We start from the raw sequence: 191,894 nt of genomic DNA on the forward strand, positions 1-191,894 counted from the left end.
TCTTCCAGCATACGTAGTGCACTCAGTTTTTGTTCAATCGAATGCCGACTTCTCGCCATAAAAAAACACTCCCCAATAGATAAACAGATTTGTTATTTCATCTGTCTACCTATTGGGGAGCATATCATCCTGTAAACGAGGAGTTCTTTTTTTGCGATTCATTGTCTGATAACCTGTGATGAAGTTGGTAAATACTTCAAACTCAAGATATTGACTTACTGTTAAAAACGGCGCTAGTCAGGACTTTTATCACAAGTTACACTTGAACTCGATTGTACTAACAAAGGAAAAATGTCCTGAAATAACTCAAATTATAAAGGTGGGAATTATCGGAATGATTGAAACGAGAGATGTCAGCCTATCGTCACCAGACGTGCTTCGCGCCATCGAAGCGAACATGGCGATGATTCGATTTGACCGCCAGCGCCGTGTCGTCGATGTGAACGACGCCTTCGCCAAGGCGATGAAATACAAACGCGACGAGATGATCGGGATGCAGCACCATCTGTTCTGTACGCCGAACTTCGTCAACAGTACGGACTATCAAGCGTTTTGGAACAAGTTGTTCGACGGGTTCAGCTCGGCCGACAAGATCGAGCGCGTCGACGCCCGGGGCGACTCGATTTGGCTCGAGGCGACGTATATGCCAATCTATGAGGGGGATGACGTCATCGGTGTCGTCAAGATCGCCTCGGACATCACCGAGCGGCAACAGACGATCGAACGATACGCCCGCACGTTCCGTGATATGGCCGAGAATCTTGATGACCGGGCCCGCCGTGGCATGGAGGAGAGCCTACATTTGAAGCGGACGATCGAGCGGCTCGAGTCGGACGCATCGGTAAACTTGAAGACGCTCGGCAACCTTCAAGACCAAGCGGCAGAGATCACGAAAATCGCCAGCACGATCAAAGAGATCGCGGCCCAGACGAACCTGTTGTCACTGAACGCCGCCATCGAGGCGGCGCGGGCAGGTGAACACGGCCTCGGCTTCAACGTCGTCGCGACCGAGGTCCGTAACTTGTCTCGTCTCGTCGAGCGCGCCGTCATCGAGGTCCGGGCCAACACCGAGGGGATGAACAAAGAGCTCGCCTCGATCGTCGACGGCGTCTCACGATCGAACGAAGACATTAATGCGAGTGTCAACATCATGGAAGCGACGCTCGAACGCTTCGGGAAGATCGAGCAGTCGGCCCAGTCATTGAACGGGACGGCCGAACAGTTCACTTCGGCGATCTGACGAAAAAACCAATTGAAGGAACCGCCACCGTCGTCGGTGGCGAGTCCGCTCAATTGGTTTTTTTGACGACGAGCGTATGACCGTGTTGTTTCAACCAGGCCATCGCACCATCGACGTCCGGATAAACAGAGGATAAAGTCGACCAAAACGATTTGGAGTGGTCGAAATGGACGAGATGCGTCCACTCATGGGCGATGACGTAATCCATCACCTCAACCGGGGCGAGCATGAGCCGGACGTTGATCGAGATCGTTCCGCGCGAGCTGCACGAGCCCCAGCGCGTCTTTTGATGGCCGATGCGGATGCGCGCGGCGCTCACCCCGAGCAGACGTTCATAGTGGGGCGCCCGCCCGGTGACATAAGTGAGCGCCTCGTCGCGGAGCCACGCCTCGTATGCGGCCCCTATCCTGGACTCGTCCCACCGGTCCGGGCAACGGAAAGCTGTCCCGTCGTAGTCGAAGGCGTCAACGGTGTTCGTGCGCACGAGCGGCACGGTCTCACCTCGATAACGGAGCCGGTCGTTCGGCAATGACGGGGCTTTAGGTAATGCCGCGAGCCGGTCGTTTATCCAGTCCGCATGCTCGCGTAAGATCGTCTCGACGACCCGGTTCGACAGTCGGGCCGGGATGCGGAGCTCGATCCCTTCGGCCGTTATGTAGAAAGCCGCTTTCTTTCGCCGTTTATGGCGGATGATACTTACGCTCATCGTTGTCACCTCCAAACACTGTTCTCGGTCGATTATAGCCGACGTCTCGAAAATCCGCCACGCTTTTGACGACCAGTTGCTTCAATTTTTGTTACAGTAGGGACAGGAGGGATCACTATGAAATCAATCTTACATCAACCGCTTGACCGAGTCGGCACCGACTCGGTGAAATGGGACGGCCTCGAGCGCTGGTTCCATGTGAAGTCTGACGTACTGCCGCTCTGGGTGGCCGATATCGATATCCGGACGGCACCTTCGATCTCGGAAGCGCTCGCGGCGCGTGCGGCGACCGGAGAGTTCGGCTATACGATGTTCGCGAAAGAAGCCCAGGAAGCCGTCAGCTCTTGGTACGGGCGGAGACACGGACTCGACGTCACCCCCGAACATGTGTTGTTCTCGAGCGGGGTCGTGCCCGGACTGACCCACATCGTCGAGGCGTTGACGAAGGAAGGGGACGGGATCGTCATCCAATCACCGGTCTATCCACCATTCCATGAACTCGTGACCGGGTTGAAACGCGTTGTGCGTGACGCCCCGCTCAAACAAGTCGATGGCAAGTATGAGATGGATTTTGACGCCCTCGAACACGCAATGCGACAGGCGAAACTGTTTTTGCTCTGTTCACCGCATAATCCGGTCGGTCGCGTCTGGACAGAGTCCGAGCTCGCGCGCGTCGTCGAGTTGGCGAGAACGTACGACGTCATCATCGTCGCAGACGAGATCCATGCCGATTTGACGTATCCGTCGCAGCACCATACGGCGATCAATCGACTCGACGACCGGGTCATCACGGTGAGCGCCCCGTCGAAGGCGTTCAACATCGCCGGCCTGTTCGCGTCGTACATCATCTGTCCGGATGACGCCTGGCGCAAACGGATCATCCAAGTCCAAAACAAACACCACGTCCTACCGACACCGTTCGCCAATACGGCCATCATCGCCGCCTACACAGACGTCCGGGCGGAACGATGGCTCGACCAGCTGACGGCCGAGCTCGAGGAACAAGCCACCTATGTCGTCGAGCGCCTGAATGCCGAGTTACCCCGGCTGACGTGCTTCATGCCGGAGGCGAGTTACTTGTTATGGATCGATTTCGCCGCGCTCGGCCTTGAGCCCGAAGCTCGGAAGAAATGGCTCCACGAGGAGGTGCGGGTCTTCTTGTCACCGGGTGTTCCGTTCGGGGCGTCGGCGTCGATGTTCGAGCGTCTCAACTTCGGTACATCCCGGACGATCGTTGACGAGGCGCTCGGACGGATCAAGACCCATTCCGATGGAAAAGCGTTTGTATGAAACGAGAAACGGGAAAAATTTCAGAACGAGTCAGTCAAGATGACGTGGCGACAGAAAGCGAGTGAGGCAGATGGAGACGATCAATTGGAAGAAGAAGATGGAGGAGCAGCTGAGGCGTAGCGGGTTTACGCTAGAGGTTGAGAATATGGCCAACATCGGAATGACGGAGATCCACGCGTCCTCGTCGCCGTTGATCTCTTATCCGCTCCGCATCCGGCTGTATGTGCGCATGGGCTGGCTCATGTGTACCGTCGATGCGACGACGGTCGACCGGAGCGAGGACCACCCGCTGTTCGAGCGGATGATCGCAGCGGTGTTCGAACGGATCGTCCGGCATCTCTACCACGCCTACGACTTCCACGTCTTGACCTATATCGGGAACACCGGCAACTATATCGCCCCGAAAGACTCGGATACGGGGGAGATCGTCCGGTTGCTCGCCCAAATCTGGAACGACCGCTCGTACTTGCATCTCGAGACGTATGAGGAGTTCCCGGCGCTATATGTGACGCCGCCTTGGGCGCATCAGGCGTACGCCATCGAGAGCACGGACGACGAGTGGATCATCTACGCGGGGCGCAGCGGCCGTCAAGCGACCGACTACCGGGCCGATGGGGTCGAACTGCGCCCCCACCGTCTCGCCGAAGGGGACCTGTTCTTTCCGGTCGACCGGATCTCGAAACAGCACGGACCGTTGGCGCTCGCCGAATGGCTCCGGCTCGAGCGCAGGGAAGTCGAAGACTTCATGCTCGCGTTCATGCGAACGATCCGGAAGTTCGACCCGTCGTTCGGGTTCGCCTGGGGCGGGACGGACACGTTCTTCCACGGCGTACCGGTCGAACCGTACGCCCAAGTGCTTCGGCTCGAGAGCGGGAAGCGCCGTTATCGGGTCATGAACAACTCGGCGAAGCGGCTGTTCGCGGTCGCCGACGACCCGGTCGTCTGTCTGAAAGAAGTCGAGCAGACGTTGCGCACGGTCCGTTTACCCGAGAACCGGGTCTCGGCCCTCGGACAGCTCGTCATGGGAGTGTGGCAGCAGTTCGAGTCCGATGAGTCGACCTATATTCAAGAAGTCGCTTATCGCGGCATCTCCAAGTTTCAAATCGAAGAGAAGATCGGCCACGCGCTCGCGAACCAGCAACGGATCCGCTGGGTCGAGAAGGCAGACTCTCACCAGTCGATCATCGAGTACGCCCACCTTCGGATCTCGTTCCCGAAACGTCCTCCCGGTATCGTCACAGTCGAACCGATCGAATCCACTTATGAAAGAGGTGCTCTATGAGAATCGTCGATGCACGTGCCATGTCAATCAGCCACGAAGACTTGATCGCCGTCACCGAGTCGTCCGTGTACTACCGTGAGAAGACGGGGGAGACGAGCTTTTCCATCTTTCGGTACGATGAAGCGGATGGCACCATCACGCAAATCAATCGCCGCGTCTTCGAAGACTATGGCATATCAAAACTGTTCATCAGCGCCGACCGTGTCTATTTTTTGAACGAGACCCCGGACCGGACCGGGGTCGTGAGCACGGAACTGATCGCGTTCGACTACCGTACAGGTGATGAAGAAGTGCTGACGACGTTCGAGAAACGGGGCAACAGCACGTTATACTGGGTGCTCGCCGACCGTTACTTCCTCTTTTTGACGAGTTTCGAGGCTACGGACGAGGCGTGGCTGTTCGACGCCGAGACGTCCCGCGAAGAACGTATTCGTGACGAGCGGCTCGTCGGCCATGCCGGGCGCTTCCGTGAACTGTATTTGTTCACGACGGAGCTCGAAGGCGTGTCTTACATTGTATGTAACGCACGGTTGGACGAGTTTGATTACTATGACGCGCTCGAATCGGGACGCATCTCACCCGATGACCCGATCGACCATTCCGAAGCGATTCTCATCTGTCCGCTCGACGAGGCGGTCGAGGCCGTTTGGTCGAAAGCGGACGAGATCCCGTTCGATGATTTGATCCGATTGCAAGGGGAGGGGGACACGGTCCAGTATCTCGGGGAGCGTGACAAAAAACTCCGGTTTGCGGCGTTCATCGACGCAGCCAATGAGGAGACGGTGTACGAACTGGCGGCACCGGACGTCCTGCACGAGCTCGCCGTCGTCGACTGGGGTGCCTATGAGCCGATCGATTTCACGTATGACGACGTCAGTTCGACCATCTTCATCAAGGTCGAAGAATCGATGGAGCATACGGAGTTGATCGATGCGACGACCGGGGCGAGATTTTTGGACACGTCACCGTTCGAACGGGTGCTCGACGCGAACTACTTCATCCACGAATCGGCCGATGGGCGCAACGGCGGGGTCAGCATCTTCAACTTGGAGGCGAACGAGCGACAGGCGTTCGAAGACGCTTATTATACGGTACTCGACGAGACGATCGTCATCTTGTCGACGAAACAACTGTAAAAGCACGGCCCTCTACGAATCGAGGGCCGTGCTTTTACAGTATGGTTTACATAATATATTATCGTAAACCGGATAACGCTTGTTTTTTCTTCTCGTCACCGATATGGGCATAGACTTGCGTCGTCGCCACCGACTCGTGACCGAGCAGTTGTTGGATCGTCAAGACGTCGACCCCGCTCATCGCCAACCGGGAAGCGAACGTGTGGCGAAGTTTGTGGGGCGTGACTTGCTTGTGGGTCAAGAACGGGAGATACGGTTTCAACCGGTCGATATGTCCTTTGAGCAGGTGTTGCACCGTCCTGACCGAGATGCGTCTTCCTTTCTCGGAACGGAACAGCGGCCCGGTCCCGTCTTGACGATGGTCAAGCAGCAACGGCTCGAGCGGGGAGGCGAGCGGGATGACCCGCTCTTTGTTCCCCTTCCCGATGACACGGATCGTCCCGGTCGCGAGGTCGATGTCGCTCCAGTCGAGCCCGACGAGTTCGGAGACGCGCATCCCGGTCAGTCCGAGCAGCTGGATGATCAGAAAATCACGCTCGCGGTTCCGTTCGTACCAGCTCGCCTCGCGGTCGGACATGCCGACGTTGCTGCGGACGAGCGTCGAGAAGTCGAGCCACTCGTGTTCCGTCAAATAGACCGGGTTCCGTTTGGCGCGCTTTGGACGCTCGACCGCTTGGAACGGGTTGTGTGACGCGATCCCGGACTCGATCAAGAAGTTGAACAACGACTGCATCGTCGACAACTTTCGGTTGATGACGCTCGAGGCGTTATCGAGCTCGAGCGCGAGATAGGACGCATAGGCATCCGCGCCCGCATAATCGAGTTCGACGAACGAGGCGAGGTCGACCGTGGTTGGGTCGACCTCGGATGCGCTCGCGGCCTCGACCCACCGGAAGAAGTCGAAGAAATCGTATAAGTACCGCTGCGCGGTCTGTTCTGAATAGTGTTTCGCGGCCAAATGGTTCAAGAAACGTTGGATGAAGCCGGGCATGCGCTCGTATCCGTTCAGCTTGAAACGCTGCGTCGTGACACGTGCCGGCGCTTGCCCGAGCTGGCGGAATATACTCAAAAAATCTCTCCTTTTGTTAACTGATCGATGTGACGATCCGGTCCTTGCCGGCCTGTTTCCCGGCCCGGAGGCGGTCGTCTGCTTCTTTGACGAGTGTGTCGACGGCCTCCAATCCGTCACGGCACGAGACGCCGAACGTCATCGTGACGCTGAGGCGACGCCCGTCATAGATCGTCTCGGTCGTCTTGATCCGTTCCCGGAGGCAGTCGAGCGTCTGTGCGACCTCATCTGCTGTCTGATTGCTCATGAACAGCAAGAACTCTTCTCCACCCCAACGGACACAGATCCCGTCGGTCCGCTCGAGGGCAGCTGCGACTTGTTTGAGGACGAGATCGCCACAATCATGGCCGTGGCGCTCGTTGAACGCTTTGAAGTGGTCGATATCAGCGAGTGCGACGGCATATGGGCGGCCGTCTGCGACCGCTTCTGCGATGGCTTGCTCGATTCGTTGATAGCCGGTCATCCGGTTATACAGTCCGGTCAATCCGTCCCGTGAAGCGAGGACGTTCAATCGTTCGTTCGACCGTTCTAACTCGGTCGTCACCTCGACGACCGAGTTCTCGAACACGAACGATAGCCCGGCGATGAGTGCGATCGTCGACAGTAGACAAGTCAACCCGATCACTTGCTCGATCATGGGGGCGAGCGGCTGTGTCCCGACCGTGACGTTCAAGTAGAGGAACCCGTAGATCGCCATCGCGAGCCCGGTCGACATGACGCGGACCAAGCGGCTGACGTTCGGCATGAAGAACACACCGTACGCCACCATGATGATGAAGTAATGGACGTTCGCGCCCCACCCGAGGACGATCGTCGAGATGATGGCGTTATAGACGACTTCGACGAACAGTCCGATAAAGAACGTCCGGTAGTACCGTTTATGTACGAAATAAAATGAGAGCGTGTAATAAAGAACGCTGAACACGTTCGACCAGGCGAGCACCGTGACGTCGAGACGCCAAAACGTGACCAAGAACACGACATGGATGAGCCATGCGAGCGCGTTCCCGTAAAAAGTGATGCGGTAATTATACAGTGTACCGCGACGTTCCTCATAGGCAGTCCCCACGTGAACACCTCCTCGTTCCAGTATACCGAAACTGTAAGGATTTGCCTACGCCTGTTCGAGAATCGAGTCAATCCACTCTCTGTAAACGTTGATTTCAGGACGTTATAATTGCGTGAAATAGATATTTCACGCAAGGTTTATAGAAGCGTCGTTTGATTCGTTAAAACAGACGTGGTGGCATCTTCCGATTTAAGAGCGAATCAACAGGGTGACAATACATTATTATGTAAACCACTATGAGGGATATAAACTTTTGTTTCGACAGCCGTTCATCCGTTAAGCGAAAATAAAGCTTGAAACGGGGAACGAGGTAACGTTACACTGAGAACGTAAACAAAAGGGGGATTTCAGGATGGACGACCAACGTTTGAAACAACATCTCGCTGAAGCGAAGACGATCGCTGTCGTCGGTGTGTCATCGAACCCGAACAAGACCGCCAACCAGATTGCGGAGTATTTGCTCCTGCAAGGGTATACGGTCATCCCTGTCAATCCGACGCTCGAGACGTGGAACGGCCGCAAGGTGTATCCGACGGTCGAGAGCATCCCGGGACGAATCGATATCGTCGACGTGTTTCGCCGGAACGAATATTTGGCCGGCGTTGCCGAGGACGCGGTCCGTCATGGGGATGTCGGACTCGTCTTTAACCAGCTCGGTCTGTCGAGCAAGGACGCCGAACGAATCGTTCATGCTGCCGGACTTGACTACATCGAGAACCGGTGTATTTACGTCGAGCACGCTCGACTCCTCGGCTGAGACCTGCCCCTGCGGCAGGTCTACTTTTTTTCACGCGTCGACGGCGCGGAGGGGAAGGCTTGCCAGAATCCCGAAACAGCTATACAATTAGGTATGAAAAACGAACATGTGTTCGAAGATGAGGTGACTGACATGTCAACAAAACTATTTAATTATAATGAAGACGCCATCCAAGTGCTCGAAGGGCTCGCTGCCGTTCGGAAACGACCAGGGATGTATATCGGCTCGACCGACCATCGCGGGCTACACCATCTCGTCTACGAGATCGTCGACAACGCGATCGACGAGGCGCTCGGCGGTTTCGGTGACCAGATCGATGTGACGATCCATAAAGACGATGCCATCACGGTCCGTGACCACGGACGTGGTATGCCGACCGGGATGCACGCCTCGGGAAAACCGACGCCGGAGGTCATCTTCACGGTCCTCCATGCCGGCGGAAAGTTCGGCCAAGGCGGCTACAAGACGTCAGGCGGACTGCACGGGGTCGGCGCCTCGGTCGTCAATGCGCTCTCGAGCAAACTGCTCGTCACGATCTATCGCGACGGCAAGGTGTTCGAGCAGACGTTCGCTGACGGCGGTGTGCCACAGACGACGCTCCTCGAGACGGGAAAAGCCCGCCAGACCGGAACGAGCGTCTACTTCAAGCCGGACACGACCATCTTCTCGACGACGACGTATAACTACGACACGCTCGCCGAACGGCTCCGGGAGTCGGCTTTCCTATTGAAAGGGTTGACGATCACGTTGACCGACGAACGCTCGGACAAGCAAGAGACGTTCCATTACGAGAACGGGATCGCCGAGTTCGTCCACTATTTGAATGACGACAAGGCGACGCTCCACCCGACCGTCTACTTCGAAGGGACCGAGAACGATATCGAGCTCGAACTCGCCTTCCAGTTCACGGACGCCTACTCGGAGAACGTGTTGTCGTTCGTCAACAACGTCCGCACCCGGGACGGCGGGACGCATGAAGTCGGCGCCAAGACGGCGATGACCCGGATCATGAACGAGTACGCCCGCAAAAACGGCTTGTTGAAAGAAAAAGATAAGAACCTCGACGGCGGCGACGTCCGTGAAGGCTTGACGCTCATCGTCTCGGTCCGGATCCCGGAAGAGTTCCTCCAGTTCGAGGGACAGACGAAGTCGAAACTCGGCTCGCCTGAAGCCCGTGCCAGCGCAGACGCCGTCATGGCCAAGCAGCTGACGATCTTCCTCGAGGAAAACCCGCAGATGGCGACGATGCTCATCAAGAAAGCGATCCGCGCGGCCCAGGCCCGCGAAGCGGCCCGAAAAGCACGTGAAGAGGCGCGTAACGGCAAGAAAAAGAAACGTTCGAGCATTCTGAACGGGAAACTGACGCCGGCGACATCAAAAAACGCCGCCAAGAACGAGCTGTTCCTCGTCGAGGGGGACTCGGCCGGCGGTTCGGCCAAACAAGGCCGTGACCGGACGATCCAGGCGATCTTGCCGCTCCGCGGGAAGGTCATCAACTCGGAGAAGTCGAAACTGAATGACATCATGAAAAACGAGGAGATCAACACGATCATCCACGCGATCGGCGCCGGGGTCGGACACGATTTCGATCTCAGTGACTGCAACTTCGACAAAGTCATCATCATGACCGATGCCGATACGGACGGGGCCCATATCCAAGTGCTCTTGCTGACGTTCTTCTTCCGTTACATGCGACCGCTCGTCGAGGCGGGCAAAGTGTTCGTCGCCTTGCCGCCGCTCTATCGCATCTCGAAAGGGAAAGGCAAGTCGGAGCAGTTCGAATACGCCTGGGACGAGGAAGCGCTCGAGAAACTCGTCAAAGTGTACAAAAAAGGCTATATCATCCAGCGCTACAAAGGTCTCGGTGAGATGAACGCCGATCAACTGTGGGAGACGACGATGAACCCGGACACACGGACACTCATCCGCGTGACGATCGATGACGCTGCCGTCGCCGACAAGCGCGTCTCGGTGCTCATGGGGGACAACGTTGCCCACCGCCGCGAATGGATCGAGGAGAACGTCGCCTTCGGGCTCCAAGAAGATGATTCGATCATCGCCAATGAACATGTGACTAAAGCGATTGAGGAAGTGATGTAACGATGTCGACGATTCAACACATTTTAAACTTGTCGCTCGAACAGGTCGTCGGAGACCGTTTCGGGCGTTACTCGAAATATATCATTCAAGACCGGGCGCTCCCGGACGCGCGCGACGGGCTCAAGCCCGTACAGCGCCGGATCTTGTATGCGATGCACCATGAAGGCAACACGAACGACAAGGCGTACCGGAAATCGGCCAAGACGGTCGGGAATGTCATCGGGAACTACCACCCGCACGGTGACTCTTCTGTCTATGAGGCGATGGTGCGTCTGTCGCAAGACTGGAAGCTCCGCTACCCGCTCATCGATATGCACGGGAACAACGGCTCGATGGACGGCGACTCGGCTGCTGCGATGCGGTATACCGAGGCACGGCTGTCGAAGATCGCCGGTGTCATGCTGACGTCGATCGCGAAGAACACGGTCGACTATACGCCGAACTTTGACGATTCGACCGAGGAACCGCTCGTCTTGCCGTCACTCCTACCGAACCTGCTTATGAACGGGACGACCGGGATCTCGGCGGGGTATGCGACCGAGATTCCACCGCACAACTTGACCGAGGTGCTCAATCTCGCCATCGCCCGACTCGCCGGCGAAGTCGAGACACCGAATGACGCCTTCCGTTACACGCAAGGTCCCGACTTCCCGTCCGGTGGCACGGTCATGGGCAAAGACGGCATCTTGAAAGCGTTCGAGACCGGTAAAGGCAAGATCATCATCCGCGCCAAATCGGTCATCGAGCCACTCAAGGGCGGCCGTGAACAGATCACGATCACCGAGCTCCCGTATGAGGTGAACAAGGCCAACCTCGTCAAGAAGATGGAAGAGCTCCGTCTCGACAAGAAAGTCGAAGGCGTCGCCGAAGTCCGTGACGAGACCGACCGGACCGGGGTCCGCGTCGTCATCGAATTGAAGAAAGAAGCGGACGCGGAAGGTGTGCTCCACTTCTTCTTGAAGCATACCGACCTGCAGCTCGCCTATAACTACAACATGGTCGCGATCGTGCAGCGGACACCGAAACAGCTCGGTCTTTTACCGATCATCGATGCCTATTTGAAACACGTCGAGGAAGTCGTCACCCGCCGGACGACGTTCGAGCTCGAACAGGCGAAGAAACGCGCCGAGATCGTCGACGCGCTCGAGCAAGCCATCTCAGTGCTTGACGAGACGCTTGAACTGATCCGTTCGGCCAAGGACAAGTCCGAGGCGAAGCAGAAGCTCATGGATCGCTTCTCGTTCACGGACCGTCAAGCCGAAGCGGTCGTCATGCTTCAATTGTATCGTTTGACGAACACGGACATCGTCGAGCTCCAAAGAGAAGCGAAAGTGTTGCAAAAAGAGATCGCGCGCCTCGCCAACATCTTGAACGTCGACGCGACGAAGCGGAAACTCATCTCAAAAGAGTTGACGGCGCTCCGCGACGAGTTCGGTGATGAGCGGCGTTCGGTCATCGAGGCCGAAGTCGAAGAATTGAAACTGAAGACCGAGGTCATGATCGCCGTCGAAGAGACGATGGTGTTCGTCAGCCGTGACGGCTACGTCAAGCGGTCGTCGATGCGCTCATACGGCGCCTCGAGCGAGGACATGCCGGAGATGAAACAAAAAGACCGGTCCGTCCTCCTCACCCAGGCGATGACGACCGACCACTTGCTCGTCTGGACGAACAAAGGCAGCTATCTGCTCATCCCGGTCCACCAGATCCCGGAGACGAAATGGAAAGACGCGGGCCAACACGTGGCCAACCTCGTGCCGATCGAAGGCGAGCAAGTCGTCTCGGCCGACGTCGTCTCGACGTTCGAGACGGACGCACACTGCCTGTTCGTCACGAAAGACGGCATGGTCAAACGGACGCCACTCCGTGACTATGACGCCCAGCGCAAGTCGAAGGCGCTCATGGCGCTGAAACTGAAAGGGGACGACGAGGTCGTCTTCGCCGGCATCAGTGACGGTCCAGGCCAACTCTTCCTCGTCTCTGAGCGTGGATACGGGCTTTGGTTCAAAGAAGACGACGTCCCGGTCGTCGGACAGCGTGCCGCCGGTGTCAAAGCGATGAACTTGAAAGACGGTGACGTCGTCGCCGACGCGTTCGCCTTCTTCACACCGCCGCTGTTCGTCCTCGTGACGCAACGCGGAGCGGTCAAGAAGATGAAGCTCGAAGACCAATTCGACTGCACGAACCGCAACTTGCGTGGCACGATGCTCATCCGTGAGGTCAAATCAAAACCGCACCAGATCCGCCGCGTGCTTCCGGTGCATGGGGATGAAACGATCCACATCGTCGGCAAAGAGACCGCGAAGACGGTCAACGCGAAACAACTGACACTGCTCGACCGCTACGCCAACGGCTCATTCGTCTTCGACGAGGAGACGTTCGGTGACATCGAGGACGTCTATCTCGATTGATTCAGCAAAAGCCTGCACACATGACATCTACTGTCGCGTGTGCAGGCTTTTTTTGTCTCTATTCGTCTTTGTCAGTCATGGAACGCTCTAAGATACTGTTCCAAGTCCGTCTGTTGCCGTAGATGATGGCGCGTGTGCATCTCGATGAGCGTGTACCACTCTTGCGCGTTCAACCAGCCGAAGCCGCCATGTAGCGCTTTACAGTTCGGGTCGGCCGCGTGAATCATCGGCGCACACTTCTCCAACCGTGTGATGAGGTCGTCAAGACGGCGTTTCAAAGCTTCACGGCTATCGGTATTGTCGGGCGGGCCGTTCATTTCGTCCGGTAGTTTGATTTTAATAGGGGGGAATCCACCGTCGCTAAACAACAGCTCCCCAAACTCGGTCTTCCCGAGCGGTTGGTGCTCAGCATTCGTCAGACATGCTTCCATCTCGTCTAGATACTCATGGGCGACGACGATGATATGGTCATACATCTGCCCGATCGACCAAACATCCGTCTTCTCCTTATAGCGGAGTTGATTTGATGAGTATTGGTCGAGGTCTTGCTTGAACCGGGACAACAATTCGATGGCGGACATATGCCTCCTCCTTCTACTGCTACGGATGTTTCCGTCGAGTATACCATGAGCCGGGTGTCGTAAACTCGAGACTGGAGCGACAAATACTTTCTTGCGGGAGCGGGTATTATGAAAAGGAACAATCAAGCCCGATGGCGAATGGGATAAGCAGGACAAACGATGGAGGGATTTCTATGTCAGACTGGCTCACTTGGGCCAAACGGCTACAAGCACTGTCGCAAGCGGGCTTGACGTTCACGAAGGACGAGTTCGACCGCGAGCGTTATCTCGAGCTCCAGCAGATTGCGACCGACATGTTCGAACGACAGTCGAACCTCGCCTTGCATGAGATCACTGAACTGACGCACGTCAACGGCTACCCGACACCGAAGCTCGACGTACGCGGTGTCGTCTTCCGAGACGACGAGTTGCTGCTCGTGCGTGAGCAGTCGGACGGGCTGTGGACGCTGCCAGGCGGCTTCTGTGAGGTCGGCCTGTCACCGTCAGACAATATCATCAAGGAAATCGGGGAAGAGGCAGGCTTTGATGTCGCCCCGATGCGCCTCGTCGCCTTGTTCGATATGCACCGTCACCCGCACCCGCCGTTGTCACAACATTATTATAAACTGTTCATCGAGTGTGAGCTGATCGGCGGGGAAGCTCAAGTCAGCCATGAGACGAGCGAGATCGGTTTCTTCTCGCGTGATGCCTTGCCGCCGTTGTCGCTCGCACGCAACACGCTCGAACAGCTCCATATGTGCTTTGACGCCCGGTGGCAGGACGATTGGGTCACACTGTTCGACTAGGAAAGGGGAGGTCTTATGAAAGTCACACGGATTGAAGATGTCCACCAGCTGACGTTCTATTCACCCGTCTTGCCGATCAACGTCCAATTGATCGAGAAAGAGCTCGGCCTCGTCTTGATTGATACCGGGTTGAAGCAGAACGCCGCTGACATTTTAACGTATATCGAGGCACAAGACCGCCCCCTCCTCGCGATTCTGCTCACCCACGCCCACGGGGACCACGTCGGTGGGGTCGATACGATCCTGAAGGCGCATCCACACGCCGAGCTTTACGTCTCACGCCGTGACGCCCGCTTGTTAGCAGGGGACCGAACGACGGACTCAGGTGAGCGGCCACTCAACATAAGAGGCTCGTTGCCGCCGATCCGGTCGCTACCGGACAAGTTGCTCGACCCGGGTGAGCGGCTGTTCGGTCTTCGCGTCTATGCTGCCGCCGGCCACACGCCAGGGTCGATCGCTTACTTTGATGAACACCATCGCTTGTTGTTCGCCGGTGACGCGTTCCAATCACATGGGGGAGTCGCAGTGGCAGGGGACACGCGTCCGTTGTTCCCGCTCCCGGGTCTGGCGACATGGGACAAGCGGGCCGCGGTCGAGCATGCCGAGCGGTTGCTTGACTTGGCACCGCGTCATACGTTCGTCGGCCACGGCAAAGCGCTTGAAGGCACACATCGGCTCTATTTGGCACTGAAACGGGCTAAGCGTAAGCAAGCCCGTCGCTTTTCACGATAATCTTTGGGGGTATGACAGATGGAGTTACGGGAGATTCGAACGACGGATTACCGGCAAGCCGAGCAAATGCTCGAGATTCAACGGAACGCCTATGCGGTCGAGGCCGAACTGATCGGATTTGACGAGATCCCGGCCCGATATGAGACGGTCGAGGTCATTCAAAACTTGCCGGGTCTGAGCTACGGCTTATACAACGAGGAGCGGATGATCGGGTTTGTGACGATCGAGGCGGCCGAGAACACGGTCGAGATCACGAAGCTGTGCATCGATCCGACATACTTCAGGGCGCGGCTCGCGACGACGTTGTTAGAACACGTGCTCAGTCTACACGAGGACAAACTTGTCTACGTGCATACCGGCAAACATAACGGTCCGGCCAAACGATTGTATTCGAAGCTTGGCTTCGAGCCGAGCGCCGAGTTCGAACCGGAACCAGGTGTCACATTGATCCGGTTTACGCGAATTTGATCCCGATCTCATAATTCTAGATTCTGTCTCACTACTTTAAGTATACTAAAGGATTGAGACGGAGTTTTATTTTTACTGATAATATATGTTATGTAAACTAATAAAATTTGAACCGCTCCTCGGTAGTTTTCAGGACTCACCTGCTTCCCACGTTTATGTGATCAGTTATGTCGGCAGGTCGTGCTTCTCTTAGCCACCGATTCGTTTTGTTGTTCCTCGCTCAGACGTTGGCACAGCTTGATTCCGTTCAGATTTTATAAAATGCCTCCTCTTTTCAGCCAGTCATAGATCGGTTTCTGGACATCCTCAAGCGCAATAGGAATGTTCGTCTTGGGATCCCATTTTGTCGTTATCGAAATACTGCCCATCACTTTTCCGCCTTTCTTCTCAATCCTTTTTGTAATTGAATCGATAACCTGTTGGGGAACTTTTTCATCACCTTTAGTTATGAACAGCCAAACTTTCTTGTTTTTGAAAGAAGTCTTTTTTAAGTAACTATTAATTGCCGGAGGCGTCTTTCCTGCCCAGACTGGGGTTCCTAGGAATAGATGCTCATATTCTTTTAATGCAAAGTCCATTGGTATGATAACGCCTCTCAGACCAACAAACGCTCCCATTGCTGCACCGGCGATGTTACCGAGTTTTCGCTGCTTTTTATCTTCAATTCTTTGAATGTCAAACTCTGTAAGCCTTTGAATTTCTTTCGCGACTACTTCTGTACTGCCGATCCATGAGTAATATACAATCAAGCTACTATTCTTCATTATGTCACTCCTTACCTCGTTTTTAGCTTTTCCTCCCTCTATCTACAGAGGAAATACCCTTAAACGATGGCAAAGAACCTAACTGTCCTCGCCTGTTCTTGGACAGGGTAGCATAGGCCCTCCTCTCGGGACCTAGCACAGTCCTCTCACCTAATTTAAAAAGCTGAGGACTCATCTTGCCTCTATCTCCCACTTGCGCACCTGTCGATTCTCTAGAGGTTGAAGGTTGGTGAATCGCATGCTGTTTCATAAATTATTCTTATCTGTATTACCTGTATGAAACCCTGATTCAATGACATGATAGCGCTTTTAGAATAAACGTTTCAAAAATATCTTACCTGCTGTTTCTATGTTCTTCGTAGTTGCCTCTAGGCGTTCATCATGCTATTTTTAGACAGATGATACTTTAAGGAGGAACATGAATGAAACGTATGACAAAAGGTTTAGCAGCAGTTATCTTGCTCGCTGTCCCGCTCGCGGCGTGTGGTGATTCTAGCACCGATCAGGCCGATACGACACGCTGGGATGAGATCAAAGAAGAAGGTACGCTCACGGTCGGTACGGCCGGGACACTCTATCCCGCCTCGTTCCGTGAAGAAGAAAGTGACGATTTGACGGGGTTTGACGTCGAGGTCATGAAAGAGATCGGAAAACGTCTCGACCTCGAGGTCCAGTTCAAAGAAATGGCGTTCGACAACATGTTGACGAGCGTCCAGAACGGACAAGTCGATGTCGTGGCGAACGACATCTCGGTGACGGAAGACCGGAAAGAGAAGTTCGCCTTCTCCGTACCGTATAAGCACACGTACGGGACGGCAATCGTCCGGAAGAGCGACCTTTCAGGCATCAAGTCGCTCGAAGACTTGAAAGGTAAAAAAGCAGCTGGTGAAGCGACGACCGTCTTCATGGACGTGGCGCGCCAGTATGGGGCTGAAGAAGTCATCTACGACAACGCGACGAACGATCAGTATCTTCGTGACGTGTCGACAGGTCGGACCGACGTCATCTTGAACGACTACTACCTCCAGACGCTCGCCCTCGCCTTCTTCCCGGAATTCGATATCACGATCCATCCGGATATCGCCTATAACCCGCAAGATGTCGCACTCTTGATGAATCAAGACAACGTCGACTTGCAAGAGAACATCGACCGCGTCCTTGAAGAGATGCTTGAGGATGGCACGGTGAAGGAGCTGTCCGAACAGTTCTATAACGGTGCTGACGTATCCGTCGAACCGGACGTCGACGCGACAATCGTCGAATTGGACTAAGGCGATATGTTCGAAGGTGTGAAGTGGGAAGCGATCTTTGACGCCGACCTCGCCATCCGCTCGTTCCCATACTTGCTAGGTGGGCTGCCGAACACGCTCTGGATCTCCTTCCTCAGCATGTTCTTCGGTTTAGTGTTAGGACTCGTGCTCGCGCTCGGGAAGCTGTCTCCGTCAAGGCTAGTGCGTTATCCGTCGACGTTTTACGTCTCGTTCATGCGCGGCGTCCCGATCTTGATTATCTTGTTCATTCTCTACTCGGGGTTCCCGTTCATCGGGATCGAGTTCGCGGCGTTGACGGCAGCGATCATCGGCTTCAGCTTGAACTCGGCCGCCTATATCGCGGAGATCATCCGCGCCTCGATCCGTGCCGTCGATCAGGGACAGATTGAAGCGGCCCGGTCGCTCGGCATGAACAAGTGGCTGACGTTGAAAGGGGTCACGTTGCCTCAAGCGACGCGGATCGCCCTGCCCCCGCTCTCGAACGTGTTCCTTGATCTGATCAAGGCGAGCTCGCTCGCCGCGATGATCACCGTCCCTGAGATCTTCAACAAGGCGAAGATCGTCGGCGGTCGTGAGTTCGACTATATGACCGTCTATTTGGTCGTCGCCCTGATCTACTGGGGCATCTGCACGTTCATGTCGTTCTTCCAGGACTGGCTCGAGCGGCATTTCGAACGCTATTTGGATACACCGAAACGATGACTGACTTGCCTAATACGGGCAGGTCAGTTTTTTTGTCGGGCGGTTATCGAGATAACGACATGGTATAGTCAACGTATTCGCTAATTCTACACAAAGGAGACACCCATATATGTTCTCAAACCTGTTATTCTTCTCGGCCCTCTTCATCACACTCACGTATATCTTGTTCGATGGTCCGGCATGGGTCAGTGCTTTAAATCCATACACGAGCATGATCGTCCTCTATTACTTGATAATCGAGTTCCCGAGCCGGAAGAAAGCGAGAATGTCTTCTTCAGATTGAACGTACTTGAATTACATATTCGCACTGGTTTTCTTTAGCGTTCCATCTCAGTCGGTGAGTGTGCTATGATTTTCTTAATTATCAGAAAACAGACGGGGGAATTTGATTATGGTGCAACAATGGACAACACATTTAAACGGTTTAGTGATCGGGCAATCGAAAGCGATCAAGCTGTCGACGATCGCCTTGCTTTCAGGGGGACATGTCTTACTCGAGGACCGGCCGGGGACGGGCAAGACGACGCTCGCACGGAGTCTCGCCTCCTCCGTATCGGCCGCGTTCCAGCGCGTGCAATGTACGCCGGACACGCTGCCGAGTGACATTTTAGGGATGGAACTGTTCAATCCGACGACAGGTGCGTTCGAACGTCGGACCGGACCGATCTTCACATCGATCTTACTCGTCGATGAGATCAACCGGACGACACCACGGACACAGTCGGCACTCTTAGAGGCGATGCAAGAGCGTCAAGTGACGCTCGGTGAGGTGTCGCTCCGTTTGCCGGACCCGTTCTTCGTCATCGCGACGCAGAACCCGTTCGACGGACAAGGGACGTTCCCGCTTCCGCAGGCACAGCTTGACCGGTTCTTATTCAAGCTCTCGCTCGCCCCGCTGTCACGGGAGTCAGAGCGCCGACTGCTCCGGAACGAGCATTTGAGCGCCGCTCCGTTCACGTTGAAACATGAAGAGCTCGCCGTGATGCAGCAAGCTGTCCGTGACGTGACGCTGCACGAGGCGATGGAAGACTATCTGCTCGACTTCGTCGAGGCGCTCCGGCACCACCGGGACATCGAGGTCGGGCCGAGCCCGCGGGCGACGCTCGCCTACACGATGGCGGCCCGGGCCCACGCCTACATGGACGGACGGGACTACGTCGCACCGGAAGACATCAGGGCGCTCGCCTTGCCGATTCTCGGGCACCGCATCGTCTTGACGGTCGAGGCATCGCTCAAGACGAAACCGTCGAAACTGATCAAATCTGTGTTAGAGACCATCGCGGTCCCATCCGAGGTGTGACATGCAACTCGTCAGCCCGCGCTATCTAGAATCCGGCTACATGTGGCTCTTGTTCGTCGTCGGGGTCTTCACGGCGCTTTACGGGAACGTGTTCCTCGCGAGCGCCTTGCTCGGCGTCAGCATCTACGCGCTCGTCATGCCCGAGCTGTTGTTCCGCCTGGCCGAACACGTCCGTGTCGAAGTGACGGACGAACTGAAACTGTTTCCGGGTGACGAAGAGTCGTACGTCATCCGCCTCATCTCGACTGCGAAAGTCCCGCTCGGTGTCGTCCGCTTGTCGGGTTATCTCCACCCGACCGTCGAAGTGGAAAACCACGCCTTCTGGCGCCAAGAGAATTATGTCGGCGGCGAGGCGGTCGTCTCTTACGACCTACCGCTCAAAGCCATCAAGCGAGGTCCGATCCGTGTCGAGGCGATCGGCATGGAGATCCGAGACCCGCTCCGCATGTTCTCGCTCTATAAAGAGGAACCGCTCGCAAGGATCGGGTACGTCTTCCCAGAGTTCCTGCCTTATCCGATCCCGAAACGCCCGCCGACGCTACCGGGCGAGGAGATGGTCCGTCATAGCGCCTATCGTGACCCGGAGACGTTCCAGTCGGTCGCCCCGTATCACGGTCAACCGATGCGTCAACTGTACTGGTCGGCTTACGCGAAGACGGGCGAACTGCTGGCCCGGACCGAACAGCCCGTCCAGGCGAACGAGTACGTCGTCGTCTTGGACCTGTTGACGAAAGACGGGCGCTCCCTCACCCATCAGATGGAACGCGTGATCTCGCAAGCCGCGGCGCTGTGCCGTGACTTCGAGAAAGAGAACGCGAGCTATGGGCTGATCGTCCCGACGCTGACGAAAGACGGGATCACGTACGACCTCGCACCTGGGAGCGGCGAGACCCATTTCCGCAAGGTCATGACGACGCTCGCTTGTCTGTCGGAACGAGACTTCCCGATGGCCCGGTCATTGTTCGAACGGAAAGTCGCCAAATACGGCGGCAGCCAATCGATTCTTCGGCTCGGAGGTGACGGCAAATGAACTGGCTCTGGTGGTTGTTCGCCGCATTTTATGTCGGTCACGTCTATCCGCTCGTCTTCCTGTTGACGCTCCGTCTGCCGCGGAACTGGCAGCTCGGCGTCCAGACTTTGCTCAGTATCGGTGCGCTCTGGTTCTCGTATGAGATGAGCATCACGTTGCTGTTGTTCACGTATGTGCACGCCTTCATCCGCACGCTCGATTGGACCGACCGTTACGCGATCGCGAGCGTGTTGTTCTTGATCACGGATTGGCTGTTCCCACCGGCCGAGCAACCGCTCCTCATGATCGTGTTCCCGTTCCTGTTTTTGTTTTGGCAACGGAGCCTGTATTACCGTCGCGACTATAAACGGATGTTGTCGACGCTCGTCGTCGGCCTAGCGGTCGGTCTCGGACTGGCTTTTGTCATCCGGACGGTCAAAGAGCTGTTGTTCGGCGACCTCGTCACTTGGATCCGGCCGTTCTTGCTTTGGATCGGCGGCTGGTTCGATGGGATCACGCTCGACCCGTCCGACCGGGTCAATCGATTCATGATACCGGACAACCCGAACCTCGATGCCGAGACGATCGCGAACGAGACGTTGCTCGAATCGGCGAAGAATCAGTCTTCCGCGCTAGTCATCTTCTTCATCGTCCTGCTCGTCGGCGGTGTCCTGTTGTTCTTCTATTTACAAAAGCGAAAAGACATCCAAGAAGTGCTGTCGGTCCCGAAAAAGGCCCATCAGACGGCACGGACGGAACGTCGCTTGACGCGGACGCCACGTGATGTCCGCTTGCTCGAGGCCGGACGTCGGCTCGAACAGGTGCACCCTCGCCATCGCGAGGAGACCGCGCACGAGTGGTTGGAACGGATCGACTTTACCGATGGAAGCTTGTTCGCAAGTTGGCTCGAGGCGGCCGAGTACGGTGAGAAAGAAGCGCCGACCACGGTCGTCGAGGCGTTTGAACGACACGTCAAACACGTGTTGAAAAAATAAAACCAGCCAAGATGTTCGGGATTGAACCCGGGCGTCTTGACTGGTTTTTTTATAGGATTGGACTCAACAGACGCGACACGCTCTCTTTGAAGCGAATCCATTTCGTCCGTGTCTCATAACGTTCGAGCGTCAACAGCTCAGCGCACGATTTGTCGCGGTCGAATGCGTCGATGACGGACCGGGCGACAGCCTCATCATAGACGAGGGCTGAAATCTCGAAGTTGAGGTGGAAGCTGCGGGCGTCGATGTTCGTCGTCCCGATCGAAGCGACCTCGCCGTCGATGACGAGCGTCTTCGCATGCAAGAAACCGCCTTCGTACGTATACACCTCGGCCCCGTACCGGACGAGTTCGGCCGCATTGGCGTATGTCGCCCAGTAGACAAACATGTGGTCCGGTTTGTTCGGGATCATCAGTTGAATCTTCGTCCCTGACATGAGGGCGATCCGGCAGGCGTCAAGGAAACTCGCGTCCGGGATGAAGTAAGGCGTCTGAATGTAGATCGTCTCTTTCGCTTCCCCGATCATCTTGACGAGCATGTTCTTTAAATGCTCCGTCGTCGAGTTCGGGCCGGAGGTGACGATCTGGACGGGTGACTTGAACGCCTCGAGTGTCTTGCTTGGCCAAATGAACTCTTCTTTCAACGCTTTTCGTTTCGTCGGTACGGAACGGTTCCAATCGAGCAAGAACCGTTCAAGCAGTTCTTGGACCGCTTCCCCGTTCATCCGCAGATGGACGTCACGCCAATAGCCGAAATGCTGGTTCGTCCCCATATACTCGTCGCCGACGTTGAAGCCGCCGATATAGCCGATGTCCCCGTCGATGACACACAGTTTGCGGTGATTGCGATTGTTGACGCGGAAGTTGATGCCGAGGCTCGACGGGAAGAACGACTTGACCTCGCCGCCGCTTTCAAGCAGCTCTTTGAAATGTTTACGTCTCAGCCCTCTCGAGCCGACGGCGTCATAGAGCAACCGGACCCGGACACCGGCTTGGGCCCGTTTGGTCAGCGCCGCAATCAACGCCTGGCCGAGCGAATCGTTCTGGATGATGTAGTATTGGATGTTGATTTCTTGTTTGGCCGCCTCGATATCGTCGAACAAGGCAGCGAACTTTTGTTTCCCGTCATGGATGACTTGGATGTCGTTATGATACGTGACGAGCGCGTTCGTCGACGACAGGTTCAGCCGGGCGAGACGCCGGTATTTTGCTAACAGCGGGTCTTGCTTGAAGATCAGCTGGTTCCCATCCAACTCATCGAGCTGTTGTTGAACGTGCAACGCATACTCACTACGCCGCTCTTCATCGACTTGATAGAAGTTGTTCGACTTGATCAAACGACCGAAGAAGATATAGATGAAGAAGCCGATGAGCGGCAAAAAGAAGAGGACGAGCAGCCAGGCCCATGTCGAGCCGATGTCGCGCCGTTCAAAGAAGATGATCGTGATGGCGAACGTCATGTTCAAGATGACGAGCAGGATGCCGAACACGCTGATGATGATTTCTGTCGTGAGCATCAGGTTCTCCCCCCTTTTACGATTTGGTACATACCCGGTTTTTCTGACCAGACAAGACCTGATATATCTAGTTTGCCTGATTTCGAAGGAGAAAGGTATACGAGCTTGCAGGTTTGAGTGAATAGAACGCAAAAAAACACCGCGCCTGCGGTGTTTTTGGGGTCGATCGATTAGTTTAAGACTTTGATTGTGATTGATTTACGACCGAAGTTGAGCGCTTGCTGTTGTGTCGGCATCAAGAGGTCAATTTTGTTCCCTTTGATTGCGCCGCCAGTGTCTCCAGCGATTGCTTCGCCGTAGCCTTCAACCCATACTTTAGAGCCGAGCGGGATGACTGAAGGGTCAACCGCGATGACTTTTTGGTTCGGGTTCGAACGAACGTCGATACCTGTTGCCGTGATACCAGAGCAACCTGCACAATATGGCGTGTACGCCGTTGCTTCAACTGTCATCGTCTTACCCGAAGCCGGAGCTTGAGTTTGCGTTGTAGACGTAGACTGTTTTGTCACCGGTGCAGACGTTGATGCTTTTGGTTTAGCTGTTGGTGCACTGTTCGCAACCGATGCTGCTTTGGCACCTTTCACAGCGAATTGTTGACCAGGGAAAATGAGATCTGATTTAAGACCGTTCCATGTCATCAATTGATTGACAGAGACACCGTTGTTTGTCGCAATCCGATACAACGTGTCGCCTGATTTAACTGTGTAAGTGTTTGAAGAAGCTGTCGCTTTTGCTTCCGACTTCGCGAGCTTCAACACTTGGTTAGGATAAATCATATTCGAGTTTAAGCTATTTGCTTGTTTGATGTCGTTCACAGATACACCGTTGTTCACGGCGATACGGTACAAAGTATCTCCAGACTGAACCGTGTGTGTTGATGCTGCCGAAGCTGGAGCAGCGACTCCTAAACTAAGGCCAGCGAGTGCCGTTAGTGTCAATAGTGGTTTTTTCATAAGAATATTCCTCCCTTTTCTAACGCTCCCTTACTGTAACACCTCTATATTTCACTGCCGTTACAGGCTGATATGAGAGTGATATCAGTTCAGTTACAGAAGCTTTCAGGGAGATGAGAGGAGTCTGAATTCTTACAATTTAGATAAAAATGGCTTTGTTGAGCCGTTTTCAGCTATACTGATAAGGTGAGAAAGGAGGTTTTAGTCTTTGGAACTATTACTGCTGTATTACATTGTGACTAATTTACTAGCGTTTATGTCATTTTTCCTCGATAAACGACGTGCAAAATCCGGGGCTTGGCGTATTTCGGAACAAACGTTGCTCATTCTCGTCTGGATCGGGGGAGCGTTTGGGGCTTATGTCGCGATGCGCCTCTTCCGTCACAAGACGTTGAAGCCGAAGTTTCGGATCGGGGTCCCGGTCGCGATTCTCGTTCACGCCGGGATCACGTCACTTTTCATCTTCTGAGTGGAGCTGGCTATCTTTTCTGCTCCATTATATAGAAGAAACGTGATAAGACGTCTCGTGACAATAGAGATATAAATGTCAGATTAATCATGAATTCATCTGGTTCAAGACTGTCAGCCCGGTGTAATCCCGAAACAAATGTTCAAATATTGAGGTGGGATGAAGATGTTGGAACAAAGTTCACTTCAGATCGTGGAATCGACAACAGGCGCGGTCATGACAGCTATGATCCACGTGACCGATCACTTCCACGCCTTTATAGTGAGGGCAGGTCGCGTCGACTTGATGGTCAACGGGGACCGTCATAGTCTTCGCACCGGGTCGGGCCTTTTGTTGGCGCCGGGGCAACTGTATCAAGTCGTTTCGTCCGAAGAAGCGACTCGGTTCGTCGACGTCCGTGTCGATCCATACGACTTATTCGCACCGTTGCTTGCCGAAAGGTTCGTCACGCCGTTCATGACGGGGGCGACGTTGCCCCTAAAACTCCTCACGCCGACCGAGCGCGCGGAGAAGGCCGTGTTAGATACGATCGACAAGGTATCCCGAAGTTTACATGGCGACTCATCGTTCGCCCTCTTAGATGCCACGCTCCAGATGGCGGTCGTCTGGCGTTACTGGATTCAACAGACAAACGAGCAAACGAGACTCGTCGGTCAAGACCGGATGAAGGCGATGCTCGCTTATATCCATGAACATGTGACGGAGCGCGTGACGCTCGAACAGATTGCCGAGGCCGGTGGCTTGAGCCGGGCGGAATGTTGCCGCTATTTCACGAAGTGGACGGCCACGAGCCCGCTCGCCTATGCGTGTGACGTCTGCATGGAAGCGGCGGCGCATCAGTTACAAGAGACGACGGAGTCGGTCGCCGCAATAGCGAGTCACTACGGCTACACGAGCGTCAGTCACTTCGTCCAGACGTTCAAGAAAGTACATAAGGTCACCCCGCTCGTCTACCGCAAGGGCAAGAAGACCAAGTGAAGAGGAAATGAAAACAGGAGTCTGGCCGCCGAGTTTCGATGGCTAGACTCCTTCTTTTTGCGTTCTCGATGGACGAGAGACGATGTCATTCCTCATGCACGACCGACACGATGACATTTCCAACTTTCTGGCCGGCGTCCACATAGCGGTGCGCTGCGACGATTTCCTCCATCGGATAGATCGAATCGATGACGGCCTTCAGGTCTCCGGCTTCAAACATCTGATTCAACAGGCTCAGATCTTCTTTCCGTTCGCTTGCTACTCCCTGTCCGGCAACCGAACTGAACCGGCCTTTTTCCCCGACATGTTTACGAGCCATCCGCTTATCGATTTTTCCTGCCGCGTCAAACACAGCGTCGTACGTTGTCAGTTCGCTGTCATAGCCCTCTTTTGTATAATCGATGACTACGTCTGCGCCAAGGCTTTTGACCAATTCGAAGTTTCGTTCCCGACAGACACCTGTCACGTGAGCACCGAAATGTTTGGCAATCTGTACCGCGATGGAGCCGACTGCCCCGGAAGCTCCGTAAATCAATACGGACTTCGCCTGTTCGATGTTCACTTTACGCAAAAAATGAAGGGCTGTCGTTCCACCGAACGGAAGACTGGCTGCTTCTGCAAAGCTTGCGTGTTTAGGCATGATCTCGACACATTTCGTCTCTTTGATACACGCATATTCGGCATAGCCGCCAAATCGCATCCCGGTCAGCGCATAGACACGATCTCCCACATTAAAGTGTTGCACACGTCGGCCCGTCTCGACCACTTCACCTGCTAGGACGACACCTAAGACAGGCTGTCTCGGCGCTTTGAAGCCGACGACGACCCGCATCGGCAACTTGCCTGCTGCCGGTACATCTAACGCACGAAGCCGGCGGTCCCCGGATTGAACGGCTGATGCGTGTACTTTAATCAGCAGTTCGGTTGCTTTCGGCACAGGCTTTTTAATTTCCTGAAGCTGTAACACTTCCGGCGGGCCATATGCGGTACAAATCACTGCTCTCATCGTGTACCTCCTCACAAGTCGCTTCTCTTTTAGCGGGCGGTCCAACCACCGTCTGCTTTCAAGACGTCCCCGTTGACGAAGCTTGAGTCACTTGAAGCGAGGAACAGCGCGGCGCTTGCGATTTGGTCCGGTTCGCCAATCGGTGCTTCTCCTGCCGCTTGAATGGCGCGCATCCCGAGATCGCTCGGCGCCGTGATCGTCGCCCCGATGTTCGTATTGACCCCGCCTGGTGCGATGGCGTTGGCCCGAATCTTACCGAACGTGCCATACGTCGCGGCAATGTTTTTCGTGAGACCGATGAGCGCGTGTTTTGATGCGACATACGCGGCCCCGCCTCGTGTCCAGAACAAGCCGCCGACCGAGGCGATATTGATGATGACCCCGCCCGACTCCTGTTTCTCCATCACGTTGATGGCGGCCCGGGCGATCTTCATAGGACCGGTCAAGTTGACCGCGATGACACGGTCCCACACGTCGTCGGTCACTTCACCGACCGTCATGAAGTTGTCCATGATGCCGGCGTTGTTCACCAAAATATCGAGTGAGCCGAACTGGCTCGTCGCCGTCGCGACCATGTTGTCGATGTCCGCTTGCTTCGTCACGTTCGCGGCGATACCGACCGCTTCCCCGCCGGACGACTTGATCTCACTTGCGACCGCCTCGACCGTATCCCCGTTCATATCGACGGCGACGATGCGAGCACCTTCCGCGGCGTATAGCTTGGCGATGGCCCGCCCCATTCCAGAACCGGCACCGGTCACGAGCGCTGTCTTGCCTGATAGTTTCACACGGCATTCCTCCTTGGCTAAGTAGAAGACGACACAGCAAAACGACAAGTGCGGACTGAACACGTGTCAGTAGTCTATACCCGAATTTTTAAGTGACCTGCATGCTGTTATGGAAGAATGTTCTTCTTTTCGTACGATATCTCCTTTACAATGAAAGGAATACATATATTGGGATTTGAGGAAGGATTGATGACTTGGGACGATATGATACTGAAGTGATCGGTAGCGGGTCTCCGCTGTTGTTCCTACCGGCTGGGGGATTCTCAGGAAACGAGGGACTGACGCTCGCCGACGACTTCGAGGTCCATCTGCTCGATCTGCCAGGGTTCGGTCGCAGCGAAGGACTCAAAGGGAGAGTCACTTCTTTGGAATTAGCGGATTGGGTGAACGGCTATATCGTGGAAGCAGGACTCGGCCTTGTCCATGTGAGCGGTCACTCGCTCGGGGGCGCGGTCGCACTCGCGTTTGCCGCCCATTACCCTGAAAAGCTGGAACGGCTCGTCTTGCTCGATGCCGGACATAAGCCGTTCCCGCGTGTCCCACTGCAAGAATATGGCGCGTTTGGACTCGTCGTACCGCTCTTGAACGTGATCTACCGCATACTTGGGCCGGCAGCCGTCCGGAAAATCGAGGCGAAATTCATAACGGACAAAGCGGCAGAACCGATTTCAGAGGAACAGTTCAAAGCGTTCTGCACGCAGACGGGTTTACCTGAGCGGGACGAAGTATGCCGGGCCTTGGACGCTCCTGCCAAACTAGGTCCCGGTGGAATGAACTTACTGTTCGGCTACTATAACTTGGACATGAGCCGACTCATGAGTATGCTCCGCGTACCGACGCTTCTCATCTACGCTGACTTTATCGGCGTGGACACGAAAGAAGCTGAATTGACGAAGTCTGCCGTTGCGAGTCTTCAGCAAGATCGACCTCCAGTCACCTATCAGTCCGTTCCCGGAGGTCACTTCGTTCATTGGAGTCCGGAGTTCCCGCTCGAGCGGGTGCGTCAGTTTTTATTATCAACACAAGGAGCGAGTTCTTATGAAGCGTAATCAACAGATTGTGCTCATCATCGTCGTTGTGTTGCTACTCTCTGCCGGGATTGTCTGGCAAGTGGAATCGACCGAGCAACCCGAATTATCAGCGACGGCCGAGCCCATCCTGGTCCATCAGGTCGCTGACCCTGAGATGACAATCCGTTTCTTCACAGAACGCTACTCAACGGACGAGCTGAGCGATGAACTGTTCATCGAAGGCATCGGCTTAGAGATTACCATCGACGACCGTGTCGAATCGGTCACGTCCCGCTCGCTGTCAGATGATGGTCTCACCTGGTCGGTCGACGGACGGACGTGCGGGGATGAGCCAGACTGTGTTCCGTTTGATATCTTATATGGGATGAATCATGGGACGACGACACGTGTCGTCGTCGAGTTGGACGGGGACCGCTTCGAGCCGGAATTAATGAAGACGAAAGCCGGGAATGACGTCTGGTTCGTCGTCGTCGACCAAATCGAATCGATTGACGCCATCACGGGTTATGACGCCTCGGGTGACGTCGTGTATCGCTATCCTCAATGAAAAAAGAGATTCGGGGAGTAGTCCCCAAATCTCTTAACGTTCACAGGCGATTCCGTCTCTATCACGGTCTTTCCCAATGTTTGCTTGGTAGAGTGCCGCGTTGACGAGCGGCTTATACTGCGTCTTGCCGCCTTTGTTTTTGATGGTCTTGTTTTTCGCGACACCACCCTTGTAGGTTTTGTTGAGCTCGGTACAGTTTTTAAACTTTTTGGCAGCGGCATCAGCCGGATTCGCAGGAGCGAGGCTCAGCGTAAACAAAGCGAGACAGGCCACAGTTGCACGAAGCAGTTTCTTCATTCTTATTTCCTCCAAATTAGCAGACGATACGTCTAGTAGTTTTCATCATTATACGGTTGATTACGAGAAATATACCTCTTTTGCAAATATGGTAAAGACAGAAAGGAACGTGTTTTATTATGGATTTGTTTATTTTAATGCAAGAGCGCGCGGTACCTCTGCTCGTGCTCACATTTTTCTTGGTACTGAATCTTGCATTCCTAATAGGGGTTTGGAAGAAACGGATCAACTTCTCAAAACTTTTTTTGCTGTTCGCCAGCTCACTCGCTGTGGTTCTCATGATTTCATCCGTCATGCTCATCACATTTACGTTATTCGTCGGCTATAATCAGTGACTTTTGCAAATTCCTATTGCCGCAACATCTGTAGAAGGAATAAACCCACCTCTTTTTTTTGAAAGAGGTGGGTTTATTCATGGAAAATTATTTTGTCGCTTCGTATTCCAACGCTTCCCCGTTCGTCTCGATGACGTGCTTATACCAATCGAACGAGTCTTTCTTCATCCGCTCCATCGAGCCATTGCCTTCATTGTCACGGTCGACGTAAATCATGCCATACCGCTTCTTCATCTCGCCCGTCGTGAACGAGACGATGTCGATGATGCCCCACGGCGTGTAGCCGATCAAGTCGACGCCGTCATAAACGACCGCTTGTTTCAGCTGCTCGATGTGGGCCTTCAAGTAATCGATGCGGGCCGCGTCGTGAATCTTTCCGTCGATGATCTCATCGACGGCGCCAAAACCGTTCTCGACGATAAAGAGCGGGATCTGATAGCGGTCGTACAACCGGTTCAGCACGTAGCGAAGACCGACCGGATCGATCGCCCAACCCCAGTCGCTCGACTTGATATATGGGTTCTCGACACCGTTCGGCAGACCGCCGTTGACGATGTCGCCGCTGTTGTCGGCGACGACGTCGCTCTTCACGGTCGTCGACATGTAGTAGCTGAAACCGAGGTAGTCGACAGTCCCGTTCTTCAAGATGTCGTCGTCCCCGTCCAGGAACGGGATGTTGTAGCTCTCACGCTCGAACTCGTTCAAAGCGTAGCTCGGATAGAACCCGCGTACTTGCACGTCCGGGAAGAAGTAGCGCTGGCGCATCATCTCCTCGGCGAGCATGACGTCGTCCGGGTTCGACGAATACGGATAGATCGGTACGTGCGATACCATCGCCCCGATCTCGAAGTCCGGATTGATCACTTTCCCTTTCGCGACAGCGAGCGCGCTCGCGATCAACTCATGGTGACCCGTCTGATACATGACCTCACGGGCGTTCTCGCCCTCCTCGACGATGACGCCTGAGTTCGTCCAGAGGAAGAGCGGGTTGTTGACGTCCATCTTGTTATTGATCTCGTTGAACGTCATCCAATATTTGACCTTGTCTTTGTAACGGTCGAAACACACCTCGGCGAAGCGGACGAAATGGTCGACGACGGCCCGGTTACGGAACCCGCCGTACTCACGGGCGAGGTGGAGCGGCATCTCGAAGTGTGACAACGTGATGATCGGCTCGATGCCGTGCTTCAACAGCTCATCGAACAAGTCATCGTAAAACTTGAGCCCGGCCTCGTTCGGTTCGGCGTCGTCACCGTTCGGGAAGATGCGGCTCCAGCCGATCGACGTCCGGAGACACTTCAAACCCATCTCGGCAAACAAGGCGACGTCCTCTTTATAGCGGTGGTAGAAATCGATCGCCTCATGGTTCGGATAAAACTCGTCCGGCTCGACCTTGTCCGTGATTCGACGCGCGACGCCGTGGGCGCCGGCCGTCAAGACGTCAACGACGCTCGGTCCTTTGCCGTCGGCGTCCCAGCCGCCTTCAAATTGATGGGCGGCGAGGGCGCCACCCCATAGAAAATCTTTCGGTAATGTCTTCATGTTTATTCCTCCTTATTGATGAACAATCGTGAGCATCGGTGTCGTCGTGTCAGTCTCATCGCTCGGTTGAACGAGCACATCAGCGTAAGTCGAGCTGTTCGTCACGATGACTGGTGTGATACTTGATAAGTTATGGGCGGCAATCATGTCGCGATCGAACGTCATCAATACATCGCCCGCTTTGAAGCTGTCCCCATCTTTGACGTGGACAGTGAACGGTTTCCCGTCAAGTGTCACGGTGTCGAGCCCGACGTGAATCAAGAGCTCGATCCCTGAGTTCGAGCGCAGTCCAATCGCATGTTTTGTCGGTGCGACCATGACGACCGTCCCATCTAATGGCGCCACAATGTTATTCCCGTTTGGTTCGACGGCGTAACCTTTCCCCATTGCCCCAGAGCCGAACACGTCGTCCGGGACATCACTCAAGGCGATGACTCGGCCTGAGAGCGGTGCAGAGATCGTTTCTTCTTGGACGACCGTCGCGCTCGCTTCCGCTGTCGCTGGCGTCGCCAATTCTTCATTTGCCTGTTTGGCAGTGTCTTCCCCGAAACCGAAGATTTGAATCAAGACGACCGGGAGGATGATGGCAATCGCCGTCCCGATCAACAGTCCCCAAATCGATGTCGGCACGTCTTCACTGATTCCGTTCACAAGAGTGAGTGGACCCGGGAGTCCGGCGTAGGCGAAGTAATATGGGTTGAAGAAGCTGGCGACGATGGCACCAATCGCTCCCGAGATACATCCGAAGATGAACGGTTTCTTAAAGCGGAGTGTCACCCCGTAGATAGCAGGCTCGGTAATCCCGAACAGCCCAGTGATCCCAGCCGAGACACCGACTTTTTTGATTTCCTGACTCTTCGCTTTCAAAATGACACCGAGAACGGCACCGACTTGGGCGATGACGGCGATCGTCTGATACGCTTGGAACGAGTCACGGCCGTATAAGTCGAAGTTTGCGAGCACCATCGGCGTCACGCCCCAATGGACCCCGAAGATGACGACGACTTGCCAGAGCCCCCCGATGATGGCGCCGGCGAGCAACGGCGCGTTTTCAGCTAAGAAGTTATAGCCGTTGGCGATCCCGACCGCACCCATCGTCGTGATTGGTCCGATGACGAGGATCGTGAGCGGCACCATGAGCACCAAACTGAAGAACGGCACAAATAGAGGACGAATGACCTCATTCATATGCCGGTTCAAGAACCGCTCGACGTAAGACAAGATCCAGACGAGGAAGAGCGGTGGCAAGACCGATGACGTGTACGTCGTACCGGACAAGGCAATCCCAAGGAAGCTGATCGTCTCCCCTGACGTGATGCGTGCCGCCATCTCGGCCCATGTCGGACTGACCAAGGCCGCACTTGCCGCGACGGAAATGAACGTGTTCGTCTTGAAGTGTTTTGATGCCGTGATGGCGATAAAGATCGGTAAGAACGTGAACGGTGCCCATGAGATGAAGCTGAACACTTCGTACGTCCCCGTCTCGGCGAAACCTTCAAATACCAATGTCGTTAAAATGAGTACCCCTTGCAAAATCCCAGCTGCCGCTAAAATATAGATGAACGGCGCGAACACCGCGGACATCGTCGCGATGATCCGGTTGAGTATCGTTCCTTTTTGGTCCGCCTCCGTTTCAGTGCCTTCGATTTTTACGAGCTGCGTGAACTCCTCGAACACTTCTCCGACGTGCTGTCCGATGACGACTTGGAACTGTCCACCCGTCTCGACGACCGTGATGACACCTGGCATCGCCATAACTTTCTCTTTCGCCTGCGGGTTTGACCGCTTCAAGACGAGACGAAGCCGTGTCGCACACCGGGCTGCGTTGATGATGTTGTCTTCCCCGCCGACAGCCTCCAAGATGTCCTTGGCGAGTTTTGAATAATCCCGAACTTTACTCAAGTGAATACCCTCCTTTTTTTCATAACGCTTACATTTTGTCCACCCTTACTATAATTGTACAGGTACAATTAATCAATAGCGATACAATAAAAAAGTTCGTGAACGTTTAGCAAACATGTGTGTGGTATAATGAAGGCAACATTTTCAAGTAGATGAGGGATGAACGTGCTAAAATACCAACAGATTGCAGCAGAGATCGAACAGTACATCAATCAACATGATTTGAAACAAGGCGATAAACTTCCCGTGCTCGAACAGTTGATGAGCCAATATGCCGTCAGTAAGAGCACGGTGACGAAAGCGCTCGAACTGCTCGAACGGCGTGGGGTGGTCTTCCAACTTCGCGGGAGCGGCATCTTCGTCCGGCGTCATAACCGCCCGGGCTACATGAGCCTGTTCTCGACGCAAGGGTTCAAGAGCAATCTCGGCGACCGCGTCTTGACGTCGGACGTGCTCGACGTCTCGGTCACAAAACCTGACGAGACAGTTGCGCAGAACCTCGGGATCGACGTGACGGACGACGTCTATCACGTCGAACGGGTCCGCTTCGTCGATGGCGAGGTGCTCTGTCACGAGGAGTCGTATTACGTGAAGCAAATCGTCCCGTATTTGAACCGGGAGATCGTTGCCGACTCGATCTTCGATTATGTCCAGAGCGCGCTCGGCGTCACGATCGGCTTCTCCGACATGTACATGCAGGTCGGTCGGTTGAACGCGACGGAAGCCGGATACCTCGGCTTGCAGGCGGACGACCCGACGCTTCGGATCGAGACGATTTTTCATCTCACGAACGGGAAGCCGTTCGACTACTCCCGTATCACCTATCATTACGAGCACTCGCAGTTCGTCGTTCAGGCGAACGGACCTTATATGTGAAAACACCGCTCCTACGCGAATTTGCGTGGAGCGGTGTTTGTGTGGGGTTCAGATGAGCGGTTTACGTTTCAAATCCAGTAACGTATCATCCGTTTTGTAAAGCAATTAGTTGAATCGTTCTGAACCATGCGCTTCGATGAACGCTTCTTCGGATGGGAAGATTGGAATAAACCATACCGGTAACACGGTCTGTTCGTCTCCTTCATAGACGAGAAACGATTCATCAAAATAAAACGGTGTCGTCACATAAATCGAGGAGAATTTCAATCGTTTGAAGACGTTCGGGGGGAGTTCAAAATACTCACCGAGTTTGAAAGCGTGATGTGTCTCGAGTGCATGCGTCGTTAATTGCCACAACAACTCAAGCACATCTTCATACGAACGTTTTTGCTTAAAACTCAACTGTAACTCTTGATGTGTATGAGTCCCGTCCTCGTTTTGTAGCGTATGCCAATGAAGGCCTAGCGTCGAAATCGTGAACGTATCGGTTATAGGGCTATCATCGAACTGCAAGAACTGCACGGCCTGCTCTAACAAATCCTCTGTTTCGAATTGATTCGTGAATTCTCCACAATGGGATTCGAGGTGCTCTAAATAATTCAATGGTTGCTCCTACTTTCTTTTAAGTGGTAGTGATGCGCATTCGACTCTATTGAGTCAAATAGTTATACGCATCAGAATCGACTGCGCATATTTTTCGAATATAGTTTAAACGATCAGATTCGCTAGGGAAAGTTTGAGGCGTGAGTATGATGTCACACGAGGCCTGGGCCACGTGATGCAGTAGCTGTTCGACGACTTTAAACACCTCTGCCAAGTGCTCTGGACTTAATCGAACGTTCGGAGTGACGAGATAACTGGCATGAATCACATTTTCCTTTGACTCAAATTCAGAAGCTTCATGTTCAGAAAACCACGGATAATCGGTGAGCTCACTCCGCCTTCTCTCATCTTTAATCAAGAGGAATGCATCACTCTCGTCAAGTCGTATTCGCCAAACCTCACTATCGACTGATTTGAATTCTCTAAGTGTATTCAAAGTTCATCCCCTTTGTATGGATTGGTTTTGAGAGAATTAACAATAACAACTTTTGTTTTATTCTAGATGCATGCCAATGTCTAAAAGCTTCTCTTCTAAATGTCTGAGATTTATATTTGTATGAATCCCCATCAGATAGTCAAACCCAACAAAAACTTTGAGCGATTGTTCTTTCTTATTTGAAGGATACGGTTCTAAGTGTAAATAAAGCTCTTCTCTCAACAATAACCGAATCACACAATCGACTCTCCACCCCGTCAAAATCGTTCCTTTTTTCACAGCTTTGTACAAAGCTGTCGTTTTTAAATCATATAGGTTCTTTGGAAAATTAGGTGGATTATATTCGTGAACTGAGAGAACTCCTCTCTTCTCAATATAAGTAACCTTGAGCGCGGTCACCTTGCAATAATTCATAATCATTTTCACCGATTTCACATATGCGTCTTCAATTCTCATGTATTCCTCGAAATTAAGTATATCGCCATCAAACGACTTTCCAACATCGGATATTGATGTCCACTCATTTTTTTCGTAGCCACCGAACTCATCTCGGTATTCTGGATTGTATTTGCTTAATCTATATCGATACATCACTTCACCTGATTTCTGTATGCTTTCTTACTTTAAGTGCCAAATAAGATCAGCGAGGCATACCCTTATGGTTTGATACGTTGTGTAGTTTTCAAAACAGTCTCTTATTCTTCAGATTGAACAAACTCTCCGCCAAACGTCCATCCATTTTGTTTCAACATTTTTTCAAATTGTTCATTGAACCGGTTGATATCAATATTCTTGTTTTTTTTCTTACAGAAGACATTACCATCAATTAAAATTAACGGCGATTGAGAGTTTTCTGTTTCCCATATGGGTTTCCACATCACATTTTTTTGATATTCCTTCGTACTATACTCGTTGACGTAACATTCATCGGATACGCCAAATCGAATCACATTTCGCTGCGCCGTTCGCAATGAAATGCCATTAGCTCCTCCCCATGAATCAGGACTCGCACTATCATCTTCCCAAAAACATTTTGGACAAATCGAAAACGTCCCTGGTGGTTCTTCATCCATCGTCTTATAACCACAACAGGTGCATGTATACAGCTCCATTTATGTAACTCCAATCCGTTATTTTCACTGACTTTTCAAGGGTCTATATGCATGAAATATGATTTCAAAACCGCTTAATCGAACCGTTCACATGATCGAGAAAATAATACACATCGTCCGCATCATGAGCCAGTACGAAGTTTCCAAAGAGGTTAGGATGAAATTCTCCGATGAATATCTCGAATGTCTGTACAGGTGTAGTTGAGGAAAACGACTTCCAAAACCCTTTTGCTTTCGGAATCTCTAGTTGAGGTAACAACCTGTCTTCAATCAACTTCTCCCACTCTGCGTCATGTAGCGTCAATCGATAGACCGTCTCGCTTAGAGCAATTGTACCACCGAAACAGAACGTCAATTCAATCGGGTACGCACCACGTGTCACGTGACGAAAAAACGTCTCGTAATCCGCTGTATCGATCGATTTAACGGATTCAATATTCGTCCCTTGGAGTGTCAGACCCTCACGGTAATAGCTTACCAACCAATCCGTTTCATTTGAGAACGTGACGACGTCTTCACGCTGGTCGTCACAGGAAAGTATCAGCCATGGGGCGATTTCCTCGCGATTGCGAATGGTCGCGGATGTGACAGACTCCTCTTCTAAGCGTTCAAACGAGAAACGATGTCTCTTCGGCAACAGTACCTTTGTTTTCCGCTCCACGCGTAACGTGAACTCTGCGTCGGCGAGATGTCGGTAAATTAGGCGATTTGCTTCTCCCTCTTTGAATGCATGGCTCGGTAAAATCAGCATCTCTTTCTGATGATAGAGGATTCGACAAAGTTTCAAGTCCGGCTCGTTCGCATAATCCGTAAAATAAGTCGCGAGCATGTATGCCTCCTCAGGCAAACGTCGCTCTAACTCCGTCCATCCGTATAGCTCCACGATGTCCGGTAACCCGTTTTCATCGGTGATAGCGTCCCAAAATGCGTTCCAGTTCATCCCATAATGCGAAGGGAAATGGAACCGTTCTTTTAACAAATTATGCAACTCGGTTTCCGTCGCGATGTCCGAGACGTCTAGCGTCACACGAGTGATTCGGTCTCTCTGTTTACACACCTCAATCGGATGCATCCAGACATACACCGTCTCAACGACCCCAGATGATGCGGCATCGACATAGACGTCTCGCGTGAACGGATGCAAGATGAGGTAACGTAGTATCGTTACATCGGTAAAACCCTTATCGATCTGTATGTCATCCGAATGAAATGAAAAGATGTCAGCATCTTGTCGACGAATCGAGCGATACACCTCATCAAGCCTTTGATCATAGACTTGGTCGAATTCATAACGGTCGATTTTCCATAACGTCCCATCGTTCGAACGTGATAATCTTTCCGTCTTTTGTTCAAATTTATCCGTGTCCACTGCGTGTCGACGCACAAATAAAGCCGTGGTCGCGTCAACTTCACGTAACCACGGACGTTTCACATTCATCTTTTCCATCGCCTCCGGTAAAAAAGATAACCGAGCGGGAGTCCCGTCAACAACGCGAGTCCAATCATCCGAAAAGATTTCGGCTCTATCGTCTGAACGTCACCTGAACCAACAGTAAGGGCATCCTCCACAGAACCTTGATCGTTTGAATGTGTTTCGACCAAGAGTTTCTGATACATTTCGAGCGTGATCGTGTCTCCGCTGATGAACCGTTTCGCATCGGTCGTCATGGCGGTCAACGTCTCCCCGTTTAAGTCAAACCAGGCATTCTCTTGAGCAGAATGGACGAGTGAGCCGGACACATCAGCTAAGGCAATGGCCAACTCGTCGCCATACCCGAACGTGGAGAAGGCGAAAATGCCCGGTTCTTGCTCCCACGTACCGATGACGTTTCTCGGCTCCCCATCTTGTAGGACAGCTGATACGTACTCCTTGCTCGAGACGAACGTACACATTTCGTCCAACGAATAACAGGATTGCGCGGCAATCAATACTTCATGGAGCGGACCGAACGAGACGGTGCGACTTTCCGTCAAGTGATAGTTACTCGGGTCGTCTCCTTCGATATGGTCGAGGACGATTGACTCGAAATGTTCTTCAGCGAAACGCTCCGCGGATCGTTCTGTCGGCGCCGCAGCTGCCGACGTAGCACCGAGCGTGAAGACCCCGGCTAAAGCGAATGTTGTGATCAGGCGGAACATGTTTCTTTCTCCTTTCAACCGACAGACATTTGTTTTAGGAATGACGCATCAATCCGAATCAGTTCCGCATGTGGATGTTTTTGGCGCTCGATGATTCGGCCAAACCGTTTTGAGGCGACGAATCGATTCGACTCGTGAATCCACGCCAGGCGCACGAGTGCGAGGCGCAACTGCTTACGACCGTCACTCATCCGAAGGTGATCGACTTTATTATCAGCATCTAGGCGATTGATGAACAGCTCGACTTTACACTCTTCCTTCACCAAATAGGATACCAGATAAGCGGCCTGTTGAGTCAACTCTTCGTAACGGGCGTGGAGACCATTCCCGAGCGGACCGCTCAAGTCAAACATCAATGTGAACGTATCGAGGTTTTGGCGCTCATATACTTTCGCCTGTAGCTTCCCTGTCTTGGCTGTAGCGACCCAGTCAATTTGTTTCACCGGCTCTTGCTCATATTGTTTTGAGCTTTGGATCATCAACGGGTCGTGGAGCGGTGAATGTTTGACGAGTCGATCCCCCATCCTTACCAGGCGTGAATCGGAAGTAGATAGGTCGCTTCGTCACGAAGTTGTAGGGAATGCACGCGCTGATTTTCGTCAAACATCACCCTTCATAATCACAGCTCAGTAATCCTTCCTTTAAACAAAAGCCCCCAATCAATAGAGCGAACTGATTGGGGACCGGGTATCACGACTGCGATACTGGAAAATCATGTGACTTGTTTCGTCATTGCTGAAGAATCTCTTGATATTTGTAGCCCTCTAAGATTTCATGATCTTCTTTGAATGTCCAATCTTGAATCGAAAGCTTTGGATTTGATTCTAAGTAATGGTTGAGAATATCTTTTCCTAAAATATAGTTACTCCAGCGAGGAAGATTCTTTTGCTCATTACCGATAACAAAATCGTTAAATGTTGTTTCATAATCATTAACAAGGTTGGCTACATGCTCCTTCGTCTTCTCATCCATTGGTTCATGCCAAGGAGGTGAGACGCCTTTGACAATTCGATCTGCAAAAGCATCTGCTTTCCCTTCTAATATGACAGAATTTAAAACCGAACTAACCATAAAGTTTGGTGTGTCGCGAAGAATCAAGTGATGATATTCATGTGCAGTCGCATAAGCAAGGATATCTTTATCGAAGTCTTCATTCAGATAAAAGACAAAAGTATCTTTATATGCATTTCCACTAATCCCACCCAGTGACTCACCGATAAATGCAAATTCTGAATTGATTGGTACGAGAAAAATCGTACTTTTCTTTTTAGGAAGTGCCTGATGGGAAGCGATGTAAGTTTTTATAATCGTTTCTTCAATCTCACCATGTTTGCTCATCAGCACATCGATTCGATTTAGGAGTTGTTGCTCATAGGATGTCGATTTCATCAAAAAGTTGCCTTTCAAATCCGCTGTTCCGAACTTCTCCTCTTCTCCAATCTTCCCTATGTAATCGAGAACAAATTCTCTAAAAAATTTCTTTTTCTGTTCTGAATCATTCGTCTCTAGAGATGCCTCCAAATACTTTTGATACTGTGTGTAAAGTGGCACGATTTTTAATTCACTATCGTCGCTTATTTTTATAGTCTTAGGCTGCACGTTAACGTTCTCTTTTATAGCTTCGACATTTTCTTTGTCACCAATGCATGCCGATAACAGAATCAAAGGAATACAAAGTAGAAGAAGTGTGAATCTTTTCAACTGAACGACCTCCGTCTCTTTTTAAACCATCAAGCATTTATCGTGAGCTTTTATCATGATGATGTTTTTTCTCTTCGAAAGACTGTGTAGTAAAGATTATGAGTCACCTTCCTTTTACATGTTAAATTGTACCATATTTTCTATCAAATTACCTTTCGACATTTTAATCAACTTGTAAATATCACTGTTGTTTTTTGGGTTTACGTTGAGACGTTGTGCTTAACTTCCTATTATTCGTCATACAAAAAAATTGCCCGTTCATTGAACGAGCAACCAGACTTCTCCTGTATAAATATCATCCTCATCTTGAATCCGCTCGTGGAACCGATGCACCTCGACATCCGCTGAGGCTACGAGCTTTTGTTGAAACACATCATCTAAGGGCAAGGGCGTCCATGTCTGATCCGGTGAGTCACGTTTCATAAACACCTTCAATCGTGCATCATTTTCAAACACGAGGAGTTCGGACTGCCAAAGCGTCGGAAGGTCCAACAAGACGACGACCCGGTTCCGCTCCTCTTCTCGGAGACGCACGAGACGGGAGGCCCCCTCCATCATCGCCTCGATGACCGCATATTGAATCCGGCTGTTCTCCTGTACCGATAGTAAGAACGGTTGATCGATTGGGATTTTGTTGTGCCAATACCCGTCGTGAAACGTCGTCGGGAACGAATGGGTCTGTTCGTCGACATACATGCGCAACCGTTTCAGTCTTCGTCTGACACCGCGTACTTTCGCCCGTCTCTTCAAGATGTTCTTCCCAATATGGCGTCGACTTGCTGCTGGTGATGCCGGTCATGTCCGATGAACTCGGTGACGATATAAGTAAGCGTATACGGAACACCCTGATGCGGGCAATGGGTCACCCCGTTCGCCGTCGTGTGCGAAGTCAGCGTCTCTTGACGCAATGACCGCAGTACTTCTATGAGTGAACTCCGACTCGTTTTGGCTAATTGGAGAACGTTTTCTCCCGAGAGACGTTTCGCTTTTTGGGTCGCCCGCGCGTTAAACGAGTCGAACTCAGGGAAGATCATCCCTTCTCCGTTCTTCACGGCTGGGATGATGACGTTCAACAGATGGTTGTCCCAATGGGCGATGTGAAGGACGACTGCTTTGATTGACCATTTGTCGGTCGCAATTGGCTTTTCCCACATCGATTCATCCAATCTCTCTAGCGTGTTTAGCCAATCTGTATAGGATGCAAATTCGTCGATGACGTTTGAACGATTAGTCATGAATCTGTCCCTCCTCAATTCATAAGGTAAGGAAATTGTATCATGTTCGATTACTTCTGTTCCGGTCATATTTTTCTATCCTTGGTCAATCAAGCAACGCTTGACGGAAGCGATTGATTCTCACAATGATGACTTATACATCTAGCGAGATGGACACTTTCTTTTTGAATTGTGGAGTTATCCCGTCGATTGAAATCGAACCGTAAGTGACCGTTAAGCCTTCTGGCGTCGGGACAATAGAAAGGGAAAACGCATTTAGCCAGTCCGCTGACGTCGGAAATACCCCAGGGGCCCAATCCAGTTCAAGTTCGTGCCCAGCAATCGCGTAGGAGAATGGCACATGACGATACACGTCGACGAGCAGTCGTTCGATTTGCTGTGTGAACGCGGATCTCGATGCAGGATGTGAAACGACATCCCCCCAGTTCAAATCGATGAGAATCCCGACATAAGTGTCCATCACTTGAAGGGACACGGTCATCACCATATCCACGCCTCTAAAATAGTTGCTTCGTAAATGGATAGATCCGTAATGCCCGATCCGAGCAAAGTCGGTATCTGTCGTTGTCGTCCAATCGTTCCCCGCTTCATCCTGACTGAATGTCACGTTTATGATTTCTCCACCGCTACTTAACAGTTCCTCACATACATTTTGAGCAAGTTTAGGTAACGGATAATGGCTCGGATAAGCCATCCCGATGGAAATGAATCCGCCTGCTTGATCCATTCGAACACCTCCTTTTTCAATCATACAAAAAACGGCACCGTTAGGAACGGTACCGTTAGGAACGGTACCGCGCTATGTTTGAGCCTCAGATGTTTATGCTAATGACGTCCTATTCATTTGTTTTCTTCACTGCTTCGATCCATCCTGCATCGTTCGTATCATGCGAGTGATTCGCTTACGCGACAGCAGTCGGGGCAGGAAGGCAACGAGCCGATTCCGTCTCCCTGGGATGATCAAGGTCTTTCCGTTCATAAAGCCACGATACCCGATATCCGCGACCCGTCCTGCTTCCATGATCGTGCCCGTTTGAATCAGTTTTGACGCCTGCATCCCGGAGCGGTCGACGAAACCAGTCGATGTTAACCCTGGACATAAAGCGGTCACCGTCACGTTCGTCCCGCTCACTTCATTTTCGAGCGCTTCTGAGAACGACAACACGTATGACTTCGTCGCGTGGTACACCGACATCAACGGTCCCGGGAAAAAACCGACCATGGAAGACACATTCATGATGCCCCCTTGATTCCGTTCAACCATACCGGGTAAAAACAATTTGGTCATCACCGTCAACGCCTTGATATTGACGTCAATCATATTCACCTCTTGGTTCATATCTGTCTCTAAGAACGTCCCGTACAGACCGAACCCGGCATTGTTGACCAAGTAGTCCACGTGGACCCCCTTCTCCTGGAGCTCCTTGTAAATCGCTTCTGGCACTCCCGGTGACGCGATGTCTTTGGCGATGACGGTGACGCCAACACCATGATTGATCCGATAATCTTTAGCGATTTCTAACAGTTTCGCTTCATTCCGTGACACGAGTACCATCTCATGTCCATCCCGGGCAAAGCGATCGGCCAATTCTTTGCCGATCCCACCTGACACGCCTGTGATGAGAACCGTTTTTTTCATGGCAGTCTCTCCCTCTTTTTCTGCTACAAGCACTAGTCTCACATACTTCAGAACGTAATGATGACCTTTCCTTTCGGCCGACCCGTCGCAACTAACTGTAGTGCTTCGTTCACTTCATCAATCGTAAATCGTTTCGGATGAAGGGCAGGAACGACTTGGTTCGTCTCCACGACGCTCGTGATTTCTTTGAGTTGTGCCCCATTCGCACGTACGAAGATGAAGCGGTATTCGACGTCATGTTTTTTTGCCACCCGGTCATATTTCGCACCCGCCATCGAAAATAACGTTTGTTTCCAGAACGGGAGCTGTCGATCTTTGGCGAACCGTTTATTCGGACCTGTCCGTAAAGACAGGAGTCGTCCGCCTCGTTTGAGGATGCTCAGCTCTTTCTTGAATTCGGTCGGCCCTAACGTATCGATGACATAATCCACGTTTTTCAGGACATCCTCATAGTTTTGCGTCGTGTAATCCAAATATTGATCGGCACCAAGCTTCAGCGTCCGTTCGCGTGACTCCGCATTCCCACTGACGATCACTGTCAGACCTAACGACTTCGCGAGCGGAACGGCCATTTGACCGAAACTACCCGATCCCCCCGGAATGAACACAGATTGTCCGGACTGGACGTTTAATTCTTCATGTAAACCTTGGTAGGCTGTGAGTCCCGTTAAAGCGACAGCTGCTGCCTCTTCGTAAGATAAGTTTTTTGGCATCCTTGCGATGGCAGATGCATCGACTGCTACATATTCAGCGATGGCCCCGATTTTTTCGATCGGCAGACGCGTGTAGACGTCATCTCCAAAGGAATAACCGGTCACATGTTTCCCGACCTGTTCGACGACACCCGCCAGTTCGTTCCCGATTGTCAGCGGGAAAGCATAATCTTGAATCAGTTTTACGCTACCGGTCATGATCAACATCTCGAGTGGATTGATGGCGGCGGCCTTTACCTTGATCAACACATCATTGTCCCCGATGTCCGGAACACGTACCTCGTTCACTTGCGCTTCGATTACTTTCGAATATCGACTGATTTGAGCTGCTTTCATCATTTTGTTCATGATTGACTCTCCTTTGTTTGTCTCGACAGATGATCAAATCGCATCTGAATCGAGGAATAGGTTGACGTGTGCGGCAAATCGTTCGGGGAACTGGAACAGATGACCGTGTCCAGAATCCGGATAGACGATCAATTGTGCGTTCGGTATTTTTTCGGCCAAAATGTAACTGTTCTCAGTCGGCACCATGACATCTTTAATCCCATTCGTCACAAGGACCGGTTGTTCGATCGCATGTAGCCATTCATAGTCTTCGTCCGGCTTTTGTTGCGCCCATTTCGCAACGGCTTGTAATTGTGCACCCTAAGTATGATAGAAACCTGTTGCTGTTTTTTAGAATGAACGTTCTAAAACAGGTAAAAAAAGAAAGTCAGTCCAATACGCTGAGTGTCAGCGCGATGATGCTTTCTAATTCTTTTTGCGTGTAGTTCGTTTTGATCAAGACACGAAGACCGATCAAGTTGTTGTGCAGGAAACGCGCCATCTGTTCCGAATCGATGTCGGTTGACAGCTCGCCACTGATTTTCCCTTGTTGAATCAACTGTTGGAACATGTCCTCGGTCCGATGGAACATCGTCGTCGCCATCCGGTCGACCTCTTGGTCCAAGAGCGACAATTCGACGGCTGCATTGACGGATAGGCACCCTTTTGGATAGGTTTCAGAAGACCTCAGAATGAATCGAAATATATCCCCGATGGCCGACTTGACGGATTCATGTTGACGAATAATCGTCTCCATCTCATGCGTGATGAATTTTTCATACTCGCCGAGCGATGCTAAGAACAACGAGCGTTTGTCACCGAACGTGTCGTAAATGCTTCGTCGATGAATGCCCATGTGGTCGACCAAGTCTTGCATCGATGTTTTCTCATACCCTTGTTCCCAAAACAATTCCATCGCTTTCTTTAATACAATCGTTTCGTCAAACTCTTTACTTCTAGCCATCTCGATCCTCCTTCGGTCACCACATAGTTTTAGAATGAACGTTCTAACTACACCCTCACTATATCCTTTCTAGAACGATTAGTAAAGAATAAAGTTGATTACACGAAAGAAGAGGAGCATCATCCTCCCGGGACGACGCTCCTCTTCTCGCGATTATCTCCTCAATCGTTAGGAATAAGTTTCCTCTGTCGATTGGAGAGCACATGCTGAACGGTCCCGTTCAGCATGTTTACAGCCAGACTGGTAAAGAAAAGAAAACCAAGAACAATACGGTCAAGACACCGACGACCGGACTGAGCGAGCGATAGCCCTTCTTGAACAAGACGATCATCGTGTAGGCGATGAAGCCGAGCCCGATGCCATCGACGATGGAATACGTGAACGGGATCATGATAATGACGAGGATCGCCGGGAAGGCCTGCTCCCAATTGTCGAGCGGAAGATGTTTCACGTTCTGGAACATCATCATGCCGATGATGATCAAGACCGGCGCGATCGCCGTCACCGGAATGATCGCGAACAGCGGCAACAACAAGAGCGAGACGACGTAAAGACCTGACGTCACGAACGACGAGATGCCGCCGCGTGCGCCGACCGAGATGCCGGCCGCGACCTCGACCGTCGAGACGGTCGGGCTCGAGCCAAACATGGCCCCGGCCATCGTCGACAACCCTTGGGCGATCAAACCTTTCGGGGCTTGATCGTCCTTGCCGATCGCCCGCGTCTGATTCTGGATCAGGCTGATGTTCTCGATCAACAAGACGAGCGTCAACACGCCGACCGCGATCAGGAAGATCGGTGATGTCGATTGCGCGAACGACACATTGCCGAACACGGTCCCGAACGACTCGAAGAACGGTGTGAGCGCGAACTCACCTGTCCAGTCGAGCGTTCCCGTGACAGCGCTCAAACCGACACCGAACGCGATCGTCCAGAGGAAGCTGCTCGGTCCCATCTTCAAGAACAAAAGAATCGCAACGAATAGCGTCAGGAACGCGACCTGCACCGGTCGCTCCCCGAGGTCTCCGATGTGGAGCAGTGCCCCACCACCGCCCGAGACGATCCCTGCCGCTTCGAGCCCGATCAAGATGAGGAACAGGCCGAGTCCGACCGTCAGTCCGTCATGAATGATCGGCGGGAACGCGTTCGCGAGTTTCCTCGCCACTTTCGTCACCGTCATGAGGACGACAAGCGCCCCCGAGACGAGCGAGACGGCGAGCGCACTCTGCCAGCTCAGTCCCATCTGCAAGACGAGCGTGTACGTGAACAACGCGTTGATGCCCATACCAGGTAGGAGCAACAACGGTAAGTTGAACAGTCCCGCGATGAACGTCCCGATGATGCTTGTCAAAATCGCTCCGACGAGCGCTCCCTCGAACGGGAGTCCGGCTTGTGTCAAGATTGCCGCATGTACGGCCGGGATGTATGCTGTCGCCAGAAAGTTCAGCACGCCCCCGTATGTTTCTGTTTTCCATTCTGTTTGTTTTGCCATAGGAATCAATCCTTTGTTGGCACCCTCACCCACCCATGTGGTTACACACGAGACTTATTATATCCTGTCTGACTTCAGACATGCAACACTATCATAGTTCAATTCCATCTTTGGACCCAATGTTGAGACGACTCCATCTAAAGGTTCATTTTATTAAATAAGAACAAACGTTCCTATTTTTAGCATCTATTTTAGCGGGAATCTGCTATAATGAAGAGGCAGGTTAACGCAGCAATAGTGGGGTCAGCCGCCAATTCCGCAATGGAGGAAGGCGGTGGTGCGGATGGAACAACTATGGACCTGGGTCGGTGACTACGTCATCATTCCGATCCTCGCTCCGATTATCGTTCACTTGGTAATCCACCAAACATCCGATCGTGCAACGTCTGAACGCACAAAAAAATGACCCCCTCGGCGCAATGAGATGGGTCACTTTCTGATTCACTAACCATTGTGGCGGCTGGGCCACTCTTGAAGTGGTAGCCTGTGAGCCAGAGGCCGGTGTATCGAGCACCGGTCTCTTTCTACTTGCATCATACCATATCTGTTCCCGGTTTTCAGTATTAGAAACACGAAAACGATGAATTTGACGTGACGAACACCGAGTGATTTAACCCGGTGTTTTCATATCTTCTTCTACCGTGTAGCGGGAGAACCATTTCAACATGGCATCCGCCTCTTGTTTCGGGATATCCTCGATCATTTCATTCGATAAGACACCACGAGTCGAGAACAGGACGTTGCATACATCGAAACGACGCTGAAGCGGCGTCTGTGTCACTTGGACCTGTTCAATCCGCGGCTTGTCTGTCAAAAATGAGTGGACGTTGAACGCACCGGTCCGGAGCTCGACGAAGCGACCGTTCCGAGCGTAGCGCGTCGTCATATAGCTCAACAGGCGGCCGCCAATGATGATGGCCCACAACAGGACGAGCCACCAGGCGTAATCGCGGAAGAAATAGAGGACGACACCACTGATGATGAGACCGAACCAACTGATCCGCATCAGCTTGATCCAAAGCGACCGTGTCGGTAAACGATGGAGCGTGTCGGCCCATGTGAACTGGTTGAAGTGCTCGTTCAGCACGGCCATCGCCTTGTCCCGTTTGACGAACGGGAGGATGGTCGATGACTCGTCTTTCAACTCGTCCATCGTGCCCGCAGCGACGAGCTCGACGCCGACGATGTTGAACCAGCGCCGGATGAACGTCTCTTTGATGCGGATCGCTTGAATCTTCTCGTACGGGATCTCTTTCGCCGAGCGGTTCAAGAGCCCTTTCTCGACACGGATCCGGTCCCCTCTTCGTTCGAGCTGGAAGTTCCCATATTTCAAGAAGTTGATGACTGTCCCGATGATTAACGACATGATAAGGATGGTCAAGATGGACAATCCGAGCGCGATGAATGAGGCCCGTACGACCCAGTCCTCTATTTGATTGAACGTTCCATCAAGGTTGATGAAGTCATCGATCGAGGACACGACCGTCGAGGCGACCGGGAAGATGGCGAATACCGACAGTGACGTCAGCGAGGCGATGATGATCTCGCGGGTCGAGATGGCATACAGCAAACGGCTCGCCGGTTTTTCAATCGCCACCGGTGCAGATGTCGTGTCTGTCTCCTCTTCCACGGGTAAGTCCGTTTCAGTCTTCCGATGACGGACCTGGTCGAGGATGTCCTCGAGCCGCTTCGCCTCGTTCGGGAAGACGCCGGCCAGTTTGAACGAGGCGTCATCACTGTTCGCGTTCGTGTCGAACGTCAACTCGACGACACTGAGCAGACGGTAAAGAAACGGGCTGTTCGAATGAACGCTCTGGATCTTATAGAGCGGGAGCGACTTCTCTTTTTTGATCCAGTTCCCGTCGATGATATACATCGTCTTGTCGTCCAAGGCGTAACGGAAATTGCGCCAGCCGAAGAACTTTTGGATCACGTCGAGCAAGAGGAAGAGCAAGATCCCGACGCGCAAGATGATGCCGAACGTCGAGCTCCAATCGTTATTGATCACAAATAGCAGTACGAGCGGGATGATAAATGACTTGATGACCTCTAGTACACGTAACAGTAAAACGCGAGTCGGTAGACGATGCCAAGTGAGCGTCGCTTCCGTCATACGACATCCTCCTCCTCGATGCGGGCATAGACTGCGATCTGTTCACGGAGCGTCTTCGCGAACGACTCCTCGATCGCATAGATCTCATGTGACCCAGCCGCAGTGCCGATCGTGATCGTCTGTAGGCCGTACTTCCGGAGCAGCGGTCCTTGTTGGGCGTGGACGTATTGCACTTTCGTCATCGGAATCAACACGTCGTGTGTCGTGATGATGCCATGATGTAATCGTATCTCGAGCGGTTTTACGTCATACGTGAAGCGTTCTTGCTTCCACTTTTGGAAGACGACGATGTCGATCACGCTATAGATAAGATCGATGGCGAGCAAGCCATACATCGTATATTGAAGCCATGTCGGCCAGTCAAAATAGAGCGAGGCGACGACGAGACCGCCGGTGATGACGAGCCCGATCAAGTAAAAGATAGCGCTAGACAACCGGAACACGGTCCGTGCTTCGATCGGTAGTTTACCGCTGAGTGATGTTGGTACTGTTTCTATGTCTGACATTGGTGTTTCCCCCTATCCGTTCGGACGCGTTGTCCGTCTCTCTTTTAGTATACGTCGTTTATTTGAAAAAAGTTTCATTCCGCTACGGGGAAGGTGTTCGAGTGCGCCCGAACGGTCCTTACTCATTCGTGCAGTCTAACTAAAAGTCTTCTTGGAAATGTTCGATGTATCTTGAGTGTCCCAAAATTTTGTAGGATGCATATAAGGCTCCTCAGCTTAGCTTAATTTAATTGAGAACAAATAACATTCATCCGTTTATATGCTGATAAAGACTTTTGAGTTGTTCGCTTATATAGGTGCGCGCAGCGGTATCGTAATAGCGCCAGTGCATACGCATATATAATGAATTTAAAAAAGAAGCGTCCTGAATTTTTGTTAGTAAGAATTATCGTCATTCTTATCTGCCAGGCGAAGCTCATCTAGGTCACTGAACACTACATGTGTCCACTGCTAGAGATTTAATGAGTTGTCTTTCTCGTACATAGATTCAATAATAAAAATCAATCGCTCCTTGGCTAATTAATAAATCGATTTCATGTTCTTTGGAATGTGAAAAATCTAGATGAAGTGCAGTATGTAACGAAATATAGGAATTCATCAACGTAGTCCTCTTAATCATGACGCGAGCTTTTCTTTATTCTAAATGAACCTTTAGATGAACGACACTCGATAAAAATATCCTATCCAAGGTTTCATCATATCTATAAAACATCGCACAATGCACCATCAATCAAGCGTCGGCAAAACGAAGAATCGCTTCTTTTCTTTAAATGTCAGAACCTCCTCATGACTCTCACCGCTTGCTTTCCACAAAATACGGAGCGTATAGTCACTATCTGAATTCGGTTCAGATCCTAAAAATACAAATTCGTAGTAACTATTTTGCCGCATGTCAATTGGCTCACTTAAAAAGTCTCCAGTCAGTTGAGTGTCATTTTCATAAAAAGACAAGTCGACAATCTCTCCGTCCAATTCGTCCCACGTCAATTCGCCCGCCCATGTCTCCTTTAAAGAATGTGACACGGTATAAATTGCGTTAAACTTTTCATCTTCAGAACTCGCAACGAGCTTTGGCGGGAGTGTCAGTGAAAAGCCCACCCATATCACTAAAAAGAGGCCAATCATTCCTAGTTCAACTTTCAGTTTCTTCACTCCGTCTCCTCCTTTTAACTGATTACCTTTATTCCGTTCGGTAGTCACTTTCCACATTCCTTTTTATCCGGCAAAAAAGCCAAGTCGCATGAGCGGCTTGGCATGTACGTGAAACGTTTAGTCTTCAAAGAACCACTTCTTGCGCGGTTCCACTTTCAAGTTGTCGCTATGCTTCTTCATCTCGGTGATGAGGTAGCGTTCGAGTTCGTTCATCGCCTTGACCCAGTTCGTCATCGCCGCGACGAGCGGGACGACGGTCAAGATGAGTTCTTCCTCTTCGTCGCGCATCTTCTCGATCATCAGCTTGGCGAAGTCGAAATTCTCGTGGATCAAGTCTTCCTCGCGGTCGATGATGTGTTCGTTCTCGAGTTCATACGCCGAGAACAAACGCTCATGCCGACGCAGCAAGTGCCGCATATGGCGCAACAGTTCTTCTTCGAGTTGTGGCGGCAGATGTTCGACCGTCAAATAATCGTCGTACAACTTGTCGAGCACGTGGATGGCGGCACTGTTCGTGTCGATCATCTTCGACTTGAGGACGGCCCGACGGTAGATCGGCGTCTTCTTCTCGAGCCAGCGGTTGGCTTTGATCTCTTCTTCGAAGTAATCATACGTCGTCTTCGAACCGCGATGTTTCTTTTTCGTCTCGTCGAGCGATTCGAACGACGAGCGGCCGCCTTCCGTCTCGGAGAACAAGCGAGCGATCCGGACCGCCATTTGAAAGACGGTCGTGATCTCATCTTCGAGCTTCCGTTCATAGCGCGGCGGGAACAATAACGCGTTGACGAGCAGCGCGACGGTGATCCCCATCATGATGAGCAAGTAACGTTCGCCGGCGAACATCCAAATCGACAAGTCGGACTGGCTCGCCCCTTCCATGATCAAGATCGTCGTCAAGATGACGGTCCGCGTCGTCGACTCGAGGTTCAAGAAGAGCAGGATCGAGATGGCGATGATGATGACGACGCCGATCGCGATCGGTGTCGGGTTCGGTGTCAGCATCAACGAGAACACGGCCAGTAAGGCACCGATCAAGTTCCCTTTCATCTCCTCTAAAAGCCGGACACCCGTCTGATACACCGACGGCAGTAAGGCGAGTGAGGCCGCGAGTGCCGGGACGACGATTTGTTCAAATTGAAACGCTTCGGCAATAAGTAACACCAGGGCGACAGAAATCCCGGTTTTGATCGTTCTAGCTCCAAATCTCATGCGTTCTCGACACCGGAGTGTCTTCCCCCTTTGTACACGTCATGCAATTTTTTTAGCCGACTTCGGCGTGCGTGAAACATTTGCCCTTCGAACCGGTCGAAGTCAGGTCATTTTGCCCGATTCGAGAGCGCTTCCGTGGTATGATGGCGTTGGATATTTTCTTTAATCTTGATGGGGAGGGGTTTACTTGTCAACCATTGCTTTATTTGGAGGAAGCGGCCGCACGGGGATGCGGATGCTTGAACGATTACTGGAGGACGGACATCACGTCCGCCTATTAACGAGACGACCGCTTCAACCGAGGGACGGTCTTGACGTCATCATCGGCGACGCCACCGACCAGGAAGCCGTCATTGAAACGATACAACGTGCTGACGTCGTCATGTCAGCACTCGGCACCGACAAACAAAACGTCTTGTCGCACTTCACCCCGCTCGTCATCGCGGCGATGCAACAGGCAGGACTCAAACGCATCTTGATCGTCGGCACAGCCGGCATTTTACGGGCACACGAATCGGACAACTATCGCTTCGAGACGCGTGAGTCGAAACGGTCGATGACGACCGCAGCCGAGGACCACGCCCGAGCCTATGAGCTGTTCGAAGCCTCCGACCTCGACTACACGATCGTCTGTCCGACGCAATTGATCGAAGGCGAATCTGTCGGTGAGATCGTCATCACGGCCGACGTGTTAGGCACGTTGAACTCAGGACCAATCGCACGGGATGACGTCGCCGAGCTCGTGCTTCGCGCCTGGAAAGACAGAACGTACATCAGACACCGCGTCGGGATCACGACGGAATCATGATTAGGGGATGGGGATTATGAACGAACAACGCATGCGCCTGGCGCAATTGACCGACGTATTTGAAACAGAAGACGAGACCGAGTCGGCCCGGCTCGCCCGGACCGCACTCCGGAAAGTGACGCGTGACGAGATCTGGATCGCCGTCTGCGGTCACTTCTCGGCCGGTAAATCGACGCTGCTCAACAACTGGCTCGGCGACGGGGTATTACCGACGAGCCCGATCCCGACGAGCGCGAACATCGTCACGCTCCGTAACGGTGACGCAAGTGCCTCGGTCGCCGTCAATGACACGGACTGGATCCGACTCGGGACCGATGAGCTCGAACATTTAGTTGACTACTGCAAAATCGAAGAGATCAAAGAAGTCGAATACGCGCTACCGCGCTTCCCGTTCGGAAGTGATGTCGTCTTGATGGACACACCAGGTATCGACTCGACCGATGAGCGTCACCGCCAAGCGACGGAACGGTCGCTCTTCCTCGCCGACCATTTGTTCTTCATGATGGACTACAATCACGTCCAATCGGAGCAAAACATCCAGTTGATGAAACAGTTCAGCGCCGAAGCCCGCCCCTACTCGATCATCATCAATCAGATCGACAAGCACGATGAGACGGAACTTCCGTTTGACGCGTTCAAACGCTCGCTCGAGACGGCGTTTATGCGTCATACCATCAATCCGGACGATATGTTCTATATCTCGCTCCGTGAACTCAATCACCCAGAGAACGAGGTCGAACGGCTCCGGACCCACGTCCAAGCCGTCATCGAGACCGCCCGAGAGCAGAGTGAGGCGCGAGCAAGTCTCCTCGTCGACACGTTGCTCGACCGGTCTGTGCGGTCAATCGAGACAGCGCTCGAACAGCTTCCGGTCGTCGAGAAGCAGACGGCGGAGATCCAATCCCGGCTCCAGCGACTCGAGAAGAAATCGACGTGGCTGCAGTCGTTCCGTCGTGAGTTCTTTAAACACCAGTCCCCGATCGTCGCAAGTGCGCCGATCATGAACTATGAGTTCCGTGAACTGTTGCGGGATTATCTGGAGAGTTGTGCACCTGAGTTCAAAGTCGGCCTGTTCTTCTCAAAAGAAAAGACGCGCCAGGAACGTGTGCGGCGTGAAGATGTCGCCGCCAAAGAGTTCAACCGATTGATTGATACGAACTTGCGGCCTCACTTGATCAAATACGCCGAGGACATCGTCCGTGACTTGAAACTGCCAGAAGCGATCTTGTCTCGTCCCGACACATTGCCGTCCGCACCGAAGACGCTCATCAGCGAGCAAGTGAAGTCCGGGGCGTCACTGAGTGGCGACACGGTCCTCCAGTTCAGTCGTGACATCGAGTCTGCCCTCGCCGCTTGGGTGACGAAAGTGTCCGACCCGTGGGTCACCTCGGTCGAGACGTATCTCGAGGCTGAAGGCAAAAACCGGATCGACCAAATCAAAGCCGAGCAAGACGACTTATATGACATGCTCGATACGCTGGCGCTTCAACGCCGGCTTGCTGAAAAGCAAGCGCTGCTCTCTACTTACGCCACACGTGACATCTCGGAAGACCGGTTGGGCGACCTCGAGACCCGCCATTACGTAGAGGCCGGCCAGTTACCGAAAAAACAAGTCGAACACCAGCAACAAGAAGTTGCGTCGACCTCGCTTTTGGGCGATGATGTGGTTGCTTTTTCATTTGATTTTTCGTATGAATATGCGGTATGTGAAATATTAGAGAAACATCCGTTATTCAAGTCACGCGTGAAGTCGTTGCGTCATAAGTTGGCCCGGGCCGAGTCCGAGCGTTACACGCTCGCCATCTTTGGTGCGTTCTCGTCCGGAAAGTCGTCGACGCTGAACGCGTTGCTCGGCGAAACGGTGCTCCCGACGTCGCCGAACCCGTTGACGGCCTCGATCACAAAGATCGTGCCCCCGAACGGTCTAGCCCATAAGAGCGCCTCGATCACGTTCAAGACACGCGACGAGCTCGAGGCGGAACTGAACGGCTACGGCGCTTCGCTTGAAGCGCTCAGCATCGACCACCCGTTCGTCAACGCCGTCAAGAACGCTCCCCTGTCCTATCTCGGCAGTGAGCAGTCGGTCGACTACGACACGTTCTGCTCGTTCGTCACCGAGGAAGAGAAGAGTTGCATCGTCAAGGAGATCGAGCTATATGTCGACTCCCCTTGGGCCGAGCGCGGTATCATCTTCGTCGACACGCCGGGCGCCGACTCCCAGTTCAACCGCCACAGCGAGGTACAGTTCGGCTATATGCGCGACGCCGACGCCGTCCTGTTCGTGACGTACTACAACCATGCCTTCACCGAGGCCGACCGCGAGCTCGTCATCCAGCTCGGGCGGGTCCAAGGGACGGGCGGCCATGACATGTTCTTCCTCGTCAACGCGTCCGATTTGGCGACCGATGACGCGGAACGCGATGCCGTGACCGATTACGTGTCGAACCAGTTGACGAAGCTCGGCGTCCGCAATCCGACCGTCCTGCCGATCTCAAGCCGGAACGCCATCCAAGGCAGAGACAATGGTTTCGACCGCTTCTCGGCCAAGCTCGAGCAGTTCGTCGACCATGACCTGCGCCAAGCGAACGCCGTCCGCATCAAAGACGAGACGAGCGCTCTCGTCGCCGCGTTCGAAGACGTCTTACGCGAAGCCGAAGCCGATGCGACTGTTAAAGAAACACATCGCACACAACTCGAACAGTTGCGTGAGTCCGACAACCGATTAAGCGTCACGACGCTCGTCGACCCGTTCACGCGCGAAGTGAACGAACTGCTCGCCCACCTCGAGACGCGCTCCCTCTTCCGGCTCTCGGACTTCGTCAAGGAGACGTTCCATCCGGTCGAAGTCGACGGCTCGAAGGCGAGTCTCGAGCGCGCCCTGACACGCACGCTCGACAAGTATGCGTATGACATTCACCAAGAGCTGCAAGTGTTCCAATATCGGCTCGAGCGCTTCTTGAAGCAAGAGACAGACCGGTTGATCGAGCGTGAGACGCTCAAACTGCGCCCCGTCTTGCCGACGTTATCATACGAAGAAGACATCGACATCGACTGGCTCCGCGACGCCGTCGATCCGGTCACGTTCGAAGCGGACCCGTTCCGTCCCGTGTTGAAGCACTATAAGAACGCGAATCAATTCTTCGAAGCCGACGGTCGGACGAAGCTGCGCGACGACTTGAGCGCGCGCTTAAAAGCCGCCGTCCGGGAACAGCTCGAAGCAGTCGGTGCCGCTCAAGCCGAACGGACCGCTTCGCACTTACAATTGCTCGAGACGACGCTCAGCACTGCTTGGAACCGTGAAGTGAACGACCTCGTCGCCGGTGAGCTGAGCGTACTGACGGACGGGCAGTCGTTCGATGACATGAAACAGCGCCTCGATGCGCTCAGAAAGGATTGAACGCATGGGTTCATTACTGCTCGTCGGCCTGATCCCGGCCGTCATCATGACGGTCGCACTAGGTTTGTTTATCCGCCATTTGTATCTCAATAAAGAATCATAAAACAAGCCTCGAGCGCGCGCTCGAGGCTTGTTTTTATACATCTGCCGGATAACGGACGTCGATGCGGCGCCGGATATCGGTCATGACGTCAGCAAGCAACTGCATGTCGTCAAATGAGTGGATCTCGTTCTCCCTCTCGCCTGCTAGAATCATAAGCACGAACGCTTCAATCTCGTACTTCATGTGTGTCGTCTGTTCCGTGGCGAGTTCCTCGGTCGTCCCGTCGCGCCCGACGAACGTCAAGCGGTCGAGTGAGGCGATATCGTCGATGACGATACGCCCCGCTTCCCCGATGATTTCGGACGGTGCGTCCGTGCCGTGAATCTTCGAATGAAGCACGATGATGTCCATGCCGTCATACGACAAGATGGCCGAACCACTCCCGTCGACGCCCGACTCGAGTTTGACGGCGTTCGCTTGCACGGCGTCCGGTCGACCGAACAGTTTCAAGGCCGGACCGAGGCAATAGACGCCGAGGTCCATGAGCGATCCGTTCGAGAACATTGGATTGAACGTGTTCGGGTTGTCCCCGCGCTTATACAAATCGTAGCGTGACGAGTATTGCGATTTGTTCAAGATGGCACGTCGGACGGGACCGACGCGATGCAGCGTTTGACGCAATATTTGGAAGTTCGGCATGAACATGTTGCGGAGCGCCTCAAGGAGGACGACGTCGTGCTCGCGCGCCGTCTCGAGCATCAGCTTGACCTCGTCGACGTTCGAGGCGAACGGTTTCTCGCAGAGGACGTGTTTGCCATGTCGCATGAACAGGATACTCTGCTCGGCATGGAGCGAGTTCGGGCTTGCGATATAGACTGCGTCGATGACGTCGCTCGTCGCCATATCGTCAAGCGATGTGAACGTATGGACGATCCCATACTCGTTTGCGAACTCGGTCGCCCGCTCCGCTGTCCGTGAATAGACGGCCGCAACGGTCGCACCTTCGACTTCGTGGACGGCTTCTAAAAATGAATGGGTGATAAAGTTCGTGCCGATGATACCGAATCGAATCATAAGGATGTACCTCGTTTCTTTAGTTGGTGATAATTTTATGTAGGATGATCTCGTCATGGAGCGGGATGCCGTGCTCGCCGATCATTGGAATCGACGATTTTTGTAGGCGGGCCGCATCAACCGCACCAGGGATGATGCCCGCGAGGCGCCAACCCCGCTTTTGATAAAAAGCGAGCGCTCGTAAGTTATCGTTCGTCGTGATGAGCGACATACGCTTGATTCGATGAAGCCGGGCCAAGCGCTCCACTTCATCGAGTAGTGACGACCCGATGCCGCGGTTTTCTCGTAAGCTATCGAGCGAGATGATTTCAAGTTCCTCTTCTCTAATGACATACGTGATCAGCCCGATGATTGTCGCTTCTTCCATCGCGACGAAACCGTCGAGCGTAGCGCAGTCATACGTCCCGGTCGAGATGACCATTTGAGGTGATCCCCACTCAGCGATAAAGACGTCACGCACCGGCTCACGTAGCGTCGGAATAATAGGTCGAATCATTGTCACTCCGCCCCCTGAACGGAAGGCTGCTTCGGTGCGCTCGCTTCCGTATAGATCCGAAATTGTTTGAACTGATCGTCGTAAATGAGCCGAATCGCCCAGGCAAAGCCTTTCACGTACAAGGAGTACAGCCATGATGATGGGATGAGTATGAGGCGAATTATTACGTCCGTCCCATTCGGGGTCTCGGTCAGCACATAAGTAGACGTCGATATTCCCTGATTCGTCATCGCTAGCACTTCACACTCATAAGGGCGATTCACATACGTCAATTCGGATTCGACCCGAATCTCTTTCTTCTCGAACTGTTGGACCGAGATGAACCGTTTCCCCGTCACGAGCGATGCGTCCCCATCCTCATAAATGTTTTCAATCAAATGGTCGTTCCATTTGACGATATGTTCATCTTCTGCGAGGCAGGAGAAAACATGGTCGATTGGTGCGTCAATTGTCATGTGGTATGTAGCTACTTCAAGTTGTTTCACATCAAATCCTCCTTCATCGGTATAGACGCCCATTCTTCTTCTCATTGAAGCATTGGTTTTAGCGCATTGTCCATACAGTTTTCAAAAAAAGTCTGGTTCGGATAAGCATCGTCCATGTCGCTTGATGAATGGATTGTTCTCCGTTTACCGAACGAAATACACATAGATCGTCTCGATTCAATCGGCTCTCCTGTTCGTGAATTTTGCAGTGAAACCTTTTATTCAATAATCCGTAAAAGGAAACTATACATTATGTTTGATAGGGAGTGAGATGTTAACATGATTGAACTATTAATCGTCGGAACAACGCATCTGAACATGCCGAACAACGGTGATGTGATCATGCCGGGGACGACCGATATTCTTGGCGCAAAACGTCAACAAGAGATCGACGACTTTATCCGTGTACTAGCTCGGTTCGAGCCGACCACCGTCTGTCTCGAAGTCGCGAAAACTGATCAGCATTCGTTTAATCAACGTTATCAAGCGTATGTGGCAGATCCGCTCGCTGCAACTGAAGATGAACGTGAACAAATTGGATTCCGGCTCGCCAAGACGTGCGGCTTACCTTTCGTTCGAGCCGTTGATTGGAACGAGACGGTCGACGGTGTCAGCCTCGGTGACGTGATAGACACGCATCCGGTCGAGATGCAGGCGATTATCGCAACACAACGCGCACTCATGCAAAACGTGGAGACTGTTTTCCATCAACATTCAATCAACGATTTCTATACCTATATCAATCAAGAAGAGGTTACACGTTTCATGCATCAAGCTTATATGGACATCGCTGCCACTGGTCCGACTGGTGCACACTGGGTCGAATCCTATTGGAATTACCGAAATCATCGAATCTATGACCACGTGACACGTGATGCTAAAACAGGAGACCGCATCGTGATGTTGTACGGATTGGCGCACGTCCACCTGTTGCGGCATCTTTTTGAAGCGAACGAACGCTATACTGTTCATACGCTCAGTCAAGTCCTCGGCTAAGATTTCTACCGTTCTCCTCGGTGAATGGCCTGGGCAAGCTCTCCGCTTCTCTCCTTTGGGATGTCTTGAAGCCTTTCGACGGCAAGCGGATGGTTGTGTTTATGCGTGAAGCGACTTATCATCGTATCCACTTTTTTTGAAATACATGAACGTTTGCGGTATGTGAAATATCATAAACCTATATCGTTTTCTATATAATCGATGATTGCCTCAGGATGGACTCCACCCCTTCCAAATCGATCGACCAGTCCGCATAACAATTCAAACGGCAACTCAATCAGAGGATAGCTCGCCCATTCTTCCACTTGGCATGCGAGTGGAAGCTCACGCGTTGAAATAACAACAACCCGTCACGTCAATTCGTGTTCGCCCGGATGATGTCGTCCCATGTCTTGTTGAAAAACCGCTCGTCTTTAATCGGGTAAAAGTACCATTCATACACAAACGAACGTGACATCCGTCCCTTCGATTTGAAGAAAACCGGCACCTTCGTTATCGTGGGCGCCTCGTAGTTTTCCTGAAAGCTGTCCACATTCGACCACCTTCTCCCGCAGACCGAACGCCCAGCGATACAGTACGCCCTCTTTCACGAAATACGCGGTCTCGCCCTCAATCGTCATCGCCTCGCTGTCATGGAGCATCTTCGGCGCCCGGTATGTGACGAGTCGACCGTCACGATGGAGATGAATCAAGGCATACCAAATGGACGGACAAAGCCACACGCCAGAGGCAGTCGTGATCATCAACTCACAGTCGACGATAATCGGGGCTTTACGCGTGTCGTGGTTATAACGAAACAAGACGTACCCGCTTCTTGAGAAACAGACGAGCGCCTCGGTCGATATCCCCTCGCCAAAGATTCCCTCATCTCCATAGCCGACCCAAATACAAGACTCATCGACGACGATGGACGCGATAAACGTACCGGCGTGAAAACTTGTCTCGATGGAACCGTCCGCTCGAACGACCCAGGCGTTTGGTCGCAAGTTATCGCGTGTGAAGTCGACAAGCACAAATGTGGTTTCATCCATCACGCGAATGAACGGATCTGTCAATGCGAGTGCGAGTTTTATTTCTTCGCCTCGCCACGTCACGATGGCAGCGTCGTCTGCTTGATGCAGCGTGATGAGTGTCCCGCTCCACAAGTCGGCATCAAGTAACCGGTTATGTGATCCGCTCATCGTCATCGCGTTTCACTCCTTTTTGTTTGGCTGACTTAAACCATTTTTTCAGCAACTGAATCCCAATCCATAAAATGACAATGATCCAGGCAGCCTCACAGGAACTCGTGAATAGGATGAAAGCCAATCGCCAGACGTCTTCAAGCTCACGAAAACCAAACTGTGGAATCTCCCAACTGATAAAAATTTGATAATAACCGACCAGCCCAAAAACAAACGGAAACATCGACCAGAAAAACGGATTTATTCGCTTAGGCAAATGCAGCTCCACGTGATTCCCTCCGATTTGAAGTGACTCCCATCAAGATTCGTTCGAAATGTTGCACATCTTCGCCCGATGGTTCTTTCAATAAAGCAAACCTCGATTCGTATCTTAACCGATAAGTTCTTGGAATAAGATAGTTACCGCATATTTCACCCCTGCTCTAAATATTTGATGGATGAATGAACGCATCAACGAACCAATAATAAATTTGTTTATACTTTTAACCTATCATATAATTTATGTAATCATTATCTAAAATTTGGTTTAACGGGAGTCGTGTTATGCGAACAAGATTGATAGGAATTATCTCATTTTTAGCCTGGAACTGCATTTTAAATACATCTTATTTCAAAGTTGAAGTGAAACTTATTGAAAGGGACAGTGCACTCCTTGATTTGGTAGCTTTTGATCATCTTCTCTTCTTGCCATTCATGATGACCTTGGCGATTGCGCCTGTATGTAGCGTAATCATCTCTGAATACACGATTCGCTACTTCAAAAAGAACGACAACCCTCGCCTTTATTTAACTCTTATGTTGATTTATATCGTTATCATCATACATACGTTTTTCACCGTGCGCTCATTCTTGCAATAGATAAACGATATGACTTTATACTTGGTACGATTAACGCTCTAAGCACTATTTCTCAAATGAATTAAAAAACTGAGGCAAACTACCTCAGCTGAAATTAATCATAAAATCGCTTCCGCTATTAAACGATCAAATTTTCGAATATCCACTTTTTTGTTTAAATTGATTTTGATTGTACCCGCTTTTGTAAAAAGCTGAACCTCTGAGTTTAAATCAAACATTCCACCAGCATTTTCTGTCGAGTACATATTAATCGAATGATATGGAAGTGAATAAATTTCCACTTTCTTTCCGCTAAGCCCTTGTGCGTCACGTAAAATAAGTCGTTTGTTTGTGAAAATTGCAACATCACGAATAGTTTTATAAGCTGCGACCGGGTTTTCTCCTGAAATAAGTAAATCCGAAACATCTTGTGGGACTTCACACTCAGAATTAAAAGTCCAAGTTAATTGCGTTAAAGAGTTAGACATATACAGTTCTCCTTTTTCTTGATTTTTATAGAATTAACTATATTTTACAATTTAATTTATCCATACTCAAGAAGTTATCGAACAAACAATCGAACGATCTCTAACTATAAAGTCAGTACTTAAGTTCTCATCATATTTCGAAATTATCGAAGGTATCGTAGCCACCAACCGAGTTCTTCTTCCTCATACAGATACACACCGGGCTCCGTTTGAAAATCGACTCCGTGCAAAAACGCCAATCCGGCCATCACGCGCGCATCAAGGTGCATGTCTTCCGTCCACCATAATGCATGTGCGGCCAAGTCGGAGACGTTTTCTAACGTCAGCGCGCCTGTACGGACAGCGGATAACCAATCGACAAGATCCTCTCGTAAAGGTGGGATTCGGCGCCTCGGGAGCTCGTCTGGCGTCAACTCGCCACGGTTCACCTGCTTGAAGAGCTCGATCAGCCGGTGATTCGTCGGCACAATGTCGAGCACCATCTCAATCGGCGTCCGAATCGACTTGATTTGATCAGTCGTCTCATTCCATAAAGAGAGCGTCTCATCCCGTCCATAGACGAGCCAGTCACCAGAAGCGTCATATCCGAGTCGTTGCCCGAGCCGAGAGAACGTAAGACGCGAAGCATCCTCGAAAGTGAGCAGCGTCGCATGAAACCGCTCACCCGAAAATGTCGTAATGCTGACGGGACGCTCTTCGGTCAGGAGTGATTTCAGCACGTCTTCACATGTCATGGTGAGTCGCCATCGGCTGAACGTAGCCAATCTTCAAACGAAGGCACGATTTGTTCGACACGTTCACCTGTCTCATGGTCGACAATGACGACTTCGTTCGTCTTCAAGTCGACACAGACGAGGTCACCGAGGAAGTCTTCATACCCGATGATGGGGAGATGATTTGGCCACGGCTCTTCCCCGTCGAAGCGGTCGCGTTCGTTCAAAAATGCGAAACGCGCTAGCCCTTCCACGTCCTCGATTTTTATTTCTGTCTCGGAAGTCGGTAATAGCGCCAGCAACTGTTCTTTCGTCATACTCATTCTCCTCTCCAACTTTCTCTAGTTTATCGCAATAATGATACCTAGTTATATACATGAAATGAGAAATTGCATTGACACCACTCTCATTAAGTGTAAAATTACACTTGTAACTAATTGTAAATAAAACACCTAGAAAAGGGTTAATGCTTTCAAGCAAAGAGGTGCTCGATGAACAAATCGGATTTCATCCAACTCGTATCGAAACAAGTAAAACCGATTCGTCTTGAACGACAATATTCTCAAGAAGAGATGGCTGACATCTTAGGCTTATCCAAAAAGACGCTCATTCAAATCGAAAAAGAGCGGACCATCGCCAACTGGAGCACGATCGTCACATTGTGCGCCCTATTTAATGACAGCGAGATTCTTTTGAGCGAAATCGGGGACGACCCAGTCGAGTTCGTCAGACTGATCGCCAAAGACGTCTCGTACGAACCGAAGTCAAAGACACTCGGTGGTCGTGTATGGTGGAAGCAAACCGCAACAGATGGAAATTATGTGTTGCAACAAAACTTGATCAGCGGCCATTATCGGATTTTAGATCGTCAAAACGTCCGGTGGCACAGCTCGTTCGACGTAGAAGAAGCCACACTCCTGTTGGCCAAACTCGCTCGTAACGCATGAAAGGAGTCGGACTGTGAAAACTAATAAAAGATGCATCGTGACGTTGTCAGTCGTTTATGTCATCGCGTTAATAGTGAACATTATCCCGTCGGCCACCTTCCCCGACGCAACAATCCGCCTCCCCCATGCTATAGCTTCTGTCGCGCTTGTGCTCTGTATGATCGGGACGTGTATAATGAAAAACCGAGTTGCCAAACTCTATATCACGGCACTCCTGTTCGCGAGTGTCACCGTTTTCACATTGAACAGCTTCGAGACGTATATGCGTGACATCCTTCTTTTGGACGCTTTATTTTCAATCCAATACCCGCTCTACATTCTATTCGTGTCCCCGTTGTTCGGCCTCAACTTCTTTTTGAACGTCGGAGCGGAATACGTCTCATTGATCACTTTCTTCACCGCGATTCTGTTACTCATCATCCACGAGGTCGCAATGACGGCTTCACGTGAACGGCTATGACAAGAGCGCAACTCATCGGATCTTCAAGCCTGCTGATTGCCATTCCCTACTTTCTACTCGCTCCGAACTGGACGCATGCTGGATTCGTCTGGATAGGCGGTACAGCCACCTTGCTCATCATTTCGGCCACCGGTTTCAGCTTTCACATATGCCACAGTCGAAAGTGGACGCGACGACAAGGCATTACTTTCGGGATCGGCTTGCTCACAACCTATGCTCTCGCGTTTCTATTTCTATTATGGCGAGTCGTCGCATACAACATGAACACGATTTAGGAGGCTACTTATGAAGTTTTACATCGGGTCCGGTTTTTATAACATCAATCACGTCCGGCAATTGCGGGACCATTTCATCGAACAAGGCCACACCCATACATACGATTGGACCATGAATGAACGAGCAGCGACAATCGAGGACTTGCGAGACATCGGCGCTAAAGAATTCGAAGCGATTCGTACATCTGATTTTGTCGTCATCTTGCTGCCGGCCGGGAAGAGCAGCCACGTCGAACTCGGGATCGCCCTCGGCGCGGACGTACCACTGTTCGTCTATGACACAGCGAATCGTTTCGACGACTTCGAGACGACGAGTACGTTTTATCATCTATCCTCTGTCACTCAATTGACGGGGCCGCTCGAGGCCATCCCTTCACATATCGCCGACCATTACGCGAACGTATATATAAAGCAGGATACTCTATGATGTTCCCGATTTATTTGGTCGTAGGATTTATCATTCTGCTTCATATCATAACTATGGCAACGATTTATTTCACAGTGTACAAACGACGTCGAACTAACACGGTACAATCAAATCCAGGCCAAGGTGCCGCCATCGCACCGCCTGATAAACTTGCGATTGTCTTATTCATCGTCACTATAGTCGTGAGTGTCTTGATTAGTTATGTTGCAGGATACACCGACGCCTACAAAGCGTATGAACAAGATGTCTGGGTCCTTTCACCGTCTGACATTGAAACATTTTATGCTGAGGTACGAGAAGTTGAAGACGATGCCATTGAAGTGCAAAAGATGTCGTTCGATGACGCAACTGATCAAGGCACGATTCGATATGAAATTGTGAAAGAGCACGTAAGCATCTATCGACAGGATAAAATCATCCAACTCTCTGACTTGTCTGAAGAGGATTTAATCTCAGTCATCCTGATGAAAGATCGATCGGGGATGACGAGCGTATTTAAAATCGAATTACTCAACAACCAAAATTAATGCAACGCATTCAAAAGTATACAAACCATTAAAAAGAAAATATTTGATTTTTCTAGCATGACAATCATTTTTGTGACATACTGTTCAAAATCTTATTTGAACGGGGACGATTTGTATGCACACTTGGAAACATCCGCTACTCTTACTGACCGGCGTCGGTATCTCGAATTTGGGCGCTTGGGTGTATTTCATCGCCCTCAATTTGATCGTCCTCGACATGACGCAGTCACCGTTCGCCGTGTCTGTTTTATACATCCTCGTCCCGCTCGCGGCCCTTTGCGCGAACTTTTGGTCAGGTACGGTCATTGACCGTGCAGACACGCGACGCTTGATGATAATGCTTGACACACTCCGCGCAGCAGTCGTGTTCAGCCTCGCCTTCATCGACTCGCTCGCAATCATCTACGTGCTCGTCTTCGCGTTGAACGTTGCGAACTCAATCTTTGAATCGGCTTCACTCGTCTATATGACGAAGCTCGTGTCGAGCGGCGACCGCCAACGGTTCAACGCTTTGAAAAACTTCGTCCAGTCGGCAGGTTTCATTTTAGGGCCGGCCATCGCCGGAATCCTGTTCATGATCGGCACACCGACGCTCGCCATTCAGTTGAATGCAGCAGCGCTCCTCATTTCTGTCGGTATCTTGTCCCTCCTGCCGACGTTGTTCACCCCGAAAGATGAAGTCGGAGTGTTCAGTCTTCGCATGATTATCGAGGATTGGAAAACAGTCGTCCGTTTTGCGTCGACGCGGCGTTACGTCACGCTCGTCTACAGTCTGTTCTGCGTCATGACGATCTTCATGTCTGGGCTCGACTCGCTCGAGGCGTCGTTCGCGACGCAAGTGCTCGACTTCTCGGAGAGTCGTTATGGCTTTCTCGTCAGTGTCGCCGGAGCCGGGATTATCGCCGGCTCTATCATCAATGCGACGTTCAGCGCCCGAATGACTCTACCGTTCTTAATAGGTTTTGGAGCGACGATGACTCCCGTCGGGTATCTCATTTTCGCCTTCTCGGAATCGTTCGTACTCGCGGCCATTGGGTTCTTCCTCCTCACGTTCGCCCTGTCGTTCGCGAACACTGGCTTCTTATCGTTTTATCAGAACAACGTCCCAACCGACCTGATGGGCCGTTTCTCCGGGGTGATCAATGTAGCGGAATCGATCTTGATTATCGGGTTGACGTTCGGCATCGGTCTACTCGCTGAATATGTCGGGATTCGTTCGACGATCGTCGCCTTCTCGCTCGCTTTCTTGCTCGTCGGCTTGGTCACGGTTCGGGTTGTGCTAGCGCGCTCGAGACGAGCAATGTACGAGCCGGTGGTGATTGAAGAGAACGTCGCATAAAAATTAGTGAAATACTAATTGCTAAATTCTCTAGGTATTAAAGGATTAGAAAGTATATATTAGATGCTAATTGGAGGAACTTGAATGACTATACGTATTATAAAAAGCGTAGAAATTTTTTATCGAGAATCCGATACTGGGAGGCAAGCAAATCTGTTCACTTTCGCATTACAAAAAAACACTTGCTTGTCAGATTTCATGGAAGATGAGTCAATACAGGGTAATTTAATTTATGTAGTCGAGTTTTGCGATGGTGTTAAGAAAATCATATGCCATCCAAAAGAAACACGAAACGAAGAATGGCAAGTCTTTAAGCTGTTTAAATGGTCTCAACATTGGTATACAATTTATGAATGGTTATACAAGAAAGAATTTAAAACGAAACGTCCGTTCCAACAATATGCTACGCGTTATGAGGCAGAAGAAGCAAGATCAACGCCAGAAGACTGGGAGATCGTTAAGCGTTTTTCTGTTGAAGAGTTTGAAGAACGAATTGGTAAAAACGAGGACGGATTAAATGAATTTGAAGAATTAGAAGAAAATCTGGACCTTATTTTAGAGTATGAAAATAAAAATTCACGCGCAGCCATAGCCTCAGGTCGCTACTATGACTATTTTATAGAGGAATGGCTTGATCCTAAAGAATCATTACATGCGCTCGAGCCACTTATTTTAGATGTGAGCTATGGAGATTTTTGGGATAATCAAAAAACGACAAAATAAATTGATGCCTTATTTGATCATATCAACGTACTATGTGCCGTTTGCACTTTAAAAAATCATATGTAATCAGTGTGGTCGAATCCATCCTTATCATCGGGTTGACGTTCGGCATCGGCCCCCTCGCTGAATATGTCGGGATTCGTTCGACGTATGTCGCCTTCTCGCAAGCTTTCTTGCTTGTCGGCTTGGTCACGGTTCGCGTTGTGCTGGAACGTTCGAAACAAGGTCTGTATGAGCCTGTTTTATATGAGGAGAAACCATCTTAATCTTTTATCGAAATAATAGAAAAGCCGATTGAGACTTCACTCTCAATCGGCTCTCTTTAAGCTGTCGCGGCAACAATGGCTTATTTTAACGCTTGAGTCATTTGATACATGTGTTCTTCTACCACATCAATAATGACGTCAGGACGATCTAAATGAACGGCATGCGATGACCGTTCCGCAATCACTAACTTGCTAGTTGTCGAGAGCATGGTTTGTTCGCAGATGAGTTGATGCCACGTTGCTTCCAAGAGCGTTAACTCTGATTCAGGCAGACCGTCCGCCTTCCCTCTGTCTACCTCGAAGTCAGCGTCGCGCCCAATCACGTAAAGAGGTGTGGTTGACAGGTTACCTAATCGTTTGATCAGACGGGCATCGTCATACCAACTCTCGACTTCGGCCAGCATCGCTTTGTACAAGTTTGGTCGACAGACAAATCCCTTTAATTCGGCTTGGACGTTCACTGGCAACTTTGATTGGTTCGGTGCTAGCGTTGGCTGTATCAATTCGGTCAATTCAGTTTCGGTTCGTTCCGCATAATCCTGGCATTGTTTCAGCCAATCTTCGTCTGAAGATAAATCGTTCATGACAGGTAAATCTAACGTGTCGAGTCTGTCCAGGTCATGTGATGTGGAATCGATGAGAATAAGTGCAGCCACATCATTTGGATAACGTTTTGCGAAATGCTGCGCACACAATCCGCCATATGAATGTCCCAATAAAACGAAGGGCTCAGTAATTTGTAAGACGTCCAAAAGTTCCCTTAGTTCTCGTACGGTTGCTTCCGTGTTACGTTTGCCTTCGTTCAGCTCACTTCTTCCGATTCCTGGTCGATGATATAGAATCACTCGGTTCGCCTTACTCAATTTTTCCGAGACCTCGTGCCATTCGTCAAATGCGCACCCCATCCCAGTTAAGATGACAATCGGAAACCCGTGCTCACCTTTTGTCATCACTTCAAGTTCCTTCCCGAACACGTTTACGAATCGCTTCATCAGTCACCTCGCTTTTATTTTATAGATTTCAAGTTTATTTTGAAATCGCTCATACGTATCCAAAATAATTTGAACATCTTCTTGGTAGAGGTGACTGATTGTATGCATTGAATCAATCGACACCCACTGCACAGCTGAAATATCTTGATCAATCTGGCTCGACGCCAACGTATCTGTAAGTCCGACAAGATAATAGTGAGTTTGAATTTGATAGCCGTCACTTTCTTTTTCTTTCACCAATAATTTCTTTACCGTGTCTACCGAATAGCCCGTTTCTTCTTTTACCTCTCGGATACAGCATTCGTCGAGTGTTTCCCCTGTCTCCAAGCCGCCGGAAGGAACCCTCCATCCCAACACATCCTTATTTCTCACGAGCAACACTTTTTGATGATCAAAACAAATCGCCGCAGCCCCGATCCATGTTCTCATCTGTCCCCTCCCCCAAAACCGTATTCACCACTCAGTACCCTTCCATCAACTTTACAGCATTCATTAGCGAAAAGTATTGCTAAATAATTGAAAACACTATACAATTTTGAAGATTTGGATTCAGAAAGGGAGTGTCTAGATGAACAACTATCAAAATGTTTTGATCAAGTTAAGCGGAGCCGCAATAGCGGGCGAGGATAACTCGAATTTCGATCAACATAAGCTAGACCAGATTGCGGTCGAAGTCCTGTCGTTGGTCGATCTCGGCATCAACGTCTCGCTCATGATTGGTGGCGGCAACATCTTTCGTGGTAACCAGGCGGACGTATGGGGCATCGACCGTGTCGAGGCAGACAACATCGGTACACTCGGGACCGTCATCAACAGTTTGATGTTGCGAGGCGTCTTAAAAAGTAAGACAAATCGTGAAGTTCGCGTGATGACGGCCATGCCGATTCCGAGTATGGCCGAACCGTATATTCGTCTGAAGGCACTCAACCATCTGCAGAAAGGTTACGTTCTCATTTTTGCAGGTGGGAACGGACAGCCGTTCGTGTCGACCGATTATCCGGCCGTGCAACGCGCAATCGAGATGAATTGTGACGCCATCTTCGTCGCCAAGAATGGGATCTCCGGAGTCTACAACCAAGACCCGAATCAAACGAGCGAGGCAAAACAATATGCGTCGCTGCACTACAACGATGTGTGGCGCCATGACTTGAAAGTGATGGATCAATCGGCGCTCTTACTTGCTCGAGACAATCAACTCCCGGTGCACGTCTTCGATTTTAAAGAGACGGACGCGATGAAGCGAATCTGCTTGGGTGAGAAGATTGGTACGCTAATCCACGACGGACTCACCGTCTTCGTGGAATAAACGACAAAACATCCGAGGACAAGCTTTGCGTCACCGGGTGTTTAAGCAGGTTTGCCCTAGACGTCTCAATCAAGTCTAAAAACTGCCGAATAACACACTCGCTCCATTTCGAAATATCGTCTGTCTGCTTCTGTTGTTCACTCAAAAACGAACTGTATAGTCTATACTTGATACTTCATGTAAAATTGGGGACAACACGAACACAGAAAGAGGAATGATCATGAATCAATGGACTCAAGAATCAATTAAACTATTCGGGCTCATCTCTTGCCTCATCATCGGCACCATCCTATACGTGTCTCTACTCTTGATGAGTGACGTCGGAGTCATCGGATTAGTCATCTTACCAATCATCGTCATTGCCTCTCTCGCCTTTGGGATGCGGGCAGGATTGACGTTTTCTGTCGCCTTGCTGGCATTCTTGTTTGTCTACTTCTTGTGGTTCGCTCCTATCTATCAAGAAGGAGAAGTTCAGTTTTTCAACTGGAAAGGGCTTAGCTATACAGCTCTCCTCCTCACCATGTCTATCTTGTCCGGCCTCATTCATCAACTCGTGAAGAAGGTCCAGTTGTCACGACATGAGCTAGAAGAACGGGCCCGGCAACTGATCGCCGTCGATCCCGAGACGTGGCTCGACAACGCCGAACGGTTTCGGATGGACGTCAACTCAGAACGAGACCGTCTCATCCGCCACGGTGGATCTTTCGCGGTCTCGTTTATCCAGCTGCACGAGTTCACGCATTTCGAGGAACGTTATGGACGGACCGAATATGAATGGTTCATGAATTACTTCAGTGATGAGCTCCACATGGCGACAAGACGAACCGATCAAAAATACCGGGTCGCACACGATACGTTCGCCATCATTTTCCCGTATACGTCACCTGCGGCGGCACAAGTCGTCCATGACCGTATCCGTCCGCTGCTTGAACAATATGAACTGCAGAGCGGCGAACACGTTGGATTGACGTATGAGGATACATTTTATGAAGTGAGCCGAGAGAATTGCAATGCGGTCGTTGAGCAAATCCTCTCTAAAGCATCAGCAACTAGCCTAGACGTATAAGACTATAAGACCTTGAATGATCATCACTGGGTACAAGTGGTCATTCAAGGTTTTTTATATGTAATCGCACGTTCTATTCATTTGAGGTGAATGAATTGCTGTAGATGTTGTTCAAGCTTCGGTTGACCAATAAGAATTTCCATATTGCCACATCCCTAGCTGTATCAAATGACGAATAACTCGTTTTGTTAGTCTACAACTCCTACAATGTGACACAACTTGTTCTCCTGAATCGCCATGATCACGCCACCGGCAATCTCCTCGTGCGTCAACCAACGTCTTGCGCCATGCTCGGTAATGTGACCGAGCTGCACTTGGTGGTAGCGGAGTTTGTCCGGTAGCACCAAACGGCTCTTCACGTCCTCAAGATGGGCTCGACTTCCGAGGACGTGGAACAGCTGTGCATCATGTCTAACTTCTCTCAAGACACATGGCAAGGCGTCAGGCGCGTCCGAATGAATCCAGGCGACGACGAGGTCGATCGCCCCTCGTTCGGCAATCGCTTGTCGCACCGAATCTGCCATTTGGACGCTGTCATGGTAATCCACATATATGGCCGACAAGCGGTCAGGGCGGCGAGGAATCAATTGCCCCATCTTCGCCTCATCCCTGCCGATCACCGACATGTGGTACCCAACGTCAGCTAACCAAAGGACCGTCTCTCTTAGCATCCCACTGCCGCCAATAACCAACGCATGCTTCATTGTTTCCCTTCCTCTCGATTCATTTCGTTTTCCACGTTCGAACAGGAATAGTGGATTATAAAAGCGAACTGAACGATAGCACTCACCTCAAGTCAAGGAGGACTGATTCCAATTCAATCTACCATCTATTCGATCAAACCGATCGAGACGCCGTTCGCACTCGACCAATCGTTCGCTGTCATGAACCAGCTCCGGCCCGACCTGACCCTCGCGTCGTATCGAGACCTCGTCGCCAAAATGCGGCCACAAGGGTATGAGCTGCATGCATTATATGCTGACGACGACATCGTGTCATTAGCCGGCATCGAGGTACGCGTCAACCTGTATCTCGGGAAGCACGTCTACATATATGACCTCGTCACGAGTACCGCGCATCGTTCAAACGGATACGGCGAGATGTTGCTTCATTTCGTTCACGAGTACGCTCATGATTGTGGCGCGACATGTGTCGCGCTCGAGTCTGGGCTCGCCCGGACCGATGCGCACCGCTTTTATACGGACAAGATGGGCTACGCCATCACCAGCTATTCGTTCCGGAAACAATTGTAGATATGGAAAAGGGAAGAGCGATCCGCTCTTCCTAGCCTCATTGTATCGTGATTCCGTAACCAAAAACAGACTATCTTCTCCTAATTTCAACCACTATACTGGGAAGACACGAAACAAAGGAGAGATGCCACATGACGAACGAAACGAAACCGCTCGACCTGGGCCCGTTCTTTCACGGGACGAAAGCCGAACTGAAGCTTGGGGAACTCCTTGAGCCGCGACGCGATTCGAACTACCAAGACAAACAGTCGAACTATATCTACTTCACGGCGACGCTCGACGCCGCCAAATGGGGAGCCGAGCTGGCGAGCGGAGATGCTCGTGAGCGCATTTATCTCATCGAACCGACCGGTGACTTCGAGAACGACCCGAACCTGACCGACAAGCGCTTTTCAGGAAACCCGACACGGTCGTACCGCTCGAGCGCCCCGCTCAAAGTCGTCGCCGAACTCAGTGCTTGGGAACGTCATCCTGACGAAGTGATTGCGCACATGCTCGTCTCGCTTGAGAAACTGCGGCAAGCTGGAGAAGATGTGATTGACGATTGAACATGTGGGAAAATCCTTTAAAGAAACCACACACGAAACGCCAACGTCTTGCAATCGCTTGTCTCGTACTCGGGCTGCTGTACGCGACGACGTATATCCCGCAGCGGGTCATCACGACGTCCCCGTTGGATGTGTCCCGTATCCATGTGTTTGACGGTCAGAGCGGCTATGAGGTCTCACTAAGCGAGCGGCGTGACATCGACTCCATCATGCGTAATCTGAATGACATCACGTTTCAAAAAGGAAAACCTAGCTTCGGCTATATGGGGTACTCGTACCGTGTCACATTATACGATGAGGACGGGGACGAGCTCGATGAATTCATCATCAATAGCGAGACGACGCTCAGGTACCACGGTTTCTTTCACACGGCAAAGTCAGGAAACATAGACTATGACACACTCGATAAATGGATGGCACAATTTAAAACGCATTATGATGAGTAAACAATCATTGTGACAATCACCTGTGAGGGTGATGACGCATCGACAATGTCTGTTTTAATTGTGTCTTAAAAAGGAGGGTGTGAAAATGAAAGAAGAAGTGTCTAAAGGCGAAGTCATGGAACTGTTTCTCCAAGCATGTCCTTCTTATAAAAAACGATGGGATTCGTATATTCAGGACAATTACGAGACTGGAGATGAACAATTACTATATATCGATTTTGCCGATTTCGCTACGCACGTCGTTGACTCGTACAAACAAAATGAGTTGAATGAGTTTTCAGCTGTGTTTGATGTAATTGAATTGCTACTTACAACTGGCGATGCTTACGTTAAGGAAGCTGCGACAATTGGGTTATTAGAAGATTTACAAAATAAATTATTATACAGTGGAAGAGATACGAGTGTTTTTAATCCATATTTACACCGAGAATCATTGAAATGGTGGAATCATCTAAATGATTTTTGGGACGGCAAAACCAAATCCGTTGGAGGTCCCGAGAGATAAATTATTTCTAGCGGAAGATCGTTTTTGAATTCGATCGTTTCTACTCTTTAATCAAATACAATACTTCATTGTGAATCGTATATCATCACCGTTCACAACCTATATAGAAGTGGGAGTGGCTGTATACACTGACAACTCCTGAAACAACCATTTTGAAAAGATAGTTATTCACAAGACCTTCAATCACGTGTCCCTTTATTTTTTCTAATAGCGTTGTTTCTGGAATCCAATCAATCACATAGCCAATCCCTAACATGGCAGGAAGGCTCATTAGTATGTACACTGAGATAAAAATGAGCGTAAGCGATTTCGTGCTCATCATCTTCAACCTCCCTATGTTTTCTTACGATAATCAGACATTAATTAAGAAAGCGGATGGCATCAGTACTTGATGTCATCCGCTTTCTTTTGATTCATCTGTTGAAACGAGGCATTCGCATGAACGAGCGTGAACGGATCCGCAAGCGTTGCTGCTGCCGCCTCGGCTTGAGACGTCGTGTCATCGGTGACGACTGATTTTTGACGTCGTAATCGGAATGCCCGCTCGAGTCGACTCGTCAACAAGTTACTGAGAAAGACGAGCATGGACAGCCCGAGGGCTGGAACGAGGAACATATGGTTCGTCATCCAAGTCATTGCCGTGAACTGCGTGAAATAGAAACCGAACATCGACGACCATTCAAACAGTGTCGGTCTGACCCCTTCAAACAGGAAGACGGTTCCCCCGAAAAAGACACCGAATAAGGATAGATGAATGAGCAACATCAGTGTTTGCACGAATTGCTGCATGAAGACAATGACCAACGTCGGGACGAGGTGCGGCCACAGGTGCCGCCTCGTCCGATGCCAGACGCTGCCTCCTAACGTCTCAGCGACGATCATAAACTCTTGTTTGAGCAACTGCCGGACTTCTGTTATCAGATAAAGCGTGACGGCAGGCAAACCGAGCAACACGAACACCGTCAACTGTAGGGTTACGCGGTCTAATAACGGCGGCACCATCGTCGAGTCCGCGAAGAAAAAGGACGGGAATAACATCATCATGGCCAACAACGAGATAGGCAGAATCAAGAATCCATCTAACACCATTTTGAAGATTCGGTTCAAGCGTGCCCCGCGAAATGCGAGTGGGATCCCGACCAATAGGCCGAGCGCCATCCGTACGAGTGCGACGGTCGCACAAATGCCGACCGTCCATTTAAAGCCTTCAATCATCATCTGGAACAAGTCGTTCCCGGCCCGGTCGGTTCCGAGCCATTGATCTTTCGACGGTTCGAGTGGCGGGATGCCAATCAATCGACCTTCGTCGGAGTAACGGTTCAGGAATTGATCGACTTGGCCATCGCGGAATACGGTATTGCCGATACTGAGTAACAGCAAGCTGGCAAAAATCACGAACCCTATGATGAAAATCGGGTCACGCAGTAGCGTACGACGCATCAAATACCTCCTTTCCAGGCGTTCGGGATGAGCCATTCCGCCAGTAAATCCAATATAAAGATCGGGATATAGACGACCAACAAAATGACAAGTAGGATCGGCATGACAGGATTATAGACGACGAAACGGAAAATCCCTTGAACGTTAAATAAATATTCGATGATTAAAAGACTTGATAATACCGTAATTAGGTTCGAGCGGAAAAAGAGATAGAAGCGATACACCAAATTCGGGAGCAAGTGTCTCCAGAACAGGGCGGCCGGTCGGACGCCTTTGGCCCGCGCTAGCTCGAGAAACAGCGTCGCTTCCTCCTCAAGGATGTGTTTCGTCAACCATTTGAGAAAGAAGAACAGGATGGTGAGCGTCAACGTCACAATCGGCAAAAAGCGTATGTATTCGGCAAACCCGCCTGCGACTTCAATCCGATCAAACCCCGTCTTCTTGTAAATCGTGATGGCGAGGTATTGCGAGAAGATGAGCCAAAATAAATCCGGGATCATCTCGAGCGTCTGGCTCGATTGTTGGAGCACCGTGCGCACGCGCTTCCCGCTTCGATAAAAGAAATAAGCGTACAGAAGAGCGAACCCGACCGAAACGACAAGCGACGTCATAAAGATGATGACCGTCTCTTTCATGAGCGGACCGAGTGCAGGCAATAACGGTAATTCTCGTTGCGCGGTTACGTTGAAGTATGTAATCTCATCAAGTTTCGCCAACTGACTAAATTGTTGTTGCAGCCCGTTCCAGTAATTCGATGGCACGAACTCGAGCTGCACGACGAGTGACGGCAAAGCACTGATCGCAATCAACACAAACAGTGTGATGAAAAACTGAGCCGATTTTCGAGCAAGCAAATTCATCCGATTCTCTCCTTTCAAAAAAAGTACAATCTCATAACCGTTTCGATTTTACATATAGATTTAAGAACCAATTCCAAAATAGAGCATATCACTCACCTTAAAGTAAAAATTCTCCATTTACACTGTTATGATTTTATCATAATTATTTATGAATAAAAACAATATTCGGAAAATTTCAGGAATTTAACTAGTCATTTGATTCGACAGTTTTCGCATTAAATAAATGCTCTTTATAACTCAGCGACATCCATTCCATTCCCACTATATCTTTATTGGAAAAATAGATTCCAGATGATAATTGAATTTAGTAAGATGAATGGCAGAAAATCGTTTAAAAAAAGTATCCTTCTCATCAGAAGAATACTTTAGTATGTTGAAAAGAGAGTTTTGCCATCTTCAGATTTTAACATATAGTCAACTCCAGTCGAGTTCACTTTCGTCAACGTGACGTTGCAAGCAAACAACGTGCCTGGGCCATATGCGACGTCTTCCGGTATCTCTGGAAAATCGTAGGACTCCTCTTCGAACCAGAGCGTCACGCCACCTTGTTTTGACTGATTGTCGACGACGTAGCAATTTCCGCTCGCCGTTTCATAACGGTCGAAGGCCCGATCGTATGTATCTGGTACGGCAATCACAAAACAAACGACGGCTATAAAAACACTGAATACGGCACCTAACAATTTCATTAGTTTACGCTCGCTCCTCCATTTTGATACATACACAAACGTCGAGAGCACACACATAAACCCGACAAACCAAGCCGCAATTAATTGCGCCAATTTGATCACCTCTTTCATAATTATACGAGCACTGCTGAACAATGTTTCATCATCCTATCAGATTAAGGAGTATTTTATGACCCACTTCCTCAAGTTACAATCAATATCAATCTTACTGGCACTCACCTCACTTATAAATATCCAACTGCTCGCCAATAGCGGACGAGTATCCCTACTTATGGGTGACGCTTCTTTGATTATCATAGCGATTACTGGTCTCGCTTCACTCATTTTGTTCGCACGTCTGATCATCAAACGCTTAAAGCACCTTGCACCTTCACCATTTAACCTGTTCCTCTATATCCTGTGGCTCCCTTATTTGGCGCTGTTCACATACGGCTGGACGCGTGTCATCCCTGCTCCTAGCGAAGCAGCCTGGCCAAGTCCCGCCATCGGACTCGTCATCATCGCGCTCGTATTGACGTTCCCGCTTTATATATTCATCGTCCATATGATTGCCCGCTCCAAACAACCAACGACCTAAAAAACGTGTGCGACCGATTCCGGTTGCACACGTTTTTCACGAGAGACCTTGACGCCGCTTCTGCCACGCCACGAGCAAGATACTGATGATGACGAGCAAGAACCACGATGACAACTTGCCGAGGTCGACGAGTGCCCAACCGCTCAACTGATTCGGATACGCCCAGCCGTTATAGAACGTGACGATATTCTCGGCGAACCAGATGAAGCAGGCGATCAAAAAGAAGGCTAGGACGACCGGCATCGTGAAACGGCGGTCGTCAAGCCGGTACGTGACGATGGCCCGACCGAACGTGAGAAAGACGAGTCCGATCAACACCCAACGTAGATCGAGCCAAATATGGTGCCAAAAGAAGTTGAAGTAGATGGCAATACCGAGCCCGAAAGCGATCAGCGGCGGCGGCATTTTGAGAAACTCCAAATCAAGCCGGCGCCACGACTGGACGACGTAACTGCCGACGCTCGCGTACATGAAGCCGGCGTAAAGTGGGACGCCAAAAAGTTTCGTCAGCGCCTCGTCGGGATAGCTCCACGACCCCATCTGTACTTTGAACAGTTCGAGGCCGAGACCGATGACGTGGAACCAACTGATGACTTTCAGTTCTTCCATCGTCTCGAGCCCTGTCTTGACGAGCACGACTTGGACGAGCAGACACCAAATGAGCAGCACGTCATAGCGTGGCAGCGGAAAGTCGAGCCATTTCGTCAGCGCGAGCGCGCCGAAGATCGCAACCGGGAAGATGCAACTGAGCGCCTGTTCGTAACCGAAGATGAACAAATAACGTAGCCGTCGCATGATGTCACCTACAATTCGATGTATTCATAGAGGAATGACGACTCGCCGTCAAAGAAACGCGGATCGTATAGACCGAGACGTTCATCCTCTTCGACGACGACAACGAACGGGGACCACTGTTTGAGCGTGATCGCTTCTTTATTCTCATCAAACAGCGGCGTCAAGTCGGCATCGTCCGCGCTCGTCAGCTCGTATTCGAGCTCAGGTGTCTGGTAGATCGAGTCACTGAAGATCGAGACGCTCTCGTCCGTTTTCGTAACGACCGTGAACTGGGTCGGGATGAACGAGGCCGATAGTGCCACTTCTTCATGCTCGGCGGCGTACGTCTGATACAAGTACGCACCCTGCGCACTTTGAATCAAGACGTGGACGACAATCGCTGCCCAGGCGTAGCGATACACCGTGTGCCGGACGTCCGCCCGACGCGCGATCAGCCAAGCGACGAGGAAAATCCCCCAATAGACGAAGTCAACGATCGGGATGACGCCGAACGTGACCCGGACGTCGGACAACGGTTCGAAATAACCGGTCCCCCAGGCGTTGAACAAATCGGCCGTATTATGGATGAAAACGGACAAGAACGCCCACCAGAAATAGCGGACATCGGTCACGTTGAACAGTACGCGGACGAGTATGTAAATCAGTAACGCGAACAGCGGCACGAGGAAAATCGAGTGGGTGATGCCGCGATGCCACATCTGATACATCCCTTCCGTGTCCCATAGCCGCGAGATGACGTCACTGTCCGGGATTTGACTCCCGACGAGCGTCGTCACGAACAGCGCCCGCTTTTCGTTTTTTTGAAGTTCACGCTTATCGGCCGCCCCGTACAGCGTCAAACCGAACAACGTATGTGTGATCGTATCCATGTAACACCTTCTTTCTGTTTTGAAAAGACATCCCCCTCATCGCGAGGCGGATGTCCGTCCGTGCTTTATTTCTCTTGGTCCATTTTCATGGCGCGTCTTGCGACGACGGCGACAAAAATGACAGCGACAATCGGAATGATCAAAGGCATCCAATTCAACATCCGCCTGTCCCCCTTCTACAAGTGTCGCAAGCAGTATATCACAGTTTCAAATCAATCGTTTTAGTGGATGCTCGCCTTGGCGTAACGGCCTGCCATCGACTCAATCGTTTCACGCATATGGTCGCGCAGCGTGACCGGTTCGAGCACCTCGACTTGCGTGCCGAGCGACAGGAGCCAGAAGACGAAACCGTCTGATACGGCCGCGTCGAAGCGGATGAGGAATCGTTCCTCTTCACGTGTGATCGATACATCTTCCCCGAGCTTGTCGAAGATGACCGGGAGCACCCGCTCATCGACGGCAAGAATGATCTCCTCATCGAGCCCGTTATACATGTTGAACGACTTTTGAAAGTAATCGTCCGCCAGATGATGCTTCAGGCGCGGCGTGTCGTCTTCGACGATCTGTGAATTGACGATGCGGTCGACACGGTAGTTGCGAATCTCCCCGATCGATTCATCGATGCCGATCAAATAGTACTGCTCATGGTTCCAGTGTAGGTCGATCGGATTGACGACGTAGCGCTCGCCGTCACGGCGGAGCGGGAACGTGCGTTTCGTGACGTCAAAGCCGACGACGTCCGTGTATTGGAACGAGATCGCCTTCTGTTCTTGGATCGCCCGTTGGATGCGGTCGATATGGTACGGGATCTGTCCATGCTTTTTCTTCGGTGTCTTGATGATCGATTGGAGCGTCTCTGCTTCCGGGATGCTCGTCAGCTTCTGGAGCTTCTCGACGATACTTTCCGTCACATCTTCCGAGATGAACTTGGCCGCGACGATCGCATCGACCATCATGCGAAGCTCGTGAATTTCAAATAGACGGGCCGAATGCCAGTATTTTTTGGCGAGACCGTTCTTTTCAAGCTCATCCTGCACCTCGAACCCCGAATCGGTCAATGCTTGAATGTCGTCTTTCACCGATTTTTTTGCTAACTTAGAAGTATCTCCAATTGTCGATAAATATTCGAGCAAGTCTTCTAACGTCTTTGGATGATTGTCATCTGTGTGGCGTTCGAAAAACCGTCTCACCTCGAGTAACCGTTCTCGGTTGTTCACGGTTTAATCCCCTTTCAGTTCTCTATATGTATGATGTATAAACAGACATTATCATGTAATTTCCATGAAATAAAGTTATTTTCCATTACAATTCATTTAAGGAGGCGCACGCCGCTGTGAAACACTATGCCCATGTCAACGGCACGAAAATCGAATATATGGACCGCGGTCATGGTCCGGTCGTCATCTTGATTCATGGGACCCAATCGTCGAGTCTAGAACCGTACCATGTGGACCGTCTCGTCTTGTCCGGATTCCGGGTCATTGTCCCATCGCGACCTGGATACGGTGAGACTCCGTACTCATTTTCGGCCACGCCCCAACAGTTCGCAGGACACTTACAGCGCTTGATGGAAGTCATGGCCATCGATCGCTATCACATCTACGGCATCTCGGCAGGTGGACCGACGGCAATCGAGCTCGCTTCTGACAATGAGCGGGCGTCGAGTTTGACGCTCGCCGCCGCCGTGACGAGCGCGGTCGACTTCCCGTACCGAGACTACGTCAGCCGAAACGTCGCTCAGCCCGCGTTCATCCTGGCACAATATGCGATGAAGTACTTCGTCTTTAAAGCGATTCAAAAACAACCGTTCGAGGCGACGGCACGGATGATCGAATCGACGAGTCTGCTCGCACTAGACGCCGTTCGCGACGAAGTGACGCCGTACGATATCTTCTTATTGAAGCGGGTCGCGAGTCAGATGACGTTCGGGCTTGGCGCCCAGTTCGATCTTAGGCAACGTGTCGCCGCCGAGGCGTTGCTCGGGGTGACTTGTCCGACGTACATCGTACACTCTAAAAACGACAAGGCCGTCCCGATCCGTCACGCCTATTATGCGAAGCGGCTCATCTCGCACGCTCAACTTATCATCTTGAACAGCCCCGGCCACTTGATTTGGATCGGCCGCCACGCCCGGAAGAGCGAACAACAGATCGAACGCTTCATCCGCTTCAACTCGTGAGACACCTTTAGTCAGGTGTCTTTTTTCAATCCGTCTCAAGCAGTTCAATCAACTCGTCCGTCACGTCAGCCGGGACGAGGTACACCGTGTTCGTATCATTCACGTTCATCAGGCTAGTCGGTTTACCGGATTCCCCAATCCAGACGTAATAGCGGTCTGTCTCGTCACTCTTAAATCGAACTTCCACATCATATTCGGGTGTCGCCATATTCACGATTCCTGGTTGTTCGTCAGCATTTCGAATCATGTCCGCGAATACCTTGACGTCTTCAAGTCTGTCGTATGTGACGACTTCTCGCTCCTGGAACCGACCAAAGTCGACCGATTCAGCGATACGGACTTGCGCGATGTCTTCCGCGACGAGCTCGCTCGTTTCGCACCCTCCCATTAACCCTACGGTCAGTGCAGCTATACCTGTCATCCATTTATCCCGGCGTTTCATCTAGTCTCACCTCCACATGTTGTCTTGTATCTATACGAGAGACGCGTATGCTAGGTTTCATGGATGAACACAATTAACTTCTTTAGTCGTCAATCCCGAGCGTAAGAATCAAGCGGTCCGTGACGTCAGCCGGCACTTTGTATACGAGATGCGTTTGCGAGACGTTCATCAGTACACTCGGTGACCCGACTCGACCGAGCCAAAGTTGATAGCGTTCCACGTCATCGCCCTTGTAACGGATTTCGAGATCAAAATCCGGTTCATTGTGAATCGTTTCGCCCGTAAACTCATCAGCATTTCGAAGCATGTCCGCGAACACTTTAATGTCATTTAATCGATTCAACTCGACTAAAAATTGTTCACTGAATCGCGTCCGCCCTGAGGACTCAGCGATTTTCACCTGATCCATCTCTTCAGCGTCAATCGCCTTGAGTCCTTCTCTGCCATATCCATATGGCAACGTGATCCGCCTTACTTCTTTCATAAAATCAAACAGTCGGTCCACAATTACATCACTCCCAAGTTTATGATTATCCTTTCATACGCAAAAAGTGAGCGCTTGGTTTCACTTGCATTTCGGAATTATAATCTTCGTTTCTTCATGCTTCTTTCTAAAAAGATTGGCAACATGTTCAATCCAATCGAGATGCTCGTCAGCACCCACCACGCTCGCCCCATGCCCGGTACGACATCCGCCAACGCACTCCAATCCTCCGCTTCGACCCAGACTGTTAAATAACTATAATCCGCGCACAGCGTCAATGCGGTTAGCGATAAAGCAATCGCCATCGGCAGCTTGTAGTCTCTCCCGACACTGAACGTATACAAGTTGAACAGCGTCGCCGCAATCGCAAGTAATCCAAATATGATCCACATTGTCCTATCGTCTCCTGTTGTTTGATATGTAAGTTATTTCCTATTCCCAGAATAACACACGCAAGGAATGAAGCAGTCGGATTTTTAGGACAACAAAAAAGCCGGGCCGAAGCCCAGCTCTTCCTTATTGATACGTCCAACCGGTCAGGCTCGCAGTCGCTCCTTCATAACGCAACTGTTTTTCAAGCTCGCTCGGGAACACGCGGAGCGTGGCGACGGCCTCGCCGTCATTGACGAAACATTCGACACTCGACGAGTCGACGAACACGTGAAGTGATTCGACGGCGATCGTTTTCGTCCGGGTCGTTCCGAACTCGGTCGCGAACGGCTCACCGGCGTTCGTCCGGTCGATCGTCAGTTCATGCGTCGCTGCATCATAACGGATGACGAGTGACTCATTCCCGATTTGGAGCAGGTCGAGCGTGAAGTCAGATCCGTCCGTTTTCAGCTCGAGCTCGTAACGGTCCGGTGTCGAAGTTTCAATCACCGTACCGGATGCGTTGACGAATTCGTTTTGGCGCAGCTTCGTCATCGCTTGCACCGGACGCTGTTTAAGCAATCCGTCCTCGAGCGAGAGTTCACGCGGCAACGTCAAGGCGTGGGCCCAACCGTAGCGGTCTGTCGGGTAGTCAATCTCCGGCAAACCCATCCAACCGACGAGCACGCGACGTCCCTCATGTTCGGTCGTCTGCGGTGCGTAGAAGTCGAACCCGAAATCGAGTTCTTCGAACGCACCGTGTGTGAACGTCAACGTTTCGACGTCGAGTTTGCCGATCAAGAATCCAGACTGATAGATGTTGTGATAACGGTGGCCTTCCGGCTCGATGCCTTGTGGCGAGAAGACGAGGACGTGTTGACCGTTCAGTTCGAACACGTCTGGGCATTCCCACATGTAGCCGAACGGGTCGAGACCCGTTTTGACTTCACCGATGAACGTCCAGTCGTTCAAATCAGTCGACCGATACAAGACGACACAGCCCGTATCATTATCACGCTGCGCTCCGACGATGGCGTAATAGACATCGTTCTCGAGCCACACTTTCGGGTCACGGAAATGTTCCGTGTACCCGGCCGGTACGTCCGGGATGGCGACGTTCCGGCGTTCGATTTTTCCGTCTCGTAGCACGCCGATGATTTGCGAGGCGTGACGCGTCCAGTCGTCCGTCCGGTGGTTGCCGGTGTACATGACGTGGAGTTCACCGTCCTTCACGAAGCCGCTGCCCGAATAGGCACCGTGTGAGTCTTCGGTCGTCTCCGGGACTAACGCCACCCCGCGGTCCGTCCACGTGACGAGATCGGGTGATGTGACATGGTACCAATGCTTCAGACCGTGTACCGGTCCGAGCGGGAACCATTGATAAAACATGTGATACTCCCCGTTGTAATACGTGAATCCGTTCGGGTCGTTCAGGAGGCCCGTCGGCGGTTGGATATGGTATCCGAACCGCCACGGGGAAGCCGCCGTCTTCGCACGGAGCGTCTCCATCTCGAGGGCACTCACGTCACTTAACGAGCGGTAACGCTCTGCCTTCGTCCAACTCATACAATCACTTCCTTTTTCTTTCTTATGCTGCTTGTTTAACTGCTTCTTTTTTCGTTTGGCGTTTCGCAAGGACGAACGTCAATCCGAAGGCGACCGCGAAGGCGATGGCCATACCGATGATATACGAGACAATTGATGCCGGTGCAATCGAGATGATCCCTGGAAGACCTGCCGCGCCGAGGGCGACAGCGAGGACTTCACGACCGACGATGAACGCCGAGGCGATCCCTGAACCGATGATGGCCGCGATGAACGGATAGCGTAGTTTCAAGTTGACCCCGAACATGGCGGGCTCAGTGATACCGAGTAGTGCCGAGATACCAGATGCCGAAGCGACACCTTTCATCTTCTTATCGCGTGTCAAGAAGAAGACGGCAAGCGTAGCCGCACCTTGGGCGACGTTTGACATGGCCGCGATCGGGAAGATGAACGAACCACCTGTGCGCGCGATGTCTGCGAGAAGTTGCGTCTCGATGGCGATGAAGCTGTGGTGCATCCCTGTGATGACGATCGGGGCGTACAAGAGACCCATGACGAGACCACCGAAGAATCCGAGCGAATCATACGTCCAAACGAGCGAATCGATGATCAAGTTACCTGCTTCACGCGTGATCGGTCCGACGAAGGCGAACGTGACGAACGCCGTGATGAGGAGCGAGAGCAACGGTGTGAGCAAGATGTCGAGTGATGCTGGCATGAACTTACGGATGTTGATTTCAAGTTTCGATAAGATATAGGCGGATACGAGGACCGGTAACACTTGTCCTTGGTAACCGAGCTTCTCAATCTCAAAGCCGAGAATGTTCCAAACCGGGATGTCGCCGACCGTCGCTTGTGCGTAGGCGTTGACGAGATCCGGGTGGACCATGATCATCCCGAGCGCGGCGCCGAGGTATGGATTACCCCCAAACCGCTTGGCGGCGGAGAACCCGATCAGGACGGGTAGGAAGACGAAGGCGGCGTTGGCGAACGTGTTGATCATCGCGGCAAGATCGGCGATACCAGGGTACTGGTCGATCAGCGAGCTGCCGTCGAAGAACAAATCAGGTGCTGTGAGCAAGTTGTTGATCCCCATCAAGAGACCACCGGCGACGATGGCCGGGATGATCGGTACGAAAATATCAGATAGCATCTTCACGAACTGTTGGAGCGGGTTACCTTTCTTCGCACCGGCCGACTTGACGTCGGTCGTCGACATATCACCGAGACCTGTCAATTCGGCGAATTCGGCGTACACTTTGTTGACTGTACCTTGACCGATGATGACCTGGTACTGCCCGCCCGTTGAGAACGTCCCTTTGACGACGTCAAGTGCGTCGAGTTTCTTCTCGTCGACTTTCGATTCGTCGTTCAAGACGAGGCGGAGCCGGGTCGCACAGTGGGCCGCTGCTGCAACGTTGTCTTTCCCGCCGACCGCCTCTAAAATCGCTTCTGCTTCTTGTCTGTAGTTCATACTGGTTTCCCTCCTAGTGCTTCAAGCACACGTTGTTGTGATGGTATGGCTGGAATCGCGCCGTAAGCGGTGCACGTAAGCGCGCCGGTCACGTTCGCATATTCGATATCCTTTAGTAAACGAGCGTCATCGACCCCGAGTGTCGCTAATCGATACAAGTAAGCACCGACGAAGGCGTCACCAGCTCCCGTCGAATCGACGCTGTCAATTTTCACCGACGAAATCACATTGTTGCCGTCTTTCGTGGCGATCAACGTCCCGCGCGAGCCGAGCGTGATGGCAATCCGTGACGCACCCGTTTCGAGAAGTGACGCGACCGCTTGATTTAAATCGTCATGCCCGGTCAAAAGTTGCGCTTCCTCTTCGCTCAACTTCACAAAATCGGCTTCTGCGATAAAGTGAAGCGAGTCTTGTTTGAACGCGTCGATGTCTGTGACGAGCGCGTCCCGGTAGTTCGGGTCGAACGAGACGAACAGGCCGTCACGCTTGGCGAACTGTAACAGTTTGAAGTAAGCATTTTTCAACTCACCGTCGAGCAATGCCGTCGCTGAACCGAAATGAACGATGTCACCTGGCTTGAACGCCGACAAGTCGATCGCTTCGAACGCATAGTCGCCGTCACTTCCGCGCCGGAACGTGAAGTCGCGCTCCCCGTCCGCTTGGATCGAGACGAAGGCGAACGTCGTGTCGCCCTGTTCGACTAGATTCTCGACGCCGACGCCGTTGTCGACGAGCGTCTGTTTTAAAAATTGTCCGAACGGGTCGGCTCCGACCTGCCCGAGAAAACTTGAGCGTCCCCCATGCTTGCTGACGACGGCGGCCACGTTCGCCGGTGCGCCGCCTGCTTTCTTCACGAACGTCGTCCCATTGACGAGATCGCTCGACGCGTCTTCACAAACCCAATCAATCAATAGTTCACCAATGCAATGTACGGTGTTCATCCGTCCACCTCCATGTTTGAATGTATTGCTTCGTATCATTTATCGAACCGGTTCCAAAAGCGAATAAAAAATGTTGCGGAACCGGTTCCGCAACACAAATGTAAACGATTTAATTCAACATGTCAACGCTTTCTCGCAATTTTAATTCGAAATTTGTGAACGTTTTCATCGGGGTGGCTTCACCTGTCAGCAACTGGAGGATCATGTCAGCCGCACGAGAACCAGTCCGCCGATATGGAAGGTGGACCGTCGTCAGCGATGGATGCAATACTTCTGTGAAATCGTACCCACCGAAACCGCTGACCGAGATGTCGTCCGGCACTCGTTTGCCGCCGTTCGCTAACCCTTTCAAGACACCGAGCGCGATGTTGTCAGTCGCACAAACGACGAGCGTCGCGTCCGTCACGTCGGTCGCGAGCTGCTCACCGATCGGGATGGCGTCGTCGATTCTGAACGTCGTCGTCATCGAACGGACGATGGCGCCAGCTTCATTGAACGCTCTCAAAAATCCGTCACGACGGGCTTGTCCGACGGCGATATCATCCTCTGCCACCCCGACATAGATGATGTCCCGGTGCCCCCACTCCATGAACTGTCGCCCGAGCGCATAAGCCGACTCATTGTCCGGGTAGACGAGGCTATGCACGTCATCGTGCTGCTGACCAATCAACAGGACCGGGATTTGAATCGCTTCGATCGCCTGTAGATGCGCTGGCGTCACGGTCGTCCCGAGCCAAATGATGCCGGCCACTTTTTGCTTGGCCAAGTTATACAGTTGCTCGATCTCACGCTCGGTCTGTTGGGCCGTGTTGACGACGAGCATCTGATAACCATGCTCGGTCAAGCGTTCATCAATCCCCATCATCGTCCTTGAAGCCGCATACGAATCGAGACGTGGGACGATGACGCCGATCATCTTCGTCTGCTTCGACTTCAAACTTTGGGCGAACTGGTTCGGTTCATATTTCGTCTCACGGATGACTCGCTCGATTTTCTCACGAGTCGCCTTCCCGACCGATCCCCCATTCAAATAACGGGAGACAGTACTTTTGGCAACACCGGCGAGTTTAGCGATGTCGTTGATCGTCACTTGTTTCATCCAAAAACCCTCCATACGAAAAAACTGACGCGCTAGACGCCGTCAGTTCAGTGGTTCATCACATATCGTTTTTTAAAGTTTAAATAGTAAAGTCCGTTGCGTTTCTCGAAGCCGTTCTGTTCGAGGACGCGACGCATCGCTTCTTGATGCGGACTCGTCGGCGGGATGCCGGCGCGGACGGTGTGACCGTCTTTTAAATCGGACTGTTCGAGTGCAAGGCGTAATCCTTCTGTCGCATAGCCTTTATCTTTATACGGGTCAAACACCATCAAATCGAGCTGATAGACGCGAGCTAGCTTGAAAAGCAGTACTTTACCGACGATTTGTCCGTCTTGAACGAGGTCGTAGTAAAAATCCTCGCCATAACTATGTTCGTCAGCCATGTACACATGCTCGGCCCCCATCTCGACAAAAATACCTTTTAGTTCTTCGGCAGACATGCCGTATGAGCTTTGACCATATTTCTGAAAATGTTCATATTCGATCTCATCGATCTGGCGAATAGGTTGACGCACGATTTTCATCCCGTGCCCTCCTTAACAGTTATTCCAACGTCTTTCCAAACTCATTATATACGAAGCGCATCATGAAGCGCAAAAGATAACCTAAATCAGACCGGTTCGATATGAATGTGGACCGAATCGACGGCGTGGTGTTTATCGAGTTCCCGTTCGATATCGTCACAAAGCACATGAGCCTCGTCGACGGTCAAACCACCGTCAACGGCGATCGTCACGTCGAGCATGACGTGGTTACCGAGATGCCGGCCTTTAATCTCTCGAACTTCTTTGACGGTATCAAAATGTTGGATCGTCTCTTCATAAGACTCGACGAGATCAGGCGGGAACCCGTCAGACAGTTGATGCGTCGCATCGAGAAAGATTTGGATGGCCGTCCGGATGATGAGCCCCGCGATGACGACCGCGAGCACTGTATCCATCCACGGCAGCTTAAAGTAAGCGAACAAGACGCCGAGCGTCGCACCGATCGAGATCAAGGCGTCGGCCAAATTGTCTTTCGCGGCCGCTTTCAGCGCGAGTGATTTGGTCTGTTTCGCCAAGTTCAAATTGTAGCGATGGACACCGTACATGACGATCGCACTAAAGAACGCGACGACGGCGGCGAGCGGGTTCGGCTCGACGTAGACGCCGGCGAGCAGATTGGCGATGCTGTTCAATAACACGAACAACCCGACCGCGACCATGATGAGTGAAGCGACGAGCGCGGCAATCGTCTCCATCTTCGCATGGCCATACTTATGTTCAGCATCCCGCGGCGTTGCCGCCACACGAATCCCGATATAGACGGCAATTGATGCGATGACGTCGGTCGTATTGTTGAAACCGTCGGCGAGCACGGCTTCCGAATTGTAAATATAGCCGAAGACGACTTTGAGAACAGATAAAATCAAATAAGTCGTGATTGATAAAATGGCTCCTTTGAGCGCTTTTGGTGGATGATTTGTCGAATGCATCCGCCCACCTCCTTTTTAGCTAAGTTAGTATACCAGTTGTTCTTCGTGTGGGCATAGAGAAACAGTGTTTCCCGAAGTCAAAATAAATGGAATATATTCCCGGTAGTTTCGTCTTCCGAAAATTATGGTAAAGTAAACAAGAAGAGACCCTTGTGGTTAAACCGTAAAAGAGGTGAAAGATATGTTCACAGAACGTGATGGTATTAAACTTCGTTTGGAACAAATTGACAGATTGTTATCCGATTTGAATCGTGAAGCGAAACAATTGATGGTACGCTTACGCGAACTTGATGCGAGTGGTGAGAGCCCACAAGAAGCGTCACTTAAGCCAGAAGATCGTGATACGCTCAAAACGTCGATCGATGAGACGCTCGAAGCGCTCCAAACCCGCTCGAAACGCCCGATCAACCCGAACGATGAGAAAAAGAAAGAACTCGCCTCGAACAAGGCGCTCATCGACGAGTTGTCAGATCTACTCAGTAAGAAAAAATGAGACGCCACCGCGTCTCATTTTTTAAGTAAGGAGATTAAATGATGTATATCGTCACAACTTGTCTACGGCCGACTGAAACAATCATTCATAAAGCAAACGAGCACTCATTGCTACACGATGTACCGTTCGTCTCGCGGCGAAAGCATTCAATCGAGACGTTGATGACCCGGTATGGTGCCGCCGTCCTCGTTTTCGATAAGCGCCGCGTTGAGTATACGCCGCTCGGCGCCAAAGAGCCGTTCTTCTTCCATCCATCAAGCTCGGTCTTCCGTGTCAAGCAACTGCTTCGTGATGGCAACGACCCACTGATCGATGCGGCCGACCTTCAACTCGGAGACCTCGTGCTCGATTGTACACTCGGACTCGGTTCCGACAGTATCGTCATGAGCCACGCCGTCGGCCCGAGCGGTCGCGTCGTCGGCCTCGAGAGCGAATTCATCACAGCGACACTCGTCAAAGAAGGCATGTCGGTCTGGGAAGAGAAAGAGAACGCTTTGAATGAAGCGATGCGACGCATCGAGGTCGTTTGGACCGACGCCCTCACTTATTTGAAAAATTGTGCGGATGACGAATTTGAGGTCGTCTATTTCGATCCGATGTTCGAAAAAACGATTTCAGAATCAGTTCATCTGAACCCGTTACGAGCGTTGGCAAACGAAGCGCAGTTGTCAGATGAACTGATTTCAGAAGCCAAACGCGTTGCGAAAAACAGAATTGTCCTAAAAGCACATTTTGAGAGCCCGGCATTCGAAAAGTATGGATTTAAGCGACTTTCACGCAAAACTTCGAAGTTCCATTATGGATATATCGACTGAGAGACTCGTTCGGATTAGGTATTTTGACTTAATCGGGACGAAAGTCTCTTTTTTCTTATTTTTCATAATTATTATTTTCTGAATATTGACATTAATCAGACACAAGTTTAACGTTTACATCAAGCTCACACAATTTCCCATTATTTTTACAGGAGGTCAGTCCAAATGAAAAAACGTTCCATCCGTCGTACGACGCTCGCCGTCGCGCTGACATCGGTCATGAGCGTCAGTGCGATCCCGGCCGTCGGTGCCGCTCCACTTGCCGCTTCACCGTTACCAACCGCAACAAATACTGCCCCATTCGATCACAACATCATCGATGAGGATCGACTCGCCAAAGCGCTCGAAAAGCGTGGCGTCATCAAAAAAGGGCTTTCAACGAAAGAGCGACAGAAAGCCGTCGACGCGTATATTAAAAAGAAGCAAGGTACAGCGCAAGATGCCCACGATCACAAACATGATGACAAATTGAATGACAAAGCGGCGAAAGCGAAAGAGAAGATACATAACCAATTCGAAAAAGAATCGAAACGTCTCCTCGACAAAGCGAAAAAAGGTCAAGGCAATTATCGAAAAGGCAAACCGAATGGCCAAATCAAAGTTGATCCGGCCAAAGCAACGGGCTATAACGGTGCGGTTCGTGAAGACAAAGTGCTCGTCCTCCTCGTCGAGTACAGCGACTTCAAACATAACAACATTGTCCAAGATCCCGGTTATATGTATAGCGACAATTTCAGCAAAGAACACTACGAGCAGTATATGTTCGGTGATAAGTCGTTCGAACTGTTCAACGGTGAGAAAGTTCAGACGTTCAAACAGTATTATGAAGAACAGTCTGGCGGCAGCTACACGGTCGACGGTACCGTCTCTGAATGGTTGACCGTACCAGGTACGGCGAAAGACTACGGCGGTGACAACCCGGCCGGCGGGAATGACAACATCGGTCCAGGTCCCCGTCAACTCGTCAAAGACACGTTGAACGCGGCGGTCGCTTCAGGAATGGACCTCGCCGAATACGATGAGTATGACTTGTATGACCTCGACGGCGACGGCGACTTCAACGAACCGGACGGCTTGGTCGACCACTTGATGATCATTCATGCTGGTACCGGCCAAGAAGCGGGCGGCGGTGTCCTCGGTGACGACGCGGTCTGGTCACACCGTTGGGTACTGGATGGCGTATATGGTGTTGAGAACACGACGGCTGACGTCCCGTATTGGGGCGGTAAAATGGCCGCATACGATTATACAATCCAACCTGAAGATGGAGCGGTCGGCGTATTCGCCCACGAATTCGGTCATGACCTCGGTCTTCCTGACGAATATGACACGCAGTACACAGGCCAAGGCGAGCCGGTCCAATCATGGTCGATCATGAGCGGCGGCAGTTGGGCTGGTAAAGTGGCAGGAACAGAGCCGACGAGCTTCTCGCCACAAAACAAGGAATACTTCCAAAAATTGATGGGCGGCAACTGGGCCAACATCACGGAAGTCGATCTTGAAGACATCACCCAGCAAGGTTTCGTCTCGAAGCTCGATCAATCGGTGACGAAATCGAACAACCCAGGGTTGTTGAAAGTGAACCTTCCGGACAAGAAAGTGAAAGGTATTGAACCTGAGTTCGGACAGTACTACTACTACTCGACAAAAGGTGATAACTTGCACACTGAACTCGTGACACCAAGCGTCAAGCTCGGTGCTGACGGCACACTCGCCTTCGATACACGGTTCGATATCGAATATGATTACGATTACTTGTACGTCAAAGCACTGAGCGGCGGCAAAGAAGTCGTCCTTGACGTCTATGGTGACGACAACACCGGAAATGACGCCGAGTCGACGAACGGCGCATGGGTGAACAAATCGTACGACTTGTCACAGTTCGCCGGTCAAGACGTCCAGATCGTGTTCGAATACGTGACGGACGGTGGTCTCGCCCTTGAAGGTTTCGCCCTCGACAACTTGGCGATCACGTCAGGCGGGCAGACGCTTCTCGCAGATGACGCGGAAGGTGCTGAGGCAGTCACGCTCGACGGCTTCGTCAAGTCGGACGGTTATGACACGAAACCGCACTACTACTACCTCGAATGGCGTAACCACGCAGGCGCTGACACGGGTCTCTTGAACGGCCGTGGCGTCAAGTACAACACCGGTCTCGTCGTCTGGTATGCCGACGACTCGTTCTCGGACAACTGGGTCGGTATCCACCCGGGTGAAGGTTTCCTCGGAGTCGTCGACTCACATCCAGAGGCGATTGTCGGTAACTTGAACGGCAAAGAAACGGTTTCAGGCAGCACGCGTTACCAAATCGCGGACGCGGCGTTCAGTTTAGACAAAACGCTCGCTTGGTACCTCGATTCTCCGAGCCGCGGAATTTACGACTACAAGGCGCAATCTGGCGTGAAACAGTTCAATGACGCCAATACGTACATCAACTCGCTCATCCCGGATGCGGGCCGTAAGCTTCCACAATACGGACTCGTCGTCGACGTCGTCGGCGAAGCGAAAGACAATTCGGCTGGAGCTGTTTGGGTCCGGACGAAGTAAGCATGATTTGTTTGACCCTCGCCCTTCTCATCAAGAGAAGAACGGGGGTCTTATTATTCTAAAAAAGCTTGAATTTTCAATCGAGACTGTGTAACATACTAGTTGTAACGCCTCTGTAGGTTAGTGGCAGACCTCAGCAATGGTAATGCTGCAGCACGAGTTCGATTCTCGTCGGAGGCATCAAATATCCCGCTCAACCAAGCGGTTCACGGCACTTCCTGTATCTTGCAGGAGGTGCCTTTTATTTATCCGTGGACAGTTTGTGCACACTTGGCGTTTGTCGAACGATTCCGATTGATGTCGAATGAATCAGATATCCCTGACAGAATGTTCGTCCATCAACATCCAAAACGTATCGGCCGTCTGTTTCTGGAACGACATTATTATTTGCTTATACGTGACCTCTTTGTAATGCGATGTCACGTATTGAATTGTAGCCATGAATGTAACTTTGACAGACGACAAAAAACGCCCCTAAGGACGCTTATTTGCTCATTTGATGCATTCTCTAATCTTTTCTAAACTCTTAACTAGTCATTCAATTTGTTTTCTTTAGCTTGATAGCTTTCTTTAGAAGTGAAAAAGAATATGATAGACAATATAAAAAGTGCTACTGGGAATGTTACTAAAGAAGGATTAAATTTAACAGAACTAATAGCATATTCTCCATACAAATAAATTGTCATCCATAAAGAGCAACACAATAAAATCACTGCTGATATATTTTTCATATTCCCCCCACCTTTCAAGTGATATTATAACCGATTTCTCGATCCACTTTCGGCTGCTTCCGAAAATAGACAACATTATTATTTCGAAACCGCCATTAAAATTACATATTGGTGTCTAATTACAATTAGATACTTCATTTAACAAATATGGGTATATGTAGTATAGGTGCTACAATATACGTGATGATTCGAAAGGAGTTTAGATGATGGAAAATCTATTCAATGGACTGATGGGTGTCGTCCTCATCGCGGGAGTGATCGCCGGCATCGCCCGGCATGACTTCAGGAAACGCAAGAACGAGTATATGGACACCGTTGAAAGAAAGAACAAATATAAGCGGACCACGCGGAGAATCGACCTGACGCTCGCCGCCTCGGTCATCTTGATGTTCGCGCTGTTCTACTTCGAACCGAACGTTCCGAAAAGTCCCGCCTCACAACAAGGCCCAGTCGTCGCCGATACGAGTGGCGAGACGTTGCCAGAGGGCGTGTATGGACCGGGAACATATAAGGTGGGTGCCGACATCCCAGCGGGCGAGTACAAGCTTGCGGCCGTCGAGTCGGACTATCGCGGCTATTACGAGGTGAAGGACGATATGTCGTCGGACGGCGGCATCCTCTCGAACTCGTTATTTGACGGTACGGAGTACGTGGAAGTACAATCTGGCGAGTATTTGAGCGTGACTCGCGCGACGTTTACTCTCGTTGCACAGTCATCCTCAATCAAATCAGATCCAGAGACAAAAGTTGATGAAGAGGCGCCTGTAGAAAAATCTACAGAATCCGACATACCTTATCCATTTGCCAGCACACAAGCCGAAGCCGACTTCTTCACAGCGATCGGTCTCACGCTCGAAAATGGCATTGCCACCATGCGAGACGCTTCCTCAATGAGTCGGGTATGCGGCAAAGTATGTCCTGACGTGCCAGGTAGCGATTGGGGACTTCAGCTTGAACCAATGAATCAAGAAGTTTTCGAGTTAGACCACACCCTTTACGACTTCGCCCGCTCACTGAAAGATATCCCGGAAGGCAGTTCGCCGAATATCGACTTCGAAGAGCGCGACATACTCGTCAAGGACATGGAACGGATGAGTGAGTATATCTCCCTCCTTATGACCCATAACGATTGGGCAACATGGCAAGAAGCTTGGGACAAGATGGAAGAAGCAAATCTTTTGATAGAAAAGATGTATGCAACCGAAGTATACACAGTCCCACGCTAAGTAAAACTACTGATTTCGTGCACAATTTTGTGCACACTTACCTCGAATGCACAGGTGGATTCACAATTTTGTTCACCAAATTCTTACAGCGATTTCACTAGAATCAGCGTGGTTGACGTATCGTTCGATTTCGTTCCGTCCCTATGTTTTCCCAAAATAGAAATGGTAATGCTGCAGCACGAGTTCGATTCTCGTCGGAGGCATCAAACGAATTCCGTGTCATGGACCATAAAAAGCACTTTCTCAAACCCTTGAGAAAGTGCTTTTTATGGTCTCTAGCTCATTTGAATATCCCAATAAATGGTATAATGGGTAAATACATATATAAAGGAGACTAGATATGAAACATATCCCCATCTTACTTGCTGCCGTCACCTTATTGGCCGCCTGTTCTGAACAGACGACAGATCGTGCGTCTGACTCAGCCCAAAGGAATGAAAATGTCGTAATCGATGTATCCGAGACGCAACCCTTCTCTGAACCTGTCCCGACCGAAAAAGAAGTCTCGATATTTTTAGGCTATCTCCAGTCATTGAGCAGTGATACGCTCGGTGCGCTGCGTCAATCCGAGCAATCCACCTTCGCCTGTGGGACGTCTTGTGAAGACCGTCCGCTCGAAGAAATCTCTACTCAAATCGACAGTAACCGGGAAGAGCTTGAATCAATCCGTGCCGATATTGATGAAATTCTTCCGGCGCTTGACCACCTTGTGTCATCTGACGTATCAGGAATCGACCGTGAAGGACTGACCAACGTATTGAACGAATTCACATCCGTGAGTGAGGCGTTGACGCATTTTTTAGAAGCTGACGATTGGTCATTTTGGGAAGAAGCCCGGACCCAATTGAATAGCATGTCATCGACCATAAAAGGCATCGCTATTTATCTAAGTGGTGTGTGACATTATATCAACTACATAGGCTGCTCTCATCCAAACTCGGGTGAGGGCTTTTTTCTTACAGTCATGGAAACTGTCTTGACACGTCTCCGGTTCCTCTATAAACTTGAAAAGTTGAATTGAATGATTTTTCGGAAGGAGCATGACAGATGCTGAATGAATGGTTATGGATCCCTTCTGCCCTGCTCACGCTCGGTCTGCTCGTCCTCAGCTATAAACTGTTCGGACGGGTCGGACTGTACGCCTGGATCGCGATGGCCTCGGTCGTCGCCAACATCCAAGTGACGCAGCAGATTGTGATTGGTGGTTTCATCTTCACACTCGGGAACATCGTCTACGGTTCCCTTTATTTAGCGACAGACATCTTGAACGAGAAACATGGCCGTCACGCCGCCCGCAAAGGCGTCTGGCTCGGCTTCTTCATCTTGATCGTCTCGACGGTACTCATGCAGTTCGCCTTGCTTTACGCACCGTTCGAAGAAGCGCTCTACATGCATGAGAGCTTCAAGGCGTTGTTCTCGATGCTCCCGCTCATTACGCTCGGCAGTCTCGCGGCGTACCTCGTCTCGCAACTGTTCGACGTCTTCATCTATTCGAAGATTCGGGCGAAAACTGGCGAGAAGAAACTGTGGCTCCGGACGACTGGATCGACGGTCGTCTCACAGTTGATCGATACGCTCACGTTCTGTACGATCGCCTTTTGGGGAATGGAATGGGATATCTGGTGGAACATCTTCGTCACGACGTATGTCGCGAAGTTCATCATCGCTTGGATGGCCACGCCGTTCATGTATTATGCGAAACGGACCGAACCACAAGACGACGAGACGGAAAAAGCAGCCTAAATAAAAAACCGCAACCTCAACGGGTTGCGGTTTTTTCTCGAATTTGCAGACGCACCGCGTAAGGCCGCGCATCTTCGAGTGACGACGTCTCCCGACAAACAGTGAGCGCCATGTAAGCGTCGATAGCGAGCGCTTCGATGGTCTCGTCCGTCGTCTCGACCTCAAGTATGGTGTAGGGCGGCAGATGTTCGAGCTTGACCCACTGCCCGTGCAGGTTCTTCACATAGATGATTGGTTCGTCAATCGAGTAACGTCGGAGTAAATCAGACACGTTCACGCGATCCCCTCCTTAAACCAAACCTTTATCCTCATTATAGAAAGCGCTTACGATTCTGTAAACCGTGCTTCCCGAAAATTTGGCAGTCCAACGCTTCAAAAATGGTGGAATCGAACCGATAATCTAGAAGAGAAATGAGGTGAACCGATGCGTTATCGCCGACAAGAAACGTTCCGCTACATTTTACCGAACCCCCGTTTCATCCCCTACCGCCTCGTATGGGAAGATAAGGAGTTGCATGACGGTGAAGGCATGCTGCTCAACATTAGTGCCCACGGCTTGAAGTTGCGCTGCGACTACTTGTTCCCGCTGTCGGAAGGGCTGAAAGTTCAGGTCGTGCTCGACCTCGTCCCGCTCATCCAGTCAATCGAGTTGACTGGTCACGTCCGTCACCGCAGTCAAATAGGAAGCATGTACGATTACGGGATCCGTCTTGAAGCGAATTCAGAAGAAGCCCAACAGCTCGTGACGATGATCAAAGCTTATGCAAGAGAGAACCAATGAGAACGTGTCGTCAGACACTTCTCATTTTTTGTTCGTCCGATAACAGGGTATACTAATGACAACAGAGACAGATTAGAGGTGTAGCCATGACTAGAAAATTTTTATTGATTCCTTGGGCCGCCGCGATCGCGATCGCGCTACTTGGTCCCAACACCCCGTTCTCGAGCCGGTTCTTGCTCGACTTCCTGACGTACAATACCGATGCCTATGAAGGATATTCTTTATCCCTCTTTAGCGTGCTAGGCGTCTACCCGCTCGCGCTGTTCCCGCTGCTTTGGTCGGAAGTGAACCAACTGCGGCCGAATCCACTCCTACCGGCAGCAACCGGTTTCGTCGTCGGAGGATTCATCATCGCTCCGTATCTCGCGTTCGCACGGCAGTCGCCCTACCCGACGCCAATCAAGCCGTTGCCGACGAGACTGCTCGGGGTCGTGTTGCTCCTCGTCACGATCGGTTTATTCATCGCTGCCGCGATGACTGGGAATGTCGCACAGTATTGGTCATACGTCGAACAGAATCAATTCGTCCGCACGATGACGGTCGATTTCTTTTTGCTCGCCTTCGTCCAAATGACATTGATGACCCGAGATGCGAAGCGCTATAAGATGAGCTTGTGGCCGCTCCCGTACATCCCGTTATTCGGTCTATTGTTTTGGCTCATCATTCGTCATAAGCAACCGTTCAACGAGGCGCCGCCGCGACGGCCGAAAGTGGTTTGATGTTGTACTTGAGAGTGGGTTTCCCAAAACCTACTCTTTCCTTTATACTAGAGCGAGAGTTTATCTAGAGAAAGAAGGGTCAAATCCAATGAGATTTTTTAAAGTAATGACACACACGAACGACAAGGGAGAAGACGTCATCCTAAGCGAGTATTTCAAAATCGCCGACAAACAGGCTGAACAATTCCTCAAAGATACGTTAGAGCTCGACATGTTCGACGAGAAAGTGACGCTCAAAGAGTGCCAAGTCGCGAAAGACCGGTGGGAATGCCCGGTTGGTGACTTCGTCGTCGTCGAATACTTCAATGAAAAAGAGTTTGATAAAATGAACGAGTATCGTGTGGTCGCACCGAAAAAGTGACCCACAGCAAAGGCGACTTTCCCATTTAATCGGGAAAGTCGCCTTTTTATCGTTCGAGTCATCGACGTGCGTTATGACTCCTCGTTATCTTCTTCCGGGTCTGGATCTGGATGTTGCGTCGGAGCCGGTTTTTTCGCCGGATCAGACTCATCGTCTGGCATCGGGTCTGGGTGAACCCCAGGTTGCGATTCGTCACGTTTCATTGAGCATCCCTCCTCTGTCATAGTGGATTAATTCCACATCGATCAAGAGTCGAAACATCAGTGTATGTCTTTATTGCCGATGACACGACGTGAGATCGCTTTTTCAATCTCGACGATGACGAAGACGATGGCACCGAAGACGACCGGATAGATCCAATCATTCAAATCAAGTGCCGCTGTCCCGAACAACGTGTGCATAAACGGCACGTACGTGATGAACAGTTGAAGTGCAATCAATAGTGCCGATACGATAAACGCAATCTTGTTATCGAAAAAGTGGCGGTTAAACGCCGGAGCGAGTTCGGTCCGACAGTTATACAAGTGGAACAACTGGGCCATGACGATCGTATTGAGTGTGATCGTCTGCAGCTTCGCAGTCGAGAAATCAAAGTCGGCTAACATGTAGTTGATGATCAAGCTGCCTCCCCCGATCAAGATCGAGACGAAGATGATCCGAAACACGTAATAGCGACTCAACAGCGGGACGTTCGCCGGACGCGGCGGACGTTTCATCGTGCTCTCTTCGAGCGGTTCGAAGGCGATCGCGAGCGACAGCGTGATGGCAACGACCATGTTGACCCAAAGGATTTGGACCGGGCTGAGCGGTGCCGCGGCACCGAGCAAGATGCTCATCGCGACGAGGAGCGCTTGTCCACCGTTCGTCGGGAGCAAGAACAAGATCGTCTTCTTCAAGTTGTCGTATACACGGCGGCCTTCACGCACCGCGTTGTAAATCGTTTTGAAGTTGTCGTCGACGAGGACCATCTGCGACGCCTCTTTTGCGACTTCGGTCCCTTTGATACCCATCGCGACACCGATGTCGGCCCGTTTCAAGGCCGGGGCATCGTTGACACCGTCACCGGTCATCGATGTGATGAGCCCGTTTTGCTGCAATCCTTTGACGAGACGCAGCTTATCATTTGGGCTCGTCCGGGCGAACACATCGTTATGAACCGACGCTTCTTTGATCTCCTCGTCCGACATGTTCGTCAATTCTTTCCCTTCAAGTGCGCCTTCGACTTCCATGCCGAGTTCACGGGCGATGGCGACGGCTGTGTCTTTATGGTCACCCGTGATCATCTTGATGCGGATACCGGCGTCACGGCACGCCGCGACGGCTTCAATCGCCTCTGGACGTGGTGGATCGACGATTCCGTACAAACCAAGGAACGTGATACCGGATTGGACGTCCTCATGGTCGACCGTCTCTTTCGAGCGATCGACCCGTTTGAATCCGCCACCGAGGACACGTTGTCCGCGGTCGGCGATCTCTTTACGTTTCTCATCCCAATAGGTGCGGTCAAATTCCGTATCTTCAGCCATATCGAACAGGCGGTCTGGCGCCCCTTTGATGAAGATCATCCGCTCATCTTTATAGTCGACGAGCGTCGCCATGTACTTATACTCCGAATCGAACGGGATTTTCGAGATGACTTTCAGCCGTTCAATCGGTCGCTCCGCTTTTTCGGCGAGCGTGAGCAAGCAAGCTTCTGTCGGGTCGCCATTGATGACCCATTCGCCGTTTTCTTCATACAATTGGGCATCATTACACGTCTTCCCGACCGTGAGCAGATCGATCATCGACTCGTCGTCATCGAGGTCGAACGGTTGACCGTTTTGTTCGAGGTCACCATCTGGAGCGTATCCGCCGCCTGACACTTCGATATCGTGCTTCGCCGTGACGACTTGCTTGACGGTCATCTCGTTTTTCGTCAGCGTACCTGTCTTATCGGTACAGATGACAGAGACCGCCCCTAACGTCTCGACGGACGGTAGACTACGAACGATCGCTTTCTTCTCGGCCATGTTACGAACACCAAGTGCGAGAATAATCGAGATGACGGCAGGGAGACCTTCCGGAATCGCTGCGACCGCTAACCCGATCGTTGTCAGCATCAGTTCGATTGGATCGAAATCACGTACAAAGTAGCCGAACGCGTAAATGATGACCGAGATCACAAGGATCGCAATCGAGACCGTTTGACCGAATTTCGTCGTCTGACGGATGAGCGGTGTCTTCACCGTCTCGACTTCAGCGATCGATGCGTTGATTTGACCGAGCTCCGTCCCTTCACCGATCGACGTGACGATCGCTTTCGCGCTGCCCGTCGCTATACTCGTTCCTGAATAAATCATGTTTTTCCGGTCACCGAGGACAGCATCTTCCGCCACGACTTGAATTTTCTTCTCGACCGTCGTCGCTTCACCTGTCAAAGCCGATTCTTCGACTTTGAACTTCTCGGCTAGAATGACTCGCGCATCGGCCGGCACTTTGTCACCGGCGGCGAGCACCAAAAGGTCTCCAACGACGAGTTCGCTCGATTCGATTTGAATCTGCTTGCCGTCTCGGATGACGCTTGCTTTCGTCTCGAGCAGTTTTTTAATCCCTTCAAGCGCCTGTTCAGCCTTGTTTTCTTGCAAGTATCCGACGACAGCAATGATCGTGACGACGAGCGCGATGACAATCGTATCGATATACTCACCTAAAAAGCCAGTGACGACGGCCGCACCGATCAGGACGTACACAAGAATGTCATTGAACTGTCTCAAAAATTTTATGATTTCAGGTGTCTTTTCCTTTTCCGGCAGAACGTTCTTCCCGAACTGTTCTTGCCGACTCGACACTTCTTGCTTCGACAGCCCGTTGTCTACGTCTGTCTCAAGACTACTCCTCACCTCTTCCGGTTCGAGTGCGTGCCAATTTTTGTTCTCCATTTGCATCTCTACTCCTCCTTGGTCGATCCTATATGAAAATCTATCTCTTTTATGTTCCCACTCCACGGCTTCCTGACACATCAGACGACACATTTTCACAACTTTTTCAAAAAAACCGTTCACATTTGTCTCGTTTTCCATTTGAAAACGCTCCCATCCAAAAAAGTCGTGTCAGATGGATGAAATGGCTTTACATAACGGTCTGAATGGTTAACTATAGAGAAAATAAAACAGAGAGAAAGAGGTACACGTATGGTCATTATTCAAGGGATCGCCCTGTTGCTGTTGATTCTCGCCTTGTTCACGTTATTCAGTTACAAAGCACCGTTCGGGATGAAAGCGATGGGAGCACTCGCCGGCGCCGCAATCGCGAGCTTCCTCGTCGAAGCGTTCAACGCCTACGCGATCGGTGGGTTACTGCCGCTCCCTTTATATGAAGAAGTCGGCCAAGCTGCCGGTGCGCTGTCGGGACCTGCGGCAGCGGCACTTGTCGCGATTGCGCTCGGCATCAACCCGGTCTACGCGTTGATGCTCGGTTTGTCCGTGTCAGGCTTCGGGATTCTCCCCGGCTTTTTCGCAGGGTACGTCCTCGCCTTACTCGGCGGCAAGCTCGACCGTCACCTTCCGGCCGGTGTCGACATGATCTTTTACGTCATCGTCATGGCACCGCTCGCCCGTCTCGTCGCCATCGGTGTCGATCCGCTCGTCTCGAACACGCTCGCTCAAATCGGAGCGGTCATCGAGCTCGCAGCGACGCAAAATCCGATTGTGATGGGACTCGTCCTTGGCGGAATCGTCACGGTCGTCTCGACATCACCGCTCAGTTCGATGGCGCTCACGGCGATGCTCGGTCTGACCGGTGTCCCGATGGCAATCGCGGCCCTCGCCTTGACGGCGTCGATTTCGATGAACTATTTACTCTTTAAGCGATTGAACATCGGCTCGAAGAAAGACCAACTTTCGGTCGCGATCGAACCGCTCACACAAGCCGACCTCATCTCGGCGAATCCGATCCCAATCTATAGCGTCAACTTTGTCGGTGGTGCCATCGCCGGACTCATCGTCGCGATGACCGGAATGGTGAACAACGCACCTGGGTCTGCCGCCGGTATCCCGGGACTGCTCGTCATGTATGGCTTTAATGACTGGCAGACGGTGACGGTGACGGCAACCATCGTGTTCGCCGTCGGCATCATCGCCGGTCTCATCGGCAGCAAACTGTTCAGCAATTTCCCGATCGTTCGACATACGGAAAAGATGGCAAATCCGGAAGAGGAAGCCGCATGAAAAAGCAGGAAGTCCAATTCGCGGACTTCCTGCTTTTTCGTTATTCAAACGATAATGTTGTTTGCGTTCGAGACGATTGCCGTGCAAGTTCGATCACACGCGTCGTCAACAAAGCGTCCTCGAGGGGAACGACCGGCCGTCTCGTCGAATAACTGTCAGCGAGCTGGCGATAAAATGCCAAATAACGCCCCGGCTCGATTTCAATCGTTTGCGGCTCATTTACAACGAGCGTCCCCGTCTCACTGACACCCGCTTCGATCGTGCCGTCTCGGAGCGCGGCCTCTTGCGGGTCGAGACCGTATTTCATAAAGCTGCCTGCCGTACCGTGGACTTCAAAGCGAGGCGCTTCAACGGCGACGAACGGGTTCGATCGTAAATAGACGCGCTTCTCACCGTAGTGTAGCGTCACGTTGAAGCCGTCGTCGGACTGTCCGCCGTCTCGTTGGACCATGACGTCTGCTGAGACGTGGTCCGGTTCGCCGAACAACACGAGCGCCTGATCGATCAAATGACTGCCGAGGTCGAACAAAATACCAGACCCAGGACCTGCGTTCTCACGCCATCTGTCCCGGACATGCGGACGGAACCGGTCAAAGCGTGATTCATACACTTTCCAGTCTCCGATTCGGTTTGATTCGAGCAGTGACGCCACCGTCAAGAAATCTCCGTCCATGCGTCGGTTGTGGAACACGTTGACGATCCCGTCACGCGTCTTCTCGAGGGCGATGAGGGATTCCCCTTCCTCAGACGTTAGGAACGCAGGCTTCTCGACGAGAACGTCTTTGTTTGCGTCGAGACACGTCGTTACCATGTCTTTATGTAAGTTCGACGGTGTCGTGATCACGAACAGCGTCGCATCGGTCGCGATCGCTTCTTCGAGCGTCGCGTATACGTCCACATCAGGGAGCACGGCACGGACGTCATCCGGTCTAGAGGAGACGACCCCAGTGATGTTGAATTCCTCGAGCGTCGTCAAAAATGGCAGGTGGAACGTCGTTGCCGAGAAGCCGAAACCGACCAATATAGTGTTGATCATATCTATTCCTCCTTTGTTTCTTCATGATTCATTGTAACAAAAAAAGGGGTACATTGACCCCTCACGCACTGACACTTTCATCCAAACCATATTCAAACGTGTTGTATCCGTTACGTGAATCGACGTAAACGAAACCAAAACGTGGATAATACTCGTTCAAAAACTCGTTGTCGGCGACACAGTCGAGACGGATCGGCTCGTTACCATCGGCTTCGCGGAGTACATGTTGCATCAGCTGTTGACCGACGCCACGGCCTTTCAATTGCTCACTGACGACGATGCGATGGATGTATTGACCGCGCTCGCCATCTTCCCATAAATTGTGATCCCATTCATCCGGAGGAAGCAAGGCGATCGAGGCCAAGACAAAGCCATGTTGTTCATACACGTACACACTTCCCGTCGCAATGTCGGTTCGCACGCGTTCTAACAAATCTAGCTCCAAATATTCCGTCCACTGGTCACTTCCTGTTTCATTAAGCGCTACGGCTCGTTGTTCGATTAGGTGCGCGATGTGTTTAGCATCGCGTTTCGTCGCGAGTCGAATCATAACGTCCTCCTTTATTTATGCAGTATTTGAAATACCAATATAACGGAGACGTTTGACCGATTTCAACCATCTTGCCTGAGCGATGTCATCGGAACGGGATGACGTCGCCCCCGTTCAATTGATAACTATACGTCAAAGTCGCGTTCAAGCTATGCGATACCGAGCAATAGCGGTCGACGGACAGTTCGATGGCACGGCGGACCCGTTCCTCCGGCATCTCCCCTTCGAGTACATATAAAATATGGATCGTCGTGAACCGCATCGGGTGCTCGGTCGCCCGCACCGCGTCGACTTCCATCCCGAACCGTTCGAGCGGCAGGCGCATCTTGTGCAAAATCGAAACGATATCGATGCCCGTACAGGCCGCCGTGGCGTGCAGCAACATCTCGGTCGGCCGTGGCCCCGTATCCAATCCCCCGACATCCGGCGCCGCATCGAGCGTCACGCTATGACCGGAAGGAGTCGTTGTTTGAAACGCCATCCCTTGTTGCCAATCCACTTTCAAGTTCATCTCAGTCTCCCCCTTATTTTTTCACTAGCATACTATTCCCTCGATTGAGGTATTATAAAGCTAGTTGCACAATTTGTCGTTTAGGAGTGGGTCGCATGGAGTGGTCGGTCATGATCAGTTGGGGGCTGTATATCGTCCTCGGGTTAAATTTATTGTTCGCTTTAGCCGTTATCTTCGCGGAACGCCGCGATGTCGGTGCCACCTGGGCCTGGCTGCTCGTCTTGTTTTTCCTACCGATCCTCGGATTTATCATCTACTTGTTCCTCGGTAGACAGCTGAAAAAAGATAACTTCTTTAATTTGAGTGTTGAGGAACGCTCATTTCATTCGTTGCAAGTCGAGAGTCAAATCGAGCAGATTCACCGTAAAGAGACGATGCTCGCCCAACCGCTATTTGAGAAGTACGAGCAGTTGCTCGAGATGAACTTGCGCTCATCGAAGTCACTCATCAGCGTCCACAACAAGTCGACCATCATGCATGACGGGGAACAGAAGTTCAAGGCGCTGATGGACGATATCCGTAGCGCCGAGACCGAGATCAACATCCAGTATTACATCATCCAACGTGATGCCCTCGGGAAGGCCTTGATCCACGAACTGATCGAGCGCGCCAAAGCGGGCGTCAAAGTCCGGCTGTTGTATGACGCGGTCGGATCGCGCAGCCTCCGCGATTCAGACTTCAAGGAGTTGATCGCGCATAACGGCGAAGTCCGTGTCTTTTTCCCGCCGACGCTCGGCTTGATCAACTTCAAGTTGAACAACCGGAACCACCGGAAAGTCGTCATCATCGATGGCAAGATCGGCTACGTCGGCGGCTTCAACGTCGGTACCGAGTATCTCGGCCTCGTCGAGAAGTTCGGTTACTGGCGCGACACCCATCTCCGGGTCGAGGGGGACGTCGTCTATCACCTGCAGCACCGGTTCATCTTGGACTGGAACTTTTCGGGGAGCAAGCATCACGACCCTGAAAACTCGTTCTGCTTCGCGCGCCACGATATTAAAGAGCAGTCACCGATGCAGATCGTGACGAGCGGACCGAACTCGGACACCGAGCACTTGAAAAATATGATGATCAAAATGATCGCGTCGGCCAAGCAGCGAGTCATCATCCAAACGCCTTACTTCATCCCAGATACGAGCTTCATGGACGCCTGCAAGATGGCGCTCCTCTCCGGTGTCGAGATGGACATCATGATCCCTGGAAAACCGGACCATCCGTTCGTCATGTGGGCGTCACTGTCGTTCCTCGGTGAGCTGCTCGATTACGGGGCGAACGTCTATATGTACGATGAAGGCTTCCTGCACGCGAAGACGCTCGTCGTCGATGACGAAATTTCGACCGTCGGCACGACGAATTTGGACGCCCGCAGCTTCCGCTTGAACTTCGAAGTGAACGCCATCATCTACGATGAGCGGGTCGCTCTTGAGCTCGCCTCGTTGTTCGAGTCGGACGTCGCCGTCAGTCGGCGCTATACGGTCGACGACTATGCGGTCCGGAAGTGGAGCGTCCGGATGCGCGAAGGTGTGTCACGGTTGCTCAGCCCAATCTTATGACTGTTGTGAGATCGCGCCAGCGGTCTCTTTTTTATGTCCATCAGCCGACAGATTCTAGATTTCAGCTTATTTTTATCATGTTTTAGCTAATATTCTTCCAAATAAGGGTATAAAGTATCAGTACGAACGTCCTAAACTCTCGTTTCGTTAAAGAAAGGAGGAAGTATGCGTTCGCGCATATGTCATTCTATGGCTGATCAAGAACGAATTCACCAAGACACCCACACCATGAAACCCGATCCTTCCTCGTGGGACCAGTTACCGATCGGTCTCTTTGCATTCGATACGTTCGGACGCATCATCAGTTACAACGATTCATTCGTCGACTTACTCGGGGTCGTCCCGATGACAAGCTCGACGTTTGAACAGTGCACGACCTCAACGTTTGACTTATACGGTGCCGTCGCCCGTGTATTGGCAGGCGAGACCGTCCGTTTAGCCGGTTGGTATACCCCTCCGAATCGACATCCCCGTTTCGTCCGGACGACGATGTCGCCCAGCTTTCAGGCTGACGGCCGAATCGACGGCGGGGTCGGCGTCATCGAAGACATGACCGAACAGCGACGTTATGAAGAACGGATGGAGCATCTGTCGTCACTCGACCCGTTGACCGAGTTATTCAACCGTAAAAAAGTCGGCGACGTCCTGACCTCGGCTGTCCAAGATACGGTCGATACGAAAGCACCTGCCGCCGTCATCATGCTCGATATCGACTACTTCAAGCTCGTCAACGACACGTTCGGTCACCCGACCGGCGATCTCGTGTTACGTTCGATCGCTCAATTGCTCCGCCGCAATATAAGGAAGACCGATTCGATCGGTCGCTGGGGCGGCGAGGAGTTTTTAATCGTCGCCCCGCAGTCGACACTTACTGATGGCATCCAGTTGGCCGACAAGTTACGTCAAAAGATCAACGACGAACCGTTCGGTCCGGTCCCGCACGTCACATGTTCGTTCGGCGTCAGTTCGCTTGATGGCGGAAAGACCGTCGAACAAGCGCTTCAAGACGCGGACGAGGCGCTGTACGTGGCAAAAAACTCAGGCCGCAACCAAGTGTCGAGCAAACGATGATATGAACTCTATGAAGAATCGAAGTGTACCAAAAAGGCAGAGCGGATCCGCTCTGCCTTTCGTTTATACATTGAATCGTGATACGAGTTCTTGCAACTCCTCCGCCATATCGGCGAGTGCTTTCGCGGATTGCGAGACTTCCTCCATCGAACCGAGCTGGTCTTCTGTCGTTGCCGCGACTTGTCTCGAGGCGTTCGAATTCTCGTCGGCGATGTGAGCGATTTGCGTCGCTGATGCTGAAACTTCTTCGACGTTCGCCGCGATCTCTTCGACAGTGGCCGTCACGTCCTCGATCCGTGGCGTCATCTCCTGCGTCCGTAACATAATCTTCTTGAAGCGCTCCGCCGTGTTCTCGGTCGTCTCAAGACCCGCTTTCGTATGGGCCGACACTTCTTTCATCAACGTGACAGACCGCTCCGTCTCTTGCTTGATGTTCTCAATCAACTGCGAAATTTGCTTCGTCGAGTCCTGTGACTGTTCGGCTAGCTTCCGGACTTCACTCGCGACGACGGCAAACCCTTTCCCATTCTCACCGGCGCGGGCAGCTTCAATCGCCGCGTTCAAAGCGAGTAAGTTCGTCTGCGTCGCGATCCCGTTGATCACATCGACAATGTTTCCAATCTCGTTCGAACGCTTTGCGAGTGACTCGATGACTGCGCCGAACGTCTCGACCGATGTGTCGATCGCTTTCATTTGCGTCACGTTATGGGTGACGGCAGCTGTCCCGTCTTCCGCTTCGATCGCCGTCTCGCGAGACAGTTCCGATACGTCCGTCGAGCTTTCAGCGATGCGCATGATGCCTGCCGTGATTGCTTGGAGCGAGACGGCGTTGTCGTCGAGCTGACGTTTCGAATCGTCGGCGCCGGCCGCCATCTGCTGGACCGCACCGGCAATCTGCTCAGAAGATGCTGTATTTTGCGCCGAGTTGGCCATCAGTTCTTGCGACGATGCGGCGACTTGTCCAATCGATTGATCGAGGTTGATGATGATCGAACGGAGTGACGCCGTCATGCCGTTGAAACTTTCAGCGACCCGGCCGATCTCATCGTTCGAATCGATGATGATTTCTTCCGTCAAATCTCCCGCCTGAATCCGTTCCGCGCCCGTCGTCAAACGGTTCAACGGTCGAATGATTGAGCGTAAGATGAAGTATAAGATGATTGAGGCCAAAAGACTCATCGCAGCAATCACGCCCACGGTCGTCCAAAGAATACCAATCGTCTCTTCTGTGATCTCGTCATCATACAGCGTTCCGGCCACTTTCCAACCCGTCAAGTCGTTCGTCATGAAGTCCATCTGTTTGTCTTCATTTTCGAACACATATGAAAAGCTGCCATCTTTGCCATCATAAAGCGATTCGACCCAATCGCCCGACCCCTTCTCGCCTGCTGCTAACGTCGGATGGGTCACGAACTGCTGGTTCGCATCAAGGATCGTGACGTAGCCTTCTTTCCCGATTTGAATGCTAGTCGCGACTTCGGCGATATCATCAACGTCGACGTCGACCGCGATGACGCCACGACCGTCATCCGTTGTCTGCGATAACGTGACCATCATCTTGTTCGAGGCCGCATCGACGTAAGGGTCGGTGATGACGACGTTTCCTTTGGCACCATCTGCCGCTTCGTACCACGGACGCGTCCGGGGATCATAGTCGTCCGGCATCGTTTGGACCGGATAGATCGTCATCGTGCCTTCAGTGGACGCATAATAGATGTTCGTCACTTTCGGATGGGTCGCCAAATATTCGACGAACTTCTCCTCTAACCCAAGGTTGTCTTCTCCTTCTTCGTAGAGCGACTCATCGATCCGCCCCGCAAAAAAGGCGACGTCGCGCTCAATCGGTTCAATCAGATTCGTGATCTCGTCATTCATCCGCTCCACACCCGCGTGTGCCGACTGCATGATTTGATCCGTAATTTTTTGTTTCGCCTGATAGTAAGCGACAAAGCCGATCAATAACGATGGAATCAATAATAAGAGCAATGACATCGTGATCAACTTTTGTTTAATGCTGATGGTTCGTTGTTTCGTCCGTTTCATAAATAACCCCTATTCCCGAGAATAACTCTCGCTACGTTAACCTATGTATCGGCTAGAATTCGGGTCTTTTTGATGACCTAGACAAAAAATCATTACCGTTTTTCTATTCTTGTCAATTGAAAACCTTTTCATTATATACAGAAAACCGTCTGTTCACATCAAGCGAACAGACGGTCCTGTCAATGGGTTAACCGCGGCTTAATCGTCATCCGTTGCATTGTCTGGTAGAAACTGATTGATGGCATCGATCACTTGTGTGAGGACGGCAAGCGAGCCCAACGTATCGTGCTCACGTTCTAGGCTGTGGTTCACATCAGGAAGCAGAACCGACGTCAGCAAAGGAACGTCTGAAATTTCTTTGTAACGGCTCTCCGTATAACAGTGGTCACGGTCCCCGATGACGACGAGGCGAGGTGTCTCAGACGAAACGATAGTCTCCCTGACATCATCTCGTTGAATGAGTGGCGTTAGCCAGATAGCAAACGCATCCTGGAAAATCGGTCTTTTCAATTCCGTGACCATCGCAATCGTGCCGAGCGACTTGCCGATCAAATAAAATTGCTCATATGTATGATTTGACAACACGTGGTCGACAACCGTGGCCACATCCTGTCTAACAATCTCGCCGATGTCTTCGATTTCATCGTATTGCTCGCGATAATATTCATAGTTAATCTCCAATACATCAACGGAGCGCTCGAGCAACAAGCTCGTCGAAAAATGAAACATCGGGGCATCGGTCGAATAGCGAAAACCGGGCAATAAAATGGCAAGCTGAGAAGAAGTCGTCTCATGTTGCATCAGCGAATACGGGATTTCGATTCCGCCAATTCCTGTCACTGTACTCGTTACTACTTGAATCATAAACTGCCTCCTTATTAATGAAATAGACGCGGCCCGATAGGCCGCGTCTCAAGCTCCAACAATTGCATCATAGTTCGCTTCCGTCCAACCATAGGCGACTTCGCGCAACGCAAGTTCGCCGAACAAACGCTCTTTCGCATCGACGACTCGTCCTTGGCGCTGTTCATAAAACGCCCGATGCGGGTTCAGCTCGAGCGCCCAAATGAGTAGTCCACGGCTAGACATCGTTTGGACCGCGCGTTCGAGTAAGAGTGAGCCGATTCCGTTCCGTTGATGGTTTTCTAAAATGTAAATCGCGTAAATCTCGTTCGGATGGTCCGGATAGTCCCCCGTCCGCTCGTCCCCATACAATACGAAACCAACGATTTCCTCATCGACTATGGCGACGAATCCGCTGACTTCGCGGTTGGAAAGGGCACTCCGGACTTTTTCCGACCACTCGATCGACCCAGAAGAAAGCTTTAATAAAAACTCGGTCGGAACGATCCCCCGATAAGTCGTTCGCCAACCGTTGACCCTGACGCGCGCGATCCCGTAAGCGTCTTTCGGCTCAGCTTTCCGTATTTGCATCCGTACCCCCTCCTACCCTAAGTTTTACAAGTAGTTTACCACAAATCACCGAATCGAAATCACACTTCTTCCAGAAACGACTGACAATCATTTGACAAAAAACGACCGTAGGAATCCCTACGGTCGAGTTTGTTAAGCGACATCACGCGTTGGCTCTGCCGTCGCTGTCGTAAGCGGTTTTTTCAAGAACGAGAGGAGGAGTGCTCCGACGAGTGCCCCTACGAGAATCGCAAGTGCGTAGAGACCCATGCTCATCGCGACGTTTCCAGCTCCTTCAAGTAATGGGAAGACGAAGATCCCACCGTGCGGCGCCGGCAATTGAATCGCGAAGAAGGCAGATAATCCACCGGCGAGTGCTGACCCGAGGATCGCTGACGGCAACACCCGGATCGGGTCGGCCGCAGCGAACGGGATGGCCGCTTCTGTGATGAACGAGGCGCCCATGATGTACGCCGTCTTACCAGCTTCACGTTCTTGTTTCGAGAACTTCTGACGAGCGAACACGGTTGACGCGAGCGCGACGAGAAGCGGTGGCACCATGCCACCTGCCATGACGGCCGCCATGACTTCTTGGTTTCCGGCTGTGAGTGCCGCCGTACCGAACACGTATGCCGTTTTGTTGATCGGACCGCCCATATCGACGGCCATCATCCCACCGACGATGACACCGAGCAAGATGGCGTTAGCACCACTCATGCTGTTGAGCGTATCCATCAACCATGTCATGAACGCTGCGATCGGTTCGTTGACGACAAGTAGCATGATCATCCCTGAGATGAACGAGCCGAGCAACGGATACAGGAGGACTGGTTTAATTCCTTCAAGCGTCGCTGGCAATTTCGCGAGTGCTTTTTTCAAGAACAGGACGACGTAACCAGCTAAGAAACCGGCTATGAGTCCACCGAGGAATCCGGCATTCCCTTCGCTCGCGAGCACACCGGCGACAAGACCAGGTGCGAGACCCGGACGATCGGCGATCGACATCGCGATGAAACCGGCAAGGATTGGGACGAGGAAACCGAACGCCGCGCCACCGATCGTCATGAGCTGAGCCGCAAATTCATTGTAAGACGGGTCATCTGGGTTTGCCGAGTTGATGCCCCAGAAGAAGCTGAGGGCAATCAACAGACCACCGGCGACGACGAGTGGCAGCATGGCTGATACCCCGCTCATCAAGTGTTTGTAAATGCCGGTGCGCTGTTCTTTAGGAGCGCCTGACGTCCCTGTCGAACGGTAAACCGGTGCATCTTGTTTCACAGCCCGGTTGATCAACTCTTCCGGTTTGCGGATGCCTTGCGCGACCGGTACTTCGATCACGTGTTTCCCTGCGAACCGCTCCATGTCGACGGCTTTATCGGCCGCGACGATGATTGCTGTCGCTTTGGCGATATCCGCTGCCGTCAATTCGTTTTTGACGCCAGTCGAACCGTTCGTCTCGACCTTGATGTCGACACCCATCGCTTCTGCTTTTTGTTTCAGGCTGTCTGCTGCCATATACGTGTGTGCGATTCCAGTCGGACAAGCTGTGACGGCAAGGATATAAGGTGCATCCTTTTTGACCGTTTTTTCAGCAACCGGTGCCGCTTCCGCCGCTTCTTTCTCTTCGATCGCGCGAATGACATCGTCTTCAGACGTTGCCGCATAGAGACGTTCCTGGAATTTTGGATCCATCAGGAAGACTGATAATTTCGAGAGTGTTTCCAAGTGTTCGTTGTTGGCGTGTTCGCCTGCAGCGATCATAAAGAACAAGCGGCTGTCTTGACCATCAAGCGCTTCATAGTCGATCCCGCTCGAGCGACCAAAGGCGATTGCGGGTGCTTTGACAGCTTTCGTCTTCGCGTGCGGGATGGCAATCCCTTCACCGAGTCCGGTCGTGCTTTGCGCTTCGCGGGCCAAGATGGCGTCGCGATAACCGTTCCGGTCCGATAGCTTACCGGCCCGGTCGAGCACGTCGACGAGCTCTTCGATGACGTCCGCTTTTGAACGACTGCGGAGATTCAGTTGGATCGTGTCCTTTTTGAGTAGGTCCGTGATGTTCATGTTGTTTCCTCCAATCGTGATAGTGGGGTGACGTCGACTTCGCCGACCAAGCGGTCCACGTCTTGTTTCGTACAGAGGCCAAACGTATAAGCAGATGCACTGCCGGTCGTGACCGCATAGCGGAACGCCTTGGTTGCGTCATGGTCTAAAATGTTGGCGACAAAACCGGCGACGAGTGAATCGCCCGATCCGACCGAATTGACAAGTTTCCCGCTCGGCGTGTTCGCCGTATAGGCGCCTGAACCGTTGACGAGCATCGCGCCGTCTCCTGCGAACGAGACGATGACGTTTTTGGCGCCACGCTCGACTAACTGTTCAGCGTAAGGGAGCGCCTGGTCAAACGTCTCGATGTTGACGTCAAACAGTTCACCAAGCTCGTGATGGTTCGGTTTGATCATGAGTGGTTCGAGCGAGAGCACTTCGAGCATCGCTTCTTTTGTCGTATCGACGACGAAGTCGGCTCCGTTCGCTCGAACTTTCTCAGCGAGCGTTCGGTAAAGTGTGCTCGGCAGATTGCTAGGGATGCTTCCGGCCAAGACGACGATATCACCTGCTTGGACGTGTTCGAACTGTGCTGTCAACTGTTCAAGTTCCGTGTCCGAGATGACAGGACCACTCGCGTTCAATTCCGTCTCTTCTTTCGCCCGGATCTTGACGTTGATTCGGGTCTCGCCATCGACTTCGATGAAATCGGTCTCGACACCCTTGTCCGTCAACGCTTTCTTAATAAATTCACCTGTCGTTCCGCCGATGAATCCTAGGGCGACCGTATCGGCGTTAAACTCACGTAAGACGAACGAGACGTTGATACCTTTTCCTCCGGCCCGTTGCGTCGTCTCTTGGATGCGGTTGACCTCACCTAAGACGACTTCTGGCAATGTGACGTAATAATCGATTGATGGGTTAAGTGTTAACGTGTAAATCATTGGGCGTTCACCACCTTTGTTAATGTTTCGACTGAACTGACGTACGGTGCACCGCTCATCGTGATGAGTGTCGCCGCCTCGAGGGGCGCCACTCGGCTGAACGAACGTTTCCCGAATTTTGAATCGTCCGCCAAGATGTAGGCGTCCCGAGCCAGTTCAATCGCTGTTTTTTTGACGAGGGCTTCTTCTGGGTCAGGCGTCGTATAGCCCGCTTCTAGGTCGACCCCGTTGATACCGAGAAAAGCGACATCGACCCGATAGTTCATCATGCTCTCGCGGGCGTTGTAGCCGACGAGCGCTTGCGTCGAACGTTTCAACTCGCCGCCGATCACGAACGTTTTAATATCGAGATCGAACAAGTCGTTGGCAATCGGGAGGCTGTTCGTGACGACGATGACTTTCTTACCTGTCAAGTAAGGGACCATCGCCTGTGTCGTCGTCCCGGCATCGAGATAGACGGACATCCCGTCTTCGATGAACGTCGCGGCCTTCCGTGCGATCGCGACTTTCTCATCGACGTGCCGATCCCGTTTTTCCTCGAACGTCGGTTCGTCTTCAGCGCGAACGACGAGCGTCGCCCCGCCATGAACCCGTTCAAGGTAGCCTTCGGCCTCAAGGTCCGTCAAATCACGGCGGATCGTCGACTCTGACGCCCCCATCCATTCGACCAACTCTTTCAGCTTGACGATCTTTTGTTCCGACAACCGTTGCAAAATCATCTGATGTCGTTGTTTCGTTAACATCGTATTCCCTCCGTATCTCTAATATAAAGCGTTTACATTCAAAAAACAATCAAAAACATTCAAATTCATTCACTTTTTATCTTATTGTCACAATTATAACACAAAAAACGGTCACTGATTGACCGTTTTCGACTGTTTTTGACTATTTGATTAACCAATCGTTCAATTTCTGTAACAGCTGTGGATGAAGCGGGGCCTCGATCGCCTCACGATATTCTTTGTGCAACGTTAAAAGTGAATGCGGGCTCGTCCGTTCGACGAGCAGGTGGTTCATATCTTTAATGATATAGCTGTCGACATCGCCTTTCGTCCGCAGTGAATGGACGTGTTCAGGCGGGACTTGGACGTCACGGTCACCGGTGATGGCAAGCAGCGGGACACGCACGAGCTCGAGCCGTTCCCGGACGTCATACGACGCATGTTCACGAATCCATTTGGCGTTGACGACTTGGCCTCGGTATTTGAACGCAGCGACGTTCGTCCGGAGCGAGCGCTCGAGCAGATCGTCTTGCCGTTGTCTGACTTTTTTCGGGACGCCGGTCAACCGGTAAAACATCCCTTTCAACCCTTTCACGCGCCCGATCTCGGACGCGAGCGCGTCGGCTTGATGTAAAAACATCTGTTTCGACGAGTTGTTGAAGCCGGCGAGTAGGATCAATCCGGACGCATTTGTCTCGAGTTGAACGGCCGGGGCGATGACCGCCCCTTCGCTATGGCCAAGCACGTAGACATCGCCTGTTTCAGGCAACCGTTGGATCGTTTTCACGACTTCGATCGCATCGTTGACCAAGTCATGGAGTCCGACTTTATTAAAGTCACCATCCGACTCCCCAATCCCTTGTTTGTCGTACCGAAATACGTTGACGCCCATGCCATATAGCGCGTCGGCTAGTTTTTTATACGTATTGAACTGGACAGGTCCGACATTGCCGTTCCGGTCACTCGGCCCGCTCCCGCTCAAGATGACGACCGTCTTTCGCTTCCCGTCATGCAATAAAAGCGTACCGGCCAGTTCACCGTAATGTCTTGTAATGTTCATGTTTCGTTCCATTGTATCGCCTCCTCTTTCATCATACCGAACAATTCGAGAGAGGACGAGTGTTTCAGTCAAAAAGAAAGAACCGCCCTCACACGGGGACGGTTCAAGACATCATTGTGTGGCGAGCCAATCTGTTAGCCAAGCGACGTGGTCTTCCATCGCCTCGTTCGACAAACGGTCGATTGTATCGGCTTCAGTTAAAGCATCAAACTCAGCCGTCAATGAATCGCTTAATGACATGACCGGTACGCCTTCCGCATGAAATTCATCTAAATACGACGTCCCGAGTGGCTTCACATCAAGTGATGACCAGCTTCCTTGCTCAAGGACCGGCAGTCTTGTCATCCCTTTTGTCCTTACAAAACGTGCATCTTCCCCGGTACCAAGAATATCTAATGACAGTACTAAAGACGGCAAAGTTTCAGCCTGTTTCGCTGTTTCTAAATAATCCATGGCGGTCTCGTAGCCACCCCCACTTCCGTTCAAGAAGAGATACCGGATCGTTGCATCCGTATCAATGCCATCCATTTGTTCGATGAGCGCGTACAATATCGATGAACCACCAAGGCTCCATAACGCATGGTCCCCGTAACCCGTGCCGTCAAGCCTAGCCAAGATCACAATCTCCTCGTCTGTTTTACCAGGTTGAATAAATTCGACATACGGCACCTCGTCGTCGACGAACGGTTCGACCGAGACATGCGTCCCGTCCGTCAAACGATCTGCTGTCTCAACGTCGACGCCGATGCCGGGCAGCCGCGTCCGTGGCGAAGTATAAATGGTTCCGTAATAAGCCTCTTCTTGTTCATCGGGCGTGACAATGTACCCTTCGGCTCCTGCCTCCAACAGGTTGAGTAAGTGGCGATTCGCCTCATCATCAATGAGGACCTCTCCATATGGATCAGCCGACGTGTCCCTCCTGTCAAACTCGAGTGATTTGACCGTCATCGGCAAAACGACGACTTTTCCTTCTACATCATCAATCGGTTCGTTCCAATCCGTTTGAATCACTTCACCGTCAAATCCAGCTTCTAAGATGAAATGAGATACACCATCGAATCGTTCGTCGTCTTCAATGGTCAACGTCGTCCAATGGCTCGGTACGGAGGCATAATGGACGAAACGGTCCATCTCAAGATCGAGCTCGGTCCCGAGCGACTCGAACAGCTCGACGTTCTCCCAACTGTTAACGTCTCGGTCGAAAGACGCAAAGTATTCGGCCGTCTCATACGGGGTGGCGTTTGTGAACGGACTGACGTACAAAAAGACGACATATAGTACCGATAGTAAGCTAAACATAATGTTCATACGAGTTGTCTCCAATAACTAAGTAATAATTTCAACCAATGATCAAGAAACAATGGATAACTTGGAAATTATTATTATAAATGGCTTTTAGTACTTTTTCATTTAATTTTTTATAGGTTTAAATATATTTAACAACACATAACCATTCAATCACCACCAGTGTTACCTGTTAATTTAAACATAAAATTCACCAGTTGATACATTGTAATGATTACGCTATGATGTAATTCGTAATCATTACAATTTGAAAGAAGGATGTCATCTCTATGAAATATGTAGTTCCGCTCATATGTACTATCGCTCTATTTTTTTTAACGGCTTGCAACGATTCCAATCAAGACGATCGGCATTTACATTTCGTCTATAACTTCTCAACTCAGTCGCTAGACCCCCACCGCGATTCAAGTTACGTTCCGCTCCGGGCCGGTGTGACAGAGACGCTTTTTAAATTGAACGATGAGACGTTATCGGTCGACCCCTGGCTCGCACAATCGTTCGAACAAGTGAACGAAACGACGTGGCGCGTTTACATACGAGAAGACGTGACGTTCCATAACGGGAAACCGCTCGACACGCAGGCCGTCAAACGTTCACTCGACCGTTCTCTCGAAGAGAATACAGGGATCCGCAGCGCATTGCGTATCGAATCGATTACAGCGGAAGCATCGAGCCTCCTAATCGAGACGACCGTCCCTTATCCAGAACTCGTCAATGAACTCGTCCATCCGAACACATCCATCATTGACGTCACTGCAGATGATGCCATCGATCAAATACCTGTCGGGACCGGCCCTTATCAAGTGACGTCGTTCCAACCCGGCTCGAACATCCAACTTGAACGGCATGATGCATACTGGGACGGTCAACCGAAACTCGATACGGTCACGTTCACGTTCAACGAAGACCCGGGGTCGCGCACGATGGCGCTCCGGTCTGGCGAAGCAGACATCGTCTATCGTCCAGAAATCGAGATGATCGACACGTTGGAGCAGGACGGGTTCGTCGTCGACAAGGCGGAGACGTTCCGTGTCCATCAGTTGACGATGAACCTTGAACGTGAACATATGCAGTCACTCGCGATGCGCCGCCTGATTGACTCGCTCATCAATCGCGAACAAATCGTGGACGGCATTTTGAATGGCTATGCCACACCTGCTGTCGGTCCATTCTTACCGTCTTTCCCGTTCGCCCCGTCCTACCCTTCTGACGAGGGACAAGATGTCCTGGACCTGGTCAAACAAGACGGTTACGAGCAAGTCAACGGCGTGTTGATGAAAGACGGTGAGCCGGTTCGGCTCAATCTGTTGACGTATAGCTCACGACCTGACTTACCACTCATCGCACAGTTGATTCAATCGGATGCGAAGCAAGTCGGGATAGAAATCGATATTCAAATGATTGACACACCGGAAGAATATATGGCCGCCGAACGAGACTGGGACCTTGCGACGTATAGCAATTTGACCGCACCACGTGGGGACGGCGGCTACTACTTGAACGCCACGTTCCATCCGAACGGCGCGTTGAATTTCAGTGGCGTAGAAGATGCGACATTGACGCAGAAAATCGACCGCTTGAATCAGACGGTCGACCGTGCTGAACGCGACCGAATGACCGAAGAAATTGCGCAATATGTCGATGAACGTGTCATCAACTCATTTTTAGTCCACCCTTCGACGAATGTTGCTTTGAAAGACAACGTGCATGGGTGGGTCACTGAAAAGAGCGAATACTATATGATCACAAAAGATTTGGATGTGTTGTGATATGACGCGATTCGTGGCACGTAAATCGCTTGAGTGGGGACTAGCTTTTCTAGTCTTCACTTTTTTCAGTTTTTTGCTTCTCCGACTCGTCCCGGGAGATCCCGTCCTATACTTATTGAAGGTCGACGAACTGCAAGTCGATGTCGCCGAGATTGACCGCCTCCGCGAGGAGCTTGGCTTCACGGATCCGGTATGGGTCCAATACGTGAATTGGCTCTCTGAAATCGTTCGATTAAACTTAGGCGATTCACTCATCACCGGTCAGCCTGTGACACAATTGTTTAAAAACAACTATGCCGCGACGTTCGAACTCGCGGCCGGAGGTCTCCTCGTGGCGATTGTGCTCGCCGTCCCGCTCGGTACCATCAGCGCTTTCCGACCAATGTCTGTCTTTTCCAAGCTAGCAACCGGATTGTCGATTGTCGGGTCATCGGTCCCTAGTTTTTTAATCGGCTTGTTTTTGATGTATGTATTCGCCGTGTCACTCCAATGGTTCCCTGTAATGGGACGAAACGGCTGGGACAGCCTCGCCTTACCGTCTTTGACGTTAGGCATTGCCGTTGGCGGCGTCTATATCCGGCTCATCCGCTCGACATTACTCGACGTGATGGCGGCTGATTACGTCGTGATAGCAAAAGTTCGGGGAATCCGTTCAAAAAAGTTACTGACGCGCTATATCGCCCGGGCCGCCTTGCCCCCTGTCATCTCGATGTTCGGCGTGAGCGTGGCGAGCCTCATGGGAGGAGTCGTCGTGCTCGAAGTGTTATTCGCTTATCCCGGGGTCGGCAAACTGATGGTGGATTCTGTTTTACGCCGTGATTTCCCCGTCTTGCAAGGGTATCTCGTCTTTACGACTTGTTTAGTCGTCAGTATCAATCTCGTGACCAACGTGATGTTACGTTTACTGCAGCCTCACCTCTATCGAAAGGATGTGTCCCGATGAAACAGCGCCGATTCATCATAAGCGGTTTGGCAATCTTCGTCGTGATGTATGCATTGACATCGATGGTCGACCCGTTCGCGACGAACGTGACGAATCGACTTGCCTCACCATCGCTGCATCATCTGCTCGGCACCGATCACCTAGGGCGAGACGTCTTGTCACGACTCCTTCTTGCAGGCGGGATCACGGTCGGTTTAAGTACCGTCATCATTCTCATCACAGCGACGGTCGGCATCATTCTTGGGACGATCAGCGGGTTCGTCTATCGCAAATTGGAGCGAATCGTCACAAAAGTGACAGATGCGACCATCATCTTTCCCGATACGGTGCTCGCCATCGTCCTCGCTGGAGTCCTAGGTCCGAGCATTCAAAGCCTTGTGCTCGCCATCAGTTTGATTAAGTGGACGTCCTATACACGACTCGTACACACGCTCGTCCTGCAAGAGAGCACGAAGGGACACGTCCTCGCTGCGCGCGTGAACGGTCTTTCGAAACCGAAAATCGCACTCCGGCACGTCCTTCCTGCCGTCTGTCCGCACATTCTTGTCGTCATGAGTCTTGACCTTGGAAAAGTCATCCTCTTGATTTCCGCCTTCTCCTTCATTGGACTAGGTGTTCAATTACCGTTACCAGAATGGGGGGGGATGATCAGTGAAGGACGACATTACCTTGCAACGAATCCGGCGCTCGTTTTTTGGCCGGCGTTCTGTATCGTGTTAACGATTATCGGGTCGACGAGACTCTCGACAAAACTGACACGTCATTCTCAAGTTTAAGCGTTAGGAGGCAACGTAATGTTAGTCATTGATCAACTTTCTATCAAGCATGACGAACGTCCACTTTTACAAGACGTCTCATTCGCCATCGAACGAAATGAGTGGGTCTGTCTCGTCGGCGCGAGCGGAAGCGGCAAATCACTTCTCGTCAAATCGATTTTGCAGATGCTTCCCAACACGCTTCAGACGACAGGTACAATTTATTGGAACGACCAAGAGATTGGGGATGCCAGTAAAACGTGTTCCATTTATGGGTGCGAGATTGGATACATCCCACAACATTACACGACGTCGTTCGCACCATTTTTGACGATGGATGAGCATATTCGGGACTTGTTCGAAAGTCATGACGAGGCATACGACAAAGACCGTATCCGCTCCGCCATGGCCGAGATTCATTTATCGGAAGAACTCCTCAATCGCTATCCGCTCGAACTGAGCGGTGGTCAACTTCAGCGGTTTTGCTTATTACTTGCGAGCATTCTTCAACCAACACTCATCATCGCGGACGAGATCACGAATGCGCTCGACGTGCTGACGGCTCGGCAAGTGACCGAATGGTTGAAGTCGATGATCGGTCAAACATCGAGCATGCTGTGGGTCACTCACGATTTAGCCGAAGCGATGACCTATGCCGATCACATCCTCGTCATGAAAAATGGGCGCATCGTTGACGCAGGAAATCGTGAGCACCTGATCGCCTCGGAGAACCCGTATACCAAGTCTTTGCTTCAAGCGGCACCGATTTTAAAACGAGAGGAACGACTCGAACATGTTATTACACGTTGAAAAAGTCTCGAAAAACTATGGTAGCCACTCTGTATTATGTGACGTCACGTTCACGGTTCAGGCTGGCGAATCGGTCGGCTTGATTGGGACGAGCGGTAGCGGAAAGAGCACCTTGTCTCGCTGTATACTCGGACTTGAGCTGGTTGACGCAGGACAGATTCAGCTATGTGATCTGTCTTGGCAGACCGCTTCATGTCGGGAAGTCACACAGATGAGGCAACGCATTCAAGCTGTGTTTCAAGACAGCGCCGAATCGTTCAACCCGAGATGGACGCTCGCAGATTCCATCTTGGAGCCGCTTCGTCATTTTCGTTTGATTGAACCGTACGATGAACGGGCCAAGTTAGAACACTTGTTTGACATCGTTCAACTTCCGCACACATGCATGGCCTCGTATCCTCGTGAATTGAGCGGAGGGCAAAAACAACGTGCCGCCATCGCCAGGTCTCTTAGCCTGAATCCTCAACTCATTCTTCTCGATGAGGCAACGACAGCACTGGACACCATCACGCAACATCACATCGTCGACATGCTAAAGTCCTATCATCGCGACCAGTCGATGGCATTTTTAATCATCTCCCACGATTTATCGGTCGTATCGAAACTGTGTGACCGTATCCTTGTCTTGTCCGAAGGGACGATCGTGGACTCTTTCAACGGCAATGAATTGTTTGATGACTCGCGCCATCCGTACACGATTGCATTGCGCGACGCCTTCGTCGAGAAGGGTCGGTTCTTGCATGGTGTCGACTAAATCATTTTGGCTCATCGCTTACCCGCTCGTGCTCGCCGGTTTCTCAACGCCGCTGCTTGGTGTCGTCGATACGATTGTAATCGCGAACACGGACGAATTGACCGCGATTGGTGCAGTCGCCGTCGGTGCGGTCGTCTTTAACACCCTTTATTGGCTGTTCGGCTTTCTAAAGATTAGTACGAGCGGATTCACAGCGCAAGCACTCGGTCAAAACGATTCAACACGCGTTCAAATGAGTTTGTTCCGGCCGCTCGTCATCGCGTTTGTTGTTGGAACAAGTTTTCTCTTGTTCCTGATCCCGATTCGCGAAACCGCCATTCATCTACTTGTAACGGATGCATCCATGGCCGACTCCGTTCGGACTTATATTACGACGCGACTTTACGCCGCTCCATTCGCGCTTGGTACGTACGTACTACTCGGCTGGCTGATTGGGCATGGGAGCGTGCGCACCGCCTTAGTCATCCAAGTCGGTGGCAACCTGATGAACATCATCTTAGACGTTTGGTTTATCCACGTGTTTTACGATCCGGTTGCCGGGATTGCTTTTGCGACGAGTTTGTCAGAAGTGATGACGTTTGGATTGGGTTGGCTGTTCGTACAAAGCCGTATCACGTTTTCCGCACAGATAAGCCGCGATTTGATGAACACGGGCGCTTATATTACTTATTTGACCGTCAACCGTGACTTGTTCATCCGTACCGTCTTCTTACTTCTCATGACGGGCTCGTTCACTGCACTTGGAGCCAAACAAGGCGTCGAGGCATTGAGTGCGAATGCCATCTTGTTTCAATTGCAGTATGTGATCGCTTATTGGTTCAGCGGCATCGGTCAAGCTTCCACCGTATTGATTGGGCGCGCAATCGGGCAAAAATCGAATGAAACCTATCGACTCACGGTTCAGATCGGCTCTCGGTTTATTTTGTGGTCAACGGTTATTATCACCGTACTACTGTCAGTGGCACAGGATGGAATCATTCACCTCTTCACGGAAGATATAGCGCTCCGCTCGACGATTGAGACGTATTATATGTGGATTATTTTGTATCCGTTCATCGGTGGTTTGGCCATGTTGTATGAAGGTGTCTTTGCCGGCATCGGAGACGCTCGGCCCGTCCGTAACTCACTCATCTATGCGTTTATCGTGTTTACGATTGTGGCCTTCTTGCTCGTCCCCTCCATCGGGAATCATGGGGTTTGGTTAGCTTTTCTTTGCTTCAGTCTCACACGGTCGCTCTCGTTGGCGATGAATGAACGCAGGAGACGAAATTGTCTGTTTTCGCCATCTCACCTTTCATAAAAATGGTATAGTGAAAAGATATTACAAAGTCGAAAGATAGAAATACGAAAACCCAAAGACGGTTGGTGCAATCTATGAATAATGTTTACAATCCGAATCAACAAATAAAGAAAAAGCGCTACCTGTGCGCTTTCCTCCTCCTCGCCTTGCTCAATACAGTACAACAAGCATACGACATTGGTTTTGACGCATCCTCTCCGTACCGACTCGTCGGCGGTCTAGTTTTATATGCAATCTTGCTTTATTTTGGGCTGAGAAATAGAACGTGGGCTGAGATCGCGATCAAGTTTGTCGTCTGGTTCAACGTCACCGCTTTATCCGTCATCCTCCTGTTCATGGGACTTTCCTTAATTGCATGACAAAAGGCGACCACTCGTTGGAGTGATCGCCTTTTTTTGATTATACGCCTTCGTACGCCGCGTACATGATTTCTTTCAATTCTTCGACGAGCGGCATTTTCGGGTTCGCCGTCGTACATTGGTCTTCGAACGCGTCGACCGCCATTTTGTCGATTTTCGCATCGAGGTCCGCTTTCTTGATGCCTTGTGCTTTGAACGAGAGTTTGATGTTCAAGCGCTGTCCGAGCTCGATGATCGCTTGGACGAGTGACTCGACACCTTCTTCAGTCGTCTTCGCCGGGAGTCCGAGGAAGCGTGCGATTTCAGCGTAGCGCTCGTCAGCGATGAATGACTCATATTTCGGGAACGCCGCGAGTTTCGATGGGCGTGTCGCGTTGTAACGGATGACGTGCGGCATGAGGATCGCGTTCGTCCGACCGTGCGGCACGTGGAACTCGCCACCGATTTTGTGCGCGATCGAGTGGTTGATCCCGAGGAACGCGTTCGCGAATGCCATACCGGCCATCGTTGAGGCGTTGTGCACTTTTTGACGAGCTTCAGCGTCGCTTCCGTTTTCGTAAGCTTTCGGGAGGTAGTCGAAGATCATCTTCATCGAACGGAGGGCAAGTCCGTCTGTATAGTCGTTCGCCATGACCGATACGTACGCTTCGATTGCGTGTGTCAAGACGTCCATTCCTGTGTCAGCCGTGATTGAAGCCGGTACCGTCATAACGAACTCAGGGTCGATGATGGCGACGTCTGGTGTGATCGCGTAGTCGGCGATCGGGTATTTGACGTTCCGTTTTTTATCAGTGATGACCGTGAACGGTGTCACTTCTGAACCTGTACCTGACGTCGTCGGGATCGCGACGAACATCGACTTGTTGCCGAGCGTCGGGAACTTGTACGTCCGTTTGCGGATATCCATGAACTTCTGGCGAAGGTTTGAGAACTTCTCTTCTGGACGTTCGTAGAAGAGCCACATCCCTTTCGCGGCATCCATCGGTGATCCACCACCGAGCGCGATGATCATGTCCGGTTGGAATTGGCGCATCGCTTCAGCACCTGCCATGACCGTCTCGACCGATGGATCTGGTTCGACTTGGTCGAAGATGCGGTAGTCAACACCAGCCGGCAAGTTTTTGATGACTTTGTCAGCAAATCCGAGTTTGACCATCATTTCGTCTGTGACGATCATTGCTCGTTTTTTTGACGTGAGCGACTGCAAGTATTGAACCGAGTTTTTCTCGAAGTAAATTTTTTCAGGGACTTTAAACCATTGCATATTCACGCGACGTCTCGCCACCTTTTTCACGTTGAGTAGATGTTTCGCCGTCACGTTCTCAGAGACGGAGTTTTTACCGTACGACCCACAACCGAGTGTGAGTGATGGTGTCATTTCGTTGTAAAGGTCACCGATACCGCCGTGTGCCGTTGGCGAGTTGACGATGATACGGCAAGCTTTCATGCGAAGTCCGAACGCGAGGATCGCGTCGTCGTCTGTCGAGTGGATTGCGGCCGTATGGCCGAGACCACCGATTTCAAGCATTTTCTCAGCGATCGCGAAGCCTTCTTCTCGTGATTGAACTTTATAAGCGCCGAGCACCGGGCTGAGCTTCTCGTGTGAGAGCAGTTCTGTTGCGCCGACTGTCTCGAGTTCAGCGATCAAGATTTTCGTGTCGGCCGGGACGCTGAGTCCAGCTTTCTCGGCGATCCATGCTGCCGGTTTCCCGACGATCTCAGGGTTGACCGCACATGTGTCTGTCTTGATGACGAGTGTTTCGAGTTTGGCTTTTTCTTCTGGTGAGCAGAAGTAGCAGCCGAGCGCTGTCATTTCACGTTTCACGTCTTCATATACTTCTTGGTCGACGATGATCGCTTGTTCTGACGCACAAATCATGCCGTTATCGAACGTTTTCGATAAGATGACGTCCGAGATGGCGCGTTTCACTTTCGCTGTCTTGTCGATATAAGCCGGGACGTTACCAGGTCCGACGCCGAGCGCTGGTTTACCTGTCGAGTAAGCCGACTTCACCATTGCCGCGCCGCCTGTTGCGAGTACCATGGCCACGCCTGGGTGGTTCATGAGTGCTTTCGTCGCGTCGAGTGACGGTTTTTCGACCCATTGGATCAAATGTTCCGGCGCACCTGCTGCGATTGCTGCGTCACGAAGGACGCGGGCCGCTGCACTTGAACATTGTTGTGCTGACGGGTGGAAGCCGAAAATGATCGGGTTACGTGTTTTGATAGCGATGATCGCTTTGAACATCGTCGTTGATGTCGGGTTCGTGACCGGTGTGACCCCGGCGACGACACCGACCGGCTCGGCGATGTACGTGATGCCGTTTTGCTCATCGTCTTCGATGACGCCGACTGTTTTCTCACCGCGAAGTGAGTTGAAAATATATTCTGTCGCAAAGATGTTTTTGATCATCTTGTCTTCAAACACACCGCGACCTGTTTCTTCATATGCATGTTTAGCGAGTACGACGTGTTGCTCGAGTCCGGCTAACGCCATCGCTTGGACGATCGTGTCGATTTTCTCTTGGTCAAACGTCATCAACGTGTCGAGTGCCGTGTGCGCTTGCTTGACGAGCGTGTCGACCATCTGTTCTGCTGATGTTTCCACTACTGCTTTCTCTTTAACTGCCATGTTGGTTTCCTCCTCATGAATGAGAGCTGATCTTCTGACTTGATGGAGAGCACGGGATAATCGGTTTGCCTGATAAGAGTTTGTGCTTTCCTTCACATTCATAGAATACACCGTTTCATTCAATTTGTGCGTGACAACAATGTGAACTCTTTCACAATATTTTTTTGCAGTTTGAGGATAGGTCTTGATTTTTACAGATCAGCTCAGTAAAATCGTATGCGTTTTCATGAAAACAAGGACAAACCCATATGTAAACGCTTACATTGTTTGTGTCGTTAGTTTGGCGGAATCGGTGTGTAAATGCTCACAGTCCGATGATTGCTCGTCCACCCCGCCTGTGGTCGTGTATAATGAAGAAAGAACCTGACTAGGAAGTGACTATGACTATGCCAAGACAAGATGCAGCCGATCAGTTTGTGAAACTGATCCCGTTAATCAGAAGAAAACTGCTCCGCCGCTCCGACCTCCCGCAAATCCCGAACTTAAACTTCTCTCACTTTCATCTACTGATGTTGATCGAGGATGAAGGCGCGGTCACGAACGGACAAATTAGTGAGACGTTATCGATTGCCCCGCCGAACGTGACGCCGCTCATCACGAAGCTCGTCGACGAAGGATATATTACACGTGTCCCTGACGAGCGCGACCGCCGTGTCATCTGGAACCAATTGACCGACCAAGGAGAGCGCGTTCTCCTCGAGCGGCGCGACTCGTTTCGGCGCCTGTTCGAGGATCGGTTAGCGTTCCTCGATGAGGATGAGACCGACCGCTTGATCGACAGTTTAAAGACGCTGACCGAGATCGTTGAGAAGATGGACAAGAGCGAGGGATGATTTTCTCTCGTCAACGCTCGCTTCTTCTTATATAATCGACAGTGAATCTATCGAACAATGGAAAGTGAGATGACACGTAATGGGTCGTAAATGGAACAACATTAAAGAGAAAAAGGCGTCTAAAGACGCCAATACGAGTCGTATCTACGCGAAGTTCGGCCGCGAGATCTACATCGTCGCCCGCCAAGGTGAACCTGATCCGGAATTGAACCAATCGCTCAAGTTCGTCGTCGAGCGCGCGAAGACGTATAACGTCCCGAAAGCGATCATCGACCGGGCCATCGACAAAGCGAAAGGCGGCGACGAAGAGAACTTCGACGAACTCCGCTATGAGGGCTTTGGGCCGAGCGGGTCGATGCTCATCGTCGACACGCTCACGAACAACGTCAACCGGACCGCCTCTGAAGTTCGGGCCGCGTTCGGCAAGAACGGTGGTAACATGGGCGTCAGCGGGTCGGTCGCGTATATGTTCGATGCGACGGCCGTCATCGGTGTCGGCGGGATGACAGCAGACGACGTGCTCGAACTCATGATGGAGCACGACCTCGATGTCCGTGACGTCATCGAAGAAGACGAGACGGTCATCGTCTATGCCGAGCCGGAAGAATTCCATGCCGTCCAGACCGCGTTCAAAGCGGCGGGTGTGGAGACGTTCGAAGTCGCCGAGCTGACGATGCTACCGCAAAACGAAGTCGAACTCGACGAAGCGTCGAAAGAGCAATTCGAGAAACTACTCGACGTACTCGAAGACTTAGAAGACGTTCGTCAGGTGTACCATAACGTCGAACTATGATGAAGAAGCGATAACTTTTCGAAGTTGTCGCTTTTTTTGTTTTCATGATTTGACAAGTCATAAAACGTATGTTAAATTTCAAAAGTCTTTATCGTATTAAAGTGATAACAAGAGAAAGAACTTATGATTCGAAAGGTGTTGGAACTCATGAATGCTGTATTATTAGCTGTCATTGTCTTATTTGCTCTCGCGATCAGTCGTGTCCATATCGTCTTATCGCTCATCCTCGCCGCCATCGTCGGTGGACTTGTCGGAGGACTCGGTTTCAACGACACGTTGACCGCTTTCAGCGACGGGCTTGGTGGCGGTGCCACGATCGCCCTCAGCTACGCCCTGCTCGGTGCGTTCGCTGTCGGCTTGTCAAAGACCGGCCTGCCTGATGTCCTGGCTGAACGGTTGATCAGCATGTCTGGCCGTGATGTGACCGGCAAGAGTGTCGGTCGCGTCAAAGCGTTACTGCTGTCGCTGCTGCTCTTACTCGCTATCAGCTCACAGAACGTCTTACCGATCCACATCGCCTTCATCCCGATCGTCGTACCGCCGTTACTCGTCTTGTTCAATGAGTTGAAACTCGATCGCCGGCTCGTCGCGACGATCCTCACGTTCGGGCTTGTTACACCGTACATGTTGCTACCGGTCGGCTTCGGCGGCATCTACTTGAACGAGATTTTGCTCCCGAACGTCGAGACGAACGGGATGGCCGTCGGTGACGTCAATATCGTCAGCATCATGGCCATCCCGGCACTCGGGATGCTCGTTGGACTCATCACCGCTTTCTTCCACTACCGGAAACCGCGGTCGTATGAAACGATCCAACTCGGTCCGAGCGACTATGAGGTCCGCACGTTGAGCAACATGAAGATTTGGTTGACGGCGATCGTCGTCTTGGTCGTCTTGGTCGTTCAATTGCAGACCGAATCGATGATCGCTTCGGCCGTGACCGGTTTGATCCTGTTGACGCTCTTCCGTCTCATCCCTTGGTCAGAAGCGGACGATATCTTTACGAGCGGCATGCGCATGATGGCCTTCATCGGTTTCGTCATGATCGCTGCGAGCGGATTCGCCGCCGTCATCCGTGAAACAGGTGCGATTGAACCGCTCGTGAGCGGAGCAAGCAATTTGATGGGTGACTCGCAGTTCCTCGCCGCCCTCGTCATGCTCCTCGTCGGTCTCGTCATCACACTCGGTATCGGCTCGAGCTTTTCGACCATACCGATCATCGCCGCCATCTTCGTGCCGTTATGTATCCAGTACGGTTTCTCGGTCGAGGCGACGATCGCCATCATCGGAACGGCCGGAGCACTCGGTGACGCCGGTAGCCCGGCGAGTGATTCGACGCTCGGACCGACGAGCGGTTTGAACGCGGACGGGCAACACGACCACTTGCGCGAGACGGTCTGGCCGACGTTCCTCCACTACAACATCCCGCTCATCGTCTTCGGCTTGATCGCCGCGATGGTATTATAATCACTTCCGGTTACGCCGCGCGTAAATCGTGCCGAGCAAGACGAGCACGAGTAAAAACCAAAAACCCGTATACATGAGGACTTCTGTTAGCATCTCTGACTCCTCCTATTGATCAATCTAAAAAGGAGCGACATCGCGTCGCTCCTTTTTATGATGAAGTTTTTAGACGAGATTGACAAGCCTCCAAGTAAGCGTCGACCGTTTCGGCGACTTCTCGCCCTTCGCGGATCGCCCAGACAATCAAGCTTTGTCCGCGTCTCGCGTCCCCGGCGACGAAGACGCCGTCTACGTTCGAAACGTAGTCTTGCTTCGCTTCGACGCCAAGTTTGCGTAATTCGGATTCAGGACGTTCAAAACCGATGGCGACGAGGACGAGGTCGGCCGGATACGTCTTAACTGAATCTTCGACGACGAAGAACGTCGCGTGACCGTCCGGCTTGACGATCTTTTCCATCCGTTCCGTCTCGATGCCGGCGACGCGACCGTCTTGGCTAATAACTCGGTTCGAGCGGATCAAATACGTTCTCGGGTCATGCTCATAACGTTCGATCGCCTCGGCGTAAGCATAATCGACCGAAAGCGTATCTGGTTGAAGTGGCCACGGACGTTCTGGCGCCCGGAACATGCCTTTTTCCGGGTGTTTGCCGAACTGTGTGACCGATTTCGCACCTTGCCGGATCGCCGTCGCGACACAATCGGCCCCGGTGTCACCGCCACCGATGACGATGACGTCTTTCCCGGCCGCGTCATACTGTGCGTCGATCATTTTTCCGCCGAGCACCCGTGTCGACTCGGTCAAATAGTCCATCGCCGGTTCGACGCCGGTCGCGTCGTCCCCTTCGATTCCGAGCGTCCGCTGTTTCTGCGCCCCCGTCGCGAGGATGACGGCATCAAACTTGTGGCGGAGTGACTCGACCGTCACATCAACACCGACGTTGACACCTGTCTTAAAGCGGATTCCTTCCGCCGCGAGCAAGTGAATCCGGCGCCGGACGACGTCTTTATCAAGCTTCATGTTTGGGATCCCGTAAAACAACAACCCGCCCGCCTCGTCAGCTTTTTCATACACAGTGACGTGATGACCGATTTGATTCAACTGGTCCGCCGCGGCGAGACCCGCTGGACCGCTGCCGATGATGGCGACCGAGCGTCCGGTCCGCATCTGGACGAGGCGCGGCTGGACCCACCCTTCTTCGAACGCGCGGTCGATGATCGTCCGTTCGATCGATTTGATGGCGACCGGGTCTTCGCTGATGCCGAGCGTACACGACCCTTCACATGGGGCCGGACAAACGCGGCCCGTGAACTCTGGGAAGTTGTTCGTTTCCATCAACCGCTCGTAAGCACGATACCAGTCTTGGTCCGAGACGAGCTTGTTCCATTCCGGAATCAAGTTGTGGATCGGGCACCCGATCGTCTCTTGCCCTATCATATCGCCAACGTGGCAAAACGGGGTCCCGCAATCCATGCAGCGCTCGGCCTGCTTGACGATCGGTTCATCGTCCATCCGGGATGCATATTCATCATAGTCACGTATCCGCTCGAGCACAGTACGCTCAGGGAGCGTCTCACGTGGGATATCGATAAATTTATGTCTCATACTACGCCTCCTTCAGTCACGACCCGGAACAGTTCGAGGGCACGGTCTGCCTCGTTCAGTTCCGGACGAGTGGCTTCAATTTGACGCATGACGTCAAGTACGTTCGCATAATCGCGAGGTACGATTTTGACGAAGCGCTTCCGCTCGTCATCGAACGACTCGAGGATACGACTCGCTTTCACACTATCCGTGTGGAATTGATGCATCTCGAGCAGCGTGTAAATCTGTTCTGTGTCCTCATCGGTCAACTCGCGTTCGACCGCTACGAGTTCTGTGTTGACGAGTTGGTCATAGTCTTGGTCACCGTATAGGAAGGCGACACCTCCGGACATCCCGGCCGCGAAGTTGCGGCCGACCGTTCCTAGGACGACGACCGTCCCACCGGTCATATATTCACACCCGTGATCCCCGACGCCTTCAGTGACGGTGACGGCACCTGAGTTTCGGACCGCGAACCGTTCCCCCGTGTGTCCGTTGAAAAATGCCATCCCCGATGTCGCCCCGTACAAGCAGACGTTGCCGGCGATGATTTGTTCGCTCTCGTCGAACGGAGCATGTTTCTCAGCGATGACCGCGAGTTTCCCGCCGCTCAACCCTTTTCCGACATAATCGTTCGCATCCCCGATCACAGAGATCGTGATGCCATGAGGAAGAAATGCGCCTAAACTTTGTCCGGCCGATCCGCTCAGTCGGAGTGAGATCGTATCTTCAGCCAAACCGATGTTACCGTGAACTTTCGTCACTTCGTAGCCGAGCATCGTCCCGACGGCCCGGTCCGTATTGCGGACCCGCCCGACGAAGAACGTCGGTTGAAGCGATTTGATCGAACGCGATACGGCTGGGATCAATTTTCGATGGTCGTACGACTGAAAAGCCGGATGAGGCAACTCTTCCTTCCCCGGTAACGCTGTCGGGACCGATAACATCGGTGTCAAATCGAGCATTTTCGCTTTCGCGTGCTCCTGTTTCCAGGCGCTCTCTTCTAGCAAGTCCGTTCGGCCGATGACCTCACCGATCGTCTTCGCGCCGAGCGAGGCGAGTATTTCGCGCACTTCTTCGGCGAGGAACGTCATGAGATTGACGACGTGTTCCGGTTTACCCATGAACTTTTGGCGAAGCGCCGGGTCTTGTGTCGCGACGCCGACCGGACACGTGTCCAGATGACAGGCCCGCATCATGATACAGCCGAGCACGACGAGCGGTGCCGTCGCGAACGCGTATTCCTCCGCCCCAAAGATGGCGGCGAGGACGATATCGCGTCCGGTCATGAGCTTGCCGTCCGTCTCGAGCGTGACGCGACCGCGAAGTCCGTTCAATGCGAGCGTCTGGTGTGTCTCAAGCAATCCGAGCTCCCAAGGAAGACCCGTATGCTTAATCGACGTCCGAGGCGAAGCCCCTGTCCCGCCATCGTAGCCGCTGATGACGATCGTGTCGGCGTTCGCTTTGGCGACGCCGGCCGCAATCGTTCCGACACCGGATTTCGAGACGAGCTTGACGCTCACTTTTGCTTGCGGATTGACGTGCTTCAAGTCAAAGATCAATTGGGCCAAGTCTTCGATCGAGTAAATGTCATGGTGCGGTGGCGGCGAGATGAGCCCGACACCCGGGACTGAGCCGCGCACTTCGGCGACCCACGGGTAGACTTTATTGCCCGGCAACTGCCCACCTTCACCTGGTTTCGCACCTTGCGCCATCTTGATTTGAATCTCATCGGCATGATACAAATATTCGGCCGTGACACCAAATCGTCCACTTGCCACTTGTTTGATCCGGCTGATGCGTTCGTTCCCGTCCGCGTCAGGAGTGAAGCGGTTACGGTTTTCGCCGCCTTCACCTGAGTTGCTCTTCCCGCCGATCCGGTTCATGGCGATGGCGAGCGTCTCATGTGCCTCTTTCGACAGGGAGCCGAACGACATCGCGCCCGTCTTGAAACGGCTGACGATCGAGGCGACCGATTCGACCTCGTCGATCGGGATAGGCTCTTGCGATTTAAAGTCGAACAACTGTCTTAAAAATTGACCGGATGCTTCGTGCTGTTTGACGTAAGCGTCATAGTAACGGCGTTCGTTCTCGCGGCATGCCCGTTGCAACAAGTGAATCGACTTAGGGTTAAAGGCGTGCTCTTCCCCATCGGCTCGCCACTGGAAATCTGCTCCTGCTTCAAGCGGACGGTCACGGCTAAATGCCGATTCGTGCTGACGCCGTGATTCTGCTTCGAGCTCCTTGAACCCGATCCCGGACAGTTGTGACGTCGTCCCGCGGAAATGACGGTCGATCAATGCGCGGTCGATGCCGACCGCCTCAAAAATTTGTGCTCCCCGATAACTTTGCACGGTCGAGATCCCCATCTTCGACATAATTTTGACGATTCCATCGACTGCAGCCGTTTGATAGCGGCGGATCGCTTCTTCGACCGAGAACGAAATCAATCCGGATTCTACCGCTTCCGCGATCGTCGCGTACACTAAATACGGATAGACCGCATCGGCCCCGTATCCGATCAAAGCGGCGGCTTGGTGCACTTCTCTCACTTCTCCGCTTTCAGCGATGAGACTGCATGACGCCCGTAAGTTCGACCGAATCAAATGTTGATGGACCGCGCTCATGACGAGCAGGGCCGGCATCGCGAGCGATGACTCGGACATGTCACGGTCAGACAAGACGATGACTTCAGCCCCGTCTCGGACGGCCGCATCGACACGTTCAAACAATGACTCGAGCGAACGTTCGAGGTCTGTTTCATACGTTGTCGTGATGCGGACGACGTTCATTTTCAACTTCACCGCCTCGACTGTCGCCGCGTCAATGATCGGATGTTCGAGCCAGACGCGGCGGGCGTGTCCCCGACCGGTATGAACCGGATTCGCTTGAGGACCGAGCCAAGTGAACGTTGCCGTGACGATTTTCTCGCGCAACGCGTCGATCGGAGGGTTTGTCACTTGGGCGAAGTGTTGCTTAAAGTAATGGAACAGCGACCGCGGTCGCTCTGACAAGACGGCGACCGGTTGGTCATGGCCCATCGAGCCGATCGGATCTTTTTTCTCGAGGATGAGCGGCACGAGATATTGCTCGATATCCTCTTTCGTGTATCCGAACGCCCGTTGTTTACGGTGCACCTGTTCGACGACCGGTTCATTCACAGGCTGGTCCGCAATCGTCGTCATCTGCTTCAACCATTTCCCGTACGGTTCGGCCCGGGCGATCGTCTGTTTGATCTCTGCGTCTGGGATGAGACGTTTCGATTCCAAGTCGATGAGGAGGAGCTGCCCGGGACGGAGACGCTGCTTCGTCTTGACGTTCTCCGCATGGACCGGGATGACCCCGCTCTCAGACGACAGGATGAGTTCCCCGTCCATCGTCTCGATATAACGCATCGGCCGCAAGCCGTTCCGGTCCAAGATTGCCCCGATTTGACGCCCGTCCGTGAAGACGACGCCCGTCGGTCCGTCCCACGGCTCCATGATCGACGAATGGTACTGATAAAAGTCTTTTTTGAACGGATCCATCGATACTTCGGCGAACGGCTCAGGGATGAGCATCATCGCCGTGTGTGCGATCGAACGACCGGTCCGAGTGAAGAACTCGAACGCGTTGTCGAGCATCGAGGAGTCACTGCCCGTTTCTTGGAGCACGGGGAACAGTTCGTTCACATCATCGAACAGGTCGGTCGAGGTCACACCTTCGCGGGCACGCATCGCATCGATGTTCCCGCGTAACGTGTTGATCTCACCGTTATGCACGATCATCCGGTTCGGATGGGCCCGCTCCCATGACGGGAACGTGTTCGTCGAGAACCGTGAATGGACGACCCCGAACGTGCTCTTATAAGCCGGCGATTGCAGATCGAGATAAAACCGCTCAATCTGGATCGGCGTCAACATCCCTTTATAAACGATCGTCTTCGTCGACAGGCTCGGAAGATAAAGGTTTAATTCGTCTGTTTTCTCGATCATCCGGCGAAGCTGATAGAGCGAGCGTTCGTTTGAATCGTAGTCCGCGAACGGGCACGACACGAACCATTGATAAATCGTCGGTTGTGTCACCCGAGCGTGTTCACCAATCGCCAAACTGTCGACCGGTACTTCCCGCCAGGCGATTGTCGCGAAATCGAGTTCATCGGCGAGTCGCTCCATTTGTTGTTGCTTGTCGCGCAACTTTGTCTCGTTCGGTTGGAAGAACACCATGCCGACCGCATAGCCCCCCGGCGCTGGCAAGTTCATCGTCTGAGTGAATAACTCGTGTGGCAACTCGGTCATGATGCCGGCCCCGTCACCAGCGTCGATGACGCCTTGCCCACCTCTATGTTCGAGCTTACAGAGCATCGATAGCGATTTGCTGACGATATCGTGCTTTGTTTCTCCCATTAAATTGACATATAACCCAATACCGCATGCATCTTTTTCGAATCGTGGATCGTACAAACTTGTTCGCTCCATCGAATCAGCCCCTCTCTATCCATCTTGTTCGTAAATTTTATTTTGTTCTAAATATTCTGAAAAATCAAGTATGTTGAATGAATTTTTGCATAACGGTAACGGAATGAATATTTTTTGAAAGCGGATACATATTTGATATCAAGGGATTTTTAAAAACAACTTATAATCCATAATGAATATTTATCCATCAAATATATTTATGTATAGGTTCATCAGAACTTGTTATTCCCAAAGAAAAAGATAGCCCGTTTAGGCTATCTTTTTGCTTGTCATACTGTTTTTCTGGAGTGATGCAAAAACGAACGCGGCCGTTTCCAAATGATCAAGCCGACGTAACCGAGCGCGAGCACGATGAGCGCGCTCACGAGGACGACGTAAAGCGTCCCGTTGTCGATTCGGGCGAAGATGCCCACATACGCCCAGGCGAAGACGAGCGGGTAGATGAAGTCGCGGTGCCACCACATAAACACCAAAGCGAGGACGACCCCGACCATGAGCATGAGTGACGTCCATGCCAACTCATCTAAGCCGAGCAACGTCGTAATCCGTTCCGTCTTCATGACGATGAAGACGTTAACGATCGTCGCGACCGACACCCAACCGAGGTAAACCGAGAATGGGAAACGGTCAAGCCAGCTCGTCGACGTGCGGAAGGCGATGTAATACAACCAAGCGAGCGTCGCTAAAAACGCCGCCATGACGACGAGCGAGGCGATGAACCACTCGTTTGTGAACGCGAGCAGCCAAAGACCGTTCAAAATACACGACACGAGGAAGCCTGCCTTCATCCGGTTAGCCTGTCGGTTCGCGACCGACCCTTTCTTCAATTGGAGTACGAGCCATACTGCGAGCGCGACGTAAATGAGTCCCCAAATCGAGAAAGCGTATCCAGCCGGTTTGAAATAAATATCGATCCGGTCTGACACGGCAGCGTTATCACCGCTCGCGAAGTAGTTGATGACGACTGTCGCTAAAAACGCCAGCCAGTTGACTAAAGGCCATTTTGACAAGTCCATAAATAGGATCTTCCGAAGAAGACCTGACACCTCCTTTATTAACATAGTATTCTATACCCGTGTGTCTCTGCTCATACACAAGCGAAATGAAAAAGAGACTCAAATAATGAGTCTCAATCGGTTTAAAATTCAATAGTGTCAGGGTCTGGACCGATGCGTTCATGTGTCGCGACCGCATCGATTTTCGCCATATCGTCAGCATCGAGTGTGAAGTCGAAGACGTTGAAGTTTTCTTCGATCCGGTGTGGTGTGACCGATTTCGGCAAGGCGACGTTCCCTGTCTCTAAGTGCCAACGGAGGACGACTTGAGCCGGTGTCTTCCCATACTTGTCAGCGATTTCGGCAAACACCGGGACATCGAGGAATTTTCCTTGCATGAGCGGGCTCCACGCCTCGATTTGAATACCTTCATCTTGGCAGTACTCGACGAGGTCCGGTTGCGGGAGTTGCGGATGAAGTTCGACTTGGTTGATGAGTGGCGTCATCAGACCCGCTTCTTTCAACGCTTCAAGATGATGCTCTTTGAAGTTCGAGACGCCGATCGCTTTGATTTTTCCGGCCTCATACAAGTCGACAAGATCTTTCCAAGCGGCGACGAAACCGTCGACCGGCCAGTGAAGCAGGCACAAGTCCAAATAGTCGGTCTCGAGGCGAGCGAGCGACTCGTCGAACGCATCCTTCGTCCGTCCTTGACGGATATCCTCGTTCCAAATCTTCGACGTCAAAAAGATGTCGGCGCGGTTGACGCCTGAAGTCATAATCCCTTTGGCGACGCCTTCTTCGTTTTTATAGACGGCCGCCGTATCGATGTGACGGTACCCGACTTTCAACGCCTCGGCGACAGCTTGCGGCGCCTCGGTCTCATTGTCTACTTGCCAGACGCCAAATCCGATCATCGGAATTTGAACGCCGTTTCGTAACGTTGCGAGTTGCATAAATCATTCCCCTTTCTAATCTGTCGAGCTGATTGTAACATACCCGACATCTTATTCCGAAAAACTAAATCGTCAAGTCTTTCCGTGTGAACCAGCCATAGCAGGAGACGATGATCAACACGTTCAGCGCTGTCAGCCAAAACAACGACAACCAAACCGAATCGCCTTGAATCAATGCGTTTGCGTCAAATAGAGAGAAGATCGACAGGTTTCGCAACCAGTCGAGTTGATCGCTGAAGCCTGAGAAGATGTTGGCAATCAAGAAGATTGCAAAGATGCCGCCTGTGACCATGTACGACCGGGTGCTGTCATCGAACAGGCTCGCGAGCACGTAAGCGAGCGACCCGAGGACGAGCAAGATGAGACCGGCGTTGAGTTGCAACGTCCACAACAGACCGCTATCGATGTTTAAGTCGAACAACACGTTCGCGAGCATGAGGCTGAGCCCGTTCAACCCGACGAACAAGACGGTCGCGATGACCAGCAAGGCGATACTCGCCGTCACGTAGCCGCTTCTTGAGATTGGGGCCGCCATGTAGAGCATGACCTCGCCCGAGTCGACCGGTTTGGCCATGAGCCTTGACGCGAACGTCAACGCGAACAAGATGGCGAGCACGTAGAAGATGAGCCCATAATAGTTCCCGGCGAGCAGGTTGATGACGTTGTCCATCGCGAGATTCGGGTCGATCTTGAACACGTCGAGCAGCTCTGGCGGTAGTGAATCGAGCTTCCCTTCGATCAGGCCGGTCTCTTGAATCGATGGGAAGATGGCCGCCAAGAAGAACAAGTACACACTCGTCCCGAGCGCGTAACCTAATATCCAACCCCGATTTTGCTTGAACAGTGACGATACGAGTACCATTTAAGTCGCCTCCCCGTAATATTGCATGAACATGTGCTCGAGTTCGTCGGTGCCGCTCGTCAAAGACGCGATGTCGTGACGGGCGAGCAGCTCGATCAAGCCGTTCAACTCTTCTGACGTCGATAACGACACCATGACGAATGTCTGTTCACGTGTCCCGATCTGTTCGCTCAATTTGATCGCCGCCGCCTCGTCTTTCATGCCGATGCGATACGTCTTTTTGCTTCGCCGTTTCAGCTCCGCCATCTCTTCTTCGATGATCATCCGGCCGTCGCGGATGAGGGCGGCCCGGTCACACGTCTTCTCCATCTCCGGGAAGTGGTGCGAGCTCATCAAAATCGCTTTCCCGGCTGCTTTTTCAGCGAGCACCCAGTCGACGAGACGCTCTTGCATGAGCGGGTCGAGCCCGCTCGTCGGCTCGTCGAGGACATACACAGGAACGTCTTTCATGAAACACGTGACGATGGCGAGTTTTTGCTTCATCCCTTTCGACATCTTCCGGACTTTCAAACCCGTATCGAAAGCGAACACGTCGAGCAATTGACGCTCCCGCTCCGCACTCGTCACGTGAAGGCGTCTCGTGAGACGAATGACTTCTTCCCCGGTCATGTCTTGCGGGTAGTTGATCTCACCTGGCAAATAGCCGACGAGCGCCTTCACCGTCTCGGTCTCCTTCCAACAGTCATGCCCCATCACGGTCGCTTTCCCTGAGTCGGCGTGGAGCAGTCCCATCAAATGACGAATCGTCGTCGACTTCCCGGCCCCGTTCGGACCGATGAAGCCAAAAACGGTGCCGGGCTCGACACGGAACGAGACATCGAAAATACCGTGCGTCTGGTCAAACCGTTTCGTCAACTTCTCAATTTGGATCATTTCGCCCTCTCCTTTTTTTGAAATATAAACATGATATGATTACAAAACTAGTATATCACGTTATTTTTTGAAATGGAAATGGTATATTGATTACAAAACAATGGAGAAGAGGGATGAAGGTGGACGGTTTTACGAAACGGACAGAGACGAAACAACGGGCCATACTTGATGCCGCCAAGTCGCTGATGGGCGAGAAGCAGTCACGCTTCACGATCAGTGAACTTGCCCGCTCTGCCTCAGTCTCACCTGTCTCAATTTACAATTACTTCGGCTCGAAGGAACAAGTTGTCCTTCAAGTGCTCACGCGTCTGACCGAAGATGAGATGGGCTGGATCGAGGAGCGCATCGGGGAACACATCCCGTTCGAGGAGTTACTGATTGAGATATTAAGACGGAAAATTGAATCGGCGGCATTTTTCGATGACGCGGTGTTATCAATCGTCACGGCCGACCCGTCATGGCAACAACTCGCGGCCCGTGGCTATGCCGCGTTTCGAAGCTTGATCGAGTACGGCAAGACGACCGGGGCGATCGACCCAGACGTATCGACCGATGCTTACCTTCGTTACGTTCGCTTGATGCAACAGGCAGTTTTATCAGATCCAGATTTCACTTCGCACGAAATGACCGAGACAATGCAGGAGTATTTTCATTTTTTCTTGCACGGGATCATGCGACGAAGCCGTTAAAACAGGCGACAATCCGCGGATTGTCGCCTGTTTCGTTCACTGCAGTTGTCGGTAGACATGGTCTTCTATCGGATAAAGCGACAGATCAAGTTCGCAGTCTCCCGTCAGCACCAAGTCTGCAAGCACTTTGCCGATAAACGGGCCGACCGTCAAGCCCGATGAACCGAGACCGTTGGCGACGAGTAATTTCTCTGCCCCCGGCACACGACCGAGAATCGGGATCGAGTTCGGTGTGACCGGACGGAAACCGACACGCGTCTCGATCAATTCGGCTTCTGCTAAGCCAGGCGCCGACTCCAGACCTTTTGCGAGCACTTCATGGACACCGACCGCCGTCGGGCGTGCGTCGAACGCCTTGCCCCGCTCATGCGTCGAACCGATGACGACCCGACCCCCTTCGAACCCGAGCAAATACCGGCGTCGCGGCGGCATGACGACCGGCCAATCTGACGCATCGACGTTTGGTAACTGGACGTGGACGATTTGCGCTTTCTCCCCCGAGACGCGTGCCGTATAACCGATCGGCTCGAGCAGTTCAGGCAACCAGGCCCCACACGCCAAAATGATTTCGTCCGCATCGTAGCGGACGCCGTCACATTCGACGTGATAGCCGTCTTCTTCGACGAGAACGGCAGAGCCGTCGATAAGTTTCACGCCACGTTTGACGGCGACACGTTCGAGCGCCGCGCGCAACTTCTCGCCATCGACGCGGGCCCCGCCCTCGACGAGGAGCGCATCGTATTCATCTGACAGCGGTGGGAAAAGAACTTTCGCCTCTTCAGCCGACAGTCGAGTTAACTCACCGATCTCTGGTGCCTCTTCCCGGCGCAGCGTCGTCCGCTCGAGCATCTCGTTCAACTTCTTGTCTTCATGCAACGCGAGCGTCCCGACGCGTTTATAGCCGGTATCACGCTCACCCTCATTCATTAACTCGGCGACGACGTCTCTATAATAGCGGGCACCGCCTTTGGCGAGCGCGTACCAGGCTTTATTGCGGCGTTGGGCGATCCACGGACAGACGATGCCTGCGGCCGCGTCGGTCGCCCGGCCCACTTCTTTTCGATCGATGACGGTGACGTCGGCTTTCCCGGCCAAATGATAGGCAGCCGAGATGCCGACGATGCCCGAACCGATGATAATAATTTTTTTCATAAGTTTCGCCCCCTTTAATCGCGAGGGCGGTCACATCCTTTCCTGTCTTCCTAAAAAAATCATCGGCCCAAGGCCGATGATCAGTCTCGCATCGCGAGGCGGTACAATAAGTCGAGCAATTCGATATAGAGCCAGACGAGCGTTACAATCAATCCGAACGCCGCCACCCATTCCAACTGCTTCGGTGCCCGGGCTTCGACTTGACGTGCGATATAGTCGAAGTCGAGGACGAGCGCAAGTGAGGCGATGATGACGATGACGAACTGGACACCGATCGCGAGCGGTGACGACCCCGTCATGAACGGAAGTCCGGAACCGAAGAAACTCATGCCGATCTGGACGAGATACAATAGCATGACCGTGAAGATCGCGGCCGTGACACCGGCCCGGAACTTTTGCGTCACTTTGACGAGCCCGGTCGAATAGACGAACCACATCGCGAACGCGACGATAAACGTCGTCAAGACGGCGCGACCGACGATGCCCGGTGCCATCGCTTCAAAGAAGTACGAAATCGAACCGACGAACACCCCTTCGACGATGCCGTAGAGTGGTGCGACGACAGGCGCCGTGTTCGGTTTGAAGGTGATGATGAGCGCCATGATCAAGCCAAGAATGAGCGAGCCGATCATGAGTGGGAACAAGAGCGCTTCCCCGATCGTCGGAACGAGCAGCCATGTCGTACCAGCCGCGGCCGTCACGAGCAAGAGCAACGTGAACACTTTCGACCACGTACCGGCTTTCGTCATCGGCTCCGTGCTATAAGCAGTCGACTCCATCGATTTACGGAGAATTGGGTTAGATTTTAAGTTCAACTGTAGAAATCTCCTTTATTCTTTTTTCAGTTTTTGGCCATGACCTTGATAAACTCACGCATATAGTCGGGCAGATCTGGCGGACGACGGCTCGAGACGATATGGCCATCGACGACGACCGGCTCATCGTGCCAGATCGCGCCCGCGTTTTCCATGTCGTCTTTAATGCCCGGTGTACTCGTCACGTTGACGCCTTGAAGGATGTTGGCTGAAATCAATACCCAGCCCGCGTGACAGATTTGACCGATCGGCCGTTTTTGCTCATCCATGTAGCGGACGAACCCTTTCACCGAGTCGAAACGGCGCAACAAGTCGGGCGACCAACCACCCGGGATGAGCAACGCATCATACGACGAGATGTCGACGTCGTCGAACGCCACGTCCGACTTGGCCGGGACGCCATACTTCCCAATATAAGCGTGATCGGCTTTCTCGCCGGCGAGGATGACGTTCGCCCCTTCTTCACGTAACCGGTGGACCGGATACCAGAGCTCTAAATCTTCAAAGTCGTCACTGACGATCTGCAAAATATTCATACCTTGTAATTTCATCGAATCCCTCCCTTTAATTGTCTTTCCCTAGTATACCCGAAATCGGACATCCCGAAAACGAATAATCACTGTCTCGTAGCTGTATATCGATTTTACAGTCAAGAAATCATCTACATCTTGTGGTAGATGTGATAACGTTAGAAATGAATGATTGAAAAGGGGGCACACCTACCATGAAACAATACCACGACTTATGTAACCATATTCTCGACCACGGCGTCGTCAAAGAAGACCGGACCGGTACCGGAACGACGAGCGTTTTCGGCTATCAGATGCGCTTCAACCTGCAGGACGGGTTCCCGCTCATCACGACAAAGAAATTACATACGCGCTCGATCATCCATGAACTGCTTTGGTTCATCTCTGGCGACACGAACGTCCGTTACCTGCAAGACAACGGTGTCCGTATCTGGAACGAATGGGCGGATGAGGACGGCAATCTTGGCCCGGTATACGGTGCCCAGTGGCGCTCGTTCCCGAAACCAGACGGCTCGAGTGTCGATCAACTCGCCCAAGTGATCGAACAGATCAAGACGAATCCCGACTCTCGTCGACTCGTCGTGTCTGCTTGGAACCCTGGTCAACTCGAGGACATGGCGCTCCCGCCGTGCCATCTGTTGTTCCAGTTTTACGTCGCCGACGGCAAACTATCATGCCAGTTGTATCAACGCAGCGCCGACACGTTCCTCGGTGTGCCGTTCAATATCGCGTCATACGCCTTGCTGACGCACATGGTCGCCCACGTGACCGGTCTTGAGGTCGGCGATTTCGTCCACACGCTCGGTGACGCGCACATCTATCATAATCACCTCGAGCAAGTGAAGCTGCAGCTGACGCGTGACACGCGCCCGCTTCCGAAACTGAACATCTTGCGTGACGTATCATCGATCGAGGACTTCCGGTTCGAGGACTTTGAACTCGTCGGTTACGACCCGCACCCGCACATTAAAGGAGCGGTCAGCGTATGATCATCCATGTCGTCGCTTGTGGATCAAATCGTGAAATCGGGAAAGACAACGCTTTGCTCTGGCGCCTGCCTGACGACTTGAAATACTTCAAAGCCGTCACCACGGGTCAGACGGTCGTCATGGGTCGAAAGACGTTTGAATCGATCGGCCGGGCGCTTCCGAACCGGCGCAACATCGTCGTCACGTCGAACCGTGAATTTTCAGCACCCGACGTCGAAGTCTGGCACGACCTCGATCGCATCCTCACCGCGCGCGACACCGAGGACTTCTTGGTCATCGGCGGGGCGACGCTTTATGAACAGACGATGCCAGTCACCGAACGCTTCTATATTACCGAAGTCGACGGGACGTTCGAGGCGGACACGTATTACCCGCTCACGCCGCAAAATCTCATCGTCACGGACGAACAGTTCCATCCGAAAGATGAGCGACATGATTATAGTTTCACGTTCCGCCAATACGACAAAAAAGACATCGAATGAAATCGATGTCTTTTTCAATCCGGTAATTTTTCAAGCCATTGCTCAATTTTTTCTGTGATGACGTCGTTACGGTCTTGCTCCGCCAAATCATCGTACAGCGTCCCGAGCTCGGTCGCCGTTCGCTTCGTGACGGCAAGGATATGGCTATACTTGCCGCGTTGTTCTTTCACGGCCGATAGCGTCCCTTTCGTCGCGGTCGACCCCGACTCGTCTAAGATGAACATCTCGACGTTATCGTTACAGGCGTATAAGTCGTACGGTCGATAGACGACCTCGTAGCGCCGATGTTGTTTCGGCAGCTGTTCGGCTAGTGAGGCGTATTTTTGCGGGCTCATCGTCACATAAGCGAGACGCTTCTCTTCTCGAACTGCAGACGAATAACGGATGATGCGGTTACGCCCGTCACGCTTCGCTTTATACAAGGCCTCGTCGGCATAGGCGCACCACTCTCCGAGCGTCATCCCGGTCTGACAGACGCGCGTATAACCGATTGACACGGTGACATGGTGCTCATAAGGAAACTCCATCTGCTCGATCCGCGTCCTGACCCGTTCAAGTACCGCGTCGACGACGGTCCGGTCGGAAACGTTAAGGATGACCAAAAACTCTTCGCCGCCGTACCGAATCAACTCATCGCTCGAGCGGATGGCTAGACGGATTTCTTCGGCGATGCGATGCAACACTTCGTCGCCATACGCATGGCCAAACGTGTCATTTAACTGCTTAAAGTGATCGATGTCTAAAAGCGCGAGCGTGAAGCTCTCTCCGGAACGTTCTAAGCGGGAGACGAACCGGCTGAACGTCGCTTTTAAGTATTTACGGTTAAAAGCGCCCGTCAATTCATCGACGAGAAGCGCGTTCGAGACGAGCCGTGCCTTTTCAATATGTAAGCCGAGCCGGACGAGCCGTTCTTCCATCGGGATCCACGATTCCCAGTAATCATCAAAGCCGTATGAATAAGCGGCCAAGCGATAATGCTCATTCGTCCCGATGACGATGAGCGGCACATAGAGTTTCTTCATTTTGCTGACGAACGACTGAATGTCTCGCTCTGGGAAGTGAGACCATAGTTCGACATCCATGACGATCGCTTTCGGGACGTCTTCATAATCGTACTCGACCGCTTCTGCGATCGTCTGCAGAAACACCGGCCTCGCCCCTAACTTTTCAACTCTCGGTTTGTAGCGACTAAACGTAGAGAAACTACCCGATAAAATCAATACTAAGTCTTCATCTTCTTGTTCGATTCCCAAAACCGTATGAATATAACGTTTGACCGGCGCAATCAACGCAATCGCTTCTGACTGCGTCAAGACGGGCGGCAGTTCACGCACGTCAGACTCGACCCGACTAAAAATCTCAAGCAGATGCATGAGTCGACGGTTTTTGACTTCCGTTTTCATCCAATCTAATAAAAATTCGATTTCGGTTTTTTGAATCTGTCTAGCTTCCGTGATTTTCGCCAAAATTCCATATACGCGATCTGTGAGTTGATGTTGCTCCATGCCCGACCCCCCAGTTTCGTTCTCCCCGATATTCGCTTCTGTCTCTGATTATGCGACTTCACCCGCGAAAATACAACTATTTCCTCATTTAATTCCTATTGTTTGACATTAATCTAGTTCAAACGTCCTATAAAATCAAAAAAAAAGCGGTTCAGCGACCGCTCTTCCTGTTATTTTCCAACTTTTAGATTAGGTGATGTCATCTCTTCCGGACGAATCCACTGGTCGAACTGCTCTTCAGTCAATAGACCCGTCTCGAGCGCTGACTCTTTCAATGAGATGCCTTTTTTATGGGCATGCTTGGCAATCTTCGCAGCATTTTCATAGCCGATGTGCGGATTCAACGCCGTGACGAGCATAAGCGAACGCTCGACGTTATGGGCGATCACATCTAAATCCGGCTCAATCCCGACGGCACAGTGCACATCGAACGAATGGAGGCTGTCTGTCAATAAACGGCACGTCTGTAAAAAGTTGTACATGATGACCGGCTTAAAGACGTTCAATTCGAAGTTCCCTTGGCTCGCGCCGAATCCGATCGTCGTATCGTTGCCGAGCACTTGGGCCGCGACCATCGTCAACGCCTCACTTTGCGTCGGGTTCACTTTTCCAGGCATGATCGAGCTACCCGGTTCATTTTCAGGAATCGTGATCTCGCCAATCCCGGCACGAGGACCAGAAGCGAGCCAGCGGACGTCGTTGGCGATCTTCATCGCATCCATCGCGAGCGCCTTCAACGCCCCGTGCGTGAAGACGAGTTGATCGTGACTCGTGAGCGCGTGGAACTTGTTCACGGCCGTCACGAAACGTTTACCGGTCTCAGTCGAAATTTTGGCAGCGACAACTTCACCGAAATCCGGATGCGCGTTGATGCCTGTCCCGACCGCTGTCCCTCCGAGCGCGAGTTCTGTTAACGGTTCAAGCGTCCGTTCAATCATCTGTTTCGATAGTTCAAGCATGCGGACCCAGCCGCTGATCTCTTGCCCGAGCGTGACCGGCGTAGCGTCCTGCAAGTGGGTGCGCCCGATCTTCACGACGTCCATATACGTTTCGGCCTTCTTGTCGAGCGTCGCATGGAGCGCTTCAATCGCCGGAATGACTTTATCCTCGACGGCAAGGATGGCGGCGATATGCATCGCAGTCGGATACGTGTCGTTTGAACTTTGTGACTTGTTGACGTCATCGTTCGGATGAATCGTCAGCGTCTGCCCTCGTGCTTTTAACTTGTCGTTCGCCAAGTGGGCGATCACTTCGTTGACGTTCATATTGGATTGTGTGCCTGATCCTGTCTGCCAGACGACGAGTGGGAACTCGGCGTCATGATCACCCGCCACAATCTCATCTGCGACCTCGGCGATAATGTCCGCCTTGCCCTGCTCGAGGACCCCTAATTCAGCGTTGGCCAAGGCCGCGCCTTTTTTCAGAATCGCGAACGCATGAACGACTTCGAGCGGCATTTTCTCCGTCCCGATTTTAAAGTTCTCTAAGCTTCGTTGTGTTTGTGCTCCCCATTTTGCTGAAGCTGGGACGTTGATTTCCCCCATCGTGTCCCGTTCGATCCGATAATCCATGAAAATTCCCCCTCTTTTTTTGACTACGCTTTCATTTTAGCGAAATTTTTGCAAAAAAGAAACGTGCGCCTATGAGAATCGAAAAAAAGTCGAGACACGTCTCGACTTCTTCATCTGCCAAGCAGCGCTGCCTTTGCGACCGAGTCAGCCCGGTTGTTTGCCCGTGGGATCCACTTGATGAACGTGACCGGCAGTTCGTCGTAGGCGATCAACGCCTCAAGAAATAGCGGTTTGACCGATTTGTCTTTCATAAAGCGTTGCTCGAGCGCACGCACGATTGTCTCGGCGTCTGAATAAAACAGGAACGTCGACTCCCCTTCGAGCGCTTCAGCTTGTTTGAGCGCGAAGACGAGTGCCGCGAGCTCGGCTTGAACGCTCGATAGCCCGGTCCGCTTCTCTGTGAACGTAACGACCGTCCCATCGGACGCCTTTAGCCAAACACCGAGCCCGTTCTCCCCGGTCTGTTGATTCGTGGCCGCGTCAAAATAAACGTGAACCAAAGCGGTACGCCTCCCAGTCGGTCTCGATCGGAGCGTCGATATCGATTTGTGACAGACGCTTCGACAGCAACGCGACTTCTTCGTGACCGTCCAATTTTTTCGCATACTTTTGGTGTGCTTCAAGCAACTGTTCCGTTCGCAACAGCTCGTATAATTGTTCGACGGTATCGTATGACTGCACGAGGATCGTCGCCGTCTTCGGACCGATCCCTTTGACGCCCGGAATGTTGTCCGACGCATCGCCTTGGAGCGCCTTCACATCGACGAACTGTAACGGTCTCACCCCGTACGTCGCTTCGAACAATTCCCGGCTCATCAACAGTTCCTCACCTTTTTTAGGGACGATTTGAAACACGTTCGGGGATAACAGTTGATGCAAGTCCCGGTCGGACGAGTACATGTACGATTCTCCGGGAAACGCCGTCGCGACGGCCCCCATCAAATCGTCCGCCTCGTACCCGGCCAGCTCAGACTGAAAGATGCCGCGTTCCGTGAGCGCGGCCCGCAGTTTGACGTAATCATGAAACAACGGTTCCGGCAGACCGGTCCGGGTCGCCTTATAGTCAGGGAACAAGGCGAACCGATGCGTCGTTTCAATCGGTCCGTCCCAAAAGAAAGCGATATGGGTAAACTCGTTCGTCCAGCCGTCGACTTTACGGAGCAAACCTTTCAACGTCACTTCGGGGTCGAGCGCTCGGCGTCGTTCGGTCGCAAAATAATAACGTGATAATAAGTTAAATCCATCTACTAGCATCAATCTCATCGTTCATTCACCTCACAAGCTTTCATCCCGCGTTCAAGCGCTTCCCGGTCAAGTTCTTTGCCGATCCAGACAAAAACAGACCGGGTATCGTCGCTCGGTTCATTGGCGAACGTCGCGCCCATCAACTGGTTCGTCGCCTGGACGACAAATTTTGAAGACTCGCCTTCAATACGGACAATCGCTTTGAGACGATAGACGTCTTGTTCATAGTGCATGAGCACTTCTCTGACGTAACGCGTGACCCGCTCGCGGTTTAACGGCACGTCGGTCGTGATCGTGATGGCCCGCAGCGTCGAGACGGACGTATGTCCGGCTGTCAGCTCGCCGAGCAGACGTTCATCGATGCGGGAGAGCTGGAACGTGTTCTCGAGTAACTCATACGCTCCGACCGTCTGCTCGGTCTCGATGACACGTACGGTCGGGTTCAATTCACGAATCCGGCCGTGGGCACGCTCGAGCTCGGCCTCGCTGACGAGATCGACTTTGTTGAGCAAGATCACATCGGCATAGGCGATTTGATGGATACCTTCGATGAACAGTTCGCGGTCCATCTGGCTCGCATCGACGACGGTCAAAATCGCCGTCAGTTTAAAGCGCGATCGTAAGTAATCGTCGTAATAAATCGTCTGGATGATTGGGGCCGGGTCGGCAACACCTGTCGTCTCGATGACGATGCGATCGAACGACTCGCCTCGCGAGGCAAGTTGATAAAACGTCTTACTCAAATCATTTTGGATTGAACAACAAATACAACCGTTCGACAGTTCGATCTGTTCTTGATCCATGTTGACGATCAATTGTTCGTCAATGTTGACCGAGCCGAGCTCGTTGACGATCAAGAGCAATCGTTCGTCCGTCGCTTCTAAAAGACGGTTCATATATGTCGTTTTTCCGGCGCCTAAAAAGCCGGTCACTAATTGCACGGGAATCATGCCTTGCACCTCACTTTATAAATTTTCGTGGACCCGTGCCCACTTCTCGTAGCGAGCGTCCAACAAGTCGATCAAATGGAGCAGCCACCCTTCGGTCGTGGCCGGCAGGACGCTAGAACCCCATTCCCGTTTTCCGTGGTGGGACAAGATCATATGCCAAATCCGGTGGTGGACGTCAAGCGGCAACGTGATGCCGGCGGCTTGTTGACTCTTCTCGAACAACAGCCCTCCGTATGGCATGTGACCGACCAGACTCCCCATCGGATTGATGGCGATCCCTGTCGTCTCACTCGTGCCGGTGACGTAAAACAGCTGCTCGAACCGTCTCGGTGACGACAACAGATGACTGTATTCGAACAACTTGCCGATATCATGGAACAAGATACCGAGCGCGAGTTCGTCCCAGCGGAGCGGTTCTTTCAGTTCTGCCATCGCCTCACACGCCGTATAGAGCGACTCAAACGTCCCACGGAACGCCTGCTCGACTTTAACACCGTTCATCGTATTCCATACGTCTACTTTGTGCAACTGCTCGGCTTCTTTGATGATCCGGAACGCAGTCGCCAAATAATCGTCTTGCTCTTGGATGCGGTAACCGAGTCGCAACATGCAGACCGTATGTTTTAACAGTCCACCGACGTAGTTGTGGTGATGGTAGAGCGCAGCCGGGGCCAATACGAAATCGTCCCAATATTGATCGAGGAGCGCCAACGCGATCGCCTCATAGTCCGGAGACAGCGTCGACAAAATCGCGAACAGCTCTTCGGCATACTGATCGAACGTCTCGTCGCCTGGAAGTCCAGGTAAGAGCGACACCGCCTCGTCCCGGGACATCGGTTGGACACGATCGATCGTAATCGATTTGGCGCCGTCCGGCTTCGGATAGACGTCAATCTTTCCTTCTAAGGCGATCACGCCCGATTCGTAAATCGGTAGCAGTTGATCTTCGTTGCCCCGCAGCCAGTGTTTGGCCCGGATCAGCCCGCCAGACGTCGTCAAATTAAGTTGCAACCATTTGGCGCCAGACTTCCCTTCCCGCACCTCGACCGAACTGACGAGCGCATTCGTCTGAATCGGTGTCCCGTCCGACAAATCCGTTAGCCGAAGCGTCGACTTCTCGACTTTCGGAACTTGAAACCTGGCCCGGTCGAACGTACCACCACCTGCGACCGCGTCGATCTGTTGATAATAATTCATGATATGACCCCCTTTTTCTTCTCTTTGCCCATTGTATCGTGTTTTATCGTTCGAGGCGAACATACTTTCGTTACTGGTCAGAAACTTGTGAGGAATATATTGAAAGCGCTTACCTATATTGTTACGATATAAGTAGTTACAAAAAGGGGGAATGATGATGATTTCACTACTAGACACGTATGAACGGTTGATCGCGACAGGGGAAGCGGCACGTTATGCAGATGTCCATCCAACGATTGACGGTATCCTCGAAGGGGCGGTCTGTCCCGTATCAGACAATGAGCTTGAGCAGGCAGTCGCCGGTCACGCTGGAAATCCATATACGCACGACGACCTCATCGACTCGGTCGTCGCGCATGAGATGAAAGGAGCGATGGCCGCTTTAATCGTCTCAGGGTATCCGGTGCAAACACCGCTCGCGAAAGCGGTCGTCTTATCTGCCTTCGCCCGGACGAACCGGATGAATATCGATAAGCTGAAAGAGCTCGGTCACGCCGACCTGCTCGTCCGCATCCAGTCGGCCGACCGCTCGTGGAAACGGACGTATACGCACTTGTATCGGTCGAGTCCCGCCCAAATGTGCGAGCAACTCGACTCGTTGCTCGGTGGCTGCGCCATCCATCGCGTCCTCGAGGCGCTCCATGATGACCGCAACATAAAAACGGCATAAGAAAAGAGCGGTCCCCGGGCCGCTCTTTTCTTATGCTTCAATTAACCTTCCGTCATCTCGACCGCTTCCGGTTCGAACAACGTGACGTTCCGTGCTGGCGAGAACGTCGAAATCGCATGTTTATAAATCAACTGTTGGCGCCCTTCCGACTCGACGATCACTGTGAAGTTGTCAAATGATTTGATGACTCCGCGAATTTGGAAGCCACTGACTAAAAACACGGTCGTCGGAACCATCTCTTTGCGCAATTGGTTCAGAAAATGATCTTGGATGTTATAGCTTGCCTTCATGTTGCATTCCCCCTAGTCTATGTCTCGTTCAAATAATCGGAATTTTCGAAAAAACTCCTCAACCTCATCATAGATATTTTTATACGATAGTTCAAATGATTTCTTTCCCATATCTACCCAAATCCCATCAAATTGATGACGGAACCACGTTAATTGCCGTTTTGCAAACTGGCGTGTATGTTGTTTCAATGTCTCGGTCATCCGCTCTCGCGTCAGCTTCCCGTCTAAGTACGGCACGACTTCTTTATAGCCGATGGCCCGTAGCGCCTGTGTCTCCCGGTACCCGGCACGCAATAAGCGCTCGACTTCTTCGATGAGACCCGCTTCGATCATCAAATCGACGCGATGATTGATCCGCTCATATAAGACGTCGCGATCGGCGTGCAGGACGAACAACTTATAATCGTAGTGCTCAGATGGGGCACTATCCATTGCCTGCTCGTCACCTGAGAGCGCGACTTCGAGGGCACGGATGACACGGCGGACATTATTTGGATGAATGATGTCGGCGCGCCTCGGGTCGAGGCCACGCAAGCGATCATGTAACGCCTCGGCGCCGTGTGCTTCCGCTTCGGCTTCAAGCGCTGCACGCAGTTCCGTATCGACCGGTCGCTCCGTGAACTCGTAATCGTATAAAATCGCCCGAATATACAGGCCCGTCCCACCGACTACAATCGGCACCTTCCCGCGCGAGTAGATATCGTCGATCGCCGCGCGGGCGAGACGTTGAAATTTGGCGACGCTCATCGCTTCATCCGGGTCACAAATGTCGATCAAATGATGCGGTACACCTTCCGCCTCTTCGACCGTCACTTTGGCGGAACCGATATCCATTCTGCGGTACACTTGGACCGAGTCGCCTGATACGATTTCTCCGTCGAACGCCTTGGCGAGCTCGATGCCCGTCTTCGTCTTCCCTACTGCCGTCGGCCCGACAATCACGATGACTGGTGTCTTTTTCATTTCTGTCACTCCTCAAACGAAAGACCGTTCCTAAAAAGGAAACGGCCCGTCAAATTCTTCTTTTAATTGTATCATCAAACACGACCGCAAACAGCATCCAACCGCAGATTAATAAACCGAGCAGTAAAATCAAGCCATCACTCATCTGTGACCGCCTCCTTTACCTACTCCTTTCCCACTTTTCACACTTTAGACACAATTCAACATGCAAACTAAAAACGCTCAGGATGAGCGTTTTTAGTTTGCCGTCTCGACTTGGCGTTTGAACCGCGACATCGCGAAGGCAAAGTAGAGAACAGCCGTACCGCTCGCCGCCCACCAAATGACGTCATAGAGCGGCGTCATCAAATTGGCCAAGCCGAGCAATGCGGGTACGATCAACGTCAACCAAGCGAGGACGAAGGCGACGCGTGCTGTCACGCCGTCGATCGCTCGTTCCAGCGCCATCCCATAGAAGAACAATCCCCAAAGGAACGACCAGAACAACCACGTCACCGCGCCCATGCTGTCACCGTTCGCGAACCCGACGACGGCGTAAAATAGTGCCGAAATCGCGACGAACAGTGAGAACCAGCCGACACCGCGTCCGTCCAAGTTAAAGATGAACGTCACACCGACGTACAAATACGTGAATGCGAACAAGTAAATACCTGCGTATCCAAACAGTTCTGACGGGCTCGCCCCGATGACGAGCCATGTCGCGATGAACGCCTGGAACATGCCGGTGAACAGGCTGAACACCCCGGCACTTTTCATATCGACTTTCCCAAACAGGACGAGGCTGTTAATGAACAGTGCCACGCCGCCGAACAACAAACTAATATTCCCCACAATGATTGCTCCTTTGTATAGATGTCTGACGTCTGATTCGATACGTCCACTGTACATTGGATTCGCTTTCAACGCAATAGGGAAATCAATCGTTTCCGCACACGACGCTCAATCATTCACTTTCTAACTCTTTAATCGCCTCGTCAATCTTTTCCTGCTCCTCTTCTGTGAACGTCGGGAACTGCGGATTGATGTTCTCGAGCACGTCGATCATAACGGTCGAGACGATGTAACGCGCGTACCAGTCATCGTCGGCCGGAAGAATATACCATGGTGCCTGACTTGTCGACGTATTCGACAACATGTCTTCGAAGATGGCCTGGTAATCGTCCCAATGTCTCCGCTCCTCGACATCACTGAATGAAAACTCCCAATTCTTCTTCGGGTCTTTCAAGCGTTCGAGCAGACGATCGCGTTGCACTTCTTTTGAGACGTTAAAGAAAAATTTGATGACCTCAAAGCCGTTCTCCTTAAGATACTGCTCATAATCGTTAATCTGACGGTAGCGCACGGCCCATACGTTCGCTTCATCTGGGATCACCTCGTCGCCTAGTAGATCGTGGACGCGGGGTGCGATGACTTCTTCGTAATACGATCGGTTCAAAATACCGACTTGACCCCGCTCCGGCATCAAATCGTGCATCCGCCATAAGTAGTCATGTTTCTTTTCGGTGTCCGACGGCTTTTGGAAGGCGTTCGTCTTCAACCCTTGGGCATTCAAGTTTGAGAAGATATAGCTGATCGCTTCATCTTTCCCTCCGGCATCTAGCGCCTGCAAGACGACGACGACACCCTTTTTAGCTTCGGCATATAGCTTCCAATGTAACTCTTTTAACCTGTCGACACTTTTTGGAATCAATTCCTCAGTCAACGTCTCATCAGACGGCCGGTCTTGCATGCTCGTTTGGAAGTCGCTCAAGCGAATTCCATTTTTATGGTCGATACGAAATTGGTGAATATTCATAAATCCTCCTCTGAATCAGTTCAGTTTAAACTACAACCCTATTTACCCTCTTTAGCGAGTCTATCACCTACTAAACTAAAAACATCTCTTCCGCGCGGGAAGAGATGTCTGTCTACTTAATTGATTCCGATTAATAGATGCCGACCGCGTCAAACGATTTCGCGGCAGCAACGGCTTGTGTGCTCGTCGAACCGTAAAGGTCTTTAGCCGATTGGACGACCGCTTGGCGAAGACTCGAGAAGTTCGAAGTCGGTGTCAAGTAGACCGTGAGGGCGCGGTAGTAGATGTCCCCCATCTCCATGACGCCGACACCTTGGACCGAGACACCGTAATGCGATCCGCCATTACCTAACAAGTAGGCCGCTTTGTTGACGATTCCTGAGTTGATATGGACACCGCCATTGTCTTGCGTTCCTGTATAACGCACCGAATAGTGATCCGGGTCACCGTAAGCGGCCGGGTTCGACATCGAACGTAGAGCGTCCCCTGCAACGCCTGGCGTGTAGATATCCTCCCCGACCAACCAGTCAAAGTTCGATCCGACACTGTATTCGGCGACCGTACCAAAGATATCAGACACCGCTTCGTTGATCGCACCCGATTCGTTCTGGTAGATCAAACCGGCCGTGTACTCGGTGACGGCGTGTGACAACTCGTGGGCGACGACATCGAGCGCACCCGAGAGGTAAGTGAACGTCTGTCCATCCCCGTCCCCGTAAACCATCTTGCTGCCGTCCCAGAACGCGTTGTTGTAACTGCGGCTGTAATGGACCGTCGAGTTGAGAGCCGCCCCGTTGTTGTCGTAGCTATTGCGGCCGTAAGTGTTTTTGAAGAAATCGTACGTTTTAGTCGCATTCACGTGCGCACTGACCGCGGCCCGGTCATACGTCGTGTTCAAGACGTTATCGACGTCGGCCCAAAGTGATCCGGGAAGACGTGTCCGGTTGCCGGCATCGTACGTGTAGATGCCTTTACCGCGCGTCGAGTCTTGTAAATAGTAATATGAACCGCTCTTCGTCGTCTTGAACGTTTGGCTCTGTCCGAGCACGTCGATCCCCGTTCCGGTAAACGCCGTTCCTGTGACGCCGTTCGCCGGTTTGGCGTGAGCCAACTGGTTGTATTTGTTCAACACCTCGCCGCTCGCCGCATCGATGAAGTACGTCCAACGTGATGGTTCCTCAGCATCGAGGATCGTCCCGGTCACCTCATAGGCATAAGCCGCTTCACCTTTGTTCGGGTAGATGACGAGTTCCGCTGCCGGCTCGAGCTCGTAGGCGCCTGTATGACCGACAAGTTCTTTATAGCGGGCGACTGCTTTTCGTTCGTTCAGTTTGATCGATTTATGTAGTCCTTTCAGTTGTTTCGTGTCATCGACGACCGTCTTCAATTGCCCGGCCTCGTCGACCACTCCGACGACGATACCGCCGAATACGGGAACACCGTCCACCGTCTGTTGGAGTTTGACGACTTGTCCGACTTTGTCGCGCTTCGATTCGATCGTCTTGAATTCTCCTTTCGCTTTGGCGAACTCTTTGACGATCGTCGCCGGCGCCTCAGTCGATGGTTTTGTCAACGTGCCTGTCTTCAGTTCTGCCGCCCCGGCGAATTGTGGAACGAGTAAGACGCCTGCGATCAATGATGTCGATAAAACTTTTTTCATATGTGTTTCCCTCCTTATGTGGTGTCTCTTACTTTACATAGTTTCCCACAGTTAAGGAATCCAACTTATTGATTATTTTGACAATTCTAACTATTGAGACATTTAACCTATTCAGTCTTCCTGTTTAGTGCTTTCAACCGTATAAAAAAAGCGTCACCGGGATGGTGACACTTTCTCATTTAATAGACATCTTTTTGGGTGAAGTGATAGAACGCGTACGCCAACGCCGCGAGCGTCCAAACGAAAATGACGATGAGCGAGAACGGCAGTGTCATACCATCGATCGGCGGGGCTTGCCCCTCGAGATAGGTATGAAGACCGAAGTTGACGTTCACCAAGTATTTCGAGCTGTCCCAGTTCGAACCGAGCGACGTGAGGAGCGGTCCCGAAATGAGGATGGCCATCATGATCCCGATCCCGGTCGCCGTATTTTTGACGAGGACCGAAATCATGAGTGCGATCGTACCGACGGCCGCCACGACGAACCACGATAGACCGACCGACATGAGCAAGTATTGCCACATCGGCAGCGTATGGACGAAGTCGGTCGAGAACGTCCCGGTCGCTGAGGCCTGGAATCCGGTCAAGATCGGTGCGGTCCAACCGTCCCATCCGAGCACGATCCCGGAAATGGCGTAACTGACGAACGCCGTGATGAAGATGAGGATCGATGTGTACAACAGCGTCGTCATCCATTTCGCCAACAAAATCTTAAAGCGCCGGACCGGACGTGACAACAGCGTCTTGATCGTCCCGTCGTTATGCTCGCCGCTGACGATGTCTGCCATCAGAACGATGATGAACAGCGGCAGGACGAGCGTCGTCCCTTGGGAGAAGAAGACACGCATGAACGTCGGCGCCCCAGGATAACTCGGATTGATGTCGTTATCTAAGTAGTATTGATTTTGTTGCACTTGGAACTCGAGGATTTGCCGGAACTCGTCTTGGACGTTCGCCGAGGCGAGCCGGTTTTGCGTATCGACGATCTCTTGCTGCAAGTCGACACGCCAGTCGATCGTCCCTTGCTCTTCACGCTGCTTCTCGATTTGACGATAGTTGGCGTACGTGAACATCGAGACGAGTACGACGAGGATGACCGAGACGACCAATAGTCGTCGCTTATTATGGATCTTCAACACTTCGTTACGAATCAGGCCGAGTAAAGATGGATTAGACAATATGGTCACCCCCGGTCAATGTGATAAACAGTTCTTCGAGCGTCTGAACACGTCGTTCGAGACCAAAGACTTCCACATCTCGATCAAGCAAATAACGATTTAATCGGGCCGTGTCTTCTAAGTTCATCGAGACACGGATCGTCCGTTCGTCGACGACGTCCGCCTGCTCGATCGATTCAAAACCACGAACAATCGGCAACACCTCAAAACTGTCCGCCACGTGAACGTCGACCGTCGACGCCAATTCATTGATCAGCTCTTGAACGGTACCGACTTTCACAATCTTGCCGCGCGACATGATGGCGACACGGTCAGCGAGCAACTCAATTTCCGCCAAGATGTGGCTTGAAACGAGCACACTGAGTCCGGTTTCTTCGACGAGGCGACGGATAAACAGTCGCAAATCACGGATCCCCATCGGATCGAGCCCGTTCGTCGGTTCATCTAAAATCAAGACACGCGGGTTGTTGAGCATCGCTTGCGCGATTCCAAGCCGTTGGCGCATCCCGAGCGAGTACGTCTTCACTTTGTCATCGATCCGGGCCGTCAAATCGACGAGGTCGATCACTTCTTGAATCCGGGCCTCCGTGATACCCGGTAACATGCGCGCGAACACGTTCAAGTTCTCGCGGCCACTCAAAAATTTATACAGCTCGGGATTCTCGACAATCGCCCCGATCTGGTTCATCGCTTGGACGAACTGGCGCTCGACGCCAAAACCGCAAATCGAGACGGACCCTTTCGTCGGTTTGATCAAGCCGACGATCATCCGGATCGTCGTCGTCTTACCAGCACCGTTCGGTCCTAAAAAGCCGAACACTTCCCCAGGAAACACATCGAACGAGATATCGTCGATGATGGTTTTTTTCCCGATTACTTTTGTCAAATGGTCTATTTTCAATGTTGGTTGCATCGTCTCACCTCAACTCTATTCTAGCGGACTCGTCCGCTTCTGTCCTATTCGAACATTCACATAGGGCAGGTTCAAATATATTTGATATGATGGTTACATAGAAAGTGAGGTCATCAGATGAAAAATGGGAAATGGTATGCCTTTTTAATCGGCTCTGTCTTGTTGACGGCAACGGCTTTGTTTGGTCTTTGGATTGGGTATCAAGACATCGTCAACCCGCCGGAGCGTACGCTCTCGGTCAGCGAAGATACGAGACCTGAACCAGACGGCGAAATTTTCGTCGCTCTCGGTGATTCAATCACACGCGGCGTCGGTTCGACGTCAGGCGCCGGTTACGTTCAACCGGTCAGCGCAGCTCTCGAAGACCAAGATATCCGCACACAAAACTTGGCCATATCGGGGGCACGCACCGAGGACCTGCTCGCTCAGCTCGCTCAGCCGGAAGTTCAGCGGACAATCAAAAACGCCCGCTACATCACGCTCACGATCGGCGGCAACGACCTGTTCAACCGGGGCGAGAACGTCGATAACTTCGAATCTGTCGATATCGAACAAGTCGTCACGGACGCTAAAGCAAACTTAAATGATATCTTTGCAGAAATCCGTGGTCTGAACGACACGGCTCAAATCGTCTATATCGCGCTTTACAACCCGTTCCCCGAGAACACGAACGGACAGGCGTTCAACCAGCTGATTCTCGACTGGAACGCTGCGGCGGCTAACCTTGGGAATACGTACCGCATCGACGTGATCGATCCGTTCGCGTACGTGAGCGACGTCACCCGAGACCTCGCAAGCGACCAGTTCCACCCGAGCGATCGGACGTATGAAAAACTTGCCGATGACATTTTATTTATCCTCGACTAAACACGTTTGGCCTGATCACATGGATCAGGCCATTTTTACCGTTCATATTGGATAAGCCACGTCTCGTCGACTCGTTTCATCGCCGTGCCGTACCAACCCGTCTTCAATAATTCGACTTGGCCGTCCGTATCACTCATCTCAAGCCACGCCGTCTCACCTAACGGTCGCCAACCCGCATGCAGTTCTTTCATAAAGATATAACGAAGTTTACCGCCATACTTTTGTTTGAGTGCGCCGATTCTTAGGCCCAGGACAAACTTGTCCTTCAAGCTCGGGATGTTGAACGGGGCGACGGTCGCACAGACGAGGTCAAACCGCTCGTCTTGGCTCAATTCTTCCATCAACAGCTTCCCTAAATGTTGCTGCAAACGGTAGCCCCGATAAGACGGATCGACGTTCGTCACCTCTTGGTAGATGATGCGATCGAGTTCATCCTCACGCCGCCCGATGTCACGACCTAAATGTTCGTCATCGAGCGGCGGGATGAGCAACGCCCGAAACGCGATCAACACCCCTTGATGGAACGCGCCGATGATCGTCTGATCCGACAACAGCTTCATGAATTCGTCTGTCGTGAGCGCTTGGTAATGGCTACCTTCGGCCAAATCAGCAATCACGGTTTGTTGCACCGCTTCGATGGCCGTCATGTCTATATCGGTCAGATGCCGAACGTCGAGTTCAAGTCCATTGCATTCACCGTGCCACATGATCGGCGCCTCCGACTTCGTAGTAATCGGTCGTCAGGCGACGGAGCACGTCCTCATCGACGTCGACACCGAGACCCGGGCGGTCGTTCAAGCGGATGAACGGTAAATCGTACGTCAAATTGCCGACGTCCGTAGCGAACCGGAGCGGGCCGGTCAGTTCGACCGATTGAACGATTTTACTCGAGAACGCGACGTGGAAGCCCGCGCTCGAGGCGATCGACGATTCGACCATCGAGCCGATTTGACACTCGATACCGGACATCTCGGCCATATGGACGAGTTTTTTCGCCGGATAGATGCCGCCGCACTTCATCAATTTCACGTTCACTTTATGCGCCGCTTGCATCATCGTCAAGCGGCGCATGTCGGCGACACCCCGTACCCCTTCGTCAATCATAAGCGGGACCGATATTTTGCCTTTAACTTCGAGCATTCCTTCAAAATCGTCGGCTTTGACCGGTTGCTCGACCCAATCGATATCAAACGGTTCGAGCTTACGCATCGCCTGCAGCGTCTTCGCCGCGTTTACCCAGCCTTGGTTGACATCAACACGGATTGGGACGTCAGGACCGACCGCTTGCCTTACTGCCGCGACACGACGGACGTCCGAGGCGACATCGACGCCGACTTTCATTTTGACGGCCGTGTAACCTTCTGCGACCTGTTCCGACGCTTCTGCCGCCATCGCTTCAGGCTCACCGATACTTAAGACGTGTGTGACCGGGAAGGCGTCGTGATAGCGTCCGCCGAGCAACTCGTAGATGGGTTGTCCGAGCTTCTTCCCGATCAAGTCATGGCAAGCAATGTCGAGCGCTGCCTTGGCCGCTGGAACGTCACGGATGGCCCGGTCCATCTCGTCGTGAATCCGTTCTAGATGCATCGGGTTCCGTCCGATCAACAGTGGACCGAGCAAGTGGCGAATGACACTGATCGTACTCTCAAGCGACTCGCCCGTCACGTGTTCGTCGGCAACCGCCTCACCGTACCCGACGAGACCGCATTCGGTCGTCATCTTGACGATTACCGACGGCATGACGTCATAGCGATGGTAGCTGACGATGAACGGGACTTTGAGCGGTAGTTCAATCGCAAACAGTTCTATTTTTTCTAGTTTCATGATAAGTGCTCCTTTACATTTAAAAGTTCATTGTATATATTGTCGTTAAATAGTCGCTAAATTGCAAGGAGGAGTTTTCGCATGTCGCTTCATTTAGCAATCGTCGGTTCAGCCGACTTCGTCGCTACCATCACAGCGCTGGCCCCTGATTATGAAGATGTTCGCTTCGCCTACTATACGTATCAACATCCGCACGAGGCGGCCACGATCGCCAAACAGCTCGGTTCGTTCGACGGCGTCTTCTTCTCGGGATCGTTCCCTTATTCGTACGCGCTGCCTTATCTCAGTACGAATATGGCACACCACGTCGTCCAAGACGAGACCGTGCTGTTGACTACGCTCCTGTCGGCGGCGCTCACTCGTGCCGTCTCCCTCGAACACGTGTCGATCGATGTGATCGAGCCGAGACGGTTGGCGGCGATTTTATCGTCCCTCCCCGCAGTGACGACACCACCTCGTTTAATGAAGATTCATCCTGACGTCGACTTTCAAGACGTATTCGCGTTTCACGCGGACTTACAACCCGCTCAAACGAACTTGGCCTTGACGAGCATCGAGCGTGTCCACCGCCAATTGCAAGAGCAAGGCTATGAGAGTCAGCTCATGATCGAGCCGCCGAGTACGATCCGGTACCATCTCGAGCAACTGATTCAACGTGTTCGGCAACTATTGGCGGACAACGCTCAATTTTCAATCATTTTATATGATACCGATTCCGAGGCGCTCCGCGACCATTTGGCAACGGTTCACTATATCGGCGGACATCTCGAAACGACGGACGGTCCCTCGACCGCTCTGTTGACGACGAAAGGCGAGACGATCAGCGCCCTCGAAGAAAACACGCTCGCCCCCGCGTCTTTTGACTCTTCAATCGGGATCGGCTACGGCACCCAATACCAACAAGCTTACGAACATGCACAAATCGCCTTGTCTGCAGCCACCGACGAACGAGTCCGCATCGTTGACGACTCGAAGCGATTGTCTTTCCCGAAACGCGACGACGTGACTTCTTACCGTGTGACCGAAGAAGTTGCGTTCGATATCGTCAAACAAGTCGGCATCAGCCCGGCCAACGCCGGCAAGATCATCCGATTCTCGAAACGCAAACTCGAGTTCACCGCCAAAGAGCTGACCGACTACTTGAACGTCTCGCGACGGACGACCGAGCGGCTCATCAAAAAACTACATGACGCATACCTTGTCAGCGTCATTGGTGAAGAAATGAGTTACGCCCAAGGCCGCCCCCGCGCCGTCTATAAATTCAATTTCCCGGCCTAGAGGGCCGGGAAATTTTTATAATGCCGCTTGATCTTCGACTTGTGTTTCTGCTTGCAACACCGTGATCCGTTCGATCGTGAACCCTGTGAACGCATAGATGATCGAGATGACCGGGACGACGAAGTTGAGCACGGCGTACGGCGCGTACTCGAACGCCCCGACACCGAGCGTCCCGAGAATGAACACCCCGCACGTGTTCCACGGGATGAACACTGACGTCAGCGTGCCGCCGTCCTCGAGCGCCCGGGACAAGTTCTTCGAGTGGAGCCCCATCTTCTCATAGGCCCCGGCAAACATGCGTGCCGGCACGACGATCGATATGTATTGCTCGGAACATGTCGCGTTCGTCGCAATCCCGGCAAGAATCGTCGACGCGATCATCGAGCCGGCCGTCTTCGCTAGTTTGACGATCTGGTTCATGATTGATTGCAGCATCCCCGAATACTCCAAAATCCCCCCGAACGTCATCGCGACGATCGTCATCGAGACGGTATACATCATCGCGTCGAGCCCACCCCGACTGAATAAATTATCGACGAGCTCATTGCCGGTGTCGATGACATAGCCGCTTTGAAGCGCACCGACGCTATCCGAGAGCGATCCGCCTTGAATGACGACTTGGGCCAGGAAGCCGAGCGCGATCCCGACGACGAGTGCCGGGATGGCCGGTACTTTTTTCGTGACGAGCACGATGACCGCGAGCGGAATCAGTAGCAACCAAGGCGAAATGACGAAACTGTCCTCCAAAATGCCGAGCGTCTGCACGATATCTGAAGGATTCGTCGCCGTATCATTGAAACGCGTCCCGAGCCACCAATAGACGCCGAGCGCGATGATGAGTCCCGGAATCGTCGTATAAAGCATATGACGGATGTGGACGAACAAGTTCGTATGCGTCAAACCGGCCGCAAGGTTCGTCGTATCCGACAGCGGCGACATCTTATCGCCGAAGTAGGCGCCCGAGATGACGGCACCTGCGACCATCGGCGCCGGAATCCCCATGCTGAGCCCAATGCCCATCCCGGCGACACCGATCGTCCCCATCGTCGACCACGAACTGCCGATCGACAAAGCAACGACCGCACAGATGAGACAGATCGTCACGAGGAAGTAGGCCGGCGAGATGATCTTCAACCCAAAATATATCATTGTGGCGACAACGCCTCCCCCGATCCAGGCGCCAATCGTCAAACCGACCAAGATGATGATGACGACCGCCGGCAAGGCGAGCCGTATCCCCTTGTACATCATCTCCTCGATGTCTTTCCATTTGTACCCGTGACGCCACGCGACAACCGAAGCGGTCGCCGTCCCGACGATGAGCGGGATGTGTGGCCCTTGCTCGAGTTTGACGATGGCGACGAGCATGACCCCAATCATGACAAGTAGCGGCAACAACGCCCAACCAAGCTTCATGTCTTGCCTGTTCCCCTGCAGTTCCATGTAAATTCCTCCCCGTTAGCGAAAATTCAGAATTGTCGTTATATTGTCGCTAATGAAATTATGATAACGCTTACATGAGAAGTTAGCAACAAAAAAATGGACGGCAAGCTCACGCCCCGTCCATTTCGTTTCACTTTATCGTATTGCAACCGCTCGGCGTAGCGTCTCGGCGAGCAAAGCCGCCCCTTCAGGCAAGACGTCGCGGTCGAACGTCATCTGCGGGTGATGCAGTCCCGGCGTCAAATTTGCCCCGATCCCGATCATCGTGGCATCGAGTCCCGGTTTCTCGACCGTGTAAAAATGAAAATCGTCACTTCCCGACGTCACGATGCGATTGACGAGCGCGTCCTCGCCATGGAGTGCGATGATCGCTTCTGCTGTAATCCGGCTCGAGTGTTTCCCGATCTCGGCACCCGGCGTGAAGTCTTGCCATTCCAACTCGATCTCGACGCCATGCAGCACGCTAATTTGATGCAACATCGTCTCGAGACGGTCACGAAGCTCGAGCAGTTCTTTATTTTGCTGGGCCCGCACGTCAATCGAGAACGTGGCGTTGCCCGGAATGATATTCATGTTGTCACTTCCTGCCTGGACACCGGTCAGCTTGATCGAATGCGGCTCAAACGGCGACAGATAGATGCTTTTCAACATCTGCTGAATCGTGAAGACGACGTCGAGCGCATTCTGACCTTGGTGTGGCCTCGCACCGTGGGCATCGTCCCCGATGATCCGTCCTTTCAAGAACAAAGCGGCGCCGTGTTGAATCGCAGCGGCGTATTGGCCGCGCTTCAGCTCTTCGAGCGGGCGCAAATGAATGCCGTACAAGTGGCTGACATCGTCAAGTGCCCCTTTATTGATCATCGCGAGCGAGCCGTTACCTTGTTCTTCCGCCGGTTGGAAGATAAAGCGGATCCGTTTCGAGAGCGCCTCGTCCTTTAACAGCTCGAGCGCGCCGAGCACCATGCTTATGTTGGCGTCGTGGCCGCACGAATGGTTGGCCCGGAACTCTCCGTCGACTTGTTGCCATAAGGCATCGATATCGGCTCGGACGGCGATAACGTCGGCACCGGTGCCGATTTCAGCGATAACACCCGTCACGTCGTCAAACGTCTCGTGACGCACGTTCCATGACGCCAAGATGTCCGCAATCGTCTTCGTCGTCTTTTCTTCTTTCCAACTCACTTCCGGATGAGCATGAAAATGCTCGAACCAGTTCAGTACGTTCGTAGTCATGATTGATTCCCCCGTTATGTAGTCACAGTTTCTTGACGCCTTTGATCAACACCCATTGCAGCGGCAGTCGACCCCATGTCACCCATTTTGGTAACGTCTTGCCCCCGATCCGGGATGGTTTGAGTGCCATATTGATGTTTGCCGGGAACACGGCAATCAAAAAAGCTGGCAACGTCTTCTTGACGAAACCGGTCCCTTTGTTCAAGAGCAACAACACGCCATAGACGACTTCAATCACACCGCTAGCCTGTACCATGAAGCGCTTGAACGGCCATGATTTCGGAATAATCGACATGAAGGCGCGCTCTTGAACGAAATGCATGATGCCGGCCCCTAAAAATAACACACCGTATAACTTACGAATCACGTTATCCCCTCCTTTTTCTAAGCATAACAAAAAAGATGGGCATCGTGCCCATCTTTACAACGCGTCTCCGTTCGCATTTTGAATCTCGACATCGACCGTTTCGGTCTTGCCGTCCCGGACGTACTCGATCGTGACGACGCCGTCCGTGTCACGAATCAATTCGCTCCGCAAATCGATGAACGAGGACACGGGTTGATCGTTGATTTTGACGATGACGTCACGAGCCTCAAGGCCCGCTGCCGCCGCCGAACTGTTCGCCTGCACGTCGACGATAATCGTCCCGGCCGTCACCGACTCCGGTAGCTTGATCTGTTCAGTCAAATAACCAGGCGGGAACTCATTAACGTCACGCAATGAGACACCGAGCGACGGATGGTTCACTTCGCCGGTCTGCTCAATTTGATTGATGAGCGGCAACGCGATGTCGACCGGAATCGAGAAGCCGACCCCTTCGACAGAATCGGTCGCGATTTTCATCGAGTTGATCCCGATCAACTGACCGGATTCATTGATCAACGCCCCACCAGAGTTACCGGGGTTGATGGCCGCATCCGTTTGGATGACTTCGGCATTAAAGTCCGCTTGTCCGTTCTCGTCCGTATCGACCGGTACGAGACGCGACGTCGAAGAGACGATCCCGCGTGTAACCGAGTTCTCAAACTGTCCGAGCGGGTTACCGATGGCGATGACCGTCTGCCCCGGTTTCAATTCGCTCGATTTCCCGATCTTAATCACAGACGATACGTTGTCCGCGTCGACTTCGAGCACGGCCAAATCGTACGTCGCATCGCTTCCCATGAGCTTCGCATCAGCAGTTGAACCGTCGTTGAACGTGACGGTCAGACGGTCGGCGCCATTGACGACGTGATGGTTCGTGACGATGTAAGCCGAGCCATTTTCTTTTTTATAGATGACCCCTGATCCGACACCCGCTTCGACCGCTTCGTTCGAGAATCCGCTCGCCGCGAAGTTGTTCACGGTCACGACTGCCGGTTGTGCCACCGCGACCGCATTGGTGACCGATGTGTCTTTGATGTTCGATGAGGTTTGGACAGGTGTCCCGTCTGACGTCACATTCGTATTCGACGTGACGTCAGGTGCTTGATCGATAAACGGTAACGCAATCGCACCGGTCAACAACGCCCCGGCGACGCCGCCGATGAACCCTGGGAACATCCGGCTCATGAAAGAGGGCCGAGCGACTTGTTCTGCTTGCGGAGGCTCAGGCGCCCGCTTTGACGAACCTAGCTCTGTATCTAACCAATCTTCATGTCGATTTTGTTCATTTGGCCGATCATTTCGTTCCATAACATGTCATCTCCTCAATGATGTTTCCTCTAACTTCTACCCTGAGTATAATAGAAGCCGGCACCGTTTCATGGAATTGACGGAACGATTACAAGATTCTTCACAATTTGCGTCAATTTCGTCAGACGATGTCGTTCCGTAACGTGCCGAGCCCGGAAATCGTCACTTCGACCCGGTCTCCGGACTGGAGGTAGACCGGTGGCTTCATCCCATGTCCGACCCCGGCTGGCGTCCCGGTCGCGATGATGTCACCCGCTTCGAGCGTCATCCCTGCTGAGAGCGTCCGAATCAGTTCATCGATCGGTCGGATCATGTCATCTGTCGATCCGAGCTGACGGTTTTCCCCGTTCACGTCTGTGCGGATTGACAGTGGAAATTCGAGTTCTTCCGGCGTGACGATAAATGGTCCGAACGGACAGAACGTGTCGAACGACTTGCCGCGGAAAAACTGGACGTGCTGCTTTTGCACGTCTCGTGCCGTAATATCGTTAATGATGGTATACCCAAAAATGTGGTCCTCGACGTCTTGAATGTCGCGTCCTGACTTTCCGATGATGACGGCGAGCTCGCCCTCATAGTCAAGTTGGTCGGTAAGCGCTGCATGACGCTCGACGATGGCATCAGGACCGACGACCGAGGTCGGTGCTTTCGTGAAGATGACGAGCTTACCGGCTCCCGCCGTATCCATCTCTTTCACGTGCTCCTCGTAGTTTTTCCCGATGCAGATGACATTTTTCAGCGGCCGGTATGGCGCTTGAAGTTTGACGTCTTCGAGCGCTCGTACGCTTGCGACGTCTAGATCGATATCCGGTTTAAATTCGCGAGCAATTACTTCTAACAATGAGTTCGTATGTAGTTGATCACTGACATCATATACTTGGTCCGCTTCGACCACCCCGACTCTTGTCTCCCCTTCGATTTCATAGCTACACCATTTCATAATGATTTCCCCCTTTTTTGTTAGTATACAAAAAATCGGGGCGTTGTCGCCCCGATCACGCTTTGTTCAGAAAAATGATCCGCTGGTTGCTCGACCCCCGGAAACGGAGCGAGCGGTCCATGAGCGGCTGCTCGAAACGCCCGTCGACGAGCACGTCGGCGTGGTCAAGGACGATGTCGATGTCCTCATTTTCTAGCTGTTGTAGCGCTTCTAACGTGTAGCCAGTATAGATCCAGACGTTCTTCCCGAGTGTCTTGCAACCGCGCACGACCTCCGACAGCTCAGCCGGTTGCAGGAACGGCTCACCGCCCGATATGGTCACGCCTTCCCATGCGGCCGTCTCGACACGGTCCAACAACTCTTCGACCGAGATGTCACGACCGCCTCGCGGATTCCACGATTCAGGGTTGTGACAGCCCGGGCAACGATGCGGACAGCCTGCTGTAAAAATCACGGTTCGAATGCCCGGACCATCGACGACCGATTCTTCAAGTACGGATAGGACGCGCATGATGTTTCACCCTCGCTCGTTCTTCTTCTCGTTTCGCCGAGTTCCATCGATCCATCGTCCCGACCAAATAACCGGTGATACGACGAATCCGCTCGATCTGATCTCGTTCCCCGCACGTCGGGCACGACTCGTCGATGATTCCTTCTAGACCGCAACTCCCGCAACGATCGACCGGATGATTGATCGAGCCATAGCCGACGTCATGCGCCCGCATGAGCCGCACGATCGATTCAACCGCTTCCGGGTTATGGGCGAGCGAACCGTCGACCTCGACGTACGTAATATGTCCGGCGTCACATAAGGCGTGGTATGGTGCCTCGATTCGAACCTTGTCCCGGATTGAGACGTGTTGATAAACTGGGACGTGGAACGAATTCGTATAAAACGCGCGATCGGTCACACCGGCGATCATCCCGAATTCGTGTTGATCGTTTAACACGAACTTCCCGGACAATCCTTCGGCCGGCGTCGCCAGTAGCGAAAAGTTTAAATCATGATCGTCTCCCGCCTGCCTCATCCGTTCCGCGAGATGGGTCACGATATCAAGCCCGAGACGTTCTGCTTCTCTTGATTCAACGTGCGTCCCGCCAACGAGGACGCGTAGCGCTTCGGCGAGACCGATGAAGCCGAGCGACAACGTCCCTTGTTTTAACACGTCTCGTAATTCCGATTCAGGCAAAAGCGTCTCACTCCCCCGCCAGACGTGCTGCGCATAAAGAAAGCGGAATTCGTCCGCATGTCGCTTGCATTGATAGTCGAAGCGCTCGAGCAATTGCTCGATGGCGATGTCAACGAATCCATCCAACGTCTTATAAAACGACTCGATATCGGATGACACGAGTGCCATCTTCACTAAATTCAACGTCGAGAACGATAAATTACCTCTTCCGATCGACGTCTCTGCCCCATGACGGTTTCCCATCACCCGCGTCCGGCAGCCCATATAGGCAACTTCCGAAGCATGTGTCCCGTCATAGTACTGAAGGTTGAACGGCGCATCGACGAACGAGAAGTTCGGGAACAACCGCTTGCCCGTCACGCGGCATGCGTGGCGGAACAAATCGACGTTCGGGTCCCCGTCATTGAAATTGACGCCTTCCTTTACTTTGAAGATTTGAATCGGGAAAATCGGCGTCTCCCCGTTGCCTAATCCTCGCTCTGTCGCTTTTAACAACTCGCGGATAAACACCCGTCCCCACCGACTCGTGTCGGTGCCGTAGTTGATCGACACGAACGGAACTTGACCGCCGCCGCGCGAATGCATCGAGTTGGCGTTATGGATAAACGCCTCGCACGCCTGGTACGTCGCCGATACGGTTTCTGCTTCAGCAATCTGCTGTTGTTGCTCCACCGTCAGCTCAATCGGTAGTCCGTTCAACCGCTCGAGTTGACGTTCATACGTCTTCTCGACGTAAGGAGCGAGATCGACGTCAAACATCGGGAACGCCTGTCCCCCGTGCTGCATGTTCTGATTCGCTTGAAGAATGATCGAGGCGAGCGCCAGCGCCGAACGAATGTCCTGCGGGGGACGAATCGTCCCGTGTCCGGTGTGGAACCCGTTCGCGAGTAACTCTCCGAGCGGGATTTGACAACACGTCGTCGATCCGGTCACATAGTAATCGGCGTCATGCACATACAAGTAGTTATCACGGATCGCTAGACGTGACCGTTCCGACAATAGGTACGTGGTCGATAATTGTTTTGACACTTCTGAAGATATGCGCGCTAGTTTGCCGAGTGGCGACTTCCCGTCGACGTTGGCGTTCTCTTGGATCAAATCTTGATCTGGTAGCACACAGACATCGTTATAAAGCTGGAGCATGTTCACTCCGCATCACCTCGCTATATATTGATTATTTAACGGCTGATAACCGATAAAAATTCTATATATAGATTATGTCACGTTTTATCGATTTGAGGCACGTCGATATTGTGACAGTTGCAACCGATCCCGAACGTAAAAAAACAGCCGAATCCCTGATGTGGGCTCGACTGTGCGTTTCGTGATGTATGTCATACTTCTTTGGCTGGCTTGACGATTTTCAGTTCGACTTCTTCTTGCTCTGACTCTTGTGCTTCACGCAATCCTTTAGCGTTCAACCATGTATAAATCGCTCCCATGAATAACGCGCCTCCGATAATGTTTCCGAACGTAGCCGGAATCAAGTTGTGGATGGCTCCAGCAAAGCTGATTGCTTCTGGATGCGGAACAACGAGTGTGAGTGCGAACAAGACGAAGTTGGCGATGACGTGATCAAACCCTGAAGCGAAGAAGACGGCTACTAGGAAAATCATCGAGAAGATTTGGGCAAATTCATTTTTCATCTGTTTCGGCAAGAAGATGGCGAGACAGACCATCCAGTTACAGAAGATGGCTCTAAAAAAGATTTCGACTGTCGTATGATGCATCTTGCTCTCGACGACGGCAAATAACCAGTTGTTCATGCCGAGCTCTTGAATGACTCCAGTCGGCGCGAGCAACAAGGCGAAAAGAATGCCGCCGAGCGCGTTCCCGACGAAGCAAAGCAACCAGACGAGCATCGTATCACTCAGCGTCGTATAGCCACGCATCGTTGAAGTCGTAAAATACATCGTATTCCCGGTAAATAGTTCAGCGCCTCCGTAGATGATCATGACGAGCGCGATCCCGAACGAGAAGCCCCCGATGAGCGTCGTAAATGGTGAATCTACAAGATACATGCCGTTGACGACTTTTAATGTGAAGATTGATGCGAACCCGATAAAAATCCCCGCGAGCATTGCCCGTAAAAAATATTCCATCGGCCGATAGTGAATCATCGCTGAGGAAGCCTGTGCTTTCTTCCGTAATGATTCGAGTGCATGGATTTCCATTGATGCCATGTCACAAACCCTTCTTTCTGTTTAAATGAACCATATAATAAGAACAAACATGTGAAATCATTAACAATATAAGCCCGGAGCGACATTTTTGCAACTGCCCATTCGAACTGTTGACATACTTTTCACATCGTAATCGGTTACATTTGTCGGATTTGTGACTAAAAAAAGCGACCCTTCGTAAAGGGCCGCATGAAACCAATTATTCTTTCTCAGAAGACTCTGTCGTCTCATCAGTCGATGCTTTAGTCGATTTTTCTGGAGCTGAAGCTTCTTCACCTTCAGTTTCCTCTTCTTCGACTGCTACCGGCTCGTTCACTGATGCGATTTGAAGATCGCCTTCAGATAAGATTTCGTAATCTTTATTCTCTGGAATATCAGCAACTGTGAGTGAGTCACCGATCTCTAGCTTGCTAACGTCGAGCTCGATCCGCTCTGGGATGTTAGCAGGTGTTGCCGAAACAGTGACTTTATAGAGTGCTTGCGACAAGAAGCCGCCTTCTTTGACACCTTTCGCGTCGCCGACGAGTGTGACGTCTGCTTCAACTTCAGTTGCCTCATCCATTTTGACTGCCATGAACTCGACGTGCTTGTATGTGTTCGTGAACGGGTCAACTTCCGTCCCGTGAACGAGTGTGTTTACTTTCTTGCCGTCGATGTTGAGTTCGATCAAGGCGTTGTCTCCGTGTTCACGGAGAATCTTGCGCAATGCCATTTCTTCAAACGCGACTGGTGTGCTTTCGACTTTGTAGCCGTAAACGACACCAAGTACTTTTCCTTCTTTACGTAAGTTTGTTCGAACCGAACGTGGTCGTAATTCTCGTGTCGTTACTTTAAGCGTGTCTGTCATAATCATTTCCCCCTACTGGTTTATGAATCATGTCTACACCTTGAGGGTGAGGCAGTGTGAACTCCACCTCTCAACCTCGATGCGTTTGACGACATGTGTATATTGTTCCCATAGCTAAGCATCCATAAACGTTACAGTCGGTTAAAATAAGATTACAACGTTTGTCACATGACACGTTTGAACAACTTCTCGAGTTCATACGTACTCCACTTCACTAAAATCGGACGTCCGTGTGGACACGTATACGGAGACGTCGTCTCGCCAAGGTCGCGGATCAACTGTCGCATCATCTCGAGGTTTAACGGATGGTTCGCTTTGATCGATCGTTTGCACGCCATCAGGATCGACGCCTCTTCGCGATATTTAGCGATATCGATTGATCGGTCCCGAATCGCCATCTCGATCAAATCACGGACTGTCCCTTCGAGATCGTGCTGCGGATACCATGTCGGGATTTCCCGGACGAGAAACGTATTGCCTCCGAACGCCTCTAAATCGAGGCCCGCTTCTTTAAGAAGCGGGGCGACTTCTTCGATCGCAAGCGTCTCTTGTTGGGTGAACTCGAGCGTGAGCGGCAACAGCAACAACTGATACTCTTTTTCAGGCTGGCCGAGTTGGTCATAAAACAGTTCGTACTTGATGCGTTCTTGGGCGGCGTGTTGGTCGATGATGTACATGCCATCGTCCGCGCCGCAGACGATGTAACTCGCATGGAGTTGGCCGATGACGTCGAGCGCCGGCAACCGGCGTTCCGCCTTTTCAACCCCCGGTTCTTCTGGCAGCACTGTTTCGACCGGTGTCTCTTGAACGAGTGGTGTCGGCGACCAGCGACTCGGAGATGTGGCCGGCTCGCGTGGGATCGGATAGTTCCATGCGCTCGGCTCAACTGTTGTGTCTGAGCGTTCGACGGTGAAATCAAGCTTCGATTGCTCTGTCGGAACGGACGGCTGTCTTGGTTTGACCGACGGAATCAACCGTTGCTCCCGAAGTGTCAGCTGAACCGTCTCCCGGATCAGTTGACAGAGTTCCTTCTCTTTTGACAGCCGCACTTCCCGCTTCGTCGGATGGACGTTGACATCAATCAGCATCGGGTCCATGTTCACTTCGAGCACAGCGATCGGGTAACGACCAATCGGCAGAAGCGTATGATAGCCTTCGAGCACGCTTTGCGTGAGCGCGAAATTTTTGATGCTTCGCCCGTTCAAAATCAAAGTCACATACTGTTTATTTGAACGCGTCACTTCGGGCCGCACGAGGTGAGCACTCAAGCTGTAGTCATTCGTCTTGCTCGACGCCGTCACGATTTGGGCGGCGACTTGCCGACCGTAGATCGCGAGCATAACTTGCTTGATGTCCCCGTTCCCGTTCGTTCGGAGCAGCTCCTTGTCTTCATGGAAAGCCGTCAATCGAACTTCTGGGTGTGACAAGGCGATCCGGTTCAACGTGTCGGTGATGCTCGCGAGCTCGGTCGCAGACGTTTTCAAGTATTTCAAACGGGCTGGCGTATTATAGAACAATTGACTGACCGTGATCTCTGTCCCGACGTTCGCAGCAGTCGGTGTTTGCTCGATCACGACGCCGCCATGTAGCGTCATCTCAAAGCCGGCCTCATCAGCCCGGCGCGACTTTAACGTGACGTGACTGACCGATGCGATCGAGGCGAGAGCCTCGCCCCGGAATCCGAGCGTCCGGATCCGGAACAAATCATGTTCGTCTCGTATCTTGCTCGTCGCATGTCTTAAAAAAGCACGGGCCGCGTCATCCTCATAAAAGCCGTGGCCGTTATCCCGCACTTTGATGAGCCGGATCCCGGCCTCTTCTAGCTCGACTTCCACTTTCGTCGCGCCGGCATCAATCGCGTTTTCGACGAGTTCTTTCACGACCGATGCCGGTCGTTCGACAACTTCCCCAGCCGCAATCCGGTTGGCTAACTGTTCTGGCAACTCTTGAATGATTCCCATCGACTCACCCTTTCTTCGCAGACTGTTGGAGCGCATAGAGCGCCTGCATCGCCTCGATCGGGTTCATCGCTAAAAGATCGAGCTCGAGCAATTGTTGTTTTAACTCATCTTTTGTCTCGAACAAAGAGAGCTGAGCGGTTTCATCGCTCGACTTCTTCGTTACCGGGTCAGTCGAGGCAGCGTCCGGCTCTTTCTCTTGTTCGAGCTCTGTTAAGATCGTCCGGGCTCGTTCGATGAGCGATTGCGGCAAATCGGCCAGTTCCGCGACGTGGATGCCGTAAGACTTGTCGGCCTTGCCTGGATGAACTTCATGCAAGAAGACGACGCGTCCGTCGCGTTCGATGGCGCGGACGTGGACGTTCTCGAGCGTCGGGATCGTCGTTTCGAGGACGGTCAGCTCATGATAATGCGTCGAGAACAGCGTCTTCGCGCCGATTGAGGAGGCGATATATTCGACGATCGCTTGCGCGAGCGCCATCCCATCATACGTCGACGTCCCGCGCCCGATCTCATCAAGCAAAATCAGGCTGTTCGCCGTCGCCTCGGTCACGGCCTGGCGCGTCTCGGTCATTTCGACCATAAACGTGGACTGACCGCTCACGAGGTCGTCCGCTGCCCCGATGCGAGTGAAGATGCGGTCAAACAGCGGCAGTTCGGCCGCCTCGGCCGGGACGAACGATCCGATTTGGTGCATGATCGCGATCAACGCGAACTGGCGCATGTACGTCGATTTACCGGACATGTTCGGTCCGGTGATCAACAGCATCTGACGCGAATCGTCAAGCGTCAAGTCGTTGGCGACATAGTCACCGCGTGGCAGAACCGTCTCGATGACCGGGTGCCGGCCGCGATCGATTTGAACGTTTGCGGACGCTGTCGGACGCACGTAGTCCCGCTTTTCGGCGACGATCGCCAAAGCGAGCAGGACGTCAAGTTCACTGAGCGACCGTGCGAGCTGCTGCAACCGTTTCGTCTCGAGTTTGACTCGGTCGCGCAGTGTGACGAACAAGTCATACTCGAGCGTGCAGCTCTTCTCTTCCGCACCGAGGATGAGCGCTTCTTTCTCTTTCAGCTCGGGCGTGACGTAGCGTTCGGCGTTCGTGAGCGTCTGTTTCCGCTCGTACCGACCTTCTTCGAGTAAACGGGCGTTCGCTTTCGTCACTTCGAGATAATACCCGAAGACACGGTTGTAGCCGATCTTTAATGACTTGATCCCGGTCGCGATCCGCTCTTGTTGCTCCAGGTTCGCGATCCACGACTTCCCGTTCGCTTTCGCTTCAAGCAACTGATCGAGCTCTTCAGAATAGCCTTTACGAATCATTCCGCCTTCTTTCGTCGAAATCGGTGGAGATTCGACGAGCGCCGCTTCAAGAAGCGCCGCCAAGTCTTCGAACGTGTCCAAGTCTTCATGGATATGATGCAACCGGCTTGATGCGACCGCTTCGAGCATCACGCTCAAAGCCGGGATGCGTGCTAGTGTGTCGCGCAATTGTACGAGATCGCGCGCGTTCGCCGTCCCGTAGCCGACTTTCGCGACGAGCCGCTCGATATCATAAACGTGTTTCAATTCGTCCCGGAGTTGGTCGCGCAGCATGAAATCATCAAGTAAGTTCTCGACCGCGTCTTGACGCTCATGGATCGCTTGCTCTGTATAGAGCGGTTGTTCGAGCCAACGCTTTAAAAGACGTCCACCCATGGCGGTCGTCGTCTCGTCGAGCAGTGATAAGAGTGAGCCTTTCCGTTCTCCGGAGCGGGCCGAGCGGAACAGTTCTAAATTGCGTGCCGTATTCGGGTCGAGCTGCATGTGGGCCTCGACCTCATAGGCGATCGCCGGCTGCAAGTGGTCGAGCGCCCGCTTTTGCGTCCGTGTCAAATAGGCGTACAGCAAATCAAACGCGCTCACTTGGGCGTCGTCTTTCGCCGATGCGGACAGTTCGCTCGACCGGCGTTCGACTTGAATCGACAGCGGGATCCCGAGCGGTTGCAACATGTCCGCGAGCTGATCGTCATCGACTAATATCTCACTCGGGACCAATCCTTCGACTTCACGGAGGACCGCTTCTTTCGTCGGCAACGTCGTCAGCCAAGATTCACCTGTTGTCACGTCACCACGGGCGACCCCGTAGGTTTCACCAACTTTGGCGACTGCGACCAAATAACGGTTGTCTTTGTCTCCGAGCGCGGCCATGTAAGTACCTGGCGTGATGACTTGGATGACTTCCCGCTTCACAAGGCCTTTTGTCGCTTTCGGATCTTCCATCTGCTCGCAGATCGCGACGTTGAATCCTTTTTCGATCAACTGCTCGATGTAGACGGCTGCCGAGTGATGCGGGACTCCACACATCGGGATCGGATGCTCGGCGTTTTTGCCGTTTTTCGCGGTGAGCGTCAATTCGAGTTCTTTCGCCACGATTTGGGCGTCTTCAAAAAAGAGCTCGTAAAAGTCACCGAGCCGGTAAAATACAAAGGCGTCAGGATAATCCGCCTTGATTGAAAAATATTGCTTCATCATCGGTGTCTGATGTATCGCTTCCATTTCGTCTCACCTCTATAAAGTAGAACAGCTGACCAAAGGCCAGCTGTTGTTTTTTAGTATCCGCAACCGCCGCGTGATTTCTCCGCTGCCATGCCGCTTCCTGTTTTACCTGCGAGTACGTCGCCTTCCGTCGCTTCGATGATTCGGTCCGTCACCGAGTTGGCGAGCGTCACCGTCACGTATTGAAGGAGGTCGTTCACTTCGACTTGTGTCTCTTGGAACGCCTGGACGACCGGAATCGAATCGAGTTCGTCCATCGCCTTGTCGATTTTTAGTTCGACTTTGGCAAGCGCTTCGGTCTTGCCGTAATGTTTGCAGTTGACCGCTTCTTTTTGTAAATATTTGATCCGTTTGATCAACGTTTGGACGCGTTCACTTTCGTTCACTTTCGTTTCCGCTTCTTTGAAGCGGGCCACTTCTGGAGTCTTTGCCAAAAGGTCGGCTAATTCTTTCGCTTTTTCAATTACTTGTTGGTCAGTCACCATCGTAAACCCCTTTGCACGCTATAATGTTATCGCACGTTTTCATGTGCGCATGTATTCCTCAACATTCTACCATGAACTTCTGGCGAACGGTACCGCACTGCTTTAGGAAGATTTTGTTCTTTCCCGCGTCATATCAACATGCGGGATACCGTCTTCTAAGTATTCTTCACTCGTTCGCGAAAAGCCGAAACTCGCATAGAACGGTTCGACGTATGTCTGAGCTTGTAAGTAGAGCTCGACGGACCCGAAGTCAATGACAGCTTCTTCCATTAGCCTGCGCGAGTACCCTTTGCCTCGATGTGACGCTTTCGTGACGACACGACCGATGGCGATCGGCGTTTCTTCGACGAGAACTCGGAGTGCGGCGACCATCACACCGTCTTCTTCGATCCAGTAATGATGCGCCGTGACATCTTTCCCGTCGACTTCCTGATACGGACAATCTTGCTCGACGACGAACACCTCGGTCCGCAGCGCCAACAGATCATACAGTTCTTTCGTCGTCAGCTCATTAAATGTTTTCTTATGCATGACACCGTCTCCTTCATTATAGCTTTGCACCGAGCGCACGTCCGACGTGCAACCCGCTCGTCATTGCCCCGATCGTCCCCGCTCCCGGGAACACCGTATCCCCGCACACGAAAAAGTTCGGTAGCGTCGTCCGATAGCTCGCGGCATGGAACAGAGCCTGACGCGGTGTTTGTGCATAGCCGCCGACAGCACCGTGCGGTCGTCTCGTATATTTCACCCACGCTCCTGGACCCCCGGGAAGGAGGACCGCTGATTCGCCCGTCCAGTCCGGAAACGCCCGCTTCACGGCCGAAATGAGACGCTCGGTCCATATTGCTTCTAGTTTCTCATAGGTGGCCCTGTCTTTCCAATCGTCCCACTCTGATAAATCGATATGCGTCGAGACCGTCACGGTCCGTTCGGGGAGAGACGTCCGTAACACGTCGTCCTCGGCCGACATCGAGATGAAGGCATGGCCGGACGGCAAGTCGTCCGTATACACTTGTTGGAATAAGGGCCGGTCCAGACAGACGCGCTCGGGCAACGTCACGTATAGACTGAACGTGCCCCATTGCGATTGCTTCAACTGACGTCGATATTGCCCGGCAAATCGACGCTCGTCAGCACCGCTCAGCAAGCGCTGTGTCGCCTCGAGCGGGATCGCGGCAACGACGACGTCGACGATCTCAAGCCGGCCCCGGCGATCGGTCAATAACCAGCCGTCGGCGACGCGCTCGATTTTCATGATTTGACGACCGAGCAGCGTCGTGCCTCCGCTATGTCGAATCGATCGTTCCAAGGCGTGGGCGAGTGTGTACAATCCACCTTCGACGTAAAATGCCCCTTCATGATAAATCGATAGCGCGACGGTCGCGAGCAAGTGACTCGCCTCGTGTGCCCCCGTCTGTAAACTATCGAGTAAAATGCCATCGATGAATTGCTCGAACGGTGTCCCGCCCAACCGATGACGTCGCAACGTTTCATGTAGCGGACGATATAGTTTTACGAGTGCCGCTACTTGATTCGGCCGAAATCCGCGAAATGCGGTCAGCGCATCGTCAAGCGTCCGGAGCGGTAAAGCCGGCAATCGCTCGAACAGCGGTCGGATTCTATCAAAATCCGTCCATACTTCTTGAAAAAATGACCGGATATCCGACTGCAGTTCCGGAAACTTCATACTCAGTTCATCGAGAAACGCTTGGCGCGCTTGATAGTAGACGACCGTTCGATCACTCAGATGGACATGCATTACTTCGTCGAGCTTCTCGACTGCGACCGCCTCGTCTAAGTAGTCGAGCACGCGTTGATGGAGTCCGCCTCGTTCGAACCCCATCCCGAGCGTCGCCCCCGCCGGGAAACGGTAGTCCCCGCGGTCAAACTTACCGGCACATCCGCCCCATTCACGCGATGATTCAAACACGATCACGTCATGTCCCGATCGACTAGCGAGAGCCGCCGTGGTCAACCCGGCAATTCCCCCGCCGATAACCCCAATCTTCATCCCAATCCCCTCCTGAATTCATCATACATCCGGTCGTCCTATTTTTGACGATTGAACGTGCTGCTCGTGACATTTTTCAAGTGTCAGGCAGGGTTCTGACAAATTATGGCGAAAAAACTCGATAAAGGACAGGTGAAGCCATATGCAAAGTCGGGTCATCATTTATTTGCTCATCCCTATCTTGATCTTTATCGGGATTCTCATCACACCGCCATCGGAAGAATCGCAAAAACTCGCGACGATGACGGCCGTCAACATTCAAGAGATGATTCCATATGAACGAGAATACACGGCGCAAGAAGTTTTATTCGAAGCGAATCAAAACGATCATGAGGCCGTGATTGAGGAATGGCGGCTCGAACGTGGGGCCCGAACGACGTACAGTTACGTACTACGGCTACAAGGTTTCGAGACAGTCATCCAAGTTGACGCCGGTGCGGCTAACACCAGGTCTGACGGCTATTACGCGATGCAGGCCCACAGTCCCATTTATGAGGCGGACGAGCCGCTGTCGACCGGCTATCCGCTCGTCCTTTTTGCCTCGGAGCAACGGCTCGTACTGAGTCAGATGGAAGTCCGGGTCATTTACGAAGAAGACGGAGCGTTGAAAAAATGGAACATCACCGCAAAAGAAGACATGAACAAATGAATGAGATTGACGACCTCGTCTGCTTCGTTGACGAGGCGATGTTGCCGTTCGGTGGCAGGTTATTCGCCGGTTTCAGCCGTGGTAAATCAAACGAAAAGTAAGGTGAGACCATGTTCTTTTTACAAATGTCCGGATTTCCGGGCTCAGGCAAATCGACGCTGGCCCGTGCCATCGCGCCTCAGCTCAATGCGGTCATCGTCGACCATGACGTGACGAAGACAGCCTTGCTCGAATCAATGGTGGATCATAAGCTTGACCCGGCACTGGCCGGAAAAGTCGCCTATGACATCGATTGGGCGCTTGTTGCGTTCAATTTGTCACTAGGCCGGAACGTCATTCTGGACAGCCCTTGCCTGTATGATGTGATGCTTGAACGCGGATTGGCACTCGCCGAAAACCATGGCGCCACTTATCGCTACGTCGAGTGTGTCGTCGACGACGTCGATGAAATCAATCGCCGCCTTTCCGAGCGCGAACGCAAGATTAGTCAAATCGAATCCGTTTCCCCGGACGATTTTCATCGAACTGTCGCAAATCGTAAAAAACCAGACTTTATGCATACGCTTACAATCGATGCAAATCGCCCGATCGAGACCTATTTGACCGACGTCATCAGCTACGTGCAGCAGATTGACGGATGATCCTTGTCATCCAGTTTAAAGCGGACTGGATGATTTTTTTTATCTTTTCTGTATTTTTATACTTTACAATTAATAATTATACAATTACACTTAGTCTCATATCTTGAAGGAGGAATTCATACATGAAAAAGTGGATCGTTACAGGGGGACTAGTCGCAAGCGCATTATTAGCGGGGTGCAGCCAAGAGACAACGGGAGAAGAAAAAAAGACACTCGTCATGGGAACGAGTGCCGATTACTTCCCGTATGAGTTCGTTGATACGGCGAACGGGGATGAGATCGTCGGTTTCGACATCGAGATCGCTGAAACGGTCACAGAGCGTCTCGGCTATGAGTTAAAGATTGAGGACATGGACTTCGGCAGTTTGCTCGGAGCCTTGAACGCCGGACGGATCGACTTTGTCATGGCCGGCATGACGCCTACCGAAGAGCGGAAAGAAAATGCGTCGTTCTCGGACATCTATTTATCGGCAACGAACTTGATCATGACAAAAGATGAATCGCTAAAAGAGATCGAAGCGCTAGCCGGCAAGAAGATCGGCGTCCAGACCGCTTCAATTCAAGAGACTATCGCTCAAGACCAAGCACCTGACGCTGAACTCGTCTCATTGAATAAGATTCCAGAAATCGTTCAAGAGTTGAACACGGGCCGCATCGACGCGATGGTCATCGAAGACACGGTCGCTCAAAAATACTTAGACCAAGACGCAGGTCTTTATACGTTCGCGCTTAAAGAAGACGGCGAAAAAGGATCGGCGGCCGCTTTCAAATTGGAAGACGACTTGCGTGATCAGTTCAACGATGAGCTGAACAAGATGATCGACTCAGGCGAGATCGATAAACTCGCTAAAAAATGGTTCTCGATGGAGCCGACGGAATGAGGCAAGTCGACCTCCCGATCTATCCCGTCACTTATCCGGAAGGACATCGGTTGAATCAAAACGAAAGCCAGTTCCCGGTGCCGAAGCGATTGCATGAACAGCTGGCAACAATCTCGTTCCATGACCTGCATGAGTATCCAGTCCAACCGATCGATGAACTGTTCACCCGCTACGCGGCCTATGCTGGCGTCGAACCGAAACAGTTGCTCGTAGGCTGTGGCAGTGATGAGATGATTCACGTCGTCACGCAGGCGCTCTTGTCACCAGAAGACGTCGTCTTGTCACCGAGTCCTGACTTCGCGCTCTACCCGATCTTCACGACGATCGCACACGGTCGGCATGTTCAGGCGGACGATTTATCGTATGAGGCGCTCGCCCTGGCGATTCAGCAACATGCACCGAAGCTGTTGCTGTTGTCGAACCCGAACAACCCGACCGGTAAGTTGTGGACGGTCGGTGAGTTGACCGAACTGGCAGGCCTCGTCCCTTATTTGATCGTCGATGAGGCGTATATCGATTTCACGCCTGCATCGAGTATCGTCACGCACTTGAATGAACTGACGAACGTGATCGTCTTACGGACGCTATCAAAGGCGTTCGGCTTAGCCAACGTCCGTCTCGGGTTTATGATCACAACGACCGAACTCGCTCAGTATTTCCGGCAGTTCGTCCCCCCGTTCAATATAAGCGGTGTGAGCGCGAAAATTGCCAACGTCTTTTTGGCTGATGCGACCTACTTGGACGAGTCGATCGCTTGGCATCACGACATGCGCGTCAAGTGGTCAGAGTTACTCGGGACGATCGGTCAAGTTCAGCCAGCTGAGGCGAATTTTTTATACGTCACACTCGACCAACCCGAAGCGGTTTGGTCCCACTTAGCCGAGCACGGCATCCATACGTCGCGGCAACCGGACGGGATTCGCGTCACGCTCGGGAACGAGCAAGCACTTGCCCTTGCTCGACAAACATTGATGGCTTGGGCGCACGCATCCGAAACAATTTCATAACTAAAACTAAAAACAGGACCCGGGTCCTGTTTTTAATTTGGGTCAATATTTTTTATGCACGACGCATCATTTGTTGACTTTATAATCATTCCCCATCAAAATTCAATTTGCTGTCTGTATATCTAACTTGAACGATATATTTTCAATATTAGACAAGCTCGTTTCCATTGAAACAGAATTGAGGACATCATATGATTTCACGAAATGAACCGGTCGAATCGAGATGGGGACGCAATCGCATCGGAAATCGTTGGTATTGGACGATTTTGACTCGCTTTTGGTTGGCACACGGTTTTTCATGGCTCTGGTTATTGTTTTCTATCTACATCTCTTTACCTTGGTTGACCGATTTGGCTGCACTGACGAATTGGGTTCTCGCCTTGTTCATCATCGGCGGTATCGCTTACGTTCCGGGCTATTTGATGGCGTTCTTGCTCGCGAGTCTCGTCCTCGATCGGCAGCCGCCGTTCACAAACGAACATCCGGACGAAGCCGTGACGGTCATGATTGCCGCCTACAACGAACAATCATCTATCTACGAGACGATTCGTTACGTGGCACTGCAAGACTACACGGGCCCACTCCAAGTTTTCGTCATTGATAACAACTCAAGCGATGCCACATCATCTGAAGTGATGCGGGCGCAAGAAGATTTCGACTTACAAATCGAGCTATTGCATGAACCGAGAGCCGGCAAGTTCCAAGCGCTCAATTACGGTTTAACGAAAGTGACTACTTCATACATCATCACGCTCGATGCCGATACGTTGATTCATCCGTCCGCGATTCGCTATTTGGTCGCACGGCTCGTGTCGAGTCCAAAAGACGTCTGTGCCGTCGCCGGCAGCATGCTCGTTCGCAATAGCCGCAGTTCGTTTTGGACACGGCTTCAAGAGTGGGATTATTTTCTCGGCATCGCGTCGATCAAGCGGCTTCAAGGACTTTATCAAGGGACGCTCGTCGCTCAAGGTGCGTTCAGTTTGTATGAGACCGACGCCGTCAAGCTAGCCGGCGGGTGGCCCGACGCGATCGGAGAAGACATCGTTCTCACGTGGCGTCTCCTTGAAATGAAACGTCGCGTCTATTTCGAACCGCTCGCCGTCGCATTCACGGACGCGCCTGAATCGTTCCGCCATTTCGCGCGTCAACGGTCGCGTTGGGCTCGTGGGATGATTGAGGGGTTGCAAGAAGTGAAACCGTGGCGTCAGCCCCAGCTTTATACGAAGTACTTGACCGGGGTCAATTTGATCATGCCGTATCTCGATATCGCCTTCACGTTCTTCTGGATCCCGGGTCTCGTTCTCGCTCTGTTCGGTCATTATTGGATCGTTGGACCGATGACGCTCCTCGTCCTGCCATTGACCGTCCTTAGCTATGGACTGCTCTACTTCTACCAACGCGATTACGTTTTCAAAAACTTGAACTTACGGGTCCGCAAAAACTTCTTCGGATTCATCTTTTTTGTTGTGAGCTATCAATTGTTCATGTCCCCGATTTCCGTTTGGGGTTATGCCCAAGAAACGCTCAACGTAAAACGAGTCTGGAAATGAACAATGACCTTTCCGAACGAGTTCGGAAAGGTCATTTTAAGATTCATGGAATTAGCTTGATCACTCGGGCCGGATTGCCTCCGACGACGGCACGGGCCGGCACGTCTTTCGTCACGACCGCACCTGAGGCGATGACCGCATCGTCCCCAATCGTCACGCCCGGATTGATGATGGCCCCGCCACCGATCCAGACGCGATGTCCGACCGTGACCGGTTTGCCATACTCGAGGCCCGAGATCCGTTCCGTCGGGTCGAGCGGATGTGTTGCTGTATAGATATGGACACCTGGAGCAAGCATACAATCATCTCCGAACCGGATCGGACAGATATCTAAAAACACGCAGTCAAAGTTCGCAAAAAAACGGTCCCCGAGATGAATGTTGTATCCGTAGTCACACTTGAACGTCGGTTCGAGGTAGAACGATGCCCCGGTCGAACCGAACAGTTCGCCGAGTACTTGCTTGCGGACGTCGAGCTCATCGATCCCAGACTGATTGAACCGCTCCGTCAGACGTCGCGCCTGCCGCCGGTCAGCGACGAGTTCCAAATCACCGGCCAGATAAAGTTCACCTTGAATCATCTTTTCTTTTTCTGTCATGTTTTTGCCTCCATTCTATTTTATTATAGAGGAATATTGGCGAGAATAGGGAATAGGAAAATGGACGAATCAGAGGAGGTAATTGACTATGAAACGCATTCTTGATTGCAAAGCGAGTGATTTCTTGACGTTCAACCGTAACGATTTGATTGAGTCGATCCGAAAAGCCGAAGGCCGGACCGTGCTCGCCGAAGTCATTCCGACCGTGCAGCCGCTCTATCCTGAAGTGACGAACGCCGAGCTCGCCCGGGCTTTCGGTGCCGACATGATCTTGCTCAACATGCTTGACGTGTTCCATCCGTACATAAAGGGGCTTGAAAGCCACGCCCTATTCGGCGACATCCCGGGTGAGACGATGTCCGACAATCCGATCACGGAATTAAAACGGCTGATCGGACTGCCGGTCGGTGTCAATCTCGAGCCTGTCGACTTCAGCGAGAAGTCCTCGGACATGTTCGACGTGAAACAAGGCCGACTGGCGACGCAGGAAGCGTTCGCCCGCGCTTCCGAACTCGGAATCGACTTCGTCTGTTTGACCGGTAATCCGAACACCGGTGTCACGAATGAGGCCATCGAAAAGGCGATCATCACGGCCCGATCTGAATTTGCCGGCGTCATCATTGCCGGGAAGATGCATCAAGCGGGTGTCGGTAACGTGATCGACCGTGATGCGTACGTCCGCTTTGCCGAAGCTGGTGCCGACATCATCTTGATTCCCGCGCCAGGAACCGTCCCAGGTGTCCGTGAAGATGAGTTCTATCACGTGACGCAAGAAATCCAAGCACTGAACAAGCTCGTCTTGGCCGCCATCGGAACGTCACAAGAAGGCGCCGACGAAGGGACGATCCGCGACATCGCCTTATCATCAAAACGCGGCGGTACCGACATCTTCCATATCGGCGACGCCGGTCTGTCCGGAATCGCCACACCTGAGAATATTCAGGCGTTGTCAATCGCCATCCGTGGACGCCGTCATACGTACATTCGTATGGCTGCTTCCGTCAATCGTTAACCAGAAAGGGAAGGAAGCCGCGGCTTCCTTCCCTTTGTCTGTCACCATTCCGTGACGTCGCGGCGCGGTTTCGCCGGTGTCGTCGTCCCATGCCGTTCGGCGAGCAACGTCTCGACGTCATGTAAGGAGACGCCTTTGGCTGCGAGCAAGACGAGCAAGTGGTACAACAAATCAGCCGTCTCTTCGACCAAGTCTTCATCGTTCAATGCCGCAATGACGACCTCGAACGACTCTTCCCCAAACTTTTTCGCGATTTTGTCTAACCCTTCATCAAACAAGTACGACGTATAAGAACCTTCTTTCGGCTCTGTCTTTCGTTCTTGAATCAGCTTTTCGAGTTCGTGGATCATGTGTTCACCTCCGTAAAAAAGCAACTGCGATTTCCGGTATGGCACGTCGGTCCGTTCGCATGGACGCGGACTAACAGCGCGTCTTGATCGCAATCGACATGGATGCTCTCAAGGTCGAGCGTGTTGCCGCTCGATTCACCTTTCATCCAAAGCCGCCCTTTCGAACGTGACCAGAACGTGACGATATTCGTCTCAATCGTCTTCTGAATCGCCTCATCGTTCATATAACCTAGCATGAGCACGGCGTTATCTTCCGTCGAAACGATAATCGCCGGGATTAGTCCGTTTGCGTCGTAACGAACCGCATCGGCAAGTTGTTCGCGCTGCATACGTGCTTCACCTCTTCTACTGTCGTTTTTCGGTCGTGCAAGATCGAAGCGAGTAAGGCGGCGTCGACTGTTTCAAGTGCCTCGACGACGTGTTCAGCGTTCCCGGCCCCGCCTGAGGCGATGATCGGGATATCGACCGCTGCCCGTAGCAATTCGAGAATTTTTAAATCATAGCCACTCTGTTTCCCGTCTTGGTTCATCGACGTGACGAGCAACTCCCCGGCCCCGAGTTCAGCGACGCGCTTGGCCCAATCGACTGCCGTCAGCTCGGTCCGGTGTTTCCCGCCGTATGTGTATACGTAATAGTCACCTTCTTCGAAACGGACGTCGATGGCGACGACGATACACTGGGAACCGAAACGTTCGGCTGCCCGCTTGATCAAGTCAGGTGACTCGACGGCGAGCGTGTTGAGCGACACTTTGTCGGCTCCTGCTTTGAGCAGGGACGAGATGTCTTCAAGTGAACGGATGCCGCCCCCGACCGTGAGCGGGATGAACACTTTTCGGGCGACGGCACTGACGACGTCAAGCATCGTCTGTCTTCGTTCCGTGCTTGCCGTAATGTCTAGAAAGACAAGTTCATCCGCACCTGAGGCGTCATAGTACTTGGCAATCTCGACAGGGTCACCGATGTCACGCAGTTCGACAAACTCGATGCCTTTGACGACACGTCCGTCTTTCACGTCTAAACATGGGATGATTCTACGCTTTAGCATGTCGCGCCTCCCATTCGATCAAGTCGTCAAGACTGACTTTGCCAGACAAGAGCGCTTTCCCGACGACCGCCTCATCAATTCCGGCCTCACTCAGTGCCTTGACGTCGGCTTCGGTCGTGACACCGCCCGAGGCGATGAGCGTGACCGAGACAGCTTCCCGGAGCGCCTTCATGCGCTCTAAGTTCGGTCCGTTCAGTTTCCCGTCCGAACCGATGTCCGTGTAAAGAATCGTCTCGACCCCGCGGCTGGCGAGATCGATGGCCACATCGATGTCTTTTAGTTCGGTCGCGTCTTGCCAGCCGTTGATGGCAACGATGCCGTCATAGGCGTCAAGGGCGACGGCGACACGACTCCCGTACTTGGCGAGTGCCCGGTCCAGGAAATCAGGATCGGTGAACGCTTTCGTACCGAGCAGGACACGGTCCACACCAGTAGCCATGACAGCATCAAGCGCTGCTTCGGAGCGAATCCCTCCGCCCGTCTGGACGAAAAAGCCGCACGATTTGGCGAAACGGACGACATCGAGATGTTTCGGCTCACCAGCTTTCGCTCCTTCTAAATCGATCAAGTGGAGCATCGGGACGCGCCCGGTCCATTCTTTTAACTTCTCATACGGGTCGCCGTATTGCTCTTCCGTGTTGAAATCACCTTCAGTCAGGCGGACAATCTTGCCGCCGATTAAGTCAATTGCCGGTAGCAGTTTCACGTTCGACCGCCTCCTTCCATTCTTTTAATAAGCTGAGTCCGAACGCGCCGCTCTTCTCCGGGTGAAATTGCATCCCGGTCACGAGACCTGATCTGACGATGGCCGGTACGCGCTCTCCCATATAGTCAGCTGAGGCGACGATATTGTCGTCAGCGGTCACGACGTGATATGAGTGGACGAAATAGACGTCCTCGTCACGTAAAATCGAGTTCCAACCGACATGAGGCAACCGTTTGGCCCGCATCCGTTCGACCCGTCCTTCAATCAAGCCGAGTCCTGGCGTCGGCATGCCTTCCGTGCTCGACTCGAATAACAGTTGCATCCCGAGACAAATCCCAAGCAACGGCTTCTCTGTCGCCACTCGCTTGAGCAACGGAATGAGTCCCGTGTCCTCAAGCGACTGCATCGCTTGGGGGAACGCCCCGACGCCAGGCAAGAGGATGGCGTCGGCCGCTTCGATTTCAGCCGGATCGTTCGTGATCGTGACGTAACACCCGATCGCTTGTAGCGCCCGTTCGACGTTGAAGACGTTTCCCATGCCGTAGTCAATCACCGCGACGTTCATCCTTCGATCCGTCCTTTCGTCGAAGGGAGGCGGTCGAGCCCGTCTTTCCCGATCGCTTCGGCGAGGGCGCGGCCGAACGCTTTGAACAGCCCTTCAATCATATGGTGCGAGTTCGATCCGTATAACACGTCAAGATGGAGCGTCAACCGCGCGTTCATCGCGACGGCGCGGAAGAACTCTTCCGCGAGTTCCGTGTCGAAGTCACCGAGCTTCGGATTGTTGATTTCAGCTCGGTAGACGAGGAACGGGCGTCCCGAGACGTCGATGACGGCCCGGGCGAGTGTCTCGTCCATCGGCAAGTAGCTCGTCCCGTAGCGACGGATCCCGACTTTGTCCCCGAGCGCTTCTAAGATCATCTGCCCGAGGGCGATGCCGACGTCTTCGACCGTGTGGTGCGCATCGACCCACGTGTCCCCTTCGACTTGCACCGTTAAGTCGATGCGGCTATGGAAGGCGAACAGTGTCAACATATGGTCGAAAAAGCCGACGCCTGTCTTAATGTCACTTTGACCTGTACCGTCTAAATCGAGGCGAAGCTCGATGTTCGTTTCTTTCGTCTCACGTTTAATTTCAGCTGTTCTCAAAAGAAGTCACCTCTTCTAACATTTGTTTGATGAATCGATACGCCTCGTCCGTCCCCGCACTGACGCGCAGTCCGGTCGGAAACGCACGGACGTGGACACCGTAAGCGAGGAACCGCTCGGCCCACATCTCACTATTGGGCGTCTCGACGTATAGGAAGTTAGCCCGGCTCGGCAAGACGTTGCCGATTGGCGCGAGCAGTCGTTCGAGCTTTTGACGTTGCCCGTTATGGAAGGCGACGGACTGAGCGATATAATCCGGGTCGTCAAGGACGACGGTCGCAACAGCCGCGCTCAATCCACTGACGTTGAACGGCGAGCGGAACCGGTCGATCTTCTCGATCAAATCGGGATGGGCGATCATGAAGCCGATCCGTAAGTTCGCGAGTCCGAACGCTTTCGATAACGTCCGCAAAATGATGACGTTCGGGTAATCCGCGAGTCGCGACTTGAAGGAATCACTCATCGTGAAGTCGATATACGCCTCGTCGACGACGAGGTACGGGACTTGTTTCGCAATCATTTCTAATTGGTCGAGCGTCCACATCTTCCCGGTCGGATTGTTCGGGTTCGACACGAGCACAAGTTTTGGTTCGTTCGCTTCAATCAATCGAAGCAATGAATCGATCGTGAGGCCGTCTGCCTCAGGTTGGAAGAACTGGCCCCGGGCGATGTGCGCGTAAATGCCGTACATCGAAAAGTCGGGTGCCGGTGCCAAGACGACGTCTTCTGTGTCGAGAATGGCTTGACAAAGTATGGCGAGCAGCTCATCGCTGCCGCTCCCGACCATCAATTGGTCAGTTTGTACACCCGCATAAGTCGCATAGCTAGTTTTAAGGGCCGTCAGCTCATCGACCGGATAACGGCTGAGTGAGCGGAGCGTCACGAGCTGAATCGCTCGTTGCAAGCGCTCCGGCAGCTCGAATTGACTCTCGTTTTGATTTAGCGCGTATCCGCTCACCGCATGTGGGACATAGCGCGGGATCGCTGTATAGTTACGTCTCATACGTCCTCCAATCGGACCGCCATCGCTCGGGCGTGTCCTTCAAGCTGTTCTTGTCTCGCGATTCGGATCGCGGCGCGTGTGACCGCTTCGTCGATCGCTGTCATCTCGAGAAACGTCTGTCTGCGGTAAAAATCATCGACCGACAGTCCGCTCGAGAAGCGGGCCGTCCCGCTCGTCGGCAAGACGTGGTTCGGTCCGGCAATATAGTCACCGAACGCCTCGGCCGCCTCATGCCCGAGGAAGAACGAGCCGCCGTGGCGAATCTGTGCCATATAATCGGCTGGATCTGTCACCGCAAGTTGCACGTGTTCGGCCGCCATATCGTTCGCGTAGCGAATTGCTTCTGCTTTCGTTTTGACGAGGACGCCTCCGCGCTTGAGCGCTTCGACCGCGATGTCACGGCGTGGCAGATCGAGCAGTTGCTTGTCCACCTCAGACCGAATCGCTTCGGCCTGTTCACTTGTCGTCACGAGGGCGAGTGCTGTCGCTTCGACGTCATGCTCGGCTTGCGCGAGCAGGTCGGCTGCGACCCATCTAGGATTGGCCGTTTCGTCGGCGATGATCAACACCTCGGACGGACCGGCGACGGAATCGATCCCGACGAAATGCGAGACGAGTGATTTCGCGGTCGCCACATAAGCGTTGCCCGGCCCGACGATCTTATCGACGGCCGAAATCGTCTCGGTGCCGAACGCGAGTGCGGCGACGGCTTGGGCGCCACCGACGAGATAACATTCGTCGGCACCGGCAATCTTCGCGGCAATCAACAGCGATAAGTCGATTCCGCCTTGTTTCGGTGGCGTCACCATGACGACCCGCTTCACTCCGGCCACTTTCGCTGGGATGATGTTCATCAACACACTCGACGGGTAGACCGCCGTCCCACCAGGCACATAGACGCCGACCGAATCGAGCGGCATGAACCGACGACCGAGCCGGAACATCTCATCTTCGAAGACGTCGTCTTGACGCTGTTGCCGCGCATGAAACGTACGGATCCGTTCGGCCGCGAGCGTTAGCGCCTCGGTCAATTCCCGATACGCCTCCGGCGGTTCAAACGTCTCAAGGTCGACCGTTTCAATCACATCGACCCCGTCAAATTGCGTCGTCCATTCGAGGAGCGCCGCGTCACCTCTCGCCTCAACCGATTCTAAAATCGGTTTGACGGCTTCTGCCCACTGTTCTCGGCGCGTGCGATTCGTTTGTCCGTTCATCTGTCTGCCTCCTTGCTTAACCGGCGAATCCACGCTTTCAATTCGTCCGGGTCGTTCGCGAGCGCTGTCTCGCTCGTGATGAATTTCGCGTTAACCGTGAAAATCGTCTCATATTCTTCTAAATCGTTCGCGCGAAGCGTCGCCCCCGTCTCGACGATATCGACGATGCAGTCGGCGAGACCGGTCAACGGCGCGAGTTCGACCGAACCGTTCAAAGCGATCACTTCGACGTTTTGACGTTTCGAGGCAAAGTGCGAGATGGCGATATTCGGATACTTGCTGGCAACTTTCAGCTTCTTCGTACCGTTTCTCCGTTCTCTCGGACCACATACCGCCATACGACAACGGCCGAATGGTAAATCGACGACTTCGAGGACGCCTGGTGTCTTCTCGCGTAAAATGTCGCCGCCGACGACTCCGACGTCCGCTGCGCCATGCATGACGTATTTATAGACGTCATCGCCTTTGACGAAGATGAATTCATGACCGTCTACTTCGACGGTCAACTCACGGCCCCGCTTTTCCGGCCAAACGGTGAGACCGACTTGTTCAAAATACTCACGGGCCGCTGTTTCGATGCGCCCTTTAGCGATTGCGACTTTCATTTGATCACCTCACCTAACTGTTCTAAATCGAGCGATAGTCCGAAGGCACGTCGCGACTGTCCGAAATGCCCGTATAACGAGTCGTAACGGCCACCTGAGAGGACGCGTCTGCCGTCGATACTGCCGGTCACTGTCAAACCTGAATAATAATCAAAGTCGCCGGTCTGTCCGAAGTCGTACGAGACGTTCAATCCGATCGCACGTAGATGTTCGACCGCATGCTCCACTTCGTCGATCGCCGGTTTTAAGCCCGGTTCCGCGAGGTCGCGTAACTCTGCTAACGCCGAGTCACCGATCAAGAACGGCAGCTTGGCGATCAACGGGTATTGATACGATTCCGCGAGGTCGCGAAGTGATTCCAAATTACGGAGTGCTAAGTATTGACGCAACGTCCGTTCCGGTATACCGGCCTCGTTCGCCACTAACGCGATCAATGCAGCAGATCCGACTTGGATGCGTAAGCTTCCTTTCGGCAGGACCCGTTCCGTCATACTAAGGAACGATTCAATCAACTCCATATCTTTTGAATCCCCATCGATCCATTCAAGACCGAGTTGCTGACGTTCATGCGGTTGTCCCGAATGCTTCGGCGTGCGTCGATAGACGGCACCGGCGTAAGCGACGCGCATCGGTTCATTTCCGTCGGCGAGCTTCCTTGCGATCTGGAGCGTGTAGTCCGGTCGCATGACGAGCAACTCCCCATCGTTGCCGAACAAGCGATAATACGCCGACTCATCGAAGAGTGCGAGATCTTGATAATGGGAATAGTATTCAACGAGCGGCGGCTCGATCACACTATAGCCGTCCCCCTCGGCCCGCTCTAAAAATGATTTTATCCATTGCTTCGGACGCAGCACGTCCTCACCTTGCAACTCGTGCCATCCTTCCGGGATGGATCCTTTTTTATTGAACCAAATCATCAGTATCACCCTTTACCTTATTATCACTTTACCAAACTAAAGTAGTGTGTTAAATTTATCAAATCAAGCCAATGCTGTCAACCGGCGAACTCGAAAGGAACGATGTTTGATGATTGATTATACCCATGATGGCCACGTCCATACCCCATTTTGTCCGCACGGATCGACCGATTCACTCAACGCGTACGTCGAACAAGCACTTGCTCAAGGCTTTCGGACGCTGACGTTCACCGAGCACGCCCCGCTGCCGGCACGTTTCATTGATCCGACGCCAGATCAAGACTCGGCGATGTCGCTCGACTTATTGCCCCGTTATATAGAAGAGGTCGGGCAGTTAAAACGAGATTACGCCGAAAGACTCGAGATCCGGATTGGTCTCGAGATCGATTATTTGCCGGGATATGTCGATGAGACGCTCGCCTTGCTCGAGCCCTATCGCTCATACCTCGACGAGACGATCTTGTCTCAACACTTTCTACAAGTCGAAGGCGAGCTCCTGCCCGTCGACTTCTCACCGGAGACGTTTGATGCGCTCGTCAGCCGGATCGGGTCGTTCGAAGAAGTGCTACACCGGTATTACGAAGCGCTCGAGACCGGGTTACAGTTCCCGTGGGAGCGACTGAACGTCGCGCGCATCGGGCATATCGATTTACCGATTAAATATCAGACGAACTACTCATGGGACCGTGCGAACGTCAAAGACGCCGAGTCGCGACTGTTGCGTACAATCGCCTCACGCGGGTTCGGACTAGACTTCAACACCGCCGGTCTCCGTAAAGCCGCCTGCGGACAGCCATACGCCATGGCCGTCGCCGCTGAAGCGACCCGGCTCGGCATCCCACTCGTACTCGGTTCGGACGCCCATATTGCGGCAGATGTCGGTGCCGACTTTAACATAATTAAGCGAGAATTCTCCCACCTCTAAGCGTCTGGGGCGAAGCCCAGCGTAGGTGGGAGATGGATCGCCCGTACATAAACCTCTTGGCCACCCCTGTGACAGATATGACGAACGGAAGTTCGTGATTCCGTCGGATTTCCCTTCCCCCGCCGCGGGTATCGGATGTAGAAGACACGCATCACGACCATCGGCCGAGAGGAGGCGGAGACATGCTGAAGGGTTACAAATACCGGCTCCACCCGACGGCGGCACAGGCCGAGTTTCTGGTACGAACGATCGGCTGTGCCCGCTTTATCTACAACAAGCTGCTCGAGGACCGCATCGCCATCCACGAGGAGGCGAAGGCGAGCGGTGGGTCGAAGCGGAAGCCGCCGACACCGGCCTCGTACAAGCCCCTGTTCCCGTTCCTCGCCGAGGCGGACAGCCTCGCGCTCGCGAACGCGAAGCTTCACCTCGACGCGGCGTTCGCGAAGTTCTTCGCCGGGACGGCCGGCTTCCCGGTGTTCA

The 191,894-nt window shown here is 52.1% G+C and carries 196 protein-coding genes, 1 tRNA gene and 2 pseudogenes; 77 read left to right on the forward strand and 122 right to left on the reverse strand.

Features of this window, described 5'->3' with window-relative positions:
• The first annotated feature begins 334 nt into the window (after positions 1–334).
• Positions 335–1,240, forward strand: a complete 906-nt coding sequence (locus EVJ23_RS11175; RefSeq protein WP_201739010.1) for a methyl-accepting chemotaxis protein — start codon at positions 335–337, stop codon at positions 1,238–1,240.
• A 49-nt stretch (positions 1,241–1,289) separates the two neighbouring features.
• Here EVJ23_RS11175 and EVJ23_RS11180 read toward each other — a convergent pair whose 3' ends face one another.
• Entirely contained in the window at positions 1,290–1,946 is a 657-nt protein-coding gene (locus EVJ23_RS11180) for a M48 family metallopeptidase (protein WP_131464970.1), read from the reverse strand.
• Positions 1,947–2,063: 117 nt separating this feature from the next.
• On the opposite strand from EVJ23_RS11180, the gene EVJ23_RS11185 reads away from it, so the two are divergent.
• The 3 genes from EVJ23_RS11185 to EVJ23_RS11195 all read left to right on the forward strand — a co-directional run bounded on the left by EVJ23_RS11185 (position 2,064) and on the right by EVJ23_RS11195 (position 5,654).
• Positions 2,064–3,236 carry a MalY/PatB family protein gene (locus EVJ23_RS11185; protein ID WP_131464972.1) on the forward strand — a complete coding sequence of 391 codons (1,173 nt, stop codon included), beginning with the start codon at positions 2,064–2,066 and terminating at the stop codon, positions 3,234–3,236.
• Between the two features lie 70 nt (positions 3,237–3,306).
• The gene (locus tag EVJ23_RS11190; protein WP_131464974.1) at positions 3,307–4,518 is read left to right on the forward strand and encodes a hypothetical protein; all 1,212 of its coding nucleotides are present in this window, start codon (positions 3,307–3,309) and stop codon (positions 4,516–4,518) included.
• A complete protein-coding gene (locus tag EVJ23_RS11195; RefSeq protein ID WP_131464976.1) occupies positions 4,515–5,654 on the forward strand; it encodes a hypothetical protein in 1,140 nt (379 codons plus the stop codon). Before EVJ23_RS11190 ends, EVJ23_RS11195 begins: the two co-directional genes overlap by 4 nt.
• 58 nt (positions 5,655–5,712) lie before the next feature.
• Here EVJ23_RS11195 and EVJ23_RS11200 read toward each other — a convergent pair whose 3' ends face one another.
• Positions 5,713–6,723 carry a tyrosine-type recombinase/integrase gene (locus tag EVJ23_RS11200; RefSeq protein WP_131464978.1) on the reverse strand — a complete coding sequence of 337 codons (1,011 nt, stop codon included), beginning with the start codon at positions 6,721–6,723 and terminating at the stop codon, positions 5,713–5,715.
• A 16-nt stretch (positions 6,724–6,739) separates the two neighbouring features.
• Entirely contained in the window at positions 6,740–7,792 is a 1,053-nt protein-coding gene (locus tag EVJ23_RS11205) for a GGDEF domain-containing protein (protein WP_131464981.1), read from the reverse strand.
• Between the two features lie 352 nt (positions 7,793–8,144).
• Between EVJ23_RS11205 and EVJ23_RS11210 the strand changes: the two genes are divergently transcribed.
• The 3 genes from EVJ23_RS11210 (at position 8,145) to parC (ending at position 13,057) form a co-directional block, all read left to right on the forward strand.
• A complete protein-coding gene (locus EVJ23_RS11210; RefSeq protein WP_016508698.1) occupies positions 8,145–8,549 on the forward strand; it encodes a CoA-binding protein in 405 nt (134 codons plus the stop codon).
• 132 nt (positions 8,550–8,681) lie between these two features.
• Complete coding sequence (parE, locus tag EVJ23_RS11215) at positions 8,682–10,649, forward strand: DNA topoisomerase IV subunit B (protein WP_071397535.1); 1,968 nt, start codon at positions 8,682–8,684, stop codon at positions 10,647–10,649.
• A gap of 2 nt (positions 10,650–10,651) precedes the next feature.
• Entirely contained in the window at positions 10,652–13,057 is a 2,406-nt protein-coding gene (parC, locus tag EVJ23_RS11220) for a DNA topoisomerase IV subunit A (RefSeq protein ID WP_131464983.1), read from the forward strand.
• Positions 13,058–13,128: 71 nt separating this feature from the next.
• On the opposite strand, the gene EVJ23_RS11225 is transcribed toward parC, so the two are convergent.
• On the reverse strand, positions 13,129–13,638 hold the full coding sequence (locus tag EVJ23_RS11225; RefSeq protein WP_131464985.1) for a DinB family protein: 510 nt from the start codon (positions 13,636–13,638) through the stop codon (positions 13,129–13,131).
• Between the two features lie 173 nt (positions 13,639–13,811).
• Between EVJ23_RS11225 and EVJ23_RS11230 the strand changes: the two genes are divergently transcribed.
• Genes EVJ23_RS11230 through EVJ23_RS11240 form a run of 3 tightly spaced genes read left to right on the forward strand, consistent with a single transcriptional unit; the run spans position 13,812 to position 15,623 of the window.
• Positions 13,812–14,423 carry an NUDIX hydrolase gene (locus EVJ23_RS11230; RefSeq protein ID WP_131464987.1) on the forward strand — a complete coding sequence of 204 codons (612 nt, stop codon included), beginning with the start codon at positions 13,812–13,814 and terminating at the stop codon, positions 14,421–14,423.
• Between the two features lie 15 nt (positions 14,424–14,438).
• Entirely contained in the window at positions 14,439–15,155 is a 717-nt protein-coding gene (locus EVJ23_RS11235; protein ID WP_131464990.1) for an MBL fold metallo-hydrolase, read from the forward strand.
• A gap of 18 nt (positions 15,156–15,173) precedes the next feature.
• Positions 15,174–15,623: a GNAT family N-acetyltransferase gene (locus tag EVJ23_RS11240; RefSeq protein WP_016508735.1), complete on the forward strand. Its 450-nt coding sequence runs from the start codon at positions 15,174–15,176 to the stop codon at positions 15,621–15,623.
• A gap of 254 nt (positions 15,624–15,877) precedes the next feature.
• Here the strand turns inward: EVJ23_RS11240 and EVJ23_RS11245 are convergent, their stop codons facing one another.
• Complete coding sequence (locus EVJ23_RS11245) at positions 15,878–16,387, reverse strand: flavodoxin family protein (protein ID WP_070327247.1); 510 nt, start codon at positions 16,385–16,387, stop codon at positions 15,878–15,880.
• Between the two features lie 422 nt (positions 16,388–16,809).
• Here EVJ23_RS11245 and EVJ23_RS11250 point away from each other — a divergent pair, with 422 nt between their 5' ends.
• The 6 genes from EVJ23_RS11250 to EVJ23_RS11270 all read left to right on the forward strand — a co-directional run bounded on the left by EVJ23_RS11250 (position 16,810) and on the right by EVJ23_RS11270 (position 21,664).
• Positions 16,810–17,658 (forward strand): transporter substrate-binding domain-containing protein, encoded by an 849-nt coding sequence (locus EVJ23_RS11250; protein WP_131457699.1) that lies wholly within the window; start codon positions 16,810–16,812, stop codon positions 17,656–17,658.
• Between the two features lie 6 nt (positions 17,659–17,664).
• The gene (locus EVJ23_RS11255; protein ID WP_016508715.1) at positions 17,665–18,360 is read left to right on the forward strand and encodes an amino acid ABC transporter permease; all 696 of its coding nucleotides are present in this window, start codon (positions 17,665–17,667) and stop codon (positions 18,358–18,360) included.
• A 109-nt stretch (positions 18,361–18,469) separates the two neighbouring features.
• Positions 18,470–18,643, forward strand: coding sequence for a hypothetical protein (locus EVJ23_RS15235; protein WP_161567026.1), 174 nt, complete (start codon positions 18,470–18,472; stop codon positions 18,641–18,643).
• Positions 18,644–18,751: 108 nt separating this feature from the next.
• On the forward strand, positions 18,752–19,660 hold the full coding sequence (locus EVJ23_RS11260) for an AAA family ATPase (RefSeq protein ID WP_070327249.1): 909 nt from the start codon (positions 18,752–18,754) through the stop codon (positions 19,658–19,660).
• Position 19,661: 1 nt separating this feature from the next.
• Entirely contained in the window at positions 19,662–20,690 is a 1,029-nt protein-coding gene (locus EVJ23_RS11265; protein WP_131440713.1) for a DUF58 domain-containing protein, read from the forward strand.
• Positions 20,687–21,664: a hypothetical protein gene (locus EVJ23_RS11270; RefSeq protein ID WP_131464992.1), complete on the forward strand. Its 978-nt coding sequence runs from the start codon at positions 20,687–20,689 to the stop codon at positions 21,662–21,664. Before EVJ23_RS11265 ends, EVJ23_RS11270 begins: the two co-directional genes overlap by 4 nt.
• A gap of 49 nt (positions 21,665–21,713) precedes the next feature.
• Here EVJ23_RS11270 and cls (EVJ23_RS11275) read toward each other — a convergent pair whose 3' ends face one another.
• Positions 21,714–23,180 (reverse strand): cardiolipin synthase, encoded by a 1,467-nt coding sequence (gene cls / locus EVJ23_RS11275; RefSeq protein WP_131440709.1) that lies wholly within the window; start codon positions 23,178–23,180, stop codon positions 21,714–21,716.
• 170 nt (positions 23,181–23,350) lie between these two features.
• A complete protein-coding gene (locus tag EVJ23_RS11280) occupies positions 23,351–24,133 on the reverse strand; it encodes a LysM peptidoglycan-binding and 3D domain-containing protein (protein ID WP_131464994.1) in 783 nt (260 codons plus the stop codon).
• Positions 24,134–24,341: 208 nt separating this feature from the next.
• Between EVJ23_RS11280 and EVJ23_RS11285 the strand changes: the two genes are divergently transcribed.
• Positions 24,342–24,602 carry a DUF1294 domain-containing protein gene (locus EVJ23_RS11285; RefSeq protein WP_071397523.1) on the forward strand — a complete coding sequence of 87 codons (261 nt, stop codon included), beginning with the start codon at positions 24,342–24,344 and terminating at the stop codon, positions 24,600–24,602.
• A gap of 165 nt (positions 24,603–24,767) precedes the next feature.
• Positions 24,768–25,580, forward strand: coding sequence for a helix-turn-helix domain-containing protein (locus EVJ23_RS11290; RefSeq protein WP_161567027.1), 813 nt, complete (start codon positions 24,768–24,770; stop codon positions 25,578–25,580).
• 85 nt (positions 25,581–25,665) lie between these two features.
• Here the strand turns inward: EVJ23_RS11290 and EVJ23_RS11295 are convergent, their stop codons facing one another.
• Positions 25,666–26,586 (reverse strand): NAD(P)-dependent alcohol dehydrogenase, encoded by a 921-nt coding sequence (locus EVJ23_RS11295; protein ID WP_131464998.1) that lies wholly within the window; start codon positions 26,584–26,586, stop codon positions 25,666–25,668.
• A gap of 29 nt (positions 26,587–26,615) precedes the next feature.
• Complete coding sequence (locus tag EVJ23_RS11300; protein WP_131465000.1) at positions 26,616–27,374, reverse strand: glucose 1-dehydrogenase; 759 nt, start codon at positions 27,372–27,374, stop codon at positions 26,616–26,618.
• A 194-nt stretch (positions 27,375–27,568) separates the two neighbouring features.
• Between EVJ23_RS11300 and EVJ23_RS11305 the strand changes: the two genes are divergently transcribed.
• Together EVJ23_RS11305 and EVJ23_RS11310 are read left to right on the forward strand one after the other, a co-directional pair.
• Positions 27,569–28,423: an alpha/beta fold hydrolase gene (locus EVJ23_RS11305; protein ID WP_161567028.1), complete on the forward strand. Its 855-nt coding sequence runs from the start codon at positions 27,569–27,571 to the stop codon at positions 28,421–28,423.
• On the forward strand, positions 28,413–28,952 hold the full coding sequence (locus EVJ23_RS11310) for a hypothetical protein (RefSeq protein ID WP_071397518.1): 540 nt from the start codon (positions 28,413–28,415) through the stop codon (positions 28,950–28,952). The genes EVJ23_RS11305 and EVJ23_RS11310 overlap by 11 nt, the downstream gene beginning before the upstream one ends.
• Before the next feature lie 33 nt (positions 28,953–28,985).
• On the opposite strand, the gene EVJ23_RS11315 is transcribed toward EVJ23_RS11310, so the two are convergent.
• From EVJ23_RS11315 to EVJ23_RS11325, 3 genes are all read right to left on the reverse strand, one after another.
• On the reverse strand, positions 28,986–29,249 hold the full coding sequence (locus EVJ23_RS11315; protein ID WP_016508727.1) for an excalibur calcium-binding domain-containing protein: 264 nt from the start codon (positions 29,247–29,249) through the stop codon (positions 28,986–28,988).
• A gap of 422 nt (positions 29,250–29,671) precedes the next feature.
• The gene (gene bglA, locus EVJ23_RS11320; RefSeq protein ID WP_131465004.1) at positions 29,672–31,126 is read right to left on the reverse strand and encodes a 6-phospho-beta-glucosidase BglA; all 1,455 of its coding nucleotides are present in this window, start codon (positions 31,124–31,126) and stop codon (positions 29,672–29,674) included.
• Between the two features lie 12 nt (positions 31,127–31,138).
• Positions 31,139–33,028, reverse strand: coding sequence for a beta-glucoside-specific PTS transporter subunit IIABC (locus tag EVJ23_RS11325; RefSeq protein WP_131465006.1), 1,890 nt, complete (start codon positions 33,026–33,028; stop codon positions 31,139–31,141).
• Positions 33,029–33,193: 165 nt separating this feature from the next.
• Here EVJ23_RS11325 and EVJ23_RS11330 point away from each other — a divergent pair, with 165 nt between their 5' ends.
• Positions 33,194–33,904, forward strand: a complete 711-nt coding sequence (locus EVJ23_RS11330) for a GntR family transcriptional regulator (RefSeq protein ID WP_070327925.1) — start codon at positions 33,194–33,196, stop codon at positions 33,902–33,904.
• A 105-nt stretch (positions 33,905–34,009) separates the two neighbouring features.
• Here the strand turns inward: EVJ23_RS11330 and EVJ23_RS11335 are convergent, their stop codons facing one another.
• The 15 genes and pseudogenes from EVJ23_RS11335 to EVJ23_RS11405 form a co-directional block, all read right to left on the reverse strand.
• Positions 34,010–34,507, reverse strand: coding sequence for a suppressor of fused domain protein (locus EVJ23_RS11335; RefSeq protein WP_131465010.1), 498 nt, complete (start codon positions 34,505–34,507; stop codon positions 34,010–34,012).
• Between the two features lie 493 nt (positions 34,508–35,000).
• Complete coding sequence (locus EVJ23_RS11340) at positions 35,001–35,399, reverse strand: hypothetical protein (RefSeq protein WP_161568394.1); 399 nt, start codon at positions 35,397–35,399, stop codon at positions 35,001–35,003.
• 407 nt (positions 35,400–35,806) lie between these two features.
• Positions 35,807–36,055 (reverse strand): annotated as a pseudogene (locus EVJ23_RS15345) (CPCC family cysteine-rich protein); the annotation flags it as partial.
• 64 nt (positions 36,056–36,119) lie between these two features.
• Complete coding sequence (locus EVJ23_RS11350) at positions 36,120–37,502, reverse strand: barstar family protein (protein WP_084812887.1); 1,383 nt, start codon at positions 37,500–37,502, stop codon at positions 36,120–36,122.
• Entirely contained in the window at positions 37,490–38,194 is a 705-nt protein-coding gene (locus EVJ23_RS11355) for a hypothetical protein (protein WP_131465012.1), read from the reverse strand. Before EVJ23_RS11355 ends, EVJ23_RS11350 begins: the two co-directional genes overlap by 13 nt.
• A 14-nt stretch (positions 38,195–38,208) precedes the next feature.
• Positions 38,209–38,718, reverse strand: a complete 510-nt coding sequence (locus EVJ23_RS11360; protein WP_236633764.1) for a DUF58 domain-containing protein — start codon at positions 38,716–38,718, stop codon at positions 38,209–38,211.
• A gap of 205 nt (positions 38,719–38,923) precedes the next feature.
• Entirely contained in the window at positions 38,924–39,895 is a 972-nt protein-coding gene (locus EVJ23_RS11365; RefSeq protein WP_131440684.1) for a DUF2268 domain-containing putative Zn-dependent protease, read from the reverse strand.
• Between the two features lie 258 nt (positions 39,896–40,153).
• On the reverse strand, positions 40,154–40,645 hold the full coding sequence (locus tag EVJ23_RS11370) for a DUF3916 domain-containing protein (protein ID WP_131465014.1): 492 nt from the start codon (positions 40,643–40,645) through the stop codon (positions 40,154–40,156).
• Positions 40,642–41,130, reverse strand: coding sequence for a DinB family protein (locus EVJ23_RS11375; protein ID WP_131465016.1), 489 nt, complete (start codon positions 41,128–41,130; stop codon positions 40,642–40,644). Before EVJ23_RS11375 ends, EVJ23_RS11370 begins: the two co-directional genes overlap by 4 nt.
• 133 nt (positions 41,131–41,263) lie before the next feature.
• Positions 41,264–41,857, reverse strand: coding sequence for an Imm64 family immunity protein (locus EVJ23_RS11380; RefSeq protein ID WP_161567029.1), 594 nt, complete (start codon positions 41,855–41,857; stop codon positions 41,264–41,266).
• Between the two features lie 126 nt (positions 41,858–41,983).
• Entirely contained in the window at positions 41,984–42,769 is a 786-nt protein-coding gene (locus tag EVJ23_RS11385) for an SDR family NAD(P)-dependent oxidoreductase (protein WP_131465020.1), read from the reverse strand.
• A 47-nt stretch (positions 42,770–42,816) separates the two neighbouring features.
• Entirely contained in the window at positions 42,817–43,830 is a 1,014-nt protein-coding gene (locus tag EVJ23_RS11390) for an NADP-dependent oxidoreductase (protein ID WP_131465022.1), read from the reverse strand.
• Between the two features lie 33 nt (positions 43,831–43,863).
• A pseudogene (locus EVJ23_RS11395) lies at positions 43,864–44,097 on the reverse strand (alpha/beta fold hydrolase); the annotation flags it as partial.
• Positions 44,098–44,197: 100 nt separating this feature from the next.
• Positions 44,198–44,773 carry a TetR/AcrR family transcriptional regulator gene (locus tag EVJ23_RS11400; protein WP_131465024.1) on the reverse strand — a complete coding sequence of 192 codons (576 nt, stop codon included), beginning with the start codon at positions 44,771–44,773 and terminating at the stop codon, positions 44,198–44,200.
• Between the two features lie 229 nt (positions 44,774–45,002).
• Complete coding sequence (locus EVJ23_RS11405) at positions 45,003–46,265, reverse strand: NCS2 family permease (RefSeq protein ID WP_016508713.1); 1,263 nt, start codon at positions 46,263–46,265, stop codon at positions 45,003–45,005.
• A 283-nt stretch (positions 46,266–46,548) separates the two neighbouring features.
• Between EVJ23_RS11405 and EVJ23_RS15385 the strand changes: the two genes are divergently transcribed.
• Positions 46,549–46,671 carry a hypothetical protein gene (locus tag EVJ23_RS15385; protein WP_255569860.1) on the forward strand — a complete coding sequence of 41 codons (123 nt, stop codon included), beginning with the start codon at positions 46,549–46,551 and terminating at the stop codon, positions 46,669–46,671.
• Between the two features lie 204 nt (positions 46,672–46,875).
• On the opposite strand, the gene EVJ23_RS11410 is transcribed toward EVJ23_RS15385, so the two are convergent.
• The 4 genes from EVJ23_RS11410 to EVJ23_RS11425 form a co-directional block, all read right to left on the reverse strand.
• Positions 46,876–48,378 (reverse strand): PH domain-containing protein, encoded by a 1,503-nt coding sequence (locus tag EVJ23_RS11410; protein WP_131465026.1) that lies wholly within the window; start codon positions 48,376–48,378, stop codon positions 46,876–46,878.
• Entirely contained in the window at positions 48,375–48,884 is a 510-nt protein-coding gene (locus EVJ23_RS11415; RefSeq protein WP_131465028.1) for a PH domain-containing protein, read from the reverse strand. Before EVJ23_RS11415 ends, EVJ23_RS11410 begins: the two co-directional genes overlap by 4 nt.
• A 726-nt stretch (positions 48,885–49,610) precedes the next feature.
• Complete coding sequence (locus EVJ23_RS11420; protein ID WP_070327269.1) at positions 49,611–50,036, reverse strand: hypothetical protein; 426 nt, start codon at positions 50,034–50,036, stop codon at positions 49,611–49,613.
• Positions 50,037–50,153: 117 nt separating this feature from the next.
• A complete protein-coding gene (locus tag EVJ23_RS11425) occupies positions 50,154–51,245 on the reverse strand; it encodes an FUSC family protein (RefSeq protein ID WP_071397493.1) in 1,092 nt (363 codons plus the stop codon).
• 187 nt (positions 51,246–51,432) lie between these two features.
• Here EVJ23_RS11425 and EVJ23_RS11430 point away from each other — a divergent pair, with 187 nt between their 5' ends.
• Both EVJ23_RS11430 and EVJ23_RS11435 read left to right on the forward strand, forming a co-directional pair.
• Entirely contained in the window at positions 51,433–52,053 is a 621-nt protein-coding gene (locus tag EVJ23_RS11430; RefSeq protein WP_131465030.1) for an NAD(P)-dependent oxidoreductase, read from the forward strand.
• A 16-nt stretch (positions 52,054–52,069) separates the two neighbouring features.
• Complete coding sequence (locus EVJ23_RS11435; RefSeq protein WP_236633765.1) at positions 52,070–55,450, forward strand: dynamin family protein; 3,381 nt, start codon at positions 52,070–52,072, stop codon at positions 55,448–55,450.
• A 136-nt stretch (positions 55,451–55,586) separates the two neighbouring features.
• Here the strand turns inward: EVJ23_RS11435 and EVJ23_RS11440 are convergent, their stop codons facing one another.
• Genes EVJ23_RS11440 through EVJ23_RS11450 form a run of 3 tightly spaced genes read right to left on the reverse strand, consistent with a single transcriptional unit; the run spans position 55,587 to position 57,548 of the window.
• The gene (locus tag EVJ23_RS11440) at positions 55,587–56,567 is read right to left on the reverse strand and encodes a Gfo/Idh/MocA family protein (protein WP_131465033.1); all 981 of its coding nucleotides are present in this window, start codon (positions 56,565–56,567) and stop codon (positions 55,587–55,589) included.
• Positions 56,568–56,586: 19 nt separating this feature from the next.
• On the reverse strand, positions 56,587–57,063 hold the full coding sequence (locus tag EVJ23_RS11445; RefSeq protein WP_131465036.1) for a GNAT family N-acetyltransferase: 477 nt from the start codon (positions 57,061–57,063) through the stop codon (positions 56,587–56,589).
• A 2-nt stretch (positions 57,064–57,065) separates the two neighbouring features.
• A complete protein-coding gene (locus EVJ23_RS11450) occupies positions 57,066–57,548 on the reverse strand; it encodes an SRPBCC family protein (protein WP_131465038.1) in 483 nt (160 codons plus the stop codon).
• Positions 57,549–57,827: 279 nt separating this feature from the next.
• Between EVJ23_RS11450 and EVJ23_RS11455 the strand changes: the two genes are divergently transcribed.
• Positions 57,828–58,544: a DUF5694 domain-containing protein gene (locus tag EVJ23_RS11455; protein WP_070327275.1), complete on the forward strand. Its 717-nt coding sequence runs from the start codon at positions 57,828–57,830 to the stop codon at positions 58,542–58,544.
• A 434-nt stretch (positions 58,545–58,978) separates the two neighbouring features.
• Here EVJ23_RS11455 and EVJ23_RS11460 read toward each other — a convergent pair whose 3' ends face one another.
• From EVJ23_RS11460 to EVJ23_RS11480, 5 genes are all read right to left on the reverse strand, one after another.
• Positions 58,979–59,731 carry a hypothetical protein gene (locus EVJ23_RS11460; protein ID WP_131465040.1) on the reverse strand — a complete coding sequence of 251 codons (753 nt, stop codon included), beginning with the start codon at positions 59,729–59,731 and terminating at the stop codon, positions 58,979–58,981.
• Complete coding sequence (locus EVJ23_RS11465; protein WP_131465042.1) at positions 59,709–59,996, reverse strand: hypothetical protein; 288 nt, start codon at positions 59,994–59,996, stop codon at positions 59,709–59,711. The genes EVJ23_RS11460 and EVJ23_RS11465 overlap by 23 nt, the downstream gene beginning before the upstream one ends.
• Positions 59,997–60,684: 688 nt before the next feature.
• Entirely contained in the window at positions 60,685–61,053 is a 369-nt protein-coding gene (locus tag EVJ23_RS11470; RefSeq protein WP_070327279.1) for a PH domain-containing protein, read from the reverse strand.
• Positions 61,054–61,196: 143 nt separating this feature from the next.
• The gene (locus EVJ23_RS11475) at positions 61,197–61,772 is read right to left on the reverse strand and encodes a hypothetical protein (RefSeq protein ID WP_131470814.1); all 576 of its coding nucleotides are present in this window, start codon (positions 61,770–61,772) and stop codon (positions 61,197–61,199) included.
• 11 nt (positions 61,773–61,783) lie between these two features.
• Positions 61,784–62,083 carry an SMI1/KNR4 family protein gene (locus EVJ23_RS11480; RefSeq protein WP_131465046.1) on the reverse strand — a complete coding sequence of 100 codons (300 nt, stop codon included), beginning with the start codon at positions 62,081–62,083 and terminating at the stop codon, positions 61,784–61,786.
• A 174-nt stretch (positions 62,084–62,257) separates the two neighbouring features.
• Here EVJ23_RS11480 and EVJ23_RS11485 point away from each other — a divergent pair, with 174 nt between their 5' ends.
• From EVJ23_RS11485 to EVJ23_RS11515, 7 genes are all read left to right on the forward strand, one after another.
• Entirely contained in the window at positions 62,258–62,713 is a 456-nt protein-coding gene (locus tag EVJ23_RS11485; RefSeq protein ID WP_131465048.1) for a helix-turn-helix transcriptional regulator, read from the forward strand.
• Between the two features lie 175 nt (positions 62,714–62,888).
• Complete coding sequence (locus EVJ23_RS11490; protein WP_131465050.1) at positions 62,889–63,173, forward strand: hypothetical protein; 285 nt, start codon at positions 62,889–62,891, stop codon at positions 63,171–63,173.
• A gap of 285 nt (positions 63,174–63,458) precedes the next feature.
• Complete coding sequence (locus EVJ23_RS11495; protein WP_131465052.1) at positions 63,459–63,875, forward strand: group-specific protein; 417 nt, start codon at positions 63,459–63,461, stop codon at positions 63,873–63,875.
• A gap of 53 nt (positions 63,876–63,928) precedes the next feature.
• Positions 63,929–64,402: a hypothetical protein gene (locus EVJ23_RS11500; RefSeq protein ID WP_236641235.1), complete on the forward strand. Its 474-nt coding sequence runs from the start codon at positions 63,929–63,931 to the stop codon at positions 64,400–64,402.
• 115 nt (positions 64,403–64,517) lie between these two features.
• Complete coding sequence (locus tag EVJ23_RS11505) at positions 64,518–65,741, forward strand: MFS transporter (protein ID WP_131465056.1); 1,224 nt, start codon at positions 64,518–64,520, stop codon at positions 65,739–65,741.
• An 84-nt stretch (positions 65,742–65,825) separates the two neighbouring features.
• A complete protein-coding gene (locus EVJ23_RS11510; RefSeq protein ID WP_131465058.1) occupies positions 65,826–66,464 on the forward strand; it encodes a hypothetical protein in 639 nt (212 codons plus the stop codon).
• Positions 66,465–66,535: 71 nt separating this feature from the next.
• A complete protein-coding gene (locus EVJ23_RS11515) occupies positions 66,536–66,730 on the forward strand; it encodes a hypothetical protein (protein ID WP_201739237.1) in 195 nt (64 codons plus the stop codon).
• 80 nt (positions 66,731–66,810) lie between these two features.
• On the opposite strand, the gene EVJ23_RS11520 is transcribed toward EVJ23_RS11515, so the two are convergent.
• Together EVJ23_RS11520 and EVJ23_RS11525 are read right to left on the reverse strand one after the other, a co-directional pair.
• Positions 66,811–67,722, reverse strand: coding sequence for an alpha/beta fold hydrolase (locus EVJ23_RS11520; protein ID WP_131465060.1), 912 nt, complete (start codon positions 67,720–67,722; stop codon positions 66,811–66,813).
• Positions 67,723–67,725: 3 nt separating this feature from the next.
• Positions 67,726–68,151, reverse strand: a complete 426-nt coding sequence (locus EVJ23_RS11525) for an NUDIX hydrolase (RefSeq protein ID WP_131465062.1) — start codon at positions 68,149–68,151, stop codon at positions 67,726–67,728.
• Between the two features lie 139 nt (positions 68,152–68,290).
• Here EVJ23_RS11525 and pyrH point away from each other — a divergent pair, with 139 nt between their 5' ends.
• Together pyrH and EVJ23_RS11535 are read left to right on the forward strand one after the other, a co-directional pair.
• Positions 68,291–69,028 carry a UMP kinase gene (pyrH, locus tag EVJ23_RS11530; protein WP_071397478.1) on the forward strand — a complete coding sequence of 246 codons (738 nt, stop codon included), beginning with the start codon at positions 68,291–68,293 and terminating at the stop codon, positions 69,026–69,028.
• A 220-nt stretch (positions 69,029–69,248) separates the two neighbouring features.
• Positions 69,249–70,094 (forward strand): GGDEF domain-containing protein, encoded by an 846-nt coding sequence (locus tag EVJ23_RS11535; protein ID WP_071397477.1) that lies wholly within the window; start codon positions 69,249–69,251, stop codon positions 70,092–70,094.
• A gap of 188 nt (positions 70,095–70,282) precedes the next feature.
• Here the strand turns inward: EVJ23_RS11535 and EVJ23_RS11540 are convergent, their stop codons facing one another.
• Complete coding sequence (locus tag EVJ23_RS11540; protein WP_131465064.1) at positions 70,283–70,798, reverse strand: Rossmann-fold NAD(P)-binding domain-containing protein; 516 nt, start codon at positions 70,796–70,798, stop codon at positions 70,283–70,285.
• Between the two features lie 180 nt (positions 70,799–70,978).
• On the opposite strand from EVJ23_RS11540, the gene EVJ23_RS11545 reads away from it, so the two are divergent.
• The 4 genes from EVJ23_RS11545 (at position 70,979) to EVJ23_RS11560 (ending at position 72,846) form a co-directional block, all read left to right on the forward strand.
• On the forward strand, positions 70,979–71,347 hold the full coding sequence (locus EVJ23_RS11545; protein WP_131465066.1) for a GNAT family N-acetyltransferase: 369 nt from the start codon (positions 70,979–70,981) through the stop codon (positions 71,345–71,347).
• Between the two features lie 131 nt (positions 71,348–71,478).
• The gene (gene arr / locus EVJ23_RS11550) at positions 71,479–71,895 is read left to right on the forward strand and encodes an NAD(+)--rifampin ADP-ribosyltransferase (RefSeq protein ID WP_131465068.1); all 417 of its coding nucleotides are present in this window, start codon (positions 71,479–71,481) and stop codon (positions 71,893–71,895) included.
• Between the two features lie 2 nt (positions 71,896–71,897).
• A complete protein-coding gene (locus EVJ23_RS11555) occupies positions 71,898–72,341 on the forward strand; it encodes a hypothetical protein (RefSeq protein WP_131465070.1) in 444 nt (147 codons plus the stop codon).
• A gap of 85 nt (positions 72,342–72,426) precedes the next feature.
• Positions 72,427–72,846 carry a DUF7674 family protein gene (locus EVJ23_RS11560; protein WP_131465072.1) on the forward strand — a complete coding sequence of 140 codons (420 nt, stop codon included), beginning with the start codon at positions 72,427–72,429 and terminating at the stop codon, positions 72,844–72,846.
• Between the two features lie 85 nt (positions 72,847–72,931).
• Here EVJ23_RS11560 and EVJ23_RS11565 read toward each other — a convergent pair whose 3' ends face one another.
• The 4 genes from EVJ23_RS11565 to EVJ23_RS11580 form a co-directional block, all read right to left on the reverse strand.
• Positions 72,932–73,165, reverse strand: a complete 234-nt coding sequence (locus EVJ23_RS11565; protein ID WP_131465074.1) for a hypothetical protein — start codon at positions 73,163–73,165, stop codon at positions 72,932–72,934.
• Positions 73,166–73,227: 62 nt separating this feature from the next.
• Positions 73,228–74,286, reverse strand: coding sequence for an ABC transporter permease (locus EVJ23_RS11570; RefSeq protein ID WP_131465076.1), 1,059 nt, complete (start codon positions 74,284–74,286; stop codon positions 73,228–73,230).
• Positions 74,286–75,146 (reverse strand): ABC transporter permease subunit, encoded by an 861-nt coding sequence (locus EVJ23_RS11575; protein WP_201739238.1) that lies wholly within the window; start codon positions 75,144–75,146, stop codon positions 74,286–74,288. The genes EVJ23_RS11570 and EVJ23_RS11575 overlap by 1 nt, the downstream gene beginning before the upstream one ends.
• A gap of 365 nt (positions 75,147–75,511) precedes the next feature.
• Positions 75,512–75,928, reverse strand: coding sequence for a hypothetical protein (locus EVJ23_RS11580; protein ID WP_131470815.1), 417 nt, complete (start codon positions 75,926–75,928; stop codon positions 75,512–75,514).
• Positions 75,929–76,121: 193 nt separating this feature from the next.
• Between EVJ23_RS11580 and EVJ23_RS11585 the strand changes: the two genes are divergently transcribed.
• Positions 76,122–76,412 carry a hypothetical protein gene (locus EVJ23_RS11585; protein ID WP_131465080.1) on the forward strand — a complete coding sequence of 97 codons (291 nt, stop codon included), beginning with the start codon at positions 76,122–76,124 and terminating at the stop codon, positions 76,410–76,412.
• Positions 76,413–76,448: 36 nt separating this feature from the next.
• Here the strand turns inward: EVJ23_RS11585 and EVJ23_RS11590 are convergent, their stop codons facing one another.
• The 3 genes from EVJ23_RS11590 to EVJ23_RS11600 all read right to left on the reverse strand — a co-directional run bounded on the left by EVJ23_RS11590 (position 76,449) and on the right by EVJ23_RS11600 (position 79,293).
• The gene (locus EVJ23_RS11590) at positions 76,449–77,207 is read right to left on the reverse strand and encodes a DUF817 domain-containing protein (RefSeq protein WP_131465082.1); all 759 of its coding nucleotides are present in this window, start codon (positions 77,205–77,207) and stop codon (positions 76,449–76,451) included.
• A gap of 8 nt (positions 77,208–77,215) precedes the next feature.
• Entirely contained in the window at positions 77,216–78,076 is an 861-nt protein-coding gene (locus EVJ23_RS11595) for a metal-dependent hydrolase (protein ID WP_131465084.1), read from the reverse strand.
• 221 nt (positions 78,077–78,297) lie between these two features.
• On the reverse strand, positions 78,298–79,293 hold the full coding sequence (locus EVJ23_RS11600) for a helix-turn-helix transcriptional regulator (protein ID WP_016509555.1): 996 nt from the start codon (positions 79,291–79,293) through the stop codon (positions 78,298–78,300).
• 116 nt (positions 79,294–79,409) lie between these two features.
• On the opposite strand from EVJ23_RS11600, the gene EVJ23_RS11605 reads away from it, so the two are divergent.
• Positions 79,410–80,255, forward strand: a complete 846-nt coding sequence (locus EVJ23_RS11605) for an alpha/beta fold hydrolase (RefSeq protein ID WP_131465086.1) — start codon at positions 79,410–79,412, stop codon at positions 80,253–80,255.
• 25 nt (positions 80,256–80,280) lie between these two features.
• On the opposite strand, the gene EVJ23_RS11610 is transcribed toward EVJ23_RS11605, so the two are convergent.
• From EVJ23_RS11610 to EVJ23_RS11650, 9 genes are all read right to left on the reverse strand, one after another.
• Positions 80,281–80,697 carry a YhfM domain-containing protein gene (locus tag EVJ23_RS11610; RefSeq protein ID WP_236633767.1) on the reverse strand — a complete coding sequence of 139 codons (417 nt, stop codon included), beginning with the start codon at positions 80,695–80,697 and terminating at the stop codon, positions 80,281–80,283.
• Positions 80,698–80,779: 82 nt separating this feature from the next.
• The gene (locus EVJ23_RS11615; RefSeq protein WP_131465088.1) at positions 80,780–81,202 is read right to left on the reverse strand and encodes a YhfM domain-containing protein; all 423 of its coding nucleotides are present in this window, start codon (positions 81,200–81,202) and stop codon (positions 80,780–80,782) included.
• 77 nt (positions 81,203–81,279) lie between these two features.
• Positions 81,280–81,573 carry a hypothetical protein gene (locus tag EVJ23_RS11620; protein WP_131465090.1) on the reverse strand — a complete coding sequence of 98 codons (294 nt, stop codon included), beginning with the start codon at positions 81,571–81,573 and terminating at the stop codon, positions 81,280–81,282.
• 124 nt (positions 81,574–81,697) lie between these two features.
• Positions 81,698–83,116 carry a glycoside hydrolase family 32 protein gene (locus EVJ23_RS11625; RefSeq protein ID WP_131465092.1) on the reverse strand — a complete coding sequence of 473 codons (1,419 nt, stop codon included), beginning with the start codon at positions 83,114–83,116 and terminating at the stop codon, positions 81,698–81,700.
• Between the two features lie 22 nt (positions 83,117–83,138).
• Positions 83,139–84,569 (reverse strand): sucrose-specific PTS transporter subunit IIBC, encoded by a 1,431-nt coding sequence (locus EVJ23_RS11630; RefSeq protein ID WP_131465094.1) that lies wholly within the window; start codon positions 84,567–84,569, stop codon positions 83,139–83,141.
• Positions 84,566–85,510 (reverse strand): carbohydrate kinase family protein, encoded by a 945-nt coding sequence (locus tag EVJ23_RS11635; protein ID WP_131465095.1) that lies wholly within the window; start codon positions 85,508–85,510, stop codon positions 84,566–84,568. The genes EVJ23_RS11630 and EVJ23_RS11635 overlap by 4 nt, the downstream gene beginning before the upstream one ends.
• 109 nt (positions 85,511–85,619) lie before the next feature.
• The gene (locus EVJ23_RS11640) at positions 85,620–86,609 is read right to left on the reverse strand and encodes a LacI family DNA-binding transcriptional regulator (protein ID WP_131465097.1); all 990 of its coding nucleotides are present in this window, start codon (positions 86,607–86,609) and stop codon (positions 85,620–85,622) included.
• A 47-nt stretch (positions 86,610–86,656) separates the two neighbouring features.
• Positions 86,657–87,133 carry a GNAT family N-acetyltransferase gene (locus tag EVJ23_RS11645; RefSeq protein ID WP_071397451.1) on the reverse strand — a complete coding sequence of 159 codons (477 nt, stop codon included), beginning with the start codon at positions 87,131–87,133 and terminating at the stop codon, positions 86,657–86,659.
• An 86-nt stretch (positions 87,134–87,219) separates the two neighbouring features.
• Positions 87,220–88,083: a cation diffusion facilitator family transporter gene (locus tag EVJ23_RS11650; protein ID WP_131465099.1), complete on the reverse strand. Its 864-nt coding sequence runs from the start codon at positions 88,081–88,083 to the stop codon at positions 87,220–87,222.
• 181 nt (positions 88,084–88,264) lie between these two features.
• Here EVJ23_RS11650 and EVJ23_RS11655 point away from each other — a divergent pair, with 181 nt between their 5' ends.
• The 7 genes from EVJ23_RS11655 to EVJ23_RS11685 all read left to right on the forward strand — a co-directional run bounded on the left by EVJ23_RS11655 (position 88,265) and on the right by EVJ23_RS11685 (position 95,638).
• Complete coding sequence (locus tag EVJ23_RS11655; RefSeq protein WP_070327307.1) at positions 88,265–88,576, forward strand: hypothetical protein; 312 nt, start codon at positions 88,265–88,267, stop codon at positions 88,574–88,576.
• 41 nt (positions 88,577–88,617) lie between these two features.
• Entirely contained in the window at positions 88,618–89,391 is a 774-nt protein-coding gene (locus EVJ23_RS11660) for a class I SAM-dependent methyltransferase (RefSeq protein WP_236633768.1), read from the forward strand.
• A gap of 165 nt (positions 89,392–89,556) precedes the next feature.
• Positions 89,557–91,938 (forward strand): immune inhibitor A domain-containing protein, encoded by a 2,382-nt coding sequence (locus EVJ23_RS11665; protein WP_131465103.1) that lies wholly within the window; start codon positions 89,557–89,559, stop codon positions 91,936–91,938.
• Between the two features lie 109 nt (positions 91,939–92,047).
• A tRNA-Thr gene (locus EVJ23_RS11670) sits at positions 92,048–92,118 on the forward strand.
• A gap of 757 nt (positions 92,119–92,875) precedes the next feature.
• On the forward strand, positions 92,876–93,895 hold the full coding sequence (locus EVJ23_RS11675) for an Rv1352/Rv1906c domain-containing protein (protein ID WP_131465105.1): 1,020 nt from the start codon (positions 92,876–92,878) through the stop codon (positions 93,893–93,895).
• Positions 93,896–94,235: 340 nt separating this feature from the next.
• On the forward strand, positions 94,236–94,796 hold the full coding sequence (locus tag EVJ23_RS11680) for a hypothetical protein (protein ID WP_131465107.1): 561 nt from the start codon (positions 94,236–94,238) through the stop codon (positions 94,794–94,796).
• Positions 94,797–94,942: 146 nt separating this feature from the next.
• Entirely contained in the window at positions 94,943–95,638 is a 696-nt protein-coding gene (locus tag EVJ23_RS11685; protein ID WP_201739239.1) for a queuosine precursor transporter, read from the forward strand.
• Between the two features lie 16 nt (positions 95,639–95,654).
• Here the strand turns inward: EVJ23_RS11685 and EVJ23_RS11690 are convergent, their stop codons facing one another.
• Positions 95,655–95,915, reverse strand: coding sequence for a hypothetical protein (locus EVJ23_RS11690; protein ID WP_233589672.1), 261 nt, complete (start codon positions 95,913–95,915; stop codon positions 95,655–95,657).
• Between the two features lie 147 nt (positions 95,916–96,062).
• Between EVJ23_RS11690 and EVJ23_RS11695 the strand changes: the two genes are divergently transcribed.
• The 3 genes from EVJ23_RS11695 (at position 96,063) to EVJ23_RS11705 (ending at position 97,499) form a co-directional block, all read left to right on the forward strand.
• A complete protein-coding gene (locus EVJ23_RS11695) occupies positions 96,063–96,419 on the forward strand; it encodes a PilZ domain-containing protein (protein ID WP_071397445.1) in 357 nt (118 codons plus the stop codon).
• 86 nt (positions 96,420–96,505) lie between these two features.
• The gene (locus EVJ23_RS11700) at positions 96,506–97,138 is read left to right on the forward strand and encodes a hypothetical protein (protein WP_016509573.1); all 633 of its coding nucleotides are present in this window, start codon (positions 96,506–96,508) and stop codon (positions 97,136–97,138) included.
• Between the two features lie 106 nt (positions 97,139–97,244).
• On the forward strand, positions 97,245–97,499 hold the full coding sequence (locus EVJ23_RS11705) for a hypothetical protein (RefSeq protein ID WP_070327313.1): 255 nt from the start codon (positions 97,245–97,247) through the stop codon (positions 97,497–97,499).
• Positions 97,500–97,570: 71 nt separating this feature from the next.
• Here EVJ23_RS11705 and EVJ23_RS15390 read toward each other — a convergent pair whose 3' ends face one another.
• Complete coding sequence (locus tag EVJ23_RS15390) at positions 97,571–97,702, reverse strand: hypothetical protein (protein ID WP_016509559.1); 132 nt, start codon at positions 97,700–97,702, stop codon at positions 97,571–97,573.
• Positions 97,703–97,759: 57 nt separating this feature from the next.
• Positions 97,760–100,423 (reverse strand): cation-transporting P-type ATPase, encoded by a 2,664-nt coding sequence (locus EVJ23_RS11710; protein WP_071397444.1) that lies wholly within the window; start codon positions 100,421–100,423, stop codon positions 97,760–97,762.
• A 246-nt stretch (positions 100,424–100,669) separates the two neighbouring features.
• Here EVJ23_RS11710 and EVJ23_RS11715 point away from each other — a divergent pair, with 246 nt between their 5' ends.
• Positions 100,670–101,704, forward strand: coding sequence for a PTS sugar transporter subunit IIC (locus EVJ23_RS11715; protein ID WP_131465109.1), 1,035 nt, complete (start codon positions 100,670–100,672; stop codon positions 101,702–101,704).
• Positions 101,705–101,744: 40 nt separating this feature from the next.
• Here EVJ23_RS11715 and EVJ23_RS11720 read toward each other — a convergent pair whose 3' ends face one another.
• The 3 genes from EVJ23_RS11720 to EVJ23_RS11730 all read right to left on the reverse strand — a co-directional run bounded on the left by EVJ23_RS11720 (position 101,745) and on the right by EVJ23_RS11730 (position 103,771).
• Positions 101,745–102,740, reverse strand: coding sequence for a Gfo/Idh/MocA family oxidoreductase (locus tag EVJ23_RS11720; RefSeq protein ID WP_131465110.1), 996 nt, complete (start codon positions 102,738–102,740; stop codon positions 101,745–101,747).
• Between the two features lie 61 nt (positions 102,741–102,801).
• A complete protein-coding gene (locus EVJ23_RS11725) occupies positions 102,802–103,290 on the reverse strand; it encodes a GNAT family N-acetyltransferase (RefSeq protein WP_071397441.1) in 489 nt (162 codons plus the stop codon).
• Between the two features lie 85 nt (positions 103,291–103,375).
• Entirely contained in the window at positions 103,376–103,771 is a 396-nt protein-coding gene (locus tag EVJ23_RS11730; RefSeq protein WP_370252266.1) for an OsmC family protein, read from the reverse strand.
• Positions 103,772–103,896: 125 nt separating this feature from the next.
• Between EVJ23_RS11730 and cls (EVJ23_RS11735) the strand changes: the two genes are divergently transcribed.
• Complete coding sequence (cls, locus tag EVJ23_RS11735) at positions 103,897–105,354, forward strand: cardiolipin synthase (RefSeq protein WP_131465114.1); 1,458 nt, start codon at positions 103,897–103,899, stop codon at positions 105,352–105,354.
• Positions 105,355–105,582: 228 nt separating this feature from the next.
• Positions 105,583–106,425 carry a sensor domain-containing diguanylate cyclase gene (locus EVJ23_RS11740; protein ID WP_161567030.1) on the forward strand — a complete coding sequence of 281 codons (843 nt, stop codon included), beginning with the start codon at positions 105,583–105,585 and terminating at the stop codon, positions 106,423–106,425.
• 63 nt (positions 106,426–106,488) lie between these two features.
• On the opposite strand, the gene EVJ23_RS11745 is transcribed toward EVJ23_RS11740, so the two are convergent.
• From EVJ23_RS11745 to EVJ23_RS11780, 8 genes are all read right to left on the reverse strand, one after another.
• On the reverse strand, positions 106,489–108,468 hold the full coding sequence (locus EVJ23_RS11745) for a methyl-accepting chemotaxis protein (protein ID WP_131465118.1): 1,980 nt from the start codon (positions 108,466–108,468) through the stop codon (positions 106,489–106,491).
• A 198-nt stretch (positions 108,469–108,666) separates the two neighbouring features.
• Positions 108,667–109,332, reverse strand: a complete 666-nt coding sequence (locus EVJ23_RS11750) for an alpha/beta family hydrolase (RefSeq protein ID WP_131465120.1) — start codon at positions 109,330–109,332, stop codon at positions 108,667–108,669.
• A 48-nt stretch (positions 109,333–109,380) separates the two neighbouring features.
• Positions 109,381–109,902: a GNAT family N-acetyltransferase gene (locus tag EVJ23_RS11755; RefSeq protein WP_131465122.1), complete on the reverse strand. Its 522-nt coding sequence runs from the start codon at positions 109,900–109,902 to the stop codon at positions 109,381–109,383.
• A 132-nt stretch (positions 109,903–110,034) separates the two neighbouring features.
• The gene (locus EVJ23_RS11760; protein ID WP_131465124.1) at positions 110,035–111,942 is read right to left on the reverse strand and encodes a PTS fructose transporter subunit IIABC; all 1,908 of its coding nucleotides are present in this window, start codon (positions 111,940–111,942) and stop codon (positions 110,035–110,037) included.
• Positions 111,939–112,868, reverse strand: coding sequence for a 1-phosphofructokinase (gene pfkB, locus EVJ23_RS11765; protein WP_131465126.1), 930 nt, complete (start codon positions 112,866–112,868; stop codon positions 111,939–111,941). The genes EVJ23_RS11760 and pfkB overlap by 4 nt, the downstream gene beginning before the upstream one ends.
• Positions 112,865–113,611 (reverse strand): DeoR/GlpR family DNA-binding transcription regulator, encoded by a 747-nt coding sequence (locus tag EVJ23_RS11770; protein WP_070327328.1) that lies wholly within the window; start codon positions 113,609–113,611, stop codon positions 112,865–112,867. The genes pfkB and EVJ23_RS11770 overlap by 4 nt, the downstream gene beginning before the upstream one ends.
• A 142-nt stretch (positions 113,612–113,753) precedes the next feature.
• The gene (locus tag EVJ23_RS11775) at positions 113,754–114,662 is read right to left on the reverse strand and encodes an alpha/beta hydrolase (protein ID WP_131465128.1); all 909 of its coding nucleotides are present in this window, start codon (positions 114,660–114,662) and stop codon (positions 113,754–113,756) included.
• 99 nt (positions 114,663–114,761) lie between these two features.
• Positions 114,762–115,958: a zinc-binding metallopeptidase family protein gene (locus tag EVJ23_RS11780; protein ID WP_131465130.1), complete on the reverse strand. Its 1,197-nt coding sequence runs from the start codon at positions 115,956–115,958 to the stop codon at positions 114,762–114,764.
• 266 nt (positions 115,959–116,224) lie between these two features.
• On the opposite strand from EVJ23_RS11780, the gene nikA reads away from it, so the two are divergent.
• From nikA to EVJ23_RS11815, 7 genes are all read left to right on the forward strand, one after another.
• Complete coding sequence (nikA, locus tag EVJ23_RS11785; protein WP_070327331.1) at positions 116,225–117,724, forward strand: nickel ABC transporter substrate-binding protein; 1,500 nt, start codon at positions 116,225–116,227, stop codon at positions 117,722–117,724.
• 1 nt (position 117,725) lies between these two features.
• Positions 117,726–118,667 carry an ABC transporter permease gene (locus tag EVJ23_RS11790; protein WP_161567031.1) on the forward strand — a complete coding sequence of 314 codons (942 nt, stop codon included), beginning with the start codon at positions 117,726–117,728 and terminating at the stop codon, positions 118,665–118,667.
• On the forward strand, positions 118,664–119,443 hold the full coding sequence (locus EVJ23_RS11795; RefSeq protein ID WP_131465134.1) for an ABC transporter permease: 780 nt from the start codon (positions 118,664–118,666) through the stop codon (positions 119,441–119,443). Before EVJ23_RS11790 ends, EVJ23_RS11795 begins: the two co-directional genes overlap by 4 nt.
• An 18-nt stretch (positions 119,444–119,461) precedes the next feature.
• Positions 119,462–120,232, forward strand: a complete 771-nt coding sequence (locus tag EVJ23_RS11800; RefSeq protein ID WP_131440560.1) for an ABC transporter ATP-binding protein — start codon at positions 119,462–119,464, stop codon at positions 120,230–120,232.
• Complete coding sequence (locus EVJ23_RS11805) at positions 120,216–120,986, forward strand: ABC transporter ATP-binding protein (protein ID WP_070327335.1); 771 nt, start codon at positions 120,216–120,218, stop codon at positions 120,984–120,986. The genes EVJ23_RS11800 and EVJ23_RS11805 overlap by 17 nt, the downstream gene beginning before the upstream one ends.
• Positions 120,973–122,286 carry an MATE family efflux transporter gene (locus tag EVJ23_RS11810; RefSeq protein ID WP_161567032.1) on the forward strand — a complete coding sequence of 438 codons (1,314 nt, stop codon included), beginning with the start codon at positions 120,973–120,975 and terminating at the stop codon, positions 122,284–122,286. The genes EVJ23_RS11805 and EVJ23_RS11810 overlap by 14 nt, the downstream gene beginning before the upstream one ends.
• Before the next feature lie 146 nt (positions 122,287–122,432).
• A complete protein-coding gene (locus EVJ23_RS11815; protein ID WP_161568396.1) occupies positions 122,433–122,645 on the forward strand; it encodes a hypothetical protein in 213 nt (70 codons plus the stop codon).
• A 40-nt stretch (positions 122,646–122,685) separates the two neighbouring features.
• Here EVJ23_RS11815 and adhE read toward each other — a convergent pair whose 3' ends face one another.
• Entirely contained in the window at positions 122,686–125,277 is a 2,592-nt protein-coding gene (adhE, locus tag EVJ23_RS11820; protein ID WP_131443844.1) for a bifunctional acetaldehyde-CoA/alcohol dehydrogenase, read from the reverse strand.
• A 386-nt stretch (positions 125,278–125,663) separates the two neighbouring features.
• On the opposite strand from adhE, the gene EVJ23_RS11825 reads away from it, so the two are divergent.
• The 3 genes from EVJ23_RS11825 (at position 125,664) to EVJ23_RS11835 (ending at position 128,370) form a co-directional block, all read left to right on the forward strand.
• Entirely contained in the window at positions 125,664–126,110 is a 447-nt protein-coding gene (locus EVJ23_RS11825; protein ID WP_070327337.1) for a MarR family winged helix-turn-helix transcriptional regulator, read from the forward strand.
• Between the two features lie 79 nt (positions 126,111–126,189).
• Positions 126,190–126,903: a YebC/PmpR family DNA-binding transcriptional regulator gene (locus EVJ23_RS11830; RefSeq protein WP_070327338.1), complete on the forward strand. Its 714-nt coding sequence runs from the start codon at positions 126,190–126,192 to the stop codon at positions 126,901–126,903.
• 147 nt (positions 126,904–127,050) lie between these two features.
• The gene (locus EVJ23_RS11835) at positions 127,051–128,370 is read left to right on the forward strand and encodes a Na+/H+ antiporter family protein (RefSeq protein ID WP_131443845.1); all 1,320 of its coding nucleotides are present in this window, start codon (positions 127,051–127,053) and stop codon (positions 128,368–128,370) included.
• A 148-nt stretch (positions 128,371–128,518) separates the two neighbouring features.
• On the opposite strand, the gene EVJ23_RS11840 is transcribed toward EVJ23_RS11835, so the two are convergent.
• The 6 genes from EVJ23_RS11840 to EVJ23_RS11865 form a co-directional block, all read right to left on the reverse strand.
• Positions 128,519–129,970, reverse strand: coding sequence for a glutamate synthase subunit beta (locus EVJ23_RS11840; RefSeq protein WP_131443846.1), 1,452 nt, complete (start codon positions 129,968–129,970; stop codon positions 128,519–128,521).
• Entirely contained in the window at positions 129,967–134,406 is a 4,440-nt protein-coding gene (gene gltB / locus EVJ23_RS11845) for a glutamate synthase large subunit (RefSeq protein ID WP_131465140.1), read from the reverse strand. The genes EVJ23_RS11840 and gltB overlap by 4 nt, the downstream gene beginning before the upstream one ends.
• 269 nt (positions 134,407–134,675) lie before the next feature.
• A complete protein-coding gene (locus tag EVJ23_RS11850) occupies positions 134,676–135,422 on the reverse strand; it encodes a TspO/MBR family protein (protein WP_131440548.1) in 747 nt (248 codons plus the stop codon).
• A gap of 122 nt (positions 135,423–135,544) precedes the next feature.
• The gene (locus tag EVJ23_RS11855; RefSeq protein WP_131465142.1) at positions 135,545–136,357 is read right to left on the reverse strand and encodes an aldo/keto reductase; all 813 of its coding nucleotides are present in this window, start codon (positions 136,355–136,357) and stop codon (positions 135,545–135,547) included.
• A gap of 64 nt (positions 136,358–136,421) precedes the next feature.
• Positions 136,422–137,219, reverse strand: a complete 798-nt coding sequence (locus EVJ23_RS11860; RefSeq protein ID WP_131465144.1) for an ABC transporter permease subunit — start codon at positions 137,217–137,219, stop codon at positions 136,422–136,424.
• The gene (locus tag EVJ23_RS11865) at positions 137,220–138,092 is read right to left on the reverse strand and encodes an ABC transporter ATP-binding protein (protein WP_131465146.1); all 873 of its coding nucleotides are present in this window, start codon (positions 138,090–138,092) and stop codon (positions 137,220–137,222) included. It lies immediately after the preceding gene.
• A gap of 113 nt (positions 138,093–138,205) precedes the next feature.
• Between EVJ23_RS11865 and EVJ23_RS11870 the strand changes: the two genes are divergently transcribed.
• Positions 138,206–138,781 carry a TetR/AcrR family transcriptional regulator gene (locus EVJ23_RS11870; protein ID WP_236633770.1) on the forward strand — a complete coding sequence of 192 codons (576 nt, stop codon included), beginning with the start codon at positions 138,206–138,208 and terminating at the stop codon, positions 138,779–138,781.
• Between the two features lie 36 nt (positions 138,782–138,817).
• On the opposite strand, the gene EVJ23_RS11875 is transcribed toward EVJ23_RS11870, so the two are convergent.
• The 3 genes from EVJ23_RS11875 to EVJ23_RS11885 all read right to left on the reverse strand — a co-directional run bounded on the left by EVJ23_RS11875 (position 138,818) and on the right by EVJ23_RS11885 (position 141,299).
• The gene (locus tag EVJ23_RS11875; RefSeq protein WP_131465150.1) at positions 138,818–139,933 is read right to left on the reverse strand and encodes an NAD(P)/FAD-dependent oxidoreductase; all 1,116 of its coding nucleotides are present in this window, start codon (positions 139,931–139,933) and stop codon (positions 138,818–138,820) included.
• Between the two features lie 80 nt (positions 139,934–140,013).
• Complete coding sequence (locus EVJ23_RS11880; protein ID WP_084812878.1) at positions 140,014–140,748, reverse strand: Bax inhibitor-1/YccA family protein; 735 nt, start codon at positions 140,746–140,748, stop codon at positions 140,014–140,016.
• Between the two features lie 26 nt (positions 140,749–140,774).
• Positions 140,775–141,299, reverse strand: a complete 525-nt coding sequence (locus EVJ23_RS11885) for a type 1 glutamine amidotransferase domain-containing protein (RefSeq protein ID WP_131465152.1) — start codon at positions 141,297–141,299, stop codon at positions 140,775–140,777.
• Between the two features lie 173 nt (positions 141,300–141,472).
• Between EVJ23_RS11885 and EVJ23_RS11890 the strand changes: the two genes are divergently transcribed.
• On the forward strand, positions 141,473–142,267 hold the full coding sequence (locus tag EVJ23_RS11890) for a thymidylate synthase (RefSeq protein ID WP_131465154.1): 795 nt from the start codon (positions 141,473–141,475) through the stop codon (positions 142,265–142,267).
• Positions 142,264–142,749, forward strand: a complete 486-nt coding sequence (locus EVJ23_RS11895; protein WP_131465156.1) for a dihydrofolate reductase — start codon at positions 142,264–142,266, stop codon at positions 142,747–142,749. Before EVJ23_RS11890 ends, EVJ23_RS11895 begins: the two co-directional genes overlap by 4 nt.
• 14 nt (positions 142,750–142,763) lie before the next feature.
• Here the strand turns inward: EVJ23_RS11895 and EVJ23_RS11900 are convergent, their stop codons facing one another.
• From EVJ23_RS11900 to EVJ23_RS11925, 6 genes are all read right to left on the reverse strand, one after another.
• Positions 142,764–144,254, reverse strand: a complete 1,491-nt coding sequence (locus EVJ23_RS11900) for a GGDEF domain-containing protein (protein WP_131465158.1) — start codon at positions 144,252–144,254, stop codon at positions 142,764–142,766.
• A 170-nt stretch (positions 144,255–144,424) separates the two neighbouring features.
• Entirely contained in the window at positions 144,425–145,825 is a 1,401-nt protein-coding gene (fumC, locus tag EVJ23_RS11905; RefSeq protein WP_070327351.1) for a class II fumarate hydratase, read from the reverse strand.
• A gap of 110 nt (positions 145,826–145,935) precedes the next feature.
• Positions 145,936–146,325 (reverse strand): reverse transcriptase-like protein, encoded by a 390-nt coding sequence (locus EVJ23_RS11910; RefSeq protein ID WP_131465160.1) that lies wholly within the window; start codon positions 146,323–146,325, stop codon positions 145,936–145,938.
• The gene (locus tag EVJ23_RS11915; protein ID WP_131465162.1) at positions 146,306–147,088 is read right to left on the reverse strand and encodes a 5'-3' exonuclease; all 783 of its coding nucleotides are present in this window, start codon (positions 147,086–147,088) and stop codon (positions 146,306–146,308) included. The genes EVJ23_RS11910 and EVJ23_RS11915 overlap by 20 nt, the downstream gene beginning before the upstream one ends.
• A complete protein-coding gene (locus EVJ23_RS11920) occupies positions 147,085–148,020 on the reverse strand; it encodes a CobW family GTP-binding protein (protein WP_131465164.1) in 936 nt (311 codons plus the stop codon). The genes EVJ23_RS11915 and EVJ23_RS11920 overlap by 4 nt, the downstream gene beginning before the upstream one ends.
• 15 nt (positions 148,021–148,035) lie before the next feature.
• Positions 148,036–149,217 (reverse strand): DNA-binding protein, encoded by a 1,182-nt coding sequence (locus EVJ23_RS11925; RefSeq protein WP_236633494.1) that lies wholly within the window; start codon positions 149,215–149,217, stop codon positions 148,036–148,038.
• Between the two features lie 157 nt (positions 149,218–149,374).
• Here EVJ23_RS11925 and EVJ23_RS11930 point away from each other — a divergent pair, with 157 nt between their 5' ends.
• Positions 149,375–149,887, forward strand: a complete 513-nt coding sequence (locus EVJ23_RS11930) for a hypothetical protein (protein ID WP_236633493.1) — start codon at positions 149,375–149,377, stop codon at positions 149,885–149,887.
• A 41-nt stretch (positions 149,888–149,928) separates the two neighbouring features.
• Here EVJ23_RS11930 and hfq read toward each other — a convergent pair whose 3' ends face one another.
• The 7 genes from hfq to EVJ23_RS11965 form a co-directional block, all read right to left on the reverse strand.
• Positions 149,929–150,177, reverse strand: a complete 249-nt coding sequence (hfq, locus tag EVJ23_RS11935; protein ID WP_016509830.1) for an RNA chaperone Hfq — start codon at positions 150,175–150,177, stop codon at positions 149,929–149,931.
• Between the two features lie 12 nt (positions 150,178–150,189).
• Positions 150,190–151,140, reverse strand: a complete 951-nt coding sequence (miaA, locus tag EVJ23_RS11940) for a tRNA (adenosine(37)-N6)-dimethylallyltransferase MiaA (protein ID WP_131465166.1) — start codon at positions 151,138–151,140, stop codon at positions 150,190–150,192.
• A gap of 237 nt (positions 151,141–151,377) precedes the next feature.
• Entirely contained in the window at positions 151,378–151,971 is a 594-nt protein-coding gene (locus EVJ23_RS11945; RefSeq protein WP_131440514.1) for an AmiS/UreI family transporter, read from the reverse strand.
• A gap of 112 nt (positions 151,972–152,083) precedes the next feature.
• A complete protein-coding gene (locus tag EVJ23_RS11950; RefSeq protein ID WP_131465168.1) occupies positions 152,084–152,935 on the reverse strand; it encodes a PPK2 family polyphosphate kinase in 852 nt (283 codons plus the stop codon).
• Between the two features lie 130 nt (positions 152,936–153,065).
• The gene (locus tag EVJ23_RS11955) at positions 153,066–154,595 is read right to left on the reverse strand and encodes a M4 family metallopeptidase (RefSeq protein ID WP_131465170.1); all 1,530 of its coding nucleotides are present in this window, start codon (positions 154,593–154,595) and stop codon (positions 153,066–153,068) included.
• Between the two features lie 179 nt (positions 154,596–154,774).
• The gene (locus EVJ23_RS11960; RefSeq protein ID WP_070327360.1) at positions 154,775–155,773 is read right to left on the reverse strand and encodes an ABC transporter permease; all 999 of its coding nucleotides are present in this window, start codon (positions 155,771–155,773) and stop codon (positions 154,775–154,777) included.
• Positions 155,766–156,686, reverse strand: coding sequence for an ABC transporter ATP-binding protein (locus EVJ23_RS11965; RefSeq protein ID WP_070327361.1), 921 nt, complete (start codon positions 156,684–156,686; stop codon positions 155,766–155,768). Before EVJ23_RS11965 ends, EVJ23_RS11960 begins: the two co-directional genes overlap by 8 nt.
• A gap of 117 nt (positions 156,687–156,803) precedes the next feature.
• On the opposite strand from EVJ23_RS11965, the gene EVJ23_RS11970 reads away from it, so the two are divergent.
• On the forward strand, positions 156,804–157,553 hold the full coding sequence (locus EVJ23_RS11970) for a GDSL-type esterase/lipase family protein (RefSeq protein ID WP_071397395.1): 750 nt from the start codon (positions 156,804–156,806) through the stop codon (positions 157,551–157,553).
• 35 nt (positions 157,554–157,588) lie between these two features.
• On the opposite strand, the gene EVJ23_RS11975 is transcribed toward EVJ23_RS11970, so the two are convergent.
• Together EVJ23_RS11975 and EVJ23_RS11980 are read right to left on the reverse strand one after the other, a co-directional pair.
• Positions 157,589–158,260: a hypothetical protein gene (locus EVJ23_RS11975; protein ID WP_131465172.1), complete on the reverse strand. Its 672-nt coding sequence runs from the start codon at positions 158,258–158,260 to the stop codon at positions 157,589–157,591.
• Positions 158,247–159,377 (reverse strand): mandelate racemase/muconate lactonizing enzyme family protein, encoded by a 1,131-nt coding sequence (locus tag EVJ23_RS11980; RefSeq protein WP_131465174.1) that lies wholly within the window; start codon positions 159,375–159,377, stop codon positions 158,247–158,249. Before EVJ23_RS11980 ends, EVJ23_RS11975 begins: the two co-directional genes overlap by 14 nt.
• Positions 159,378–159,458: 81 nt before the next feature.
• On the opposite strand from EVJ23_RS11980, the gene EVJ23_RS11985 reads away from it, so the two are divergent.
• The gene (locus EVJ23_RS11985) at positions 159,459–160,655 is read left to right on the forward strand and encodes an HTH domain-containing protein (RefSeq protein WP_131465176.1); all 1,197 of its coding nucleotides are present in this window, start codon (positions 159,459–159,461) and stop codon (positions 160,653–160,655) included.
• 15 nt (positions 160,656–160,670) lie between these two features.
• On the opposite strand, the gene nhaC is transcribed toward EVJ23_RS11985, so the two are convergent.
• The 14 genes from nhaC to EVJ23_RS12055 all read right to left on the reverse strand — a co-directional run bounded on the left by nhaC (position 160,671) and on the right by EVJ23_RS12055 (position 177,159).
• A complete protein-coding gene (gene nhaC, locus EVJ23_RS11990; protein ID WP_370252268.1) occupies positions 160,671–162,071 on the reverse strand; it encodes a Na+/H+ antiporter NhaC in 1,401 nt (466 codons plus the stop codon).
• A 162-nt stretch (positions 162,072–162,233) separates the two neighbouring features.
• Entirely contained in the window at positions 162,234–163,331 is a 1,098-nt protein-coding gene (locus EVJ23_RS11995) for an amidohydrolase (protein WP_131465180.1), read from the reverse strand.
• Positions 163,332–163,353: 22 nt separating this feature from the next.
• The gene (locus EVJ23_RS12000) at positions 163,354–163,698 is read right to left on the reverse strand and encodes a DoxX family protein (protein WP_173647363.1); all 345 of its coding nucleotides are present in this window, start codon (positions 163,696–163,698) and stop codon (positions 163,354–163,356) included.
• Positions 163,699–163,752: 54 nt separating this feature from the next.
• Positions 163,753–165,006, reverse strand: a complete 1,254-nt coding sequence (locus EVJ23_RS12005) for a S1C family serine protease (RefSeq protein WP_131465182.1) — start codon at positions 165,004–165,006, stop codon at positions 163,753–163,755.
• A gap of 121 nt (positions 165,007–165,127) precedes the next feature.
• Positions 165,128–165,946, reverse strand: a complete 819-nt coding sequence (locus EVJ23_RS12010; protein ID WP_131443861.1) for a fumarylacetoacetate hydrolase family protein — start codon at positions 165,944–165,946, stop codon at positions 165,128–165,130.
• A gap of 55 nt (positions 165,947–166,001) precedes the next feature.
• The gene (nrdG, locus tag EVJ23_RS12015; protein ID WP_131443862.1) at positions 166,002–166,457 is read right to left on the reverse strand and encodes an anaerobic ribonucleoside-triphosphate reductase activating protein; all 456 of its coding nucleotides are present in this window, start codon (positions 166,455–166,457) and stop codon (positions 166,002–166,004) included.
• On the reverse strand, positions 166,435–168,279 hold the full coding sequence (locus EVJ23_RS12020) for an anaerobic ribonucleoside triphosphate reductase (RefSeq protein WP_131465184.1): 1,845 nt from the start codon (positions 168,277–168,279) through the stop codon (positions 166,435–166,437). The genes nrdG and EVJ23_RS12020 overlap by 23 nt, the downstream gene beginning before the upstream one ends.
• 191 nt (positions 168,280–168,470) lie before the next feature.
• A complete protein-coding gene (locus EVJ23_RS12025; protein ID WP_070327936.1) occupies positions 168,471–169,310 on the reverse strand; it encodes a formate/nitrite transporter family protein in 840 nt (279 codons plus the stop codon).
• Positions 169,311–169,518: 208 nt separating this feature from the next.
• Entirely contained in the window at positions 169,519–170,166 is a 648-nt protein-coding gene (locus tag EVJ23_RS12030) for a 50S ribosomal protein L25/general stress protein Ctc (protein WP_070327370.1), read from the reverse strand.
• 164 nt (positions 170,167–170,330) lie between these two features.
• Positions 170,331–172,127, reverse strand: coding sequence for a DNA mismatch repair endonuclease MutL (gene mutL / locus EVJ23_RS12035; RefSeq protein ID WP_131465186.1), 1,797 nt, complete (start codon positions 172,125–172,127; stop codon positions 170,331–170,333).
• Between the two features lie 4 nt (positions 172,128–172,131).
• The gene (gene mutS, locus EVJ23_RS12040; protein WP_131465188.1) at positions 172,132–174,663 is read right to left on the reverse strand and encodes a DNA mismatch repair protein MutS; all 2,532 of its coding nucleotides are present in this window, start codon (positions 174,661–174,663) and stop codon (positions 172,132–172,134) included.
• Positions 174,664–174,716: 53 nt separating this feature from the next.
• Positions 174,717–175,148: a YlbF/YmcA family competence regulator gene (locus tag EVJ23_RS12045; protein WP_070327373.1), complete on the reverse strand. Its 432-nt coding sequence runs from the start codon at positions 175,146–175,148 to the stop codon at positions 174,717–174,719.
• A gap of 102 nt (positions 175,149–175,250) precedes the next feature.
• Entirely contained in the window at positions 175,251–175,679 is a 429-nt protein-coding gene (locus tag EVJ23_RS12050) for a GNAT family N-acetyltransferase (RefSeq protein ID WP_071397378.1), read from the reverse strand.
• 16 nt (positions 175,680–175,695) lie between these two features.
• Positions 175,696–177,159 (reverse strand): phytoene desaturase family protein, encoded by a 1,464-nt coding sequence (locus tag EVJ23_RS12055; RefSeq protein ID WP_131465190.1) that lies wholly within the window; start codon positions 177,157–177,159, stop codon positions 175,696–175,698.
• A 142-nt stretch (positions 177,160–177,301) separates the two neighbouring features.
• Here EVJ23_RS12055 and EVJ23_RS12060 point away from each other — a divergent pair, with 142 nt between their 5' ends.
• The 5 genes from EVJ23_RS12060 (at position 177,302) to EVJ23_RS12085 (ending at position 181,887) form a co-directional block, all read left to right on the forward strand.
• A complete protein-coding gene (locus EVJ23_RS12060; protein ID WP_070327376.1) occupies positions 177,302–177,808 on the forward strand; it encodes a hypothetical protein in 507 nt (168 codons plus the stop codon).
• A 125-nt stretch (positions 177,809–177,933) separates the two neighbouring features.
• Positions 177,934–178,449: a P-loop nucleotide/nucleoside kinase family protein gene (locus EVJ23_RS12070; RefSeq protein WP_236641236.1), complete on the forward strand. Its 516-nt coding sequence runs from the start codon at positions 177,934–177,936 to the stop codon at positions 178,447–178,449.
• 122 nt (positions 178,450–178,571) lie between these two features.
• Positions 178,572–179,330: a transporter substrate-binding domain-containing protein gene (locus tag EVJ23_RS12075; RefSeq protein ID WP_070327378.1), complete on the forward strand. Its 759-nt coding sequence runs from the start codon at positions 178,572–178,574 to the stop codon at positions 179,328–179,330.
• Positions 179,327–180,337 carry a pyridoxal phosphate-dependent aminotransferase gene (locus tag EVJ23_RS12080; protein WP_131465194.1) on the forward strand — a complete coding sequence of 337 codons (1,011 nt, stop codon included), beginning with the start codon at positions 179,327–179,329 and terminating at the stop codon, positions 180,335–180,337. Before EVJ23_RS12075 ends, EVJ23_RS12080 begins: the two co-directional genes overlap by 4 nt.
• Positions 180,338–180,528: 191 nt before the next feature.
• The gene (locus EVJ23_RS12085; protein ID WP_070327380.1) at positions 180,529–181,887 is read left to right on the forward strand and encodes a glycosyltransferase family 2 protein; all 1,359 of its coding nucleotides are present in this window, start codon (positions 180,529–180,531) and stop codon (positions 181,885–181,887) included.
• Between the two features lie 43 nt (positions 181,888–181,930).
• On the opposite strand, the gene EVJ23_RS12090 is transcribed toward EVJ23_RS12085, so the two are convergent.
• The gene (locus EVJ23_RS12090; RefSeq protein ID WP_016509483.1) at positions 181,931–182,485 is read right to left on the reverse strand and encodes a maltose acetyltransferase domain-containing protein; all 555 of its coding nucleotides are present in this window, start codon (positions 182,483–182,485) and stop codon (positions 181,931–181,933) included.
• An 88-nt stretch (positions 182,486–182,573) separates the two neighbouring features.
• Here EVJ23_RS12090 and EVJ23_RS12095 point away from each other — a divergent pair, with 88 nt between their 5' ends.
• Positions 182,574–183,497: a DUF7916 family protein gene (locus EVJ23_RS12095; protein WP_070327381.1), complete on the forward strand. Its 924-nt coding sequence runs from the start codon at positions 182,574–182,576 to the stop codon at positions 183,495–183,497.
• 41 nt (positions 183,498–183,538) lie between these two features.
• Here the strand turns inward: EVJ23_RS12095 and hisE are convergent, their stop codons facing one another.
• Genes hisE through EVJ23_RS12145 form a run of 10 tightly spaced genes read right to left on the reverse strand, consistent with a single transcriptional unit; the run spans position 183,539 to position 190,489 of the window.
• Positions 183,539–183,847 carry a phosphoribosyl-ATP diphosphatase gene (gene hisE, locus EVJ23_RS12100; RefSeq protein WP_070327382.1) on the reverse strand — a complete coding sequence of 103 codons (309 nt, stop codon included), beginning with the start codon at positions 183,845–183,847 and terminating at the stop codon, positions 183,539–183,541.
• Complete coding sequence (hisI, locus tag EVJ23_RS12105; RefSeq protein ID WP_131465196.1) at positions 183,844–184,176, reverse strand: phosphoribosyl-AMP cyclohydrolase; 333 nt, start codon at positions 184,174–184,176, stop codon at positions 183,844–183,846. Before hisI ends, hisE begins: the two co-directional genes overlap by 4 nt.
• Positions 184,125–184,892, reverse strand: coding sequence for an imidazole glycerol phosphate synthase subunit HisF (gene hisF / locus EVJ23_RS12110; RefSeq protein ID WP_070327383.1), 768 nt, complete (start codon positions 184,890–184,892; stop codon positions 184,125–184,127). Before hisF ends, hisI begins: the two co-directional genes overlap by 52 nt.
• A complete protein-coding gene (locus EVJ23_RS12115) occupies positions 184,879–185,598 on the reverse strand; it encodes a 1-(5-phosphoribosyl)-5-[(5-phosphoribosylamino)methylideneamino]imidazole-4-carboxamide isomerase (RefSeq protein WP_071397366.1) in 720 nt (239 codons plus the stop codon). The genes hisF and EVJ23_RS12115 overlap by 14 nt, the downstream gene beginning before the upstream one ends.
• Positions 185,576–186,163 carry an imidazole glycerol phosphate synthase subunit HisH gene (hisH, locus tag EVJ23_RS12120; protein WP_071397365.1) on the reverse strand — a complete coding sequence of 196 codons (588 nt, stop codon included), beginning with the start codon at positions 186,161–186,163 and terminating at the stop codon, positions 185,576–185,578. The genes EVJ23_RS12115 and hisH overlap by 23 nt, the downstream gene beginning before the upstream one ends.
• Complete coding sequence (gene hisB / locus EVJ23_RS12125; RefSeq protein WP_070327386.1) at positions 186,160–186,747, reverse strand: imidazoleglycerol-phosphate dehydratase HisB; 588 nt, start codon at positions 186,745–186,747, stop codon at positions 186,160–186,162. Before hisB ends, hisH begins: the two co-directional genes overlap by 4 nt.
• Entirely contained in the window at positions 186,734–187,750 is a 1,017-nt protein-coding gene (locus EVJ23_RS12130; protein WP_131465198.1) for a pyridoxal phosphate-dependent aminotransferase, read from the reverse strand. The genes hisB and EVJ23_RS12130 overlap by 14 nt, the downstream gene beginning before the upstream one ends.
• Entirely contained in the window at positions 187,747–188,964 is a 1,218-nt protein-coding gene (gene hisD, locus EVJ23_RS12135; RefSeq protein WP_131465200.1) for a histidinol dehydrogenase, read from the reverse strand. The genes EVJ23_RS12130 and hisD overlap by 4 nt, the downstream gene beginning before the upstream one ends.
• Positions 188,961–189,569, reverse strand: coding sequence for an ATP phosphoribosyltransferase (gene hisG / locus EVJ23_RS12140; protein ID WP_070327389.1), 609 nt, complete (start codon positions 189,567–189,569; stop codon positions 188,961–188,963). Before hisG ends, hisD begins: the two co-directional genes overlap by 4 nt.
• Positions 189,566–190,489, reverse strand: a complete 924-nt coding sequence (locus EVJ23_RS12145; RefSeq protein WP_131465202.1) for an ATP phosphoribosyltransferase regulatory subunit — start codon at positions 190,487–190,489, stop codon at positions 189,566–189,568. Before EVJ23_RS12145 ends, hisG begins: the two co-directional genes overlap by 4 nt.
• A 109-nt stretch (positions 190,490–190,598) precedes the next feature.
• Between EVJ23_RS12145 and hisJ the strand changes: the two genes are divergently transcribed.
• Together hisJ and EVJ23_RS12155 are read left to right on the forward strand one after the other, a co-directional pair.
• Positions 190,599–191,414: a histidinol-phosphatase HisJ gene (gene hisJ, locus EVJ23_RS12150; RefSeq protein ID WP_131465204.1), complete on the forward strand. Its 816-nt coding sequence runs from the start codon at positions 190,599–190,601 to the stop codon at positions 191,412–191,414.
• Between the two features lie 182 nt (positions 191,415–191,596).
• Positions 191,597–191,894 (forward strand): helix-turn-helix domain-containing protein (locus tag EVJ23_RS12155; protein ID WP_145963266.1); only part of this gene is annotated, 298 nt, incomplete at its 3' end.

This window comes from Exiguobacterium sp. SH1S1, assembly GCF_004337245.1.
GTDB classification, from domain to species: Bacteria; Bacillota; Bacilli; order Exiguobacteriales; family Exiguobacteriaceae; genus Exiguobacterium; species Exiguobacterium aurantiacum_A.

Coding starts and splice junctions, on each gene's coding strand:
- EVJ23_RS11175 (WP_201739010.1), top strand. CDS start 335: ATGATTGAAACGAGAGATGTCAGCCTATCGTCACCAGACGTGCTTCGC.
- EVJ23_RS11180 (WP_131464970.1), bottom strand. CDS start 1,946: ATGAGCGTAAGTATCATCCGCCATAAACGGCGAAAGAAAGCGGCTTTC.
- EVJ23_RS11185 (WP_131464972.1), top strand. CDS start 2,064: ATGAAATCAATCTTACATCAACCGCTTGACCGAGTCGGCACCGACTCG.
- EVJ23_RS11190 (WP_131464974.1), top strand. CDS start 3,307: ATGGAGACGATCAATTGGAAGAAGAAGATGGAGGAGCAGCTGAGGCGT.
- EVJ23_RS11195 (WP_131464976.1), top strand. CDS start 4,515: ATGAGAATCGTCGATGCACGTGCCATGTCAATCAGCCACGAAGACTTG.
- EVJ23_RS11210 (WP_016508698.1), top strand. CDS start 8,145: ATGGACGACCAACGTTTGAAACAACATCTCGCTGAAGCGAAGACGATC.
- parE (WP_071397535.1), top strand. CDS start 8,682: ATGTCAACAAAACTATTTAATTATAATGAAGACGCCATCCAAGTGCTC.
- parC (WP_131464983.1), top strand. CDS start 10,652: ATGTCGACGATTCAACACATTTTAAACTTGTCGCTCGAACAGGTCGTC.
- EVJ23_RS11225 (WP_131464985.1), bottom strand. CDS start 13,638: ATGTCCGCCATCGAATTGTTGTCCCGGTTCAAGCAAGACCTCGACCAA.
- EVJ23_RS11230 (WP_131464987.1), top strand. CDS start 13,812: ATGTCAGACTGGCTCACTTGGGCCAAACGGCTACAAGCACTGTCGCAA.
- EVJ23_RS11235 (WP_131464990.1), top strand. CDS start 14,439: ATGAAAGTCACACGGATTGAAGATGTCCACCAGCTGACGTTCTATTCA.
- EVJ23_RS11240 (WP_016508735.1), top strand. CDS start 15,174: ATGGAGTTACGGGAGATTCGAACGACGGATTACCGGCAAGCCGAGCAA.
- EVJ23_RS11245 (WP_070327247.1), bottom strand. CDS start 16,387: ATGAAGAATAGTAGCTTGATTGTATATTACTCATGGATCGGCAGTACA.
- EVJ23_RS11250 (WP_131457699.1), top strand. CDS start 16,810: ATGAAACGTATGACAAAAGGTTTAGCAGCAGTTATCTTGCTCGCTGTC.
- EVJ23_RS11255 (WP_016508715.1), top strand. CDS start 17,665: ATGTTCGAAGGTGTGAAGTGGGAAGCGATCTTTGACGCCGACCTCGCC.
- EVJ23_RS15235 (WP_161567026.1), top strand. CDS start 18,470: ATGTTCTCAAACCTGTTATTCTTCTCGGCCCTCTTCATCACACTCACG.
- EVJ23_RS11260 (WP_070327249.1), top strand. CDS start 18,752: ATGGTGCAACAATGGACAACACATTTAAACGGTTTAGTGATCGGGCAA.
- EVJ23_RS11265 (WP_131440713.1), top strand. CDS start 19,662: ATGCAACTCGTCAGCCCGCGCTATCTAGAATCCGGCTACATGTGGCTC.
- EVJ23_RS11270 (WP_131464992.1), top strand. CDS start 20,687: ATGAACTGGCTCTGGTGGTTGTTCGCCGCATTTTATGTCGGTCACGTC.
- cls (WP_131440709.1), bottom strand. CDS start 23,180: ATGCTCACGACAGAAATCATCATCAGCGTGTTCGGCATCCTGCTCGTC.
- EVJ23_RS11280 (WP_131464994.1), bottom strand. CDS start 24,133: ATGAAAAAACCACTATTGACACTAACGGCACTCGCTGGCCTTAGTTTA.
- EVJ23_RS11290 (WP_161567027.1), top strand. CDS start 24,768: ATGTTGGAACAAAGTTCACTTCAGATCGTGGAATCGACAACAGGCGCG.
- EVJ23_RS11295 (WP_131464998.1), bottom strand. CDS start 26,586: ATGAGAGCAGTGATTTGTACCGCATATGGCCCGCCGGAAGTGTTACAG.
- EVJ23_RS11310 (WP_071397518.1), top strand. CDS start 28,413: ATGAAGCGTAATCAACAGATTGTGCTCATCATCGTCGTTGTGTTGCTA.
- EVJ23_RS11315 (WP_016508727.1), bottom strand. CDS start 29,249: ATGAAGAAACTGCTTCGTGCAACTGTGGCCTGTCTCGCTTTGTTTACG.
- bglA (WP_131465004.1), bottom strand. CDS start 31,126: ATGAAGACATTACCGAAAGATTTTCTATGGGGTGGCGCCCTCGCCGCC.
- EVJ23_RS11340 (WP_161568394.1), bottom strand. CDS start 35,399: ATGAGAATTGAAGACGCATATGTGAAATCGGTGAAAATGATTATGAAT.
- EVJ23_RS11350 (WP_084812887.1), bottom strand. CDS start 37,502: ATGGAAAAGATGAATGTGAAACGTCCGTGGTTACGTGAAGTTGACGCG.
- EVJ23_RS11355 (WP_131465012.1), bottom strand. CDS start 38,194: ATGTTCCGCCTGATCACAACATTCGCTTTAGCCGGGGTCTTCACGCTC.
- EVJ23_RS11360 (WP_236633764.1), bottom strand. CDS start 38,718: ATGGGGGATCGACTCGTCAAACATTCACCGCTCCACGACCCGTTGATG.
- EVJ23_RS11375 (WP_131465016.1), bottom strand. CDS start 41,130: ATGACTAATCGTTCAAACGTCATCGACGAATTTGCATCCTATACAGAT.
- EVJ23_RS11380 (WP_161567029.1), bottom strand. CDS start 41,857: ATGGATCAAGCAGGCGGATTCATTTCCATCGGGATGGCTTATCCGAGC.
- EVJ23_RS11385 (WP_131465020.1), bottom strand. CDS start 42,769: ATGAAAAAAACGGTTCTCATCACAGGCGTGTCAGGTGGGATCGGCAAA.
- EVJ23_RS11390 (WP_131465022.1), bottom strand. CDS start 43,830: ATGAACAAAATGATGAAAGCAGCTCAAATCAGTCGATATTCGAAAGTA.
- EVJ23_RS11400 (WP_131465024.1), bottom strand. CDS start 44,773: ATGGCTAGAAGTAAAGAGTTTGACGAAACGATTGTATTAAAGAAAGCG.
- EVJ23_RS11405 (WP_016508713.1), bottom strand. CDS start 46,265: ATGGCAAAACAAACAGAATGGAAAACAGAAACATACGGGGGCGTGCTG.
- EVJ23_RS15385 (WP_255569860.1), top strand. CDS start 46,549: ATGGAACAACTATGGACCTGGGTCGGTGACTACGTCATCATTCCGATC.
- EVJ23_RS11410 (WP_131465026.1), bottom strand. CDS start 48,378: ATGACGGAAGCGACGCTCACTTGGCATCGTCTACCGACTCGCGTTTTA.
- EVJ23_RS11415 (WP_131465028.1), bottom strand. CDS start 48,884: ATGTCAGACATAGAAACAGTACCAACATCACTCAGCGGTAAACTACCG.
- EVJ23_RS11425 (WP_071397493.1), bottom strand. CDS start 51,245: ATGAGATTTGGAGCTAGAACGATCAAAACCGGGATTTCTGTCGCCCTG.
- EVJ23_RS11435 (WP_236633765.1), top strand. CDS start 52,070: ATGAACGAACAACGCATGCGCCTGGCGCAATTGACCGACGTATTTGAA.
- EVJ23_RS11440 (WP_131465033.1), bottom strand. CDS start 56,567: ATGATTCGATTCGGTATCATCGGCACGAACTTTATCACCCATTCATTT.
- EVJ23_RS11445 (WP_131465036.1), bottom strand. CDS start 57,063: ATGATTCGACCTATTATTCCGACGCTACGTGAGCCGGTGCGTGACGTC.
- EVJ23_RS11455 (WP_070327275.1), top strand. CDS start 57,828: ATGATTGAACTATTAATCGTCGGAACAACGCATCTGAACATGCCGAAC.
- EVJ23_RS11460 (WP_131465040.1), bottom strand. CDS start 59,731: ATGACGATGAGCGGATCACATAACCGGTTACTTGATGCCGACTTGTGG.
- EVJ23_RS11470 (WP_070327279.1), bottom strand. CDS start 61,053: ATGTCTAACTCTTTAACGCAATTAACTTGGACTTTTAATTCTGAGTGT.
- EVJ23_RS11480 (WP_131465046.1), bottom strand. CDS start 62,083: ATGACGAAAGAACAGTTGCTGGCGCTATTACCGACTTCCGAGACAGAA.
- EVJ23_RS11485 (WP_131465048.1), top strand. CDS start 62,258: ATGAACAAATCGGATTTCATCCAACTCGTATCGAAACAAGTAAAACCG.
- EVJ23_RS11490 (WP_131465050.1), top strand. CDS start 62,889: ATGAAAAACCGAGTTGCCAAACTCTATATCACGGCACTCCTGTTCGCG.
- EVJ23_RS11495 (WP_131465052.1), top strand. CDS start 63,459: ATGAAGTTTTACATCGGGTCCGGTTTTTATAACATCAATCACGTCCGG.
- EVJ23_RS11500 (WP_236641235.1), top strand. CDS start 63,929: ATGGCAACGATTTATTTCACAGTGTACAAACGACGTCGAACTAACACG.
- EVJ23_RS11505 (WP_131465056.1), top strand. CDS start 64,518: ATGCACACTTGGAAACATCCGCTACTCTTACTGACCGGCGTCGGTATC.
- EVJ23_RS11510 (WP_131465058.1), top strand. CDS start 65,826: ATGACTATACGTATTATAAAAAGCGTAGAAATTTTTTATCGAGAATCC.
- EVJ23_RS11520 (WP_131465060.1), bottom strand. CDS start 67,722: ATGAAGCGATTCGTAAACGTGTTCGGGAAGGAACTTGAAGTGATGACA.
- EVJ23_RS11525 (WP_131465062.1), bottom strand. CDS start 68,151: ATGAGAACATGGATCGGGGCTGCGGCGATTTGTTTTGATCATCAAAAA.
- pyrH (WP_071397478.1), top strand. CDS start 68,291: ATGAACAACTATCAAAATGTTTTGATCAAGTTAAGCGGAGCCGCAATA.
- EVJ23_RS11535 (WP_071397477.1), top strand. CDS start 69,249: ATGAATCAATGGACTCAAGAATCAATTAAACTATTCGGGCTCATCTCT.
- EVJ23_RS11540 (WP_131465064.1), bottom strand. CDS start 70,798: ATGAAGCATGCGTTGGTTATTGGCGGCAGTGGGATGCTAAGAGAGACG.
- EVJ23_RS11545 (WP_131465066.1), top strand. CDS start 70,979: ATGAACCAGCTCCGGCCCGACCTGACCCTCGCGTCGTATCGAGACCTC.
- arr (WP_131465068.1), top strand. CDS start 71,479: ATGACGAACGAAACGAAACCGCTCGACCTGGGCCCGTTCTTTCACGGG.
- EVJ23_RS11555 (WP_131465070.1), top strand. CDS start 71,898: ATGTGGGAAAATCCTTTAAAGAAACCACACACGAAACGCCAACGTCTT.
- EVJ23_RS11560 (WP_131465072.1), top strand. CDS start 72,427: ATGAAAGAAGAAGTGTCTAAAGGCGAAGTCATGGAACTGTTTCTCCAA.
- EVJ23_RS11565 (WP_131465074.1), bottom strand. CDS start 73,165: ATGAGCACGAAATCGCTTACGCTCATTTTTATCTCAGTGTACATACTA.
- EVJ23_RS11570 (WP_131465076.1), bottom strand. CDS start 74,286: ATGCGTCGTACGCTACTGCGTGACCCGATTTTCATCATAGGGTTCGTG.
- EVJ23_RS11575 (WP_201739238.1), bottom strand. CDS start 75,146: ATGAATTTGCTTGCTCGAAAATCGGCTCAGTTTTTCATCACACTGTTT.
- EVJ23_RS11590 (WP_131465082.1), bottom strand. CDS start 77,207: ATGCGACGGCTACGTTATTTGTTCATCTTCGGTTACGAACAGGCGCTC.
- EVJ23_RS11595 (WP_131465084.1), bottom strand. CDS start 78,076: ATGGATACGATCACACATACGTTGTTCGGTTTGACGCTGTACGGGGCG.
- EVJ23_RS11610 (WP_236633767.1), bottom strand. CDS start 80,697: ATGAAACGCCGGGATAAATGGATGACAGGTATAGCTGCACTGACCGTA.
- EVJ23_RS11620 (WP_131465090.1), bottom strand. CDS start 81,573: ATGTGGATCATATTTGGATTACTTGCGATTGCGGCGACGCTGTTCAAC.
- EVJ23_RS11625 (WP_131465092.1), bottom strand. CDS start 83,116: ATGAGTTGGACGAAGGCAGAGCGTTACCGCTCGTTAAGTGACGTGAGT.
- EVJ23_RS11630 (WP_131465094.1), bottom strand. CDS start 84,569: ATGAACTACAGACAAGAAGCAGAAGCGATTTTAGAGGCGGTCGGCGGG.
- EVJ23_RS11635 (WP_131465095.1), bottom strand. CDS start 85,510: ATGAACACCGTACATTGCATTGGTGAACTATTGATTGATTGGGTTTGT.
- EVJ23_RS11640 (WP_131465097.1), bottom strand. CDS start 86,609: ATGAAACAAGTGACGATCAACGACATCGCTAAACTCGCCGGTGTTGCC.
- EVJ23_RS11645 (WP_071397451.1), bottom strand. CDS start 87,133: ATGAAAATCGTGCGTCAACCTATTCGCCAGATCGATGAGATCGAATAT.
- EVJ23_RS11650 (WP_131465099.1), bottom strand. CDS start 88,083: ATGCATTCGACAAATCATCCACCAAAAGCGCTCAAAGGAGCCATTTTA.
- EVJ23_RS11655 (WP_070327307.1), top strand. CDS start 88,265: ATGTTCACAGAACGTGATGGTATTAAACTTCGTTTGGAACAAATTGAC.
- EVJ23_RS11660 (WP_236633768.1), top strand. CDS start 88,618: ATGTATATCGTCACAACTTGTCTACGGCCGACTGAAACAATCATTCAT.
- EVJ23_RS11665 (WP_131465103.1), top strand. CDS start 89,557: ATGAAAAAACGTTCCATCCGTCGTACGACGCTCGCCGTCGCGCTGACA.
- EVJ23_RS11675 (WP_131465105.1), top strand. CDS start 92,876: ATGGAAAATCTATTCAATGGACTGATGGGTGTCGTCCTCATCGCGGGA.
- EVJ23_RS11680 (WP_131465107.1), top strand. CDS start 94,236: ATGAAACATATCCCCATCTTACTTGCTGCCGTCACCTTATTGGCCGCC.
- EVJ23_RS11685 (WP_201739239.1), top strand. CDS start 94,943: ATGCTGAATGAATGGTTATGGATCCCTTCTGCCCTGCTCACGCTCGGT.
- EVJ23_RS11695 (WP_071397445.1), top strand. CDS start 96,063: ATGCGTTATCGCCGACAAGAAACGTTCCGCTACATTTTACCGAACCCC.
- EVJ23_RS11700 (WP_016509573.1), top strand. CDS start 96,506: ATGACTAGAAAATTTTTATTGATTCCTTGGGCCGCCGCGATCGCGATC.
- EVJ23_RS11705 (WP_070327313.1), top strand. CDS start 97,245: ATGACACACACGAACGACAAGGGAGAAGACGTCATCCTAAGCGAGTAT.
- EVJ23_RS15390 (WP_016509559.1), bottom strand. CDS start 97,702: ATGAAACGTGACGAATCGCAACCTGGGGTTCACCCAGACCCGATGCCA.
- EVJ23_RS11710 (WP_071397444.1), bottom strand. CDS start 100,423: ATGCAAATGGAGAACAAAAATTGGCACGCACTCGAACCGGAAGAGGTG.
- EVJ23_RS11715 (WP_131465109.1), top strand. CDS start 100,670: ATGGTCATTATTCAAGGGATCGCCCTGTTGCTGTTGATTCTCGCCTTG.
- EVJ23_RS11720 (WP_131465110.1), bottom strand. CDS start 102,740: ATGATCAACACTATATTGGTCGGTTTCGGCTTCTCGGCAACGACGTTC.
- EVJ23_RS11725 (WP_071397441.1), bottom strand. CDS start 103,290: ATGATTCGACTCGCGACGAAACGCGATGCTAAACACATCGCGCACCTA.
- EVJ23_RS11730 (WP_370252266.1), bottom strand. CDS start 103,771: ATGGCGTTTCAAACAACGACTCCTTCCGGTCATAGCGTGACGCTCGAT.
- cls (WP_131465114.1), top strand. CDS start 103,897: ATGGAGTGGTCGGTCATGATCAGTTGGGGGCTGTATATCGTCCTCGGG.
- EVJ23_RS11740 (WP_161567030.1), top strand. CDS start 105,583: ATGAAACCCGATCCTTCCTCGTGGGACCAGTTACCGATCGGTCTCTTT.
- EVJ23_RS11745 (WP_131465118.1), bottom strand. CDS start 108,468: ATGAAACGGACGAAACAACGAACCATCAGCATTAAACAAAAGTTGATC.
- EVJ23_RS11750 (WP_131465120.1), bottom strand. CDS start 109,332: ATGATTCAAGTAGTAACGAGTACAGTGACAGGAATTGGCGGAATCGAA.
- EVJ23_RS11755 (WP_131465122.1), bottom strand. CDS start 109,902: ATGCAAATACGGAAAGCTGAGCCGAAAGACGCTTACGGGATCGCGCGC.
- EVJ23_RS11760 (WP_131465124.1), bottom strand. CDS start 111,942: ATGAACATCACGGACCTACTCAAAAAGGACACGATCCAACTGAATCTC.
- pfkB (WP_131465126.1), bottom strand. CDS start 112,868: ATGATTTACACGTTAACACTTAACCCATCAATCGATTATTACGTCACA.
- EVJ23_RS11770 (WP_070327328.1), bottom strand. CDS start 113,611: ATGTTAACGAAACAACGACATCAGATGATTTTGCAACGGTTGTCGGAA.
- EVJ23_RS11775 (WP_131465128.1), bottom strand. CDS start 114,662: ATGGAACGAAACATGAACATTACAAGACATTACGGTGAACTGGCCGGT.
- EVJ23_RS11780 (WP_131465130.1), bottom strand. CDS start 115,958: ATGAACATTATGTTTAGCTTACTATCGGTACTATATGTCGTCTTTTTG.
- nikA (WP_070327331.1), top strand. CDS start 116,225: ATGAAATATGTAGTTCCGCTCATATGTACTATCGCTCTATTTTTTTTA.
- EVJ23_RS11790 (WP_161567031.1), top strand. CDS start 117,726: ATGACGCGATTCGTGGCACGTAAATCGCTTGAGTGGGGACTAGCTTTT.
- EVJ23_RS11795 (WP_131465134.1), top strand. CDS start 118,664: ATGAAACAGCGCCGATTCATCATAAGCGGTTTGGCAATCTTCGTCGTG.
- EVJ23_RS11800 (WP_131440560.1), top strand. CDS start 119,462: ATGTTAGTCATTGATCAACTTTCTATCAAGCATGACGAACGTCCACTT.
- EVJ23_RS11805 (WP_070327335.1), top strand. CDS start 120,216: ATGTTATTACACGTTGAAAAAGTCTCGAAAAACTATGGTAGCCACTCT.
- EVJ23_RS11810 (WP_161567032.1), top strand. CDS start 120,973: ATGGTGTCGACTAAATCATTTTGGCTCATCGCTTACCCGCTCGTGCTC.
- adhE (WP_131443844.1), bottom strand. CDS start 125,277: ATGGCAGTTAAAGAGAAAGCAGTAGTGGAAACATCAGCAGAACAGATG.
- EVJ23_RS11825 (WP_070327337.1), top strand. CDS start 125,664: ATGCCAAGACAAGATGCAGCCGATCAGTTTGTGAAACTGATCCCGTTA.
- EVJ23_RS11830 (WP_070327338.1), top strand. CDS start 126,190: ATGGGTCGTAAATGGAACAACATTAAAGAGAAAAAGGCGTCTAAAGAC.
- EVJ23_RS11835 (WP_131443845.1), top strand. CDS start 127,051: ATGAATGCTGTATTATTAGCTGTCATTGTCTTATTTGCTCTCGCGATC.
- EVJ23_RS11840 (WP_131443846.1), bottom strand. CDS start 129,970: ATGAGACATAAATTTATCGATATCCCACGTGAGACGCTCCCTGAGCGT.
- gltB (WP_131465140.1), bottom strand. CDS start 134,406: ATGGAGCGAACAAGTTTGTACGATCCACGATTCGAAAAAGATGCATGC.
- EVJ23_RS11850 (WP_131440548.1), bottom strand. CDS start 135,422: ATGGACTTGTCAAAATGGCCTTTAGTCAACTGGCTGGCGTTTTTAGCG.
- EVJ23_RS11855 (WP_131465142.1), bottom strand. CDS start 136,357: ATGCAACTCGCAACGTTACGAAACGGCGTTCAAATTCCGATGATCGGA.
- EVJ23_RS11860 (WP_131465144.1), bottom strand. CDS start 137,219: ATGGTACTCGTATCGTCACTGTTCAAGCAAAATCGGGGTTGGATATTA.
- EVJ23_RS11865 (WP_131465146.1), bottom strand. CDS start 138,092: ATGATCCAAATTGAGAAGTTGACGAAACGGTTTGACCAGACGCACGGT.
- EVJ23_RS11870 (WP_236633770.1), top strand. CDS start 138,206: ATGAAGGTGGACGGTTTTACGAAACGGACAGAGACGAAACAACGGGCC.
- EVJ23_RS11875 (WP_131465150.1), bottom strand. CDS start 139,933: ATGAAAAAAATTATTATCATCGGTTCGGGCATCGTCGGCATCTCGGCT.
- EVJ23_RS11885 (WP_131465152.1), bottom strand. CDS start 141,299: ATGAAATTACAAGGTATGAATATTTTGCAGATCGTCAGTGACGACTTT.
- EVJ23_RS11890 (WP_131465154.1), top strand. CDS start 141,473: ATGAAACAATACCACGACTTATGTAACCATATTCTCGACCACGGCGTC.
- EVJ23_RS11895 (WP_131465156.1), top strand. CDS start 142,264: ATGATCATCCATGTCGTCGCTTGTGGATCAAATCGTGAAATCGGGAAA.
- EVJ23_RS11900 (WP_131465158.1), bottom strand. CDS start 144,254: ATGGAGCAACATCAACTCACAGATCGCGTATATGGAATTTTGGCGAAA.
- fumC (WP_070327351.1), bottom strand. CDS start 145,825: ATGGATTATCGGATCGAACGGGACACGATGGGGGAAATCAACGTCCCA.
- EVJ23_RS11915 (WP_131465162.1), bottom strand. CDS start 147,088: ATGAGATTGATGCTAGTAGATGGATTTAACTTATTATCACGTTATTAT.
- EVJ23_RS11920 (WP_131465164.1), bottom strand. CDS start 148,020: ATGATTCCCGTGCAATTAGTGACCGGCTTTTTAGGCGCCGGAAAAACG.
- EVJ23_RS11925 (WP_236633494.1), bottom strand. CDS start 149,217: ATGAATTATTATCAACAGATCGACGCGGTCGCAGGTGGTGGTACGTTC.
- EVJ23_RS11930 (WP_236633493.1), top strand. CDS start 149,375: ATGATTTCACTACTAGACACGTATGAACGGTTGATCGCGACAGGGGAA.
- hfq (WP_016509830.1), bottom strand. CDS start 150,177: ATGAAGGCAAGCTATAACATCCAAGATCATTTTCTGAACCAATTGCGC.
- miaA (WP_131465166.1), bottom strand. CDS start 151,140: ATGAAAAAGACACCAGTCATCGTGATTGTCGGGCCGACGGCAGTAGGG.
- EVJ23_RS11950 (WP_131465168.1), bottom strand. CDS start 152,935: ATGAATATTCACCAATTTCGTATCGACCATAAAAATGGAATTCGCTTG.
- EVJ23_RS11955 (WP_131465170.1), bottom strand. CDS start 154,595: ATGAAAAAAGTTTTATCGACATCATTGATCGCAGGCGTCTTACTCGTT.
- EVJ23_RS11965 (WP_070327361.1), bottom strand. CDS start 156,686: ATGCAACCAACATTGAAAATAGACCATTTGACAAAAGTAATCGGGAAA.
- EVJ23_RS11970 (WP_071397395.1), top strand. CDS start 156,804: ATGAAAAATGGGAAATGGTATGCCTTTTTAATCGGCTCTGTCTTGTTG.
- EVJ23_RS11975 (WP_131465172.1), bottom strand. CDS start 158,260: ATGTGGCACGGTGAATGCAATGGACTTGAACTCGACGTTCGGCATCTG.
- EVJ23_RS11980 (WP_131465174.1), bottom strand. CDS start 159,377: ATGAAACTAGAAAAAATAGAACTGTTTGCGATTGAACTACCGCTCAAA.
- EVJ23_RS11985 (WP_131465176.1), top strand. CDS start 159,459: ATGTCGCTTCATTTAGCAATCGTCGGTTCAGCCGACTTCGTCGCTACC.
- nhaC (WP_370252268.1), bottom strand. CDS start 162,071: ATGAAGCTTGGTTGGGCGTTGTTGCCGCTACTTGTCATGATTGGGGTC.
- EVJ23_RS11995 (WP_131465180.1), bottom strand. CDS start 163,331: ATGACTACGAACGTACTGAACTGGTTCGAGCATTTTCATGCTCATCCG.
- EVJ23_RS12005 (WP_131465182.1), bottom strand. CDS start 165,006: ATGGAACGAAATGATCGGCCAAATGAACAAAATCGACATGAAGATTGG.
- EVJ23_RS12010 (WP_131443861.1), bottom strand. CDS start 165,946: ATGAAATGGTGTAGCTATGAAATCGAAGGGGAGACAAGAGTCGGGGTG.
- nrdG (WP_131443862.1), bottom strand. CDS start 166,457: ATGCGCGTCCTATCCGTACTTGAAGAATCGGTCGTCGATGGTCCGGGC.
- EVJ23_RS12020 (WP_131465184.1), bottom strand. CDS start 168,279: ATGCTCCAGCTTTATAACGATGTCTGTGTGCTACCAGATCAAGATTTG.
- EVJ23_RS12025 (WP_070327936.1), bottom strand. CDS start 169,310: ATGGAAATCCATGCACTCGAATCATTACGGAAGAAAGCACAGGCTTCC.
- EVJ23_RS12030 (WP_070327370.1), bottom strand. CDS start 170,166: ATGACAGACACGCTTAAAGTAACGACACGAGAATTACGACCACGTTCG.
- mutL (WP_131465186.1), bottom strand. CDS start 172,127: ATGGGAATCATTCAAGAGTTGCCAGAACAGTTAGCCAACCGGATTGCG.
- mutS (WP_131465188.1), bottom strand. CDS start 174,663: ATGGAAGCGATACATCAGACACCGATGATGAAGCAATATTTTTCAATC.
- EVJ23_RS12045 (WP_070327373.1), bottom strand. CDS start 175,148: ATGGTGACTGACCAACAAGTAATTGAAAAAGCGAAAGAATTAGCCGAC.
- EVJ23_RS12050 (WP_071397378.1), bottom strand. CDS start 175,679: ATGCATAAGAAAACATTTAATGAGCTGACGACGAAAGAACTGTATGAT.
- EVJ23_RS12055 (WP_131465190.1), bottom strand. CDS start 177,159: ATGAAGATTGGGGTTATCGGCGGGGGAATTGCCGGGTTGACCACGGCG.
- EVJ23_RS12060 (WP_070327376.1), top strand. CDS start 177,302: ATGCAAAGTCGGGTCATCATTTATTTGCTCATCCCTATCTTGATCTTT.
- EVJ23_RS12070 (WP_236641236.1), top strand. CDS start 177,934: ATGTCCGGATTTCCGGGCTCAGGCAAATCGACGCTGGCCCGTGCCATC.
- EVJ23_RS12075 (WP_070327378.1), top strand. CDS start 178,572: ATGAAAAAGTGGATCGTTACAGGGGGACTAGTCGCAAGCGCATTATTA.
- EVJ23_RS12080 (WP_131465194.1), top strand. CDS start 179,327: ATGAGGCAAGTCGACCTCCCGATCTATCCCGTCACTTATCCGGAAGGA.
- EVJ23_RS12085 (WP_070327380.1), top strand. CDS start 180,529: ATGATTTCACGAAATGAACCGGTCGAATCGAGATGGGGACGCAATCGC.
- EVJ23_RS12090 (WP_016509483.1), bottom strand. CDS start 182,485: ATGACAGAAAAAGAAAAGATGATTCAAGGTGAACTTTATCTGGCCGGT.
- EVJ23_RS12095 (WP_070327381.1), top strand. CDS start 182,574: ATGAAACGCATTCTTGATTGCAAAGCGAGTGATTTCTTGACGTTCAAC.
- hisE (WP_070327382.1), bottom strand. CDS start 183,847: ATGATCCACGAACTCGAAAAGCTGATTCAAGAACGAAAGACAGAGCCG.
- hisI (WP_131465196.1), bottom strand. CDS start 184,176: ATGCAGCGCGAACAACTTGCCGATGCGGTTCGTTACGACGCAAACGGA.
- hisF (WP_070327383.1), bottom strand. CDS start 184,892: ATGCTAAAGCGTAGAATCATCCCATGTTTAGACGTGAAAGACGGACGT.
- hisH (WP_071397365.1), bottom strand. CDS start 186,163: ATGAACGTCGCGGTGATTGACTACGGCATGGGAAACGTCTTCAACGTC.
- EVJ23_RS12130 (WP_131465198.1), bottom strand. CDS start 187,750: ATGAGACGTAACTATACAGCGATCCCGCGCTATGTCCCACATGCGGTG.
- hisD (WP_131465200.1), bottom strand. CDS start 188,964: ATGAACGGACAAACGAATCGCACGCGCCGAGAACAGTGGGCAGAAGCC.
- hisG (WP_070327389.1), bottom strand. CDS start 189,569: ATGAAAGTCGCAATCGCTAAAGGGCGCATCGAAACAGCGGCCCGTGAG.
- EVJ23_RS12145 (WP_131465202.1), bottom strand. CDS start 190,489: ATGATTTGGTTCAATAAAAAAGGATCCATCCCGGAAGGATGGCACGAG.
- hisJ (WP_131465204.1), top strand. CDS start 190,599: ATGATTGATTATACCCATGATGGCCACGTCCATACCCCATTTTGTCCG.